The organism is Erwinia tasmaniensis Et1/99 (assembly GCF_000026185.1).
GTDB classification, from domain to species: domain Bacteria; phylum Pseudomonadota; class Gammaproteobacteria; order Enterobacterales; family Enterobacteriaceae; genus Erwinia; species Erwinia tasmaniensis.
This window is the reverse complement of sequence record NC_010694.1, coordinates 1-230,686: the sequence shown is the minus strand read 5'-3', so window position 1 is coordinate 230,686 and position 230,686 is coordinate 1. Positions and strand designations below refer to the sequence as shown.

At 53.7% G+C, this 230,686-nt stretch carries 184 protein-coding genes, 11 tRNA genes, 9 rRNA genes, 4 pseudogenes and 1 riboswitch (1 of these 209 cut by a window edge); of the genes and pseudogenes, 87 read left to right on the top strand and 121 right to left on the bottom strand.

Going from position 1 to position 230,686, the window contains the following annotated elements; genetic code table 11:
* Nucleotides 1–1,008, bottom strand: the beginning of a protein-coding gene (gene rep, locus ETA_RS02020; RefSeq protein ID WP_012439958.1) for a DNA helicase Rep. The gene continues 1,011 nt to the left of window position 1, outside the view; the window shows 1,008 of its 2,019 coding nt (coding positions 1–1,008); its start codon is at nucleotides 1,006–1,008; its stop codon lies off the left edge, out of view.
* An 88-nt stretch (nucleotides 1,009–1,096) separates the two neighbouring features.
* On the opposite strand from rep, the gene ppiC reads away from it, so the two are divergent.
* Nucleotides 1,097–1,378 (top strand): peptidylprolyl isomerase PpiC, encoded by a 282-nt coding sequence (gene ppiC, locus ETA_RS02015; RefSeq protein ID WP_012439957.1) that lies wholly within the window; start codon nucleotides 1,097–1,099, stop codon nucleotides 1,376–1,378.
* A 58-nt stretch (nucleotides 1,379–1,436) separates the two neighbouring features.
* Here the strand turns inward: ppiC and ilvC are convergent, their stop codons facing one another.
* Entirely contained in the window at nucleotides 1,437–2,915 is a 1,479-nt protein-coding gene (gene ilvC / locus ETA_RS02010; protein WP_012439956.1) for a ketol-acid reductoisomerase, read from the bottom strand.
* 165 nt (nucleotides 2,916–3,080) lie between these two features.
* Between ilvC and ilvY the strand changes: the two genes are divergently transcribed.
* The gene (ilvY, locus tag ETA_RS02005) at nucleotides 3,081–3,962 is read left to right on the top strand and encodes an HTH-type transcriptional activator IlvY (protein ID WP_012439955.1); all 882 of its coding nucleotides are present in this window, start codon (nucleotides 3,081–3,083) and stop codon (nucleotides 3,960–3,962) included.
* Here the strand turns inward: ilvY and ilvA are convergent.
* From ilvA to ilvL, 6 genes are all read right to left on the bottom strand, one after another.
* Nucleotides 3,959–5,503 carry a threonine ammonia-lyase, biosynthetic gene (gene ilvA, locus ETA_RS02000; RefSeq protein WP_012439954.1) on the bottom strand — a complete coding sequence of 515 codons (1,545 nt, stop codon included), beginning with the start codon at nucleotides 5,501–5,503 and terminating at the stop codon, nucleotides 3,959–3,961. The genes ilvY and ilvA overlap by 4 nt on opposite strands.
* Nucleotides 5,504–5,508: 5 nt before the next feature.
* Nucleotides 5,509–7,359 (bottom strand): dihydroxy-acid dehydratase, encoded by a 1,851-nt coding sequence (ilvD, locus tag ETA_RS01995; RefSeq protein ID WP_012439953.1) that lies wholly within the window; start codon nucleotides 7,357–7,359, stop codon nucleotides 5,509–5,511.
* A 63-nt stretch (nucleotides 7,360–7,422) separates the two neighbouring features.
* On the bottom strand, nucleotides 7,423–8,349 hold the full coding sequence (locus ETA_RS01990) for a branched-chain amino acid transaminase (protein WP_012439952.1): 927 nt from the start codon (nucleotides 8,347–8,349) through the stop codon (nucleotides 7,423–7,425).
* Between the two features lie 18 nt (nucleotides 8,350–8,367).
* Nucleotides 8,368–8,625 (bottom strand): acetolactate synthase 2 small subunit, encoded by a 258-nt coding sequence (gene ilvM, locus ETA_RS01985; protein ID WP_012439951.1) that lies wholly within the window; start codon nucleotides 8,623–8,625, stop codon nucleotides 8,368–8,370.
* Nucleotides 8,622–10,268, bottom strand: a complete 1,647-nt coding sequence (ilvG, locus tag ETA_RS01980) for an acetolactate synthase 2 catalytic subunit (protein ID WP_012439950.1) — start codon at nucleotides 10,266–10,268, stop codon at nucleotides 8,622–8,624. The genes ilvM and ilvG overlap by 4 nt, the downstream gene beginning before the upstream one ends.
* A 140-nt stretch (nucleotides 10,269–10,408) precedes the next feature.
* Nucleotides 10,409–10,507: an ilv operon leader peptide gene (gene ilvL / locus ETA_RS19815; RefSeq protein WP_157037486.1), complete on the bottom strand. Its 99-nt coding sequence runs from the start codon at nucleotides 10,505–10,507 to the stop codon at nucleotides 10,409–10,411.
* Between the two features lie 340 nt (nucleotides 10,508–10,847).
* Here ilvL and ETA_RS01975 point away from each other — a divergent pair, with 340 nt between their 5' ends.
* Nucleotides 10,848–12,368, top strand: coding sequence for a YifB family Mg chelatase-like AAA ATPase (locus ETA_RS01975; RefSeq protein ID WP_012439949.1), 1,521 nt, complete (start codon nucleotides 10,848–10,850; stop codon nucleotides 12,366–12,368).
* A 33-nt stretch (nucleotides 12,369–12,401) separates the two neighbouring features.
* Here ETA_RS01975 and ETA_RS01970 read toward each other — a convergent pair whose 3' ends face one another.
* Complete coding sequence (locus ETA_RS01970; RefSeq protein WP_012439948.1) at nucleotides 12,402–12,740, bottom strand: DUF413 domain-containing protein; 339 nt, start codon at nucleotides 12,738–12,740, stop codon at nucleotides 12,402–12,404.
* Between the two features lie 120 nt (nucleotides 12,741–12,860).
* On the opposite strand from ETA_RS01970, the gene hdfR reads away from it, so the two are divergent.
* On the top strand, nucleotides 12,861–13,688 hold the full coding sequence (gene hdfR / locus ETA_RS01965) for an HTH-type transcriptional regulator HdfR (RefSeq protein ID WP_012439947.1): 828 nt from the start codon (nucleotides 12,861–12,863) through the stop codon (nucleotides 13,686–13,688).
* 136 nt (nucleotides 13,689–13,824) lie between these two features.
* Here the strand turns inward: hdfR and ETA_RS01960 are convergent.
* The 7 genes from ETA_RS01960 to ETA_RS01930 all read right to left on the bottom strand — a co-directional run bounded on the left by ETA_RS01960 (nucleotide 13,825) and on the right by ETA_RS01930 (nucleotide 19,435).
* A tRNA-Trp gene (locus ETA_RS01960) sits at nucleotides 13,825–13,900 on the bottom strand.
* Between the two features lie 7 nt (nucleotides 13,901–13,907).
* Nucleotides 13,908–13,984: transfer RNA gene (locus tag ETA_RS01955), tRNA-Asp, on the bottom strand.
* Between the two features lie 100 nt (nucleotides 13,985–14,084).
* A 5S ribosomal RNA gene (rrf, locus tag ETA_RS01950) occupies nucleotides 14,085–14,200 on the bottom strand.
* A gap of 208 nt (nucleotides 14,201–14,408) precedes the next feature.
* Nucleotides 14,409–17,315 (bottom strand): 23S ribosomal RNA (locus ETA_RS01945).
* 206 nt (nucleotides 17,316–17,521) lie between these two features.
* Nucleotides 17,522–17,597 (bottom strand) — tRNA-Ala (locus ETA_RS01940).
* Between the two features lie 148 nt (nucleotides 17,598–17,745).
* A tRNA-Ile gene (locus ETA_RS01935) sits at nucleotides 17,746–17,822 on the bottom strand.
* 73 nt (nucleotides 17,823–17,895) lie between these two features.
* A 16S ribosomal RNA gene (locus ETA_RS01930) occupies nucleotides 17,896–19,435 on the bottom strand.
* The 16S, 23S and 5S rRNA genes sit together here with 4 tRNA genes alongside, the layout of an rRNA operon.
* 624 nt (nucleotides 19,436–20,059) lie before the next feature.
* Between ETA_RS01930 and purH the strand changes: the two genes are divergently transcribed.
* Both purH and purD read left to right on the top strand, forming a co-directional pair.
* Nucleotides 20,060–21,649 (top strand): bifunctional phosphoribosylaminoimidazolecarboxamide formyltransferase/IMP cyclohydrolase, encoded by a 1,590-nt coding sequence (purH, locus tag ETA_RS01920; protein ID WP_012439946.1) that lies wholly within the window; start codon nucleotides 20,060–20,062, stop codon nucleotides 21,647–21,649.
* Nucleotides 21,650–21,663: 14 nt separating this feature from the next.
* On the top strand, nucleotides 21,664–22,944 hold the full coding sequence (gene purD / locus ETA_RS01915) for a phosphoribosylamine--glycine ligase (RefSeq protein WP_012439945.1): 1,281 nt from the start codon (nucleotides 21,664–21,666) through the stop codon (nucleotides 22,942–22,944).
* Between the two features lie 74 nt (nucleotides 22,945–23,018).
* Here purD and ETA_RS01910 read toward each other — a convergent pair whose 3' ends face one another.
* The 6 genes from ETA_RS01910 to nudC form a co-directional block, all read right to left on the bottom strand.
* Nucleotides 23,019–23,681 (bottom strand): DUF1481 domain-containing protein, encoded by a 663-nt coding sequence (locus ETA_RS01910; RefSeq protein WP_049778735.1) that lies wholly within the window; start codon nucleotides 23,679–23,681, stop codon nucleotides 23,019–23,021.
* Between the two features lie 140 nt (nucleotides 23,682–23,821).
* Nucleotides 23,822–24,094 carry a nucleoid-associated protein HU-alpha gene (hupA, locus tag ETA_RS01905; RefSeq protein WP_002438605.1) on the bottom strand — a complete coding sequence of 91 codons (273 nt, stop codon included), beginning with the start codon at nucleotides 24,092–24,094 and terminating at the stop codon, nucleotides 23,822–23,824.
* 188 nt (nucleotides 24,095–24,282) lie between these two features.
* Nucleotides 24,283–24,873: a YjaG family protein gene (locus ETA_RS01900; protein WP_012439943.1), complete on the bottom strand. Its 591-nt coding sequence runs from the start codon at nucleotides 24,871–24,873 to the stop codon at nucleotides 24,283–24,285.
* Between the two features lie 65 nt (nucleotides 24,874–24,938).
* Entirely contained in the window at nucleotides 24,939–25,604 is a 666-nt protein-coding gene (gene nfi, locus ETA_RS01895) for a deoxyribonuclease V (protein ID WP_012439942.1), read from the bottom strand.
* Between the two features lie 34 nt (nucleotides 25,605–25,638).
* The gene (gene hemE, locus ETA_RS01890; RefSeq protein WP_012439941.1) at nucleotides 25,639–26,706 is read right to left on the bottom strand and encodes a uroporphyrinogen decarboxylase; all 1,068 of its coding nucleotides are present in this window, start codon (nucleotides 26,704–26,706) and stop codon (nucleotides 25,639–25,641) included.
* 192 nt (nucleotides 26,707–26,898) lie between these two features.
* Complete coding sequence (nudC, locus tag ETA_RS01885) at nucleotides 26,899–27,684, bottom strand: NAD(+) diphosphatase (RefSeq protein ID WP_012439940.1); 786 nt, start codon at nucleotides 27,682–27,684, stop codon at nucleotides 26,899–26,901.
* Nucleotides 27,685–27,755: 71 nt separating this feature from the next.
* Here nudC and ETA_RS01880 point away from each other — a divergent pair, with 71 nt between their 5' ends.
* The 3 genes from ETA_RS01880 to thiE all read left to right on the top strand — a co-directional run bounded on the left by ETA_RS01880 (nucleotide 27,756) and on the right by thiE (nucleotide 31,156).
* Nucleotides 27,756–28,262: an Rsd/AlgQ family anti-sigma factor gene (locus ETA_RS01880; protein WP_012439939.1), complete on the top strand. Its 507-nt coding sequence runs from the start codon at nucleotides 27,756–27,758 to the stop codon at nucleotides 28,260–28,262.
* Nucleotides 28,263–28,389: 127 nt separating this feature from the next.
* A riboswitch (TPP riboswitch) is annotated at nucleotides 28,390–28,490 on the top strand.
* Between the two features lie 90 nt (nucleotides 28,491–28,580).
* Entirely contained in the window at nucleotides 28,581–30,515 is a 1,935-nt protein-coding gene (gene thiC, locus ETA_RS01875) for a phosphomethylpyrimidine synthase ThiC (protein WP_012439938.1), read from the top strand.
* Nucleotides 30,512–31,156 carry a thiamine phosphate synthase gene (gene thiE / locus ETA_RS01870; RefSeq protein WP_012439937.1) on the top strand — a complete coding sequence of 215 codons (645 nt, stop codon included), beginning with the start codon at nucleotides 30,512–30,514 and terminating at the stop codon, nucleotides 31,154–31,156. The genes thiC and thiE overlap by 4 nt, the downstream gene beginning before the upstream one ends.
* Nucleotides 31,157–31,335: 179 nt before the next feature.
* On the opposite strand, the gene ETA_RS01865 is transcribed toward thiE, so the two are convergent.
* Nucleotides 31,336–32,823 carry an aminotransferase-like domain-containing protein gene (locus ETA_RS01865; protein WP_012439936.1) on the bottom strand — a complete coding sequence of 496 codons (1,488 nt, stop codon included), beginning with the start codon at nucleotides 32,821–32,823 and terminating at the stop codon, nucleotides 31,336–31,338.
* Nucleotides 32,824–32,999: 176 nt separating this feature from the next.
* Here ETA_RS01865 and ETA_RS01860 point away from each other — a divergent pair, with 176 nt between their 5' ends.
* On the top strand, nucleotides 33,000–33,188 hold the full coding sequence (locus ETA_RS01860; protein WP_012439935.1) for a DUF1127 domain-containing protein: 189 nt from the start codon (nucleotides 33,000–33,002) through the stop codon (nucleotides 33,186–33,188).
* Nucleotides 33,189–33,259: 71 nt separating this feature from the next.
* Here ETA_RS01860 and uraH read toward each other — a convergent pair whose 3' ends face one another.
* The 9 genes and pseudogenes from uraH to ETA_RS01815 all read right to left on the bottom strand — a co-directional run bounded on the left by uraH (nucleotide 33,260) and on the right by ETA_RS01815 (nucleotide 42,140).
* Complete coding sequence (uraH, locus tag ETA_RS01855; RefSeq protein ID WP_012439934.1) at nucleotides 33,260–33,682, bottom strand: hydroxyisourate hydrolase; 423 nt, start codon at nucleotides 33,680–33,682, stop codon at nucleotides 33,260–33,262.
* Between the two features lie 196 nt (nucleotides 33,683–33,878).
* A complete protein-coding gene (locus ETA_RS01850) occupies nucleotides 33,879–34,640 on the bottom strand; it encodes a F4 family fimbrial subunit (protein WP_012439933.1) in 762 nt (253 codons plus the stop codon).
* Between the two features lie 24 nt (nucleotides 34,641–34,664).
* Nucleotides 34,665–35,453, bottom strand: coding sequence for a F4 family fimbrial subunit (locus ETA_RS01845; protein ID WP_012439932.1), 789 nt, complete (start codon nucleotides 35,451–35,453; stop codon nucleotides 34,665–34,667).
* Between the two features lie 239 nt (nucleotides 35,454–35,692).
* Nucleotides 35,693–36,469, bottom strand: a complete 777-nt coding sequence (locus ETA_RS01840) for a F4 family fimbrial subunit (protein WP_012439931.1) — start codon at nucleotides 36,467–36,469, stop codon at nucleotides 35,693–35,695.
* Between the two features lie 403 nt (nucleotides 36,470–36,872).
* Nucleotides 36,873–37,655: a F4 family fimbrial subunit gene (locus ETA_RS01835; protein ID WP_012439930.1), complete on the bottom strand. Its 783-nt coding sequence runs from the start codon at nucleotides 37,653–37,655 to the stop codon at nucleotides 36,873–36,875.
* Between the two features lie 193 nt (nucleotides 37,656–37,848).
* The gene (locus tag ETA_RS01830; protein WP_012439929.1) at nucleotides 37,849–38,364 is read right to left on the bottom strand and encodes a DUF5462 family protein; all 516 of its coding nucleotides are present in this window, start codon (nucleotides 38,362–38,364) and stop codon (nucleotides 37,849–37,851) included.
* Nucleotides 38,365–38,375: 11 nt separating this feature from the next.
* The gene (locus ETA_RS01825; RefSeq protein ID WP_012439928.1) at nucleotides 38,376–39,143 is read right to left on the bottom strand and encodes a fimbria/pilus periplasmic chaperone; all 768 of its coding nucleotides are present in this window, start codon (nucleotides 39,141–39,143) and stop codon (nucleotides 38,376–38,378) included.
* A pseudogene (gene faeD / locus ETA_RS01820) lies at nucleotides 39,136–41,577 on the bottom strand (F4 (K88) fimbrial usher FaeD). The gene ETA_RS01825 and the pseudogene faeD overlap by 8 nt, the downstream one beginning before the upstream one ends.
* A gap of 11 nt (nucleotides 41,578–41,588) precedes the next feature.
* Nucleotides 41,589–42,140, bottom strand: a complete 552-nt coding sequence (locus ETA_RS01815) for a fimbrial protein (protein WP_012439927.1) — start codon at nucleotides 42,138–42,140, stop codon at nucleotides 41,589–41,591.
* Between the two features lie 786 nt (nucleotides 42,141–42,926).
* On the opposite strand from ETA_RS01815, the gene ETA_RS01810 reads away from it, so the two are divergent.
* The gene (locus ETA_RS01810) at nucleotides 42,927–43,526 is read left to right on the top strand and encodes a pentapeptide repeat-containing protein (RefSeq protein WP_012439926.1); all 600 of its coding nucleotides are present in this window, start codon (nucleotides 42,927–42,929) and stop codon (nucleotides 43,524–43,526) included.
* A gap of 174 nt (nucleotides 43,527–43,700) precedes the next feature.
* Here the strand turns inward: ETA_RS01810 and rpoC are convergent, their stop codons facing one another.
* The 13 genes from rpoC to ETA_RS01745 all read right to left on the bottom strand — a co-directional run bounded on the left by rpoC (nucleotide 43,701) and on the right by ETA_RS01745 (nucleotide 58,044).
* A complete protein-coding gene (rpoC, locus tag ETA_RS01805; protein WP_012439925.1) occupies nucleotides 43,701–47,924 on the bottom strand; it encodes a DNA-directed RNA polymerase subunit beta' in 4,224 nt (1,407 codons plus the stop codon).
* 85 nt (nucleotides 47,925–48,009) lie between these two features.
* Nucleotides 48,010–52,038: a DNA-directed RNA polymerase subunit beta gene (gene rpoB, locus ETA_RS01800; RefSeq protein WP_012439924.1), complete on the bottom strand. Its 4,029-nt coding sequence runs from the start codon at nucleotides 52,036–52,038 to the stop codon at nucleotides 48,010–48,012.
* 334 nt (nucleotides 52,039–52,372) lie between these two features.
* On the bottom strand, nucleotides 52,373–52,738 hold the full coding sequence (gene rplL, locus ETA_RS01795) for a 50S ribosomal protein L7/L12 (protein ID WP_004154989.1): 366 nt from the start codon (nucleotides 52,736–52,738) through the stop codon (nucleotides 52,373–52,375).
* A 67-nt stretch (nucleotides 52,739–52,805) separates the two neighbouring features.
* Entirely contained in the window at nucleotides 52,806–53,309 is a 504-nt protein-coding gene (rplJ, locus tag ETA_RS01790; RefSeq protein ID WP_012439923.1) for a 50S ribosomal protein L10, read from the bottom strand.
* Between the two features lie 365 nt (nucleotides 53,310–53,674).
* Nucleotides 53,675–54,379, bottom strand: a complete 705-nt coding sequence (rplA, locus tag ETA_RS01785) for a 50S ribosomal protein L1 (protein ID WP_012439922.1) — start codon at nucleotides 54,377–54,379, stop codon at nucleotides 53,675–53,677.
* Between the two features lie 3 nt (nucleotides 54,380–54,382).
* Nucleotides 54,383–54,811 (bottom strand): 50S ribosomal protein L11, encoded by a 429-nt coding sequence (rplK, locus tag ETA_RS01780; RefSeq protein ID WP_012439921.1) that lies wholly within the window; start codon nucleotides 54,809–54,811, stop codon nucleotides 54,383–54,385.
* 191 nt (nucleotides 54,812–55,002) lie between these two features.
* Nucleotides 55,003–55,548: a transcription termination/antitermination protein NusG gene (gene nusG / locus ETA_RS01775; protein ID WP_012439920.1), complete on the bottom strand. Its 546-nt coding sequence runs from the start codon at nucleotides 55,546–55,548 to the stop codon at nucleotides 55,003–55,005.
* A gap of 1 nt (nucleotide 55,549) precedes the next feature.
* Complete coding sequence (gene secE / locus ETA_RS01770; RefSeq protein ID WP_012439919.1) at nucleotides 55,550–55,933, bottom strand: preprotein translocase subunit SecE; 384 nt, start codon at nucleotides 55,931–55,933, stop codon at nucleotides 55,550–55,552.
* Between the two features lie 268 nt (nucleotides 55,934–56,201).
* On the bottom strand, nucleotides 56,202–57,386 hold the full coding sequence (gene tuf / locus ETA_RS01765) for an elongation factor Tu (protein WP_012439918.1): 1,185 nt from the start codon (nucleotides 57,384–57,386) through the stop codon (nucleotides 56,202–56,204).
* Nucleotides 57,387–57,500: 114 nt separating this feature from the next.
* Nucleotides 57,501–57,576, bottom strand: a tRNA-Thr gene (locus ETA_RS01760).
* A 6-nt stretch (nucleotides 57,577–57,582) separates the two neighbouring features.
* Nucleotides 57,583–57,657, bottom strand: a tRNA-Gly gene (locus ETA_RS01755).
* Between the two features lie 213 nt (nucleotides 57,658–57,870).
* Nucleotides 57,871–57,955, bottom strand: a tRNA-Tyr gene (locus ETA_RS01750).
* A gap of 13 nt (nucleotides 57,956–57,968) precedes the next feature.
* Nucleotides 57,969–58,044 (bottom strand) — tRNA-Thr (locus ETA_RS01745).
* Nucleotides 58,045–58,524: 480 nt separating this feature from the next.
* Here ETA_RS01745 and coaA point away from each other — a divergent pair.
* Nucleotides 58,525–59,475 (top strand): type I pantothenate kinase, encoded by a 951-nt coding sequence (gene coaA / locus ETA_RS01740; RefSeq protein WP_012439917.1) that lies wholly within the window; start codon nucleotides 58,525–58,527, stop codon nucleotides 59,473–59,475.
* A gap of 26 nt (nucleotides 59,476–59,501) precedes the next feature.
* Here coaA and birA read toward each other — a convergent pair whose 3' ends face one another.
* The 8 genes from birA to murI all read right to left on the bottom strand — a co-directional run bounded on the left by birA (nucleotide 59,502) and on the right by murI (nucleotide 68,358).
* Entirely contained in the window at nucleotides 59,502–60,464 is a 963-nt protein-coding gene (gene birA, locus ETA_RS01735; protein WP_012439916.1) for a bifunctional biotin--[acetyl-CoA-carboxylase] ligase/biotin operon repressor BirA, read from the bottom strand.
* On the bottom strand, nucleotides 60,461–61,498 hold the full coding sequence (murB, locus tag ETA_RS01730; protein WP_012439915.1) for a UDP-N-acetylmuramate dehydrogenase: 1,038 nt from the start codon (nucleotides 61,496–61,498) through the stop codon (nucleotides 60,461–60,463). Before murB ends, birA begins: the two co-directional genes overlap by 4 nt.
* A gap of 249 nt (nucleotides 61,499–61,747) precedes the next feature.
* Nucleotides 61,748–61,863 (bottom strand): 5S ribosomal RNA (rrf, locus tag ETA_RS01725).
* Nucleotides 61,864–62,071: 208 nt separating this feature from the next.
* Nucleotides 62,072–64,978, bottom strand: a 23S ribosomal RNA gene (locus ETA_RS01720).
* 206 nt (nucleotides 64,979–65,184) lie between these two features.
* Nucleotides 65,185–65,260: transfer RNA gene (locus tag ETA_RS01715), tRNA-Ala, on the bottom strand.
* Nucleotides 65,261–65,408: 148 nt separating this feature from the next.
* Nucleotides 65,409–65,485 (bottom strand) — tRNA-Ile (locus ETA_RS01710).
* 73 nt (nucleotides 65,486–65,558) lie between these two features.
* Nucleotides 65,559–67,098 (bottom strand): 16S ribosomal RNA (locus tag ETA_RS01705).
* Nucleotides 67,099–67,506: 408 nt separating this feature from the next.
* Nucleotides 67,507–68,358 (bottom strand): glutamate racemase, encoded by an 852-nt coding sequence (gene murI / locus ETA_RS01700; protein ID WP_012439914.1) that lies wholly within the window; start codon nucleotides 68,356–68,358, stop codon nucleotides 67,507–67,509.
* A gap of 200 nt (nucleotides 68,359–68,558) precedes the next feature.
* On the opposite strand from murI, the gene trmA reads away from it, so the two are divergent.
* Complete coding sequence (gene trmA, locus ETA_RS01695; RefSeq protein ID WP_012439913.1) at nucleotides 68,559–69,662, top strand: tRNA (uridine(54)-C5)-methyltransferase TrmA; 1,104 nt, start codon at nucleotides 68,559–68,561, stop codon at nucleotides 69,660–69,662.
* A gap of 94 nt (nucleotides 69,663–69,756) precedes the next feature.
* On the opposite strand, the gene ETA_RS01690 is transcribed toward trmA, so the two are convergent.
* A complete protein-coding gene (locus ETA_RS01690) occupies nucleotides 69,757–70,113 on the bottom strand; it encodes a YijD family membrane protein (protein WP_012439912.1) in 357 nt (118 codons plus the stop codon).
* The gene (fabR, locus tag ETA_RS01685; protein ID WP_012439911.1) at nucleotides 70,110–70,766 is read right to left on the bottom strand and encodes an HTH-type transcriptional repressor FabR; all 657 of its coding nucleotides are present in this window, start codon (nucleotides 70,764–70,766) and stop codon (nucleotides 70,110–70,112) included. The genes ETA_RS01690 and fabR overlap by 4 nt, the downstream gene beginning before the upstream one ends.
* Nucleotides 70,767–70,957: 191 nt before the next feature.
* Here fabR and sthA point away from each other — a divergent pair, with 191 nt between their 5' ends.
* Nucleotides 70,958–72,358: a Si-specific NAD(P)(+) transhydrogenase gene (gene sthA, locus ETA_RS01680; protein ID WP_012439910.1), complete on the top strand. Its 1,401-nt coding sequence runs from the start codon at nucleotides 70,958–70,960 to the stop codon at nucleotides 72,356–72,358.
* On the opposite strand, the gene oxyR is transcribed toward sthA, so the two are convergent.
* Nucleotides 72,332–73,255: a DNA-binding transcriptional regulator OxyR gene (gene oxyR, locus ETA_RS01675; RefSeq protein WP_012439909.1), complete on the bottom strand. Its 924-nt coding sequence runs from the start codon at nucleotides 73,253–73,255 to the stop codon at nucleotides 72,332–72,334. The two genes, sthA and oxyR, sit on opposite strands and share 27 nt — an antisense overlap.
* A gap of 136 nt (nucleotides 73,256–73,391) precedes the next feature.
* Between oxyR and ETA_RS01670 the strand changes: the two genes are divergently transcribed.
* A complete protein-coding gene (locus tag ETA_RS01670) occupies nucleotides 73,392–74,123 on the top strand; it encodes a glutathione peroxidase (RefSeq protein WP_012439908.1) in 732 nt (243 codons plus the stop codon).
* 51 nt (nucleotides 74,124–74,174) lie between these two features.
* Here the strand turns inward: ETA_RS01670 and argH are convergent, their stop codons facing one another.
* The 3 genes from argH to argB form a co-directional block, all read right to left on the bottom strand.
* Nucleotides 74,175–75,548, bottom strand: a complete 1,374-nt coding sequence (gene argH / locus ETA_RS01665; protein ID WP_012439907.1) for an argininosuccinate lyase — start codon at nucleotides 75,546–75,548, stop codon at nucleotides 74,175–74,177.
* 90 nt (nucleotides 75,549–75,638) lie between these two features.
* Complete coding sequence (locus ETA_RS01660) at nucleotides 75,639–76,853, bottom strand: argininosuccinate synthase (RefSeq protein ID WP_012439906.1); 1,215 nt, start codon at nucleotides 76,851–76,853, stop codon at nucleotides 75,639–75,641.
* 31 nt (nucleotides 76,854–76,884) lie between these two features.
* Nucleotides 76,885–77,661 (bottom strand): acetylglutamate kinase, encoded by a 777-nt coding sequence (argB, locus tag ETA_RS01655; RefSeq protein WP_012439905.1) that lies wholly within the window; start codon nucleotides 77,659–77,661, stop codon nucleotides 76,885–76,887.
* Nucleotides 77,662–77,830: 169 nt separating this feature from the next.
* Here argB and argE point away from each other — a divergent pair, with 169 nt between their 5' ends.
* From argE to vapC, 4 genes and pseudogenes are all read left to right on the top strand, one after another.
* Complete coding sequence (argE, locus tag ETA_RS01650; RefSeq protein WP_012439904.1) at nucleotides 77,831–78,982, top strand: acetylornithine deacetylase; 1,152 nt, start codon at nucleotides 77,831–77,833, stop codon at nucleotides 78,980–78,982.
* A gap of 245 nt (nucleotides 78,983–79,227) precedes the next feature.
* Complete coding sequence (gene ppc, locus ETA_RS01645; protein WP_012439903.1) at nucleotides 79,228–81,879, top strand: phosphoenolpyruvate carboxylase; 2,652 nt, start codon at nucleotides 79,228–79,230, stop codon at nucleotides 81,877–81,879.
* Between the two features lie 173 nt (nucleotides 81,880–82,052).
* On the top strand, nucleotides 82,053–82,283 hold the full coding sequence (vapB, locus tag ETA_RS01640) for a type II toxin-antitoxin system VapB family antitoxin (RefSeq protein WP_012439902.1): 231 nt from the start codon (nucleotides 82,053–82,055) through the stop codon (nucleotides 82,281–82,283).
* Nucleotides 82,283–82,705 (top strand): annotated as a pseudogene (gene vapC, locus ETA_RS01635) (type II toxin-antitoxin system tRNA(fMet)-specific endonuclease VapC). The gene vapB and the pseudogene vapC overlap by 1 nt, the downstream one beginning before the upstream one ends.
* 21 nt (nucleotides 82,706–82,726) lie before the next feature.
* Here the strand turns inward: vapC and metF are convergent.
* The 3 genes from metF to metB all read right to left on the bottom strand — a co-directional run bounded on the left by metF (nucleotide 82,727) and on the right by metB (nucleotide 87,492).
* Nucleotides 82,727–83,638: a methylenetetrahydrofolate reductase gene (gene metF / locus ETA_RS01630; RefSeq protein ID WP_012439901.1), complete on the bottom strand. Its 912-nt coding sequence runs from the start codon at nucleotides 83,636–83,638 to the stop codon at nucleotides 82,727–82,729.
* 255 nt (nucleotides 83,639–83,893) lie between these two features.
* Nucleotides 83,894–86,329 carry a bifunctional aspartate kinase/homoserine dehydrogenase II gene (locus ETA_RS01625; RefSeq protein ID WP_012439900.1) on the bottom strand — a complete coding sequence of 812 codons (2,436 nt, stop codon included), beginning with the start codon at nucleotides 86,327–86,329 and terminating at the stop codon, nucleotides 83,894–83,896.
* 2 nt (nucleotides 86,330–86,331) lie between these two features.
* A complete protein-coding gene (gene metB / locus ETA_RS01620; protein ID WP_012439899.1) occupies nucleotides 86,332–87,492 on the bottom strand; it encodes a cystathionine gamma-synthase in 1,161 nt (386 codons plus the stop codon).
* 243 nt (nucleotides 87,493–87,735) lie between these two features.
* Between metB and metJ the strand changes: the two genes are divergently transcribed.
* On the top strand, nucleotides 87,736–88,053 hold the full coding sequence (gene metJ, locus ETA_RS01610; RefSeq protein WP_012439898.1) for a met regulon transcriptional regulator MetJ: 318 nt from the start codon (nucleotides 87,736–87,738) through the stop codon (nucleotides 88,051–88,053).
* Here metJ and ETA_RS01605 read toward each other — a convergent pair.
* On the bottom strand, nucleotides 88,050–88,928 hold the full coding sequence (locus tag ETA_RS01605) for a LysR family transcriptional regulator (protein ID WP_157861775.1): 879 nt from the start codon (nucleotides 88,926–88,928) through the stop codon (nucleotides 88,050–88,052). The two genes, metJ and ETA_RS01605, sit on opposite strands and share 4 nt — an antisense overlap.
* A gap of 105 nt (nucleotides 88,929–89,033) precedes the next feature.
* On the opposite strand from ETA_RS01605, the gene ETA_RS01600 reads away from it, so the two are divergent.
* Nucleotides 89,034–90,122 carry a linear amide C-N hydrolase gene (locus ETA_RS01600; RefSeq protein ID WP_012439896.1) on the top strand — a complete coding sequence of 363 codons (1,089 nt, stop codon included), beginning with the start codon at nucleotides 89,034–89,036 and terminating at the stop codon, nucleotides 90,120–90,122.
* A 76-nt stretch (nucleotides 90,123–90,198) separates the two neighbouring features.
* On the opposite strand, the gene rpmE is transcribed toward ETA_RS01600, so the two are convergent.
* The gene (gene rpmE, locus ETA_RS01595) at nucleotides 90,199–90,411 is read right to left on the bottom strand and encodes a 50S ribosomal protein L31 (protein ID WP_012439895.1); all 213 of its coding nucleotides are present in this window, start codon (nucleotides 90,409–90,411) and stop codon (nucleotides 90,199–90,201) included.
* Nucleotides 90,412–90,627: 216 nt separating this feature from the next.
* Between rpmE and priA the strand changes: the two genes are divergently transcribed.
* From priA to rraA, 6 genes are all read left to right on the top strand, one after another.
* A complete protein-coding gene (gene priA, locus ETA_RS01590) occupies nucleotides 90,628–92,826 on the top strand; it encodes a primosomal protein N' (protein ID WP_012439894.1) in 2,199 nt (732 codons plus the stop codon).
* A gap of 209 nt (nucleotides 92,827–93,035) precedes the next feature.
* On the top strand, nucleotides 93,036–94,073 hold the full coding sequence (gene cytR, locus ETA_RS01585) for a DNA-binding transcriptional regulator CytR (protein ID WP_012439893.1): 1,038 nt from the start codon (nucleotides 93,036–93,038) through the stop codon (nucleotides 94,071–94,073).
* Nucleotides 94,074–94,242: 169 nt separating this feature from the next.
* Nucleotides 94,243–95,124: a cell division protein FtsN gene (ftsN, locus tag ETA_RS01580; RefSeq protein WP_012439892.1), complete on the top strand. Its 882-nt coding sequence runs from the start codon at nucleotides 94,243–94,245 to the stop codon at nucleotides 95,122–95,124.
* A gap of 90 nt (nucleotides 95,125–95,214) precedes the next feature.
* On the top strand, nucleotides 95,215–95,745 hold the full coding sequence (gene hslV / locus ETA_RS01575) for an ATP-dependent protease subunit HslV (protein WP_012439891.1): 531 nt from the start codon (nucleotides 95,215–95,217) through the stop codon (nucleotides 95,743–95,745).
* A 12-nt stretch (nucleotides 95,746–95,757) separates the two neighbouring features.
* Nucleotides 95,758–97,089 carry an HslU--HslV peptidase ATPase subunit gene (hslU, locus tag ETA_RS01570; protein ID WP_012439890.1) on the top strand — a complete coding sequence of 444 codons (1,332 nt, stop codon included), beginning with the start codon at nucleotides 95,758–95,760 and terminating at the stop codon, nucleotides 97,087–97,089.
* 183 nt (nucleotides 97,090–97,272) lie between these two features.
* Nucleotides 97,273–97,758: a ribonuclease E activity regulator RraA gene (gene rraA / locus ETA_RS01565; RefSeq protein WP_012439889.1), complete on the top strand. Its 486-nt coding sequence runs from the start codon at nucleotides 97,273–97,275 to the stop codon at nucleotides 97,756–97,758.
* 75 nt (nucleotides 97,759–97,833) lie between these two features.
* Here the strand turns inward: rraA and zapB are convergent, their stop codons facing one another.
* Nucleotides 97,834–98,073, bottom strand: a complete 240-nt coding sequence (zapB, locus tag ETA_RS01560) for a cell division protein ZapB (RefSeq protein ID WP_012439888.1) — start codon at nucleotides 98,071–98,073, stop codon at nucleotides 97,834–97,836.
* A 445-nt stretch (nucleotides 98,074–98,518) separates the two neighbouring features.
* Between zapB and ETA_RS01555 the strand changes: the two genes are divergently transcribed.
* Entirely contained in the window at nucleotides 98,519–99,352 is an 834-nt protein-coding gene (locus ETA_RS01555; RefSeq protein ID WP_042958529.1) for an MIP/aquaporin family protein, read from the top strand.
* 42 nt (nucleotides 99,353–99,394) lie between these two features.
* Complete coding sequence (gene glpK / locus ETA_RS01550; protein WP_012439886.1) at nucleotides 99,395–100,909, top strand: glycerol kinase GlpK; 1,515 nt, start codon at nucleotides 99,395–99,397, stop codon at nucleotides 100,907–100,909.
* Between the two features lie 55 nt (nucleotides 100,910–100,964).
* Here glpK and ETA_RS01545 read toward each other — a convergent pair whose 3' ends face one another.
* Nucleotides 100,965–101,957, bottom strand: coding sequence for an arsenic resistance protein (locus ETA_RS01545; protein ID WP_012439885.1), 993 nt, complete (start codon nucleotides 101,955–101,957; stop codon nucleotides 100,965–100,967).
* A gap of 138 nt (nucleotides 101,958–102,095) precedes the next feature.
* Between ETA_RS01545 and glpX the strand changes: the two genes are divergently transcribed.
* Complete coding sequence (gene glpX / locus ETA_RS01540; protein WP_012439884.1) at nucleotides 102,096–103,106, top strand: class II fructose-bisphosphatase; 1,011 nt, start codon at nucleotides 102,096–102,098, stop codon at nucleotides 103,104–103,106.
* A 47-nt stretch (nucleotides 103,107–103,153) separates the two neighbouring features.
* On the opposite strand, the gene emrD is transcribed toward glpX, so the two are convergent.
* Nucleotides 103,154–104,332, bottom strand: coding sequence for a multidrug efflux MFS transporter EmrD (gene emrD, locus ETA_RS01535; protein ID WP_012439883.1), 1,179 nt, complete (start codon nucleotides 104,330–104,332; stop codon nucleotides 103,154–103,156).
* A 310-nt stretch (nucleotides 104,333–104,642) separates the two neighbouring features.
* Here emrD and fpr point away from each other — a divergent pair, with 310 nt between their 5' ends.
* A complete protein-coding gene (fpr, locus tag ETA_RS01530; RefSeq protein WP_012439881.1) occupies nucleotides 104,643–105,389 on the top strand; it encodes a ferredoxin--NADP(+) reductase in 747 nt (248 codons plus the stop codon).
* Here fpr and ETA_RS01525 read toward each other — a convergent pair.
* A complete protein-coding gene (locus ETA_RS01525; RefSeq protein WP_012439880.1) occupies nucleotides 105,380–105,823 on the bottom strand; it encodes a DUF805 domain-containing protein in 444 nt (147 codons plus the stop codon). The genes fpr and ETA_RS01525 overlap by 10 nt on opposite strands.
* Before the next feature lie 89 nt (nucleotides 105,824–105,912).
* On the opposite strand from ETA_RS01525, the gene ETA_RS01520 reads away from it, so the two are divergent.
* The 3 genes from ETA_RS01520 (at nucleotide 105,913) to mqo (ending at nucleotide 109,342) form a co-directional block, all read left to right on the top strand.
* Complete coding sequence (locus ETA_RS01520) at nucleotides 105,913–106,506, top strand: DUF1454 family protein (protein WP_012439879.1); 594 nt, start codon at nucleotides 105,913–105,915, stop codon at nucleotides 106,504–106,506.
* 118 nt (nucleotides 106,507–106,624) lie between these two features.
* Entirely contained in the window at nucleotides 106,625–107,392 is a 768-nt protein-coding gene (gene tpiA, locus ETA_RS01515; RefSeq protein ID WP_012439878.1) for a triose-phosphate isomerase, read from the top strand.
* Nucleotides 107,393–107,743: 351 nt separating this feature from the next.
* Entirely contained in the window at nucleotides 107,744–109,342 is a 1,599-nt protein-coding gene (gene mqo, locus ETA_RS01510) for a malate dehydrogenase (quinone) (RefSeq protein ID WP_012439877.1), read from the top strand.
* 60 nt (nucleotides 109,343–109,402) lie between these two features.
* Here mqo and ETA_RS01505 read toward each other — a convergent pair whose 3' ends face one another.
* The gene (locus ETA_RS01505; RefSeq protein ID WP_012439876.1) at nucleotides 109,403–109,984 is read right to left on the bottom strand and encodes a LysE family translocator; all 582 of its coding nucleotides are present in this window, start codon (nucleotides 109,982–109,984) and stop codon (nucleotides 109,403–109,405) included.
* A 131-nt stretch (nucleotides 109,985–110,115) separates the two neighbouring features.
* Here ETA_RS01505 and ETA_RS01500 point away from each other — a divergent pair, with 131 nt between their 5' ends.
* The 3 genes from ETA_RS01500 to yhjD all read left to right on the top strand — a co-directional run bounded on the left by ETA_RS01500 (nucleotide 110,116) and on the right by yhjD (nucleotide 113,705).
* Nucleotides 110,116–111,576 carry an aminotransferase-like domain-containing protein gene (locus ETA_RS01500; protein WP_012439875.1) on the top strand — a complete coding sequence of 487 codons (1,461 nt, stop codon included), beginning with the start codon at nucleotides 110,116–110,118 and terminating at the stop codon, nucleotides 111,574–111,576.
* Nucleotides 111,577–111,675: 99 nt separating this feature from the next.
* Nucleotides 111,676–112,527, top strand: coding sequence for a PhzF family phenazine biosynthesis protein (locus ETA_RS01495; protein ID WP_012439874.1), 852 nt, complete (start codon nucleotides 111,676–111,678; stop codon nucleotides 112,525–112,527).
* A gap of 173 nt (nucleotides 112,528–112,700) precedes the next feature.
* Nucleotides 112,701–113,705 carry an inner membrane protein YhjD gene (gene yhjD, locus ETA_RS01490; protein ID WP_012439873.1) on the top strand — a complete coding sequence of 335 codons (1,005 nt, stop codon included), beginning with the start codon at nucleotides 112,701–112,703 and terminating at the stop codon, nucleotides 113,703–113,705.
* A gap of 71 nt (nucleotides 113,706–113,776) precedes the next feature.
* Here yhjD and ETA_RS01485 read toward each other — a convergent pair whose 3' ends face one another.
* From ETA_RS01485 to cpxP, 5 genes are all read right to left on the bottom strand, one after another.
* Entirely contained in the window at nucleotides 113,777–114,532 is a 756-nt protein-coding gene (locus ETA_RS01485; protein WP_042959229.1) for a CDP-diacylglycerol diphosphatase, read from the bottom strand.
* A gap of 187 nt (nucleotides 114,533–114,719) precedes the next feature.
* Nucleotides 114,720–115,709 carry a sulfate ABC transporter substrate-binding protein gene (locus ETA_RS01480; RefSeq protein ID WP_012439871.1) on the bottom strand — a complete coding sequence of 330 codons (990 nt, stop codon included), beginning with the start codon at nucleotides 115,707–115,709 and terminating at the stop codon, nucleotides 114,720–114,722.
* A gap of 144 nt (nucleotides 115,710–115,853) precedes the next feature.
* Entirely contained in the window at nucleotides 115,854–116,816 is a 963-nt protein-coding gene (pfkA, locus tag ETA_RS01475) for a 6-phosphofructokinase (protein ID WP_012439870.1), read from the bottom strand.
* A 208-nt stretch (nucleotides 116,817–117,024) separates the two neighbouring features.
* Nucleotides 117,025–117,927 (bottom strand): CDF family cation-efflux transporter FieF, encoded by a 903-nt coding sequence (gene fieF, locus ETA_RS01470; protein ID WP_012439869.1) that lies wholly within the window; start codon nucleotides 117,925–117,927, stop codon nucleotides 117,025–117,027.
* 126 nt (nucleotides 117,928–118,053) lie between these two features.
* A complete protein-coding gene (gene cpxP, locus ETA_RS01465) occupies nucleotides 118,054–118,563 on the bottom strand; it encodes a cell-envelope stress modulator CpxP (protein WP_012439868.1) in 510 nt (169 codons plus the stop codon).
* A 152-nt stretch (nucleotides 118,564–118,715) separates the two neighbouring features.
* Between cpxP and cpxR the strand changes: the two genes are divergently transcribed.
* From cpxR to trmL, 3 genes are read left to right on the top strand one after another with little or no spacing between them, the layout of a single operon-like run.
* Nucleotides 118,716–119,417, top strand: a complete 702-nt coding sequence (gene cpxR / locus ETA_RS01460; RefSeq protein WP_012439867.1) for an envelope stress response regulator transcription factor CpxR — start codon at nucleotides 118,716–118,718, stop codon at nucleotides 119,415–119,417.
* On the top strand, nucleotides 119,414–120,793 hold the full coding sequence (cpxA, locus tag ETA_RS01455) for an envelope stress sensor histidine kinase CpxA (RefSeq protein WP_012439866.1): 1,380 nt from the start codon (nucleotides 119,414–119,416) through the stop codon (nucleotides 120,791–120,793). The genes cpxR and cpxA overlap by 4 nt, the downstream gene beginning before the upstream one ends.
* Before the next feature lie 38 nt (nucleotides 120,794–120,831).
* Nucleotides 120,832–121,305 carry a tRNA (uridine(34)/cytosine(34)/5-carboxymethylaminomethyluridine(34)-2'-O)-methyltransferase TrmL gene (gene trmL, locus ETA_RS01450; RefSeq protein ID WP_012439865.1) on the top strand — a complete coding sequence of 158 codons (474 nt, stop codon included), beginning with the start codon at nucleotides 120,832–120,834 and terminating at the stop codon, nucleotides 121,303–121,305.
* 114 nt (nucleotides 121,306–121,419) lie between these two features.
* Here trmL and cysE read toward each other — a convergent pair whose 3' ends face one another.
* From cysE to ETA_RS01425, 5 genes are all read right to left on the bottom strand, one after another.
* Nucleotides 121,420–122,241, bottom strand: a complete 822-nt coding sequence (gene cysE / locus ETA_RS01445; protein WP_012439864.1) for a serine O-acetyltransferase — start codon at nucleotides 122,239–122,241, stop codon at nucleotides 121,420–121,422.
* Nucleotides 122,242–122,306: 65 nt separating this feature from the next.
* A complete protein-coding gene (gpsA, locus tag ETA_RS01440; protein ID WP_012439863.1) occupies nucleotides 122,307–123,326 on the bottom strand; it encodes an NAD(P)H-dependent glycerol-3-phosphate dehydrogenase in 1,020 nt (339 codons plus the stop codon).
* Nucleotides 123,326–123,787: a protein-export chaperone SecB gene (gene secB / locus ETA_RS01435; protein ID WP_012439862.1), complete on the bottom strand. Its 462-nt coding sequence runs from the start codon at nucleotides 123,785–123,787 to the stop codon at nucleotides 123,326–123,328. Before secB ends, gpsA begins: the two co-directional genes overlap by 1 nt.
* An 85-nt stretch (nucleotides 123,788–123,872) precedes the next feature.
* Nucleotides 123,873–124,124, bottom strand: a complete 252-nt coding sequence (grxC, locus tag ETA_RS01430; protein ID WP_012439861.1) for a glutaredoxin 3 — start codon at nucleotides 124,122–124,124, stop codon at nucleotides 123,873–123,875.
* Between the two features lie 40 nt (nucleotides 124,125–124,164).
* A complete protein-coding gene (locus ETA_RS01425) occupies nucleotides 124,165–124,596 on the bottom strand; it encodes a rhodanese-like domain-containing protein (protein ID WP_012439860.1) in 432 nt (143 codons plus the stop codon).
* 351 nt (nucleotides 124,597–124,947) lie between these two features.
* On the opposite strand from ETA_RS01425, the gene envC reads away from it, so the two are divergent.
* From envC to ETA_RS01385, 8 genes are all read left to right on the top strand, one after another.
* Nucleotides 124,948–126,255 carry a murein hydrolase activator EnvC gene (gene envC, locus ETA_RS01420; protein ID WP_012439859.1) on the top strand — a complete coding sequence of 436 codons (1,308 nt, stop codon included), beginning with the start codon at nucleotides 124,948–124,950 and terminating at the stop codon, nucleotides 126,253–126,255.
* Nucleotides 126,256–126,261: 6 nt separating this feature from the next.
* Nucleotides 126,262–127,188 carry a divergent polysaccharide deacetylase family protein gene (locus ETA_RS01415; RefSeq protein ID WP_042959227.1) on the top strand — a complete coding sequence of 309 codons (927 nt, stop codon included), beginning with the start codon at nucleotides 126,262–126,264 and terminating at the stop codon, nucleotides 127,186–127,188.
* Between the two features lie 173 nt (nucleotides 127,189–127,361).
* Nucleotides 127,362–128,294 (top strand): ADP-glyceromanno-heptose 6-epimerase, encoded by a 933-nt coding sequence (gene rfaD / locus ETA_RS01410; protein WP_012439857.1) that lies wholly within the window; start codon nucleotides 127,362–127,364, stop codon nucleotides 128,292–128,294.
* A gap of 14 nt (nucleotides 128,295–128,308) precedes the next feature.
* The gene (rfaF, locus tag ETA_RS01405; protein WP_012439856.1) at nucleotides 128,309–129,355 is read left to right on the top strand and encodes an ADP-heptose--LPS heptosyltransferase RfaF; all 1,047 of its coding nucleotides are present in this window, start codon (nucleotides 128,309–128,311) and stop codon (nucleotides 129,353–129,355) included.
* Nucleotides 129,356–130,321: a lipopolysaccharide heptosyltransferase RfaC gene (rfaC, locus tag ETA_RS01400; RefSeq protein WP_012439855.1), complete on the top strand. Its 966-nt coding sequence runs from the start codon at nucleotides 129,356–129,358 to the stop codon at nucleotides 130,319–130,321. It abuts the gene before it with no gap.
* Complete coding sequence (locus ETA_RS01395; protein WP_012439854.1) at nucleotides 130,318–131,490, top strand: glycosyltransferase; 1,173 nt, start codon at nucleotides 130,318–130,320, stop codon at nucleotides 131,488–131,490. The genes rfaC and ETA_RS01395 overlap by 4 nt, the downstream gene beginning before the upstream one ends.
* 13 nt (nucleotides 131,491–131,503) lie before the next feature.
* Nucleotides 131,504–132,748, top strand: coding sequence for an O-antigen ligase family protein (locus tag ETA_RS01390; protein WP_012439853.1), 1,245 nt, complete (start codon nucleotides 131,504–131,506; stop codon nucleotides 132,746–132,748).
* Nucleotides 132,742–133,722 carry a glycosyltransferase family 2 protein gene (locus ETA_RS01385; protein WP_012439852.1) on the top strand — a complete coding sequence of 327 codons (981 nt, stop codon included), beginning with the start codon at nucleotides 132,742–132,744 and terminating at the stop codon, nucleotides 133,720–133,722. The genes ETA_RS01390 and ETA_RS01385 overlap by 7 nt, the downstream gene beginning before the upstream one ends.
* Before the next feature lie 12 nt (nucleotides 133,723–133,734).
* Here the strand turns inward: ETA_RS01385 and ETA_RS01380 are convergent, their stop codons facing one another.
* A complete protein-coding gene (locus ETA_RS01380; protein WP_012439851.1) occupies nucleotides 133,735–134,838 on the bottom strand; it encodes a glycosyltransferase family 9 protein in 1,104 nt (367 codons plus the stop codon).
* A gap of 1 nt (nucleotide 134,839) precedes the next feature.
* Nucleotides 134,840–135,796 (bottom strand): polysaccharide deacetylase family protein, encoded by a 957-nt coding sequence (locus ETA_RS01375; protein ID WP_012439850.1) that lies wholly within the window; start codon nucleotides 135,794–135,796, stop codon nucleotides 134,840–134,842.
* A gap of 161 nt (nucleotides 135,797–135,957) precedes the next feature.
* Here ETA_RS01375 and rfaQ point away from each other — a divergent pair, with 161 nt between their 5' ends.
* From rfaQ to ETA_RS01360, 3 genes are read left to right on the top strand one after another with little or no spacing between them, the layout of a single operon-like run.
* Nucleotides 135,958–137,031: a putative lipopolysaccharide heptosyltransferase III gene (gene rfaQ / locus ETA_RS01370; protein WP_012439849.1), complete on the top strand. Its 1,074-nt coding sequence runs from the start codon at nucleotides 135,958–135,960 to the stop codon at nucleotides 137,029–137,031.
* Nucleotides 137,028–138,155, top strand: a complete 1,128-nt coding sequence (locus tag ETA_RS01365) for a glycosyltransferase family 4 protein (protein ID WP_012439848.1) — start codon at nucleotides 137,028–137,030, stop codon at nucleotides 138,153–138,155. The genes rfaQ and ETA_RS01365 overlap by 4 nt, the downstream gene beginning before the upstream one ends.
* A gap of 3 nt (nucleotides 138,156–138,158) precedes the next feature.
* Complete coding sequence (locus ETA_RS01360) at nucleotides 138,159–139,256, top strand: glycosyltransferase (protein ID WP_012439847.1); 1,098 nt, start codon at nucleotides 138,159–138,161, stop codon at nucleotides 139,254–139,256.
* Here the strand turns inward: ETA_RS01360 and ETA_RS01355 are convergent.
* Nucleotides 139,253–140,266, bottom strand: a complete 1,014-nt coding sequence (locus ETA_RS01355) for a glycosyltransferase family 9 protein (protein ID WP_012439846.1) — start codon at nucleotides 140,264–140,266, stop codon at nucleotides 139,253–139,255. The genes ETA_RS01360 and ETA_RS01355 overlap by 4 nt on opposite strands.
* A gap of 350 nt (nucleotides 140,267–140,616) precedes the next feature.
* Here ETA_RS01355 and waaA point away from each other — a divergent pair, with 350 nt between their 5' ends.
* Genes waaA through coaD form a run of 3 tightly spaced genes read left to right on the top strand, consistent with a single transcriptional unit; the run spans nucleotide 140,617 to nucleotide 143,141 of the window.
* Nucleotides 140,617–141,891 (top strand): lipid IV(A) 3-deoxy-D-manno-octulosonic acid transferase, encoded by a 1,275-nt coding sequence (gene waaA / locus ETA_RS01350; protein ID WP_012439844.1) that lies wholly within the window; start codon nucleotides 140,617–140,619, stop codon nucleotides 141,889–141,891.
* Nucleotides 141,892–142,668 (top strand): glycosyltransferase family 2 protein, encoded by a 777-nt coding sequence (locus ETA_RS01345; RefSeq protein ID WP_012439843.1) that lies wholly within the window; start codon nucleotides 141,892–141,894, stop codon nucleotides 142,666–142,668.
* On the top strand, nucleotides 142,665–143,141 hold the full coding sequence (gene coaD / locus ETA_RS01340) for a pantetheine-phosphate adenylyltransferase (RefSeq protein WP_012439842.1): 477 nt from the start codon (nucleotides 142,665–142,667) through the stop codon (nucleotides 143,139–143,141). Before ETA_RS01345 ends, coaD begins: the two co-directional genes overlap by 4 nt.
* A 9-nt stretch (nucleotides 143,142–143,150) precedes the next feature.
* On the opposite strand, the gene mutM is transcribed toward coaD, so the two are convergent.
* From mutM to radC, 4 genes are all read right to left on the bottom strand, one after another.
* Complete coding sequence (gene mutM, locus ETA_RS01335; RefSeq protein WP_012439841.1) at nucleotides 143,151–143,960, bottom strand: bifunctional DNA-formamidopyrimidine glycosylase/DNA-(apurinic or apyrimidinic site) lyase; 810 nt, start codon at nucleotides 143,958–143,960, stop codon at nucleotides 143,151–143,153.
* 106 nt (nucleotides 143,961–144,066) lie between these two features.
* Nucleotides 144,067–144,234 carry a 50S ribosomal protein L33 gene (rpmG, locus tag ETA_RS01330; protein WP_001051798.1) on the bottom strand — a complete coding sequence of 56 codons (168 nt, stop codon included), beginning with the start codon at nucleotides 144,232–144,234 and terminating at the stop codon, nucleotides 144,067–144,069.
* Nucleotides 144,235–144,250: 16 nt separating this feature from the next.
* Nucleotides 144,251–144,487: a 50S ribosomal protein L28 gene (gene rpmB / locus ETA_RS01325; RefSeq protein WP_004154798.1), complete on the bottom strand. Its 237-nt coding sequence runs from the start codon at nucleotides 144,485–144,487 to the stop codon at nucleotides 144,251–144,253.
* 296 nt (nucleotides 144,488–144,783) lie between these two features.
* The gene (gene radC / locus ETA_RS01320) at nucleotides 144,784–145,455 is read right to left on the bottom strand and encodes a RadC family protein (protein ID WP_012439840.1); all 672 of its coding nucleotides are present in this window, start codon (nucleotides 145,453–145,455) and stop codon (nucleotides 144,784–144,786) included.
* 195 nt (nucleotides 145,456–145,650) lie between these two features.
* Here radC and coaBC point away from each other — a divergent pair, with 195 nt between their 5' ends.
* The 3 genes from coaBC (at nucleotide 145,651) to slmA (ending at nucleotide 148,011) form a co-directional block, all read left to right on the top strand.
* On the top strand, nucleotides 145,651–146,865 hold the full coding sequence (gene coaBC, locus ETA_RS01315) for a bifunctional phosphopantothenoylcysteine decarboxylase/phosphopantothenate--cysteine ligase CoaBC (protein WP_012439839.1): 1,215 nt from the start codon (nucleotides 145,651–145,653) through the stop codon (nucleotides 146,863–146,865).
* Nucleotides 146,843–147,301 (top strand): dUTP diphosphatase, encoded by a 459-nt coding sequence (gene dut, locus ETA_RS01310; RefSeq protein WP_012439838.1) that lies wholly within the window; start codon nucleotides 146,843–146,845, stop codon nucleotides 147,299–147,301. The genes coaBC and dut overlap by 23 nt, the downstream gene beginning before the upstream one ends.
* A gap of 113 nt (nucleotides 147,302–147,414) precedes the next feature.
* Nucleotides 147,415–148,011 carry a nucleoid occlusion factor SlmA gene (slmA, locus tag ETA_RS01305; protein ID WP_012439837.1) on the top strand — a complete coding sequence of 199 codons (597 nt, stop codon included), beginning with the start codon at nucleotides 147,415–147,417 and terminating at the stop codon, nucleotides 148,009–148,011.
* Nucleotides 148,012–148,084: 73 nt separating this feature from the next.
* On the opposite strand, the gene pyrE is transcribed toward slmA, so the two are convergent.
* On the bottom strand, nucleotides 148,085–148,726 hold the full coding sequence (gene pyrE, locus ETA_RS01300) for an orotate phosphoribosyltransferase (RefSeq protein WP_012439836.1): 642 nt from the start codon (nucleotides 148,724–148,726) through the stop codon (nucleotides 148,085–148,087).
* 56 nt (nucleotides 148,727–148,782) lie between these two features.
* Entirely contained in the window at nucleotides 148,783–149,499 is a 717-nt protein-coding gene (rph, locus tag ETA_RS01295; RefSeq protein ID WP_012439835.1) for a ribonuclease PH, read from the bottom strand.
* A gap of 213 nt (nucleotides 149,500–149,712) precedes the next feature.
* Between rph and ETA_RS01290 the strand changes: the two genes are divergently transcribed.
* Nucleotides 149,713–150,897: a NupC/NupG family nucleoside CNT transporter gene (locus ETA_RS01290; RefSeq protein ID WP_012439834.1), complete on the top strand. Its 1,185-nt coding sequence runs from the start codon at nucleotides 149,713–149,715 to the stop codon at nucleotides 150,895–150,897.
* A gap of 39 nt (nucleotides 150,898–150,936) precedes the next feature.
* On the opposite strand, the gene ETA_RS01285 is transcribed toward ETA_RS01290, so the two are convergent.
* Nucleotides 150,937–151,365 (bottom strand): DUF3574 domain-containing protein, encoded by a 429-nt coding sequence (locus ETA_RS01285; RefSeq protein ID WP_012439833.1) that lies wholly within the window; start codon nucleotides 151,363–151,365, stop codon nucleotides 150,937–150,939.
* Nucleotides 151,366–151,511: 146 nt separating this feature from the next.
* On the opposite strand from ETA_RS01285, the gene ETA_RS01280 reads away from it, so the two are divergent.
* Together ETA_RS01280 and ETA_RS01275 are read left to right on the top strand one after the other, a co-directional pair.
* Nucleotides 151,512–152,375: a YicC/YloC family endoribonuclease gene (locus tag ETA_RS01280; RefSeq protein ID WP_012439832.1), complete on the top strand. Its 864-nt coding sequence runs from the start codon at nucleotides 151,512–151,514 to the stop codon at nucleotides 152,373–152,375.
* A gap of 174 nt (nucleotides 152,376–152,549) precedes the next feature.
* Nucleotides 152,550–153,077, top strand: a pseudogene (locus tag ETA_RS01275) (integrase arm-type DNA-binding domain-containing protein); the annotation flags it as partial.
* A gap of 195 nt (nucleotides 153,078–153,272) precedes the next feature.
* On the opposite strand, the gene ETA_RS01270 reads toward ETA_RS01275, so the two are convergent.
* The 4 genes and pseudogenes from ETA_RS01270 to ETA_RS01245 form a co-directional block, all read right to left on the bottom strand.
* Nucleotides 153,273–153,986, bottom strand: a complete 714-nt coding sequence (locus ETA_RS01270; protein ID WP_012439831.1) for a hypothetical protein — start codon at nucleotides 153,984–153,986, stop codon at nucleotides 153,273–153,275.
* A gap of 112 nt (nucleotides 153,987–154,098) precedes the next feature.
* Entirely contained in the window at nucleotides 154,099–154,335 is a 237-nt protein-coding gene (locus ETA_RS01265; protein ID WP_231853296.1) for a helix-turn-helix domain-containing protein, read from the bottom strand.
* Between the two features lie 87 nt (nucleotides 154,336–154,422).
* Nucleotides 154,423–155,537 (bottom strand): annotated as a pseudogene (locus ETA_RS19810) (IS3 family transposase).
* 59 nt (nucleotides 155,538–155,596) lie between these two features.
* A complete protein-coding gene (locus tag ETA_RS01245) occupies nucleotides 155,597–155,989 on the bottom strand; it encodes a nuclear transport factor 2 family protein (protein WP_012439829.1) in 393 nt (130 codons plus the stop codon).
* A 378-nt stretch (nucleotides 155,990–156,367) separates the two neighbouring features.
* On the opposite strand from ETA_RS01245, the gene ETA_RS20275 reads away from it, so the two are divergent.
* Complete coding sequence (locus tag ETA_RS20275; RefSeq protein ID WP_231853295.1) at nucleotides 156,368–156,853, top strand: helix-turn-helix transcriptional regulator; 486 nt, start codon at nucleotides 156,368–156,370, stop codon at nucleotides 156,851–156,853.
* 79 nt (nucleotides 156,854–156,932) lie between these two features.
* Here the strand turns inward: ETA_RS20275 and ETA_RS01235 are convergent, their stop codons facing one another.
* Nucleotides 156,933–157,355 carry a GNAT family N-acetyltransferase gene (locus ETA_RS01235; RefSeq protein WP_012439827.1) on the bottom strand — a complete coding sequence of 141 codons (423 nt, stop codon included), beginning with the start codon at nucleotides 157,353–157,355 and terminating at the stop codon, nucleotides 156,933–156,935.
* A 696-nt stretch (nucleotides 157,356–158,051) separates the two neighbouring features.
* On the opposite strand from ETA_RS01235, the gene ETA_RS01230 reads away from it, so the two are divergent.
* Both ETA_RS01230 and ETA_RS01225 read left to right on the top strand, forming a co-directional pair.
* Nucleotides 158,052–158,390: a zinc ribbon domain-containing protein YjdM gene (locus ETA_RS01230; protein ID WP_004167784.1), complete on the top strand. Its 339-nt coding sequence runs from the start codon at nucleotides 158,052–158,054 to the stop codon at nucleotides 158,388–158,390.
* Between the two features lie 165 nt (nucleotides 158,391–158,555).
* Nucleotides 158,556–159,917, top strand: coding sequence for an MFS transporter (locus tag ETA_RS01225; protein WP_012439826.1), 1,362 nt, complete (start codon nucleotides 158,556–158,558; stop codon nucleotides 159,915–159,917).
* Between the two features lie 346 nt (nucleotides 159,918–160,263).
* Here the strand turns inward: ETA_RS01225 and ETA_RS01220 are convergent, their stop codons facing one another.
* Complete coding sequence (locus tag ETA_RS01220; protein ID WP_012439825.1) at nucleotides 160,264–160,908, bottom strand: response regulator transcription factor; 645 nt, start codon at nucleotides 160,906–160,908, stop codon at nucleotides 160,264–160,266.
* Between the two features lie 464 nt (nucleotides 160,909–161,372).
* Between ETA_RS01220 and ETA_RS01215 the strand changes: the two genes are divergently transcribed.
* On the top strand, nucleotides 161,373–161,990 hold the full coding sequence (locus ETA_RS01215) for a trimeric intracellular cation channel family protein (RefSeq protein ID WP_012439824.1): 618 nt from the start codon (nucleotides 161,373–161,375) through the stop codon (nucleotides 161,988–161,990).
* Here the strand turns inward: ETA_RS01215 and ligB are convergent.
* Nucleotides 161,987–163,672 (bottom strand): NAD-dependent DNA ligase LigB, encoded by a 1,686-nt coding sequence (gene ligB, locus ETA_RS01210; protein WP_012439823.1) that lies wholly within the window; start codon nucleotides 163,670–163,672, stop codon nucleotides 161,987–161,989. The genes ETA_RS01215 and ligB overlap by 4 nt on opposite strands.
* A 262-nt stretch (nucleotides 163,673–163,934) precedes the next feature.
* Here ligB and gmk point away from each other — a divergent pair, with 262 nt between their 5' ends.
* The 8 genes from gmk (at nucleotide 163,935) to rluF (ending at nucleotide 174,308) form a co-directional block, all read left to right on the top strand.
* Nucleotides 163,935–164,558, top strand: coding sequence for a guanylate kinase (gene gmk, locus ETA_RS01205; RefSeq protein ID WP_012439822.1), 624 nt, complete (start codon nucleotides 163,935–163,937; stop codon nucleotides 164,556–164,558).
* A 56-nt stretch (nucleotides 164,559–164,614) separates the two neighbouring features.
* A complete protein-coding gene (rpoZ, locus tag ETA_RS01200; RefSeq protein ID WP_004154766.1) occupies nucleotides 164,615–164,890 on the top strand; it encodes a DNA-directed RNA polymerase subunit omega in 276 nt (91 codons plus the stop codon).
* A 19-nt stretch (nucleotides 164,891–164,909) separates the two neighbouring features.
* Nucleotides 164,910–167,033, top strand: coding sequence for a bifunctional GTP diphosphokinase/guanosine-3',5'-bis pyrophosphate 3'-pyrophosphohydrolase (gene spoT, locus ETA_RS01195; RefSeq protein WP_012439821.1), 2,124 nt, complete (start codon nucleotides 164,910–164,912; stop codon nucleotides 167,031–167,033).
* A 96-nt stretch (nucleotides 167,034–167,129) separates the two neighbouring features.
* Nucleotides 167,130–167,825: a tRNA (guanosine(18)-2'-O)-methyltransferase TrmH gene (gene trmH, locus ETA_RS01190; RefSeq protein WP_012439820.1), complete on the top strand. Its 696-nt coding sequence runs from the start codon at nucleotides 167,130–167,132 to the stop codon at nucleotides 167,823–167,825.
* Nucleotides 167,825–169,906 carry an ATP-dependent DNA helicase RecG gene (gene recG, locus ETA_RS01185; RefSeq protein ID WP_012439819.1) on the top strand — a complete coding sequence of 694 codons (2,082 nt, stop codon included), beginning with the start codon at nucleotides 167,825–167,827 and terminating at the stop codon, nucleotides 169,904–169,906. Before trmH ends, recG begins: the two co-directional genes overlap by 1 nt.
* Before the next feature lie 244 nt (nucleotides 169,907–170,150).
* Nucleotides 170,151–171,539, top strand: a complete 1,389-nt coding sequence (locus tag ETA_RS01180; RefSeq protein ID WP_012439818.1) for a nucleobase:cation symporter-2 family protein — start codon at nucleotides 170,151–170,153, stop codon at nucleotides 171,537–171,539.
* A 122-nt stretch (nucleotides 171,540–171,661) separates the two neighbouring features.
* On the top strand, nucleotides 171,662–173,344 hold the full coding sequence (locus ETA_RS01175; RefSeq protein ID WP_042959226.1) for an AsmA family protein: 1,683 nt from the start codon (nucleotides 171,662–171,664) through the stop codon (nucleotides 173,342–173,344).
* An 82-nt stretch (nucleotides 173,345–173,426) separates the two neighbouring features.
* Nucleotides 173,427–174,308: a 23S rRNA pseudouridine(2604) synthase RluF gene (gene rluF / locus ETA_RS01170; protein WP_012439816.1), complete on the top strand. Its 882-nt coding sequence runs from the start codon at nucleotides 173,427–173,429 to the stop codon at nucleotides 174,306–174,308.
* Between the two features lie 7 nt (nucleotides 174,309–174,315).
* On the opposite strand, the gene fabY is transcribed toward rluF, so the two are convergent.
* The 5 genes from fabY to typA form a co-directional block, all read right to left on the bottom strand.
* Nucleotides 174,316–175,254 (bottom strand): fatty acid biosynthesis protein FabY, encoded by a 939-nt coding sequence (fabY, locus tag ETA_RS01165; RefSeq protein WP_042958508.1) that lies wholly within the window; start codon nucleotides 175,252–175,254, stop codon nucleotides 174,316–174,318.
* Between the two features lie 59 nt (nucleotides 175,255–175,313).
* On the bottom strand, nucleotides 175,314–175,751 hold the full coding sequence (gene dtd, locus ETA_RS01160; protein WP_012439814.1) for a D-aminoacyl-tRNA deacylase: 438 nt from the start codon (nucleotides 175,749–175,751) through the stop codon (nucleotides 175,314–175,316).
* Nucleotides 175,748–176,620, bottom strand: a complete 873-nt coding sequence (locus tag ETA_RS01155; RefSeq protein ID WP_012439813.1) for a virulence factor BrkB family protein — start codon at nucleotides 176,618–176,620, stop codon at nucleotides 175,748–175,750. The genes dtd and ETA_RS01155 overlap by 4 nt, the downstream gene beginning before the upstream one ends.
* A gap of 1 nt (nucleotide 176,621) precedes the next feature.
* On the bottom strand, nucleotides 176,622–177,227 hold the full coding sequence (gene yihX / locus ETA_RS01150) for a glucose-1-phosphatase (protein ID WP_012439812.1): 606 nt from the start codon (nucleotides 177,225–177,227) through the stop codon (nucleotides 176,622–176,624).
* Between the two features lie 250 nt (nucleotides 177,228–177,477).
* Nucleotides 177,478–179,301: a ribosome-dependent GTPase TypA gene (typA, locus tag ETA_RS01145; RefSeq protein WP_012439811.1), complete on the bottom strand. Its 1,824-nt coding sequence runs from the start codon at nucleotides 179,299–179,301 to the stop codon at nucleotides 177,478–177,480.
* A gap of 436 nt (nucleotides 179,302–179,737) precedes the next feature.
* Between typA and glnA the strand changes: the two genes are divergently transcribed.
* The 3 genes from glnA (at nucleotide 179,738) to glnG (ending at nucleotide 183,809) form a co-directional block, all read left to right on the top strand.
* The gene (glnA, locus tag ETA_RS01140; protein WP_012439810.1) at nucleotides 179,738–181,147 is read left to right on the top strand and encodes a glutamate--ammonia ligase; all 1,410 of its coding nucleotides are present in this window, start codon (nucleotides 179,738–179,740) and stop codon (nucleotides 181,145–181,147) included.
* 195 nt (nucleotides 181,148–181,342) lie between these two features.
* Nucleotides 181,343–182,392 (top strand): nitrogen regulation protein NR(II), encoded by a 1,050-nt coding sequence (glnL, locus tag ETA_RS01135; RefSeq protein ID WP_012439809.1) that lies wholly within the window; start codon nucleotides 181,343–181,345, stop codon nucleotides 182,390–182,392.
* A 7-nt stretch (nucleotides 182,393–182,399) separates the two neighbouring features.
* The gene (glnG, locus tag ETA_RS01130; RefSeq protein WP_012439808.1) at nucleotides 182,400–183,809 is read left to right on the top strand and encodes a nitrogen regulation protein NR(I); all 1,410 of its coding nucleotides are present in this window, start codon (nucleotides 182,400–182,402) and stop codon (nucleotides 183,807–183,809) included.
* 58 nt (nucleotides 183,810–183,867) lie between these two features.
* Here the strand turns inward: glnG and hemN are convergent, their stop codons facing one another.
* Together hemN and yihI are read right to left on the bottom strand one after the other, a co-directional pair.
* Complete coding sequence (hemN, locus tag ETA_RS01125; RefSeq protein ID WP_012439807.1) at nucleotides 183,868–185,241, bottom strand: oxygen-independent coproporphyrinogen III oxidase; 1,374 nt, start codon at nucleotides 185,239–185,241, stop codon at nucleotides 183,868–183,870.
* A 243-nt stretch (nucleotides 185,242–185,484) separates the two neighbouring features.
* Nucleotides 185,485–186,027, bottom strand: coding sequence for a Der GTPase-activating protein YihI (gene yihI / locus ETA_RS01120; RefSeq protein ID WP_012439806.1), 543 nt, complete (start codon nucleotides 186,025–186,027; stop codon nucleotides 185,485–185,487).
* Nucleotides 186,028–186,584: 557 nt separating this feature from the next.
* Between yihI and yihA the strand changes: the two genes are divergently transcribed.
* Nucleotides 186,585–187,214, top strand: coding sequence for a ribosome biogenesis GTP-binding protein YihA/YsxC (gene yihA / locus ETA_RS01115; protein ID WP_042958506.1), 630 nt, complete (start codon nucleotides 186,585–186,587; stop codon nucleotides 187,212–187,214).
* A gap of 150 nt (nucleotides 187,215–187,364) precedes the next feature.
* Here the strand turns inward: yihA and ETA_RS20730 are convergent, their stop codons facing one another.
* From ETA_RS20730 to ETA_RS01095, 5 genes are all read right to left on the bottom strand, one after another.
* Nucleotides 187,365–187,412: a hypothetical protein gene (locus tag ETA_RS20730; protein ID WP_456236299.1), complete on the bottom strand. Its 48-nt coding sequence runs from the start codon at nucleotides 187,410–187,412 to the stop codon at nucleotides 187,365–187,367.
* Between the two features lie 286 nt (nucleotides 187,413–187,698).
* Nucleotides 187,699–190,488 carry a DNA polymerase I gene (gene polA, locus ETA_RS01110; protein ID WP_012439804.1) on the bottom strand — a complete coding sequence of 930 codons (2,790 nt, stop codon included), beginning with the start codon at nucleotides 190,486–190,488 and terminating at the stop codon, nucleotides 187,699–187,701.
* 402 nt (nucleotides 190,489–190,890) lie between these two features.
* The gene (dsbA, locus tag ETA_RS01105) at nucleotides 190,891–191,520 is read right to left on the bottom strand and encodes a thiol:disulfide interchange protein DsbA (protein WP_012439803.1); all 630 of its coding nucleotides are present in this window, start codon (nucleotides 191,518–191,520) and stop codon (nucleotides 190,891–190,893) included.
* 49 nt (nucleotides 191,521–191,569) lie between these two features.
* Entirely contained in the window at nucleotides 191,570–192,562 is a 993-nt protein-coding gene (locus tag ETA_RS01100) for a serine/threonine protein kinase (RefSeq protein ID WP_012439802.1), read from the bottom strand.
* A gap of 78 nt (nucleotides 192,563–192,640) precedes the next feature.
* Nucleotides 192,641–192,910 (bottom strand): YihD family protein, encoded by a 270-nt coding sequence (locus ETA_RS01095; RefSeq protein WP_012439801.1) that lies wholly within the window; start codon nucleotides 192,908–192,910, stop codon nucleotides 192,641–192,643.
* A gap of 50 nt (nucleotides 192,911–192,960) precedes the next feature.
* Here ETA_RS01095 and mobA point away from each other — a divergent pair, with 50 nt between their 5' ends.
* Nucleotides 192,961–193,524, top strand: a complete 564-nt coding sequence (gene mobA / locus ETA_RS01090; protein WP_012439800.1) for a molybdenum cofactor guanylyltransferase MobA — start codon at nucleotides 192,961–192,963, stop codon at nucleotides 193,522–193,524.
* 97 nt (nucleotides 193,525–193,621) lie between these two features.
* Here the strand turns inward: mobA and rrf (ETA_RS01085) are convergent.
* From rrf (ETA_RS01085) to ETA_RS01070, 4 genes are all read right to left on the bottom strand, one after another.
* A 5S ribosomal RNA gene (rrf, locus tag ETA_RS01085) occupies nucleotides 193,622–193,737 on the bottom strand.
* 148 nt (nucleotides 193,738–193,885) lie between these two features.
* Nucleotides 193,886–196,792 (bottom strand): 23S ribosomal RNA (locus ETA_RS01080).
* 224 nt (nucleotides 196,793–197,016) lie between these two features.
* Nucleotides 197,017–197,092: transfer RNA gene (locus tag ETA_RS01075), tRNA-Glu, on the bottom strand.
* A gap of 70 nt (nucleotides 197,093–197,162) precedes the next feature.
* Nucleotides 197,163–198,702 (bottom strand): 16S ribosomal RNA (locus tag ETA_RS01070).
* A gap of 552 nt (nucleotides 198,703–199,254) precedes the next feature.
* Between ETA_RS01070 and mdtD the strand changes: the two genes are divergently transcribed.
* Nucleotides 199,255–200,652, top strand: a complete 1,398-nt coding sequence (gene mdtD / locus ETA_RS01065) for a multidrug transporter subunit MdtD (protein ID WP_012439799.1) — start codon at nucleotides 199,255–199,257, stop codon at nucleotides 200,650–200,652.
* Here mdtD and rbsR read toward each other — a convergent pair.
* The 8 genes from rbsR to budA form a co-directional block, all read right to left on the bottom strand.
* Nucleotides 200,649–201,650 (bottom strand): ribose operon transcriptional repressor RbsR, encoded by a 1,002-nt coding sequence (rbsR, locus tag ETA_RS01060; RefSeq protein WP_193345520.1) that lies wholly within the window; start codon nucleotides 201,648–201,650, stop codon nucleotides 200,649–200,651. The genes mdtD and rbsR overlap by 4 nt on opposite strands.
* Nucleotides 201,651–201,652: 2 nt before the next feature.
* The gene (gene rbsK, locus ETA_RS01055) at nucleotides 201,653–202,582 is read right to left on the bottom strand and encodes a ribokinase (RefSeq protein ID WP_012439797.1); all 930 of its coding nucleotides are present in this window, start codon (nucleotides 202,580–202,582) and stop codon (nucleotides 201,653–201,655) included.
* A 61-nt stretch (nucleotides 202,583–202,643) separates the two neighbouring features.
* On the bottom strand, nucleotides 202,644–203,525 hold the full coding sequence (gene rbsB, locus ETA_RS01050; protein ID WP_012439796.1) for a ribose ABC transporter substrate-binding protein RbsB: 882 nt from the start codon (nucleotides 203,523–203,525) through the stop codon (nucleotides 202,644–202,646).
* A 25-nt stretch (nucleotides 203,526–203,550) separates the two neighbouring features.
* Nucleotides 203,551–204,519, bottom strand: a complete 969-nt coding sequence (gene rbsC / locus ETA_RS01045; protein ID WP_012439795.1) for a ribose ABC transporter permease — start codon at nucleotides 204,517–204,519, stop codon at nucleotides 203,551–203,553.
* 2 nt (nucleotides 204,520–204,521) lie between these two features.
* Nucleotides 204,522–206,027 carry a ribose ABC transporter ATP-binding protein RbsA gene (gene rbsA, locus ETA_RS01040; protein WP_012439794.1) on the bottom strand — a complete coding sequence of 502 codons (1,506 nt, stop codon included), beginning with the start codon at nucleotides 206,025–206,027 and terminating at the stop codon, nucleotides 204,522–204,524.
* Between the two features lie 7 nt (nucleotides 206,028–206,034).
* The gene (gene rbsD / locus ETA_RS01035; RefSeq protein ID WP_042958504.1) at nucleotides 206,035–206,454 is read right to left on the bottom strand and encodes a D-ribose pyranase; all 420 of its coding nucleotides are present in this window, start codon (nucleotides 206,452–206,454) and stop codon (nucleotides 206,035–206,037) included.
* 216 nt (nucleotides 206,455–206,670) lie between these two features.
* A complete protein-coding gene (gene alsS, locus ETA_RS01030; RefSeq protein WP_012439792.1) occupies nucleotides 206,671–208,350 on the bottom strand; it encodes an acetolactate synthase AlsS in 1,680 nt (559 codons plus the stop codon).
* An 18-nt stretch (nucleotides 208,351–208,368) separates the two neighbouring features.
* Complete coding sequence (budA, locus tag ETA_RS01025; protein ID WP_012439791.1) at nucleotides 208,369–209,151, bottom strand: acetolactate decarboxylase; 783 nt, start codon at nucleotides 209,149–209,151, stop codon at nucleotides 208,369–208,371.
* Nucleotides 209,152–209,255: 104 nt separating this feature from the next.
* On the opposite strand from budA, the gene ETA_RS01020 reads away from it, so the two are divergent.
* From ETA_RS01020 to ETA_RS01005, 4 genes are all read left to right on the top strand, one after another.
* A complete protein-coding gene (locus ETA_RS01020; protein WP_012439790.1) occupies nucleotides 209,256–210,137 on the top strand; it encodes a LysR family transcriptional regulator in 882 nt (293 codons plus the stop codon).
* A 415-nt stretch (nucleotides 210,138–210,552) separates the two neighbouring features.
* Nucleotides 210,553–211,878, top strand: coding sequence for a hypothetical protein (locus ETA_RS20270; RefSeq protein WP_012439789.1), 1,326 nt, complete (start codon nucleotides 210,553–210,555; stop codon nucleotides 211,876–211,878).
* A gap of 2 nt (nucleotides 211,879–211,880) precedes the next feature.
* Nucleotides 211,881–216,485 (top strand): hypothetical protein, encoded by a 4,605-nt coding sequence (locus ETA_RS01010; RefSeq protein WP_012439788.1) that lies wholly within the window; start codon nucleotides 211,881–211,883, stop codon nucleotides 216,483–216,485.
* Between the two features lie 312 nt (nucleotides 216,486–216,797).
* On the top strand, nucleotides 216,798–222,017 hold the full coding sequence (locus ETA_RS01005) for a hypothetical protein (RefSeq protein ID WP_042958502.1): 5,220 nt from the start codon (nucleotides 216,798–216,800) through the stop codon (nucleotides 222,015–222,017).
* A gap of 135 nt (nucleotides 222,018–222,152) precedes the next feature.
* Here ETA_RS01005 and kup read toward each other — a convergent pair whose 3' ends face one another.
* Nucleotides 222,153–224,021 carry a low affinity potassium transporter Kup gene (gene kup / locus ETA_RS01000; RefSeq protein WP_012439786.1) on the bottom strand — a complete coding sequence of 623 codons (1,869 nt, stop codon included), beginning with the start codon at nucleotides 224,019–224,021 and terminating at the stop codon, nucleotides 222,153–222,155.
* Between the two features lie 258 nt (nucleotides 224,022–224,279).
* Between kup and ravA the strand changes: the two genes are divergently transcribed.
* The 5 genes from ravA to mioC all read left to right on the top strand — a co-directional run bounded on the left by ravA (nucleotide 224,280) and on the right by mioC (nucleotide 230,686).
* Nucleotides 224,280–225,773 (top strand): ATPase RavA, encoded by a 1,494-nt coding sequence (gene ravA / locus ETA_RS00995; RefSeq protein ID WP_012439785.1) that lies wholly within the window; start codon nucleotides 224,280–224,282, stop codon nucleotides 225,771–225,773.
* On the top strand, nucleotides 225,770–227,230 hold the full coding sequence (gene viaA, locus ETA_RS00990; RefSeq protein ID WP_012439784.1) for an ATPase RavA stimulator ViaA: 1,461 nt from the start codon (nucleotides 225,770–225,772) through the stop codon (nucleotides 227,228–227,230). The genes ravA and viaA overlap by 4 nt, the downstream gene beginning before the upstream one ends.
* 63 nt (nucleotides 227,231–227,293) lie before the next feature.
* Nucleotides 227,294–229,453 carry a 5-histidylcysteine sulfoxide synthase gene (gene ovoA / locus ETA_RS00985; protein ID WP_012439783.1) on the top strand — a complete coding sequence of 720 codons (2,160 nt, stop codon included), beginning with the start codon at nucleotides 227,294–227,296 and terminating at the stop codon, nucleotides 229,451–229,453.
* A gap of 117 nt (nucleotides 229,454–229,570) precedes the next feature.
* Nucleotides 229,571–230,032 (top strand): transcriptional regulator AsnC, encoded by a 462-nt coding sequence (gene asnC, locus ETA_RS00980; RefSeq protein WP_012439782.1) that lies wholly within the window; start codon nucleotides 229,571–229,573, stop codon nucleotides 230,030–230,032.
* A 213-nt stretch (nucleotides 230,033–230,245) separates the two neighbouring features.
* Nucleotides 230,246–230,686: an FMN-binding protein MioC gene (gene mioC, locus ETA_RS00975; protein WP_012439781.1), complete on the top strand. Its 441-nt coding sequence runs from the start codon at nucleotides 230,246–230,248 to the stop codon at nucleotides 230,684–230,686.

The following is a 230,686-nucleotide window of genomic DNA, read 5'->3' as shown; positions in this document are numbered from 1 at the left end:
GAAGTGGTGGGCAATCAGCTCACCGATCACCCGCTCCGCCTCGTGATCTTCATGGTTGGCGGTCACCACTTTCAGCTCGGCACCATAACCCAGCTCGGAGAACAGGCGTTTTTCAAAAACGTGGGGATTATTGGCAATCAGGATATTAGCCGCTTTAAGAATACACTCTGAAGAACGGTAATTCTGCTCCAGTTTAATAACCTGTAACGCAGGGAAATCCTCCTGTAACAACACCAGGTTTTGCGGCCGCGCCCCGCGCCAGGAGTAAATAGACTGATCGTCATCCCCCACCACGGTAAAACGCGCCCTGGCACCCACCAACAGTTTGACCAGCTCATACTGGCTGGTGTTGGTGTCCTGATATTCATCCACCAGCAGATAGCGAATGCGCTGCTGCCAGCGCTCGCGCACTTCCAGATTACGCTGGAACAGCAGCGTGGGCAGCAGGATAAGGTCGTCGAAATCCAATACGTTACAGGATTTAAGGTGCTTATCGTACAACGCGTAACAGTGGGCAAACAGCTTGTCACGCTCTGACAGTGCGCCCGCGGCCGCACGCGGCGGGTCCATCAAATCGTTCTTCCAGTTTGAGATGGTAGAGATCAACTGCTGCAACAGATTTTTATCGTTTTCCAGCCACCGTTCGGTTAAGTCCTTCAGCAACGCCAGCTGATCCTGATCGTCAAACAGGGAGAAATTTGATTTCATCCCCAGCGCGACGTATTCACGTTTGATGATTTCCAGGCCTAAAGTATGGAAGGTTGAGATCATCAGCCCGCGCGCTTCTTTGCGCCCCAGGGTTTGCGCCACGCGTTCTTTCATCTCGCGCGAAGCCTTGTTGGTAAAAGTGACGGCGGCGATATGACGCGCCTGATAGCCGCACTCGCGGATCAGATGGGCAATTTTGTTGGTGATCACCCGCGTTTTACCCGACCCGGCTCCGGCCAGTACCAGACAGGGTCCGGTAACAAATTCCACGGCGTGTTGCTGACCAGGATTAAGACGCATAGATAAGTTACCCAGTGAAATTGCGGGGGGACAGGAATGACAGCGTGGTAGTATAGCGAGCGCAATCCACATAACTCAAGGCAACATCATGGCAAAAAACGCAGCAGCACTGCATATTCTGGTAAAGGAAGAGAAACTGGCGCTTGACCTGTTAGAGCAGCTGAAACAGGGCGCTGATTTTGAAAAATTGGCGAAGAAACACTCGACCTGCCCGTCGGGTAAGAAAGGCGGCCACTTAGGCGAATTTAAACAGGGTGCAATGGTGCCGGCATTCGATAAAGTGGTGTTTTCCTGCCCGCTGATCGAGCCACAGGGGCCGCTGCATACCCAGTTCGGGTATCACATCATTAAGGTGCTGTACCGCAACTAAAAAAAGCGCCGCGAGGCGCTTTTTTTATCGGGGCGGATAACGTATCCGCCCGGCAATCTTAGCCTGCTACCGCAATACGCTTCATATCGGTCATATAACCGCGCAGTTTGCGGCCAACGGTTTCGATATCGTGGTGACGGATCGCTTCGTTAACATCGCGCAGCTGCGCGTTATCAACGCTGGTTGACGTCTGCGCCTGTTTGCCCAGATCGCCCGCCTGAAGGGTGGTCATAAACTCTTGCAACAGCGGTACCGCCGCGTAAGAGAACAGGTAGTTACCGTATTCGGCGGTATCAGAGATAACCACATTCATTTCATACAGACGCTTACGCGCGATGGTGTTGGCAATCAGCGGCAGCTCGTGCAGGGATTCGTAGTAAGCGGACTCTTCAACGATCCCGGCAGCAACCATGGTTTCAAACGCCAGCTCAACGCCGGCCTTAACCATCGCGATCATGACCACGCCCTGGTCAAAGTAATCCTGCTCGCCGATTTTACCCTCGAACTGTGCGGCGGTTTCAAACGCGGTTTTACCGGTCTCTTCACGCCAGCCCAGCAGTTTTTTATCATCGTTGGCCCAGTCAGCCATCATGCCGGATGAGAATTCACCGGAGATGATGTCATCCATATGCTTCTGGAACAGCGGAGCCATGATGGTTTTCAGCTGCTCAGACAGCGCATAGGCACGCACTTTAGCCGGGTTAGACAGGCGATCCATCATCAGGGTAATGCCACCCTGCTTCAGCGCTTCGGTAATGGTTTCCCAACCGAACTGGATCAGTTTTTCCGCATAGGCCGCGTCGGTACCTTCTGCTACCAGCTTATCAAAGCACAGCAGCGAACCGGCCTGTAACATGCCGCACAGAATAGTCTGCTCGCCCATCAGGTCAGACTTCACCTCGGCCACGAAGGATGACTCCAGCACGCCCGCGCGGTGGCCGCCCGTTGCGGCAGCCCAGGCCTTAGCAATCGCCATGCCTTCGCCTTTCGGATCGTTTTCCGGGTGAACGGCGATCAGCGTAGGGACGCCGAAACCGCGTTTGTACTCTTCACGAACCTCTGTACCAGGGCATTTTGGCGCAACCATCACTACCGTGACGTCTTTGCGTACCTGCTCGCCCACTTCAACAATGTTAAAACCGTGCGAGTAACCCAGCGCAGCGCCGTCTTTCATCAGAGGCTGAACCGCCTGTACCACTGACGTGTGCTGTTTGTCCGGCGTCAGGTTAACCACCAGGTCAGCCTGTGGGATCAGCTCTTCATAGGTGCCCACCTTGAAGCCGTTTTCAGTCGCTTTACGCCATGAGGCGCGCTTTTCGGCGATGGCTTCAGCACGCAGTGCGTAAGCAATGTCCAGACCGGAATCACGCATATTCAGACCCTGATTCAGGCCCTGAGCACCACAACCTACGATGACGACTTTTTTACCCTTCAGGTAGCTGGCTTCATCAGCAAATTCTTCGCGCGCCATAAAACGGCATTTGCCTAATTGCGCCAGCTGGTTGCGCAGATTCAACGTGTTGAAATAGTTAGCCATGGGTACTCCGTATGAGGTTGTGTTCGCATTATTGTTTGTTGTCCGGGCATTGATTCCCCTGCCCTGAATAGACCTTATCATATGACAGGAAATACATTGCTTAAATTGATATATTAACAACGTGATATTGCACTTTTTGCAACGTGAATACAAAGGCTGAATCCCATGGATCTGCGTGACCTGAAACTGTTTCTCCATCTTGCTGACAGCCGACATTTCGCGCGCAGCGCACGCGCCATGCACGTCAGTCCGTCAACGCTGTCGCGGCAGATCCAGCGGCTGGAAGACGACCTCGGCCAGACGCTTTTTTTACGCGATAACCGCACGGTGACCCTGACCGATGCCGGTGAACATCTGCGCCAGTTCGCTCAGCAGACACTGTTGCAATATCAACAAATGTGCCACGCGCTCGGACAAAACGGCCCGTCACTCAGCGGAGAGTTAAGGCTGTTTTGCTCGGTAACGGCCGCCTACAGCCATCTGCCGCCGATCCTCGACCGTTTTCGCGCCGAGCACCCTCTGGTTGAAATCAAGCTGACCACCGGTGATGCCGCCGATGCGGTGGAAAAAGTGCAGTCCGGAGAGATGGATCTCGCCATTGCCGGACGGCCGGAAACCCTTCCCGCCAGCGTAGGCTTTACCCCGCTGGGGCTGATCCCGTTAGTGCTGATAGCCCCGGCGCTGCCCTGCCCGGTACGCACGCTGGCAACGCAGCCGGAGCCCGACTGGTCGCAGATCCCCTTTATTCTGCCCGACCAGGGGCCTTCGCGCCGCCGCATCGACCTTTGGTTCCGTCACCGCCGCATCGCCAACCCACAGATCTATGCCACGGTGTCCGGGCATGAGGCGATTGTCTCGATGGTGGCGGTTGGCTGTGGGATCGCCCTGCTGCCGGACGTGGTGCTGGAAAACAGCCCAGAGGCGGTGCGCAACCGCATTTTGGAACTGGCAGACGTGGAGATGGTCGCCCCGCTGGAGCTGGGTGTATGCGTACAAAAAAAGCGGCTCCTGGAGCCGCTGATTGATGCTTTCTGGAAACTGCTTTAACCCGCGAGGAAGAAACGGAACGACGGGTTATCACTTTCATCATGGAAGTCATAACCCAGCGCCGCCAGATGCTCTTCAAACTGCGGCTCGCTGTCGCTCAGCTCAAAGGCCGCCAGCACGCGACCGTAGTCGGTGCCATGACTGCGATAGTGGAACAGCGAGATATTCCAGTGGGTGCCCAGCGTCTGTAGGAAACGCAGCAGCGCTCCCGGCGCTTCCGGGAACTCAAAGCTGAACAGGCGCTCGCGCAGCGGTTTAGAAGGACGCCCGCCAACCATATAGCGCACGTGCAGCTTCGCCATTTCGTCGTCGGACAGATCCACCACCTTGTAGCCGCCTTCGCCCAACAGTTGCAGGATCTCCTGCCGCTCTTCCGCTCCCCGCGTCAGGCGCACGCCGACGAAAATGCAGGCATCGTCAGCATTGGCATAGCGGTAGTTAAACTCGGTTACCGCACGCCCTCCCAGCAGCTGGCAGAAGCGCAGAAAGCTGCCCTTCTGCTCCGGGATGGTGACGGCCAGCAGCGCTTCCCGCTGTTCGCCCAGTTCGCAGCGCTCGGAAACGTAACGCAACCCGTGGAAGTTAACGTTGGCCCCGGACAGCACGTGAGCAAGGCGCTCTCCCTTGATCTGGTGCTGCTGAATATACTTTTTCATCCCTGCCAACGCCAACGCCCCTGACGGCTCGGCTACCGCCCGCACATCGTCAAACAGATCTTTCACGGCGGCGCAGATCGCATCGCTGTCAACGGTCACGATGTCGTCAAGATACGCCTGGCACAAACGGAAGGTTTCGCTGCCGATACGTTTTACCGCTACGCCTTCGGCAAACAGCCCAACGCGCGGCAGATCGACCGGATGACCCGCATCCAGCGCCGCCTTCAGGCAGGCTGAATCTGCGGCCTCTACGGCAATCACTTTGATCTGCGGCATCAGCTGCTTGATCAGCACCGCAACACCTGCCGCCAGCCCGCCGCCGCCCACCGGCACAAATATGCGATCGAGGTGAGCATCCTGCTGTAGCAGCTCCATCGCCAGCGTGCCCTGCCCGGCGATCACCATCGGATGATCGAAGGGCGGCACGAAGGTGTAGCCGTGCTGCTGCGCCAGCTCCAGCGCTTTGGCTTTGGCTTCGTCAAAGTTGGCACCAAACAGGTAAGCCTCACCGCCAAACGCCCGCACCGCATCGACTTTGATATCTGCCGTGGCAACCGGCATCACGATCAGGGACTTGATGCCTAACTTAGTCGCCGACAGCGCCACGCCCTGAGCATGGTTACCCGCCGACGCGGTCACCACCCCCTGCGCTTTCTGATCTTCATTCAGCCCGGCGATCATCGCATAGGCACCGCGCAGCTTGAAGCTGTGCACCGGCTGGCGATCTTCACGCTTCACTAAAATCGTATTGCCGAGGCGCGCAGAGATCTTTTCCATTTTCTGCAACGGGGTAACCTGTGCAGCTTCATAGACCGGCGCGCGCAGTACCGCGCGCAGATATTCAGCGCCACTGGGTTGTGCGGACAGCGGTTGAGACTCAGCCATTTTTGTTAGCCTCCCAGCTTACTTTTATCACGTACGGCACCTTTGTCGGCGCTGGTGGCCAACGTTGCGTAGGCGCGCAAAGCAAAGGAGACCTGACGCTCACGCCCGTGCGGGGTATAGGCCGCTTCGCCACGGGCATCTTCTTCCAGACGCCGCGCGGCCAGCTCGTTTTCCGCCACGTCCAGCTGAATACCGCGCTGTGGGATATCGATATTAATGATGTCGCCATCTTTCACCAGCGCGATGGTGCCGCCGCTGGCCGCTTCCGGCGAAGCATGACCGATCGACAGCCCGGAGGTTCCGCCGGAGAAACGGCCATCGGTGATCAGCGCACAGGCTTTACCCAACCCCATCGATTTCAGATAGGTGGTGGGATAGAGCATTTCCTGCATGCCCGGCCCGCCTTTCGGACCTTCGTAGCGGATCACCACCACATCACCTGCCACCACTTTGCCGCCGAGGATCGCCGCCACCGCGTCATCCTGGCTTTCGTACACTTTGGCCGGGCCGCTGAAGACCAGGCTGCCTTCGTCAACGCCGGCGGTCTTCACGATACAGCCATTTTCCGCCAGGTTGCCGTACAGCACCGCCAGCCCCCCGTCCTGGCTGAAGGCGAACTCACGGGCGCGAATACAGCCGTGCTGGCGATCGTCGTCCAGCGTTTCCCAGCGGGTGTCCTGTGAGAACGCCTGCGTGGTACGAATACCGGCCGGGCCGGCGCGGAACATCTTTTTCACCGCGTCATCCTGCGTCAGCATAATGTCGTAGCGATCCAGCGTTTCACGCAGGCTCAGGCCCAAAATATTGCGCACGCTGTTGTCCATCAGCCCGGCGCGATCCAGTTCGCCGAGAATGCCGAGCACGCCGCCGGCACGGTGGACATCTTCCATGTGATATTTCGGGGTGCTGGGAGCCACTTTGCACAGATGCGGAACCAGGCGCGAGAGCCTGTCGATGTCGGAGATATCGAAGTCGATTTCCCCTTCCTGTGCCGCCGCCAGCAGGTGCAGCACGGTGTTAGTGGAACCACCCATCGCGATATCCAGCGTCATGGCGTTTTCGAACGCCGCTTTGCTGGCGATGTTGCGCGGCAGCGCGCTTTCGTCATCCTGCTCGTAGTAACGCTTAGTCAGTGCAACGATACGACGACCCGCGTTAAGAAACAGTTCGCGGCGATCTGCATGGGTGGCCAGCAGCGAGCCGTTCCCCGGCTGCGACAGACCCAGCGCTTCGGTCAGACAGTTCATTGAGTTAGCGGTAAACATGCCGGAGCAGGAACCGCAGGTCGGACAGGCAGAGCGCTCAATTTGATCGCTATCGGCATCGCTAACGTTCGGGTTTGCGCCCTGGATCATGGCATCGACCAGATCCAGCTTGATGATTTTATCAGACAGCTTGGTTTTACCGGCTTCCATCGGGCCGCCGGACACGAAGATCACCGGAATGTTCAGGCGCAGTGACGCCATCAGCATGCCTGGGGTGATTTTGTCACAGTTGGAGATACAGACCATGGCATCAGCACAGTGCGCATTGACCATGTATTCTACCGAGTCGGCGATCAGCTCGCGCGACGGCAGAGAATACAGCATGCCGCCGTGGCCCATGGCGATGCCATCATCCACCGCGATAGTGTTGAACTCTTTCGCCACGCCGCCGGACGCTTCGATCTCCTCTGCCACCAGCTTACCCAGATCGCGCAGATGAACGTGACCCGGTACAAACTGCGTAAAGGAGTTAACTACCGCAATGATCGGCTTGCCGAAATCATCGTCGGTCATTCCTGTGGCGCGCCACAGGGCGCGCGCACCCGCCATGTTACGTCCGTGGGTGGTGGTGGCAGAACGGTACTTTGGCATGCTCTTATACTCCAGAAATCAGACAGTGCGCGGCCGTCTGTTGACGACCGCGAAAAAAAATTTTTATGGGTTAACCGGATCCAACCAGCCCCATTTATCTTCGGTTTCGCCGGTGAACAGGCCAAAGAACGCAGACTGAATACGTGCGGTGACCGGGCCACGCTTGCCTTCGCCAACCTGAATGCCGTCTACGCTGCGCACCGGAGTGATCTCTGCGGCGGTGCCTGACATAAAGACTTCGTCGGCCAGGTACAGGGATTCGCGTGACAGCACCTGCTCACGCACTTCAATACCCATATCCTGTGCCAGTTTGATGATCGCATCGCGGGTAATGCCCGGCAGCGCTGACGAGGTAAATGGCGGCGTGAACAGGATGCCGTCTTTGACTTCGAACAGGTTTTCACCGGCCCCTTCAGAGATATAGCCTTGGGTATCCAGCGCGATGCCTTCCTGATAACCGTGGCGGCGAGCTTCACTACCGACCAGCAGCGATGACAGGTAGTTGCCGCCGGCTTTTGCTGCCGTTGGCAGAGTGTTTGGCGCAACGCGGTTCCACGACGAGACCATCGCGTCGATACCCTGCTCCAGCGCTTCCGCGCCCAGGTACGCACCCCACGGGAAGGCGGCGATAATGACGTCAGTTTCATAGCCGTCCGGCGGGTTGACGCCCAGGCCGACATCACCGACAAACACCAGAGGACGAATATAAGCACTTTTCAGGTTGTTTTTGCGCAAGGTGGCACGGCAGGCTTCCATCAGCTCATCAACGCTCAGGCTCACCGGAAAACGATAGATTTTTGCCGAATCGCGCAGGCGCTGCATATGTTCACGATGGCGGAAGACCACCGGCCCTTTGTGCGAGTCATAGCAGCGGACGCCTTCAAATACCGACGTGCCGTAGTGCAATGCGTGAGACATGACGCTGACTTTCGCCTCTTCCCACTTGACCATCTCGCCATTGAACCAGATAAAGTCTGCTTTCTTCGTCATTCTTGTTTCCTTGCGCGCTTATGCGCGGATTTGTTGTGTTGTTTGTTGTTGGATCTGAACGCAGGCAACATCCATTAATTTACTTAGCTGCGTTGACAGTAAATCGACGGAGCGCTGGCTGGCAACGATCATCTCAATATTAATATTGGAGGTATTGGTCAGCGATGCCATATTCATTGAGCACACCTGAAAACCACGGTGGCGAACGACGCGCAAAATGCGCTCCAGTATTTCTGGTCGAAAGCGCGCTTCTATAGACAATTGATGCTGTTTCATGCGGTTCTCTCCATCATATTTTCATTGCTGGCACCCGGCGGCACCAGAGGCCAGACGTTCTCATGTTCGTCAATCGCCACATGAAGCAGGTAGGGACCTTCACTGTGCAACAGCTCATCTAATGCGGCATCGACCTGATCTTTTCGCGTAATACGCTGGCCTTTAATCCCGAAAGCGCTGGCCAGCACGAGGAAATCGGGGTTATCGGACAAGTTGGTTTCACTGTAGCGCTCTTCGAAGAACAGCTGTTGCCACTGGCGTACCATACCCAGACGTTGATTATCCAACAGCAGAATTTTTACCGGCAGCTGTTTGCGCTTAATCGTACCCAGCTCCTGGACGTTCATCATAAAGGAACCATCGCCGGAGACGCAGATCACCGTGTCATCCGGTCGGGCAACCTGTGCTCCAACGGCGGCAGGCAGTCCGAAGCCCATCGTGCCCAGCCCGCTCGAGGTAATGAAGTTTTCCGGGCGGTTGAAGCGCATGTGTTGGGCGGTCCACATCTGGTGCTGACCCACATCGGTGGTGACGACCGCGCTCTGTGGTTTGCGGTCTGACAGCTGCTTCAGCAGCAGCGGGGCATAAATGGCTTCACCCGGATGATCGTAACGCCAGCCGTGCCCGGCTTTTAAGGCAATGACCTCTTCGCGCCAGGCGCTGATGTCTGCCGGCTGATGTAAATCCGGTAACAGCTTATTGATATCACCCTGCAGCCCAACGTGCGCCCGGCGCAGCTTATGCAGTTCAGCCGGGTCGATATCAAGATGGATTACGCTGGCATGGGGTGCAAAGGTGTCGAGTTTCCCGGTGACCCGGTCGTCGAAACGTGCGCCAACGGCGATCAGCAGGTCACAGCGCTGGACCGCAAGGTTTGCCGCTTTCGTTCCGTGCATCCCCAGCATCCCCAGATAACAGGCATCATCTGCATCCGGCGTACCCAACCCCTTCAGGGTGGCAACGGTAGGAATTCCGCTGGCGCTGGCGAAAGCACGCAGGGCATCAACCGCATTCGCCATGCCTACTCCACCGCCAACATACAGGATGGGTTTTTTAGATCGCGCCAGCAGCTCACGCGCCTGCTGCAATTCTGTGTCAGGGTGCGCCATCTCCGGCTCAACCGGCATCAGGTGCGCGGTTAATTCGCCATGAGCCAGCTGTATATCTTTAGGGATATCGACCAGCACCGGCCCCGGGCGGCCCGATTTAGCGATGGCAAACGCTTCAGCCAACACCGACGGCAGTTCAGCAAGCGATTCAACAAGGAAGCTGTGTTTAGTACAGGCCAGCGACAGGCCCAGAACGTCGATTTCCTGAAAGGCATCGGTTCCCATCACCGCTGAAGAAACCTGCCCGGTGATGGCAACAATGGGCACAGAGTCAAGCATGGCGTCAGCCAACCCGGTGATCAGGTTAGTCGCACCCGGCCCCGAAGTCGCGATGCAAACGCCGACTTTGCCGGTAGCACGGGCATAACCGATCGCGGCCATAGCCGCACCCTGCTCGTGGCGACACAGCAGGTGTTCGACCCCGCCGTCATAAAGCGCGTCATAAACCGGCATGATTGCACCGCCCGGGTAGCCGAAAACGGTTTCGACTCCCTGTGCACGCAAAGATTGAACTACCCACTGAGCACCATTCATAGTTATTCCACCACCTCTTGCCGGCGAGAGCAGCATATTATGCTGCTATTCGATATCCGTACCTCTGTATTTGATGACCTGATAAAAAAAAACCCCCGGACCTTTCGGTGCGGGGGTTCTTTCGAAATCAGGCTTGATTTTTAAGCCTTTCTTTCTCCGAGCGTAGCCCCGCACGGCGTGATAATAATCACGACGACGTTAATTAGGACCAGGCTGACGACTCGTAGAAGGGCTTTCATTGGAATTCTTTTTGTTCACTTGTTCGAAGTAATGCCTACAGAGTTATCACAGTAAGTGCCTTTAATTCAACTTTTTTCGTAAATTTATTTATGATCGTCAACGCAAATTTTAAAAATTTATCTGCCATTCAATAACTAAGCCCTAAATGAATTTCCCTCATTAGTCACGAAGGGTTACTTTTTTTTACCCACAGAGTTAGCCAGCTCCGATCGCCTTCGCAAATAAAAGGTACGTATTTCACAAAGCTAAAAAGCCTTGCGGGGAGGCGCATAATCCACAAATTTCTTTCTCGCTGTATGAGATCAGGTAGTACAGAGTAGGCGAATACAAGGAGAGTTTATGTCGTTATCTGTTGCTTTTACCCGTGCCGCGATTGGCATTCAGGCACCGTTGGTGTCTGTAGAAGTTCATCTCAGCAATGGGCTACCCGCGCTGTCACTGGTCGGATTGCCAGAAACAACCGTCAAGGAAGCGCGTGACAGAGTGCGTAGCGCTATCATCAACAGCGGGTTCAACTTCCCGGCTAAACGGATCACCGTCAGCCTGGCACCTGCGGATCTTCCCAAAGAAGGCGGCAGATATGACCTCCCTATCGCTATCGCCATTCTCGCCGCGTCAGAACAGATTCCTGCTGAAAAACTGACGCGGTATGAGTTCCTCGGTGAATTAGCGCTTACAGGCGCGCTACGCGGCGTACAGGGCGCTATCCCTGCCGCGCTGGCAGCCCTGAATGCCCAGCGGCAGCTGATCCTGTCAGCAGATAACCAGCATGATGTCAGCTTGATAAGTCAGGGAGAAAGTTTGATAGCCATGCACCTGCTGGAGGTATGTGCGTTTTTACAGGACGAAGCAAAGTTGGAAGCGGCTCATGGCGAACCGCAGGAATGCCCTCCGGCCTCCGGAGACCTGAACGAAGTCATCGGCCAGCAGCAGGCTAAGCGCGCGCTTGAGATTGCTGCCGCAGGAGGCCACAATCTGTTGTTTATTGGCCCGCCGGGGACCGGAAAGACAATGCTTGCTTCCCGACTAAACGGCCTGATGCCGCCCCTGAGCGATCGCGAGGCGTTAGAAAGCGCCAGCGTCGCCAGTCTGGTCAATAGCGGCGAGCTGCAGCGCAATTGGCGCCAGAGGCCCTATCGGGCCCCTCACCACAGCGCATCACTGTATGCGCTGGTCGGCGGAGGGTCGCTGCCTAAGCCTGGCGAAATATCTTTAGCCCATAACGGGATACTGTTTCTCGATGAGTTGCCTGAGTTCGAGCGCCGGGCGCTTGATGCGCTACGCGAACCGCTTGAGTCGGGGGAGATCACTATTTCACGCGCCAGAGCAAAGATTACCTATCCGGCACGCTTCCAGCTGGTTGCAGCAATGAATCCCAGTCCTACCGGCCACTATCGCGGCCTGCATAATCGCTCATCCCCCCAGCAGACATTGCGCTATCTCAGTCGCCTGTCTGGCCCCTTCCTCGATCGATTCGATATTTCTCTTGAAGTCCCGCTGCTGGCACCGGGAGCGCTAAGTCATCGACGCGACGAAAGCGAGTCCAGCCAACAGGTCCGTGAGCGCGTAGTATTGGCTCGGGAGCGTCAGCTGGCACGCTGCAGTAAAATGAATTCGGCAATGAACAACCAGGAAATACGGGCTTGCTGTACACTGTCGCCTGTGGATGCAGAATGGCTAGAGCAGGTCATTCTCCAACTCGGTCTGTCAGTGCGAGCCTGGCAACGCATACTCAAGGTTGCCCGCACGATCGCGGACTTAGCAGGGGAACATATTATTAGTCGGGATCATCTGACCGAGGCCGTTAGCTATCGGGCTATCGATCGACTGCTAATCCATTTGCAAAATAGCCTGGACTGACAGGAATAAAAAAAGGGCCGAAGCCCTTTATTTCTAATCATCACTGTCCGAATAGTCCTCAACACCTTCCATCTGCGGTTTGCCGCCGGAAAGAGTATGAAAACGTTTGGGGCGTTTAATCCGGGTCATATATTTTGACCACACCTTTTCCGCTTCGGTTTGCGGCTCACGTACACCACGGCATACCTCAATAAACAGATGCTCTTCTTCCGTAGTGGGTTGACGCTTTGCGAGATCCAGCTCGTTGAAAGCGTAACCATAACGCTCAAGAAGTTGAGCTTCTTTGATAGTAAAATCGCCGTGACGTGAGAAGCCGCGAGGGTAATGTTTGTTATCAAAAAAACGATTTGTTGTTGCGAAGCTTTCCGCCATTTACACGCTCCTGACTCTTCTATGGCCGTGCTATTTATGGCGCGGAGTATTCGATAGGCTTGACAGAGTGTAAAACAAAACATTTAAATCATGACGATAAATGTTTTTTAGGAGTTGGATGTGGATACAGAATTACTGAAAACCTTTCTTGAAGTGAGCAGAACACGACACTTTGGACGCGCTGCCGAAGCGCTCTACCTCACTCAATCAGCTGTGAGTTTTCGCATCAGGCAGCTTGAAAATCAGCTGGGAGTGAATCTGTTTACACGTCACCGTAACAACATCAGACTGACGTCCGCAGGCGAACGCTTGCTGCCCTATGCGGAAAAATTGATAAACACCTGGCTGATGGCAAAAAAAGAGGTGGCGCATACCCAGCAGCATCATGAGCTATCGATAGGGGCCAGTGCCTCTCTGTGGGAAGCATATCTCACCCCCTGGCTACAGACACTGTATGAAAAGCACGAGAATTTACATATTGAGGCGCGTGTGGCACAGCGGAATTTGCTGATTAACCAACTTCATGAACGTCATCTTGATCTTCTGATTACGACTGAAGCGCCAAAAATGGACGAGCTGGCCAGCCAGCAAATAGGCCATATCTCACTGTCGCTATTTCGGTCGCGAAAATTCAATAAAAAAGATAAATATCAATATATTAAAATAGAGTGGGGGGCTGATTTTCACCAGCACGAAAGCTTTCTTGCTGGGGCTGATGATGTGCCGGTACTAACCACGACATCGGCACATTTAACCCGCCAGCTGCTTAACACCACAGGAGCCTGCGCATTTTTGCCGGAGTTCTGGGGAAAAGAGTATAGCGATCTTGTGGTTATTCCTGATACGGCTGTGGCTTCCAGACCACTGTATGCAGTATGGCTGGAGAGCAGCGATCGGCAAGTGCAAATCAGTCAGCTGCTTAAGTTTCCGGTAAATGCTCACACATAGACGGCAGGAAAAGAATATCGGGGTCAGATTGCTGGCCCTTTTTTTACAAAACACTGTCTGAAATGATGAGTCGTGGCGGGTAAAAGTGGATTTTTGGGCAAAAAAAAACCTTGCCGAAGCAAGGTTTTTCTTATTTTGGCAGGGGCGGAGAGACTCGAACTCCCAACACCCGGTTTTGGAGACCGGTGCTCTACCAATTGAACTACGCCCCTAAAAGGGTGGCGGAACGGACGGGGCTCGAACCCGCGACCCCCTGCGTGACAGGCAGGTATTCTAACCAACTGAACTACCGCTCCACCGATTCTGTACTGATATCAGAAAACGTCTGATTTCAGGTGTATCACCTTTACCTTGTCAGGGGTAAAGTCACGACCAGATAACTGGTCTTAATTTGATGCCTGGCAGTTCCCTACTCTCGCATGGGGAGACCCCACACTACCATCGGCGCTACGGCGTTTCACTTCTGAGTTCGGCATGGGGTCAGGTGGGACCACCGCGCTAAAGCCGCCAGGCAAATTCTTTGTGCTCTGTCCTGTGTCTTTTGCGCTGATGCCGCGTTGGCCGCCCTCGCGTCACTCTGTCACATACTGATGTATGCTCCTTCATGCCGTCTCGGTTGCCGCCTTGCCTCAGCGCAAAATCCTTCGGACTCGATTCCGGTGAACAAGCTGAAAATATCTTTACGTCTCTCAACACAACCCAGAACGCTTCTGGCGTTGTAAGGTTAAGCCTCACGGGTCATTAGTACCGGTTAGCTCAACGCATCGCTGCGCTTACACACCCGGCCTATCAACGTCGTAGTCTTCAACGTCCCTTCAGGACTCTCAAGGAGTCAGGGAAGATTCATCTCGAGGCAAGTTTCGCGCTTAGATGCTTTCAGCGCTTATCTTTTCCGCACTTAGCTACCGGGCAATGCCATTGGCATGACAACCCGAACACCAGCGGTGCGTTCACTCCGGTCCTCTCGTACTAGGAGCAACCCCTCTCAATCTTCCAGCGCCCACGGCAGATAGGGACCGAACTGTCTCACGACGTTCTAAACCCAGCTCGCGTACCACTTTAAACGGCGAACAGCCGTACCCTTGGGACCTACTTCAGCCCCAGGATGTGATGAGCCGACATCGAGGTGCCAAACACCGCCGTCGATATGAACTCTTGGGCGGTATCAGCCTGTTATCCCCGGAGTACCTTTTATCCGTTGAGCGATGGCCCTTCCATTCAGAACCACCGGATCACTATGACCTGCTTTCGCACCTGCTCGAGCCGTCACTCTCGCAGTCAAGCCAGCTTATGCCATTGCACTAACCTCACGATGTCCGACCGTGATTAGCTGACCTTCGTGCTCCTCCGTTACTCTTTAGGAGGAGACCGCCCCAGTCAAACTACCCACCAGACACTGTCCCCACGCCGGATCACGGCGCCAGGTTAGAACATCAAACGTTAAAGGGTGGTATTTCAAGGTTGGCTCCACGCAGACTGGCGTCCACGCTTCGAAGCCTCCCACCTATCCTACACATCAAGGCTCAATGTTCAGTGTCAAGCTGTAGTAAAGGTTCACGGGGTCTTTCCGTCTTGCCGCGGGTACACTGCATCTTCACAGCGAGTTCAATTTCACTGAGTCTCGGGTGGAGACAGCCTGGCCATCATTACGCCATTCGTGCAGGTCGGAACTTACCCGACAAGGAATTTCGCTACCTTAGGACCGTTATAGTTACGGCCGCCGTTTACCGGGGCTTCGATCAAGAGCTTCTCCTTGCGGATAACCCCATCAATTAACCTTCCGGCACCGGGCAGGCGTCACACCGTATACGTCCACTTTCGTGTTTGCACAGTGCTGTGTTTTTAATAAACAGTTGCAGCCAGCTGGTATCTTCGACTGGCTTCGGCTCCACGAGCTTGTCGCTTCACCTACGCGCCAGCGTGCCTTCTCCCGAAGTTACGGCACCATTTTGCCTAGTTCCTTCACCCGAGTTCTCTCAAGCGCCTTGGTATTCTCTACCTGACCACCTGTGTCGGTTTGGGGTACGATTGGTCGTTACCTGATGCTTAGAGGCTTTTCCTGGAAGCAGGGCATTTGTTACTTCAGCACCGTAGTGCCTCGTCATCACGCCTCAGCCTTAAAGAGTTCCGGATTTGCCTGGAACTCAAGCCTACACGCTTAAACCGGGACAACCGTCGCCCGGCTAACATAGCCTTCTCCGTCCCCCCTTCGCAGTAACGCCCAGTACGGGAATATTAACCCGTTTCCCATCGACTACGCCTTTCGGCCTCGCCTTAGGGGTCGACTCACCCTGCCCCGATTAACGTTGGACAGGAACCCTTGGTCTTCCGGCGAGCGGGCTTTTCACCCGCTTTATCGTTACTTATGTCAGCATTCGCACTTCTGATACCTCCAGCATGCCTCACAGCACACCTTCGACGGCTTACAGAACGCTCCCCTACCCAACAACGCATAAGCGTCGCTGCCGCAGCTTCGGTGCATGGTTTAGCCCCGTTACATCTTCCGCGCAGGCCGACTCGACCAGTGAGCTATTACGCTTTCTTTAAATGATGGCTGCTTCTAAGCCAACATCCTGGCTGTCTGTGCCTTCCCACATCGTTTCCCACTTAACCATGACTTTGGGACCTTAGCTGGCGGTCTGGGTTGTTTCCCTCTTCACGACGGACGTTAGCACCCGCCGTGTGTCTCCCGTGATAACATTCTCCGGTATTCGCAGTTTGCATCGGGTTGGTAAGCCGGGATGGCCCCCTAGCCGAAACAGTGCTCTACCCCCGGAGATGAGTTCACGAGGCGCTACCTAAATAGCTTTCGGGGAGAACCAGCTATCTCCCGGTTTGATTGGCCTTTCACCCCCAGCCACAGGTCATCCGCTAATTTTTCAACATTAGTCGGTTCGGTCCTCCAGTTAGTGTTACCCAACCTTCAACCTGCCCATGGCTAGATCACCGGGTTTCGGGTCTATACCCTGCAACTTAACGCCCAGTTAAGACTCGGTTTCCCTGCGGCTCCCCTATACGGTTAACCTTGCTACAGAATATAAGTCGCTGACCCATTATACAAAAGGTACGCAGTCACACCACGAAGGTGCTCCCACTGCTTGTACGTACACGGTTTCAGGTTCTGTTTCACTCCCCTCGCCGGGGTTCTTTTCGCCTTTCCCTCACGGTACTGGTTCACTATCGGTCAGTCAGGAGTATTTAGCCTTGGAGGATGGTCCCCCCATATTCAGACAGGATGTCACGTGTCCCGCCCTACTCATCGAACTCACAGCAAGTGCATTTTTGTGTACGGGGCTGTCACCCTTTACTGCGCGACTTTCCAGACGCTTCCACTAATGCACAAACTGATTCAGGTTCTGGGCTGTTCCCCGTTCGCTCGCCGCTACTGGGGGAATCTCGGTTGATTTCTTTTCCTCGGGGTACTTAGATGTTTCAGTTCCCCCGGTTCGCCTCATGCCACTATGTATTCATGACATGATAGTGCAACGGATTGCACTGGGTTTCCCCATTCGGGTATCGTCGGTTGTTGCGGTTCATATCACCTTACCGACGCTTATCGCAGATTAGCACGCCCTTCATCGCCTCTGACTGCCTAGGCATCCACCGTGTACGCTTAGTCGCTTAACCTCACAACCCACAAGCGTCCCGAAAGACGTGTGTCGGTCGTAAGCATTTGAGAGACTCGAACGTATCGTTGATTTCATTCTTATTACGGAGAATGAATACGACACGTCGTTTCAATTTTCAGCTTGTTCCGGATTATTAAAGAGCATAATACTTCGCAGCATACTGTTAGACAGTATGCTCTGAAGTATTGAAATAGAAAAACCATATGGTGGAGCTAAGCGGGATCGAACCGCTGACCTCCTGCGTGCAAGGCAGGCGCTCTCCCAGCTGAGCTATAGCCCCATACGGTCTTACAGAAACCTTTTTCTACCAGGAGTCACATTGTTTTTCGTTAATAAAAACAATGTAATTCGTGCTCAGGCAAGGCATGTATGAGGGAAGTTTACTTAGAGTAAACGACCGAGTACATAACGCCGCATGAGTGCGAATTTGGTAGGCCTGAGTGGACTTGAACCACCGACCTCACCCTTATCAGGGGTGCGCTCTAACCACCTGAGCTACAAGCCTGTAGAGGTTTTTCTGCTCGTTACTTTTTCATCAGACAATCTGTGTGGACACTGCGCCGGAAGGTATCTTCAGGTAAGGAGGTGATCCAACCGCAGGTTCCCCTACGGTTACCTTGTTACGACTTCACCCCAGTCATGAATCACAAAGTGGTAAGCGCCCTCCCGAAGGTTAAGCTACCTACTTCTTTTGCAACCCACTCCCATGGTGTGACGGGCGGTGTGTACAAGGCCCGGGAACGTATTCACCGTAGCATTCTGATCTACGATTACTAGCGATTCCGACTTCACGGAGTCGAGTTGCAGACTCCGATCCGGACTACGACGCACTTTATGAGGTCCGCTTGCTCTCGCGAGGTCGCTTCTCTTTGTATGCGCCATTGTAGCACGTGTGTAGCCCTGGCCGTAAGGGCCATGATGACTTGACGTCATCCCCACCTTCCTCCGGTTTATCACCGGCAGTCTCCTTTGAGTTCCCGACCGAATCGCTGGCAACAAAGGATAAGGGTTGCGCTCGTTGCGGGACTTAACCCAACATTTCACAACACGAGCTGACGACAGCCATGCAGCACCTGTCTCACGGTTCCCGAAGGCACTAAGGCATCTCTGCCGAATTCCGTGGATGTCAAGGCCAGGTAAGGTTCTTCGCGTTGCATCGAATTAAACCACATGCTCCACCGCTTGTGCGGGCCCCCGTCAATTCATTTGAGTTTTAACCTTGCGGCCGTACTCCCCAGGCGGTCGACTTAACGCGTTAGCTCCGGAAGCCACTCCTCAAGGGAACAGCCTCCAAGTCGACATCGTTTACGGCGTGGACTACCAGGGTATCTAATCCTGTTTGCTCCCCACGCTTTCGCACCTGAGCGTCAGTCTTTGTCCAGGGGGCCGCCTTCGCCACCGGTATTCCTCCAGATCTCTACGCATTTCACCGCTACACCTGGAATTCTACCCCCCTCTACAAGACTCTAGCCTGCCAGTTTCGAATGCAGTTCCCGGGTTGAGCCCGGGGATTTCACATCCGACTTGACAGACCGCCTGCGTGCGCTTTACGCCCAGTAATTCCGATTAACGCTTGCACCCTCCGTATTACCGCGGCTGCTGGCACGGAGTTAGCCGGTGCTTCTTCTGCGGGTAACGTCAATCGACGGGGTTATTAACCCCATCGCCTTCCTCCCCGCTGAAAGTACTTTACAACCCGAAGGCCTTCTTCATACACGCGGCATGGCTGCATCAGGCTTGCGCCCATTGTGCAATATTCCCCACTGCTGCCTCCCGTAGGAGTCTGGACCGTGTCTCAGTTCCAGTGTGGCTGGTCATCCTCTCAGACCAGCTAGGGATCGTCGCCTAGGTGAGCCGTTACCCCACCTACTAGCTAATCCCATCTGGGCACATCCGATGGCGTGAGGCCCGAAGGTCCCCCACTTTGGTCCGTAGACGTTATGCGGTATTAGCTACCGTTTCCAGTAGTTATCCCCCTCCATCGGGCAGTTTCCCAGACATTACTCACCCGTCCGCCACTCGTCACCCAAGAGCAAGCTCTCTGTGCTACCGTTCGACTTGCATGTGTTAGGCCTGCCGCCAGCGTTCAATCTGAGCCATGATCAAACTCTTCAATTAAAAGTTCGATTTGCTGAAACAAGTTCAGCGATGCTCAATCGTAAAACGTCATAATGAATGTCATTATGTGTTCACTCATGAGGCTTGATATTTTTTTTGACACCCGGAGGTGTCTGATATCAATCCTGCGAGTGCCCACACAGATTGTCTGATAAATTGTTAAAGAGCGGTGCGAACAGTGCCGGAGCTTCCTGTCGCGAGGTGGCGTATACTACGCTTTCCTCCTTCGGAGTCAACCTCTTTTTGAGAAGTTTTTCCGGCGGTTCAGAACTTCCTGAACCTCTCAACACGCCGGCCTGTAAGCCGTTGTTCCGTGTCGATGGAGGCGCATTATAGGGAGTTCTCGGCGGCTGACAAGGGTTAAATGACACTAATTTGACTGACTGCTGCAATCCCCAGCAAAACCCCACCTTATACCCAGTTATACACAAACTTATCCACATTGCTTGCATTGCGGCAATTTTGACGAGCATCGCGCAAACGTTTTCGCTACAATGCCCGCGCATAGAATCAGCCCCCTTCAGGGGCGTTATCTGAAACTTATCTTCTCCTATATATAGAAGAAAATAACTAAGCTTCATATAACGCTCTTTATATGCGATCCAAAGCCAAGGGATAAACCTCATGCAACAACATCGTCCTGTACGCCGCGCGCTGCTCAGCGTGTCTGACAAAGCCGGTATCCTCGAATTCGCACAGGCGCTTTCCCAGCGCGGCGTCGAGCTGCTCTCCACCGGAGGGACTGCCCGCCTGCTGGCTGATGCCGGTCTGCCCGTTACTGAAGTGTCTGACTACACCGGTTTTCCGGAAATGATGGATGGACGCGTTAAAACGTTACACCCGAAAGTGCATGGCGGCATTTTAGGACGCCGCGGCCAGGACGATGCCATCATGACCGAACACGGCATCTCGCCGATTGATATGGTGGTCGTTAACCTTTATCCCTTCGCACAAACCGTGTCCCGCGCGGACTGCTCGCTGGAAGATGCGGTTGAGAACATCGATATCGGTGGTCCAACGATGGTGCGCTCTGCTGCCAAGAATCATAAGGACGTGGCTATCGTGGTGAAGAGCAGCGATTATCAGGCCATCATTGCGGAGCTAGACGCCAATGAATGTTCACTAACGCTGGCAACCCGCTTCGACCTGGCGATCAAAGCGTTTGAACATACTGCGGCCTACGACAGTATGATTGCCAACTACTTCGGCAGTATGGTTCCCGCCTACCACGGTGAAACAACTGAACCCGCCGGTCGCTTCCCGCGCACGCTGAATCTGAACTTCATTAAGAAGCAGGATATGCGTTACGGCGAAAACAGCCATCAGCAGGCTGCCTTCTATATAGAAGAGCATGTCGGTGAAGCATCCGTTGCCACTGCGCAGCAGGTTCAGGGCAAAGCCCTCTCGTATAACAACATCGCCGATACCGATGCGGCGCTGGAATGCGTCAAAGAGTTCGACCAGCCGGCCTGCGTCATCGTCAAGCATGCCAACCCCTGCGGCGTGGCCACCGGCAGCGCCATCATTGAAGCCTACGAGCGGGCTTATCAAACCGACCCGACTTCTGCTTTCGGCGGCATTATCGCATTTAACCGTGAGCTGGACGAAGCCACCGCACGGGCGATTATCAGCCGCCAGTTCGTCGAGGTGATTATTGCGCCTTCCGCCAGCGATGCTGCGCTAAAGATCACCGCCGCGAAGCAGAACGTGCGCGTGCTGACCTGCGGCCAGTGGCAACAGCGGCAGACGGGCCTCGACTTCAAGCGAGTCAACGGTGGCCTACTGGTGCAGGACCGCGATCTCGGCATGGTGAGTGACAGCCAGCTGCGTGTTGTCAGCAAGCGCCAGCCGAGCGAGCAGGAGCTGCGTGACGCGCTGTTCTGCTGGAAAGTGGCTAAGTTTGTCAAATCAAACGCCATTGTCTATGCACGTGACAATATGACCATCGGCATAGGCGCCGGTCAGATGAGCCGCGTGTATTCTGCTAAAATCGCCGCTATCAAAGCCGCCGATGAAGGTCTGGAAGTGACAGGTTCGTCGATGGCCTCTGACGCCTTCTTCCCGTTCCGTGACGGTATTGATGCCGCCGCCGCCGTTGGCATTACCTGCGTGATCCAGCCAGGCGGTTCGATTCGCGATGATGAAGTGATTGCGGCAGCAGATGAGCACGGCATTGCCATGATCTTCACCGGCATGCGTCACTTCCGCCATTAATTACGGAGTCCCAAATGAAAATTTTAGTGATTGGTAACGGTGGCCGTGAGCACGCGTTAGCCTGGAAAGCCGCTCAGTCTCCGCTGGCGGATCGTGTCTTTGTTGCTCCAGGCAATGCAGGCACCGCGCTGGAGCCTGCATTACAGAACGTGGCGATCGCCCCCACCGATATTCAGGGGCTGCTGAACTTTGCCCTGAATGAAAAAATCGACCTGACGATTGTTGGCCCGGAAGCGCCGCTGGTTATCGGCGTAGTGGACGCATTCCGCAGCGCCGGGCTGAAGATCTTCGGCCCAACCCAGGCAGCCGCGCAACTGGAAGGGTCTAAAGCCTTTACCAAAGACTTCCTCGCCCGTCATCAGATCCCAACGGCTGAATATCAGAATTTCACCGAGGTTGAGCCGGCTCTTGCCTACGTTCGTGAGAAAGGCGCACCGATTGTGATTAAGGCCGATGGCCTGGCCGCCGGTAAAGGGGTGATCGTCGCCATGACGCAGCAGGAAGCGGAAGACGCCATCGAGGATATGCTGGCAGGTAACGCCTTCGGCGATGCGGGCCACCGCATCGTGGTGGAAGAGTTCCTTGACGGCGAAGAGGCCAGCTTTATTGTCATGGTGGATGGCGAAAACGTGCTGCCAATGGCCACCAGCCAGGATCATAAGCGCGTGGGCGATGGCGATACCGGCCCGAACACCGGCGGGATGGGAGCCTACTCCCCGGCACCGGTGGTCACTGACGAAATCCATCAGCGGGTCATGGACGAAGTCATCTGGCCAACCGTGCGCGGTATGGCTGACGAAGGCAATGTCTATACCGGGTTCCTGTACGCCGGTTTGATGATCGATAAACGCGGTCAGCCAAAGGTGATCGAATTTAACTGCCGCTTCGGCGATCCGGAAACCCAGCCGATCATGCTGCGTCTGCAGTCCGATCTGGTCGATCTCTGTCTGGCCGCCGTAGACGGCAAATTGGATCAGAAAGACTCCGTCTGGGATCCGCGTCCTGCACTGGGCGTGGTACTGGCAGCCGGTGGCTATCCGGGAGACTACGTTAACGGCGAACAGATCCACGGCCTGCCTGTAGAAGAAGTGGCAGACGGGAAAGTGTTTCACGCGGGCACCGCGCTTGAGGGCGATCGGGTCGTGACCAACGGCGGCCGCGTGCTGTGCGTCACGGCGCTGGGTGAAAACGTTGCCGCAGCACAGCAGCGCGCTTACCAGCTGACCAAGCCGATTTCATGGAATGGCAGCTTCTGCCGCTCCGATATCGGCTATCGCGCCATTAATCGTCAGTAGCAGTACGGGCGAGCCCGTGTTGTTGCATTAAAGGGGCTGGCACAGGGGCGATCTTCGATCGCCCTTTTTTACGCTCAAAAATCATCTTCTTTTGGCGCGCTTTGGCACAGGCTGGTAGCGCTGATCGTCAGCAGCTCCGTGCCGGCGGGTGCCTCCAGCCACGCGATGTCAGGTAGGCCAGGTACGTCGCGCTGCTGGCGGGCGATATGCCCCAGCTCTGTGCTTTCCAGTTCGGGCCGCACCCGCACCCCCTGGCAATTGATAACTGAACCATCCGGCTGCCATGTGCCCTGTTTGAGTAAAACGCGCCCCGACAGCAGGTCATCGCTTATTTGCAGCATACGCTGACCATCAAACTGATACAGCGCAACCGCATCAGCCGAGAGCGCTTCGCGCTTTCCAGCAAGCTGGCGCTGCATAAAGCTGACATGACCCTCACGATCGAAACGTAGCGTCACATTATCAGGCTGACCTCCGCTCACATGACGCTCTATCGAGATCAGTTTCCCCTGTTGCCAGAGGTAGTCGCTGGTTTCCATCGCGGCACCGTTGAATGGCGTATAGGCGGTCATCAGGCGCACCTGCTGCTGCTGATTTTTACGCCAGATGCGCACGGCACCGCGATCGGCAAGATATCCGCTGGCAGTAAAGTCTGGGAGATCGGGATGCGAACCGCAGCCTGCTAACAGCATCAGCATGGCAAGGGGGATGTATCGGGTAAAAACGATTGGTTTCATCAGGATAGAAGTATCACAGCATCGTCGCCTCACGTCAGCGGCAGCCGTACCGGAGTCCATGGGAGCGAGGGTAAGAAAAATGAGCGAAACAAAGGGGGCAAAAGCGCCCCCTTGTTTAAACTTTTTTCACCGTCAGACGATTACTTAACAGCGTCTTTCAGAGCTTTACCAGATACGAATGCCGGCACGTTTGCAGCAGCAATTTTGATTTCTTTGCCAGTCTGTGGGTTGCGGCCAGTACGCTCAGCACGGTGATTAACTTTAAAAGTACCAAAACCAACCAGTTGTACAGCATCACCTTCTTTCAGAGACTCAGTAATCGCTGCCAGGGTGGATTCCAGTGCAGCTTTAGCCTGGGTCTTAGACAGGTCCGCTTTGTCCGCAATTACATCAATCAGTTGAGTCTTGTTCATAAGTTATCCTTACAGTGTAGTTATCGCTTGCTAAGCATCGAGTGCGAGGGAAAAACCAGATTCTGGCACTCTCCTGCATACACGCACCGATAGCAACATTTTTCAGCCCCACAAATGTAGACCAGACAGGGGGCGGATGTGAAGCCCAAAGGCGCTACAAATCAGACTTGAAGTCACGTTTTATCGTCTTACTGCTGAAAATTTATACCGATGTTACTTATCCCTGATTCTCGCAGGTCGGATCGCAGCCCCTTTATCAATTCTATATCACGCTCTTCACAGGCAGCGAGAAGCCGGAATATTTCCCATTGGATGTCCCATTCCTCTTCTACGGCGGGGTTGACCTTGAGCTCTTCTTCGGTCATTTCGCGACCGGCCTGGGTCATTTCCAGCATGGCAACGGTGGTGATCGACGCCTCACTAACGGCAATGGCGTGCGTCAAGGTTTCACCACTGAGGCGCGAGTGCAGCAGTTCGCTCAGCGCCACACAGGCATCAATCGCCGGGTAAACGCCGTACAGGTCGTAATCCTCTGCGGAGGGGATCGCCTCCTCCAGCTTCTCCAGCTGACTGTCGAAGTTCACCTTCGCATCTTTCACCACCAGCGTTTCCCACAGAAGGTCAAGAATACGGCGATACAGCTGGCCGTCGCCAAAACCCGTTTGCTGGCAAAATTCGCGATAATTGGGGGCCATACGTTCACACAGGCAGGCCATAAAAGTAACGTGCTGCCAGCTTTCGAGCTTTTCCAGCCGTAAATGAATCGGATTACGTAACATATCGGGATCTCAGAATGAATGCACTTGCCGCAGTGTACCTGAAAAGCCTCGAGGCAGCACGGTAGCTAACCGCGCAATAGCGGGTCAGAAGCCGGACGTCGTGAGGCGACCGCATCTGCCCAGCGCGTGGGTTCCGGCAAACGATAGCCAAGCAGGCATTTTTGCACCCAGTCCAGCGCCGTCGCCTGACTCACCCGGTGGCCTGGGGAGATAAACAGGGGATTGCAGCGTGCCTTGCTGCGCAATACCCATCCCAGCTGCCGATCCTTATCCATCAGAGGCTGACAGCTACCTGGAGCCGCATCGGGCGGCGTGAACTGACCACATAAGCGCTTCTTGGCCACGCCGATAGTCGGCACATCCACCAGCAGGCCGAAGTGGCTGGCAACGCCAAGACGGCGCGGGTGGGCGATACCATGACCATCCACCAGCAGCAGGTCAGGACGCTGCGCCAGCTGGCACCACGCGGTTTCAAGCGCGGGCATTTCGCGAAATGACAGAAACCCCGGGATATAGGGCATGGCGGTGGCAATACGCGCCACCTGATGTTCGATAAGTTGTAAGGAGGGGTACTCAAGGACGACCAGCGCGGCGCGCGTGACCTCGCCCCCCTGTTCGAACCCGACGTCGGCACCGCCGATAAAACGCGGCGGCATAATATCGAAATCATCCTGGGTCACAACCTCGGCGGCGCGCTGCCTCTGCTGGTCGCGTAATGCGGCAAGATCCATAGCGTCCCCTTAACTATTTTTATCCCAGGAGGCGTTACCCGAGATGGTAAGGACGTGAAAGCCTGTGCACCGCTTCAACAAATGCCCCCGCATGCTCTGGCGGCACATCCTGATGAATACCGTGGCCAAGGTTAAAGACATGCCCGTTGCCATGGCCATAGCCTTCAAGGATACCGGCGACCTCCTGCTCGATACGTGCAGGAGAAGCGTACAGCATGGACGGGTCCATATTGCCCTGCAATGCGACCCGGTCACCTACTCGACGGCGCGCGTCGGCGAGATCCGTGGTCCAGTCAAGCCCCAGCGCATCGCAGCCGGTGGCGGCCATTGCTTCCAGCCACTGCCCGCCGCCTTTGGTAAACAGCGTAACGGGCACACGGCGCCCATCGTTTTCACGCAGCAGGCCATCGACGATTTTATGCATGTAGTTAAGCGAGAATTCTAGGTAATCACGCCCGGTCAGCACGCCGCCCCAGGTATCAAAAATCATTACCGACTGTGCCCCGGCGCGGATTTGTGCGTTCAGGTAGAGCGTCACGCTGTCGGCCAGCTTATCCAGCATGAGATGCAGGGTTTGTGGTTCGGCGTACATCATCTTTTTCAGTTTGGTAAAGGCTTTGCTGCTGCCGCCTTCAACCATATAGGTTGCCAACGTCCACGGGCTGCCGGAGAAGCCGATCAGCGGCACTTCGCCGTTGAGGTTTTTACGGATGGTGCGCACCGCATTCATCACGTAGCCCAGCTCCTGCTCAGGATCGGGGATCGGCAGCTTTTCGACATCGGCACGGCAGGTGACAGGGGAGGAGAAGCGCGGGCCTTCACCCGTTTCGAAATAGAGCCCCAGCCCCATCGCATCGGGGATGGTCAGAATATCGGAGAACAGGATCGCCGCATCCAGCGCGTAGCGCCGTAGCGGTTGCAGCGTGACTTCACAGGCCAGTTCCGCATTTTTGCACAGCGACATAAAGTCACCGGCAACGGCGCGGGTGGCTTTGTATTCCGGCAGATAACGCCCGGCCTGGCGCATCATCCATACCGGTGTAACATCAACTGGCTGACGCAGCAGGGCGCGCAGATAACGATCGTTCTTCAGTTCACTCATCACAGGACTCTCTCTCCAATCAGGCCGGTAGTGTAACATTCATTGGAATTTGCGGTGGTTCAGCGCTTAAAAAAATGCCTGCCGTGTAACAGCCCATAGCCGTACCGTTACGCTGTTACATCGTGTTATCTGACCGCACACATTCGTCATTAAGAATGGAAAACCGACTAAAAAATCATGCATTTGTCTCTACTAACGTTCGCCGTTTTCCTCTTGCGCACGGCATAGCGCCACCGTATCTTCAATAAGGCGGCGTGCAACCGTACCGGCAGGCGGCAATAGCGGTAAGGCATCGTAGCGATACCAGCCGGCATCGATCAGCTCTTTCCGATCGATACTGATTTCGCCATCGTCATAGTCGGCCATAAACGCCACCATCAGCGACTGGGGAAAAGGCCAGGGCTGGGAGGTCACATAACGCAGGTTTTTAACTTTAATGCTGCTCTCCTCCATCACCTCGCGCGCCACGGTCTGCTCCAGGGTTTCACCCACTTCGACAAAGCCGGCGAGCACGGTATAGATCCCGTTACGATGGCGTGTGTGCTGCGCCAGCAGGATCTCCGCCCCCCGGCGAATCGCGACGATAATGCAGGGAGCAATTTGCGGATAGTAACGCTGGCGGCAGTGATGACATAAGCAGGCCCATTCCGTTCTGCTGTTGTGCATTTTATGCCCACAGTAGCCGCACCACTGGTGTGAGCGGAAAAACTCCGCCAGCTGGATACCGCGTCCGGCAAGGCGAAAAAGAGCGCTATCCCGATCGAGCAGCTGACGTAAAGATCCCATGTCATCAGGGCGCGATCCACGGATCAACCACACCGCTTCCCCCTGCCACTCGCCAATGCGCGATCCTGACGATCCCGCCAGTCCCAGCGAGGCGGCGTCACCATGCGGCAGCTCCCCTGCGGGCAACCAAATTTTATGTTCCTCGCTGACAACCCACCAGCCAGCGTCTATGCTTACGATTTCACGTTCCATAATTTGCTCATTATCCTCAGCTTAAAACTGGATTGAGGTCAGGGGTGAAAATAATATTCACGGAGTTATACATGCTTAACCAGTTAGACGTCCTCACCGCGCGCGTTGGCGGATGCAGTGACCTGGTAGACTTTTGTCTTCGTTCCCGCAGGCAGCTACTGGTTACGTATTATCAAATGGCTGGCATAAAGCCTAACAAGGAATCCTCCACCCCGCTTGATGAAAAAGCACTGGACGCCTTCTGCCAGAATCTGGTGGATTACCTTTCCAAAGGACATTTCACCCTGTATGAGCGCTTCATTCAGGAGCTGGAAGGGACTGAGCTGCTGGCAGCGGCGGCGCTGATTTATCCCTCTTTACAGGAAAATACCGCGCAGATTATGCAGCTGTACGATACGCATTTTGAGGCAGCCATCGACCATAATAGCGATCGCGGCTTTCAGCAGGCGCTCTCCGTGGTCGGTGAAGCCCTTGAGTCGCGCTTCACGCTTGAGGATAAATTTATTCAGCTGGCGCTAAAAAAAAATGCCGGGGTACAGCCCGCGGCTAACGATGCCTCCCTCGCCCGTCCGGCCTGAAGGATGAATTGACGGCGAATACCTTGTAGTTTTCAGAAAGCCCCTTTATGCTGAATGGGGTTAAGGTGAGCTTCCTTCACTTAATTTCAAGATTGAGGTTTCTGGCGTCGTAGCCAGGAAATCAGTCAATATCTTGTCGGAGTGCCCTTCGGGGCTGAGACCGTTAATTCGGGATCCGCGGAACCTGATCAGGTTAGTACCTGCGAAGGGAACAAGAGTAAATCAGTGTTGACGATGAAACATGCCGTTTTCGCATATCGTTTTCATTACTCCCGCCTCCAGGCAAGCCAATTTCCGCACCATTATCAGGAAGTTGCTATGTCTATCGTTGAAAAAAAAACCACCCGCCGTGAGCAACGCGCCCAGGCGCAGCAGTTTATCGACTCGTTGCAGGGCAGCGCTTTTCCCAATTCAAAACGTATTTGGCTGACCGGCTCACAGCCGGATATTCGCGTGCCGATGCGTGAAATCCAGCTTAGCCCTACCGTGACGGGCGGCAGCAAAGAGAACCCAACGCGGGTCGACAATGAGCCGGTGCCGGTCTATGACACCGCGGGCCCCTATGGTGACCCGGAGGCAATCATTGATGTTCATGCCGGGCTGGCCAAACTGCGCCATGACTGGATCGCTAATCGCGGCGATACGCAACAGATCGATGAACTTAGCTCGTCCTACACCCAGGAACGCCTGGCCGATGAAGGGCTGGACCATCTGCGTTTCGACAATCTGCCGCGTCCACGACGCGCGCGTGCCGGCCACTGCGTGACCCAAATGCACTATGCACGCCTTGGCGTGATCACGCCGGAAATGGAATTTATTGCCATCCGCGAGAATATGGGGCGCGAACGTATTCGCGGTGAGGTCCTGCTACAGCAGCATCCGGGTAACAGCTTTGGTGCCAGCCTGCCGCAAAACATCACTCCTGAATTTGTCCGCCAGGAAGTCGCCGCAGGGCGTGCCATTATTCCCGCCAATATCAACCACCCGGAATCAGAGCCGATGATTATTGGCCGTAATTTCCTGGTGAAAATTAATGCCAATATCGGTAACTCGGCGGTCAGTTCCTCTATCGAAGAGGAGGTTGAGAAGCTGGTCTGGTCGGCGCGCTGGGGTGCGGATACGGTAATGGACCTGTCTACCGGGCGTTACATTCATGAAACCCGCGAGTGGATACTGCGTAACAGCCCGGTTCCCATTGGTACGGTGCCAATCTATCAGGCGCTGGAAAAAGTCAACGGCGTGGCGGAAGACCTCAACTGGGAAATCTTCCGCGATACCCTGCTGGAACAGGCTGAACAGGGCGTCGACTACTTCACCATCCATGCCGGCGTGCTGCTGCGCTATGTGCCGATGACCGCTAAACGTCTGACCGGCATCGTGTCACGCGGCGGATCGATTATGGCGAAATGGTGCCTGTCACATCATCAGGAGAGTTTTCTCTATCTGCATTTCCGTGAAATCTGCGAAATCTGCGCCGCTTATGATGTCTCCCTGTCGCTCGGTGACGGCCTGCGCCCCGGCTCGATTCAGGATGCCAACGATGAGGCCCAGTTCGCCGAGCTGCGTACCTTGGGTGAACTGACCAAAATCGCCTGGGAATACGATGTGCAGGTGATGATTGAAGGCCCGGGCCATGTGCCGATGCAGATGATCCGCACCAACATGACCGAACAGCTGGAACACTGCCACGAAGCGCCTTTCTATACGCTCGGCCCGCTGACCACCGATATCGCCCCGGGTTACGATCACTTCACCTCCGGCATTGGGGCCGCGATGATTGGCTGGTTTGGCTGCGCCATGCTGTGCTACGTGACGCCTAAGGAACACCTTGGTCTGCCGAACAAAGAGGACGTCAAACAGGGGCTGATCACCTATAAAATCGCGGCGCACGCCGCCGACCTGGCTAAGGGTCATCCCGGCGCACAGATCCGCGATAACGCCATGTCAAAAGCGCGTTTTGAATTCCGTTGGGAAGATCAGTTTAACCTTGCGCTCGATCCGCATACCGCCCGCGCCTATCACGATGAAACCCTGCCACAGGAGTCCGGCAAAGTGGCGCACTTCTGTTCAATGTGCGGGCCGAAGTTCTGTTCCATGAAAATTACCCAGGAAGTGCGGGAATACGCGGCACGACAGGAAGCGGAAGCCAGGCCCGTCGAGATTGGCATGGCACAAATGTCGCATGAATTTCGTCACCGGGGAGGCGAGCTTTATCATCGCGCGGATAGCCTGATGACGGAGGAAAAAGAGTGAGCCGTGGCGCATTCCCAACCACCGCAGCGCGCCTGGGGCTTTATCCGGTCGTGGACAGCGTGGAATGGATAGCCCGCCTGCTGGACGCGGGCGTTCGCACCATTCAGCTGCGTATCAAGGACCGGACAGAGCAAGAGGTCGACGCACAGGTTGCCGAGGCGATAACCCTCGGCAAACGCTATCAGGCGCGGCTGTTTATCAACGACTACTGGCGGCTGGCCGTGAAGTATCAGGCATACGGCGTGCATCTGGGTCAGGGGGATCTCAACAGTGCCGATCTCGACGCTATCCACGCTGCCGGACTGCGTCTTGGGCTGTCGACCCATGATGACGCCGAGCTGGATCGTGCCCTGGCAGAGCGACCATCGTACGTCGCGCTGGGTCATGTATTTCCCACCCAGACCAAAGATATGCCCTCCGCTCCACAGGGGGTGGCGGCGCTGACGCGCTATGTGAAGCGGCTGCCGGGCATCTCTACCGTAGCAATTGGCGGCATCAGCCTGGAGCGTGCGCCTGCGGTTATGGCTAGCGGCGTGGGCAGTATTGCCGTGGTGAGCGCCATCACGCAAGCGCGCGACTGGCAGGCGGCAACGCGTCAACTGCTGGCGCTGGCTGAAGCGTCACGTCCGTCCAGGGTTTAGCCGCGCTCAGTGCGTAAGCACAGGCGATCTCTGGAAGATATGGCACAGATAAATGTCATTTCAGGTAACGCATAAAATAAGTCGTGAAGGTCACGCACAGCCCTGTCGTCACGCGCTTTTCATTCTGCATAAGGCTTATAGAGTGGGTCTGCCGGTGGCAATAACGCCGCCGGCCAGGGTCAGTCATTTTCCTTTAGGCTTGCCCTGCCCTCCTCCCTTTCCTGATGCTGCGACCGCTCCACCAGCGATGAGCAGGAGAGCACGGCTTTCTTCAACGCTGTACCCAGGATCGCCAGCGCGCGCTCCGTTTTGTCGGTAAACGCATGGGCGTAGCTGAGCCGCAGGCAGTTGCGGTATTTTCCCGCAGCCGAGAACAGTGACCCCACGGCGATCTGTATGCCGGACCGGCGCAGGTTCTCATTGAGTCGGTAAGCATCAAAGGGTTCCGGCAGCTCCACCCAAATAAGAAATCCCCCCTGTGGGCGCGTCACGCAGATACCACAGGGAAAATGATGCCGCACCCGGCAGGTGAATGTTTCCAGATTACGCTGGTAGTAATGACGCATACGCCGCAGATGAGGCTGATAATGCCCCTGACGAATAAAGGCGGCGACCGCCATCTGGGTCTGGGTCGCCGTGGAACCCGTACTGATATATTTCATATGCAGCACCCGGTCAAAATAACGTCCTGGCGCAACCCAACCCACGCGTAACCCTGGCGCCAGGGTTTTGGAGAATGAACTGCATAGCAGCACGCGGCCATCAATATCCAGCGACTTGATGGTGATCGGACGTGGGTAGTCAAAAGCCAGCTCGCCGTAGACATCATCTTCAATAATAGCGGCGTCGAAGCGCTGGGCCAGCGTCAGCAAAGCCTGTTTGCGCGCCGCGGGCATGATAAACCCCAGCGGATTGTTACAGTTGGGCACGACCACGACCGCCTTAATGGGCCACTGTTCGAAGGCCAGTTCAAGCGCCTCCAGGCTGATACCGCTCTGCGGATCCGTTGGAATTTCAATGACGCGGATACCAAAGCCGCGCAGGATTTGCATCGTACCGTGGAAAGCGGGTGATTCAACGGCAATAATATCCCCCGGCTGGCACGTTGCCCGAATCGAAACCGACAGCGCTTCATGGCAGCCGGTGGTGACAACAATATCGTCTGCGGTCGTTCGGCAACCGCTATCGATCATCAGCCGGGCAATCTGTTCACGCAGTTCTGGTACGCCATACAGATTGTCATAATTCAGCAGGCGTGGGTCCTGCTGGTGCGCAAGCCTGCCGATAATTTTCCATAGCGGCTTCAGCGTTGAAGCATCGATATTTGGCGTACCGCTGCCCAACGGCAGCACATCGGCATCCAGCCGGGCAGTCAGCAGATCCATCACCGCATCCCATTGAGTGATTTCAACCGGACGCTGTACCGGGCGCGTAATGGGAGGCAATGGCGGCGTGACGCCCTGCCGTGCAACAAAGTAGCCCGAACGCGGCTGCGCAGCAATCAGCTGTTTTTCCTCCAGCAGGGAGTACGCCTGCTGCACGGTACTGATGCTGACACCATGCTCGGCACTCAACGATCTTACCGAAGGCAGCCGCTCGCCAGCCTGATATAACCCCTGTTCAATACGTTGTGCCAGCAGGGTCGCCAGCCGTTGATAGCGCGTCATCGTATCCAGCTCCACTCTCAGTAAGGCGATAAACCAGTACAGATTGCTGTAAATATCAGCATTCAGAGCCAGTATCTTGCAATCTGTATGTCAATAAAAGCGGATATTTGCATCTGTATTAAAAATAGTCCTGACGACACAATGATGCTTATAGTAGAGGTGTTCGGGAGGTCACGATGGAGTTTGAACAGAACAGAGCGGCAAAACCAGTTAGCTGGATGTTAATCAGAACCTTTTTTATCGTCCCTTATCGGCGCTGGCAGGCGCGACGTCTTCGCGCCTGCACCCGTAAAGTTTTATCAAGGCTGAACGATTCGCAGCTGAAGGATATCGGACTGACCGGCGAAGATGTACGGCGTCTATAGGTGATGTGGCTTGGGCGCTGCAGTCTGCGCCCCGGGCAACGGAGCGGTTCTCCCTCCGTTGCTTTTTTTTATCAGTTACCGCGATAGGTCGAATAGCCATACTGACTGAGCAACAGCGGAATGTGATAATGCTCACCGCTCTTCTCCACCTGGAAGATCACCGGGATCTCGGGGAAGAACGTTGGCTGCTGTTGTTGCTTAAAGTAATCGCCGGTTTTAAACACCACCTTGTAATGACCGGTAGCCATACTCTGACCCGCCGGATACAGCTCGGCAATGCGTCCGTTTTTGTCAGTAATGCCCGAAGCCAGTTTTACCCAGCCCTGCTTCTGTTGCTGCTCCAGTTCAACGGCAACCCCGGCAGTGGGTACGCCGGTTTGCAGATTAAGCACGTGCACGCTGAGCGGATTTTTTGCTGCCTCAGTGCTGGCTGCCAGCACCGGTAAACTACAGCCAAGCAGGCCGACCATGGCCAGCGCCTTAATGATTTTCATAGGAATTTCCTTATTGTTGATTTGCACAACAAAGATAGCAGGTATTCGCGATAAGCATGCCGAGGAAAAAAATATAGCAAGAATTGTAAATGCCGGGTTACAGAAACACCCGTAAGGATATAAAACAGGTTACGGCACTGACCGAAAGAACCCGTGACGGACGCGAACAGCACCGGAGGACGGTTCACCTCATCTTTTACTGATATTCAACGCTGACGGGCAGGGAGACTTGCCAACGTGGAGGGAGCTCTCCTTTCAGGCGCAGTTCGCCACTTCCCGCCACCATCTGTGCGCCGTACACGCCGTCGATCTGACGAAAATCCGCATTGGCAAACTGACTCAGTGCGGTGGTACCGCTGACCGATGCGCCCTGAAGCCATACCGGGCCTTCACCTGCAAACATCTTCGACAGTAACCTTTCCGTCTGTTCCGGGTCAGCTACCCATGCCTGCTCCGGCAGCCCATTCCCATTCACATCGTCGTACAAACCGGCAACCAGCGCCTGCCCATCAGCCGTCCTGCGCAGCAGCGCCGCTGCCGTCATGTGGAAACTGAAGGTGCCTGCCTGCAAATTTTCATCCCCCATCACGGGCAACGTGACCTGCGACACCCCCGGCTCTTTCCAGGTCAGAGAAAATCCTTCCGCACCCCGTCCGAATATCACCCGTGGCGCTAAACCTTCCCGCCCTGCTGGCGTGGTCAACGTGGTCTTACCCAGTAATATTTTTAGCGCAGGAACCGCGACCTTAATGAGCCGTTCATTACCCCGGGAAACGGGTGACGCCGCATCCAGATTTCCCGCGCCTTCGCCTAACTGCCATTGCCAGGGGTTGCGGGTGCTGGTCACTACACCGCCCATATTCAGCTCACCGCTGAAATCCTGCCCTGGCGTATTCCAGGCCAGCCCCTCGATCGGCAACAGACTGGCTGCCAGTAACATACACGTGAGTTTCTTCATCCAGTTTATTTCCCTGTTCCGCTGTTAGTGCACCGTTACCGTCACATTTAGCCCGGCGTGCCAACGCGCGGGGGTACCGTCTTCCGACAAACGCAGCTCTAAGCCGGATATGGCCGAGGCGTATGCGGCGGCCAGATCCCTTACCCGCCCATCAGCTAAGACGCTCTGACTGATAACCTGACCACGACTGACGGCGTTCATACCGTGACCAAACCCACCGTTCATCAGTAGCAGGGAGAGGAGGCGATTTATGATCCCCTGAGGTAAAGTCTCCGCCTGAACCGCCGTCACGCTTTCTCCGCTGACCAGTGACATACCGGCAGGAAGCATGACGCCCTCCTCCTGATAACCTGTACTTACCGCCATTCCCTGGTTAAGGGTGAAAAAGAGCTGCCCCACCGGCTTACCGCTGTCAGGGTCGTGCACGGGAACAGCAGCACGAAATCGTTGCGAGGTTGTGCTATTGCCTTCGACGATCGCCAGAGACGCACCACCGCTGCTGAAGGTAATAAACGGCGTTAACCCAGGCCCGCCGCGCTCCACCACCTCATGCAGGTGACCTTCCAAGAATGGCAGCGGGCCTTTGTTGTGAAGGTCAAAAACCAGCTGTCCGTTCTCATGACGGGCATCGGCAGTGTCCACAGCCCAGCTCTGGTCGGGTGAGGCCACCTGCCACGTCCATTTGGGGGCCTCGTCAGTCACGAAGCCCTGAAACTGAATTTCACCACCGTCGAGAATTTCTGCCTGAGACAGTACTGAATAACACAGGGTCAGAATGGATAGGGCAGAAATAAGATATTTTCTATTACTCATTATATCCTCTCGAATTATTTCTCTTATAAAAACAAAAAACTAGAAATACACAACGACAGTCCGATACATAAATAAATTAAGCCCGGATACGAGATGTTCTGACAAATCCATTGCGATGGAGATATGCTCAGGCATCGGGATAACGGGCTTATATATATGGATTATCTTCCCACGGACAAATAATCCGTCCCTGACCGGAGAAGACTTTTTTTCACAAAGTTGATTAACCTATAAAGGGATCACATGCAAGTCACAATAACGGGCAGTGAGGCTTTCCATTTAAGTGGAGCATCAGCTGATACCGGGGAGTTCAGAGCAATCTTGATTTCCTTACCCGCTTCAATGCCGGAAGCATAGTAGGCACTAAAGGTGGCTGCACCGCTACTGAAAGATATAGATCTGGTACCTTCAATGACAGTAGAATTTTGTGAATCAAAATTATTTGCGATATTAGTCAATATCGCCTTAGCAAGCATCTCGGGCTGCTTTGATACTGAATCCAATGATTTTGGCAAACCTCCGAAGAACGCTCCACCGCTCTCGTCGGCGTACAGATTGAATTGGCTGCAGTTCTTTACATCGACTCTTTTCACAGAGACAACGGCTGCAGCAGAGAAAGGTACTTTCATGGTACCGATTTCAGCGCTATCCCCCCCCTTAACGGCCAAAGTCAGTGTGGTCACCCCCCCTGTAAAGGTCTCTATATCAACGGCATTATCAAAGCCAATTTGTGGGGTGATCCCTGGCTGGCCTCTAAATGCCGTATTTTCCTTAGTGCGAATACCGAGTACCGGGATGGCTGTTCTAACGTTAACGTTAACCGTCTTCTGGCCTTTCTGAATGTCCGCATCCAGTCCGGTTAGCGCATCACCTACCTTCACTTCCCACGGAGTCACCTTCTCAACCGGATTCAGCGAACCACCCAGATCAAAATCACCGCCTGAACCACTTACAGTCCATGCCATAGCAGAACCGGAGGCCGCAGCCAGTGCCAATACGATTAGTGTCTTTTTCATTACGCCTATTCCTTTTTCAAGCCATAATAGTTTAATTTTTCGTAGTAAGTCCTTCCTGACTTATCGTAACGTCATCCCCTGCGGTTTTATTTCATATCTACCCTCTGTTATTAAAAATATAAAAAGTGTCTTTGCGTAACAGCCGACAAAAAGGCGAGAAGCGTTTTAACTAATAATGATTCATTATACTCCCTTGCGCATTCTCTTTTTATTCATAAAAAAGAGAATGCGCCGCTACCACGTAATAAATAAAGCAAGTCAGAAAACCGTATATATTATCAAACTGTGCGCCGGTGAAGTGATGCCGGATTCTTATATAGAACTGACCGCCAGAATATAAATTGCTATTATTTTAACAGACGAAAAATTCCTTTTTCCCATTATCTTCTTATCCAGGAAACGATTAAATATAGGTCACGGTAATCGGCAGCGAGGCTTTCCAATGAGTGGTTTCCGACAAGAGGGAGTTCAGCTTGAACTGGATTTTTGAACCGCTTGTGATGCCGGACGCATAATAGGCACTATGCTCAACGTCGCTCAACTTGAATTCGGCAGCACCAGAAGACTCTATGGTCGCATCCGAAGCATAAAAGTTATCGCTAACCCCAGGTATCAAGGTTTCCGCCATGCTCACACTCTGCTCACGAGGAAACAGACCTGTCGCTTTTTTTGGCAAACCACCAAAAAAACCCTGCCCGCTTGAAGCGCTAAACAGCACCTTACTCTTTTCGCCGGAGGTCTCAGATTTCTCATACCCTACCCCTATCATGGTCAGAGGGGCTGTAATAGTACCGATTTCACTGCCATCCATTGCTTTCACGGCGAGAGTCAGTGTGCCAACCCCATCATTCATCTTATCGATATTGACGGCATCCTTAAAGTCGATTTGTGGACTCAACCCTAAGCGACCTGTAAATAAGTTTTTGTCTTTAGTACGAATTCCGAGGATCGGGACAGCACTTTCAACCTCTATTTCAGTCACCTTCTGATCATTCTGAACGTCACCTATCAGGTCAGATACACCTGAACCTGTCATCACTTCCCATGGCGTTATCTTCACAACAGGACTAAGCGTGCCGCTTAGTTCAATAAGACCACCGGCACCGCTCGCGGTCCATGTCCCCGCGGTGGCAGAACCGGAGGCTGCCGTTGCTATCAGTGCTAATGTAATTAGTGTCTTTTTCATTACGAATATTCCTTTTAAAAGATATATAGTCTTATTCTGGTAAGTCCCGCCGGATTTACCGCAAAGCCATCCCCTACAGCTTTACCTCATATCTGCATGCGCTTATTCATAGTATTAAAAATGACTTTGCGTTATACCCGGTAAATAACGGTGAGTCCTTTCACCTCAGGATATTTTATCCCACTGACGCTGTTTAAGAGGCCCTTTCGCCCTCCACCTGCATCGCTACCTGAAGATGCCCACGATAATTCGCCGGGACCTCCAGCTCTGCCGGAGTGTCAGTCCGCAGCTCCACGCTCTTTAGCACCGGCGGCAGCGCTATCAGCACATCCACTCCCCGCTGCGTGACGCTAACGGGGACTTTTTGCCCATCAACCATGAGCGATGTCTTCAGCGTGATCCGCGCCTCCTTTCCGTCTCCCGGCAGTCTCTGCTTCACGGTCAACCATGCCGCTCCAGCGGACGCTGGTCGACTTTCAGCATTACGAACGATCAGGCTATCCGGTAGTCCGTCTGCTGATTCGGCACGAAACAGCACTGGCTCCGGCAGCGTGCGCGTCACCTTGACCACACTGTTGTCCTGAATCTGGCCATTCAGCACGCCCAGATACATCAACTTTTCTTTGTCGTGGGCAGCCAGCGCCGGTAACGAGGCTGTACTCATCCCCACCAGCAGCATCAGCATCGGCCGGGTTATCCTGGCGTTCATTTATCTACTCCTCAGGCCTCGGCCGACTTTTCTTCCACCTGCCCACTCTTTTTTACCGGCTGTGTCTGGTTAATTGTCCAGGACTGCAGCTCGCCGTAATCATTCAGTGAACTCACCTTCACCACGTTCCTGTTTACCACCACCTCGTCCTGCGGCATAAACATCAACAGCTTCTGTGCCGTATCGGCACTGACATCCAGCTTGTTACCTGCCGCATCCTGCACGCTGCCGATGGCGTAGATGTATGCCGTGGTATTCACCAGCACAGTTTTACCGTCTGGACGATGCTGCAAGCTGATACCCTCTTCCGCCCCCTTACGGCCTTCCAGCAGGGCTTTCGGGCGATAAAAGAGTTTCATCTTGGTGCGCAGCGCAATGGCAATCCCGCTCCCTTCCAAAGCGGGTGGGATATCCTGTAGGTTCAGCCAGTACACAGATTCCTTATCCTTCGGCAGATGGTCTGACGCCATGATGATACGCAGCGCCTGTTGACCGTTTGCTTTCACCTTAAAAAACGAGGGCGTCGCCACAAACGTTGGGCGTGTATCCTTCTCCACGATATTCTCTACCCACGCCTGCCCACCGAACGTTCGCTCCTTGTCGTTGTTCATGACCGTAACAGACAGAGAATCTTTATCTCCGCGGAAGATATACCGCGTCTGGTCCGTTGTCAGGGATGCCAGCGCACTCTGGGCAAACATTGCCAGGGTCAACGTTAATCCCAACGCTTTCATCCGCTTATGACCTAAAAGCTGTTTTACTGCGCCACGCTTATTCACACATCATCTCCTGTAACTTTTCGGTCTCTTGCAGCTTCGCTGCCGCTATCCGGCACTGCCCTAGCGTGATATCGCCGAGCACGTCAACCGCGTTAATCATCAGTACACCGTTATTGGCGACAAAACCCAGCGGCGTATTTTTACCGTCACGCGCCCAGGTCCCGCCCGCGACGAACTCCCCGTTCTTCTGTTTCACCTGTAGCAGGTAACGACGCACCTTCAGCGCTTCAAAAGGCATCCAAACCACCGCCCTCTCTGAGGGCACCACCTTCCGGCTGGTTGAAGTCAACTCCGTATTCAACGGCAGAGTTCCCGCATCAACGGTCACCGTGTTCCAGTCATAGCTGTTGAGCGCAACCACCAGGTTGCCGCCGCTATCCGTTTCACCGTAAGCAGAAGTCACCTTCACGCCCGGCGTGTCCTTCACGCTGACTAGCGCCACCGTGTCGCCCGTGGTACGACTGAGCACAATGCCGCCTGCCGCTGGCATTCCCAGCACAGAACCACTGGCTGACATTGACCCGCCGGTCCCCCCCGACGTGGATTGATTCAGCGCCCCGCTCACCCAGGCCCGCTCGCCCGCATACGAAGCATTCAGATAACTGCTAACCCCGCCGTCACTGTCGCGGCCGCCCCCCGCGCCGTAGCTGAGTCGATCGCTCAACGATCCTGAAACGCCGCTACTGAGGCCCGTTCCGCCCCCACGACTGCTGCTTATTGACGTACTGCTACTGTATTTCCGCTCCAACAGCGTAAATGGCACCGAAACCGAAGCGGAAAGCGCCCAGTTGTTCACTCCCTGTGAGTTTCTGGAGCTTGATGCGCCGATGTTCAGGTTGACAGTTTTCATTTGCGTACTGAGCGCACCGGTCACGCCCCTTTCCCCGCCCTTATCCCCCGCATTGCTGCAATGACCGCCTGGCGAGTAATAGCTTCTTTGCCAACCTGATATCGACAGGCTCAATAACCTACCTATCGGCTGACTGATGCCTCCGTTCCACTCATCCTTGATGCGGCGGCCCTTATTTTCTTTCTGCAACAGGTCCGTTGGGCTATTCGACAGATCGAAAGAAGACATTGACTCAAAGTTTTCACCTTGCCTGGACCAGCTCAGCCGCAGCCCGGTATTCGTCGCCTCCAGCTATTTTGTCCAGGCCAACTGGACTTTATTGCCACGGCGACTGGGCTGCGTTTGATATTTAGCCGCCATGGATGCCCCTTCAGCAGAAAGCGCTCCGAAAGATCCCAGTCCGACCACCGCACCGGCACTTCCCCCCTGCCAATCCTGATTGAACACGCCACCAGCCTGTAGCGTCAGACCGTTAAAACCATAACCGTAAGATGCGGCAAGCACCCCGCCGGCCATATCACTGTCATCGTCCGGTAATCCGGCAGCAATAGAGAATTCGTGTTGTCCTGGGCTAAGCTGCCCACCGATCACCGAGAGGGGGAATACCTGGGTCTGTTCGCCGCCATTATCACCTGTCACCTTCATGGTGACGTCCCCACTGTTATATAACGCCACATTCGCGATGGTGAACGGCCCCGCCGGCACCACTTCCGAGTACAGCGTGCGCCCGTTTTGGGTCAGAGTAACCCGTGATGGTCCGTTGGCAATTCCTGAGAACAGCGGGGTGTACCCGAGATTACCGGGCTTCATGCTGTTGTTGCGCGACAGGGAAACACCATAGGTCCCTGTGCTACCCAGCAAGCTATTACCGGTTTGCGTCTTGCCCACCGCCAGGTCTGCACTGAGCGTTCGGATGGCCCTGGTGGCGGTGAACATATCCACAGATGTCCTGCTATCACCACCCTGACTGCCGCTGGCTGTGGCAGCGGAATTGACGACCCATCGCCCAACATTGGCCTTCAGGTCTGCCGAGCCGAATGCCGAGGTATTATTTCGCCCGGTGTTGGCGTTGGCGTTGTAATTCACCCGAAAAGCTGAAGACCCGTAGTCCCACTCCACGCTCTCCGGCTTTTTCGATAGCCCTTTCTGCGGAATAGCCAGCGACAGACTTTGGGTGGCAATATCAAAGTCCACCTTTACCGAAGCGGCTTTCGACAAGACATAGCACTGTCGACCGGTATCATATTCCTCGCGAAAGAAATCCCGACTGATGTATATGCCGGATTTATTGAGCCAACTTTCCGTCAGGCACAGCGCTTCAGCATCCTGGGCCGTGACGTCCAGGATCTGTTTTCCCGCATCCTTATCGTTTACCGAAATATCGACCAGATAACGCCCCGGTACATAATTCCCGTTTAGCGCCGCCCACATTTCTGCATTCATTCCGGCGCCACCCTGAATAAAGGACATGTCCAGCTTATCCCCTGCGTGGGCCGCACCGGTTCCCATTGCCACAGCAAGAGACAGGCCCGCTCGACAGAAAGCTTTCTTGAAATGCCTATCCTTGTTTGCGTTACAAACCATCCCTGAATCCCTTATTGATATATCACGACAAAGGAAAGAGCGCCGCTGTACTCTCCGGCCTTAACCCCACTCGGAATAACGGGTTGTGCCCGGAAAGAGAATTGTCCCTTTGCGGCAAAATCCACCGGATAGTTAACGTGGCTGTTTGCCTCCGTTAGCCGCCCGCGGAAATCAGCCTGAGCGTCGAGAGCCTTAACCGCTACACGGATCCCGTCCCCGGCCCCACGGGTAACCACGCCTCCGGCGTCTAACTGCCCCGGGTTACCAAATTCCAAAGAGGCAACCTGTCCAACCTGGAAGGCCGAGCAGCCCTGTACGGTGGCTCCTGACTCATACAGACGCAGGATGAAATCTCGTGGTGGCACGGCAGCAGCCGTGGATTTGCGGTAAGTGTCAAACGTCAGGCGGCTGCCGCCGTCGCCTACGGCTTCGACGACCACATGACAGGCGGAAGACACAACGTCAGCGCTAAATAGCGTACGTTGTACCATTGGGCCAGGCGTAATAGCGCAGGCTTCACCCACGCTGGCCAGCAGCAAAATAAACTTGATGACTTTTTTCATATACCACCCTAAACATCTGAATATAACTTCCGGTGATTAGCGTCGCCTGGGAGATAATGCAAAGCGTAGGGCGTCACTTCGGCGATAATAAAACCCCCGATAGCAATACTGTATAATAGCCGCTCACCCCATGACATTACCCTTCACTTCTTACACTCTTGACTGCCACCCGACAATTAACTCATTAGCCCAAAAGTCATTTACCGTAAAATATTTTTATTGGGCACTATTAAGTGGTCAAAAAATCATTAACGCCTTGCCATTAATTAATCAACCAACTGATTTAGCTTAAAATACAGTAACCAAAGAAATATCTCGCCGTAATAAACAGATCTAAGATTCAAAAAACCATACCCAGAATAGACAGCGATTATTCACATCAGGAAAAACCAATACCGCAATACACCAAAGGTAAAACAACTGGGAAACAATGATAAATAAACCACTTTTATAAATCACAAGAATGCTACATGAACCCTCATAAAATAAAAAGACAGAAAAACTATTTAATGAAAAAAGCGCAAACTAAGATCAATAAGAAATTAAAAAATAAAAACATCGGAATGAAAAGATAAAAATGTCGAAAAACAATATTGAGCGACACACAAAGCTTGATAAAAAGGGTAATCAACACATACTGATGGGTGCCGAACAATAAATTATGGGTAAGCATGTTGAATATTATAAAGAAACTCTAAACATTAAAAAAAGACGATTCTTAAAAACATGTCAATGGCGCTATACTGGACTATTTATTGTGCCCCCAACGACGTCTTAGGTGCGTAAATGACACAGCTGATGAGTGATAAGGAATTTTTCGCGAAAACCTTCGCTAAGCGGGACCTTCCATCCTTCTGTATTGAGAACAGCATTTTCGAAGCGTGTGAATTTTCCCATTGTAACTTTTCTGCTACTCAGTTTTTGCACTGTAAATTCACCGAGTGCGGCTTTCGTCACTGTAATATGAGCCTGATGGAGATCTCCGCATCGCGCTTTCACCAGGTCAGTTTCCATGAATGTAAACTGAGTGGCGTAGACTGGACGCGCGCGTACTGGCCCACTTTCAACCTCGATCCCGGCCTGCATTTCAGCAAAAGTATTTTAACCGATGCCTCTTTTTTCGCTCTGAAGCTCCCCGGCGTGAAAATGGAGGAGTGCAAACTGCATGAAGTGGATTTCAGGGAGTGCGATCTTGCGGGTGCTGAGATAACGGGGTGTGATCTGTATGGCAGTCTTTTTAATCAGACTAACCTTAAAGCAGCTGATTTTTCCGGCTCCTGGGATTTTCGTATCGACGTGCTCAATAACACGGTAGAAAGCGCTAAATTTTCCCGTGAGGAAGCCGTGACCCTGTTAGAAAGCTTGGGTATTGAGCTGGTTGATTAACGTGGGATGGCATTACGGTGAATTGAATATCGAGGTGGGATTCGGTCGTGCGGCAAGAAAATTGGGATGAAAAAGTGATATCAGTGAAAAGTTGCCGATGTGAGAAATAAAAAAAACCCGGGTTCGGCAATAAACCGAACCCGGGCCTGATTAGCGCATTAACGCAGCTAAATATTACTCGTCGTCGCGACCACCGAGACCGGCATTCAGCAACTCAGCCAGGCTGGCAGAAGCTTCATCCGCGGTAACCTGCGGAACAACCGGCGCTTCACCCGCTGCTTTACGACGCATACGATCCTGATGATAAGCGTAACCGGTACCGGCTGGGATCAGACGGCCAACGATAACGTTCTCTTTCAGGCCGCGCAGTTCGTCGCGTTTGCCCGCAACGGCTGCTTCGGTCAGTACGCGCGTGGTTTCCTGGAACGAGGCCGCAGAGATAAACGACTCGGTTGCCAGAGAAGCCTTGGTGATACCCAGCAGGTCTCGTGCAAATGTTGCAGAGATTTTGCCGTTAGCTTCCAGCTCGCGGTTAGCGATCTTAACGCGTGAGAATTCTACCTGCTCACCGTCGAGGAAGTCAGTGCTTCCTGCGCTGGCGATAGTGGCTTTACGCAGCATCTGACGCACGATAACTTCGATGTGCTTATCGTTAATCTTAACGCCCTGCAGGCGGTAAACTTCCTGCACTTCGTTAGTGATATAACGCGTCACCGCATGCACGCCACGCAGACGCAGAATGTCATGTGGCGATTCTGGGCCATCGGAAACCACGTCACCGCGCTCTACGCGTTCACCTTCAAACACGTTCAGCTGACGCCATTTCGGGATCATCTCTTCGTAATGATCGCTACCGTCGATCGGCGTGATCACCAGGCGACGCTTCCCTTTGGTTTCTTTACCGAAGGAAATGATGCCGCTGATCTCAGCCAGGATTGCCGGCTCTTTCGGACGACGGGCTTCGAACAGGTCAGCAACACGTGGCAGACCACCGGTAATATCCTTGGTACCGCCTGATTCCTGAGGAACACGCGCCAGGGTATCACCCGAACTGATCTTGATGCCATCTTCCAGCTGGACAATCGCTTTACCCGGCAGGAAGTACTGAGCAGGCATATCGGAGCCTGGGATCATCACATCATTGCCGTTAGCATCAACGATTTTCAGCGCCGGACGCAGATCTTTACCACCGGCAGTACGTTCCGCACTGTCCAGGATCACCAGAGAGGACAGACCGGTCAGGTCATCCGTCTGGCGGGTAATGGTCTGGCCATCAATCATGTCGGTGAAGCGAATGAAACCGCTCACTTCGGTGATAACCGGCATGGTGTGCGGGTCCCAGTTTGCGACGGTTTCGCCCGCTGCAACCTGCTCGCCGTCACCTTTCGCCATGGTAGAACCGTAAGGAACTTTGTAGCTCTCTTTGGTACGACCAAATTCGTCGATCATTTTCAGTTCAACGTTACGCGAGGTGATCACCAGCTTGCCAGCGGAGTTGGTTACCGACTTGGCGTTGATCAGCTTCAGGGTACCTTTGTTCTTCACCTGAATGCTGGATTCAGCAGCCGCACGCGATGCCGCACCACCGATGTGGAAGGTACGCATCGTCAGCTGTGTACCCGGCTCACCGATGGACTGTGCTGCAATAACGCCGATAGCCTCACCCTTGTTGATGATGTGGCCACGCGCCAGGTCACGACCGTAGCAGTGCGCGCACACGCCGAAGTCAGTTTCGCAGCTAACTACGGAGCGGACTTTCAGGCTGTCAACAGAGTGCTCTTCCAACAGGTCACACTGCTGTTCGTGCAGCAGGGTGTTGCGTGGCAGCAGGATGTCAGCAGTGCCCGGCTTGAGAACGTCTTCTGCGGTCACACGACCCAGTACGCGCTCACGCAGCGGCTCTTTCACGTCGCCACCTTCGATAACAGGCGTCATCATGATGCCTTCGTGCGTACCACAGTCATCTTCGGTCACCACCAGGTCCTGCGCGACGTCAACCAGACGACGAGTCAGATAACCGGAGTTAGCCGTTTTCAGTGCGGTATCCGCCAGACCTTTACGCGCACCGTGCGTGGAGATGAAGTACTGGAGTACGTTCAGACCTTCACGGAAGTTCGCGGTGATTGGCGTTTCGATGATGGAGCCATCTGGCTTCGCCATCAGACCACGCATACCTGCCAGCTGACGGATCTGCGCAGCAGAACCACGCGCACCGGAGTCGGCCATCATAAAGATGCTGTTGAAGGAAACCTGACGCTCTTCCACGCCATCGCGGTTAATCACGACTTCGGTAGAGAGGTTTTCCATCATCGCTTTAGCAACGCGTTCGTTGGCCGCAGCCCAGATATCGATCACTTTGTTATAGCGCTCGCCAGCGGTCACCAGACCAGACTGGAACTGCTGCTGGATCTCGGCCACTTCCGCTTCCGCTTCGGTGATGATTTCCACTTTCTTCTCTGGGATCACCATGTCGTCGATACCAACAGACGCGCCCGAGCGTGCCGCATAGGCAAAGCCGGTGTACATGGTCTGGTCAGCAAAGATAACGGTCGGCTTCAGACCCAGGATGCGGTAACAGGTGTTCAGCATCTTGGAGATAGCTTTCTTACCCAGCGCCTGGTTGACGATAGAGTAAGGCAGACCTTTTGGCACGATCATCCACAGGATAGCGCGGCCAATGGTGGTGTCGATGATGCTGGTTTTGGCAACCCACTCATCCTGCTCGTTTTTCTCGTGTTCGGTGATACGCACCTTAACGCGAGCGTGCAGCGAAGCGAGGCCAGCGCGGTAAACTCGTTCAGCTTCTTTCGGCCCGGTCAGCACCATGCCTTCGCCTTTGGCGTTAACACAGTCACGGGTCATATAGTACAGACCCAGTACAACGTCCTGAGAAGGCACGATGATTGGCTCACCGTTCGCCGGAGACAGGATGTTGTTGGTAGACATCATCAGCGCACGTGCTTCCAGCTGGGCTTCCAGCGTCAGCGGTACGTGAACAGCCATCTGGTCACCATCGAAGTCGGCGTTGTATGCCGCACAAACCAGCGGATGCAGCTGGATCGCTTTACCTTCGATCAGTACCGGTTCAAACGCCTGGATACCCAAACGGTGCAGGGTTGGTGCACGGTTCAGCAGTACCGGGTGTTCGCGGATCACTTCATCCAGGATATCCCAGACGACGGATTCTTCGCGCTCAACCATTTTCTTGGCGGCTTTAATGGTGGTAGCAAGACCACGCAGCTCCAGCTTGCCGTAGATGAACGGTTTGAACAGCTCCAGCGCCATTTTCTTCGGCAGACCACACTGATGCAGACGCAGGTATGGACCTACGGTGATAACCGAACGACCTGAATAGTCGACACGTTTACCCAGCAGGTTCTGACGGAAACGACCCTGCTTACCTTTGATCATATCGGCCAAAGATTTCAGAGGACGCTTGTTAGAACCGGTGATCGCACGACCGCGACGGCCGTTGTCCAGCAGCGCATCGACCGCTTCCTGCAGCATACGTTTTTCGTTACGTACGATGATATCTGGCGCAGCCAGATCCAGCAGGCGTTTCAGACGGTTGTTACGGTTGATCACGCGACGATACAGATCGTTCAGATCTGAAGTAGCGAAACGACCGCCGTCCAGCGGCACCAGCGGACGCAGGTCCGGTGGCAGTACAGGCAGCACGGTCAGGATCATCCACTCTGGCTTATTACCAGACTGTACGAACGCTTCCAGCAGCTTGATACGCTTGGTCAGTTTTTTACGCTTGGTTTCGGAGTTCGTTTCGTTCAACTCTTCACGCAGAGTTTCACATTCTTGCTCCAGGTCCATGTTTTTCAACAGAGCCTGGATCGCTTCCGCACCCATTTTAGCGTCAAATTCATCACCAAACTCTTCTAGCGCGTCGAGATACTGCTCTTCAGTCAGGATCTGGCGCTTTTCAAGGTTGGTCATACCGCCTTCGATCACCACGTAAGACTCGAAGTAAAGTACACGTTCGATGTCACGCAGTGGCATATCCAGCAGCAAACCGATGCGCGAAGGCAGCGATTTCAGGAACCAGATGTGCGCAGTTGGCGAGGCCAGTTCAATGTGACCCATACGCTCACGGCGAACTTTGGTCTGCGTGACTTCAACGCCACACTTCTCACAGATCACACCGCGATGCTTCAGGCGCTTGTACTTACCGCACAGGCACTCATAGTCTTTTACCGGCCCGAAAATACGCGCACAGAAAAGGCCGTCACGTTCAGGTTTGAACGTACGGTAGTTAATGGTTTCCGGCTTTTTAACTTCACCAAAAGACCATGAACGGATCATATCTGGTGATGCCAGAGCGATCTTGATCGCATCAAACTCTTCTGTCTTAGTTTGCGCTTTCAGAAACTTAAGTAAGTCTTTCACGGATTAGCTCCCGTCGGAGTGAGACTTCTCAGAGACGCCCGGAGTGACCCGGGCGCCCTGTAACCAGTACAGCAGATGCGAGTAATTACTCGTCTTCCAGCTCGATGTTGATACCCAGCGAACGGATCTCTTTCAACAGTACGTTGAACGACTCCGGCATGCCCGGTTCCATCTGATGGTTACCGTCAACGATGTTTTTATACATCTTCGTACGGCCATTAACGTCATCAGATTTCACGGTTAACATTTCCTGCAGGGTATACGCGGCACCGTATGCTTCCAGTGCCCATACTTCCATCTCACCGAAACGCTGACCACCGAACTGCGCTTTACCACCCAGCGGCTGCTGGGTAACAAGGCTGTAGGAACCGGTAGAACGTGCATGCATTTTGTCATCAACCAAGTGGTTCAGTTTCAGCATATACATGTAGCCAACGGTAACCTGGCGCTCGAACTGCTCACCGGTACGACCATCGAACAGGGTGATCTGACCGGAAGAAGGCAGGCCGCCAAGCTGCAACAGCTCTTTGATTTCGCTCTCTTTCGCACCATCAAACACCGGAGTGGCGATCGGCATACCTTTTTTCAGGTTTTCTGCCAGACGCAGCACTTCGTCGTCGGTGAAGGTGTTCAGGTCAACTTTCTGGCGCACATCGGTACCCAGATCGTAAGCACGCTGAATAAACTCACGCAGCTTGGACACTTCTTCCTGCTTCTTAAGCATGGCGTTAATTTTTTCGCCGATGCCCTTCGCAGCCATACCCAAGTGAGTTTCGAGGATCTGACCGATGTTCATACGTGATGGTACGCCCAGCGGGTTCAGTACGATATCGACCGGCGTGCCGTTCTCATCGTAAGGCATATCTTCGATCGGGTTGATCTTGGAGATAACACCTTTGTTCCCGTGACGACCCGCCATTTTGTCACCAGGCTGAATCTGACGTTTCACCGCCAGGTACACTTTAACGATTTTCAGCACGCCAGGTGCCAGGTCATCGCCCTGGGTGATTTTGCGGCGCTTGGCGTCGAGTTTTTTCTCAAACTCGTGCTTCAGCTCGTCGTACTGCTCGGCCAGCTGTTCCAGCTGGTTTTGCTTATCTTCGTCGCTCAGGCCCAGTTCCAGCCAGCGCTCGCGTGGCAGCTTGTCCAGTTTTTCCGCTTCAATACCGCCAGCAACCAGCAGGTAGTTGATACGGCTGAACAGGCCAGCTTCGAGGATCTGCAATTCTTCAGACAGGTCTTTCTTCGCCTGCTTCAGCTGCATCTCTTCGATTTCCAGCGCGCGTTTGTCTTTTTCCACACCGTCACGGGTGAAGACCTGAACGTCGATAACGGTACCTGAAACGCCGTTCGGTACGCGCAGAGAAGAGTCTTTAACGTCAGACGCTTTCTCGCCGAAAATAGCACGCAGCAGTTTCTCTTCTGGCGTCAGTTGGGTTTCACCTTTCGGCGTCACCTTACCAACCAGAATGTCACCACCGGTCACTTCAGCACCGATGTACACGATACCGGACTCATCCAGTTTGGAGAGTGCAGCCTCACCCACGTTCGGGATATCAGCAGTGATCTCTTCCGGCCCCAGCTTGGTGTCACGCGACACGCAGGCCAGTTCCTGAATATGGATAGTGGTAAAGCGATCTTCCTGAACCACGCGCTCGGAGACTAGGATGGAGTCTTCGAAGTTGTAGCCGTTCCACGGCATGAACGCCACGCGCATGTTCTGACCCAGCGCCAGTTCGCCGAGATCCGTTGAAGGACCATCAGCCAGCACGTCACCACGTTCAATCGGTTCACCCAGGTTGACACACGGCATCTGGTTGATGCAGGTGTTCTGGTTAGAACGGGTGTATTTGGTCAGGTTATAAATGTCGATACCGGCTTCGCCAGGGTACATTTCGTCTTCGTTAACTTTAATAACGATACGCGATGCGTCCACGTACTGAACGGTACCGCCACGTTTCGCTACGGCAGTTACGCCGGAGTCGACCGCGACCGCGCGTTCCATACCGGTTCCTACCAGCGGCTTATCAGCACGCAGAGTAGGGACCGCCTGACGTTGCATGTTTGCACCCATCAATGCGCGGTTGGCGTCATCGTGCTCCAGGAACGGGATCAGTGACGCACCGACGGAAACCACCTGCTGGGTGGAAACGTCCATGTAGTCAACCTGATCGCGGCTGAACAGGCTCGATTCGCCTTTGCTACGGCAGGTCACCAAATCGTCTACGAAGTGACCTTCGTCATCGAGGTTGGTGTTGGCCTGAGCGATAACGTAGTTACCCTCTTCAATAGCAGAGAGGTAATGAATTTCGTCGGTCACCACGCCATCGCGTACGCGGCGGTATGGAGTTTCCAGGAAACCGTACTCATTGGTCTGTGCATAGACAGACAAGGAGTTGATTAGACCGATGTTTGGACCTTCCGGCGTTTCGATTGGACATACGCGACCGTAGTGAGTCGGGTGTACGTCTCGCACTTCGAAGCCTGCACGCTCACGCGTCAGACCGCCTGGACCCAATGCAGAGATACGACGTTTGTGCGTGATCTCAGACAACGGGTTGTTCTGGTCCATAAACTGTGACAGCTGGCTGGAACCGAAGAACTCTTTCACCGCCGCAGAAATTGGCTTGGCGTTGATCATATCCTGAGGCATCAGGGTATCCAGATCGCCCAGGGACAGACGCTCTTTCACCGCGCGCTCTACGCGCACCAGGCCAACACGGAACTGGTTCTCGGCCATTTCGCCAACGGAACGGATACGACGGTTGCCGAGGTGATCGATGTCATCCACTTCGCCAATACCGTTACGGATACCAATAAGCTTCTTCATCACCTGAATGATGTCGTCTTTGCTCAGGATACCGGAACCTTCGATCTCGTCACGCAGCAGAGAACGGTTGAACTTCATGCGGCCAACCGCAGACAGATCGTAGCGGTCTTCAGAGAAGAACAGGTTCTCAAACAGGTTTTCAGCCGCTTCACGCGTTGGTGGTTCACCAGGGCGCATCATGCGGTAGATTTCAACCAGTGCGCTCAGGCGATCGCTGGTTGGGTCGACGCGTACGGTTTCAGAGATGTACGGGCCGTGATCGAGGTCATTGGTGAACAGCGTTTCGATACGCTTGTGACCTGACTGGCTCAGCTTGGCCAGTAAATCTAACGACAGCTCCATGTTGGCAGCAATCAGCAGCTCACCGGTGCTCTCGTCGATGTAGTCTTTGGCAACAACTTTGCCCGCGATGTACTCAACCGGAACTTCGATATGAGCAACAGCGTCTTTTTCCAGCTGACGAATGTGGCGCGCGGTAATGCGGCGACCTTTTTCGACGTAAACGGTGCCGTTCGACTCAATGTCGAATGACGCAGTTTCACCACGCAGGCGCTCTGGAACCAGCTCCATCTGCAGCTTGTTGTCGCGAATTTGATAAATCACTTTTTCAAAGAACAGATCGAGGATTTGCTCAGTGGTATAGCTCAACGCGCGCAGAATGATGGTCGCAGGCAGTTTACGGCGACGGTCAATACGGACGAACAGGTTGTCTTTCGGGTCAAACTCGAAGTCCAACCATGAACCACGGTAAGGGATGATACGTGCGTTATACAGCACTTTACCCGATGAGTGGGTTTTACCCTTATCGCTGTCGAAGAACACACCAGGACTACGATGCAGCTGAGAAACGATAACGCGCTCTGTACCATTGATGACAAAAGTACCGTTATCGGTCATGAGTGGAATTTCACCCATGTACACTTCTTGTTCTTTGATGTCTTTAACGGTGCCTTCCGGCGCTTCGCGCTCGTAGATCACCAGGCGCAGTTTAACGCGCAGAGGAGCAGAAAACGTGACGCCACGGATCTGACACTCTTTAACATCAAATACAGGTTCGCCTAAACGGTAGCTGACGTACTGCAGCTCAGAATTACCGCTATAGCTTTGGATTGGGAATACGGAACGGAATGCAGCTTCCAGACCATATTGACCTTCCGGATCTTGCTCGATGAATTTCTGGAACGAGTCAAGCTGGATAGAAAGGAGATAAGGAATGTCCAGAACTTGTGGACGCTTTCCAAAATCCTTACGAATACGTTTTTTCTCGGTATAGGAGTAAACCATGGGGTTCCTCAGCTCGCTGAAAAGTAGAACCTTTCTGTCCGTCCAGCGGGGACAGTTCATGCAACGCTGTTTTGTATAGTGCGAAAGGGCAGACGCCTTTCGTAATACCTCTTTCTATCACGCTTAAATCATTTCATTGCCGTTGTCTGGGCAGGGAACCCATGCAGGAGGGCAGTATATTAAGTCGTCGATAGAGAAAGATATTAAGCTAATCAATGACTAAACAGTGTGAAATATCATTGACGCTGTAGAGCGCAAAAAGGCTGGTGACCAAAAAGTCACCAGCCATCAGCCTGGTAAAGACTACAACCAGGCTGCAACCTGAAAGGTTGGCTTATTTAACTTCAACTTCTGCGCCAGCTTCTTCCAGTACTTTCTTCAGTGCTTCTGCGTCGTCTTTGCTGATGCCTTCTTTCAGGGCAGCAGGTGCAGACTCAACCAGGTCTTTAGCTTCTTTCAGGCCCAGACCAGTTGCGCCACGTACTGCTTTGATCACGGCAACTTTGTTAGCGCCGATAGCTTTCAGTACCACGTCGAACTCGGTTTTTTCTTCTACAGCTTCAGCAGCAGCAGCAGGACCTGCGACAGCAGCAGCAGCAGACACGCCGAATTTCTCTTCCATAGCGGAGATCAGTTCAACGATTTCCATTACAGACAGAGCTGCAACGCCTTCAATGATTTGGTCTTTAGTGATTGACATTTCGTGTTCCTAAATTCAGAAAGTAATTTGTACGTAAGCAGATGAACGGAAAAGAAAGGCCGGCTGATTAAGCAGCGGTGGCTTCTTTCTGATCGCGTACAGCAGCCAGAGTGCGAACCAGTTTGCCGGCAGCGGCTTCTTTCATGGTTGCCATCAGGCGTGCGATTGCTTCATCGTAAGTAGGCAGAGTTGCCAGGCGGTCGATCTGAGCCGCACTGATCAGCTCGCCTTCAAAGGCTGCAGCTTTAACCTCAAATTTTGCATTCGCTTTCGCGAACTCTTTGAACAGACGAGCAGCAGCGCCCGGGTGTTCCATAGAGTATGCAATCAAGGTTGGACCGGTTAACGTGTCTTTCAGGCACTCAAACTGAGTACCTTCAACGACGCGGCGCAGCAGGGTGTTACGAACAACACGCATGTATACGCCAGCTTCACGACCTGCTTTACGCAGTTCGGTCATTTTATCTACGGTAACGCCACGAGAATCCGCAACTACCGCAGACAGCGCGCCTTTGGCTACTTCGCTGACTTCAGCAACAATCGCTTGTTTGTCTTGAAGATTTAAGGCCATTAGCTTGTGCTCCTGGATTTTTGGCCGGGGATGGATTTCCCCGGAACTCACTTCACCTGAACCCTGTTGCCAGAGACAGGCGCTAAAACACGGTGAGCAGAATCCAGCAAAGACTATAAAAATATTCTTTTGGTTCTGTCACCGTCTACGCAGGGAATTAAGTCTCTAATGACAGAAACACCTGCGGTCTTGGACGGAGGCCTGGATAAGGCCAGGCTCCAACCTAAAAATTCTTTCTAATCTGTCGTCTTTCAAGCTATCGCAGCCTGAGCCGCAATGCGAATGACTTGATTAGAGGCTCTGTATATTTACAGAACAACGGGCGTAAGATTCTAGGGGAAAAATACGCCCGCGTAAAGCACAGATTAAGCAGCAGAAGCGTTCAGGCCAGCCTGATCAACTGCAACACCTGCACCCATCGTGGTGGAGAGGCTAACTTTCTTGATGAAAACGCCTTTCGCCTGAGAAGGTTTCGCTTTTTTCAGCGCAACCAGCAGGGATTCCAGGTTTTCTTTCAGTTTATCTGTGTCGAAATCAACCTTACCGATAGTGGTATGGATGATACCGTTTTTGTCGTTGCGGTAACGGACCTGACCGGCTTTAGCATTTTTCACTGCTTCAGCAACGTTAGGGGTTACAGTACCGACTTTCGGGTTTGGCATCAGACCGCGTGGGCCGAGAACCTGACCCAGCTGGCCAACAACGCGCATTGCATCTGGAGATGCAATCACAACGTCGAAGTTCATTTCGCCTTTTTTGATCTGGTCAGCCAGATCTTCCATACCTACCAGCTCTGCGCCAGCTGCTTTAGCAGCTTCAGCGTTTGCGCCCTGGGCAAATACGGCAACGCGAACAGAACGGCCAGTACCGTGTGGCAGTACAGTTGCACCGCGTACGTTCTGGTCAGATTTACGTGCATCAATTCCGAGGTTTACCGCTACGTCAACGCTTTCTACGAACTTAGCAGTAGCCAGTTCCTTCAGCAGAGCAACAGCTTCGTTGATGTCATACTGTTTAGTTGAATCAACTTTGTCACGGATCACGCGCATGCGCTTGGTCAGCTTAGCCATTTCTTAGTCCTCTACTACCAGGCCCATGGAACGAGCAGTACCTTCAATTGAGCGAGTCATCGCTTCAATATCAGCACCAGTCATGTCCGCAGCTTTGGTTTCTGCGATTTCACGTACCTGAGCACGCGATACTTTACCTACTTTGTCTTTGTTCGGCTTGCCAGAACCAGACTTAATACCAGCCGCTTTCTTCAGCAGTACTGCTGCAGGAGGGGTTTTGGTAACGAAGGTGAAAGAACGGTCAGAGTAAACGGTGATGACGACGGGAGTCGGCAGACCTTTCTCAAGGGATTCTGTTTTGGCGTTGAACGCTTTACAGAATTCCATGATGTTAACGCCTTGCTGACCCAGAGCCGGACCTACCGGAGGACTCGGGTTTGCCATACCAGCTGCAACCTGCAACTTAACGTAGGCTTGTACTTTCTTAGCCATGATAATTCCTCTATTGGGTGATAACGCTCCTGGAGGAGCTCCCCGTGATTAATATTCACACGCCGTAACGGCGCATAAAAACAAAAGGCGCGAAATTGTAGTGCAATTTCGCGCCTCTCGCAACCACCAGATAACGGCAGTTGGTTATTTTTATGCAGCTAACCGTATAGCGGCCGGTCACATAAGGGTCGTTAGCCCTTTTCCACCTGACCGAAGTCCAACTCGACCGGCGTTGCGCGGCCAAAGATGGAGACAGATACTTTCAGGCGACTTTTCTCGTAGTCGACTTCCTCAACCACGCCGTTAAAGTCAGCAAACGGACCGTCGTTAACGCGAACCATTTCACCCGGCTCAAACAGAGTTTTCGGACGTGGTTTGTCCCCAACCTGCTGCAGACGGTTCATGATGGCATCAACTTCTTTGTCGCTGATCGGAGCCGGGCGGTCAGAAGTGCCACCGATAAAGCCCATGACACGCGGCACGCTACGCACAAGGTGCCAGCTGGCGTCGTTCATTACCATCTGGACCAGCACGTATCCGGGGAAGAACTTACGCTCGCTTTTACGGCGCTGGCCACCACGGATCTCAACCACTTCTTCGGTGGGAACCATGACGTCGCCAAACAGCTCTTCCATATTATGTAACTTGATATGCTCGCGCAGCGACTGCGCTACGCGGCCTTCAAAACCGGAAAACGCCTGAACGACGTACCAGCGCTTTTTTGGAGCTTCAGACATCTCAGAACCTCAGGCCAGTGATAAACGATACCAGGCGGACCAGAATACCATCCAGCCCCCACAAAATCAGTGACATCACGGCGGTTACCGCGGCAACGATTAGCGTGGTGTGCAACGTTTCCTGACGAGTAGGCCAGACGACCTTACGCACTTCGGTGCGTGCTTCACGGGCGAAAGCCAACGTTGCTTTACCTTTAACGGTCAGCAGAGCAAGGCCCGCGGCCGCAGCCATCAGAACCACGACGGCCAGTGCACGCAGCGGTAATGTTACATCACGATACCAGGAGTTACCGGCGATAGCGGCCACCAGAAGCACCACCACACCTACCCACTTCAATATTTCCAGGCCGCGCCCGTTTCCTTGAGCTTCTGTATTAGCACTCATAAACCAACCTGCCACAATAAATCAGAAACACGTTTGCCCCGTAAAACGAGGCACCGAACCGAATGATGCTGTTAGGCTTAACTCGGCATATCCTTTAATTTCAAGCCGTAGCTTGAAAACTATTGGCTTTACGCCGTGCTACAGAGCCTGCCTCAGCAATGATTATGGTTGCAAAAATCACTGATGAGTCAGGTTCTATGTTACAGCGTGCAAAAAGGGCATCAAATGATGCCCTTTTCGTGTGCATTGCGTCAAATATTATCAGCGATTAAGCGATAACTTTAGCAACAACACCCGCACCAACGGTACGACCACCTTCACGGATGGCGAAACGCAGGCCGTCATCCATCGCGATTGGGTGGATCAGGGTAACAACCATCTGAATGTTGTCACCTGGCATCACCATCTCAACGCCTTCTGGCAGTTCGATGGTACCGGTCACGTCAGTTGTACGGAAGTAGAACTGTGGACGGTAGCCTTTGAAGAACGGAGTATGACGGCCGCCTTCGTCTTTAGACAGAATATAAACTTCTGACTCGAACTTGGTGTGTGGCTTGATGGTGCCTGGCTTAGCCAGAACCTGACCACGCTGGATATCTTCGCGCTTAATACCGCGCAGCAGGATACCACAGTTCTCACCCGCACGGCCTTCGTCCAGCAGCTTACGGAACATTTCAACGCCGGTACAGGTTGATTTCACGGTATCTTTGATACCAACGATCTCAACTTCTTCACCCACTTTAACGATACCGCGCTCTACACGACCGGTAACAACGGTACCACGGCCAGAGATGGAGAATACGTCTTCGATTGGCAGCAGGAATGGCTTGTCAATCGCACGCTCTGGTTCCGGGATGTAGTTATCCAGGTGACCAGCCAGTTCAACGATCTTAGCTTCCCACTCTGCTTCACCTTCCAGCGCTTTCAGCGCAGAACCGTGAACGATTGGGGTGTCGTCGCCTGGGAAGTCGTACTGTGACAGCAGGTCACGTACTTCCATCTCAACCAGCTCCAGCAGCTCTTCATCATCAACCATGTCACACTTGTTCAGGAACACGATGATGTATGGAACGCCAACCTGGCGACCCAGCAGGATGTGCTCACGGGTCTGAGGCATTGGGCCGTCAGTCGCAGCAACAACCAGGATCGCGCCGTCCATCTGCGCAGCACCGGTGATCATGTTTTTCACATAGTCGGCGTGGCCCGGGCAGTCAACGTGCGCGTAGTGGCGAGCCGGGGTGTCATATTCAACGTGAGACGTGTTGATGGTGATACCACGTGCTTTTTCTTCTGGTGCGTTATCGATCTGGTCGAATGCACGAGCAGCGCCGCCGTAGGTTTTAGCCAGTACGGTGGTGATAGCAGCAGTCAGTGTGGTTTTACCGTGGTCAACGTGGCCGATAGTACCAACGTTGACGTGCGGTTTGGAACGTTCAAATTTTTCTTTAGACATCGCTTGTCCCTCTAAGACACGGATTAATCGGTGATATCACCACATCAACCAGGCATCGCCTGAATAGTTGAATTGTTTTCACTAGAGAAGAAGCAGGGAGGGAGATTTTGAAAGTGGTGCTGATACCCAGAGTCGAACTGGGGACCTCACCCTTACCAAGGGTGCGCTCTACCAACTGAGCCATATCAGCACGGCTTGGAGCGGGCAGCGGGAATCGAACCCGCATCATCAGCTTGGAAGGCTGAGGTAATAGCCATTATACGATGCCCGCATCCTGGAACTCGGCTACCTGTTCTATCTGTAGCTTGCGAACAACAGAGAAGATGCCTCCTCGCTGCTCAAGCCACCATGCTTTTGCCTGATGACCCTGACTGTGCTTGAGCTCAGTCTAAATCTTGATAGGCACACCTTAAGAAGGCTGCCATCTTTTCCAGTTAAGAGATTGCTCTCTCTTCTGATTTCAACTCAAAACGCTGAGTCGAAATGGTGGTGGGAGAAGGATTCGAACCTTCGAAGTCGATGACGGCAGATTTACAGTCTGCTCCCTTTGGCCGCTCGGGAATCCCACCTGGGGGTACTTGATGGTGCCGGCTACCGGAATCGAACTGGTGACCTACTGATTACAAGTCAGTTGCTCTACCAACTGAGCTAAGCCGGCATCAAGTGGTGCGCATTCTAGAAAGACCTGAGCTGGTATGCAACAAAAAAATTGCGATATTTGTTCTTACGCTCAATATTTATGCAAAACGTGTAAAAACACCCCACCTGACGGGAAAATACGTTTAAAAAATCGCCGAGGGCGCTCGAGCGTCTGTAGCATAACGAGAGGCACAAGGTTGAAGCACACTATTAATATGCGCTTTATTTAGATAAATTTTATCTCTATCAACCCATTTCGGCAGAGATCACGGCCAACCAGCTTATCCATTCAATTACCAGCAAAAATGCGCATTAATGCGGGCGTGCTTACGTTTGTCACCGCAAGGCATATTTTTCCTTCTTTTTCCTGCCCGTGTGGTGGTAACCTCCGCCCATTGTTTTATCAAATTCCCTTCGCGCTTAACATTGCGGCATCAAACCTGCTGCTCCATAACGGGCTATCTTTGGAAGGGTAAAAACCGCTAACAGAAGCAGACTTATGAGCAAAAAAGACTCCCTGTTAACCACACCTTATTTGCAGTTCAATCGCACCCAGTGGGCCGCGCTGCGTGATTCGGTGCCCATGACCCTTTCTGAGGCCGAAATTGCGCAGCTGAAAGGAATTAACGAAGATCTCTCGATAGAAGAAGTCGCGGAGATATATCTTCCTCTCTCTCGCCTGCTGAATTTTTATATCAGCTCTAATTTACGGCGTCAGGCAGTCCTTGAGCAGTTTCTTGGTACTAATGGACAGAAAATTCCCTATATCATCAGTATTGCAGGGAGCGTTGCCGTCGGAAAAAGCACCACCGCGCGTGTCCTACAGGCATTACTAAGCCGTTGGCCGGAACATCGGCGCGTTGAGTTGATCACCACCGACGGTTTTCTGCATCCGAACGCCGTACTCAAAGAACGCGGCTTGATGAAGAAGAAGGGGTTTCCTCTCTCCTACGATATGCACCGCCTGGTCAAGTTCGTTTCAGACCTGAAATCTGGCGCCGATCACGTCACTGCTCCGGTGTATTCCCATCTGATTTATGACGTTATTCCTGACGGGGACAAAAACGTTCAGCAGCCTGATATCCTGATCCTCGAAGGACTGAACGTATTACAAAGCGGAATGGATTATCCCCATGATCCGCATCATGTTTTTGTTTCTGATTTCGTGGATTTTTCGATTTATGTCGATGCGCCGGAAGATTTGCTGGAACACTGGTATATCAACCGCTTCCTCAAATTCCGTCAGGGCGCCTTTACCGATCCGGATTCCTACTTCCATCATTATGCGCAGCTGCCTGAAGATGAGGCGGTGGGTATCGCGAGCCAGCTATGGCATGAGATAAATTACAGGAATTTGAAAGAAAATATTCTGCCTACGCGCGAACGCGCCAGCCTGATTATGACGAAAAGCTCCGGACATGCCGTTGATCTTGTCAGATTAAGAAAATAACTGGAGAGGGGCACCGCCCCTCTTTGTCAACTTTGTGGCCGCAGCGAAATTTCGCCACCGACCCACGACTTGGTGATGCCGTCCTGTTCCAGTATCAAACCACCCTGCTGATCGATCCCTCTGGCAATACCATTGATTTCCCGATCTCCGATCAGCAGCTTCACCGGGCGATTAATGAAGTTATCTAATGCGGCCCAGCGCTCAATAAAGGGAACAAGCCCATCCTGTTCAAACTGCGCCAAAGCCGTGCGCATTTTGTTAATAATCAGCGCAGAAAGGGCATTACGATCCACACTGCATCCCGCTTCGTGCAGATTTATCCACCCCTGGTTGATCACATCATGCGCAGGAGCGCGCATCGCCAGGTTGATCCCCGCACCGATCACGATTTGCGCAGCATCTCCGGTTTTACCCGTCAATTCGACGAGTATACCCGCCAGCTTACGATCGTTCAAATAAATATCGTTAGGCCATTTCACCCGAATATCGGGCGCACCCTGCTGCTGAAGCGCTTCGGCGATGACGATGCCGATAACCAGGCTCAGCCCCATCGCCGCCGCTGGCCCCTGTTCCAGACGCCAGTACATTGACAGATACAGATTCGAGCCAAAAGGAGAGAACCACTGCCTGCCGCGCCGGCCACGTCCGGCCTGCTGATACTCTGCCACGCAGGCGTCACCGGATTGCAGGCTGGCCATTCTGTCCAGCAAATACTGATTTGTGGAGTCAATCACCGGGATCACTGCAAGTCTGCCCTGCTCAAGACCTGCATTAATCACCCTCTCATCCAACAGCTGCATGGCATTGGGCAGGCTATAGCCTTTACCCGTGACGGTAAAAACTTCAATTCCCCACTCTTTTAATGTCTGAATATGCTTGTTTATTGCTGCACGACTCATGCCCAGCTGCTCGCCAAGCTGCTCACCTGAGTGGAATTCGCCATCGGCCAGAGTGCGGATCAGCTTTAACGGTACGGTATTGTCCTTCATGCAATAGCCTCAACAGCATCTGTTTCGCCCCGAGAGGCAATAAAGCGCACTTCGGGTTCAAGCCATACATTAAACCTCTCCGCCACGCGCTGACGAACTGTGCGTGCCAGGTCGACAATATCCTGTCCGCTGGCGGTACCTTTGTTTATCAGCACCAGCGCCTGCTTTTCATGAACTGCCGCACCCCCCAGGCAAAACCCTTTCAAGGAACAACGTTCGATCAGCCAGCCAGCGGCCAACTTTACCTCACCGCCTGCCTGTTGGTATTGAGGGATGTCTGGATATCTGGTCTGCAGTTCGGCAGCGACTGCAGCGCTCACTAGCGGATTTTTGAAGAAGCTACCCGCATTACCGGTGATGTCAGGATCGGGCAGTTTGCTGCGGCGCATGTGGCAAACGGCATCAAATATCTGTTGAGGGGTGACGACCTGCGGGTCAAAATTGATTAAATCGCCATAGCTAAGCACCGGCCGCCAGCTCTTCGTAAGCTTTAACCCTACGGCAACAATGGCGTAGCCTTCACGGTATCGATGCTTGAACACGCTGTCGCGATAGCCAAACTGGCACTCAGCCGCACTCAAACGCTGGCATACACCGTCATCAAGGGAAACGATATCGACGTATTCACAGACCTGCTCCAGCTCAACACCATAGGCCCCGATATTTTGGATAGGGGCAGAGCCGACACATCCCGGGATAAGCGCCAGGTTCTCAAGCCCTGCAAGCCCCTTGCTTAAAGTGATTTCCACCAGTTGATGCCAGTTCTCCCCGGCTCCTGCATGTATCAACCACGCGTCGGTGGTTTCTGAAATGCTAACGCCCTTAATGCGGTTAATTAGCACCTGCCCATCAAAATCCTGTAGAAAGAGTACGTTACTTCCTTTGCCTAATAGCAACACCGGCTCCTTCTGATGCACGCTTTGCTGCCAGCATCGACAAAGGACTTCTATGCTGTCTGCCACGGTAATTCTGTTGGCATAAGCATCAATACCGAAGGTATTCCACGGTTTTAGTGAATATTGCTGGCGCGACATAATGCAACCTTTACGGATTAAACTATCGAATAGTGTACTCGATCCGTATGCAACGAGTTGAGGACTTTCAATAAGAGATAGTGGCCAAATCATGCAAATACGTTTGATTAGCGTCGGGGGAAATAGCAGATAAATGAGAAACACGTCAAGGTAGGTAAACAGCAATCCAACTCTGTGTTTTCGCACAGGGTGCGTTGATTGTGAACGCAAAAAGGCCATCCCGAAGGATGGCCTTTTGCTTTATTTGATGCCTGGCAGTTCCCTACTCTCGCATGGGGAGACCCCACACTACCATCGGCGCTACGGCGTTTCACTTCTGAGTTCGGCATGGGGTCAGGTGGGACCACCGCGCTAAAGCCGCCAGGCAAATTCTTTGTGCTCTGTCCTGTGTCTTTTGCGCTGATGCCGCGTTGGCCGCCCTCGCGTCACTCTGTCACATACTGATGTATGCTCCTTCATGCCGTCTCGGTTGCCGCCTTGCCTCAGCGCAAAATCCTTCGGACTCGATTCCGGTGAACAAGCTGAAAATATCTTTACGTCTCTCAACACAACCCAGAACGCTTCTGGCGTTGTAAGGTTAAGCCTCACGGGTCATTAGTACCGGTTAGCTCAACGCATCGCTGCGCTTACACACCCGGCCTATCAACGTCGTAGTCTTCAACGTCCCTTCAGGACTCTCAAGGAGTCAGGGAAGATTCATCTCGAGGCAAGTTTCGCGCTTAGATGCTTTCAGCGCTTATCTTTTCCGCACTTAGCTACCGGGCAATGCCATTGGCATGACAACCCGAACACCAGCGGTGCGTTCACTCCGGTCCTCTCGTACTAGGAGCAACCCCTCTCAATCTTCCAGCGCCCACGGCAGATAGGGACCGAACTGTCTCACGACGTTCTAAACCCAGCTCGCGTACCACTTTAAACGGCGAACAGCCGTACCCTTGGGACCTACTTCAGCCCCAGGATGTGATGAGCCGACATCGAGGTGCCAAACACCGCCGTCGATATGAACTCTTGGGCGGTATCAGCCTGTTATCCCCGGAGTACCTTTTATCCGTTGAGCGATGGCCCTTCCATTCAGAACCACCGGATCACTATGACCTGCTTTCGCACCTGCTCGAGCCGTCACTCTCGCAGTCAAGCCAGCTTATGCCATTGCACTAACCTCACGATGTCCGACCGTGATTAGCTGACCTTCGTGCTCCTCCGTTACTCTTTAGGAGGAGACCGCCCCAGTCAAACTACCCACCAGACACTGTCCCCACGCCGGATCACGGCGCCAGGTTAGAACATCAAACGTTAAAGGGTGGTATTTCAAGGTTGGCTCCACGCAGACTGGCGTCCACGCTTCGAAGCCTCCCACCTATCCTACACATCAAGGCTCAATGTTCAGTGTCAAGCTGTAGTAAAGGTTCACGGGGTCTTTCCGTCTTGCCGCGGGTACACTGCATCTTCACAGCGAGTTCAATTTCACTGAGTCTCGGGTGGAGACAGCCTGGCCATCATTACGCCATTCGTGCAGGTCGGAACTTACCCGACAAGGAATTTCGCTACCTTAGGACCGTTATAGTTACGGCCGCCGTTTACCGGGGCTTCGATCAAGAGCTTCTCCTTGCGGATAACCCCATCAATTAACCTTCCGGCACCGGGCAGGCGTCACACCGTATACGTCCACTTTCGTGTTTGCACAGTGCTGTGTTTTTAATAAACAGTTGCAGCCAGCTGGTATCTTCGACTGGCTTCGGCTCCACGAGCTTGTCGCTTCACCTACGCGCCAGCGTGCCTTCTCCCGAAGTTACGGCACCATTTTGCCTAGTTCCTTCACCCGAGTTCTCTCAAGCGCCTTGGTATTCTCTACCTGACCACCTGTGTCGGTTTGGGGTACGATTGGTCGTTACCTGATGCTTAGAGGCTTTTCCTGGAAGCAGGGCATTTGTTACTTCAGCACCGTAGTGCCTCGTCATCACGCCTCAGCCTTAAAGAGTTCCGGATTTGCCTGGAACTCAAGCCTACACGCTTAAACCGGGACAACCGTCGCCCGGCTAACATAGCCTTCTCCGTCCCCCCTTCGCAGTAACGCCCAGTACGGGAATATTAACCCGTTTCCCATCGACTACGCCTTTCGGCCTCGCCTTAGGGGTCGACTCACCCTGCCCCGATTAACGTTGGACAGGAACCCTTGGTCTTCCGGCGAGCGGGCTTTTCACCCGCTTTATCGTTACTTATGTCAGCATTCGCACTTCTGATACCTCCAGCATGCCTCACAGCACACCTTCGACGGCTTACAGAACGCTCCCCTACCCAACAACGCATAAGCGTCGCTGCCGCAGCTTCGGTGCATGGTTTAGCCCCGTTACATCTTCCGCGCAGGCCGACTCGACCAGTGAGCTATTACGCTTTCTTTAAATGATGGCTGCTTCTAAGCCAACATCCTGGCTGTCTGTGCCTTCCCACATCGTTTCCCACTTAACCATGACTTTGGGACCTTAGCTGGCGGTCTGGGTTGTTTCCCTCTTCACGACGGACGTTAGCACCCGCCGTGTGTCTCCCGTGATAACATTCTCCGGTATTCGCAGTTTGCATCGGGTTGGTAAGCCGGGATGGCCCCCTAGCCGAAACAGTGCTCTACCCCCGGAGATGAGTTCACGAGGCGCTACCTAAATAGCTTTCGGGGAGAACCAGCTATCTCCCGGTTTGATTGGCCTTTCACCCCCAGCCACAGGTCATCCGCTAATTTTTCAACATTAGTCGGTTCGGTCCTCCAGTTAGTGTTACCCAACCTTCAACCTGCCCATGGCTAGATCACCGGGTTTCGGGTCTATACCCTGCAACTTAACGCCCAGTTAAGACTCGGTTTCCCTGCGGCTCCCCTATACGGTTAACCTTGCTACAGAATATAAGTCGCTGACCCATTATACAAAAGGTACGCAGTCACACCACGAAGGTGCTCCCACTGCTTGTACGTACACGGTTTCAGGTTCTGTTTCACTCCCCTCGCCGGGGTTCTTTTCGCCTTTCCCTCACGGTACTGGTTCACTATCGGTCAGTCAGGAGTATTTAGCCTTGGAGGATGGTCCCCCCATATTCAGACAGGATGTCACGTGTCCCGCCCTACTCATCGAACTCACAGCAAGTGCATTTTTGTGTACGGGGCTGTCACCCTTTACTGCGCGACTTTCCAGACGCTTCCACTAATGCACAAACTGATTCAGGTTCTGGGCTGTTCCCCGTTCGCTCGCCGCTACTGGGGGAATCTCGGTTGATTTCTTTTCCTCGGGGTACTTAGATGTTTCAGTTCCCCCGGTTCGCCTCATGCCACTATGTATTCATGACATGATAGTGCAACGGATTGCACTGGGTTTCCCCATTCGGGTATCGTCGGTTGTTGCGGTTCATATCACCTTACCGACGCTTATCGCAGATTAGCACGCCCTTCATCGCCTCTGACTGCCTAGGCATCCACCGTGTACGCTTAGTCGCTTAACCTCACAACCCACAAGCGTCCCGAAAGACGTGTGTCGGTCGTAAGCATTTGAGAGACTCGAACGTATCGTTGATTTCATTCTTATTACGGAGAATGAATACGACACGTCGTTTCAATTTTCAGCTTGTTCCGGATTATTAAAGAGCATAATACTTCGCAGCATACTGTTAGACAGTATGCTCTGAAGTATTGAAATAGAAAAACCATATGGTGGAGCTAAGCGGGATCGAACCGCTGACCTCCTGCGTGCAAGGCAGGCGCTCTCCCAGCTGAGCTATAGCCCCATACGGTCTTACAGAAACCTTTTTCTACCAGGAGTCACATTGTTTTTCGTTAATAAAAACAATGTAATTCGTGCTCAGGCAAGGCATGTATGAGGGAAGTTTACTTAGAGTAAACGACCGAGTACATAACGCCGCATGAGTGCGAATTTGGTAGGCCTGAGTGGACTTGAACCACCGACCTCACCCTTATCAGGGGTGCGCTCTAACCACCTGAGCTACAAGCCTGTAGAGGTTTTTCTGCTCGTTACTTTTTCATCAGACAATCTGTGTGGACACTGCGCCGGAAGGTATCTTCAGGTAAGGAGGTGATCCAACCGCAGGTTCCCCTACGGTTACCTTGTTACGACTTCACCCCAGTCATGAATCACAAAGTGGTAAGCGCCCTCCCGAAGGTTAAGCTACCTACTTCTTTTGCAACCCACTCCCATGGTGTGACGGGCGGTGTGTACAAGGCCCGGGAACGTATTCACCGTAGCATTCTGATCTACGATTACTAGCGATTCCGACTTCACGGAGTCGAGTTGCAGACTCCGATCCGGACTACGACGCACTTTATGAGGTCCGCTTGCTCTCGCGAGGTCGCTTCTCTTTGTATGCGCCATTGTAGCACGTGTGTAGCCCTGGCCGTAAGGGCCATGATGACTTGACGTCATCCCCACCTTCCTCCGGTTTATCACCGGCAGTCTCCTTTGAGTTCCCGACCGAATCGCTGGCAACAAAGGATAAGGGTTGCGCTCGTTGCGGGACTTAACCCAACATTTCACAACACGAGCTGACGACAGCCATGCAGCACCTGTCTCACGGTTCCCGAAGGCACTAAGGCATCTCTGCCGAATTCCGTGGATGTCAAGGCCAGGTAAGGTTCTTCGCGTTGCATCGAATTAAACCACATGCTCCACCGCTTGTGCGGGCCCCCGTCAATTCATTTGAGTTTTAACCTTGCGGCCGTACTCCCCAGGCGGTCGACTTAACGCGTTAGCTCCGGAAGCCACTCCTCAAGGGAACAGCCTCCAAGTCGACATCGTTTACGGCGTGGACTACCAGGGTATCTAATCCTGTTTGCTCCCCACGCTTTCGCACCTGAGCGTCAGTCTTTGTCCAGGGGGCCGCCTTCGCCACCGGTATTCCTCCAGATCTCTACGCATTTCACCGCTACACCTGGAATTCTACCCCCCTCTACAAGACTCTAGCCTGCCAGTTTCGAATGCAGTTCCCGGGTTGAGCCCGGGGATTTCACATCCGACTTGACAGACCGCCTGCGTGCGCTTTACGCCCAGTAATTCCGATTAACGCTTGCACCCTCCGTATTACCGCGGCTGCTGGCACGGAGTTAGCCGGTGCTTCTTCTGCGGGTAACGTCAATCGACGGGGTTATTAACCCCATCGCCTTCCTCCCCGCTGAAAGTACTTTACAACCCGAAGGCCTTCTTCATACACGCGGCATGGCTGCATCAGGCTTGCGCCCATTGTGCAATATTCCCCACTGCTGCCTCCCGTAGGAGTCTGGACCGTGTCTCAGTTCCAGTGTGGCTGGTCATCCTCTCAGACCAGCTAGGGATCGTCGCCTAGGTGAGCCGTTACCCCACCTACTAGCTAATCCCATCTGGGCACATCCGATGGCGTGAGGCCCGAAGGTCCCCCACTTTGGTCCGTAGACGTTATGCGGTATTAGCTACCGTTTCCAGTAGTTATCCCCCTCCATCGGGCAGTTTCCCAGACATTACTCACCCGTCCGCCACTCGTCACCCAAGAGCAAGCTCTCTGTGCTACCGTTCGACTTGCATGTGTTAGGCCTGCCGCCAGCGTTCAATCTGAGCCATGATCAAACTCTTCAATTAAAAGTTCGATTTGCTGAAACAAGTTCAGCGATGCTCAATCGTAAAACGTCATAATGAATGTCATTATGTGTTCACTCATGAGGCTTGATATTTTTTTTGACACCCGGAGGTGTCTGATATCAATCCTGCGAGTGCCCACACAGATTGTCTGATAAATTGTTAAAGAGCGGTGCGAACAGTGCCGGAGCTTCCTGTCGCGAGGTGGCGTATACTACGCTTTCCTCCTTCGGAGTCAACCTCTTTTTGAGAAGTTTTTCCGGCGGTTCAGAACTTCCTGAACCTCTCAACACGCCGGCCTGTAAGCCGTTGTTCCGTGTCGATGGAGGCGCATTATAGGGAGTTTCTGATGGCTGACAAGGGTTAATCGCAAAAAAACTTTCGAGTGTTGTTTTTTCACACGTTAACGCGCTAAAGCGCCAGTTTTTTAAGCGTTTTAAATCCATAGCGTTGCAAAACGGGGATTAATTGTACCGTCTGCTCGGTGATCTCCAGACATAAAGCCATGTTGTCATCGGCGGAAAGTACTTCAGGCGACTCATTTTCCAACAACCACACCGTACGACGTGCTATTGCCGCCCCGGAATCAATCAGGCGAGTACCTTGCGGCAGTACCTGCTGTAGCTCTTCACTAATAAGGGGGAAGTGCGTGCAGCCTAATACCACCGTATCAGGCGGTTCCGCCATACGCAGCCACGGCTGCAAGATACGCCTTACTTCTTCAATCGCCACCGGCTGGCCGTGCAGTTTCGCTTCGGCGATGTCTACCAGCTCGCCGGAGCCCAGCATTTCGGTTTTACATTCTCCGGCAAAGCGGGCAACCAGTTCGTGTGTATAAGGACGCTTAACCGTGCCGCGCGTTGCCAGCAGACCGACAATACCATTTCGGGTCAGGCGAGCGGCCGGTTTAATTGCCGGCACCACGCCGACGACCGGAAAGGCAAAGCGCGCGCGCAGGGCCGGCAATGTAACGGTACTGGCTGAGTTACAGGCGATGACGACCAGAGCAAGGGGATAAAGGCCGGTCACGGCGGTAACGATGTCCAGCACACGCTCAACAATAAACGCTTCCGACTTCTCACCATAAGGAAAGGCGACATTATCAAAAGCATAAAGGTAATGAAGATCCGGTAACAGCGTGCGGATTTCATTATAGACGGAAAGCCCACCCACGCCGGAGTCGAAGATCAGCACGGTGGGACGCAGAACGGGTGATAACTTCTCTGTTGAGGTGGTTTCCCCGTCCAGGGGTTTCATAGGCATACGCTGTCTCGTAAAATTTATCGAACAGGTTGGCAATTCTACCATGAACATTCAATCCGGATATCACTGGATAGGGTTTACTCGAACGCACGCGCCGACTCTTGCCATTGTGACCACCTGCCAGCACGTACAACGCTGGACATGAGTTTCAGAATCCCTACAATCGGCCGGCTATCACTGATAAACACTTTGGAAACTACATGACGCCCGAACAGCTGCCAATTGAACACTACGAAGACCAACTCGCTGAGAAAGTGACGCGCCTGACAACAATGATGTCTGCGTTTAACGCCCCTGAAGTGGAAGTCTTCCGTTCAGCGGTCAGCCACTACCGGATGCGAGCAGAATTTCGCATCTGGCACGAAGGCGACGATCTCTATCACATTATCTTCGATCAGCAGACGCGTGAACGCATCCGCGTCGACAGCTTCCCGGCTGCCAGTGAATTGATTAATCGCCTGATGCCGCGACTGATTGAAAAAATCCGTGACCAGCGCTTACTGCGATTTAAACTTTTCCAGGTTGACTACCTGTCTACGGTAAGCGGCCAGATAGTGGTTTCCATGCTCTATCACCGTAAGCTGGATGAAGAGTGGCAGCAGGCCGCGGCAGCCTTACGCGATAGCCTGCGGGCGGAAGGTTTCGATCTGCATTTGATTGGCCGTGCCACTAAAACGAAAATCTGCCTGGATCAGGACTACGTTGATGAACGCCTGACCGTGGACGGCCGTGAAATGGTCTACCGCCAGGTGGAGAACAGCTTCACGCAGCCTAATGCCGCCGTAAACGTAAAGATGCTCGAATGGGCGCTGGATAGCACACGCCATTCCGCAGGCGACCTGCTGGAGCTCTACTGTGGTAATGGTAACTTTTCGCTGGCGCTGGCGCGCAATTTTAATCGCGTGCTGGCAACTGAGATCGCTAAGCCATCGGTGGCGTCTGCGCAGTACAATATTGCGGTTAACCAGATAGATAATGTACAGATCATCCGCATGGCGGCGGAGGAGTTCACCCAGGCAATGAATGGCGAAAGGAGCTTCAGGAGGCTGGAGGGGATCGATCTGACCCGCTATCAGTGTGAAACGATCTTCGTCGACCCGCCGCGCAGCGGGCTGGATGATGAAACGGTGAAAATGGTACAGGCTTATCCACGTATTCTTTATATCTCCTGCAACCCGCAGACGCTGTGCGAAAACTTGACCGCGCTCTCCACCACCCATGACGTCACGCGCCTGGCGCTTTTTGACCAGTTCCCGTACACCCATCATATGGAGTGCGGCGTATTGCTGACGCGCCGTCACTAAGCATCACGCTCCTACCAGCATGGCGAGGGGCGTGATAATAGGATTTCGCGTTGCGCCGGCAGCCCGTTCGCGGAAAACGGGCTGCGAGAAGCGACTACTGACCTGAAGAGCGCCGTTTCAAGCGCAGACCAATCCAGAAGACCACGATCACCATAAGGATGACGGGGACAAAATTAGACCCTATATCAGGGTATTCTGCTCTGACTATCGCACTGTATAACAGAAAACCCAATAGGAAAAATGCCGCAGCCAGAGAGGGCATCCCGTCTGGCATCGCTCGATTAAGATAACGCTCATGCAGGCACCAGGCAGAAAGCCCCAGAACAATCAGAGGGAATACTGAAAACGGTACGATGGAGCTGAACAAAGCGGCGAAAGAGCCGTTAATCGCCAGGCCGGTAAGAAACGTTAATAACAGGGTGCCCTTGTCGCGACCGGTCACTAAACTCATCTCATCTCCTTTTTATCTTTGGGTTGCAGCATTAACGACAGCTTTTCCTGTTCCCGCCGATACCAATAGTATGAACCTTTCGAAATCATACGAAGTTGCAGCACCAGACGTTCTTCCAGCTGACGACGTTGTCCACCGTCAATATCCAGCACTTCGGCACCGGCATTAAAGACGATAATGACCATCGCTTCCGCCTGCGCTTCAGTAAAACTGCGCGGCACGCGGTTTTCAATTTCGAGATAGTCCGCCAGCTCGGCAATGAAATGCTGAATTTCTCGGGCAACGGCGGCACGAAACGCGGCTGACGTACCGGAACGCTCACGTAACAGCAGGCGAAACGCGTTAGGGTTATTGTCGATAAACTCCATAAAGGTGGAGACCGATGTGCGGATCACGCTGCCGCCTTTGGCAATACGCTGGCGCGCCTGACGCATCAGCTGTCGCAACATCAGCCCGCTTTCATCCACCATGGTCAACCCTAATTCATCGACATCGCGGAAATGACGATAAAATGAGGTTGGGGCAATGCCCGCTTCTCGGGAAACTTCTCGTAAACTGAGGCTGGCAAAACTTCGCTCGGCGCTAAGTTGACTGAAAGCCGCTTCGATAAGTGTACGCCGTGTACGTTCTTTTTGCTGCGCCCTGACGCCCATTTTTAAGCCTGTTCTGCATGCCTGAGGGGCACTATAACAAATATTTCAGCGTACAGTCCGGCAAACTTTGTCAGCGCCTGTTAATTCGCGATTTGTCAATTGATGGCATAAAATACGGTTAGAATTGGGAAGTTGCCAGCAAGATGTTAGAATCACGTTGTAAATTTGTATAAAATATAGGACGTGTTGGTATGCAAAAGTCTTATGATTACGACGCCATTGTTATTGGTTCAGGCCCTGGCGGTGAGGGTGCCGCGATGGGGCTGGTGAAACAGGGAGCGCGCATTGCCGTCATTGAGCGCTATCACAATATCGGCGGCGGTTGTACACATTGGGGAACCATCCCTTCCAAAGCGTTGCGTCATGCGGTCAGCCGTATTATCGAGTTCAATCAGAATCCTCTCTATAGCGACCATACCCGTCTTCTGCGTTCTTCTTTCGCCGACATTCTTAATCACACTGAGAACGTTGTTAGCCAGCAAACTCATATGCGCCAGGGCTTCTATGAACGCAATCACTGTGAAATCTTTCAAGGTGATGCGCGTTTTATCGATGCCAACACCCTTGAAATTGAAACCCATGACGGCAGCATTGAACGGCTGACGGCAGAAAAATTTGTTATCGCCTGCGGTTCTCGGCCTTATCACCCGCCGGACGTCGACTTTACCCACCCGCGTATCTATGACAGCGACTCCATACTCAATCTGCACCATGAGCCGGGCCATGTGATTATCTATGGTGCTGGGGTGATCGGTTGCGAGTACGCCTCGATTTTCCGTGGGCTGGCCGTCAAGGTCGATTTAATCAATACCCGCGATCGCCTGCTGGCCTTCCTCGATCAGGAGATGTCAGACTCGCTTTCTTATCATTTCTGGAATAACGGCGTGGTTATCCGCCACAACGAAGAGTTTGAGAAGGTTGAAGGGGTGGCTGATGGCGTCATCATGCATCTCAAATCGGGTAAGAAGCTGAAAGCAGACTGCCTGCTGTACGCTAATGGCCGCACCGGTAATACCGATTCATTGTCACTGGAAAATGTCGGGCTGGAAGCAGACGGTCGCGGCCTGCTGAAAGTGAACAGCATGTACCAGACTGCTCAACCGAATATCTATGCGGTGGGTGATGTGATTGGTTACCCAAGCCTGGCCTCGGCAGCCTACGATCAGGGGCGAATTGCCGCGCAGGCCATGATCAAAGGGGAAGCAACGGCCCATCTGATTGAGGACATTCCTACCGGTATCTATACCATTCCTGAAATCAGCTCCGTTGGAAAAACCGAGCAGCAGCTGACGGCAATGAAGGTGCCCTACGAGGTGGGCCGGGCGCAGTTTAAACACCTCGCGCGTGCGCAAATCGTCGGCATGAACGTCGGTAGCCTGAAAATCCTGTTCCACCGTGAAACCAAAGAAATTCTGGGCATTCACTGCTTTGGCGAACGGGCCGCCGAAATTATTCATATCGGCCAGGCCATAATGGAACAGAAAAACGGTGGCAACACGATTGAGTATTTCGTGAATACCACCTTTAACTACCCGACAATGGCCGAAGCCTACCGGGTTGCGGCGCTAAACGGTCTGAACCGGCTGTTTTAAGTTTTCCATCACGCCCTGCATATGCTCACGGATTGCCTCTGCCAGCTGTTCATAACGGCCACGCAGAGGTGAACCCGGGCGATACACCAGCGCAATCGTGCGCTGGGGCTCGGGTTTGAAGCACGGCAGATAACAAACGCCATCACGCACTCTCTCTTTCGGCACCGCCAGTGCAGGCAGAAGAGTGATACCGCTACCCGCCGCCACCATATTACGCAGCGTTTCCAGACTGGTGGCGCGGAAGTGCGTGTCTTCGTCAGCGCCCGCCTGGAAGCAGAAGCCCATCGCCTGATCGCGCAGACAATGACCATCCTCCAGCATCAGGAGCTTTTCTCCCGCCAGTTCATACATCGCCACACGATCGCGGTCTTGCCACGGGTGATCGGCGTAGATTGCCAGGCGCATCGGCTCGTCAAACAGCGGTACTTCAATAAACGCTTCCGACTCCTTCACCAGCCCAAGGATCGCGCAATCCAGCTTACCGCTGTCAAGCTGCGCCAGCAGCTGGTGCGTCTGCGCTTCATGCAGATACATCTCCAGCTTTGGGAAAGTCTGATGCAGGGTGGGAATAATCTGCGGCAGCAGGTAAGGACCAACGGTAGGGATCAGACCAATATGCAGCGGGCCAGACATCGCTTCCCCTTGCTGGCTGGCCATTTCTTTCAGTACCTTGACTTCACGCAGCACGGTACGCGCCTGATCCACCAGCAGCAGACCCGCCTGAGTAAACAACACCTTGCGGCTGGTGCGTTCCAGCAGCATCACGCCCAGTTCATCTTCCAGTTTACGGATCTGGCCACTCAGCGTAGGCTGACTGACGTGACAGGAATCGGCAGCACGGCGAAAATGGCGGTGCTCTGCCAGCGCAACAAGGTACTCTAGATCACGAATATTCATCTTATTTCTCCATTCCACGATAGCCCGTGGCGATAGATAGGATAGCAATCAACGATTATCCCTATCAAGCTAGAATGTTGATAATGTAACGCATCAAGATAAATACTACTCCAATCATTTAACCGAGAGGTCTTTTATGTTTGCAAGTCAGGAAGGTAAATCCATCCCGCAGGTCACGTTTCATACACGCCAGGGCGACAGCTGGATTGATGTCACCACTGATGAGCTGTTCAAAGACAAGACGGTGATTGTTTTTTCTCTACCGGGCGCGTTTACCCCTACCTGCTCCTCCAGCCATCTGCCACGCTACAACGAGCTGTCGGACGTCTTTAAACAGCACGGCGTGGACAGCATCCTGTGTGTCTCCGTCAACGACACCTTTGTGATGAATGCCTGGAAAGCCGATCAGCGTGCTGAACACATTACCTTCATTCCTGATGGTAACGGTGACTTCACCCGCGGCATGGAGATGTTGGTAGAGAAAGCCGATCTTGGCTTCGGCCCACGCTCATGGCGCTATTCAATGCTGGTACGTAACGGCGTGGTAGAAAAGATGTTCGTCGAGCCAAACAAGCCGGGCGACCCGTTTGAAGTGTCTGATGCCGATACCATGCTGCGTTACGTGGCGCCGGAATATAAGGTGCAGGAGTCCGTTTCCCTGTTCACCAAGCCGGGCTGCCCGTTCTGTGCGAAAGCCAAGCAGATGCTGCTGGATCGTGGTATTCCGTTTGAAGAGATTGTGCTGGGCCAGGATGCCACCACCGTCAGCCTGCGTGCCGTCAGCGGTCGCGCTACCGTGCCACAGGTCTTTATCGGCGGACGCCATATCGGCGGCAGCGATGACTTAGAGCAGTACTTCTCTGCGTAATGCTCCACGGACGTCCTGATTAAGGCGGGTCTGATGACCCGCCTTTTTAGATCATGCCAGACGCTGTTTGGCTTCGGTGATCGCCTGCGAGATCTGATGCAAAGACACACCGCCTTTGGCGTTACGCTTATCCAGACAGGATTGCAGTGACAGGATCGGATACACATCGTCACCAATCACGTGACTGAACTTCTGCAAATCCGACAGCTTCAGCGCTTCCAGCGCCACGCCCTGTTTAATCGCTTCCACGACCGTTTCACCCACGATGTGATGGGCTTCACGGAAGGGCACGCCCTTGGCGACCAGATAATCCGCCAGTTCAGTGGAGTTGGCATACCCCTGCTCCGCCGCCTCTTGACAACGCGGACGTTTCACCTGAATGCCGTCAAGCACCAGCGCCGCCATATGCAGGCAGTCAGCCCAGGTGTCGAGCGCGTCAAACAGCCCTTCCTTGTCTTCCTGCATATCTTTGTTGTACGCCAGCGGCAGACCTTTCAGCGTCATGCTCATCGCCGTCAGAGCACCCTGTACGCGGCCAACCTTACCGCGGATCAGCTCCAGCGCGTCCGGGTTTTTCTTCTGCGGCATCAGCGAGGAGCCAGAAGTCACCTTATCGGACAGCTCAACAAACCCGGCTTCACCGGTATTGAAGAAAATCAGATCTTCCGCGAAGCGCGACAGGTGCACCATGCCGATGGAAGCATCGGACAGCAGTTCCAGCACATGGTCGCGGTCAGATACGGTATCCAGGCTGTTGCGGGTGGCGGAGGCGAAACCTAACCAGCCGGCCAGCTGCTCTCGATCGATGTCATAAGCGGTTCCCGCCAGCGCACCGCAGCCCAGCGGGCTGACGTCCAGGCGCTTCAGCGTATCCTGCAAACGGCTTTCATCGCGCGCCAGCATCTCAACATAGGCCAGGCACCAGTGGGCAAAGGTGACCGGCTGGGCGCGTTGCAGGTGGGTGTAACCCGGCATCACCGCATCCTGGTGAGCTTCTGCGGTCGCCACCAGCGCCTGCTGGAACTGACGCGTGGCGTTCAGCAGCTCGCTGACCTGCTCTTTGCACCACAGTTTCAGATCGGTCGCGACCTGGTCATTACGGCTACGTCCGGTATGCAGTTTTTTCCCCAGCGCCCCGACTTTATCAATCAGCTTACCTTCTACCCAGCTATGAATATCTTCAGCATCGCTGGCCAGAATCTGCTGCGGATCGGCGCGCACTTCGTCCAGCAGCGCAGTCAGCGCGCTTTCCAGCTGCTGCTGCTCTGCGGCGGTTAATACGTTGACCGTGACCAGCGCTTTGGACCAGGCAACGGAGCCGATAATATCCTGCTCTGCCAGACGATAGTCGAAGCGCAGTGAGTCATTAAACTGCTTAAAACGTTGATCTGCTGGCTGCGTAAACCGTCCACCCCAAAGTGCCATGTTCAGTGCTCCTTTTATCTGATAAGGGCGGCACCTGTGCCGCCCCTTGATATATTCAGCGGCGAGGTCACCCTCGCCCTGCGTGCAAGTTTACTTCTTTTCGTTCAGCGCGCGGATGCGTGAAGAGAGTGAGAACAGACGGATAAAGCCGCCCGCATGACGATGATCGTACACTTCGTCTTCGCCAAACGTGGCAAACTCTTCAGAATACAGGCTGTTGGCTGATTTCTTCTGGATAGCGGTGACCTGGCCTTTGTAGAGTTGCAGTACCACTTCACCATTCACTTCTTCTGCCAGCGCTTCGGCGGAAGCCTGGATGGATTTCCGCAGCGGTGCGAACCAGCGGCCGTCGTAAACCACGTAGGACATTTCCAGGCCCAGCTGCTCACGCCACTTGAAGCTGTCACGGTCAAGCACCAGCTGCTCAACCGCACGCAGCGCGTTCACCATAATAGTGCCGCCGGGGGTTTCGTAGCAGCCGCGCGACTTAATGCCCACCAGACGGTTTTCCACGATGTCGATACGGCCCACGCCATGACGCGCGCCGATCGCATTCAGCTTGTCCAGGCAGCCAAACGGGCTTAACGCTTCACCGTTAACGGCCACAACGCGACCTTTCTCAACGGCAATGGTGACCTGCTCTGGCTGGTCCGGCGCTTCCAGCGGATCGACGGTCCACACCCAGCAATCTTTATTCGGTGCATTCCACGGGCTTTCCAGCACGCCGCCTTCGGTAGAGATATGCCAGGCGTTTTCGTCGCGGCTGTAGATTTTTTCCAGCGAGGCGGTGGTCGGAATATTACGCTCTTTCAGATAGTCCAGCAGCGCCTCACGCGAACGCAGATCCCACTCGCGCCACGGAGCCACCACTTTCAGCTGGGGTGCCAACGCGGTATAGGTGGTTTCGAAACGCACCTGGTCATTACCTTTACCGGTTGCGCCGTGGCACAGCGCATCCGCTCCGACTTTCAGCGCCAGTTCTACCTGCGCTTTGGCGATAATTGGGCGCGCCATAGAAGTCCCGAGCAAATAGGTGCCTTCATACAGAGCACCGGTCTGCAGCACCGGATAAACGTACTCGCTGATGAACTCTTCACGCAGATCCACCACATGGCATTCTGAGGCACCGGACTGCAGGGCTTTCTGCTCTACGCCTTCCAGATCGCCACGCTCCTGGCCGATATCCGCCACGAAGGCCACCACTTCACAGCCGCCATAGTTCTCTTTCAGCCATGGAATGATGGCTGAAGTATCCAGACCGCCGGAGTAAGCCAGTACGATTTTCTTGATGCTTTTGTCTTGCATTGTCTTTTTCCTTGATTGAATACGTTACTTATTAAGCGAGAATACGGGTGCCGATGGACACGCCGTTAAACAAGTCGGGCAGCTGTTCGGCATGGCGCCAGCTGGCAATATCCACCGGGCGGCCCAGCGTGCGGGCGGCATCCAGTGCGGCATTCACTTTAACAATCATGCCATCAGTAATCACCCCATCGGCGATCAGCTGTTCAGCTTTCTCTGCCGTTATCTCCGCAATGCGCTGCCTGTCGGCATCCAAAATACCGCTGACGTCAGAGAGCAGGATAAGATCTGCGCCGAGGGTAGCAGCCAGCGCCGTGGCGGCCTGATCGGCATTGACGTTCATCAGCAGACCGTCATCGGTGATCCCGATGGAGCTGACCACCGGGAGAAATCCAGCAGCCAATAAGGTGTTAATCAGGCGCGGCGTACCGGGTGTGGCCAGGCCAACGTGCCCCAGCTCATCGTCGAAGCGCTCAACGTTGACGCTGCCGCCATCGCCAAGACACAGGCCAACCGCGTCAATACCGTGTTTTTTTGACCATGCCAGCAGGGTTTTGTTGGCCGTTCCGGCCAGCGCACCGGTGATGACATCGATCTGATCGGCGGGCGTCACGCGCAGGCCATTTTTCTTCTTCACCGGCAGTGACAGTTTGCTCATCAGCTCATCGACCAGGCAACCGCCACCGTGAACGATCAGCAAAGGCCGCTGATGCGTGGTACGGTAGCTTACCAGGGCCGTGAAAAGACGCTCCAGCGCCTCTTCGCTGTCCAGTAAAACACCACCTAACTTGATAATTAACGGGTTGGTCATGACGTCGCTCGCTCTCTGTCGGTCATCGCGCTTTGGGGCTGCGCGGGCGCTGGTGCAACCGCGGCGCGGAAAAGAAAATTATCGATTCCCATTCATCCGCCGCTATTGTATTTTTATTCACTATTAGTGCATGAATATTGATACTATCCTAACGCAAGGACTGTCAACAGTGAAGACAAAATTACCTAATTTTATTGAGATTTACCGCCAGTTGATTGCAACGCCATCAATCAGTGCGACCGACAGCGCGCTCGATCAGAGCAATGAAACTTTAATCAATTTGCTCGGCGGCTGGTTCCGCGATCTCGGCTTTACCGTTGAGGTGCAGCCGGTGCCCGGCACACGAAACAAATTCAATATGCTGGCGAAGAGCGGCAGCGGTGCCGGAGGCCTGCTGCTGGCGGGTCATACCGATACCGTTCCCTTTGACGATGGCCGCTGGACGCGTGACCCTTTCACCCTGACCGAGCACGATAATAAGCTTTACGGCCTCGGCACCGCGGATATGAAAGGTTTCTTTGCCTTTATTTTAGATACCCTGCGCGATGTTGAACTGTCAACGCTGAAAAAACCGCTGTATATCCTTGCCACCGCCGATGAAGAAACCACCATGGCTGGCGCAAAATACTTTTCTGAATCAACCGCTCTGCGCCCGGACTGCGCCATTATCGGCGAGCCAACTTCGCTGAAGCCGGTGCGTGCGCATAAAGGCCATATCTCGAACGCGATCCGCATTCAGGGGCAGTCCGGCCACTCCAGCGATCCGGGCCGTGGCGTTAACGCCATTGAACTGATGCACGAGTCCATCACCCAGCTGATGGCGCTGCGCAACACGCTAAAAGAGCGCTACCGTCACGCAGGTTTTGCTATCCCTTATCCCACCATGAACTTTGGTCATATTCACGGCGGCGATGCGGCCAATCGTATCTGCGCCTGCTGCGAACTGCATATGGACATCCGCCCACTGCCGGGGCTGACGCTCTCCGATCTCGACGGGCTGCTGAATGAGGCGCTGGCTCCTGTCAGTGCGCGCTGGCCGGGCCGTCTGACCGTAGGCGAGCTGCATCCTCCTATTCCGGGCTATGAGTGCCCACGGGAACATCAGCTGGTGCAGGTGGTTGAAAAGCTGTTGGGTCGCGAAACGGAAGTCGTGAACTACTGTACCGAAGCGCCGTTTATTCAGCAGGTCTGTCCAACGCTGGTGTTAGGCCCCGGATCGATCGAGCAGGCGCATCAGCCGGATGAGTTTATCGATACCGCCTTTATTAAGCCCACGCGCGACCTGATCGCTCAGGTCGTGCACCATTTTTGCCATCATTAGGCCAATTTCTGGGTATTTCACTGTGAAAACAGACGGTTGCCCGTAATTATGATTATTCCTGATAATGAGAATAACTTATCGGATCATCTTGGTGTTAAATTCTTTAAATTTCTAAGGCTTAGCCGCTTTATGTAGAGAATATAAGCCAATTGACGAATCGTGCTTAACGTGGCTAGATAATAGACTCAGTCAGGCCCATAAGGGTGAAACGCGCGATAAATACAAGAAAGGGTGTCAGGGATTATATGAACGAACAATATTCCGCAATGCGAAGTAATGTCAGTATGCTCGGCAAACTGCTCGGAGATACGATTAAGGATGCGCTGGGAGAGAACATTCTCGATCGGGTAGAAACCATTCGTAAACTCTCGAAGTCATCTCGTGCGGGTAATGACGCCCACCGTCAGGAACTGCTCTCCACGCTGCAAAATCTCTCAAACGACGAGCTGCTGCCGGTTGCACGCGCTTTCAGCCAGTTCCTGAACCTGACCAACGTTGCTGAACAGTACCACACCATTTCGCCGAACGGCGAAGGGGCGAAGAACCCGGAACTGCTGCTCCAGACGTTTCAGCGCCTGAAGCAGCAGCCAAACCTGACCGAAGCTGCCGTATGCGAAGCCCTGGGCTCCCTGTCGCTGGAGCTGGTACTGACCGCGCACCCGACTGAAATCACACGCCGCACCCTGATCCACAAACTGGTGGAAGTAAACAGCTGCCTTAAACAGTTAGATCACAATGATCTGTCTGACTATGAGCACGCACAGATCATGCGCCGCCTGCGTCAGCTGGTTGCACAAGCGTGGCATACCGACGAAATTCGCAAGTATCGCCCCTCCCCGGTTGACGAAGCCAAATGGGGCTTTGCGGTGGTGGAAAACAGCCTGTGGGAAGGTGTCCCTCAGTTTCTGCGTGAGCTGAACGAGCAGGTGGAAGCCGCTTTTGGCTATACCCTGCCGGTCGACTTCGTTCCGGTGCAGTTTACCTCCTGGATGGGAGGCGACCGTGACGGCAACCCGAACGTCACCGCCGATATCACTCGCCACGTCCTGCAACTCAGCCGCTGGAAAGCCACCGACCTGTTCCTGCGCGATATCGCCGTACTGATTTCCGAGCTGTCGATGTCTGAATGTACGCCGGAAGTGCGCGAGCTGTGCGGCAACCCGGAAGCGCTGGAGCCGTACCGTGAGATTATGAAAAACCTGCGTAGCCAGCTGATGAGCACCCAGGCTTATCTGGCGGGCCGCCTGAAAGGCGAGCGCTTAACGCGCCCTGCTAATCTACTGATCGCCAACGAACAGCTATGGGAACCGCTGTATACCTGCTACCAGTCATTACAGGCCTGCGGCATGGGCATTATTGCTAACGGGCAGCTGCTCGATACCCTGCGCCGCGTGAAGTGTTTTGGCGTACCGCTGGTGCGTATCGATATCCGCCAGGAGAGTACCCGTCACACCGAAGCGATTGCCGAGATCACCCGTTATCTTGGCCTGGGTGACTATGAAAGCTGGTCAGAAGCCGACAAGCAGGCGTTCCTGATCCGCGAACTGAATTCTAAGCGCCCGCTGACGCCGCGTCAGTGGGAGCCGAGCGCCGACACGAAAGAGGTGCTGGATACCTGCCGCGTGGCCGCCGAGGCGCCCAAGGGGTCAATTGCGGCCTACGTCATCTCGATGGCCAAAACGCCGTCTGACGTGCTGGCGGTGCACCTGCTGTTAAAAGAGGCTGGGATCGACTATGCCATGCCGGTGGCACCGCTGTTTGAAACTCTGGACGACCTGAATAATGCGAACGGGGTGATGAGCCAGCTGCTGAATATCGACTGGTATCGCGGTCTGATTCAGGGCAAACAAATGGTGATGATTGGCTACTCTGACTCGGCAAAAGATGCCGGTGTGATGGCGGCCAGCTGGGCGCAGTATCAGGCACAGGATGCGCTGATCAAAACCTGTGAGAAAGCCGGTATCACCCTGACGCTGTTCCACGGACGCGGCGGCAGCATTGGTCGCGGCGGCGCTCCGGCGCATGCCGCCCTGCTGTCACAGCCGCCGGGCAGCCTGAAAGGCGGACTGCGCGTGACTGAACAGGGCGAGATGATCCGCTTTAAGTACGGTCTGCCGGAAGTGACCATCAGCAGCCTGTCGCTGTATACCGGAGCGATCCTCGAAGCCAACCTGCTACCGCCGCCGGAGCCAAAAACCGAATGGATCGGCATCATGGAACGGCTGTCGGCCGTCTCCTGCAAAATGTACCGTGGCTACGTGCGTGAGCATGCGGAGTTCGTGCCGTACTTTCGTTCTGCCACGCCAGAACAGGAGCTGGCTAAGCTGCCGCTTGGCTCACGCCCGGCGAAGCGTCGTCCAACCGGCGGCGTCGAGTCCCTGCGTGCCATTCCGTGGATCTTCGCCTGGACGCAGAACCGTCTGATGCTGCCAGCCTGGCTGGGGGCCGGGGCTGCACTCCAGCAGGTGATGGAAGATGGTCATCAGGACCAGCTGGAAGCCATGTGTCGCGACTGGCCTTTCTTCTCTACGCGCCTCGGCATGCTGGAAATGGTGTTCTCGAAGGCCGATCTGTGGCTGGCAGAATATTACGACCAGCGCCTGGTGGATAAATCGCTGTGGCCGCTGGGCAAACAGCTGCGCGACCAGCTGGAGTCCGATATCAAAGCGGTGCTGACCATTGCCAACGATGCGCATCTGATGGCCGACCAGCCGTGGATTGCCGAGTCGATTGCGCTGCGTAATGTCTATACCGACCCGCTTAACGTATTGCAGGCCGAACTGCTGCACCGTTCACGCCAGCAGGAAAAAGCCGGCGGTGAGCCGGATGCCCGCGTCGAGCAGGCGCTGATGGTGACCATTGCTGGCGTTGCGGCAGGGATGCGTAATACCGGCTAACCCCGCCGGTTTTTGCCTCTGCCGTAGCCCCCGCACGCTAGCCTCACGGTGCTTATCATATCCCGGTCGTAAGAACGGGATATGAGTGAACATCATCCGGTGTATATCCCTGCAACATATACCTGAAATGCGCTATGCTGGGATCGTGCAATCACTGAAAGAGGGGATTTGAAATGGAAAAAACCACCGTTTTTAAAAACAACCGCTCACAGGCGGTGCGCCTGCCCAAAGCCCTGGCACTACCGGAAGATGTTAAGTGCGTTGATATTATTGCCATTGGCCGCACGCGCATTATATCGCCGGTAGGTGAAAGCTGGGATAACTGGTTTGATGGTGAAAATGTTACGGCTGATTTTATGGACGACCGTGAACAACCTTCAGAGCAGAGGCGAGAACATTTCTGATGCTGAAATTCATGTTGGACACCAATATCTGCATCTTCACCATCAAAAACAAGCCACCCACGGTCAGGGAAACATTTGTGTCGCACTATGGTCAACTGTGCATCAGCAGCATTACGCTGATGGAGCTGGTTTACGGTGCAGAAAAATCAAGCAACCCCAGGTAGAATCTGGATGTGGTTGAAGGGTTCTGCGCAAGGCTGGACATTCTCCCTTATGCAGAGGCTGCCGCCACGCATAGCGGGCAGCTCCGCGCCGAGTTAGCCAAAAAGGGCACCCCGATTGGCCCCTGGGACGTGATGATAGCAGGCCATGCGCGTTCGCAAGGTCTTATCCTGGTCACCAATAACCTGCGCGAGTTTGAGCGCGTTCCTGGGCTGCGCCTGGAAGACTGGACCAACCGTGGATCCGGCGACACGCGCTAAGCCGCCTTTCTTTCCGTCTCGTTATGAGGCTTCCAGCATCGGCGCCGGAGCCGGACGCACGCCCAGCGTATGACAAATGGCATAGCTTAATTCCGCACGGTTCAGCGTATAAAAATGGAAGTCCCTCACCCCTTCACGGCTAAGAATTTTCACCATGTCCATCGCCACGTTCGCACCCACCATCTTGCGCGTTTCCGGGTCATCATCCAGCCCGGCAAACATGCTGGTCATCCAGCCCGGCACGCGCACGTTGGTGAGGGTGGCAAAACGCTGTAGCTGCTTAAAGTTCGATACCGGAAGGATGCCCGGTACGATCTCAACGTCGATGCCGGTAGAGACACAGCGATCGCGAAAGCGCAGGTAGCTTTCCACATCGAAAAAGAACTGGGTAATGGCACGGTTCGCGCCAGCATCTATCTTGCGCTTCAGGTTGATCAAGTCTGACTGCGCGCTTTTCGCCTCCGGGTGTACTTCAGGATAGGCGGCAACCGAAATATCAAAGTCCCCCACCTCCTTCAGGAGTGCCACCAGATCGGCCCCGTACATTTCCGGCCGGCCACCGCCCGGCGGCAGATCGCCGCGCAGTGCCACAATATGACGAATACCGTTGTTCCAGTAGTCCCCCGCAATGGTGCGGAGCTCATCCCGCGTGGCATCGATGCAGGTCAGGTGCGGTGCCGCTTCCAGACCGGTACGCTCCTTAATGCCTTTAATAATACTGTGGGTGCGGTCGCGTTCGCCGGAGTTTGCCCCATAGGTTACCGACACAAATTTCGGCTTCAGGCTGCTAAGACGATCGATTGAGTTCCACAGGATGTCTTCCATTTCGCCGGTGCGCGGCGGAAAAAACTCGAAGGAGACATTAATCTGCCCGCTGATCTCAGCCAGGCTCTGGTTCAGTGCTTCGCGCTGATTGGCGTGGAAAAAACTCATACCCGTTTACCTCATCGATCGCTGCCTTTACACGCCTATCCGTTTAGACGTCCAGACATTCAAAATGGAGAAGATCGGTTATTCAGTCAACAGATAAATGGCGATTGGCCTTGACATCTCCTCACGCGAAGATGAGGAAATTTCAGCTGTGGGAACATGGCGGGGATTAAGGCCAGATAGGGTAACGAACGTAAGGGAAAACGGCACTGGCCCCGGCGTCACACAGGGTGCGCCGGGGCGTTGACTGCACTGAATTTACAGCAGCTGCGCCAGACGATTAAGGTCTGACTGAATCGCTCCGGCGGTCACATCGCGCCCGGCACCCGGCCCACGGATCACCAGCGGATTATCACGATACCAGCGGCTTTCAATGGCGAAGACGTTATCACACGGCAGCAGCGCAGCCAGAGGATGTTCGGGACGCACCGCTTCCACACCAACGCGCGCTTTACCATTGGCGTCAAAGCGCGCAACGTAACGCAGAACCAGCCCCATCTCCTGCGCCGCCTCAAGGCGTTGCAGCATCTGGTCGTTGAGCGCATCGCCATGATCAAAGAAGTGATCGACTGAACCCGACTGGCAGTCCGCCGGCACCAGTGACTCCACGCGCACCTGATCCGGTTCAATATCGTAGCCCGCTTCGCGCGCGAGGATCACCAGCTTGCGCATCACGTCCTGCCCGGAGAGATCGACGCGCGGATCCGGCTCGGTCAGCCCCTGCTGCCAGGCCTGATCGACCAGCTCGGTAAACGGCACCGTTCCATCAAACTGCAAGAACAGCCATGACAGCGTGCCGGAGAAAATGCCGCTAATCGACAGGATGCTGTCGCCACTTTCCCGCAGATCGCGCACCGTGTGGTTCACCGGCAGCCCGGCTCCGACGGTGGCGTTATACAGCCAGTGCCCGCCGGTTTTAGCGAAGGCATCGCGGATCTGGCGATAGCTGTCGCTGGTTGAGGCACCCGCCACCTTGTTCGCGCCAATAACGTGGAAACCGTAGCTGGCAAAGTCCAGATACTGTTCAGCCAGGGTTTCACTGGCGGTGACGTCCAGCACCACTAAATCGTCAAACGGATGCGCTCGCATCCACAGAAACAGCGATTCATCATCCTGCATGACCGCTTCATCTTCGAAGAAGGCCAGCGCACGGCTGGCGTCCAGCCCTTCATAGCTAAGCAGGCTGCGAGAACTGTCCACCACGCCGGCGAGAATATACTCAAATCCGGTACGTGCTGAAATCGTTTCCTGTTCACGGGCAAACAGCTCCAGCCAGCGTGAACCTATGTTACCTTTACCAAACAGCACCAGCCCAATCTGCTTTTCTGCCCGGAACAGCGTCTGATGCAGTCCACGGATCAAATGTTCGGTTGGCCCAACGCGCAGCACCGCCACCAGGCTGATACCGTCCTGGGATTGCCAGATAAATTCAACCGGCTGGTCTTTCATCTGCTGCCAGAAACGATGGCTGTGCAATGGATTGCGGCAAACGCCCGCCCCGACCATCGCCACCAGCGCCATCCCCTCACGCAGCTGTAAACGCCCCGGCAGAGCGGCATCCTGTAACAGGGTGAGCGCGCTGTTCACCACTTCCGAGGTGTAGCAAAGCTGTAGCAGATTGCGATCGGGATGAACGCCGGTTGCCAGCGGGCGCACCTGAGCACGTTGCAGCAGCTGGTCAATCTCTTTATGCAGGCTGGCAAAGTCATGGTGCGCGGGCACCTGGAACTCAATCAGACAGACATCGTCGTGGCTGGTCACGATACGCGCGCCGGTTCCCGAGGCCAGAACGCGCTCAATGCGCGTCGAACCCTGATCAGGCTGATAGCTACAGCGCAGCTGTAAATCGATATCGCTTCCCGACACGGGCTGTAGGGTGCGGGTATGCAGCACCGGGGCCGCAAGACGCGCCAGCTCGCTGGCTTCATCCAGCCGCAGCAGCGGCAGCAGGCAGGCATCTTTCACCTTGCGCGGATCGGCGCTGTAGACCCCGGCCACGTCACTCCAGATGGTCACGCGTGACACGCCCGCCAGCGCGCCGATTTGCGTTGCCGAGTAGTCGCTGCCGTTACGTCCTAACAGCACCGTTTCACCGGCATCGTTGCCACAGATAAAGCCGGTCACCACCAGGCGCCGTGACGGATGTTGTGCCATCAGCCGTTGCAGCAGCGGCAATGATTTTGCTTCATCCACCTGCGGCTGCACCGCACGCTCGGCGCGTAAGAAGTGGCGGGCATCCAGCCATCCGGCGTCGATATCGCGCAGCGTCAGCACCGCGGACATCAGACGCGCCGACCAGATTTCGCCGTGCCCAACCACCTCAGCGTAAACCGCATCGGAAATCACGCCGTCCAGCAACGCCGCCAGCTTCTCCAGATCGGAAATAAATTCAGCAATCAGCAATGCGGCCGCCTCCGGCGGCAACAGGCTGCCGATCAGATCGCTCTGATAACGACGCAGCGTCTGCTGCACCTGGTGAGCAGAAAGGCGATCGCTCTGGCTCAGTTTCAGCCAGCTGATAAGCTGATTGGTGGTACTGCCCGCTGCGGATACCACCATCAGGTCGCCCGGCTGGCTGTATTCCGCCATAATTCCGGCTACGCGCTGGTAGCATTTGGCATCGGCCAGGCTGCTGCCCCCAAATTTATGCAATTGCCGTGAACTGCCCGCCTTTGCCACTGCTGAATAACTCATGCTTACCTCTTGGTCGCAACCTGGAACGCATTCTCCAGATCGGCGATTAAATCTTCGTGATCTTCAATTCCCACCGAAATCCGCAGCAGCGTTTCGGAAATACCCGCAGCGGCACGCGCCTCTGCCGACATCCCGGCATGCGTCATGGTGGCGGTATGGGAAATCAGGCTCTCCACGCCGCCCAGCGACTCCGCCAGGGTAAATAAATGCAGCGCTTTCAGAAAACGACGCAGCGTTGCCTCATCACCATCCAGCTCAAAACTGAGCATCGCGCCAAAGCCTTTTTGCTGGGTGAGCGCAAACTGATGCCCCGCGTTTTCCGGCAGGGAAGGATGATACAGCTTTTTCACCAGCGGTTGTTGTTTCAGGTAATCGACGATCGCCAGAGCGTTGCGCTGGGCCGCCGCCATGCGCGGAGACAGGGTGCGCAAACCGCGCAGCAGCAGATAGCTGTCAAAAGCCGCCCCGGTCACGCCAATGTTGTTGGCCCACCAGGCAAGCTCGGTAACGTGCTGTGGATCTTTGGCGATCACCGCACCGGCAACCACGTCAGAGTGGCCGTTAAGATATTTGGTACAGGAGTGAATAACCAGGTCAGCGCCCAACTCCAGCGGGTTCTGCAATGCCGGACTCAGGAAGGTATTATCCACCACGCTAATGGCGCCGGCCGCGCTGGCCGCCTGGCAGATGGCGGTGATATCCACCACGCGCAGCAGCGGATTGCTCGGGCTTTCAATCAATACCAGTTTCGGCTTCTCCGCCAGCGCGTCCTGCAAGGCGGCTTTATCACCCTGATCGACAAACTTCACGCGGTACGCGCCGCGCTTGCTCAGGCTGTCGAACAGACGGTAGCTGCCGCCATAGCAGTCGTGCGGCGCCACCAGCAGGTCGCCCGGTTGCAGGAATACCGTGCACACCAGATGGATCGCAGACATCCCGGTATTGGTCATGACCGCCCCGGCTCCACCTTCCAGCTCTGCCAGCGCGCGCTGCACCACGTCGCGCGTTGGGTTGCCCCGGCGCGAGTAGTCATGAGCGCGTGGCTGATTGAAGTCGGTAAAGTTATAGGTGCTGGACAGATGGATCGGGGGGACAACGCAGCCATACTGCTCGTCATCATTCAAGCCGCTACGTACTGCGATGGTTGCCTGTTTACGCGTCATGGTGCATCAGTTCCTGCTGGAAAATAGGGAAGGCATATAGAGTAAACAGCCTAATGATAGACGTCAATACATCTGGACATCTAAATGTCTTTGCGTATAGATTGAGCAATGACGCATTTACCGCTAGAATTACGCCCATATACCCCAGAGAAAGTTGTGCCATCCCGATGTGATAGCCACTGACTTCGGGCATAATTAGCCAAATTTTGGCATTTCTCATTTTACATATGACTAAGGTAACTCATGGCTGAATGGAACGGCGAATATATCAGCCCTTACGCTGAGCACGGCAAAAAGAGCGAGCAGGTAAAAAAAATTACGGTATCGATACCGTTAAAAGTGTTGAAAATTTTGACCGATGAACGCACGCGCCGTCAGGTAAACAACCTGCGTCATGCCACCAACAGCGAACTGTTGTGCGAAGCATTTCTGCATGCGTTTACCGGGCAACCTTTGCCGGACGATGTCGACCTGCGCAAAGAGCGCAGTGACGAAATACCCGAAGAGGCAAAAGCGATTATGCGGGCGATGGGCGTCGATCCCGACACATGGGAATACTAAGCACGCGCAAATAATTCCGCTATCAGGTCGGGCAGCCGTTGTCTCAACGGATGCCCGACCCGCCCCGGAACCCAAATAGCCACCATCGGACAAACCAGACCGCCGCTCCCCATTTCCGTTTCAATCCTGATAATGTTGCTCCGCTGCCCCGCCATAATGTGCACCGGCAGTAATGCCCAACCCTGCCCGTTTGCCAGCAGCAGCTCCAGCATCGCCATATCATTGACATACTGTACCCGGTCGGCAATCTGTACGCGCTGCGCCACCGCCAGATCCAGCGCCATATTCGGAATAATTTGGTGACAGGAGGCCAGCTTCAGCAGACTGACGGGCTGCTGCTCAAACAGCTGCGGGCTGGCATAGACCGCCAGCTCAACGCTGCCGACCCCCCGCCATTTAAAACGTTCACCCACCGCTTTATTCACCGCCTGGTACAGCGCAATGTCTACGCTCCCCTCGGCAAGGGCCGCCTCTGCCTGCTGACGATCCTGATAGCATAAATTGAGCCGGCATCCCTGCTGATACAGCCGGCTGGCCAGCGTACTTAGCACCGTGCGTGGCGTAAAAATATCGTAGCTTAGGGTCATCGTGCGCGGCGGATTTTTCTCCTGCTGCTGCGCTATCTGGCTAAAGGCCTGCGCCTCATGTAAAAAAAGCCGCGCCTGGCGATACAGCAAACTGCCGCGTTCCGTCACGCCAAAAGGGCGACTGCTGCGGTCAAACAGGGAATAGCCGAGGTCTAACTCCAGATAATCCAGCAGCTCGCTGACGGTCGTGCGATCTTTGCCGAGTTTAACGGCGGCCCGCGTCAGGTTGCCGCACTCACAGACGCAGGTAAACGCCTCAATCTGCGCCAGCGTAAAATTTATTGCCACATCCGTTCCCTGTCTCAAAACGGGGGATATTCCCCCTCTAAGTGACTCTCCCTTTTATGCCGCTCTGGTTAGAGTGCGTGTGACATCAACACGGAGAATTCAATAATGAAGATCAAACGTAATCTGTTATCCACCCTGGTCATGACCGCTTCACTGACCACCATCGTCGCGGGCGATGCCGGCGCCTGTAGCCGCGTGTTTATGAATATGTTTCCGGGCTATATGGTCAGCGCGCGCAATCTCGACTTCTTCGGCCCGGTTGACCCATCTCTGGTGATCACCCCACAGGGCGTGGAGCATAGGGCCAGCGACGAACCGGACGCAAAAAACTGGAAAACACGTTACGGTAGTGTAGTCGTTTACGCGGATGACGTTTTCCCGATGGATGGGATCAACGAAAAAGGGCTGGCCGGTCATACGCAGTATTACGCTAACGGCAAGCAGGTTCAGCAGGACAACAGGGATAAGCCGGAGCTGGAAAGCCGCGCCTGGTTGAGCTATCTGCTGGATAACTTCGCAACCGTTGATGAAGCGGTAAAAGGATTGCAGGATATGCGCCTGGTCGCCAAAAAATTGCCCATTGACTATGCGTCAGATACCAAACATATCGCGCTGGAAGACGCGGGCGGCGATTCGGCCATCGTGGAAATCGATAACGGCAAGGTCAATATCTACCATAACCGCGACTACCGTGTTATGACCAACCCTCCCTCTTACGACCAGCAGTTAGCCAACTGGGAAAAGTATAAAAAGGTCGAGGCAAACGGCATTCCGGGTAGCCAGAGCTCCACGGATCGCTTTGTCCGCGCCAGTATTAACCTGAAGAACCTTCCTCATCCCGATAATCAAGCCCAGGCACAAGGCTTTGTACTGTCAGTGATAAACAATGTCGCTTTCCCGATCGGCTACCCGGACAGTGACGATGCGATGGTCACGTCAATCACCCAATCCTATGAAAAATACTCAAAATATCCGCAGGAGAACAAAGGCACCGCCACCTACTTTACGACCCTTTCCGATCTCAGCCACGGCGAGTATCGTTTTAAATCGGTCTTTGCCCCATCAGACGTGATGGTGAAGTTGAAGGAGATTAACTTCTCGGTCGGCCAGCCGGTGAAACGCATTAATCATTTGCAAAACTACGCCCAGCGGGGCTGGCAGGGCAATATTCTGAAATACGCTACCGCCTCCTGAATAAGCGCCATAAAAAAACCCAGCCGAGGCTGGGTTTTTCTTGCATCCGAAACGGTAACCGTTTCTGGCGGATTGCTTATTTGCTGCCTGGGATGCTGAAACGCTTGTTGAAGCGATCCACACGACCACCGCTGGCAACGTCACGCTGCTTACCGGTGTAGAACGGGTGGCAGTTGCCGCACACGTCCAGGTTCAGGTCGTGACCCACGGTAGAGCGGGTTTTGATTTCGTTACCGCAAGAACATTTAGCAGTAACTTCAGCGTAATTTGGGTGAATACCTTTTTTCATGGGAAAACCTCAGTTAAGGCCGTGTCGCTCTCCCGCGCCAGGAATTCTCCTGCACCGGCACCACACGAAAATTAATAATTAGGTGAAGTTGATACCAAAATGCCGTACCAACGGCGGCGGACTATACAGAAAATAACCACCCGCTGCAATCGGATCCGCACATTCCGGACGACACAGTGTACACTAACTCGCTCTGTTTTTCACCCGGATGAATTCATGCCCGTTGTTCAGGTCGCGCTACCCGTCCCGCTTGCCCGCAACTTCGATTATTTGTTGCCTCCTCACCTCAGTCATGCGGTTATCGGTGGCCGTGTAAGCGTGCCTTTTGGCAAGCGCCGGGCGATTGGGGTGGTGGTGGCGATGAGCGAGCGCAGCGATTTGCCGCTCGACCAGCTGAAAAGCGTGCATGAGGTACTGGATACCTGCTCACTGTACCCCCCCTCCCTGTGGCGCATACTGCAATGGGCGGCGGACTACTATCACTTTCCGTTAGGGGAAGTGCTGTTTCATGCCATGCCGGTGCTGTTGCGACAGGGAAAAGCGGCCGAAGAGGCACCGCTGTGGCAGTGGCTGATCACCGTTCAGGGGCGCGCCACCGCACCAGAAAGCCTGAAGCGCGCCCCGAAGCAGCAGCAGGCGCTGGCCGCATTACGCAACCGGCCGATGTATCGCCATGAGGTCAACCAGCACGATATCAGCGAGGCAACGCTCCAGGCGCTGCGGGCTAAAGGCCTGTGTGAACTGCAACCGCAGCCGCGCGCGCCACAAGACTGGCGCGAAAGCTATGCGGTGAACGGCGATCGCCTGCGGCTGAACACGGAACAGGCCACCGCTGTCGGTGCTATCCGCAGCGCCGACGACCAGTTTGCAGCCTGGCTACTGGCCGGGATCACCGGCTCGGGAAAAACCGAGGTTTACCTGAGCGTGCTGGAAAATATTCTCGCCAGCGGCCATCAGGCGCTGGTGCTGGTGCCTGAAATCGGCCTGACGCCGCAGACCATCGCCCGTTTCCGGCAGCGTTTCAACGCCCCGGTTGAGGTCCTGCATTCCGGGTTAAATGACAGCGAACGTCTGGCGGTATGGCTGCGCGCCCGCAGCGGTGAAACGGCCATTGTCATCGGCACCCGCTCTGCGCTGTTCACGCCCTTTGCCCGTCTGGGGGCCATCATTATTGATGAAGAGCACGATAATTCTTACAAACAGCAGGAAGGCTGGCGCTATCACGCACGCGATCTGGCGGTATTTCGCGCGCGCCAGGAAAATATCCCCATCGTCATGGGTTCCGCCACCCCGGCGCTGGAAACGTTGCATAACGTTCAGCTGGGGAAATATCGCCAGCTGAACCTGAGCAAACGTGCCGGGAATGCCACCAGGGCAACACAGCTGCTGGTCGACCTGAAGGGCGTTAAGTTGCAGGGCGGGCTGTCGCCGATGCTGATCAAAAAAATCGGTCAGCACCTGAAGGCTGACAATCAGGTACTGCTGTTTCTCAACCGCCGTGGTTTCTCCCCAACCCTGCTGTGCCACGAGTGCGGCTGGATTGCCGAATGCCAACGCTGCGACCGCTACTACACGCTGCATCAACATCAGCGACAGCTACGCTGCCACCACTGCGACAGCCAGCGGCCGATCCCACACCAGTGCCCACAGTGCGGCTCCACCCACCTGGTGCCGGTCGGGCTGGGAACGGAACAGCTGGAGCTCAACCTCGGCGAACTGTTTCCCGGCGTGCCGTTGACCCGTATCGACCGTGATACCACCAGTCGTAAAGGGGCGCTGGAGCAGCAGCTGGCGGAAGTGCATCGTGGCGGCGCGCGTCTTCTTGTCGGCACGCAGATGCTGGCGAAGGGCCACCACTTCCCGGACGTCACGCTGGTGTCATTGCTGGATGTAGACGGCGCACTCTTTTCAGCCGACTTCCGCTCCGCCGAACGCTTTGCTCAACTGTATACCCAGGTTGCCGGACGCGCAGGACGCGCAGGCAAACAGGGGGAGGTCGTGCTACAAACCCATCATCCCGAACATCCGCTGCTACACACGTTACTGCATCAGGGCTATGACGCGTTCGCCAGCCAGGCACTCAGCGAGCGTAACAGCGTATTTCTGCCGCCGTTCACCAGCCATGCGCTGTTCCGCGCGGAAGATCATGATAACCAGCAGGCCAGTCTGTTCCTGCAACAGCTGCGTAACCTGCTGGAGGCCAGCCCACTCAAGGACTCGTCCTTCTGGGTCATGGGCCCGGTGCCGGCATTGCAGGCTAAACGCGGTGGACGTTATCGCTGGCAGCTACTGCTACAGCATCCTTCGCGCGCGCATCTTCAGCGTCTGATCAAAACCAGCCTGCCGCTGATTGGCACCCTACCCCAGTCGCGTAAGGTCAAATGGACGCTTGATATCGATCCAACGGAGAGCTGAACATGCCGCCGTTTGCACAGCAAAGTTGCGCAGCGGATCGAAAAAAGTCGCACAAGTCACAAATTTTATGCAAATTAAGTAACATCTTGCCGCTATATTTGTTAACAATGCGGGTTTATCGGCTCAGGCACCCGACCTGAATCACTGTAAAATTTCATCTTCATCAGTTAGTCAGGTCAGCGTCTCAGGCTGGCGTGAGGAGAGCAGCGTTGGAGCACAATCAAGATCGTACCGTGGCGACCATGAAGGACGTAGCGAAAAAAGCAGGCGTATCCACGGCAACGGTCTCCCGTGCCCTGATGAATCCCGAAAAAGTTTCCGCCGCCACGCGCAGTAAAGTTGAACTGGCGGTCGCTGCCGTTGGCTACGCGACTCACTCCATAGCCCGTCACGCCAGGCGAAGTGAGTCACGTACGATACTGGTGATGGTTCCAGATATCTGCGACCCGTTTTTTAGTGAAATCATCCGTGGTATTGAGGTCGCGGCCACCCGTCAGGGTTACCTGGTCCTGATCGGCGACTGCGCGCACCAGAACCAGCAGGAGAAGTCGTTCCTGAATATGATCCTGACGCGTCAGATAGACGGCATAGTGCTGCTGGGCTCGCAGATCCCGTTTGACGCCAGCATAGAAGATCCCCGTATTTTGCCGCCCATGGTCATGGCAAATGAGTTTCCCCCGGAGCGCGAAATACCGACGGTGCATATCGACAATCTGACCGCAGCTTTTGAAGCGGTTAACCATCTACAAAAGCTCGGCCACCGCCGCATAGCCTGTATCTGTGGGCCAGAAGAGATGCCGCTGTGCCAGTACCGCCTGGAGGGCTATGTCCAGGCACTGCGCCGCCACGGAGTGCCCGTAGAGACGCAGTATATTGTGCGCGGTGAATTTACATTTGATGCGGGCTGCCAGGCAATGAAACAGCTGATGAAGCTACCTAAGCCACCCGATGCGCTGTTCTGCCACTGCGATATTATCGCTTTGGGCGCCATGTCACAGGCGAAAAATATGGGCCTGCGTGTCCCCCAGGATCTGTCAATTATCGGTTTCGATGATATTGAACTGTCACGCTATAGCGACCCGCAGTTAACGACCGTTGCCCAGCCGCGATTCAACATTGGTCGCGAAGCGATGCTACTCTTGCTGGAGCAGCTACAGGGCAAAGCGGTCAGTAACGGCTCCAGGCTGTTGGATTTTGAACTGAAAATCCGAGGCAGTACCGCGCCTTCGCTACGCGAACATGACTAAACTTTTTGCGGTAGCGAGTCTCCCTCATGCCGCAGAGAAAATCAGCGCATTCTTAGTAATATCGCCGCTGGTCAAACTTCCGCCCCTTGAGTAACATGGCGGGCCATAGCCGGGCACCAGCGTTAACGTTATCCGGCACGACTTTTCATCGAATATTAGCGGAACGATAGTGGCACAAAAAGATTATGTAAGCCGCGGGCGGGCGACAGGGACGCGTCGTAACAAGACCAACAGTCGCAGCAAAAAACGCAGCGGTGGATCGGGCGTATCAAAAATCATGGTCGTACTGGCGGTTGCCGTTCTGGTGACCTTTGTCGGCGGCCTGTGGTTTATTGCACATCATAAAAAAGAAGAAACGCCGACGATCCCCGATCACAAAGCTATCGGTAACGGGCTGCCACCCAAGCCCGAAGAGCGCTGGCGCTATATCAAAGAGCTGGAGAATCGTCAGATTGGCGTGCCAACGCCGACGGAACCGACGTCAGGCGGTGAAGCGCATTCTCAGGCGCAGCTCACCGATGAGCAGCGCCAGCTGTTGGATCAGATGCAGGCCGATATGCGCCAGCAGCCAACCCAGCTCAACGAAGTGCCGTGGAATGAGCAAACCCCCGCGCAGCGCCAGCAGACCATTCAGCGTCAGCAGCAGAACCAGCTACAGCAGCAGTCGCGTACTCCGCCGCCGCAGACTCAGCCGCAGCGTACCCCTACCGTGCCTGCCCATACCAGCACCCAGCCAGCGCGCGAACCTGTAAGGCAGGCTAAGCCGGAAGCCTCCGCGCAGCAAAAAGTTGAAAACAAACCCAAAGAAGCTGAAAAACAGGCCAGCCAGCGTTGGGTTGTACAGTGTGGTTCATTTAAAGGCACTGACCAGGCCGAGTCCGTCCGCGCCCAGCTGGCGTTTGAAGGATTTGAAAGCCGCATCACCACCGGCGGCGGCTGGAATCGCGTTGTTATCGGCCCATATAACGGTCGCAGTACGGCTGACTCTATTCTGAAACGCCTGCATGGCTCCGGGCATTCAAATTGTATTCCTGTCGCAACCGGGGGTTGAAACCCCTCAAACCCACCCCATATCTGGTTACATCAGCGCCCCACACTGACGTGTGGGGCCGTCTTTTTGACTGTAACAAGGGGTCTGCCCGTGACAACAATAGTAAGCGTACGACGTAACGGCCAGGTAGTGATTGGCGGTGATGGCCAGGCCACCCTCGGCAATACGGTAATGAAAGGCAACGTTAAAAAAGTGCGTCGTCTTTACAACGACAAGGTCATTGCCGGTTTTGCTGGCGGCACCGCGGACGCATTTACCCTGTTTGAACTTTTTGAACGCAAACTGGAAATGCACCAAGGACACCTGGTGAAAGCGGCGGTGGAACTGGCTAAAGACTGGCGTACCGATCGTATGCTGCGCAAGCTGGAAGCCCTGCTGGCCGTGGCGGATGAAAACGCCTCACTGATCATCACCGGTAACGGTGACGTTATCCAGCCGGAGAACGATCTGATAGCCATCGGTTCAGGCGGTCCATACGCCCAGGCAGCAGCACGTGCGCTGCTGGAAAACACCGACATCGGCGCGCGCGACATTGTGGAAAAAGCGCTGGGTATTGCAGGTGATATCTGCATCTATACCAACCATAACCTCACTATCGAAGAATTATCGTCCAAAGCGTAAGGATCCTAATTTATGTCTGCTATGACTCCGCGCGAGATTGTCAGCGAACTAAACAGATTTATCATCGGCCAGGATGGCGCCAAGCGAGCGGTGGCGATCGCCCTGCGCAACCGCTGGCGCCGTATGCAGCTGGACGAAGAGCTGCGTCATGAAGTGACGCCAAAAAACATTCTGATGATCGGCCCAACCGGCGTGGGTAAAACTGAAATTGCCCGTCGTCTGGCCAAACTGGCGAATGCGCCTTTCATTAAAGTCGAAGCAACCAAGTTTACTGAAGTGGGCTATGTGGGTAAGGAAGTGGATTCGATTATCCGCGATCTGACCGATTCGGCGATCAAAATGGTGCGTTCCCAGGCGATTGATCGCAACCGCAATCGCGCCGAAGAAATGGCCGAAGAGCGCATCCTTGACGTGCTGATCCCCCCGGCTAAAAACAACTGGGGACAAAACGAAACCCCGGCGGAACCTTCCTCCGCGCGCCAGTCGTTCCGCAAAAAACTGCGTGAAGGGCAGCTGGATGATAAAGAAATCGAGATCGACCTGGCCGCCATTTCCGGCGGGGTGGAAATCATGGCACCTCCGGGTATGGAAGAGATGACCAGCCAGCTGCAGTCAATGTTCCAGAACATCGGCGGGCAGAAGCAGAAACCACGCAAGCTGAAAATCAAAGAAGCCATGAAGCTGCTGGTGGAAGAGGAAGCGGCCAAGCTGGTTAACCAGGAAGAGCTGAAGCAGGAAGCTATCGACGCGGTCGAACAACACGGCATCGTGTTTATCGATGAGATCGATAAAGTCTGCAAGCGCGGCGAATCATCCGGTCCGGACGTTTCACGCGAAGGGGTTCAGCGCGATCTGCTGCCGCTGGTGGAAGGCTGTACCGTATCGACTAAACACGGCATGGTAAAAACTGACCATATTTTGTTTATTGCTTCCGGCGCTTTCCAGGTTGCCAGCCCGTCAGATCTTATCCCGGAGCTACAGGGTCGTCTGCCTATTCGCGTCGAGCTACAGGCGCTGACCACCAATGACTTCGAGCGGATCCTGACGGAGCCAAGCGCCTCTATAACCGTTCAGTACAAGGCGCTGATGAATACCGAAGGGGTAAATATCACCTTTACGCCGGACGGGATCAGCAAAATTGCCGCCGCCGCCTGGCAGGTGAATGAGACCGCAGAGAACATCGGTGCCCGCCGCCTGCATACCGTGCTTGAGCGTCTGATGGAGGAGATCTCCTATGATGCCAGCGACCTTAACGGTCAGTCGATCACCATCGATGCCGAGTATGTCAGTAAACATCTGGATGAACTGGTCGCCGACGAAGACCTTAGCCGCTTCATTCTGTAATCCTTATCTCTACCCGGCGTCACCCCGCCGGGTTTTTTCTTTTTACCCGCCTTATTGCGCCCCTGCCATCCGTCGCATGACGCCTTTACGCTGTCGCGTCACCGATTCACAACTGATGATTTTGCCAACAGCCATCGTTAAGCGATATACTCAGTCTCCCTCTGGCAAACAGACGAAAACCTTATGAAATATGATACGTCAGAACTTTGCGACATCTATCACGAAGAAGTGAACGTCGTTGAACCGCTTTTCTCAAACTTTGGTGGTCGCACCTCGTTTGGCGGGCAAATCATTACGGTCAAATGTTTCGAAGACAACGGTCTGCTGTTTGATTTGCTGGAGGAAAACGGTCGTGGCCGCATTCTGCTGGTTGATGGCGGTGGTTCGATGCGGCGCGCGCTGGTCGATGCGGCTCTGGCAAGGCTGGCGCTGCAAAATGAGTGGGAAGGAATTGTGGTTTATGGCGCGGTGCGTCAGGTAGATGACCTGGAAGAGCTGGATATTGGTATTCAGGCCATTGCCGCCATCCCAGTCGGTGCTGCCGGCGAGGGCATTGGTGAAAGCGATATCCGGGTCAATTTCGGCGGCGTCACCTTCTTCTCTGGCGATCACCTTTATGCCGACAATACCGGCATGATCCTGTCTGAAGATCCGCTCGATATCGAATAAGCCGGGCGCAGGGTAAAACGGGTGCCTCGGCACCCGTTCTCAGCTTTCGCTCTCTGTTTTAACGAGGGAGAAGCATCAGACCTCTTCCATTTTTCCCAGCAGTGCCCGCAGGCGTTCTTGCCAGACGTGCTGCTCTTCCTTCAGCTGCTGATTCTCACGCACCAGCGCTTCGCTGTTGCCGGACGCCTGCTGAACCTGATGGTTCAGACTGCCGTTTTGTTCTTTTAGCTCTTCGATTTCCATCTGCAACAGCGTGATGGTATCAATCGCCTGCTGTACTTTCGCTTCCAGTTTCTCAAACACTTCAAATGACATTTCTCTAACCTCTCCTAATCGCAGGGCATTGATGATGCTAGCCGCAGGGGTGAGGAATGAACCGGCATTCCGCGGATAACAACGATGCCTCGATTGTAAGTAGAGCGGCAGCGCAAGTCCAGCAGCTAACCCCACAGCGAGCGCAGTCTGTAATAATTTTCGGTCTACGCCTGGTGCAGGTTTCTCTCTCCGCCTTCGGTTAACTGGAGAGGGTAAAAAAAATGCGTGATTTATAAACAACCCAACACGCGCCGCGACATTTCCGAAACGCCAAAAGACGCGAAAACGCTCATTTTCATGACGCGGAACACATTTTTCGATTTCGCTATTTCTCGTTAATGCTCGTTAACGATAAATTCACATTCACCCTACAATAAGATCCGAGTGTTTCAGGGCTGTAGACAAAAAAACAACAATCCTTAACCTCGCCGACAGGAATGACATGATGAGTAACGCAACGAGTATATTAAAGGGGCAGTGCATCGCGGAGTTTCTTGGTACGGCCACCATCATCTTCTTTGGCGCTGGCTGTGTCGCCGCCATGAAAGTGGCGGGAGCCAGCTTCGGGCAGTGGGAAATCAGTATTATCTGGGGTCTTGCCGTGGCAATGGCGGTGTATCTCACCGCGGGCATTTCTGGTGGACACCTTAATCCCGCCGTCAGCGTAGCCATGTGGCTGTTTGCCAACTTTGATGGCCGTAAGGTGATCCCTTTTGCTATCGCGCAGATCGCGGGGGCCTTTTGCTCCGCTGCGCTGGTTTATGCCCTGTATCATAATCTGTTCCTCGACTACGAACAGACGCATCAAATGGTACGCGGCAGCGCGGCAAGTCTCGATCTTGCTGGCGTCTTCTCAACCTACCCTAATCCGCATATCGGCGTGGGCCAGGCGTTTCTGGTTGAATTAGTCATTACCGCGATTATGATGGCGCTGATCATGGCGCTGACCGATGACGGCAACGGCCTGCCGCGCGGCCCGATAGCCCCTCTGCTGATTGGTTTGCTGATTGCCACCATCGGTGCATCGATGGGCCCACTGACCGGTTTTGCCCTTAACCCGGCACGAGATTTCGGACCCAAGCTGTTCGCCTGGGCCGCGGGTTGGGGTAACGTTGCCTTCACCGGTGCGCGCGATATTCCCTATTTCCTCGTGCCGATTTTCGGCCCACTGTTCGGCGCCAGCCTCGGAGCCTTTGGCTATCGCGCTCTGATTGCCAGCAACCTGCCCGGTAAGGCGGTGGAAAAACACCAAGAATCCGCGTCACGCGCTAAACAATAAAAGCGTCATCCTGCTTAACGCTTACCTCATCAGGAAGAGACTATGAACGTCGAAAAAAAATACATCGTCGCCCTCGATCAGGGAACCACCAGTTCCCGGGCCGTTATCCTCGATCATGATGCCAATATTGTCGCGGTGTCGCAGCGTGAGTTTCAGCAAATCTACCCGAAAGCGGGCTGGGTGGAACATGATCCTATGGACATCTGGGCTTCGCAAAGCTCCACCCTGGTGGAAGTGCTGGCGCATGCGGATATCAACTCCGACGAAATTGCCGCGATTGGTATCACCAATCAGCGCGAAACGACGATTGTCTGGGAGAAACAGACCGGTAAACCCATCTATAACGCCATTGTCTGGCAGGACCCGCGCACGGCCGATTACTGCGCAAAGCTGAAAAAAGAAGGGCTGGAAGAGTATATCCGCCACACCACTGGCCTGGTGATTAACCCTTATTTCTCCGGCACCAAGGTGAAGTGGATCCTTGACCATGTGGAAGGTTCCCGTGAACGCGCGCGGCGTGGCGAGCTGCTGTTTGGCACCGTCGACAGCTGGCTGGTGTGGAAGATGACGCAAGGACGGGTTCACATTACCGATTACACCAACGCTTCGCGCACCATGATGTTCAACATTCATCAGCTGGAATGGGATGCGCGCATGCTGGAGATCCTGGATATCCCGCGTGAGATGCTGCCTGAAGTGAAGTCGTCTTCTGAGGTGTATGGTCAGACCAATATTGGCGGTAAGGGCGGCACGCGCATTCCTATCGCGGGCATTGCCGGTGACCAGCAGGCGGCGCTGTACGGCCAGCTGTGCGTTCAGCCGGGTATGGCGAAAAACACCTACGGCACGGGCTGCTTTATGCTGATGAATACCGGCACTGAGGCCGTCACCTCCACCCATGGCCTGCTGACCACCATCGCCTGCGGCCCGCGTGGGGAAGTAAACTACGCGCTGGAAGGGGCGGTGTTTATCGGCGGTGCGTCGATTCAGTGGCTGCGTGACGAGATGAAGCTCATCAGTGACGCCACGGACTCCGAATATTTCGCGACGAAAGTGAAAGACACCAACGGCGTGTATATGGTGCCCGCCTTCACCGGTTTAGGCGCGCCGTACTGGGACCCGTATGCGCGCGGTGCCATCTTCGGCCTGACGCGAGGGGCCAACGCTAACCATATTATCCGCGCCACGCTGGAGTCGATCGCCTACCAAACCCGTGATGTACTGGAAGCGATGCAGAACGATGCTAACACCCGCCTGCAATCGCTGCGCGTGGACGGTGGTGCCGTGGCCAATAACTTCCTGATGCAGTTCCAGTCCGATATTCTCGGTACGCGCGTGGAGCGCCCTGAGGTGCGGGAAGTGACCGCGCTGGGAGCGGCCTATCTGGCAGGCCTGGCCGTTGGCTTCTGGAAAGATCTCGATGAAGTTCGCGCCAAGTCGGTCACCGAACGCGAATTCCGCCCCGGCATTGAAACCACCCAGCGTAACGTACTGTACTCCGGCTGGAAAAAAGCCGTTAGCCGCGCCCAGGCGTGGGAAGAGGCAGACGACAGGTAACTCCATCCGCCCGTGGTCGCGCACCACGGGCAACCTTCTCCCTGCCCCCGTTCAGCTACTGATTTTGCCGCGCCTGACCCAGCTTAGGGATCAGGCGGATGTAAATCAGCTCACTTAACAACTCAACCAGAGTCTGCGTCACGATAATGGCCGGCAGTACGGGGATGGCGCCCGGCACGGAAAGCGCCAGCGGCAACACCACCAGAGAGTTACGGGTTGCGGCGCTAAAAGCCACCGCCCTGCCCGCAGCAGGCTCAAGGCGAAACATTCTGGCGGCTATCCATCCGGCCAGCGGGGCAAGAACGGCAAAAGCAACGTAGACAGGTACGGCCTGCAGGGCCAGTGGCCAGACCCCTCCCAGCCGGGGCAGCATGGCCGCCACCACGATAAATAGCACCAGCGCGGTCGCCGGCACGGGGAGCAGGCCAAGCCCTTCAGAGACTGAGCTGCCCAGCCTGCTGCCCCTGCTCCACAGCTGCGTCAGTGCGGCAAGGCACAGCGGAGCCACAATCAGCCAGAGAAAAGCATCAATAAACGGTTTGGGCTGCACCAGCCCGGCAGCCTGCTCCCCGAGGAAAACATGCAGGTAGAGCGGCAGCAGCAGCATCTGCGCGATCAGTAATATCGGCGTGGAGGCCAGCAGCAGACGGAAATCACCGCGCCCAAGCTGGGAAAACGTCACAACGTAGTCGATACAGGGCGTCAGAAGGACCAGCAGCACACCAAGCAGCAACAGCGTATTTTGTGGTAAAAACGGTATCAGGATGGCGACCAGGGCCGGAATAAACAGAAAATTAGCCACCAGCAGAGGTAACAGAAAACGTAACCGAGTTAACGCCTTGCCAAGCCCGGCCACCGGCACCTGTAGAAAAGTCACAAACAGCATCAATGCTAATGCCGGATTAATGGCAGAGGCCAGAGCGGATGTTGCGGGCAGAGCAAAGGCGGTTAAACCTGCGATCGCCACCGCGCTGAAATAAATCACGACCTGATGGTGTTCAAGTCCGTTTCTGATACGAGTGGCTAAGTGAGCGGCAGACGCAGACATTGATTATCCTTTTGTTACCCGGCGTGCGTTACCCGCCAGTTTCACCCAGAACGCAGGAAATATGCAACGTCAGGGCCTGGATGAATAAAGCCGTAACGATGATAAACTGCCCGACTGATGACTTTCCCGAGGCATATCATGAAACGAGAACTGGCGATTGAATTTTCCCGCGTCACCGAGGCAGCCGCGCTGGCCGGCTATCAGTGGCTGGGCCGTGGCGATAAGAATGCGGCGGACGGCGCGGCGGTACACGCAATGCGTATTATGCTCAATAAGGTGGATATCGACGGACAAATCGTCATTGGCGAAGGGGAAATTGATGAAGCGCCGATGCTGTATATCGGTGAAAAGGTCGGTACCGGCAGCGGTGATGCGGTGGATATTGCCGTCGATCCGATTGAAGGCACGCGCATGACCGCCCTGGGTCAGGCCAACGCACTCACGGTAATGGCCGTTGGCGACAAGGGCACGTTCCTGCACGCGCCGGATATGTATATGGAAAAGCTGGTGGTCGGCCCCGCAGCGAAAGGCACGATTGACCTGAACCTGCCGCTGGAAGAAAACCTGCAACGTGTGGCGCGCGCCATGAACAAACCGCTGAGCGAACTGACGATCACGCTGCTGGCAAAGCCGCGTCATGATGAGGTGATTGCCCGCCTGCAACAGCTCGGCGTTCGCGTGTTTACCTTCCCGGATGGCGATGTGGCGGCCTCAATCCTCACCTGTATGCCGGACAGCGAGGTCGATGTGATGTATGGCATCGGCGGTGCGCCGGAGGGGGTGATCTCCGCTGCGGCGATCCGCGCGCTGGATGGCGATATGCAGGGCCGCCTGCTGGCACGGCACGAGGTGAAGGGCGATAGCGCTGAAAATCGGCGTCTGGGCGAGCAGGAACAGGCTCGCTGCCGTGAAATGGGCATTGAGGCCGGCCAGGTTCTGACTCTGGAGCAAATGGCGCGCAACGATAACGTGATTTTCTCCGCCACCGGTATCACCAGCGGCGACCTGCTAAAAGGCATCACGCGCAAGGGCAATATGGCGACCAGCGAAACGCTGCTGATCCGCGGCAAATCGCGCACCATTCGCCGTATCCATTCGACTCATTATCTCGATCTGAAAGACGAGAGCCTGCATCCCTATATTTTGTAATCCACCCGCTGGCGGGCCGGGCATAAAGGCAGCCCGGCCGCTGGCGCTTAAGCCGTATGCGGCTCCGGCCCTTTAGACAGAGGCAGCCAGCACAGCAGGATCAGCAGCGCGGTGGCAAACATCAGCATACCAAGGCTGAACTGACCATCCTGCGGCAGCAGGGCAGACAGCCACGCGATAAGGCCAGACCCCAGGTTCTGTAATCCACCCACCAGCGCCCCGGCGGTGCCCGCCATATACGGCCACGGCTCCATTGCTCCGGTGGTCGCCAGTGGAAACAGCATTCCGGCACCAAAAAAGAACAGCGATGCGGGCACAATCAGCGTCCACAGGTTCATTATTCCCAGCCAGCCGGGGATCCACATCATCACGCCGGCCAACAGGCAGCTGTTTACCGCGTACCACATTACGCTGGCAAAGGATTTATTACTGCGCCCGGCAAACCAGGCCCCGAAGAACGCGGCGGGCAGGGGCAGAATAAACAGCAGGCTGATGGCCAGGCTGCTCATTCCCAGCACGCCGCCCATCAGTACGCCACAGCTGGCCTCAAACACCGCAATCCCGGCCAGCGCACCGATCAGGATCACCAGATAGCGGATAAAATTCCCATCGGCCAGCAGCGGTCGATAGCGCGAGAAAAAGGCCCGCTGCGGCTGGCACGCTGGACGGGTTTCCGGCAGCCAGCGCAGCATGGCCGCCGATACCGCAAGGCACAGCAGCAGTAAGAAGGCAAAACAGGCCTGCCAGCCAAACAGATACGTCAGGCCGGCACCGATCGCAGGCGCAACCAGCGGGCTGATTAAAATCCCCATATTCAGCAGGCTGTTGGCATGGCGCAGGGCGCTGCCGGAATAGAGATCGCGTGGCATGGTACGCGCCATCACGCCTGCCACGCCGGTGCCCATTCCCTGAATAGCCGCCGCCAGCACCAGCCCATTCAGGCTGTCCGCCAGCAGCGCGGTCACGGAGCCTGCAATAAATACGGCCATCCCCAGCAGGATCACCGGACGACGGCCGATGCTGTCTGACAGCGGGCCGTAAAACAGCTGCGATGCGCCGTAGGTCATCAGGTAGGCCGCCATCACACGCTGCACCATCCCGTCACCCACATTAAACGCCGCAGCAATGGTCGGCATTGCCGGAACGTAGATGGTCTGCGCCATCTGTCCCACCGCCAGTAAAGCAATCAGCATCACCAGCAGATATCCGTTTTCAATCTTTTTCATCGACTCACATCAGTATAATTAGCGAAAAAAATCGCTCAGCCAGCAGGATCCGCCAGAAATCCCGGCGTTATGGCGGAGAAAATATCAGGATTGTCAGACAAAGCGAGTGGGATAGCGCAAATAGCAGGGATCCTGCTGTCACTAAAAAAAGGCGCAACTGTAAGTTTTTTTTTACGCCTGTCGTCATTCGTGCGCATACTTTGTCGATATGAGCTTTCGCTCTGGTCACCGGCTGGAAAAAATCCTCATGCCTGGTGAAGATATCCGCAGAAATGCCAATCATGCCGCAAGAGAATTTAAGGAGTGTTTTATGGCCGTGTGGGTTAATGCTCGCGTAAAAAAGGTCTCCGACTGGACAGACAGTCTGTTCAGCCTGACGGTAACCGCCCCCATCGACCCGTTTACCGCCGGACAATACGCCAAACTGGCGCTGGAAATAGAGGGCGAACGCGTGGTGCGCGCTTACTCCTATGTTAATGCACCGGGCAATGCTGACCTGGAGTTCTACCTGGTCACCGTGCCGCAGGGCAAGCTGAGCCCCAGACTACATGGGCTACAGCCCGGCGATGAGGTGATGATCACCGCAGACGCCCAGGGATTCTTTGTCATCGATGAGGTCCCGCCGTGCGAAACGCTGTGGATGCTGGCAACCGGCACCGCCATCGGCCCCTATCTGTCGATCCTCCAGGAAGGAAAAGGCCTGGCGCGTTTTAAAAATATCGTGCTGGTTCATGCGGCGCGCTACGCGCGTGACCTGAGCTATCTGCCCATGATGGAACGGCTACAGCAGCGTTACGGCGGGCAGCTACAGATCCACACCGTTGTCAGTCGTGAGGAGACTGCCGGCTCACTGACCGGCAGAGTTCCCGCGCTGATTGAAAACGGGCGGTTAGAGGCCGTTACCGGGCTGAAGATGGATGCCGAAAACAGTCATGTGATGCTGTGCGGCAACCCGCAGATGGTACGAGATACGCAACAGTTGCTGAAAGAGAGCCGCGGCATGCGTAAGCATCTCAAACGCAAACCGGGCCATATGACCAGCGAGCACTACTGGTAATCAGCCATTCTCCGGCGCAGGAACACCACCGGCTGCGCCGGTTTACCAAAGCGGTTGTCGCTGGCCGTACCGGCTAACCCGCCCAGCTCTATCCCCATGCCGACCATAATCAGGGTAGGAATGAAACGCCCCACCAGCCACTGCGCTTCGTTAGGCAGCATCGACCAGTTTCCCGCCATCAGCATCCAGGCGACCACCATCAGCAGCGCCCACTGACCGCCTTTATTACGATCGTGCAGACGTTTCACCAGCACCGCACTGGCCGGCCACAGCAAAGCCACGACGCAGAAGGCCGCGGTTTGTGTATCGAGTAGCCCATTGCCCGCCAGCGTAAACAGCAGCAGCAACATCAGCAGCCAGCAAAGCTGCCAAATCCAGAAGTCGCGTCGCCCCAGACGGCCGCGAAAAGAGAAACACCAATGCTGTAAGGTCATTATTTTTATCTCAGAGTTCGGGTGCCTTTGACTTGGACGACCATTGTCCGTTTTAATCTTGAGCTGAACAGACAGATAAGGCCGACAAAATGAAAAAAGCGATTTGGGCATGGATGGCACTGATTACCGCCGTAACGACCTCGCCAACACATGCCGCCGTCGATCCGGCAAGCCGGGCGGAAGCCATATCGGCAGTGCCGTACCTGCAGGCAGGGGCACCCACCTTCGATATGACCATTGCCCAGTTTCGCGAGAAGTATAATGCAGCCAACGCAGCATTACCGCTGATTGAATATCGTGCTATTGACAGCCGGAATGACAAGAGCAATCTGACGCGTGCGGCCAGTAAGATCAATGAAAATCTTTACTCCTCAACCGCGCTGGAGCACGGTACGGGAAAAATCAAAACATTACAGCTTACCTGGCTACCGATACCCGGCCCGGAGCAGAAAGTCTCGCGCGAAAAGGCCCTGGCTTATATGGCGGCCTTTGTCCGCTTTTTCGAGCCGATGCTCAGCGCGGACAAGAGTCTTCAGCGGGTCAATACCCTGCTGGCAGAGGGCAAAGGTTCGCGTTTTTATCAGAAAACGGATGGCGCGCTGCGCTATATAGTGGCGGATAGTGGCGAGAAAGGGCTGACGTTCGCGGTGGAGCCGGTGAAGCTAGCGCTGGCAACGCCTTGAAATAGCAGGTGCAAAGGATGACAAAAAGCAAAGCCTTTCCGATGTTTAATCTCTATACTGTCCGGCAGACAATGCTGCCGGCTGGCAGCTTTAACACTCTCTAAGCCTGGAGGATATAATGCGACATCCATTAGTTATGGGTAACTGGAAACTGAACGGCAACAAACAGATGGTCAACGAGCTGATCGCCGGTCTGCGTACCGAGTTGAGCGGCGTTGATGGCTGTGGTGTGGCGATTGCCCCGCCCGTCATGTACCTGGAGCAGGCGAAACACGCCATTTCCGGCAGCCCTGTCGCTCTGGGTGCACAGAACGTTGACGTTAATCTGTCCGGCGCGTTCACCGGTGAAGTCTCTGCCGACATGCTGAAAGATATCGGCGCGCAGTACATCATTATTGGCCATTCCGAACGCCGTACCTGGCATGCAGAAAGCGACGACGCTATCGCGAAGAAATTTGCCGTGCTGAAGCAGACGGGCCTGATCCCGGTGCTGTGCATCGGTGAAACCGAAGCGGAAAACGAAGCGGGTAAAACCGAAGAAGTTTGCGCACGCCAGATCGATGCGGTACTGAATACCCAGGGCGCTGACGCTTTCAAGGGTGTGGTTATCGCTTACGAACCCGTATGGGCAATCGGCACCGGCAAATCAGCAACCCCGGCTCAGGCTCAGGCGGTACACAAATTCATCCGCGACCACATTGCCAAGAAAGATGCGACGGTAGCCGCACAGGTCATCATTCAGTACGGTGGCTCAGTAAACGATAAAAACGCGGCAGAGCTGTTTGCCCAGCCTGATATCGACGGCGCCCTGGTGGGCGGCGCATCCCTGAAGGCAGATGCTTTCGCTGCGATCGTTAAAGCGGCGGCAGCGGCGAAAAAAGCCTGATGCGATCCTCCTGCCCCATACGGGGCAGGAACCGGCCAAACCCTGGTCCCCCCGTTTGCCCCCCCACGCCCGCCCGTTCAAATAATTCACGTTCGTCATCCTGCCGGAGAACTCGCCCGATACGGCTCATGCAACAATTCTTATAAATGTTCCTAATTTTATGCTGGTTATCATTCTTACTTTTAATCTTTAAACAATTTTTTAATTTCCCCGTAACAATGGTATATTTCTAAAGCATTCGCACAGCGATCAACCCCCCTTAATTCATATGGTTTTTCACTGTCCGCAATCCAGAAAGAGCGAGGCAGTCACAGCGGTTACTGACGCCCCAGCGCTATTTCTTAAGTTAACATGTTGATTTTACTCAACACACGGAGATGTTGTCTCATGCGCAAAACGGCAGTAGACAAGCACGTCGATGTATTGCTTATCGGGGGTGGCGTCATGAGCGCCACACTCGGTACTTATCTGCAAGAGCTGGAGCCGGAATGGCGCATCAGCATGGTAGAACGCCTGGACGGTGTGGCAGAAGAGAGCTCGAACGGCTGGAATAATGCCGGAACTGGCCACTCAGCCCTGATGGAGCTGAACTACACCCCAGAAAATGCGGACGGCTCTGTCAGCATCAAAAAAGCGATAGAGATTAACGAAGCATTCCAGGTTTCACGTCGTTTCTGGGCACATCAGGTGCAGCGCAACGTGATGAGCAACCCGAAAAGCTTTATCACCAGCGTGTCGCATATGAGCTTCGTCTGGGGCGAGGCCAACGTTAATTTCCTGAAAAAACGGTTTACCGCGCTACAGCAGAGCACGCTGTTCCGTGGGATGGAATTCTCCGAAGATGCGCACCAGATTAGCGAATGGGTGCCGCTGGTGATGGAAGGTCGTGACCGCGCGCAGAAGGTGGCGGCAACCCGTATTCCAACCGGAACGGACGTCAACTTCGGGGAAATCACCCGGCAGCTGGTGGCCTCGCTGCAGAAAAGCGAAAAGTTTGAACATCAGACCAGCCACGAAGTGCGTAGTATAAAACGCAATACCGACGGCGGCTGGAGCGTGACCGTATCCGACCTGAAAAATAACGACGAAAAAACGGTCATCAGGGCAAAATACGTCTTTATCGGGGCCGGCGGGGCCGCCCTGACGCTGTTGCAAGAGTCGGATATACCCGAGGCAAAAAACTACGCGGGATTCCCGGTGGGCGGCGAGTTCCTTGTCACCGACAACCCGGAGCTGGTGAAACACCACCGTTCCAAGGTTTATGGTAAAGCCTCCGTCGGCGCGCCGCCGATGTCGGTTCCTCATCTGGACTCCAGAGTGCTGGATGGCAAACAGGTGTTGCTGTTTGGTCCCTTCGCCACCTTCTCTACCAAGTTCCTGAAACAGGGCTCCCTGTGGGATATGTTCAGTTCGATTACCCCGTCGAATCTGATGCCGATGCTGCGCGTCGGGCTTGATAACTTTGACCTGGTGAAATATCTGGTCGGACAGGTGATACTAAGCGAAGACGACCGCATCAGCGCATTGCGCGAATATTTCCCACAGGCGCAGAAGCACGACTGGCGCAGAGTAAAAGCCGGCCAGCGCGTGCAGATCATCCAAAAGGATGCCAACAAGGGCGGCGTGCTGAAGTTGGGAACCGAAGTGGTTACCTCACAGGATGGCACGATATCGGCACTGCTCGGTGCCTCGCCCGGCGCTTCTACCGCCGCCCCCATCATGCTGGAACTGATGAGCAAGGTGTTTAAACAGCAGATGGCCTCGCCGAAGTGGCAGAGCAAACTGAAGGCGATTATTCCGTTCTACGGACAGAAGCTAAACGGTAATGTTGCCGCCACCGAGAAGGAGCTGGCTGAAACCAGCCGCATCCTGCAACTGGACTACTCACCCATGGACCCGGCTGCAAACGATGAACCGGCGATACCAACCCATTCGGTTATCGGCAAATAAATCGTAATAAGGGCGGCCGCACAAGGGTTGCCCTTATCCTGACTGATGCGCCGTCCGGCTTTACGCCAGCGCTTCTATCAACATCCATAATGTGGTCATCAACAGTGACAGCGCCATCAGGCTGTTAAACAGCCGCAGCTTCCATGCCACCTGTAAATGCCTTCCCATTCTGTCGCCCATCAATGCCCACAGCAGAATGCACGGCAGATTCAGCAGCATAAAGCCCAGCATCACCGTCAGAATATTGCTATTCGTGGCATAAATTAACGCTACGTTGATTGCCATCAGCCAGGCTTTGGGGTTTACCGCCTGGAACAGGGCACCGCCGATAAGGCTCATCGGGCGCGCTTTTTCGCGCAGTTCGGGCGCGTCCGAACGGAATATTTTCCATGATAACCACAGCAGGTAGCTGCAACCAAGCAGCGTCAGCGGCAGGCGTACCGCGCCCATCCACTGTAGTAAGACGTCAAGCATGACCCCCGCCAGCGCTATCTGTAATCCACAGCCTATCACGATACCGCTTACCATCGGCAGGGTACGGCGTATGCCAAAATTGACCCCGGACGTGGCCAGCATCAAATTGTTTGGCCCAGGGGTTATCGACATCACGGTGATATAACTAATAAAAGAGGGATCGAGCATAAATGAGAGTCCTGTAAGCCAAATCAGAACGTCAGTTTAATGGTTCAAATGTAATGGTAACAGATTCAGAAAATATATATTGTAATGGGTACAAACATAAAAAATAACGACTGTATCCATTCTTTCAGGAGATGACTGTGTCCATCACAGAACCGCAGATGACGCTATACCACCAGCTGGCAGAAACCCTCGCAGGGGCCATTCATCAGGGTACATTGATGCCCGGTAGCCGTCTTCCTGCAATCCGCCGCTGTGCCAGTATGCACCAGGTCAGTATTAACACGGTTCTCACCGCCTACCGCATCCTGGAGGATCGCGGACTGATTGAGGCCCGTCCGCAGTCCGGCTACTACGTGCGCGATGCGCTGCCACAGCTCACGCGTCCGGCCCTGCAGCGTGCCAGCGTACGCTCACCGGGCAGTGAGAAGCTGGATCTGATAGACACGGTATTTGCTGCCCAGAATCATCATGAATACACCAATATCTCCCTTGCCTGCCCCCAGAGCGGAGAGTTTTTCCCCACGGCGAAAATCGGCCGTATTATGGCCTCGTTGCTGCGCCGCGAGCCTGAACTGATTGGCCGCTACGCCCTGCCGCCGGGCAGCCCGCGCCTGCGGCGTGAAATTGCACGCCGCTCTATGGAGCTTGGTATGACTATCGGTGCCGATGATGTCACTCTGACGCACGGCTGTATGGAAGCGCTTCAGCTTGGATTGCGGGCGGTGACGAAACCCGGCGACTGCGTTGGCATTGAGACACCCACCTATTTTTATCTTTTCCCGCTGCTTTCCAGCCTCGGCCTCAAGGTGGTTGAGATCCCTACCGATCCACAAACCGGCCTTTCGCTGGATGCGCTGGAGCTGCTGTTACAGGAAAAGCGACTGCAGGCGCTGATTGCGATGCCGAACGCGCAGAACCCGCTGGGCAGCACCATGACGCTGGAAGGGAAAAAGCGGCTGGCACGGCTGGTGAATCACTATCAGGTGCCATTATTGGAAGATGGTTTATATGCCGAACTCCAGTTCTGCTGGCCGCTGACGCCAGCGGTTAAAGCTTTTGACCAGGGAGGCTGGGTTCTGTATTGCGCCAGCTTCACGAAAACCGTTGCCCCGGATTTCCATATCGGCTGGATTGCCGCCGGGCGCTTCAGCCAGCAGCTTGCGCGTCTGAAAGCCGTTTCTTCACTGGCCGAATCGCGCCTTCTGTCGGAAACGCTGGGCCATTTCCTCGAGTCAGGAGGCTACGATCATCATCTGCGCACATTGCGCCGTCGTTACGCCGCCCAGCTCGAAGAGGCCCGAGGGATCATCGCCCGCCACTTTCCCCAGGGCACGCGTGCGACACGCCCAAGCGGGGGCTTTGTTTTCTGGGTCGAGTTACCGGGTGAGATCAACTGCGTTGAGTTATTCCATCGGCTGTTACAGGAGAAAATCTGTCTTACGCCGGGTGCGCTGTACACGCTGGGCGATCGCTGTAATCATGCGCTACGACTCTCCTGCTGCTATCCGTTCGATGAACGCTATACCTGGGCGCTGAAACGCACCGGCGCACTGGCCTGCGAGATAAGCGGTATCGCCGCCGGGGTAAATTAATGTTCCAGCTTAATTCCATCTCTTTTTTAGCCACTATGTACTATTACCAGGTATCGATACTGATAACCCCCCTTTCCTTAACCCCTGACAGGTACAGCCATGACGCAACTACGCCCTTTCAAACAGGTGGACGTTTTTACCTCCACCCCCTGTAACGGTAACCCGCTGGCAGTCATTATGGATGCCAGTGGCCTGAGCGATGCGCAGATGCAGGCTATCGCCAGCTGGACGAATCTTTCGGAAACCACTTTCGTGCTGCCGCCAACCGATAACGCTGCCGACTACCGGGTGCGTATTTTCACTAAAGATTTGGAACTTCCCTTCGCGGGCCATCCAACGCTTGGTACCGCCCACGCGCTACTGGAAGCCGGTCATACGCTTAAACAGCCTGGCCAGATCGTGCAGCAGTGCCCGCTGGGCCTGGTAACAGTTAAAATCGGCGCGAACGGTGCGCTGGCCTTTGCCGCACCGGAGGCGATTCTGACGGTGTTCAACGATGCGCCGATTAGCAGCGCGCTTAACAGCGGGCAGCTGGAAGAACAGCTTCCGGTGATGATCGCTGATATGGGTATTCGCTGGCTGCTGGTGCCGATGCGCTCTGCGGAGGCCGTTTTGGCGGTGAAACCCGATGCGGTAGAGTTTACTCGCCTGGTACAAAAAGCACGGGTGGGGGGCGTGATGATGTTCGCGCCGCTGCAAGGAGCCAGTGAGCAGTACGAAGTGCGGGCGCTGTTGATTGAACAGGGCGCGCTGACCGAGGACCCGGTGACCGGCAGCGCCAACGCCTGCCTGGCACGTTACTTCCAGGCGCGTGGGGTGGAGCTGGATTATCAGGTACACCAGGGTACGGCGATAGGGCGCGCGGGTCGTCTTAGCGTTGGCTATGCCAGTGACGGTATCTGGATTGGCGGGCAGACGGTGACGGTGATCGACGGCACTCTCCAGGCATAAATAAAGGACGGGCCATCGCCTGGCCCGCCGCGCATCATGGCCGTTTCGGCAGCGTCCGGCTTTGAATAAATACCCCAAAGATGCGTACCGCCAGGCTCTGAAACGATCCGTTACCTGCCCGGCAGGCTATAATTGTCGGCAGACGGTTTATCAGAAGGAATAAAGAAGGATTCATGACGGATAATCAACAATATGACACCCAAAACGGCGAGCGGCCTGCGGAAAAGCCGCTGATTGCGATTAAAACCGGCAATCATACCATCGACAAATCTATCACTCGCGTCTCACGGCTGGTTAGCTGGTTCCAGGCTATTCCGCCGGTGGCGCACTTTTTACGGGCGGGAGAACGCTTCAACGACCGCCTGGGCAGCCAGTTTGGCGCAGCGATTACCTATTTCTCATTTCTTTCACTGATCCCCATCCTGATGGTTTCATTTGCCGCCGTTGGCTTCGTGCTGGCATCAAATCAGGATCTTCTGACCGAATTGATCAATAAGATCGTCAGTAATATCAGCGATCCGTCACTGGCGTCTACGCTGAAAAATACGGTGAATACCGCCATTCAGCAGCGTACAACCGTTGGGCTGACGGGGCTGCTGGTCGCCCTGTATTCCGGGATCAGCTGGATGGGAAACCTGCGCGAGGCCATTCGTGCCCAGTCGCGTGATGTCTGGGAGCGTACCCCACAGGATCAGGAAAAAGTCTGGTTTAAATACACGCGTGACTTCATTTCGCTTATTGGCCTGCTGCTGGCGTTAATTGTCACCCTTTCGCTGACCTCAATTGCCGGGGCGGCACAGGCAAGCATCGTGCGTGCGCTGGGTCTGGAGAACATTGAGTGGCTGCGTCCGGCCATGACGACGATCGCCCTGTCGATCTCAATTTTCGCCAACTACCTGCTGTTTTTGTGGATTTTCTGGATACTGCCACGTCACAAGCCGCGTAAGAAAGCGCTGTTCCGCGGCACACTGCTGGCGGCAATCGGATTTGAGGCGATCAAATTTATTATGACTCTGACGCTGCCTAAGCTGGCTTCGTCCCCTTCCGGGGCGGCATTTGGTTCAGTACTGGGGCTGATGGCATTTTTCTACTTCTTTGCGCGGCTAATCCTGTTTTGTGCCGCCTGGATCGCCACGGCACAATACAAGGACGATCCGGAGGACACGGAGCAAAACTGACAGGCCAGCGGGTCGATCCCGGAACGGGGATCGACCTACGGCAAGCGCGCCAGCAGCCCCCTCCCCGCACCTTATTTTAACAGGGCGCAACTGTGGTCCTGCAACTCCTCGGCAGAAGCCAGGTTCAGCAACAGGACATTACGTTTCACCACCATCAGCACCCGCTTACCATCGCCCAATGCCGCCACGGCAAGGCCATAATGTCCCATGTGATCGCGTGCGCCGGGCAGCTCATGCGCCAGACGAATAAACGGGCTGGTACGTTTAAACTCGTCACGCGTCACCACGCGCAGCTGGTAATCATGCTCTCCGAGCCGATGAGTTTGCCATGTTGTATCGAGGGTTGAGCTTAGCGCATCCAGCCGCTGACGAATATCGGGGCGCAGGCAGGAGATATGAATATGAAGCTGGTTTTGGGTACGGCCCCAGCGTGAATTAACGGCCAGTGAGTAGATACCGTCGTCAATCCGTTTTCCCCATTTCTCCTCCATAAAGTGACGAGCTCGCCAGGCTTCGGCGAAAAAATTTGGTGTGGCGGGATTCAGTAATTTTTGAGTCTCAATTCCGGTAATTTTGGCAACCGGAATCAACAAGAATTGCAGCGGGCCGTTTCGATCTTTCATGACCACGTAGCCGTTGGCAATATTGACCTGACGGCAGGGCTGTGGGTCACTCTTTAGCTGCTGGCCGGGAAGACATTGCTGACTGACAATCTGCCAAAGTTTTTCTGATTTACTGTTAAAAACCAGAACGATACTGGTGGAAAATATTGTCAACAGCCCAACGAAAACTATCAGAATGGCAATGACCCGTTTTCGCTCCTGCATCATGCAAAACCTCTGGCTGATAGTTGTTTATAAAATACTTTAAGCAAGGCAGAAAGCCATGGAGAACAACTTAGCTTTAGCGCGATTACTGGAAATAATATGGCCATGATATCCGCTTAAAGCAAATATCATTAAAAAAAAAGAGCCGACGGTTGTCAGCTCTTTTTATGAGTAATGAAAGAACGAATTAACGCTTCATCACCTGATCGTACGTTCCCCCTTCTGCGAAGTGGGTTTTTTGTGCCTGTGTCCATCCACCGAATTTGCCATCAATGGTAAACAGCTTTATCGGCTGAAAGGTGTTGGCATACTTTTTGGTCACGGCCGCATCACGCGGGCGATAGAAGTTTTGTGCAGCAATTTCCTGCCCTTCGGTTGAATAAAGGTACTTGAGATACTCATCGGCCACTTTACGTGTTCCGCGCTCATCGACCACTCTGTCGACCACGGAAACGGTCGGCTCTGCCAGGATCGATTCACTCGGTGTCACAATTTCAAACTGGTCTTTTCCCAGCTTATTCACCGCCAGATAGGCTTCATTTTCCCACGCGATCAGCACATCGCCTATACCGCGTTCAACAAAGGTATTGGTTGCGCCACGCGCGCCGGAGTCCTGAACTTCAACATTCTTAAACAGCGCCTTGACGTACTCTTGCGCTTTGACCCGATCGCCGTGATTCTGATCCAGTGCCCATCCCCAGGCTGCCAGATAGTTCCAGCGTGCTCCGCCGGACGTTTTGGGATTCGGCGTAATGACCGACACGCCAGGCTTGATTAAATCCGGCCAGTCGTGGATCTGCTTCGGATTGTCTTTACGTACCAGGAAAACAATAGTGGAGGTATAAGGTGCGGAGTTATCGGGCAGGCGTTTAATCCAGTTTTTATCTATACGCCCACGTTCGGCAATAGCATCCACGTCTGACGCCAGCGCCAGGGTCACCACATCGGCTTTGATGCCGTTGATCACCGACGTTGCCTGCTTACCGGAGCCGCCATGGGACTGACGGACGATCACATTGTCACCGGTTTCCTGCTTATAGTGCGCGCTAAACGCCTTGTTATACTGTTCATACAGCTCACGGGTTGGATCGTATGAGACATTGAGTAGCTGAATGTCCTTCGCCAGTACGCTGGTTGAGGCCAGTAACAGGGTAACTCCCACACTCCACTTATTCATTGTACGCACTCCCAAAGGGTTTATCTGTTACGGAGCGTGACACAGAGTGTTTCACGTATTAAAGAATTAAAAATTAGTTGTCATAACCATATGGAATAAGCTTGGGCATAATAAAGGCGCTGTCCTCCAGCGCCTTGTTTTTTATTAGTAAAGTTTTTTGGCGGTATCCAGCCAGTCACCTTTGAAGGGACGCTTCATATTTTCAATCGCATCGATGATGTCATGATGCACCATCTTCTCGTTCTGAATACCGACACAGCGCCCGCCATAACCTTGTAACAGCAGCTCAATCGAGTAGGCTCCCATACGTGACGCGAGAATACGGTCGTAGGCAACCGGAGCGCCTCCGCGCTGGATATGGCCCAACACCGTTGCGCGCGTTTCGCGTTTGGTTTCCTGTTCGATGTATTTCGCCAGCTCGTTGATATCACAGATATGTTCCGTGATCGCCACTATCGCGTGTTTTTTTCCTTTGGCGATGCCGGCTTTGATCTCATTCACCAGCTCTTCACGAGTATAGGGAATTTCCGGCAGCACGATAAACTCACAGCCACCGGCAATCGCCGCTGCCAGCGTCAGATCGCCACAATAACGCCCCATCACCTCAACGATTGAAATACGCTGGTGCGAAGAAGAAGTATCACGCAGACGGTCTATTGCCTCCACCACGGTTTCCAGCGCGGTGAAATAGCCAATGGTGTAATCCGTGCCGGCTACGTCATTATCGATCGTGCCCGGCAGACCGATACATGGGAAGCCCATTTCGGTCAGGCGCTTAGCGCCCATATATGAACCGTCACCGCCAATCACCACCAGCGCATCAATTCCGCGTTTCTTCATGTTTTCGATAGCGACGCTGCGCACATCCTCATTTCGAAACTCCGGGAAGCGAGCGGAACCCAGGAAAGTACCCCCGCGATTGATCATATCTGACACGCTGTAGCGGTCGAGATTGATCATGCGGTCTTCATACAATCCCAGATAGCCATCATAAATACCGCAAACTTCAAGGCCTTCGCTTAGGGCGGCGCGCACAACGCCGCGGATCGCAGCGTTCATGCCTGGAGCATCGCCACCACTGGTCAGTACACCGATTTTTTTGATCATGACAACCTCTGAACTTGTTGATGCAAATGATGAATTCTGGACGCCGCAGCGGGTCGACGCGCACGAAAGAGACAATCGACTCAATGAATGGCAACAGTATATCAAACCCTGCGGGATGAATTGATTCGGGTCTGGCAGTATTCGGCTATTTTTTTGCGCTTTCGCATCTTTCTGGCAGTTTTCGCGCCGCAGTCGCGATGAAAACGGCCTAGTGTCCAAATTTTCCCTGACGTTCTTTCGCCACCACGGAGCGGGGGTCCTGATGGATAATCACATCAGAACCGGGAAACTTATGCAGCAGCGCCCGCTCAACCTGGTCCGCCAGCCGATGCGCCTCGCAAAGCGGCAGGTGGTCATCCATTTCCAGATGAAGCTGAATAAAACGCGTTGGGCCCGACTGCCGGGTGCGAATATCATGCGCGCCACACACCCCAGGCCAGGCTTCGACGATCTCAACAATCGCCTGATGTTCTGCAATGGGTAAAGCACGATCGAGCAGTGCCTGCACAGCCTCGTAACCCATACGCACAGCGCTGTATAAAATCCAGCCGCCGATGCCTAAGGCAAACAGCGCATCAGCGCGATGAAAGCCATACCAGCTCAAGGCCAGCGCCAGCAGAATAGCGCCGTTCATCACCACGTCAGACTGATAGTGCAGCATATCGGCCCGGATGGCCTGACTGCGAGTGTGGCGGACGACCCTACGCTGGAATGTGACCAGAATTAGCGTGGAACACAGCGCGATTAGCGTAACGACGATGCCCACCAGAGGCGCTTTCATCTCTTCAGGGGAGACCAGATGTTGTAAGCCGGTGAGGAACAGAAACAGCGCGGAACCACAGATGAACATACTTTGTGCGAGCGCGGCAAGAGACTCCGCTTTGCCGTGGCCAAAAGTGTGTTCGGCATCGGCAGGCTGTAGCGAATAGCGCACCACCAGAAGATTGGTCAAGGAGGCGGCAATATCGACCAGCGAATCCACCAGCGCAGCAAGAATGCTGACCGATCCGGTATACCACCAGGCAAAAATTTTAATAATCAGTAACAGCGAGGCCAGCACCGTGGCCGCAATAGCCGCTGCAAAGACCTGCCGCGCATAGTTTGCATTCATAGCGCTACTCATCCGGTTTAGTCGATTAAGTATACTGGATCTGCGATAAAAAAAACCCGCCATCATGGCGGGGTAGACAGGGATACGTCTATGGCAAGGAAAACAGGGGTACTATCTTTGTGGGTACTAAGGGGTGCTATCGGTACTGCTTGCTGCCTGCAGCGGTGAAGATAGCTGCATATTCGTCAACCTGCGCAACTCATCAAGGCGCTGCTGATGTCTCTTTTTCAAGATGTCCTGCTGCTGAGGCGTTAAAAGATGGTACATCTGGTTGCGAACCCTGGCCATGTCGACCTGGCGAGCAACTTCAGCCTGCGCAATTTTTTTTGCCTGAGCCTCATAGGCCACCTGATCGAATTTATCTGCAATAATCAGTTCGTGCAGCTGCTCTAAATCGTTAATACTTATCTGAGATTGGTCGTACCTGCCCTGCTGCATCAGGTCACGCATCTGCTGACGCTGTTGCTCCGTCAAGCTGATGCCGTCGAACATGTGGCTTTGTGGAACTTGCCTCAGTGTACGGTTTGCTCCGTCACCCTGATGTGTCTCTCCAGTCGTCGCGGCGTTTGCAAACCAGGCGGCGAAGAGGATATATATCAGCGCCGGAACCACAACGACGGCAGTTACTTTGCGCATCGTTCACTCCCAGGTACGTTTCCGAATTTCGATTCAACAAGATCGAGTCTACGGGGCACGCTGCAAACATGCGTCAGGGGGTGTAAAACTACGTAAAGTGATAGATTGAGCGCATTCGTTCACGGTATTTTGCCTGCGGAGGGCAATAAAAAATGAATAAGATCCTGTTGGTTGACGACGATCGCGAATTGACTTCGCTATTGAAAGAATTGCTTGAAATGGAAGGGTTTAACGTTCTGGTTGCCGGTGACGGCGAGCAGGCGCTGGCGCTATTGGACAACACCGTCGATCTGTTGTTGCTTGATGTCATGATGCCAAAGAAAAACGGTATCGATACCTTGAAGGAACTGCGTCAACAGCACCAAACGCCGGTCATTATGTTAACCGCGCGCGGAAGCGAGCTAGACCGGGTACTTGGGCTTGAACTGGGGGCGGATGACTACCTGCCTAAACCTTTTAACGACCGTGAGTTGGTCGCACGTATTCGCGCTATTTTGCGCCGTTCCAACTGGAGCGAGCAGCAGCAGCATCAACACGACAACAGCTCACCTACACTGGAAGTTGACCTGTTACGGCTGAATCCCGGTCGTCAGGAAGCCAGCTTCGACGGTGAAACGCTCGACTTAACGGGGACCGAATTCACCCTGCTCTATCTGCTGGCCCAACATCTTGGTCAGGTCGTCTCGCGTGAACATCTTAGCCAGGAAGTGCTGGGCAAGCGCCTGACACCATTTGACCGGGCAATTGATATGCATATCTCTAACCTACGGCGCAAATTACCGGAACGGCAGGACGCACATCCGTGGTTTAAGACGCTACGAGGTCGGGGTTACCTGATGGTATCCGCAGCATGATATCCAGCCTGACCACCCGTATCTTTGCCATTTTCTGGCTGACTTTGGCGCTGGTACTGATGCTGGTGTTGATGCTGCCCAAACTTGATTCGCGTCAGATGACGCCGCTGCTGGACAATGAGCAGCGGCAGGGCACGATGATTGAGCAACATGTTGAGGCGGAACTCAGTCAGGACCCGCCCAACGATTTAATGTGGTGGCGCAGGCTGTTTCGCGCCATCGACAAATGGGCGCCCCCCGGACAACGGCTGCTTTTAGTCACCAGTGAAGGGCGTGTGATTGGCGCACAGCATAATGAAATGCAGGTGATCCGTAATTTTATCGGACAGTCGGACAACGCCGATCGCCCGCAGAAGAAAAAGTATGGTCGGCTGGAGATGGTGGGGCCGTTCTCCATTCGCGATGGTGAGGATAACTATCAGCTCTACCTGATCCGCCCGGCAGGCAGTTCGCAACTGGACTTCATCAACCTGCTGTTTGACCGCCCGCTGTTGCTGCTGATTGTCACCATGCTGATTAGCTCACCGCTATTGCTGTGGCTGGCATGGAGCCTGGCAAAACCCGCGCGGAAACTGAAGCATGCCGCCGATGACGTTGCGGCGGGTAACCTGCGTCAGCGTCCTGAACTGGAGTCGGGGCCTCAGGAGTTCCTCGCGGCCGGTGCCAGCTTTAACCAAATGGTCAGCGCGCTGGAACGCATGATGAACGCGCAGCAACGTTTGCTATCCGATATATCCCACGAGCTGCGTACTCCGCTTACGCGACTGCAGCTGGCAACCGCCCTGATGCGCCGTCGCCATGGTGAAGGGAAAGAGCTGGGTCGTATTGAGATGGAAGCGCAACGTCTGGATGGCATGATCAACGACCTGCTGGTGCTGTCGCGCACCCAGCACAAAAATGCGCTGGTGAGTGAGGCGATCAAGGCCAATCACCTGTGGTCGGACGTTCTGGAAGATGCGCGTTTCGAAGCCGAGCAGATGGGGAAAGTACTTGAGATCCCCTATCCTCCCGGCCCCTGGCCGCTTTACGGTAACCCCAGTTCGCTGGAAAGTGCGCTTGAGAACATTGTTCGCAACGCGCTGCGCTATTCGCACAGCAAAATCTCGGTGAGCTTTGCGGTTGATAAAAAGGGCATTACCGTTCATGTCGATGACGATGGTCCGGGTGTCAGCCAGGAAGACCGCGAACAGATTTTCCGTCCATTCTACCGTACCGATGAGGCGCGCGATCGTGAATCTGGCGGCACCGGTCTGGGGCTGGCGATTGTCGATAACGCCATTCAACAGCACCGTGGCTCGGTCAAAGCCGATAACAGCCCGCTGGGAGGATTACGCCTGACAATATGGCTACCGCTGTATACCACTCATAGCGATTAATTTGCTATCCTTCGGCCCTCGTTCCTGAGGGCCGCATCATGCTTAATATCGTTTTATTTGAACCCGAAATCCCGCCAAATACCGGGAACATCATCCGCCTCTGCGCCAATACCGGCTTTCAGCTGCATTTGATCGAACCCCTCGGTTTCGCCTGGGATGACAAACGACTGCGCCGTGCCGGACTCGACTATCACGAATTCGCCGCCATCAGGCATCATGCCAGCTATGAGGCCTTTGCCGCGTCCGAAACGCCACGGCGTTTGTTTGCCCTGACCACTAAAGGCACGCCCGCACACAGTGCGGTAAGCTATCAGGCGGGGGATTACCTGCTATTTGGGCCAGAAACGCGGGGGCTGCCTGCCAGGGTGCTTGATGCGCTGCCGGCACAGCAAAAAATTCGCATACCGATGATGCCGGACAGCCGCAGCATGAATTTATCTAACGCGGTTTCAGTGGTGGTCTATGAGGCGTGGAGACAGCTGGATTATGCTGGCGCAATATTAAGAGACTGAATGTTGTCGCAGCCAGCTCGCGTTTTGCTGGCACAGACAAGGCGTCATAGACGCCAAATGTTTGAGCAGGTCGGGCGCTGCCCGACCCGCAAGCGATAAACGAATGGGTCGCTTTCAGATCCCGTCACCAAATTCAAAACCTGGCACCATCCCATTGAAATGTTGATCCATTTCCATCGATGGCTTGTCGCTGTCAGGCTTGCCGACGATACGCGCCGGAACGCCCGCAGCGGTAGTGTGCGCAGGCACAGGCTGTAACACCACCGAACCCGCACCGATTTTCGCGCCGCGCCCCACTTCGATATTACCGAGGATCTTGGCACCCGCCCCGATCATAACACCTTCGCGGATTTTGGGATGACGATCGCCGCTGGTTTTACCCGTACCGCCAAGCGTGACGGATTGCAGAATCGAAACGTCATCTTCAATGATTGCCGTCTCGCCTATCACGATGCCGGTGGCATGGTCCAACATGATGCCACGACCAATTTTCGCCGCAGGGTGAATATCCACGGCAAAAGAAACGGAAATCTCGTTCTGCAAATAAACCGCGAGCGCCTGCCGGCCTTCGTTCCACAGCCAGTGGCCGATACGATAAGCCTGTAAGGCGTGGAAGCCTTTTAAATACAGTAGCGGCGTGGAGTACTTGTCCACCGCCGGGTCGCGCTGACGCACCGCCTGGATATCGCAGGCAGCGGAGATGATCATCGACGGATCTTGTCGGTAGGCGTCCTGAATCACTTCACGCACGGCAATCGCCGGCATAATGGGGTTGGCCAACTTATTCGCCAGCATATAGCTCAATGCGCTTCCCAGGTCGTCATGTTTTAATAACGTGGCGTGGTAAAAACTGGCCAGCATCGGCTCACACTCAGCCAGCGCGCGCGCTTCTGTTTTAATGTCTTCCCAGATCTGTTCAGGTTCTACGCACGACATGACTCTCTCCCCATAAAAAATGGCGTCCGATCAGACGCCACAGACGACTTCGCAGTGGATTCGGCTTAGCCGCCGTTGTTTTCGTCCTTCCTTGAGCGTCCGAGCAGACTCAATGCTGCATCGCGCGTATTTTTTCCGCAATAGAGAACCTGATAAATTTGCTCGGTGATCGGCATCTCAACAGCGTAACGCTCTGCCAGGACTTTGACTTCTTTGGTATTACGGAAACCTTCGACGACCTGTCCGATGGCATCCTGAGCGCCTTCAACGTCAAAGCCTTGCCCCAGCATCATGCCAAAGCGCCGGTTGCGTGACTGGTTATCTGTACATGTCAGTACCAAATCGCCCAGCCCGGCCATCCCCATAAAAGTAGCAGGATCGGCTCCCAGCGCCGCACCCAGACGGCTCATTTCCGCCAGGCCACGGGTAATTAATGCGGTGCGCGCATTGGCCCCGAAGCCAATACCGTCCGAGATCCCCGCGCCAATAGCGATAACGTTTTTAACCGCTCCGCCCAGCTGCACGCCGATAAAATCAGGATTATTATAGACGCGGAAGCTTTTGCCGCAGTGCAGCAGCTGCTGTAAATCTTCAGCAAACACGCCGTCCGTTGCCGCCAGCGCAATCGCGGTTGGCAAACCGGCCGCCAGCTCTTTGGCAAAGGTTGGTCCAGATATCACCGCAAGCGGGATACTCTCACCGAGGGTCTCACGCGCCACATCCTGCAATAATCGCCCTGTCTCTTTTTCAAGACCTTTGGTTGCCCAGACCAGCCGCGAATCGGCACGCAGATGAGGTTTAATTTGCTGTAAGACATCGCCAAATACGTGGCTCGGCACCACCACCAACACATCGCGGCTCGCCGTAATTGCTGAGGCAAGGTCGCTTTCGACTATCAAGGTATCCGGGAAAGGCACATCGGGAAGAAAGGCCTGATGGCAACGATCGGCCTGCAGCTGAGCCTGATGCTGCGGGTTATGGCCCCACAGCACCACCTCGTGGCCGTTACGGGCCAGCGTAATCGCCAAAGCGGTGCCGTAAGAACCGGCACCGATAACGCTCATCGCAGCATAAGCGCTACGCATTACGCGTCCTGCTGCTGCGCTGCACCTTCTGACTGCTGGAGATAATTCATAAACAGCGCGTCAAAGTTAACCGGTGCAAGGTTCAGCTGCGGGAAAGTACCACGCGCGACCAGGCTGGTGATGCATTCACGAGCATATGGGAAAAGGATATTCGGGCAGTATGCGCCCAGGCAATGTGCCATCTGAGTACCGTCGATGCCGCCAACGGAGAAAATACCCGCCTGCTGAACTTCACACAGGAACGCAGAATCTTCACCCACGGTGGCTGTCACCGTGACACGCAGTACCACCTCATACACATCGTCAGCCAGCTGGCTCGAGGCGGTGTCGAGATCCAGTTTAACTTCAGGTTCCCACTCTTTCTGAAAAACCTGCGGTGCATTAGGTGCTTCGAAAGAGATGTCTTTGGTATAAATACGCTGGATCTGGAAAGACATCTCGGTATTGTTTTGTTCTGACATGGTACTTGACCCTATGAGTGAATAATCCGTTACTGTGCGGCAACAATAGACAGGCAATACAGTGCGCCGAATGCGCAGCCTTTCCCTATTTTAACAGCGGCTCAAGACCGTTACGACCGTCAAGAGCGAACAGGTCGTCACAGCCACCGACGTGCTGCGCATTAATAAAAATCTGAGGAACCGTGGTGCGACCGCTGCGTTTTATCATCACCTCACGCAATGCGGCATCCCCATCGATCGGGATTTCCTGATAGCTGACACCTTTCTGGTCCAGCAGCGCTTTCGCCCGATGGCAAAAAGGACAGGTTGCTTTGGTGTAGATCTCAACAGTAGCCATGTTCGGCCCTCCAACAATGAATTGATCCCGGTTCTGCGGCTTATTTCCCGCGAACCAACGGCAGGTTCTCGCTGCTCCAGCCCGACACGCCATCTTTCAGCACGAATACCTGCTCATAACCCGCTGCATTCAGTTGCGCTGCAGACTCAACGGCAGAGGTGCCGGTAGCACAGGCCACGATCAGCGGCTGGGCTTTATGTTTTTCCAGCTCGCCAAAGTTACCTTTCTTGATATCTGCGGCCAGCACGTTAATCGCATTAGAAATATGTCCCTTGCGGTAATCGTCACGCCCACGCACGTCTACCACCACGGCCTCTTCTTTGTTAATCAAGCGAGTCGCTTCACCACGACTAATCACTTTTACTTTGGAGAACATGCCCTTAACGGTGGTAACGATCACCAAAACCAGCAGGACAACCCACGCCAAAGCTAAAATGGTGTGATTGCCTGCGAACTGCATAATATCTTGCATGAGGGGTAACAACTCCCGAAAGGGTTAATAAGCGAAAACAAGGCTTCTGAGTATACCTGCCAGGAGTGCCATGTACAGTCGAGAAGCCCTTCAGAGTTACGTTTTCTGCGGCAGATTACAAAAAAAAGTTGCTGCCGGTTAAAACGGCTATCCTGTGATGACATCGTCGCGTTCTTAGGCGGTTAATTGTTGCGCAATCTCACCAATTATTGTCCGCACATTGGCCGTCAGCCTAGTGACGCACGCGTCATTTTTACCGTGCAGGCCGCGCTGAATTTGTTACCACCAGTAATAGAAAACCACGTTAAGACGGCTGGTAAGCGGCTGTTCATCGTGGAATAATCCGTAGCTATGAGGGAAAAAGTAACGGTGTTACATTCATGGACCCCGCGTGACCCGCAGTCGAAAGCGCTGTCACGACGTGTAAGCTTGTCCAAACTGGCCGCCAGTGCATTCTGCACGGGCGCACTGCTATTCTCTTTTTCCGTGCAGGCCGCCGAAGACGGAAAATCACAGCTGCAAAGCATTCAGCAGGATATCGCGGCGAAAGAGAAAAGTGTACAGCGGCAAAAACAGCAGCGCAGCGAACTGCTTGATCAGTTGCAAAGCCAGGAAAAAAGCATTGCGCAGGCCAGTCGCCAGCTACGCGATACCCAGAACAATCTCACCGCGCTTAATAAAGATATTGCCAGCCTGACCGCCTCGATCAACCAACTTCAGCAGCAGCAAAAGCAACAGGAATCCAGTCTGGGTGAGCAGCTGGATGCCGCATTCCGTCAGGGCCAGCATAACGGTTTGCAGCTCATTCTGAGCGGTGAAGCCAGCCAGCGCAGCGAACGCATACTGGCTTACTTTGGCTACCTGAACGATGCGCGGCAAAAAGCCATCGAGGCGCTGAAACGGACTCGCAGCGATCTGGCGCAGCAGAAAACCAGTCTCGTCGACAAACAGGCGCAACAAAAGTCCCTGCTCACGCAGCAGCAGGAACAGAATCTGAAACTGGAAGGAGCTCGTCGGGCACGTAAGAACACGCTGACAACCCTTGAGTCCTCCCTGGAAAAAGATCAGGCGCAGCTGGTTGAACTACAGCGCAACGAAACGCGCCTGCGCGATAAGCTTGCCAAAGCCGAACGTGAGGCTAAAGCGCGGGCAGAGCAGGAAGCGCGTGAAGCCGAAAAAGTGCGCAAGCGTGAGGCGCAGGCCAGAAGTAAAGGTTCGACTTATAAACCGACCGAGAACGAACGTGCGCTGATTTCGCGCACCGGGGGGCTTGGGCGGCCAGCGGGCCAGGCGCTCTGGCCCGTGCGCGGTAACATTGAACATCGCTTCGGTGAGCAGCTCCAGGGAGAACTGCGTTGGAAGGGGCTGGTGATTGGCGCACCGGAAGGAACCGAAGTCAAAGCGATCGCCGACGGTCGTGTGCTGATGGCCGACTGGCTGCAAGGTTACGGCCTGGTCGTGGTAGTCGAGCACGGTAAAGGCGATATGAGCCTGTACGGCTACAATCAGAGCGCGCTGGTCAATGTCGGAACGCAGGTACACGCCGGGCAACCCATCGCCCTGGTCGGCACCAGCGGTGGCCGTGGCACGCCGTCACTCTATTTTGAAATCCGCCGCCAGGGGCAGGCCGTCAATCCACTACCGTGGTTAGGAAGATAAGTGTTGATCTCACAACTGCAAAAACTCGCACAGGCGCTGATGGCCATAGCTATCACCAGTCCGGCCTGGGCGGGTAACCTCTCGATTGTCATTGATGACTTTGGCTATCGGCCGACGCAGGAGCAGCAGGTATTACAGATGCCTGCCGCAATTTCAGTCGCCGTGCTGCCCAACGCGCCACACGCGCGCGAAATGGCCACCAAAGCCCACCAAAGCGGCCACGAAGTGCTGATCCATCTGCCGATGGCGCCATTGAGCAAGCAGCCGCTGGAAAAAGACACGCTGCGCCCGGATATGTCTGCTGAAGAAATTGCACGAATTATACGTGAAGCCGCTGCCGCTGTGCCCTATGCCGTTGGCCTGAATAACCATATGGGCAGCGCGATGACCTCCAGTCTGCCGGGGATGCAGAAGGTAATGCAGGTACTCAGTCACTATAATTTTTACTTTCTTGATAGCATGACTATCGGCAACAGCCAGGCGAGCCGCGCAGCGGCAGGTACGGGCGTGAAGGTGGTAAAACGTCGGGTGTTCCTCGACGACAGTCAGAATGAAGCGGATATTCGCGTGCAGTTCGCTCGGGCTGTGCACCTCGCCCAGCGCGACGGTTCGGCCATCGCGATAGGACATCCTCATCCGTCCACGGTCAGGGTGCTCCAGCAGATGCTGCCAACCCTGCCGGCGGATATTACCCTGGTGCGTCCAAGCCAGTTGCTCAATGAAGCCCAGCTCGTTAACCCGGCTCCTTTACCTTCAGACGGCAAGACCCGGCCGCTGAAACCGCGTAATCCATTCCGTGGCGGTGCGGTATGCCGCGTAAAAGTGGTTCCGGTTCCGGCCACGCGGGCGCTGAAAGTCATCTCCGACAGCATTGAGAGCAACCAAATGGTGCAAGAGATCTCCAAAAAGCTTTCGGTGAAATTCCATTTTTAGATCGAGCCTGCACTAACAACGCGTTGCCTGGCATCCAGGAAGAACCGTTTTCAGCCGCAACGCGCAGGCAGGTTACAGGCTCCAACGGCTGTCGACAGCGCGTGGAAATGTTATGATGTGAACCATTCGCGCGTGGAGCGTCCTGTTTCACCCCCAGTTTAAGGTTATAGCTCATGATTATCGTTACCGGCGGTGCTGGATTAATTGGCAGTAACATTATTAAAGCGCTCAACGACAGGGGTCACACCGATATTCTGGTGGTCGACAACCTTAAAGATGGCACTAAGTTCGCTAACCTTGCGGATCTCAATATTGCCGACTACATGGATAAAGAAGACTTTCTGATTGCGATCCTGGCAGATGAAGACTTCGGCAACGTTGAAGCCGTTTTCCATGAGGGTGCGTGCTCTTCCACCACCGAGTGGGATGGCAAATACATGATGGATAATAACTATCAGTATTCAAAAGAGCTGCTGCACTGGTGTCTGGAACATCAGGTTCCCTTCCTGTACGCCTCCTCTGCGGCTACCTACGGTGGCCGTAATGCCGACTTTATCGAAGAGCGCCAGTACGAGCAGCCGCTGAACGTCTATGGTTACTCCAAAATGCTGTTTGACCACTACGTGCGTGACATTCTGCCGGAAGCACAGTCGCAGGTTTGTGGCTTCCGCTATTTCAATGTCTACGGGCCTCGTGAAGGGCACAAGGGCAGCATGGCGAGCGTGGCGTTCCATCTCAATACCCAACTGAAGAATGGCGAAAACCCTAAGCTTTTCGCAGGCAGCGACGGCTTTAAACGCGACTTCATCTATGTGGAAGACGTTGCCTCGGTGAATCTGTGGTTCTGGGAAAATGCCGTATCCGGTATCTTCAACTGCGGCACGGGCCGCGCCGAATCCTTCCAGGAAGTTGCCGATGCCGCGCTGAAGTATCATCAGAGCGGTGACATTGAGTACATCCCTTTCCCGGACAAACTAAAAGGCCGCTATCAGGAATTTACCCTGGCCGACCTGACCAAACTGCGTGCGGCAGGCTACGATAAACCCTTCAAGACCGTTGCGGAAGGTGTCGCGGACTATATGGCGTGGCTCAACCGTAACGCGTAAGAGGCGGTTCGCAGATGAAAATTCTGGTTATCGGCCCTTCCTGGGTCGGCGATATGATGATGTCACAGAGTCTCTATCGCACCCTCAAAGCCGAAAATCCTGAAGCGGTTATTGATGTGATGGCACCCGCGTGGTGCCGTCCACTGCTGTCACGCATGCCGGAAGTCAACGAGGCGTTGCCGATGCCGCTGGGCCATGGTGCGCTCCAGATCGCTGAACGTCATCGCCTCGGCAAAGCGCTACGGTCAAAAGGTTACGACCGTGCCATCGTATTGCCTGGCTCATTTAAGTCTGCTCTGGTGCCCTTTTTTGCCGCCGTTCCACGCCGTACCGGCTGGCGCGGCGAGATGCGCTACGGCCTGTTGAATGACCTGCGCGTACTGGATAAAACCGCCTTTCCACTGATGGTGCAGCGCTATGTGGCGTTGGGCTATGACAAAGCCAATATCCGTAGCGCGAGCGATCTGCCGCAGCCGCTGCTGCGCCCTGGGCTTACCGTTCTGGATGCGGAAAAACAGACCACCCTTAGCACCTTTAAGCTGGATAATCAGCGTCCAATCATCGGTTTCTGCCCAGGTGCAGAATTTGGCCCAGCCAAACGGTGGCCGCATTATCACTATGCTACGCTGGCGCAGCGACTGATTGCACAGGGTTATCAAGTCCTGTTGTTCGGTTCTGCCAAAGACCATGATACCGGCCAGCAGATCCTCGCGAGCCTGTCGGAAGACGCGTATCCACACTGCCGCAATCTCGCCGGTGAAACACAGCTTGAACAGGCCGTGATCCTCCTTGCCTGCTGCCACGCTATCGTCAGCAATGATTCCGGGCTGATGCACATTGCGGCCGCGCTGGATCGCCCTCTGATTGCACTCTATGGGCCGAGCAGCCCTGACTTCACCCCGCCACTGTCTGAGAAAGCACGCGTCATCCGTCTGATTACCGGCTACCACAAACTGCGCAAAGGGGATGCTGATGAGGGCTATCACCAGAGCCTGATTGATATCACGCCAGAACGGGTCATGGCCGAATTGGGCATGCTCCCCCCTACCTCAGGAGTTTAAATGCGGGTTCTGATGATCAAAACCTCCTCCATGGGGGACGTACTTCACTCACTGCCTGCGCTCACCGATGCAATGCGGGCGATCCCCGACATCCGTTTTGACTGGGTGGTGGAGGAGGGCTTTGCCCAGATCCCTTCCTGGCATCCTGCGGTAGACCGCGTGCTGCCGGTGGCGATACGCCGCTGGCGCAAACACTGGTTTGGCAGCCGGGTGCGCGAAGAACGTGTGAATTTTAAGCGTGAGCTACAGGCGCGCGAATATGACGCGGTCATCGACGCCCAGGGCCTGATTAAGAGCGCGGCGCTGGTCACCCGCCTGGCAAAAGGCATCAAACATGGTGCCGATAGCCGTAGCGCACGGGAACCTTTTGCCAGCTGGTGGTATGACAAACGCCATGAAATTGGCAAACAGCAGCATGCGGTTCAGCGTACCCGCGAGCTTTTTGCCAAAAGCCTGAACTATCCGCTGCCTGCCACAATGGGTGACTATGCCATCGCCCAGCATTTTACGCAGGCGTTGCCCGATTCAGCCAACCCGTATCTGGTGTTTTTGCATGCCACTACTCGCGATAACAAGCACTGGCCGGAAAGCCACTGGCGCGAGTTAATCGCTTTAATGCAGCCTGCGGGTCTGCAAATCAAACTGCCGTGGGGGGCCGGGCATGAATATCAGCGTGCGCTGCGGCTGGCAGAAGGCTTTGACTTTGTTGAGGTTCTGCCAAAACTGACGCTGGAGCAGGTGGCTGGTACGTTAGCCGGTGCACGCGCCGTGGTGTCGGTAGATACCGGCCTGAGCCACCTTGCCGCCGCACTCGACCGCCCTAACATTACCCTGTACGGCCCAACCGATCCGGGGCTAATTGGCGGCTATGGCCAGAATCAACAGGCGCTGATCTCACCGGATAAAAATATGGCGACACTCACCGCTGAGACAGTTCAGGCAGCGCTGCAACAGGTTATCGCATGAAAAAACTCCATATTATCAATTTGGCAAAAATGGGCGGCGTCGAGCGCCTGTTTCTGCAATACGTCAATGAAACCACGGACGACAGTAATGCGGTAATCTGTGTCAGCAACGATATCGGTGAAGAAATTAAGCGCCAGATGCCGCACCAAAAGGTGACTTTTGCTACCCGATTATTCAATCAGTTACCGTTACGCTGTCCGCAGTTTTTACGCAAGTTTCTGCTGCAATGGAAAATATCCAGAGCCACAGCGGATGTCATCATCGTCTGGGATCTGATCCCAGGGCTGGCGGCCAAACCTAAACGTGGCAAGCTCCTTTATTACGATCACGGCTGTTCGTGGCGCTATGCCGACAACGCAAAAACACGCCGTTTTTTCGCCATGCTGGACGGCGTAATTTCAGCGTCGTATGCCTCAAAAAGAGTCATGGAATTGCGTTTCAATCTGCCCTGCCCTAACCCTGTGGTGCTCAACCGGATTAAAACCCCAGACGGCATAAACCATCAGCCAAAGTCACCGCACGTTCCCCTGAGACTTGGCACGGCATCGCGTTTAGTCAGCCTGAAAGGGATCAGCGTGTCGCTACTGACCCTGCATGAATTAATTCAACGAGGTCACAACGTTGTCATGGAGATTGCCGGAAAAGGCCCGGACCAGGAGGCCTTTGAAACGCTGGTGCAGAAGCTGCAGTTGAGCGATCGCGTCACGTTTAGCGGTTTTCAGCATAACGTATCAGATTTCTTTAACCGCACTGATATCTACCTGAGCACCCCGGTTACGGAGCCTTTTGGCCTGTCTTGCATGGAGGCACTCTACTACGGCGTTCCGGTTATTTTTCCGCTTGTCGATGGTCAGCCAGAAGCGGTAACCGATGGCGTCTGCGGGCTAGGGATCTCGCCAAAAGTGACGGTAACAGAACACCACAAACTTTCAGGATTTCACGTCGATTTTCCCTATGACGTCTACGATCCGGTGAATGACACTCTGGTTTCACCGAAACTGCTATCCCATATTGAATGCGCTGATGCGGTAGAGAAATTGATGGTGGAGGAGACGTACTGCCGTCTAAGCCGTAATGCGCGCAATTACTCTATACAATCATTAGACTTTGATATGTTTAAGAAAGAGTTTGATAAAACACTCAACCTTTTTACCGAACAGTCATTTTAGGATCGCCGTTACTATGTTGACAAAAAGAAGTCCGCATCCCGTCTTTAGCTATTTGATTTATACATGCTGTGCGATTGCCTTTGCTACCGTTCCTTTTGGTCTGAAATTCGGTAAGGATTTGTTTTACGTTGCAAGTTATATTTCATTTATCGCGATCGTTTTAAACATAAGATATTACACACAGGACAAATTAAATTTTATTGTCTCGTTGTTATTTCTTGCGTTTGGTCTAGGAACCATATTTTGGCTGGTGGCTTTTAAACAGCCGGGGCCTTATATCGATGTTTATCGCTCCTATATGTCAACCGCGCGGCTGGTTATCGCCATGTCGGTGATTAGCCTGGTCGCGCTGAACGAGCGTATTGCCATTCAAAAGATCACGCTCGTCGTGAGTATAGCCGTTGGGCTGCTGGTCAACGCCTACGCGCTCTATCAGGGGCTGTGGCTGCTTCAGGCAAGAATAGAATTAAATTTTGACCGCACAACGATAGTTGCTTATCTGCTTACTGCCATTAGCCTGGTGATGATGCAGTCGATTATGCTGCTTAAAGTGCGCTACCGCCTGATTTTCTATATCGCCGCATTTATCCTCAGCTATTCAACCATTATTCTCACCGGCACTCGAGCTGCGATGATCGCTTACCCGGCGCTTATTGTGCTCACCGTGATTGTGACAAAGAATATTATTCCCATACGCCATAAAGTCGCCATTATTCTATTAGTTCCCGTTCTTCTTGCCTCAACAGGCTTGCTCTTTAAAGATATGATTAAGAGCAGGATCGATGACTTTGAGAGAAACGTCGCGGCAATCAATGATACCCGGTCAGAAAACTCCGTATTCTCACGCGTGTGGATGCAGATTGTCGCCATACGCACCGGTAATAAAGCGCCACTTGGTCAGTCTGTTGAGCAACGCGCCAATGAAGCAATGGAGGTCATTAAAGATGACCCCCAGCTGTATAACGCCCGACGTTACCTGACCGTGCATATGCACAATGAAGTCCTCGAAACCTGGTCATTAAAAGGTGCCTGGGGGGTGACGCTGCTATTATCATTTTATGGCAGCCTGATACTACTTTCATTCAGACAATCGCGTAATTCCATGCTGTTCGGAGTGACCTCGGCGCTGGTTATCTATGGATTAAGTGACGTTATTTTCTTCAGTACGGAGGCAACGGCAGTATTCTTATTAGCCATTATTGCCAGCATTCTTAGCGCGAAAAAACCCCATAGCGCGACGGAGCAGTCAGCATGCTAGCCCCTGTTCCACTGCTCAGCATCATTGTGCCTTTTTTCAATAATGAGGCATTTATAACACCCTGCCTTGAATCTCTTTTCGCTCAAATCGACAAGGATATTGAAGTCATCCTTATAAATGATGGCTCGTCAGATAACTCTGCCCACCTGGCGTCACGGTGTGTCGCCCGCCATCCTGAAGCGCGGGTGCACTTTATTTCACAACAGAATTCCGGTATTGCCAGTACACGCAATGTCGGTTTACAGCAGGCCAGCGGCCGTTATATCACCTTTCTCGACGGGGACGATGTGTTAAGCCCCCACTATGTTGAAATACTCAAGCCCGTTTTACTCTCCGGCCAGTATGACCTTCTTGATTTTGATTATCAGCGCTTTACTCGCGATCTGCCTGAAGTTCATAAAGATGAACAGGTTCGCGTCCACGAGTATGACTTTAAAAACAATGGCGTGGCCTGTCTTGAACCTCTTTTTACCCGGTCAATGTGGCACCTCTGGAACCGGGTATATAGGCGCGAACTGTTGAATAATGAGCGTTTTGAACCGGGGCGGCGCTACGAGGATGTCATCTTCACGCCGTTTATTTACTTTAAGAGTGAAAGGATCGCTCATCTCGATCATACGCTCTATTTCTATCGCGATAACTCTCTGGGCATTACGCGAAATGTGAAACCTGAAGATATTGAAGATATGCTTTTTGCGATCGGAAAAATGGTGCGCTTCGCGGAAAATAAAACGGAAAACAGCGCATTAAAAAACCTTGCGGCCAGGATGATCGTCAACTGTTTTGGTGAAGTGAAAAGCCTCACTAAGGCCGTATATGGCTACTACCATTATAATAAACGCACCATTGCCTCCTTGCAGCGGGCGGCGCGCCTTTGCGCTGGCACCTCGGTGCCGGCCAAAAAGGTCTGGCAAATGCGCCACCCCCAGGTGGATATGTTATTTTCCAAAATCCGCCTGACAGGCAAAAAATAGTGCTTCACGCCGTCAGGATATGTGGGGTTCGAGCCTTAACAGCCTGACGGCCTCGCTGTAAACGCGGTGAGGCTGAATAACCCCTACGGGGCTTTCTGCTTCCAGCGGCATGGTAAAACCACTGCGGGAGGCATGAATAATACAATGACGCTCATTATCCTGGATCGGCCCGGTGGTACGCGGATCGGCGGTAACAAACAGGCTAATGGTTTTGACTTTCAAAGCCACCGCAAGATGTAACGGCCCCGTATCCCCGGTTACCAAGACATCAAAACCGTCAATAAGCGTGATGAGCTGCTGCAAGCCCGTTTTACCAATGCGATCGTCAACGCGGGCACGGGTTTTTTCATCAACCTGTGCCATAAACTGCCGGGCTTTATTTTCATCGCCGCCGCCGCCAATCAGCACTATCTGGACATCATCATGCCGTGCAACCAGCTGCTCCGCGAGTTTGACGTAGTGTGAGACCGGCCAACAGCGGGATCCCGTAGAAGCGCCCAGCTGGAAACCTATCGTTGTTTTTTGAGGATCTCGGATGCCCGCCTGATAAGGGGCGGGGATAAACATGGTTGGGTCGTCGCTACGGCATCCCAGAATGGAAATGAGCTCAAGTTTACGGCGGATGAAATGACCGTAGTAATGGAAAATGTAGTTAGTCAGCCATTGTTCAAGCCCGCTAATACCTGAACTGTAGTTATCCCTTATCACGTATTTCGCCCCGGCCATCACCGCGCTGATCACATCGTATGGCAGGTGTGAATGCAGAATAACCGCTAAGTCCGGCTGATGTTCACGCAAAGCGTTCAGCAAGGGTGAAAGGGTTTTTATTTTACTGTTCCAGTAAACGATACGGTTATACTCTGTTCCCCCTTCAACCAGCTCACGGTTTTTTTCGTGCACCACCAGCGTGATGTGTGCATCAGGATACCTCGCGCGTATTGCACGTATCGCCGGCGTGTTGAACATAAAGTCGCCAAGCGCGGTGGTTGAATAGATCACAATATTATCGAACTGGAGAGCGGCGTCGAAGTTCTCCTTGTTTTCCAGACGTCCATGCTTGGCGGTATATTTTTTCAGAAACCAATTGGTGAGATTAATCTTCCATTTCTTCGACATGTTAGTTCACTTTCTGCTGATAATATTCTGACAATGTCATACCTGTCGTTCGCACGTGCAGCCAGTCAAATAGCTGCTCCAGATCCTGATACAGCACTTCAATATCGTCTTTGGTTTTAAAGGTCGGGCTGCCGCCGGGCATAAACTCTGAGGAGTGCAGCATAAATTCGACGTAGTCGCTGCCGTCTGCCAGCGACTTCTCCGCAACCCGGATCATCTGCGCGGCATTACCCCCCATCGGGCGTAACCAGTGCACTGAAGGGCTACGCTGTTTACCTCGCAGGCGGTCGTAGACCGATTTAACCTGATTCATTAACGGTGAATGCTTATATAGAATGCTCATCGGCACTTCGAGCAGCGCAGAGTTGCCCGCCTTCGAAATATCCTGGGCATCAATAAAGTAGGCGCGATCGGGAAAATGCTGATAATTCGTGCCGCCGTTGCCCCGGGGATCGCCCGGGGAAAACTGCCAGTTGACGCGCGGAGTAACGGAGCAATCCACCTGATAACCCTGTTCGATCAGCAGCTGGGCATAAAAGGCATTAAACGCCCAACGCCCGGCGCGGTGACTGCGCATCTTTACCTGTAGGGTGTCTTCCAGCAGGCGAGTCATGTAAATGACCTTTTCCCTGACATTATCTTCTGGGTATTCAATAAGATAAGGTTTGTGCCGCCAGTCATCGCCCGTGAGGTCAAACAGCGGTGGACTGTTCCAGGCATGCAGATGCATGCCTATCTCACCGCCGTCACGGGCGATAACATCCCTGGCGAACTCAACATACGCCGGGTCAACGGCCATCTCGTAGTTGGTCAGCCAGGTGGGCTTAAAGGCATATTTCTCACACAGCTGCTGGAAACGTGGCAAAAAACGGGTATTTTCCGTCATGATCCGATCGTGATTTTGCCAAAGGTTATCGCCTTCGGTATCGATGGTGATGATAAACGCGGGCTTACCCATTTTCCGTCCTGCAATATGCCTTAAGATGCGGGTTATGTTACGTAGCGAACGTCGATTGCGCAAAATTATTCTGCCATCCGTTGAGGCTGCCGATGCGGCGCTAGCCACGCTAACACGACTGCTTTAGAATCAGAGGCTGGTTTACTGAACAGCGATATAGCATGAAATATTCGGATCTGCCGCTTTCTCCCCACCAGCCTGAACGCATCCTGGTTGTCAAATTCCGTCACCACGGCGATATGCTACTGATCACTCCGGTGATCCGCTCGTTGAAAGCGGCCTGGCCTGAAGCAAAAATCGATGTGCTGCTGTATGAAGAAACCCGGTCCATGCTCGCCTGTCATCCGGACATTCACCAGATTTATGCCATCGATCGGACATGGAAGAAAAAGGGCGTGCGCTTTCAGCTAGGCCAGGAGTGGCGGCTGTTAAAAACGCTGAGAAAGCAGCGTTACGATGTGGTCGTTAACCTGGCGGACCAGTGGCGAAGCGCAATCATCACGCGCTTTACCGCCGCTCCGGTTCGGCTGGGCTTCAATTTCCCCAAACGCCAGGGCGCGCTCTGGCAGCGTTGCCATACGCACCTGGTTGCCACCGATCGGCATCAGCATATGCATACCGTCGAGCAGAATCTCTCGCTGCTACAGCCGCTGGAGCTCGCCGCGATCGACAGCACGGTGGGCATGCACTATTCGCCGGCGGACGACACGGCCGTGCGCCGGCGGCTGAACGGCACGGAGAAATACATCGTGGTGCAGCCCACCTCGCGCTGGTTTTTTAAATGCTGGAGCGAAGAGAAATTCGCCGCCGTGTTACGCGCCCTGCATAACGACGGGCATACCATCGTGCTCACCTCCGGTCCCGCTGCCAAAGAGCTGGATATGGTCAAAAGCATCGTCGCCCTGCTCCCGGCAGACGACAATATCATTTCACTGGCGGGCCAGCTGACGCTGAACCAGCTGGCCGCGCTGATCGACCGAGCCGACCTGTTTATCGGCGTAGATTCGGTTCCGATGCATATGGCCGCCGCGCTAAAAACGCCCTGCCTGGCGCTGTTTGGCCCGTCAAAACTGACGTTCTGGAGTCCATGGCAGGTAAACGGCGAGGTAATTTGGGCGGGTGATTTCGCGCCGCTGCCAGACCCGGACAGCGTCGATACCCAAACCCAACAACGCTATCTTGATGCTATTCCAGTGGAAACCGTACTGAACGCAGCCAGGAGATTATTAGCATGAAGCCCATTCGACTGGCTATTGTCCGTCAGAAATACCGCCCGGACGGCGGCGCAGAGCGCTTTATCGCCCGCGCCCTGGAGGCCCTGGATCAGCAGGCCCTGGACCTGAATGTGATTACCCGCCAGTGGCAGGGCGAGCGTCAGGCTAACTGGCATATTCACCTGTGCAACCCGATTAAATGGGGGCGCATCAGCCGCGAGCGCGGCTTTGCCAGCGCTGCGCGCGCGCTTTGGCGGCGAGAAAATTTCGATATCGTTCAGAGCCACGAACGCATTGCCGGTTGCGATATCTACCGGGCCGGTGACGGTGTTCACCAGCGCTGGCTGGAGCAGCGCTGCCGTTTGCTACCCGCATGGCGTCAAAAGCTGCTGCTGACCAACCGTTACCATCGTTATGTGATGGAGGCTGAACGCGCTATGTATCAGGCTCCTGAACTGAAGGCCGTGATTTGCAACGCGCAGATGGTCAGGCAGGAAATCATTGAGCGGTTCGGCGTGGCCAGCGAAAAAATTCATGTCATCTATAACGCGATTAACACCACCCAGTTTGTTCCGGTGGATGAGCAGCAGCGTAGCCAGATAAGAAAGCGGCTCTCCCTGCCGCCTGCCGCCTGCCTGCTAATCTATGTCGGTTCCGGTTTTGAACGTAAAGGGCTGGCCGCGGCGATCCGTGCGCTGGCAGGCACTAACCGCTATCTGCTGGTAGTGGGTAAAGACAAGGCGGAACGGCAGTATCGGGCGTTAGCCAGTGAACTCGGCTGCGCCGATCGGGTGATATTTGTCGGTATGCAGGCGGATACGCGCTCATGGTATCAGGCAGCAGACGGCCTGCTGCTGCCTACACTATACGATCCCTTCCCGAATGTGATCCTTGAGGCGATGGCCTGCGGTTTACCGGTAATTACCTCAGACACCTGTGGCGGCAGTGAGTTTATCCGCCCCGGCGAAAACGGCTACATATGTAATGCGTTGGATATCGCCGCCCTGCGTGATGCCATTATGGCGCTCCCCGAACAGGCCAGCGGCAGTCAGATGGCCATCCATGCCCGCGAGCAGGTGATGGGATCAACCCCCCAGCGCTTATCGCAACAGCTCAATTCCCTTTATCAACAGATTCTGGATTAACCCATGCGTATCTTGATGATTATCGACGGACTACCCGGCGGTGGAGCCGAGAAAGTGGTGCTGACGCTGTGTGAAGGCATGCAGCGAATGGGGCATCAGGTCAGCCTGTTTTCGCTGCGTGATGTCTGCAATTATCCACTGCCTGAGGGCGTTGACTATCAGGTAGTGGAAAGCCATAGCCGCTCACCCTGGCGCAAACTTACCGAGCTGTCGCGCCGCGCCGACGCGCTGGATCGTGCCATTTCGCTAAGCGAAAAACGGGGTGGTGCATACGATCTTATTTTCTCTCATCTGCACAAAACTGACCGCATCGTCGCCCGCACCAAACGTCTGCCGGCGCAAAAGGTATGGTTCTGCATCCACGGCATTCTCTCCACTTCCTACCTCGGACATCGCCACGGTCTGGACCGCTGGCTGAAGCAACGCAAGATTGCCGGGGTTTATCAGGGAAGAAATATTGTCGCGGTTTCTAAAGCCGTGGCGGATGACTTAACGCGCAATCTGCCCATCGTGCCGGGCCGGCTGGCGGTCATCAATAATCCTTTTGATATTGATGACATTCTTTCTCAAGCGGCTGAACCTTTTGCCCTGCAAGGTGAACCCTATGTGATCCACGTTGGCCGTTTTCACCCGCATAAACGGCACGACCGCCTGCTCCAGGCGTATGCGGGATCGGGCATTCAGGCCAAACTGGTGCTGGCGGGAACCGGGGATAAACAGCAGATTGATGCCGTCAAACGGCAGGCAGAACGGCTGGGGATTGCTGAACGGGTCATCTTTGCCGGGTTCCAAAGCAACCCTTATCCCCTGATCAAACACGCGGCAATGCTGGTGCTCAGTTCTGACAGTGAAGGTTTCGGTAACGTGCTGGTGGAAGCCTTGCTCTGCGGCACTCCGGTCGTCAGTACGCGCTGTCCCGGTGGGCCTGAAGAAATACTGCAACGAGCCGGAATGCCCGGCGCGCTGGCGGAGTTAAACAGCGCTTCGCTGGCGGAGAAGATGGCGGAAGTCTATCGCTCTCCGCCGCAGATCGATCGGCAACAGCTGATGAGCTACGATTTGCAGCCCATCTGCCGGCAATATTTAACGCTGAAAGACTAAAGACGGTTCAGGCTGTGCCAAACTTCGTCCACGCTGACGTCAACACAGTCTCCCGATGGCGTTTGCAGGATATCATGCTGACCGGACCATGGACGCCAGACTTTCCGGTCAGTATCACCAAACAGCACTACCTGCTTTTTATTCATTGCGGCGGCCAAGTGCATTTGCCCGCCGTCACTACACAATACCCGCTCGCAGCATTCATAAGCCGCAACCAGTTCACGGACCGACGATGTGGGATAGAGCGAAACTCGTGAGCTAAGACAGGCTGCATGTACTTGTTCGGCCCGATGCAGATCGCCAATATCATCCGGCGCCAGCGTGCCCTGTGGTGACCAGAATATCAGCACGCTGCCGTGGCTATTTCCCTGCAGATAGCGCCGGATAATTTCGACGTAGCGTTCCAGCGGCCAACGACGTTTTGCACTACGGCTACTGATGTGCACCGCCAGCCCCGGACGCTCACCGGGATGCAGACTCTCGATTCGGCTAAGAGCCTGCTGCCGCTCGCCATCGGACAGCCAGATACGGACTTCCGGGATGGGGGGCTGCCGGTCAGAAATGGCGGAAAGATAACTGAAGGTGAGTTCAACCTGATGTTCACCACGAAAATCAGCGCGGCTAAACGGTACGGTAATCGCCCTGTCACCGGTATCAGCACCGATGATATGCTGCGCGCCCGCCATTTTTGCCAGGCGCACGCTGTACTTACAGGGTTGCGGATTCGCCAGGATCGCCGCATCAAAACGGATACGTCGTAACTTCAGAAACATCTTGAGGCGGTCAAAGTAAACCCCCAGCTTCGCAAGTTTTCCAGCGACGTGTTTTGCCTTGCGGTAGATAAAGGTATGCTCAATGTGCGGATTGTTTTTAACTACATCCTGAGACACGCTGTTGATTAACAGATAGATGTTAGCATCAGGAAAAACGGTTTTGGCCCCTTCGATCAATGGCGTGGTGCAAACCAGGTCGCCAATATTGTCACGCCGTATAATCAAAATATTCTTCATTGCTATTCTGGCCTCAAGACTTAATTGCCAGCAGTGCCCGGCGGATTAAAGTGCAGCTCATTCTTAACAACACATCCCTACGCATTAAAAGCACCATTGGCACGCCTTGCGCAGAGGGTTAGCGTATTTATGCTACCTGTTGTGACAGCACAAATAACTAAACTGCACACGAAAAGCAAAAAAACTTTTTTGACCGCTGGCCATCCTGAACGCAAGTACTGGTGCGATAAACAAGGTGAGTCAGACGCGATAAGATGAAGTAGTGTGAGCCCGGCTCACTTATCTGCTAACATGCCGTATTGTTTTTCGGCTCTCTGGACGTAAGTCTTTGCCCACCTGAAATCACTGTGATGACGACCATTTATACCGCCTTGCTGTATCTCCTTCAGCCTTTTATCTGGCTTCGCCTTTGGCTACGCGGTCGTAAGGCCCCTGCCTACCGCAAACGCTGGGCTGAGCGTTATGGCTTCTGCGCGGGCAAAGTTAAACCGGACGGTATTCTGCTGCATTCGGTTTCGGTCGGCGAAACGCTGGCCGCCATCCCACTGGTGCGGGCATTGCGCCACCGCTATCCCGATCTGCCGATTGTGGTCACGACGATGACGCCAACCGGATCGGAGCGTGCCAGCTCGGCATTTGGTAAAGATGTGCATCATGTTTACCTGCCGTATGACCTGCCCGGTGCCATGAACCGCTTCTTTGACACGGTTCGCCCACGGCTGGTGATTATTATGGAAACCGAGCTTTGGCCCAACATGATTACCCAGTTGCACGCGCGCAAAATTCCGCTGGTGATTGCCAACGCCCGCCTGTCTGAGCGTTCAGCCAGGGGGTATCAGAAAATTGGTAAATTTATGAAGCGTCTGCTGCAACGCATTACGCTGATCGCCGCGCAAAATAAAGAAGACGGTGAACGTTTTATTGCTCTGGGGGTGAAACGTTCTCAGCTGAAGGTAACCGGCAGCCTCAAGTTTGATATTTCGGTGACGCCAGAACTGGCGGCTCGTGCCATAACGCTGCGCCGACAGTGGGCACCGCATCGCCCGGTATGGATCGCCACCAGCACCCACGAAGGGGAAGAGAGCATTATTCTGGACGCGCACCGTAAACTGCTTGAGCGCTTCCCTGGTCTGCTACTGATTCTGGTGCCCCGCCACCCGGAACGCTTCGAAACGGCCCGCGTGTTGACGCAAAAGAATGGATTAAGTTACACCCTGCGTAGCAGCGGCGAAATCCCCTCCGGCAGCACCCAGGTGGTGATTGGCGATACCATGGGTGAGCTGATGCTGCTGTACGGCATTGCCGATCTGGCCTTTGTCGGTGGAAGCCTGGTCGAACGGGGAGGTCACAATCCATTGGAGCCTGCCGCCCACGCCATTCCGGTGTTAATGGGCCCGCACACCTTTAACTTCAAAGATATTTGTGCCCGGCTGCAACAGGCCGACGGCCTGATCACCGTCACCGATGCCGACTCATTGAATAAAGAGATTGATACGCTGCTAACCGATGAAGACTACCGCCTTTATTATGGCCGCCACGCGGTAGATGTACTGCATCAAAATCAGGGCGCATTGGGACGCCTGCTTCTGTTGCTTGAACCTCACCTGCCACAGCGGAATCATTAAATGAGCACAGGTCAGAAACTCTCGGTGGTGATGATCGCCAAAGATGCGGCAGAGATCCTGCCGGAGTGCCTGGAGTCGGTCAGCTGGGCGGACGAAATTATCGTACTCGATTCCGGCAGCAGCGACGCCACGCCGGACATTGCCGCTCGTCATGGGGCAAAGGTCTATCACTCCAGCGAATGGCATGGCTATGGCAAACAGCGCCAGCTCGCCCAGAGCTATGCCAGCCACCCGATGATTTTGATGATCGACAGCGATGAGCGCGTCACGCCGGAGTTGAAACGGTCTGTCGAGAAGGTGCTGCAACGGCCGCCGGCGGAAGTGGTGTACAGTTTTTCACGCAGCAATCTGTTTCTCGGACGTTTTATGCGCCACAGCGGCTGGTATCCGGACCGCGTCACCCGCCTTTATCCACGGCATTTCCGCTATAACGATAGCCTGGTTCACGAATCGCTGGAAACGGCACGGGCGAAAACCGAGCAACTCCACGGCGACCTGCTGCATCTTACCTGCAGGGATTTTTCCGCCTTTCAGTGGAAACAGTTTGCCTATGCCGAGGCTTGGGCAAAACAGCGCCACCAGCAGGGAAAACGTTGCGGCATCGCGGCCATTTTCGGCCACACCGCCGGGGCATTTATCAAAACGCTGGTACTGCGTGCCGGCTTTCTGGATGGCAAGCAGGGCTGGCTGTTGGCGGTGGTTAACGCCCAGTATACTTTCAATAAATATACGGCCCTGTGGGCTCTCAACCATACATCGAGGAGCGGCAGACTATGAGCACGAAAGCTATCTATCCCGGCACCTTTGATCCGATGACTAACGGGCACCTTGATATCGTGACACGCGCCGCGCTGATGTTCGATCGCATCGTGCTGGCGGTCGCAGCCAGCCCGAGCAAAAAGCCGATGTTTTCCCTTGAGGAGCGGGTCGCGCTGGCAAAGGAAGTGGTCGCACACCTGCCGAACGTGGACGTCGTGGGGTTCAGTGATTTGCTGGCCAACTTCGCCAAAGCGCAGCAGGCTAATGTGCTGGTGCGCGGTCTGCGGGCGGTGTCCGATTTTGAATTTGAAATGCAGCTGGCGCAGATGAACCGCCACCTGATGGACACTCTGGACAGCGTATTCCTGATGCCTTCAGAGCAGTATTCCTTTATCTCTTCGTCGTTAATGAAGGAAGTGGCACGCCACGGCGGCGATGTAGAGACGTTCCTGCCCGCGCCTGTTTACAAGGCGTTGAAAGCGCGGCTCTGACCTCTCATGCTATTTCTGGCAGCGGCGGCAGAAAAAGGTGCTGCGCTGCCCGTGCTTACTGCTCTCTATCGGCATCGCACATTTGCGGCAAGGCTCTCCCGCCCGGCCATATACCTGAAGTTCTTGGGCAAAATAACCCGGCTTGCCGTCGCTTTGTAAAAAGTCGCGCAGCGTGGTACCGCCCTGCTCAATAGAACGCATCAACACGCCTTTGATAGTGCTGACCAGCAGCCCGGCCTCCGCTTCGCTAAGCGCCATCGCCGGACGGTCGGGCAGAATACCCGCGACAAACAGCGATTCGCTGGCATAGATGTTACCCACACCCACCACGACTTTGTTATCCATTAACCAGGGTTTGACGGCCGTGCGCTTACCCCGAGATTTCTCAAATAAATACGAGGCGGAGAAGCTGTCGCTTAAAGGCTCTGGGCCCAGATGCGACAATACCGAGCTGGCGTCAAGGTCAGTACACCATAGCCAGGCACCAAAACGACGCGGATCGGTATAGCGCAGCACTTTGCCATTACTCATCACCAGATCGACGTGGTCATGTTTCGCCGCGGGCAAATCTTCAGGCAGGACGCGCAGGCTGCCCGACATCCCCAGATGAATGATAATCCATCCGGCGGGTAGCTCCAGCAACAGATATTTGGCGCGGCGCTGGACGCTAAGCACCGGCTGGTCACTTAGCGCATGAATTTCTGGAGAAACCGGCCAGCGCAGGCGCTCATTGCGCACCACCGCGTGCAGAATAGTAGCGCCAACAAGATGCGGTTCTATCCCGCGTCGACTGGTTTCAACCTCTGGTAACTCTGGCATGTCCTCGCCCCCCGTTGCCGTATCGTCACGCCTGATCGGGTGACGTCACTCTGCCACAAACAAAAAAACCCGGCCGGGGCCGGGTTTTTTCATCCACTGAGATTAATTACTTAATCTTAGCTTCTTTATAGATCACGTGCTGGCGGACAACAGGATCGAATTTCTTCAGTTCCAGTTTTTCCGGCTTAGTACGTTTGTTCTTCGTGGTGGTATAGAAGTGACCTGTACCAGCAGAAGAAACCAGCTTGATCTTCTCACGAATACCTTTAGCCATGTTTCAGTTCCTTACCTTAGTACTTCTCACCGCGGGTACGCAGATCGGCCAAAACCGTCTCAATACCCTTTTTATCGATTACGCGCATGCCTTTGGCAGATACACGTAGTGTAACGAAACGCTTTTCGCTCTCAACCCAAAAACGGTGAGAGTGCAGGTTCGGCAGGAAACGGCGTTTCGTCGCGTTCATTGCGTGGGAACGGTTGTTACCCGTTACCGGACGCTTGCCAGTTACTTGGCAGACTCGTGACATGTCTATTCTCCAAAAATCAAATCAGCTCGAGCTTTAAAAATAAGGTTCTGGCCGCCTCGTCAGGCTTTTAGCCCATCCAGGCGAGTTCAATGCGAACCCGCTGAGCAGGCCCAAACGCCAAACCCGAGATTCTCAAAGGTGGCGTAGTATACGCCCTGAGGAGCGAGTGCTCAAGTCCCGAACAGATAAAGATCCCTATGGATCGCTGACAATCGTCCTGTTTGCGCGGGAAATGCACGGATTTATTCCTGCAAAATGAAATTATAGCGCTAAACGGCGTGAGTCGTGCCTTATTCTCACATCCAGCCCCGCTCGGCGAAAGAGACATATTCACCCCGTCCGATCACCATATGGTCAAGCACCCGAATATTCATTAAGGCGCAGGCATGAACAATTTGTTGCGTGATATCGCGATCGGCACGGCTGGGTTCGGCCAAACCTGAAGGATGATTATGCGCCAGAATCAATGCCGCCGCATTGCGTTTTAACGCCTCGCGCACGATTTCCCGTGGATGAACTTCCACACTGTTCAACGTGCCGCTGAACATCTCACTGGTATGGATCACCCGATGCTGGTTATCGAAAAAGATGACCTGGAAGATTTCCCGCTCCCGATGTGCCAGCGAACTGTTCAAATAATCCAGCATCTGCTGAACACCGCCGACAACCTGATTCCCAAACGCGTCCTGACAGCTGAAACAACGGCGTGCCAGTTCTGCCACCGCATTCAGCTGGGTATATTTTGCGATGCCAACGCCGTGGATAGCCTGAAATTCCTTATGCGGAGCGTTCATCAAACGGTACAAAGACCCAAACTCTTGCAACAACCGCTGTGCCAGTGACATCACATGCACGCCACGCCCCCCTGTACGTAGGAAAATGGCCAATAGCTCATTATCGCTTAGCGTTGAGACGCCGCATTTCAATAGTTTTTCACGCGGGGGTAGCCCCTGCCAGTTCTTATCCATCTTGCGCTTCTCCTTCCTGAAGAGAAGAAATCATGGCATTATATACAGTACTTTTCTATTATGACGTGATGAATTGTCGAGCTTACTCGCAAAGCGGGTAGAGCGAGAAATAAACGGGCTGCCCGTGTGTGGTAAAATAGTTTTGTTTTGGCATAACAAAATGCCAGCAGGCTTAACTAAAAGGCGTACAGCAAAATGAGGGAATTGACCGGAAAGCGTATTGTTCTCGGCGTCAGCGGCGGTATCGCGGCGTATAAAACGCCAGAGCTGGTGCGTCGGTTACGCGATCGCGGTGCCGATGTGCGGGTCATCATGACGGAGTCCGCCAAGGCGTTTATCACCCCGTTAAGCCTGCAGGCGGTTTCAGGCTATCCGGTTTCCGACAGCCTGCTTGACCCGGCTGCCGAGGCCGCAATGGGCCACATCGAACTGGGTAAGTGGGCCGATCTGATCATTATCGCGCCCGCTACCGCCGACCTGATCGCTCGCGTGGCGGTCGGAATGGCGAATGACCTGCTGACCACCGTTTGCCTTGCCACGGCGGCCCCGCTTGCTATCGTGCCCGCAATGAACCAGCAGATGTACCGTGCCCTGCCCACCCAACACAATTTACAGCTGCTGGCCCAGCGCGGCGCAATGATATGGGGGCCGGACAGCGGCAGCCAGGCCTGTGGTGATATCGGGCCAGGCCGTATGCTCGATCCGCTGGCCATCGTTGACCACGCAGCCGGTTGGACGGCCTCCGTCAACGATCTGCAACATCTCAATATTATGATTACCGCCGGCCCAACCAGGGAAGCACTCGATCCGGTGCGATTCATCAGCAATCATAGCTCGGGGAAAATGGGCTTCGCGATTGCCGCCGCCGCCGCAAAACGCGGTGCCAGCGTGACGCTTGTTGCCGGGCCGGTGGCATTACCCACCCCGGCGGGCGTCCATCGTCTTGATGTCACCACGGCGCTGGAAATGCAGCAGGCGGTGATGGGCCAGGCGGCCAGCCAGCAGATATTTATCGGCTGCGCGGCGGTGGCAGACTATCGCCCGGCGGAGATTGCTGAAGAAAAAATCAAAAAGCAGGGGGATGAAATGACCCTGAAGATGATAAAAAATCCGGATATTGTCGCCGAAGTCGCCGCCATGCAGCAAAATCGTCCCTACGTGGTAGGATTTGCCGCAGAAACCCAGAATGTGGAAGAATACGCGCAACAAAAACGGGCGCGCAAAAATCTGGACCTGATCTGCGCCAACGATGTTGCCAAAAATGGGCAAGGTTTCAACAGCGACTCCAATGCTCTTCATCTTTTTTGGCATAAAGGAGAAAAAACTTTACCGCTTAGCGATAAAAAACTCCTTGGCCAACTGTTATTAGACGAGATTGTCACCCAATATGATGAAAAAAATCGACGTTAAGATTCTGGATGCCCGAGTGGGCACGGATTTCCCATTGCCCACCTACGCCACTTCCGGTTCTGCCGGGCTGGATCTGCGCGCGTGCCTGAATGAAGCGACGGTATTACAGCCGGGTGCCACAACACTGCTCCCAACGGGCTTAGCGATACATATTGCCGACCCGCAGCTGGCCGCCGTTATCCTGCCGCGCTCCGGGCTGGGCCACAAACATGGCGTAGTGCTGGGTAATCTGGTGGGGCTCATCGACTCAGATTATCAGGGGCCGCTGATGGTATCCGTATGGAACCGCGGACAGGACTCCTTTACTATCGAGCCGGGGGAGCGTATCGCGCAAATGGTCTTTGTGCCGGTAGTACAGGCAGAATTCAATCTGGTCAATGACTTTGATGCCAGCGTAAGAGGTGAAGGTGGTTTCGGCCACTCCGGTCGCCAGTAACTCTACTGCCCTCGTAACGACATAACCTGTTTTTCTCTTCCGTGAATGATAATTCGCGGGCGTTGCGTGGGCTTTTGCCCGTTTATGGTGATGTTTCAGGGGTCTTTTAAGAGATGGTTGAAAAAAAGAGTGCGAAAAGGAATCGTCGCGAAGAAATTCTGCAGGCGTTAGCGCAAATGCTGGAGTCCAGTGACGGCAGCCAGCGTATCACTACCGCCAAGCTGGCGGCTAATGTCGGCGTTTCTGAAGCGGCACTTTATCGGCATTTTCCCAGCAAAACCAAGATGTTCGACAGCCTGATCGAGTTTATTGAAGACAGCCTGATCACGCGCATCAATCTGATTTTGAAAGACGAAAAAGAGACGATGCCTCGCCTTCGTCTGATCACTCAGCTGATCCTGGGCTTTGGCGAGCTCAATCCTGGACTCACACGTATTCTGACCGGCCATGCGCTGATGTTTGAACAGGATCGCCTACAGGGGCGAATTAATCAGCTGTTTGAACGAATTGAATTGCAGATACGCCAGGTGATGCGCGAGAGAAAAATGCGTGAAGGTGAAGGCTTTGCCACCGACGAAGCGCTGCTGGCCACCCAACTGCTGGCGTTCTGTGAAGGTTTATTATCACGTTTCGTTCGTTCAGAATTCCGCTATCGGCCCACCGTGGACTTCGACGCGCGCTGGCCACTGATGGCAGCCCAGCTTATCTGACGGTTATCGAGCGCTATCGGCGCACAGCCGGGCTGACGCGGTTTTCTCGTCAGCCCGGCAATGGCTTATTGCATCAAATACCGAATTCGTCGCGATAGGCGCGCACCGCTATCAGACTATCGGCCATTTCAGGCTTCTCTGCCAGATAGGCAACGAGTTCGTTCAGCGTGATGATCGAAATGACCTTACAGCCATAATCGCGCTCGACCTCCTGAATGGCAGAAATTGCGCCGCTTCCGCGCTCCTGACGATCGAGGGATATCAGTACGCCGGCCAGTTTCGCCCGGTGAGCGGCAATAATTTCCATCGATTCGCGAATAGCCGTTCCTGCGGTGATCACATCATCCACCAGCATGATTTTGCCTTGCAGAGGGCTGCCGACCAGGGTTCCACCTTCACCATGATCCTTCGCTTCTTTACGGTTGAAGCAATAAGGGACATCGCGGTCGTAATGATCGGCCAGCGCCACCACCGTCGTCGTCGCAATAGGAATACCTTTATATGCGGGACCAAAGACCAAATCAAAATCAATGCCCGAGTCCACCAGCGCCTGGGCGTAGAAGCGGCCCAGTAGAGCGAGGTCGCGTCCGGTATTGAACAGGCCCGCATTAAAGAAATAAGGACTTTTGCGCCCCGATTTCAGCGTGAACTCCCCAAACTTCAGCACCTGCTTGTTGATGGCGAATTCGATAAATTGGCGCTGCCAGGCTTTCATATCGTGTTCCTCGGTTTTCAGGCAAAAAAAGGCGACGCTAAGGTCGCCCTGAAGGATCAGTCGGTCAACGCGGCTTTCTGCGCGGCAACCAGCGTATCAATACCACCTCGCGCCAGCTCCAGCAGCTTCAGCAGTTCTTCATGGCTGAACGGTTCGCCTTCTGCGGTGCCCTGCACCTCAATCATGCGACCATCTTCCGTCATCACCACGTTCATATCCGTTTCGGCGGCGGCGTCTTCCACATACTCCAGATCGCACAGCGCTTCGCCGTTGACGATGCCCACCGAAATGGCCGCCACCATACCCTTCATCGGGTTGGCTTTCAGCTTGCCGGTGGAAACCAGGTGGTTAAGCGCATCAGCCAGCGCCACGCAGGCACCGGTAATAGAAGCGGTGCGGGTTCCGCCGTCGGCTTGCAGCACATCGCAGTCGAGCGTAATGGTGAATTCGCCCAGCACCTTCAGGTCGATGGCCGCGCGCAGCGAACGGGCGATCAGGCGCTGGATCTCCAGCGTGCGTCCTCCCTGCTTACCTTTCGCCGCTTCGCGCGCGTTACGGCTGTGGGTAGCGCGTGGCAACATGCCATATTCTGCGGTGACCCAACCCTGGCCCTTACCCTTCAGAAAACGCGGCACGCCCTCTTCAATGGTCGCGGTGCACAGCACTTTGGTATCACCGAATTCAACCAGCACAGAGCCCTCTGCATGTTTGGTGTAATGGCGGGTCAGGGTGACAGGGCGCACCTGTTGTGCGCTACGGCCTGATGGACGCATAGTTTATCTCCGGCTAGCTAACTATAATTGGCTGCACATTATACGGATTTCGCAGATGATTGCCTATCGCAGGCTAAGCGGGGCGCAAGTTGTTATGCACCAGGCGACTATTTAAAGGATAAAACGGCCAGAGATCGTCTGCCCGGATGTAAACCGTAGCGAAATATGGCTAAATGCCCTTCTAATTATCGATTCCTGATGCTGGACCCGCGTATGATCTCTGTATTCCATTTTATTCTGGCTTTGGCCGTTATCGGCTGCCTGGCGTTACTGGCAAGTTCTGACCGCAAAAAAATCCGCCCGCGCGTGCTGCTACAGCTGGTGATTATTGAAGCGGCGCTCGCCTGGTTCTTCCTGCATGCTTCTGCCGGACTGACGGTAATAACGGCGTTTTCCGGCTTCTTTGAAGTCTTGCTGAAATACGCCGCACAGGGCACCGATTTTGTCTTCGGCGGCATGAGCTCACAGGGGCTGGCGTTTATCTTCCTCGGCGTACTCTGCCCTATCGTGTTTATTTCTGCACTGATCGGTATTTTGCAGCACGTCAGAATTCTGCCGGTACTGATCAAAGTGGTTGGTACGCTGCTGTCGAAAGTCAACGGTATGGGCAAACTGGAGTCGTTTAACGCCGTCAGCACCCTGATCCTCGGCCAGTCGGAAAACTTCATCGCCTACAAAGGCATTCTGGCTGATATTTCTCCGCGCCGCCTCTACTCAATGGCGGCGGCGGCCATGTCTACCGTGTCACTTTCAATCGTCGGTGCCTATATGTCGATGATAGAGCCGCGTTACGTGGTGGCCGCGCTGATCCTCAATATGTTCAGCACTTTTATTGTTCTGTCGATCATCAACCCAACGCCTGTCGGTGACGAGCCTGAAGTTCGCCTTGAAAAGCTGCATGAAGATCAGAGCTTCTTTGAGATGCTCGGCGAATATATTCTGGCCGGTTTTAAAGTGGCTATGATTATTCTGGCCATGCTGATCGGGTTTATTGCGCTGATTGCGGCGGTGAATGCCGTGTTCTCAAGCCTTTTCGGCATCAGTTTTCAGCAGATCCTCGGCTATGTGTTCTGGCCGTTTGCCTGGCTTATCGGCATTCCGGCGGCCGATGCCCTGCCAGCCGCCAGTATTATGGCCACCAAGCTGGTAACAAACGAGTTTGTCGCCATGATTGAACTGAAGAAAATCGCGGCAGAACTGTCGCCGCGCGGGCTGGGCATTCTGTCAGTATTCCTGGTTTCTTTCGCTAACTTTGCCTCAATCGGCATCGTTGCCGGAGCAATCAAAGGTCTGAATGAACAGCAGGGCAATGTGGTATCACGCTTCGGCCTGAAGCTGATTTATGGTTCCACGCTGGTCAGCCTGCTATCAGCCGCTTTCGCCGGACTGGTACTGTAACTGTAACGATGGCACCCGGCGCAGAGGCGCCGGGTCATTTCAGAAAGCGACACAGACCGGGTTATCCACCCGCATTACCGCATCCTGAGCAAAATGCTGTTTATACAGGGTGCGCAGCGCTTCAATTTTATGCTCACTCGTCTGATTGGGCGCATGGATCAGCAGTAATGCCCTGCTGTTTTCCCGCGCCAGCCTGCCATCATTGCCCATCCACTGGCCCTTCGCCGCGAACACCGTCAGCCCGTCCTGAAAACGTGGCGTCACCTGCTCATCAACAAACGACTGCCATTCGGCTTCAGTGATTGCCGCCCCCTGTGGGCGATTAAGGCCAAAGTAAAGCGTGGTTTGGGTCATGGGGTCCCCCGTGCCGCAAAGCGCACGCTGAGGTTGGGATGCCGGTTGCTTCGGGGAGCTGCACCCCGTCAGAGCCAGTAGCAGGATGGTGGAAATCGTTATGCGCAACGTCATCGGAACTCCGGGTTAAAATTTGACTGCCAGTATCTTAAGCTCTGACGGCTAAAACGTCAGCAAAACGCCGCCATTTAAGCGAATGCCTGTTAAGCCAGCGCCTGCATCGCTATAATCTTCTCATCTTTCCCTAAACGGTACGTAATATGATCCGCAGCATGACCGCCTACGCCCGGCGCGAAACCAAAGGCGAATGGGGCAGCGCAGCCTGGGAGCTGCGTTCAGTCAACCAGCGCTATCTTGAAACCTATATCCGTCTACCGGAGCAGTTCCGTGGGCTGGAGCCGGTGGTACGCGAACGTATCCGCAACCGTCTGACGCGCGGGAAAATCGAAGTTAACCTGCGTTTCGACGCCGACCCGCGCGCGCAAAGCGCCCTGGTCCTGAATGAAAAGCTGGCGGTTCAGCTGGTCCAGGCCGCCAACTGGGTGAAGATGCAGAGCGACGAGGGTGAAATCAACCCGGTCGATATTCTGCGCTGGCCCGGCGTGATGTCCGCAGAGGAGCAGGACCTGGACGCGATTTCCGCCCAGCTTCTCACCGCGCTGGATACCGCCATCGACGACTTCATTAGCGCACGAGAAAGTGAAGGTACAGCGCTTAAAGCGCTTATCGAGCAGCGTTTACAGGGCGTGAGTGCCGAGGTGACCAAGGTACGCGCCCATATGCCGGACGTGCTGAAATGGCAGCGTGAACGCCTTGTAGCGCGGCTGGAAGACGCCCAGGTACAGTTAGAAAACAACCGCCTGGAGCAGGAGCTGGTGATGCTGGCCCAGCGCGTTGACGTGGCGGAAGAGCTGGACCGCCTGGAAGCGCACGTAAAAGAAACCTATAACATCCTGAAGAAGAAGGAAGCCGTTGGCCGCCGTCTCGACTTTATGATGCAGGAGTTCAACCGCGAGTCGAACACCCTGGGTTCAAAATCAATCAATGCCGAAATCACCGCGTCAGCCATTGAACTGAAGGTGCTGATTGAGCAGATGAGAGAGCAGATCCAGAATATCGAGTAACGATTTACTGGCTATCAGCAAACTGCAGAAACCCAGACAGCCCGCCGCATAGCGGGCTTTTTAATACGCATAAGCTATCCGAAAAACGCATGTTTCATTTGTTCCTCCCACCTGTACCCCTATTCTTTTCATCCAACTGTTAGAGGTACAACCCTTTATCAGGCAGGCGGCAGAATGGCAAAGCTAACGAATATGCAGATCTGCGCATGGATAAAAGCAGGTGAACGATTTAAAGGACGCGCAGACGGCAACGGGCTGTACCTAGTTTTCAGGGCTAACTATGAAACCCCCGTTTGGCGTTTCCGTGACATGCTGTCCGGTAAGCCTCGCATGATGGTAATCGGAGCTTATGGCGACCTGTCACTATCGAAAGCCCGAGAAAAAGCAAAAGAGCTATCCGCACGGGTGGCGCGGGGAAGAATTCGACCTGAACGGCGCTGTATGGCACTTGCCAGAAGAACGCAGCAAAACGGCGATGCTATCGACATCCCTCTACCCCCGCCCGCTGTTAAATGGCTGGAAGAACTACACACCTTTTCCTGTAACAGTAAATGGGTTCTGCCAGCACGAAGGATGCAAAACAGGATGATCCCCCATATTCAGGAAAGTACCCTACCCGTGGCGCTGTCAAAAGTAAGGGCAGAACTGCCTGATGTACCTGATTTCACCATACACGACTTTAGGTGCACCGCTCGTACTCACTGTAAGTATCCCACCAAAACGACCCATTCACTTTTTTCGCTTTAGGTAAGGTTTTTTTGGCCCTGCTCATCTGAATCACGCTAAGGCTGCTTTAAGCGCTTGCTAAGAGCCTATCTCGAGATAGGCTCTTTTATACCAAAGAAGGCTTTGACATTGCTTAACTAAATTAGGATTATTTTAATTGAAAGTATCTCCCTAATTAATTGAAGTGGCTTTTAATAGAGCATTTTTTAGCTTTTCTTTGTTTTGTACTTCATTTATTTTAACAAAACAGTTTTTTATGATTTTTTTTGTTAAAGCTTGAGTCAACTCGTAATTGTTTTTTTCCCACTGGTCAATTGGTTGAACTCGTTCTGAGGATAGCAGATCGCTACTGGAGCAAACGTGGTGGAAATCGCCTACAGTTATTGTAGTTGAATATCTAAATTCGTAATCATTGTTCCCCAGACCTTCGTATATGAGCTTAAATTTGTAAGGTTCTATTGTTATTTTAGAATCTTTTTTTGGCTCCGCATCAATATTTACCAATGTTGTTCTAAGCTCAGGAATCAAATAATCCATTGTTTTATTTTTAACATTTGTAATATAGTTTCCCTTCAACTGCTCCTTGCTATACCCACCAATATTAGAACTGCCACCACCAAGTAAAGTGGCGGCAATCTGCAGGGTTTTTAGTCCGATAAGTTTTGCGTTTTCTGCTTTAGATACAATATTTAAACTATTATCTGTATCTTCGACAACATCGCCATTTATAGCATTCTGCGTCAGAATTGTTATTCTAGATCCACTGTTATAATCCATTATTTCCGTATCTACAATTTTTGTTTTTGGTAGTGGTGGATTATTTGAGCAAGAGCTTAATAGAGCACATCCAATCACCCCTAACAAAAATTTATTGACTATTCCCATTTTTACCCCATCCTTATTTTTTTAAATTAAATTTTCCGCATTGGATAACAATAATTCCATTTTTTAGCGCTTTTTATGGTTGCTTATAGTTCCTTTACATTCAGTTGTGGATTCAGTCTGTAGGTTTTGCTCCGCCCGATCTTGGGTCCTTCAAGATGATACTGAAATCAATTAGATTCTTTATAGCTCGGCTGACGTTTGTTTTTTGCATTTTTAATGCATCTGCGATATCCATTTGCGCCACCTGAATGTAGTTATCGTAATCCAGATCAGCCAACAGGGCCATCAATACACGCATTTGGTCGTGATTTAGTTCGTTTGCGATCGTCAATAATGCCGCCTGGTTCATCGTGAAGTGCCTCTGGAATGATGTTTTTTTCTTGGGCCGAATCACCGCTACTGAATCGCCACGGATAATCTAGACACTTTGGAGCCGTTAATAATACTGGTTTTCATATTCAGCCGGTGGCATCTGATTACTTGAACCATGCCGACGCCTACAGTTATAAAACATTTCGATATAATCAAAAACATCGCTGCGGGCTTCTTCCCGCGTTCCGTAGATCTTTTTCTTTATCCGTTCGCGCTTCAGTAGCTGGAAAAAGCTTTCCGCAACCGCGTTGTCGTGGCAGTTACCGCGACGACTCATGCTGCCTTCCAGACCGTGTGATTTCAGGAACGACTGCCACTCATGGCTTGTGTACTAACTGCCCTGATCAGAGTGAACCAGTACCTGTTTATGAGGATTACGCCGCCATACCGCCATCAGTAATGCGTTCAGGACAATATCTTTTGTCATCCGGGGTTGCATTGACCAGCCGATAACTTTTCGTGAGAACAGATCAACCACCACGGCCAGATACAGCCAGCCTTCATGGGTCCGGATGTAGGTTATGTCCGTCACCCAACGCGCATCCGGTGCGTCCGGATTGAACTGCCGCTGGAGCCTGTTGGGTGCCACGATGCTGGCCTCACCTTTGCGTGACCGTGGGCTCCAGTACCCGACCTGAGCCTTTATTCCGGCACGCCTCATCAGCGGCCAGACCCGGTTCACTCCGCACTGTAGCCCGGCATCACGCAGATCAAAATGGATCTTGCGATAACCATAGACACAGCCTGACTCAAGCCAGATCTGTTTGATCTGCCCGGTCAGCATCTGGTCTGCCTGGTGACGTTGTGAATGTGGCTCAATTCCACCCGGATGAACATCCAGAACCCGGCAGAGCAGACGAACAGGCCAGCAATGGCTGTTGCCACGGATAAAGGCGTACCTCAGTCGGACAGTTTTGCGAAGTACGCCGCGGTTTTTTTTAGTATGTCTCTCTCGTCGGTAACCCGCTTCAGTTCTTTCTGAAGTCACCGGATCTCAGACTGGGCATCGGACTGCGTTTTAGTGGCTGATGAATCAGGGCCATACTTTTTTACCCAGGCATAGAGGCTGTGCGTGGTGATATCAAAACGGGTGGCGACGCTTGCGATGGAATGGTCGCGATCAACAACCTGTTTGACCGCTTCAATTTTGAACTCTTCGGGATAACGTTTACCGCTCATGGACACCTCAGAGTCATCTTAAATGACTCTGAGGTGTCTGTTAAATCCGTGGCTATTCACTAACGTCTGCTACCCAGATCGCTGTCTCCGGGTAGCCCGTTAATCATTCTTGTTAGCTCTTCACAGCGGATAATTTTTCCCGATGACACAGTAAAGCGGGCAAAAACTTCAAACTCACTCTTTTCACCCTGTTTTTTTTCCACATTCACAGAGTGGTGAGTGAACACCGTATCATTTTCAGCCACGATACTTTTAAGAGAAATGCTCATCCGTTTTGTGTACAGCTTAAGGGTCTCCATATGCCTGATAAACCCATTATAATCCAGTAGCTTACCATCAACGCGCTGTTGGTAATCAGCAGAAAAAAATACGGCAATTTTACTCTCTTCATGCAACGGATCGGTGATGAGCGTTTTTAGTGCCGCAATGACCGTCTGCTTAATGTTTTGCATTTTGACTCTCCTTTCTGTGTGATAAAAGGAAGCCTACTTCAGTATCTGATTGGTATATTAACGGCATCAGGACAATATATACGGCTAATCGGCCATACAGATGAAAGCATCCAGATGAAAGCATCGCAGATAGAATATGACGCCGCGCATTCCACAGAATGGCATAAGCACGGAACAGGCCAGTTATTCTGGCTCAGCCGGGGACTTATGATCATTGAAACGGAGTTAACGCAATGGGTTGTTACTCCAGGGGCGGTGGGGTGGTTTCCGGCGGATCTGTACCACAGAGCCCGGAGTGCGGGGCCCGTAAGAGGCAAATGTCTGTACCTCAAACCCGCATCCAATATGCCTTTTCCCCTCTGTTCTGGGGTCTACGGAGTGGATGCTTTTATTCTGGCACTCCTTGAGCGGCTATGCCTGAACGGCTCTGCCGATTGCAGAGATGAACTTCTGAAAATATTAACCTGTGAACTGAATCAGCTCGCTGCACTTCCCCTTCAGCTGACGCTGCCAGAAGATCGTCGGGCGAGAAACGTTGCCGATGAACTATTAAAAAACCCCGGATGTGTACTGAATCAGACGCAGCTCGCCCATAAATGGGGTATCAGCGTACGAAATCTTAGCCGTTTATTTCATCAGGAAACCGGGCTTACTTTTAGCCGATGGCGCCAACAGGCAAAAGTCCTCTCCTCACTTCAATGGGTTTTCACCGGATTATCCGTAAACGAAGTGGCATATCTGAGCGGCTATAGCAACGTCAGTTCTTACATTGAGGTATTCCGGGAACGTTTTGGGAAAACACCGGGACAGTTTAAGGAGAATGACAAATCGGCAGCGATTCCAATAGCGGGTAGCGGTGTTTGAAATTCATATTGGACACTGGCTTCCCCCCTCTTTTATGGAAAGTTGAAAGCGGCGCGGAAAGACGATGCGCCGAAAATTATTATATTAAATTCTGTTTGGTCAGGTAGTGCCTCTGGATCCCTTCCTCCGGAAAATCAGGCAAGCTCATCTGAAGCTGATAGCCCTGTTTCACGTAAAATGGCAGCGCCTGAAAGCTGAAAGTATCAACCAGAGCATGCCTGCATCCCGTGCGTTTTCCTTCCTGCTCTGCCGCTTTCATAAGCATACTTCCCAGACCGGAACCTCTGGCTTCTTCGCTGATCCATAAGTAATCGATGCGGACCCACAGTCCCTCCCTTGATGCAAGCAGACCGCCTACCATTGCGCCTGATGTGTTACGGCTGTAAACGCCGAACTGTCCCCATAAACGCGTATCAATAAACTGGCTGTTGTAACCATCCAGTCCGCAAAAAAGCTCTTCTCTGTCGGAATCGGTGATGTTCGCACTAATTTCAATTTGCATGTATTCGCTTCCCTTTTTATTTTAACCAAATTTATCAATAGGTTATTTCGTATAAATAATAGTATCGGTTTGCCTGCTGGTTTTTTTTGTTGTGTAGGTAATGAGAGGGAACCTTGACGTTTTTTCATACTGCTGAAGTCACAGCATTTTAAATAACCCAGCTTTAGTTCCACAACCTTTTAAAATGTCCGGTTTCTTAGCCATAAGCCGTTATCCTTGCAGTGTCAGATTAGTCGGGTATTCATCCAGACAGATTTCCGTTATTTACCGTGCTTCACTCAGTATTCTGGGCAGGTAAAATCCAATATTTACTCCGATACGGTCGGTTAAACCGTTACCGCGTTGTGTCCTGTCTGCGCTCAAAACTGCTACCTTCTCTAGCCCCAAAAGGCATTAACGCACTTTCTCAATAAACAAATTCAATATCAAATAACGATTTGCTCACTATGCAAACAGCAGAAACCAATACATCCCGCCGCACGACGTGATTTTTTTTGCGTATAAGCAGCCCCGTACGGGACATCCCCCCCCCCCAGAGTGCAGGCTTCAACCCGCTTCGCTCGGTCAATGAGCTTCCTGCTACTGGCCAGCCGTCTTCCCTGCTGGCCGTCAGGCGCCGTTTTTATCATAGGCACCGGACCCGTCACAGGGTAAACTATCCCCTTACTTTATTAAGGCTTTAAACAAGGACCCCCCATGCAAACTTTACCTCCCTGCCCGAAATGCCATTCCGAATACAGCTGGCAGGATGGCGACATGCTCAACTGCCCGGAATGTGGCCATGTCTGGGCTGAAGGTGCTGATGCCGCAGCTGAAGATAGCCTGGTAGTGAAAGACGCCAACGGTAATCTGCTGGCAGATGGTGACAGCGTGACGGTGATTAAAGATCTGAAAGTTAAAGGCAGCTCTACACCGCTTAAAATCGGCACCAAGGTCAAAAGCATTCGTCTGGTAGAAGGCGACCACAATATCGATTGCAAAATCGACGGCTTTGGCCCGATGAAGCTAAAATCTGAATTTGTGAAAAAAAACTGATTCCCTCCAGTAGCCAGCGTGCTACTGGTATCCCACTCTTATCTCTCGCCTTGCTTTCCATGAGCATTTGCCCTACCGACCATAGCTGCTAGTATCACAAAACATGTGCATTGTGTTTTAGGGGCGTGCGGCGCTCAACGGACCGACTCAACAACCGGAGGATGAGTGAATAAGACGTTAGGTGTGTTCTTCCCGCTTTATACCACTACGCTGTTAATGCTGCTCGGGTCCGGGTTGCTAACCACCTATGTTTCCCTGCGTCTGACATCAGCTCACGTGTCAGGGGCTTTGATCGGCGCAATTATTGCCGCAAACTATATCGGCCTGGTGATTGGCGGAAAAGTCGGCCACTTTCTGATTGCGCGCGTTGGCCATATTCGTGCCTATGTTTCCTGTGCAGGGATAATCACCGCCGCCGTTCTGGGGCACGGGTTGACCGGATATATACCCGCGTGGATTGGGCTACGGCTTATCATCGGCATGTGTATGATGTGCCAGTACATGGTGCTGGAGAGCTGGCTGAACGATCAATCTGAGTCTGAACAGCGCGGGAAAGTGTTTGGCTGTTATATGGTCGCCACCTATCTCGGGATGTCGCTGGGGCAGGTTGTGCTCATGCTACAAACCGATCTCGGCCTCAGCACGCTGCTCCTAATTGCGCTCTGTTTTGCTCTATGTCTGGTGCCTATCGCACTCACCACTCGTACCCATGCACGCCAGCTTTCACCGGCGCCGATGGAGTTACGCTACTTTATTGGAGCTATCCCGAAAGTTCTGGCGACCACATTGGCTATCGGCATGGCGGTTGGCTCCTTCTATGGACTGGCACCGGTCTATGCCAGTCAGCAGGCGCTAACCACCGGGCAAACCGGCCTGTTTATGGCTATCGCCATTTTCGCCGGGCTGGTTGCCCAGTTTCCCCTAAGCTGGCTGTCCGACCGTTACAATCGAACTCGCCTGCTGCGCCTGAATGCGGTCATGCTGGCCGTTGCCGCCCTTCCGCTGGCGCTACTGACACAGCTTGGCTTCACACTGTTACTAGCCCTCGGATTTATCGTCAGCATGTTGCTGTTCTCGCTCTACCCGCTGGCCGTTGCGCTGGCCAATGACCTGATTGAACCTGAACGACGCGTTTCGCTGGCAGCCTGTCTACTGATGGCATTCGGCGTAGGTGCCAGTATTGGCCCACTGGTAGTTGGGTTGCTGCTTGAGCCTCTCGGAGGAAATACGCTGTATGCGTTCTTTGCCCTGTGCGGCCTGCTGATTGTTGCTCTGAGCCGGGCGGTTAAAAAAGACGAGGCCCAGTTTGTCGAGGATGCTCCGGTTCCTCATATCGCGATGCCAGACAGCCTGATGAGTTCGCCACTTTCTCCGGCACTTAACCCGGCGTTTGATGAGCAGATGATTGAGGAAACCATGCCGTCATTTGATACCGAGCCTGTTGCTGAAGAAGAAGAAGCCGCGATCCTGCAAGGTGCGGATCCCGACGAGGAAACCGGCCTTAAAAAGGCATGGGAGAAACTGTAACGTTGGTGCCGTTTCCGATCGGTTGTTTATGCTAAGTGCTAAAATCATGCCCCCAATGTATGGCATGATTTTAGCGCCGCAATGGACATCTCGCGTTAATCCGGGAACAGGCAGTACTGCCAAAACCGGACTTAACACGTAAAATATATGATTATAATCAGGATATTAGCTACAGAACGACATTGATCACATTGATAAATATGGATTGCAGAATCGGACAAGAGATATCGTAGACGTTTTTTGAATCTACTCTTTTATTAACTTTAATATGACTTTATCTCAGTGAGATTTTTTTAATGGTTTGAGTATTCAAGTAAACTGAAGGGTTGTTCATAATTTAGCGGATTCATATTAAGCCTTGCGCATATGCGTAACGTATTAGTTCGACGTTAGAAGAGACGCCAAGACGCCGCATAGCGTTATACTTCTGGGTGGAAATGGTACTAATTGTTCTATTCTGACGCCGTGCTATCTCTGAGAGCGTGTATCCGGTTGAAAACAACCTAATCACTTCCAACTCTTTAGGGGTAAGGCTATTTCCTTTTTCGCCACTCTTTGACAAATAACTCTTAATGTCGATCAGCGAGGATGAAAAATAATAATCATTTTGACTCATCACATGATGGCATGCAATGACCGTATCCTCCACCGGATCTGACTTACTCACGATAGCCTTAACCCCGTAGTCGCATGTTTTACTGAGTATTGCTATATTTTTTTGTGACGTTAGCAAGACGATCCTGACCAGCGGGAAACGGCCGCTTAAGGCACGTATTTTAGCAAAACCATCAATTGCTGAATGTTTAGAGCTTAAAGAGAAATCAGTGATAACGATATCCGTTTGTTCCGACGCAAGAACAGCCAATAAATCTTTACCGCATACTGTTGCGGTGGCAAGGGTAAACCGATCGTTTTTTGAAAAAAGCATTTTCAGTGAATGAATTATATGTGGATGGTCATCAGAAACCGCCACCGTGAATCTGCTATACATACAACCTCCATATGCTTCATCATGACTAGCCTGAAGAAATAAATAATGAGTTAAATATACTAATTCCGTCCCGCATCGGATGGCAAGCGGTTTGCAATAAATATAAAAACCAGAATGGAAACAGGTGAAATATAATTAACGGAAGAAACAATCAGAATAAACCATGATAATTCCAGTTATATTATAAAACTTGATAGAATTTTTAACATACATTCAGATTATCTAATCAGAATGGCAATCCGGGAATATTAGCCGCTCGACGCCGATACTCTGTCGCAACTTTATCGCATCGTATCATTCGAATACGGCCAAGTGACCAGGCCACTCTCCAGCCCCCTCTACCGAAGGCATGTTTTTCTACCAGAGGATGCGCGTCTGGAACATTTATTCAACCATCACAAAATTTCGGTCGCCGTTCCTGGCGGAACACCTTAGGATTGCAGCCTGATTTTATGGAGTTAGCTATGTTACTCACTGTCCTTTACATCATTGGCATCACGGCGGAAGCCATGACCGGAGCACTAGCCGCAGGACGTCGTAAGATGGACATGTTTGGCGTGATCATCATTGCTTCCGTCACTGCAATCGGCGGAGGCTCGGTGCGCGATATGCTGCTGGGGCATTACCCACTAGGTTGGGTCAAACACCCTGAATACATCATGATTGTTGCCGCTGCCGCCGTTGTTACCACGTTAGTCGCGCCTCTGATGCCACATCTACGCAAGGTATTTCTGGTGCTGGACGCATTGGGGCTGGCGGTATTTTCCATTATTGGCGCACAGGTTGCGCTGGATATGGGGCATGCTGGTATTATTGCCGCGATCAGCGCCGTGGTTACCGGGGTGTTTGGCGGCGTACTGCGCGATATGTTTTGTAATCAAATCCCACTGGTTTTTCAGAAAGAAATATACGCGGGTATCGCTTTCGCCTCTGGCTGGGTTTACATACTGCTGCTGAAAACCTCTCTTTCACTGGAAACGGTGATCGTTATTACGCTGCTGACTGGATTCATCGCTCGACTACTGGCCTTGCGCTTTAAACTGGGCTTACCTGTGTTTAACTACCCGCATAACGATCATTAATTATCTCCCGGCACAGGAGTAATCAAAGGTGGTTCTAATCCTTCGATAAGCTGGCGTACCTCGCGCTGCTGGAGAAAAGAGACGATTTTCCCAGCCAGTTTACGTCCGACGCCGGGCAGCTGCTGCCACTCCTGGAGACGACGTGACACCAGCGGTTGCCAATTATCATCTGTCAGCGTATTCAATGCCTTTTCTGGTATTGGCACCCCCAACGCTTTAACCCAGCGCTTAAAGGGAAGTTGGCGGCTTAGCTTGAACTGTTGCCAGAATAGTTGTGCCCTTTGCTCTCCGATGCCCGGCACGGCTTCTAGCTGTTCTTTCGTCAGGGCCAGCCACGAGAATATGTGCACCATGCTGCCCGACTGAATCAACTGCTGCCAGGTTTGGCGACCCGTGCCGACCAGGTTTAATACCGATTTGCCGCCCAACCATTCCAGCCTGGCCAGAAACTGCTGACGGCATTGCGGCGTAAGGTGAAAGCAGCTCACGCTATTAAATTGTGCGGCATCAGGCTGGGGGGGATAAGCCCGCTCTGCTACCCGCCAGAGAACCTTGTCCAGACGGGGAGCGCCCAGGCCGGCCAGGCTGATACTCACCTGATCCCCTGCTATCACATCGGTTTGTTTCCAATTTTCGATCGAACCCACGCTGACTCGGCTGATACGTTTATCCCCAAGCTGCACGGGCAGCAGATTCAAGACAACGTTGACTCGGCCGGTACGGCCAATAGCAAACTCAACCGATCGGACTTCGGCGGTCGCTTCCGGCGGAGCGTATTTCCATGCAATGACCCATTCGCCGAATTCAGGAAGCCAGTCGCTACCGCGCCGCGTCGGAATGCTGTGTACGACAATGCCATCAGTGACAAACGGTAAGGGTTGGTGAAACCAGCGTTCCCGCCAGCTCTCTACCTCATCCACATTATCTACCCGGTGGGTCCAGGCACTGATGTCAGGGAACCCCAGGCTACGGGTCTCCGTCAGGCGCTGGGCCAGAGAAGTCGGCCCATCCGGCCATTCCCAGACGAAGAACCCAATCTGTTGCAGTAGTGGTGCGGGCGCTTTCGCCATCAGCGCCCCCGCAACGGCAGATCGCGCATTTTTTCCCCCATTGATGGCCTGTCGATGATCGGTCATCTTGAGGTAGAGCTCTCCCTGGAAAACCTGCACCCGCATGGAATGAGGAATGAATTTTGGAATATCGGGGATCAGCCGTGCTTTTTCCGTCCAGTCCTCCCCTCTGACGCCATCTCCCCGGCTGATCATCTGCTCCAGTTGACCATCACGATAGAGTAACGAGACCGCTACGCCGTCTATTTTTGGCTGAACCCACAGCCCGCTTCGCCTTGCCATCCAGCGCGTCAGCGCCGTTTTATCGGGAAGCTTTTTGACTCTCATGTGGGAAACAGGATGCAAAACTTTACCGTCGGTTTTAAGCAAAGGCTTCCGTAAATCGCTGGCAGGAGAAAAACATCGTTGCCACTGCCGCAGTTTGCCGTGCAGGGTATCGTATTGCTCATCGGGTATCGGAGACTCCCCACGTCGATAATAGGCGTCGTCCCACTTTTCTAACTGCGCCTGCAATGCGCTGATTTCCGCATCAGCACGCGAAGCAGACCAAACCGGGCACTGCGCCTGTATTGCGCTACTGAACAGCCAGGCGGCCAAAATGGCATATTTCATTGCGGCTTCTCCTGCATATATTCATGATGATGTCAGGCAGTAAAGCGCAGTAGAAAGAACGGTGCGAGGGACAAAAGTGCATGACTGAAAGCGGCTCCAGCCTTTTTTATGCAAACATCATCCGGCACAAAAATATTTGCGTAGCGTGACTCAGTGACAGATAAATAACGCCGGGGAAGACCCTAAACGCTGCATCACGGGCCGCATCTGTGTATACTGTGCAGGAAGTAGACTCCGCTTTATTGGCATATCAAGAATAATCATGGCTCAAGGCACACTTTTTATTGTTTCCGCCCCCAGCGGCGCGGGTAAATCCAGCCTGATTCAGGCGCTGTTAAAAACGCAGCCGCTGTACGATACGCAGGTATCTGTTTCGCATACCACGCGTGGCATCAGGCCGGGTGAAGTACACGGTGAACACTATTACTTCGTCAACCACGACGAGTTCCGCGGTATGATTAGCGAGGATGCCTTTCTCGAACATGCCGAAGTGTTTGGCAATTATTACGGCACTTCACGTAAAAGCATTGAGCAAGTTTTAGCAACCGGTGTTGATGTTTTTCTTGATATAGACTGGCAGGGCGCGAAACAAATCCGAGAAAAAATGCCGACAGCACGCAGTATTTTCGTGCTGCCGCCGTCGAAAGACGAACTGGACCGTCGCCTGCGTGGCCGCGGCCAGGACAGCGAAGAAGTTATCACCAAACGTATGACTCAGGCCGTTGCTGAAATGAGCCATTACGCAGAGTATGATTACCTGATTGTGAACGATGATTTCGACCTGGCGCTGTCAGACCTGAAAAACATCATTCGCGCTGAGCGTCTGCGTATGGGCCGTCAAAAAGCCCGCCATGATGCTTTAATCAGCAAACTATTGGCAGATTGAGGACAACTCAGTATGATGCCCAGTCTTTTCGTCACCTCCCGTGGAGTATCACACTTATGGCACGCGTAACCGTACAGGACGCAGTAGAAAAAATTGGTAACCGTTTTGACCTGGTTCTGGTAGCAGCTCGTCGCGCACGTCAGATGCAGGTTGGTGGTAAAGATCCACTGGTTCCTGAAGAAAACGATAAATCTACCGTTATTGCGCTGCGTGAAATCGAAGAAGGTCTGATTACTAATCAGATCCTCGACGTGCGCGATCGCCAGGAACAGCATGAGCAGGAAGCCGCAGAATTGCAGGCTGTTACCGCTATCGCTGAAGGCCGACGTTAATTCTCTGTGAAGGTCTGCCTTGTACCTGTTTGAAAGTCTCAATCAACTGATTGAAAAATACTTGCCTGAGGAGCAGATAAAGCGCCTCAAGCAAGCTTATCTTGTCGCACGTGATGCTCACGAGGGACAGACACGCTCCAGCGGTGAGCCCTATATCACCCATCCGGTTGCCGTAGCATGTATCCTCGCGGAGATGAAGCTCGACCATGAAACGCTCATGGCTGCGCTGCTGCACGATGTTATCGAAGACACCCCCGCCACCTATCAGGATATGGAACAGCTGTTCGGACAGACCGTTGCTGAACTGGTAGAAGGGGTTTCTAAACTCGATAAGCTGAAGTTCCGCGATAAAAAAGAAGCCCAGGCAGAAAACTTCCGCAAGATGATTATGGCGATGGTGCAAGATATCCGCGTCATTCTGATCAAGCTGGCCGACCGAACGCACAATATGCGTACCCTCGGCGCACTGCGTCCGGATAAAAAACGTCGTATCGCGTTGGAAACGCTGGAAATTTACAGCCCTCTGGCACATCGACTGGGCATTCATCACCTAAAAACCGAGCTGGAAGAGTTGGGCTTTGAAGCCCTTTATCCGAACCGCTATCGTGTGATTAAAGAAGTGGTGAAAGCCGCCCGTGGCAACCGTAAAGAGATGATTCAAAAAATCCTTTCGGAAATCGACGGTCGCCTTGAAGAAGCCGGTATTGGCTGCCGCGTCAGCGGCCGTGAGAAACATCTCTACTCCATCTACTGCAAAATGCACCTGAAAGAGCAGCGCTTCCATTCAATTATGGATATTTACGCTTTTCGGGTGATCGTGCGTGATGTGGATACCTGTTACCGCGTTCTCGGCCAGATGCACAACCTGTATAAACCGCGTCCGGGCCGCGTGAAAGATTATATCGCGATCCCTAAAGCCAACGGCTATCAGTCATTGCATACGTCCATGATCGGCCCACACGGCGTGCCGGTAGAGGTCCAGATCCGTACGGAAGATATGGATCAAATGGCAGAAATGGGCGTGGCGGCACACTGGGCTTATAAAGAACAGGGCGAAAGCAGCACCACGGCGCAAATCCGCGCTCAACGCTGGTTGCAGAGCCTGCTGGAATTGCAGCAAAGCGCCGGAAGTTCGTTTGAATTTATCGAAAGCGTCAAATCCGACCTTTTCCCGGATGAAATTTACGTTTTCACGCCTGAAGGGCGCATCGTTGAACTGCCCGCCGGGGCCACACCGGTGGACTTCGCCTACGCGGTTCATACCGACATTGGCCATGCCTGTGTAGGCGCGCGCGTCGACCGACAGCCTTATCCGCTGTCGCAGGCGCTCACCAGCGGCCAGACGGTAGAGATCATTACCGCGCCGGGAGCCCGCCCGAACGCAGCATGGCTGAACTTTGTCGTCAGTTCCAAAGCGCGAGCCAAAATCCGTCAGCTATTAAAAAACCTCAAGCGTGATGATTCCGTTAGTCTCGGCCGACGCCTGCTCAACCATGCGCTTGGCGGCAGCCGCAAGCTGGCAGAGATCCCGGCAGCCAATGTGCAGCACGAGCTTGAGCGTATGAAGCTGGCATCGCTTGACGATCTGTTAGCTGAAATCGGCCTGGGCAATGCCATGAGCGTGGTGGTGGCAAAAAATCTGCAGCAGAATGAGCCAAACGTTCCGCCAGTCGGCCCTGCCAGCCCCGGTAAGTCGCGCAGTAAGCTGCCCATTAAGGGCGCAGACGGAGTACTGATCACCTTTGCCAAATGCTGCCGCCCGATCCCCGGCGACCCGATTGTCGCGCACGTCAGTCCGGGTAAAGGCCTGGTGGTGCACCACGAATCCTGCCGTAACATCCGTGGCTATCAGAAAGAGCCGGAAAAATATATGGCGGTCGAGTGGGATAAGGTAACGGAACAGGAGTTTGTTGCCGAAATCAAGGTCGATATGTTTAATCATCAGGGCGCGCTGGCCAATCTGACGGCGGCGATTAACACCGCAGCTTCTAATATTCAGAGCCTGAATACTGAAGAAAAAGATGGCCGTGTTTACAGCGCATTTATCCGTCTGACCGCACGCGATCGCGTCCATCTGGCTAATATCATGCGTAAAATCCGTGTGATGCCGGATGTGATAAAAGTGCACCGCAACCGCAATTAAGGAATGAGACAGGGCTATCCCTGTCTCAGCCCTCCCCCCGATAACCGGTTGCTCGGTCGCTGGCGTTTTTACTTATTTTAGGGAGTCCGTTTTCGCATGAACGCTCAACGTTATGCCCGTATCCGCGCCATGCTTGCCGCACGCCAGCACGATTTAACGGTCTGTATGGAGCAGGTACACAAGCCTCATAACGTTTCTGCGGTGATCCGTACCGCCGATGCCATCGGAGTGCATGAAGTTCACGCCGTCTGGCCGGGTAGCCGCATGCGCACGATGGTCTCTTCTGCCGCCGGGAGTAACAGCTGGGTTCAGGTTAAAACCCATCGTTCAATTGCCGACGCGGTCTCCTGTCTTAAAGGCCAGAATATGCAGATTCTGGCAACCCATCTTTCTGAGAAAGCGGTCGATTTCCGCGAAGTCGATTACACCCGCCCAACCTGTATTCTGATGGGGCAGGAAAAAACCGGCATTACCCAGGAAGCGCTAGAGTTGGCCGATCGTGACATCATTATTCCGATGATCGGCATGGTGCAATCACTGAACGTTTCCGTAGCCTCTGCCCTCATCCTGTATGAGGCCCAGCGCCAGCGGCAAAATGCCGGTATGTACCTGCGTGAAGAAAGCTCGCTGGAATACAGCGAGCAGCAGCGACTGTTATTTGAAGGCGGCTATCCGGTGCTGGCTCGCGTAGCGAAACACAAAGGGCTGCCCTATCCTGAAATTAACGATCGCGGTGAGGTGGTTGCCGCCCCCGAATGGTGGGCAGCCATGCAGTCGAAGGCGCGTAAATAATGCAGGGCCGCCTGCTGGACGCCGTGCCGCTTAATACCCTGACCGGTGTTGGAGCCAGCCAGGCGGCGAAACTGGCCAGGCTTGGTCTGGTCACGGTACAAGATCTGCTGCTGCATCTGCCCATGCGCTACGAAGATCGTACCCAGCTTTACGCGATCAACGACCTGCTTCCGGGGATTTACGCCACGGTTGAGGGGGAAGTGCTGCACAGCGATATCTCATTCGGCCGCCGTCGTATGCTGACCTGTCAGATTGGCGATGGCACCGGCACGCTGACGCTGCGTTTTTTTAACTTCAATGCCGGAATGAAAAATAGCCTGGCCGTGGGCCGCAAGGTTACCGCTTACGGGGAGATTAAACGTGGGCAGCGCGGAGCCGAGATCATTCATCCTGAGTATAAGGTTCAGGGTGAACACAGCGTCACCGAGTTGCAGGAAACGCTGACGCCGGTCTATTCAACCACTGAAGGCGTGCGCCAGGCAACGTTACGTAATCTGACCGAGCAGGCATTAAGCCTGCTGGATACCAGCGCGATTGCCGAACTGCTGCCGCCGGAATTAAGCCGGGGCTTGATCAGCCTGTCGGATGCCCTGCGCACCCTGCATCGCCCGCCGCCGGATATGGCACTGGCCGATCTCGACAGCGGAACGCACCCGGCGCAGCGCCGTCTGATTATGGAAGAATTGCTGGCGCATAACCTCAGCATGCTGGCGGTGCGTGCCGGCGCCCAGCGCTATCACGCGTTGCCGATGTCGCCCCGCCATCAGTTAAGCGATCGGCTGCTTGCCGCGTTGCCTTTCCGCCCTACTTCTGCCCAGCAGAGGGTGGTACGTGAGATAGAAGAGGATCTGGCCCACGATTATCCGATGATGCGCCTGGTGCAGGGCGACGTCGGTTCGGGTAAAACGCTGGTGGCGGCGCTGACGGCGTTAAACGTCATTGCCTGGGGCAAGCAGGTCGCACTGATGGCTCCGACCGAACTGCTGGCCGAGCAGCATGCCAATAATTTCCGTCAGTGGTTTGCGCCGCTAGGGCTGGAAGTCGGCTGGCTGGCAGGGAAGCAGAAGGGTAAGGCACGCCAGGCGCAGCAGGAGGCCATTGCCAGCGGCCAGGTCTCAATGATTGTCGGCACCCACGCTATTTTCCAGGAGCAGGTGCAGTTTAATGGCCTGGCGCTGGTGATCATCGATGAGCAGCACCGCTTTGGCGTCCACCAGCGTCTGGCGCTATGGGAAAAAGGCGAAGAACAGGGATTTCACCCTCATCAGCTGATTATGACCGCCACGCCGATCCCACGAACGCTGGCAATGACGGCCTACGCCGATCTTGATACGTCCACCATCGACGAGCTGCCGCCGGGCCGTACCCCGGTGACCACGGTGGCTATTCCCGATACGCGGCGCGCGGATATCATTACCCGTGTGAAAGACGCCTGCGGCAGTGAAGGCCGCCAGGCGTACTGGGTGTGTACGCTGATTGAAGAGTCCGAACTGCTGGAAGCACAGGCGGCCCAAGCCACCTGGGAGGAGCTTAAGCTGGCGTTGCCGGAACTGACTATCGGCCTGGTGCACGGCCGCATGAAGCCAGCAGAAAAGCAGGCGGTGATGCAGGCCTTTAAGCAGGGCGAAATCCACCTGCTGATCGCGACCACGGTCATTGAGGTCGGGGTTGATGTGCCCAACGCCAGCCTGATGATTATCGAGAACCCCGAGCGCCTCGGGCTGGCACAGCTGCATCAGCTGCGCGGGCGCGTGGGGCGTGGGGCGGTGGCCTCCCACTGCGTGCTGCTGTACAAGTCCCCATTGAGCAAAACCGCGCAGAAGCGCCTACAGGTGCTGCGCGACAGTAACGATGGTTTCGTGATAGCCCAGTGTGACCTGGAGATCCGCGGCCCCGGTGAACTGCTGGGCACGCGTCAGACCGGCAATGCCGAATTCCGCGTAGCCGACCTGCTGCGCGACCAGGCGCTGATCCCGGAAGTTCAGCGCGTAGCGCGTCATATCCACCAGCATTATCCCGAGCAGGCCGCGGCGCTGATTGAACGCTGGCTGCCGGAAACGGAGCGCTATACCAACGCCTGATGCGCATCATCCCCAATTGCGCCATCAACGTGCCTGCATCCGCCGGATGTGCCGCGACTAAGCGTTTTTTGCCTGAGGTTTCCTTCCCCTTTTCCCGCCGTAGATCGCTACAGGCGTCTTGAGCTAGCGCCGATGCTCGCCAGGCATATCCGTAGCTCTGGGCGAGCCAACCAATGGCAAACGATTGCTTTTACGCTAAAGAAGATTAAAATCGCCTCTTTTATTGCCGTGGGGAAGCCTGTTAATGTCCGTTGAAACCCAAGACGCTGCCACAGCAGCGCGCGCTGTTAATGCTGATAAAAGCGAACTGATTTACCGCCTTGAAGATCGCCCGCCGCTGCCACAAACTCTGTTTGCCGCCTGTCAGCATCTGCTGGCGATGTTTGTTGCCGTGATCACCCCCGCGCTGCTGATCTGTCAGGCGCTCGGGTTACCCGCTAAGGATACGCAGCACATCATCAGTATGTCGCTGTTTGCCTCTGGCGTGGCGTCTATCCTGCAAATCAAAACCTGGGGGCCGGTGGGTTCCGGGCTGCTGTCGATTCAGGGCACCAGCTTTAACTTTGTCACCCCGCTGATTATGGGGGGGCTGGCGTTGAAAAATGGCGGCGCGGACGTACCCACCATGATGGCCGCGCTGTTTGGCACCCTGATGCTGGCCTCATGTACCGAGATGGCGCTGTCCCGCGTGCTGCACCTCGCCCGGCGCGTTATTACACCGCTGGTTTCCGGTATTGTGGTGATGATAATCGGCCTGTCGCTAATCCAGGTTGGGCTGACCTCTATCGGCGGCGGTTTTGCCGCGATGAACGATCATACCTTCGGCGCGCCGAAAAACCTGCTGCTGGCCGGTGCGGTGCTGGCGGTGATTATTGTGCTCAACCGCCAGCGTAACCCCTGGCTGCGCGTTGCCTCGCTGGTGATTGCTATGGCGGTGGGTTATTTACTCGCCTGGGCGATGGGAATGCTGCCGGAAAACACTGCCCCCTCCAACGGCGCGCTTATCACTATCCCAACGCCGTTTTATTACGGGCTGGGCATCGACTGGAACCTGTTAATTCCGCTGATGCTGGTGTTTATGGTGACCTCCCTGGAAGCCATTGGCGATATTACCGCCACGTCCGACGTTTCCGAGCAGCCGGTCAGCGGCCCGCTCTATATGAAGCGGCTGAAAGGCGGCGTGCTGGCTAACGGCCTGAACTCCTGTGTTTCGGCGCTGTTCAATACTTTCCCTAACTCCTGTTTTGGTCAGAATAACGGCGTGATCCAGCTTACCGGCGTTGCCAGCCGCTACGTAGGTTTTGTCGTGGCGCTGATGCTGATGGCGCTGGGTCTGTTCCCGGCGGTGAGTGGATTTGTGCAGCATATCCCTGAACCGGTACTCGGCGGAGCAACCATTGTGATGTTCGGCACCATCGCCGCTTCAGGCGTGCGCATCGTTTCGCGTGAGCCGCTGAACCGTCGGGCGATTATGATTATTGCTCTGTCACTGGCGGTGGGTCTGGGCGTGTCCCAGCAGCCTCTGATCTTGCAGTTTGCGCCAGACTGGCTGAAAACGCTGCTCTCCTCCGGCATTGCCGCCGGAGGGATCACCGCCATCGTGCTGAACCTGGTTTTTCCACAGGAAAAATAGCATGTTCCGGGCATAACCGGCGCGCGGGCGGATAATTTCCGCCCGCACGCCGCGTGCAGGTTGAGATACGACGATAATTCGTGCATAACAGGCCATTACCAGAACGCATAGGGATGGATACGATGAAGTTTCTCGGCAAAGTTTTGCTCACGCTATTGCTACTGCTGTTACTGGTGGCCCTTATGCTCTACCTGCTTCTGCAAACCCAGTGGGGAGCGGGATGGGCAAGCCGCCAAATCAGTGAGAACAGCGACTTTAATCTTTCGTTCAGTAAAATGGAGCATGACTTTTCCAGGCCCAGCGTTCTGATCCTGAATAACGTTTCCTTTTCCCGTAATGGCCAACCCGCCTCACTGGTTGCCCAACATGTCGAACTCGGTCTGGGGCTGATACAGTTCAGTCATCCACGGCGGTTTGCCAGTATCCGGCTCGATCGGGGCACGCTTGATATCACACCGCACCGCCTCCCCCTTCCTTTTCAGGCCGATCGCCTTCAACTTAGCCAGATGGCGTTAGCGCATAACCAGGGTAAGTGGCGATTACAGGCGCAGCGGGTTGACGGGGGAATTATGCCGTGGAAACCGGAAGCGGAAGATATGCTCGGTAAAGACGCCCGTTTCCAGCTGAGCGCCGGTTCTCTGACGCTGGACGATATTCCCGCCACGAATGTGCTGATCCAGGGTAGCCTGAAAGATTCCCAGCTGATAGTCAGTAACCTGGGTGCCGATATAGCTCAGGGGTCGGTCACCGCCAGCGCCCGGCGTAATGCGCAGGGAAGCTGGCAGGTCACCAGCCTGCGCCTTAACAGTCTCCGTCTGCAAAGCGATAAGACATTCAGCGACTTTCTGCGGCCGTTAAGCTCGCTGCCGCCGCTGCATATTGAACGTATGGACATCACGGACGCACGGCTGGAAGGGAAGGAGTGGGCGGTGACCGATCTCGATCTGGTGCTGAAAAACCTGACGCTACGCGACGGCGACTGGCAGAGCGAGAACGGCACGCTGGCGTTAAACGCCAACAGTTTTGTCAACGGCAGTATGCAGCTTGACGATCCCATCGCCAGAATGACCTTCTCGGCGCAGGGTATCGCCCTGAACTCGTTCAGCACCCGCTGGGTCAACGGCCTGGTGCGTACCCAGGGTAACTGGACGCGCAGCGATAAGAAGCTCACGCTGGATGAACTGGTGGTGGCAGGACTTGAGTATACCCTGCCGCTCAACTGGCGCGATCGCTGGATGCAGGCGCTGCCTTCATGGCTCGATAGCGTGCAGGTCAGTAAACTTAGCGCCAGCCATAATCTGCTTATCGATATTAGCCCGGACTTCCCCTTCCAGATGACGGCGCTGGACGGCAACGGCAAAAACCTGCTGATGGCGCGCGAGGGTCGGTGGGGGATATGGTCAGGAGAGCTGAACGTTAATGCCGCCGAAGCCACCTTTAATCGCGTCGACCTGCGCCATCCGTCGCTGGCCCTGACGGCTGGCGACAGCAGCATCAGGGTGACTGAAATGAGTGCTTTCAGCGCTGACGGAATGCTGGAAGGGCAGGCAACGCTGGGCCAGCAGCCGCAGCGCGCGCTGTCGCTGGACCTGCGCGGCCGCCAGGTCGCGCCTAATCTGCTACATGACTGGGGATGGCCACAGGTGCCGCTGACGGGCACCGCCAATATGCAGTTGAACATTCAGGCCAGCCTGCAGGCGGGCCAGGCACTAAAACCGAGCGTTAACGGCACCCTTACCGTCACCACAGACGGTAAGTCGGTTAAGCAGACCATGAAGGCAGGCCAGGTCGCTGGCGCGCAGTAACTCATCAAAGGGGCGCAATCCGCCCCGCTCCACTTCGCAACCCCGCATTGGTAAGGTATAGTCCTTTTTTTATGGAGGAACTATGCTGACCAACCCATCTATTCGTCTTAACAAATACATCGGCGAGAGCGGTATCTGCTCACGTCGTGATGCCGACCGTTACATCGAACAGGGCAACGTTTTTATTAACGGCAAGCGTGCGTCAGTGGGCGATCGGGTATTGGCCGGAGATGTGGTGAAAGTTAACGGTCAGCTTATTGAGCCGCGTAACGAAGAAGACCTGGTGGTTATCGCCCTGAATAAACCGGTCGGTATCGTCAGCACTACGGAAGAAGGTGAGCGCGACAACATCGTTGATTTTGTTAATCACAGCAAGCGTGTTTTCCCTATCGGGCGGCTGGATAAAGACTCGCAGGGCCTGATTTTCCTCACCAACCACGGCGATCTGGTGAACAAAATCCTGCGCGCCGGCAACGATCACGAAAAAGAATACCTGGTCACGGTGAATAAACCGGTCACCGAGGAGTTCATTCGCGGACTCGGTGCCGGTGTGCCGATGCTGGGAACGGTGACCAAAAAGTGCAAGGTGAAGAAGGAGTCGACGTTTGTCTTTCGCATCACGCTGGTACAGGGGCTCAATCGCCAGATCCGCCGCATGAGCGAACACTTTGGCTATGAGGTCACCAAACTTGAGCGTACGCGTATCATGAACGTCAGTCTGAAAGGGCTGCCGCCGGGTGAGTGGCGTGATTTAACCGATGATGAACTGATAGAGCTCTTTAAGCTGATTGAAAACTCGTCATCCGAAGACGGCGCGGCGAAGAAAGCCAAACCGAAGGCCAGCAGCGCCAAAAAACCTGCTGCCGTCAGTGGGGCTAAGGCCGGTGCCAAGGCTGGCGGTAATGCTAACGCCGCAGCGCGTAAACGTTTTGTCCAACCCGGACGTAAAAAGAAGGGGCGCTGAAACGGCGTTAAACGCCGCAGCCACCCTCTTCCAGCGGCCCGTCAGGATCGGCGGGCAGCACAATGTAAACACCTTCAAACACCGCGCCGCACTCTTCATCACCAAATAGCTGAACCTCCAACTGCACTCTGGCTTTGCGTCCACGCGCCAGACGATCGAGGTCGCCGCTCAGCGAACCCAGGTTGGCCACGGCCCCCGGCCTGCCGCTGATGGGTTTGCTGTACCGAATATGGGCATCGGCCAGAATAATAGTGCCACCCAGCTGGCGCTCACGCAGCAGCAGCCAGATCAACCCCCAGCCGGTCAAGGTCGCCAGCGAGAACAGGCTGCCGGCAAACAGCGTATGGTGAGGATTCTGGTTGCCGGTTTCCGGCATAGTCGTAGCAAATTTCTGCCCGGTATATTGCAGGATGCGCACGCCCATCTTTTCACTCAGCGGGATATGCTGATACCACGCCTGCTGTAGCTGGCCGCACCAGTCGGCGCGATGCAAAATATCATCCAGCGTCACCACCGGTTTGATCATCAGGAAATGGCGTACCGGCGTGGTTTGCGGGGCGGTGATCTCCCCCTGATTGAAATAGCCGAGTTTGGCAAAGAAGTCGACGGCGTCTTCGCGTGCGCTACAGACCACGCGTTTTACCCCTTCCTGACGGGCGACGGACTCCAGCGTCATCGCCACCAGCGTTCCTAACCCTTTTCCCCGCACGGAAGGATGCACGGCGAGGAAACGAATAGCCGCTTCGTTATCGGCATTGATGTACAGCCGCCCGATGGCAACCGGATCGCCCTGCTCGTCAACCACCATCTGATGGTGCGCCAGCGCATCCCAGGCATCACGTTCCGACCCCATCGGCTGATGCAATGGCTTACGCAGCATTTCCCAACGGAACTGGTAATAGGTATCCATTTCTTCTGCCGTTTCCGGCACGCGGAGGTGGTACATAAAATGGTTCTCTCTGTATAAGTCCGTCAGGCTATTCCTTTGCCGCTGGGCCAGCTGTTTCAAACCTGCAACCAGAATGTGACGGGGCCATCATTGATCAGCGACACTTTCATGTCCGCGGCGAAACGGCCGGTTTCAGTCGTTGCACCTTTTTCCCGGCAGCAGGCGGCAAAATAGTCGTACAGCTTTTCGGCCTCAGCCGGGGCGGCACCGGCGGAGAAGCCTGGCCGCATGCCTTTTTTTGTATCAGCAGCCAGCGTGAACTGCGATACCACCAGCACGCTGCCGCCCGCCTGCTGCACGTTCAGATTCATTTTGTCGTTTTCGTCGCCAAAAATACGATAGCCGAGCACTTTATCCGCGAGTTTGCTCGCACTTTCAGGGGTATCCCCTTTTTCCACACCCAGCAAAATCAGCAGCCCTGGGCCTATTTCGCCGGTGGTCTCACCCGCGACCGACACGCTGGCCTGCTGCGCCCGTTGTATTAAAGCAATCATGAACCCTCATTTTCTCTTTCTTGTTCTTCTTGCTTCAGCCGACGATAGTCGGCCAGCGTAGCGGTAATCTCCGCTCCCAGTAATACAATACACCAGGTCCAGTAAACCCATAAAAAAAGAATGGGTACTACCGCCAGCACGCCGTAAATCAGCTGGTAGGAAGGAAACATGGTGATATACAGCGCAAACCCCTTTTTCCCCAGCTCAAACAATACGCCGCCGACCACGGCTCCTACCAGCGCATCGCGCCCCGCCACCGGCGTGGTAGGCACCAGACTGTACAATAGCCAGAAGGAGAGACAGGAAAGTAACAGCGGGAAGATACGCAGTGTCATATCCACCAGCCCACTGACGCCGCTGATCGTTGCCCAGTGCAGCGATAGCAGGTAGGAGCTAATGGCCAGGCTGGCGCCCGCCAGCAGCGGCCCCAGCGTCAGGATCATCCAATACACCGCCAGAGAGTACACCAGCGATCGCTTGACCTTGCTACGCCAGATGGTATTCAGCGCCGAGTCTATCGAATACATCAGCAGCAGCGCGGTCACCACCAGTCCTCCCACGCCTACCGCCGTCATTTTACTGACGTTGGCAACAAATTGTTCCAGGTAGTTCTGCACCGTATCACCGGCCGCCGGAACAAAGTTGTTAAAGACAAAGTTCTTTAACTGTACGCTAACGTCCGAGAACATCGGGAAGGCGGAGAAAAGCGCAAAGATAACCGCAATCAGCGGCACAAGTGACAGCAGCGAAACATAGGCAAGGTGTCCGGCCAGCACGGTCATCGCATCTTCGTCAATGCGTTGCCATAACAGCTTCATCCACGCCCAAAATGCACGCAGCCGATGCCAAAGGTGTTTTAGAAAGCGCATCTTAGCCGCCAGCTATACGATCGGCGAAAAATGCCGGGATCACGTCAGCATCAGTAATATGCAGGCTGTGTATCCCCAGCGCGCGCGCCGCCTCGATATTTTCGCGATTATCGTCAAAGAAAATCGCCTCCGCCGCCGACATCTCTTCCAGATTAAGCAAACGCTGGTAAATATGCGGGTCGGGCTTTCGTAGGCCCATTTCCTGCGATAGATAGGTTTTATCCGCCGCGGCCTGTACTTCCGGGTAGTGCTCTGGCCAGAACTGGCAGTGCAGATTATTGGTATTAGAGAGGATAACCACCCGATCACCCTGCTCACGCAGCCGGTGCATAATGGCGATAACTTCAGGGCGCACGCCGACAAAGACCGCCTGCCAGCCGGCAGCAAACTGCTCGTAGCTTAGCGGCAGCTCCAGCTCGTGACATATTTCCTGAGCAAATTTTTCATCGCTGATCTCACCACGTTCGTGCTGGAAGAAGCTCTCACCCATCTGGAAACGGCTTTGCAGAGTGGCTAACGGCACGCGGCTCAGATCGCTCCAGACGCCCAGCACTCGGTTGAAATCAATATCAACAATGACATTACCCAAATCAAAGATATACAGCATGGTCATCCCCTTGTGTTGCGCTAAGTGATTCACTCTAACGATAAAACGGGAGGCTGAACAGGTGGGAGGATTGAAAACTGTAGGGCGGTTGCAGGGTTGGAGAGGTTCCAACCCTGAATTTCACGCGGTTTACCCTTCGTCGATCGGGAGAGAGAAAAGCTGGCGGTCAATCATCACCCCGCTAACTGACCGATGTCAGCTAACGGGGGGTGTCGCCTTGCCCGCCCTGAAAGCGATGGGTACGGCCGGGTTAAGCTTCTTTAGGACCGCGGCTGGCGCGCTTACGATCGTTTTCCGTCAGGTGACGTTTACGAATACGCACCGACTGTGGCGTCACTTCAACCAGTTCGTCATCATCGATGAATTCCAGAGCCTGCTCCAGAGACATTTTGATGGCCGGAACCAGCGTGGTGGCTTCGTCAGTACCGGAAGCACGCATGTTGGTCAGCTTTTTACCGGTCAGGCAGTTGACCGTCAGGTCGTTAGAACGTGAGTGAATACCGATAATCTGGCCTTCATACACTTCCGCACCGTGGCCGAGGAACAGCTTACCGCGATCCTGCAGGCTGAACAGGGCGAAAGCAACCGCTTTACCCTGGCCGTTAGAGATCAGTACGCCGTTCTGGCGCTGGCCGATTTCACCCGCGCGCACGTCGTCATAGTGGCTGAACGTGGAGTACAGCAGACCGGTACCAGACGTCATGGTCATGAACTCGGTACGGAAGCCAATCAGGCCACGCGCCGGGATCAGGTAGTCAAGACGAATACGGCCTTTGCCGTCTGGGATCATGTCTTTCACATCACCCTTACGCTCGCCCATTGCCTGCATCACGGAACCCTGGTGCTGCTCTTCGATGTCCAGCGTCACGTTCTCGAATGGCTCCTGCATGCGGCCATCGATTTTACGGTTGATAACCTTAGGACGTGAAACGGCGAGTTCGAAGCCTTCACGACGCATGTTTTCAATCAGAACCGACAGGTGAAGTTCACCACGACCAGATACGCGGAACGCATCGGAGTCTTCGGTTTCTTCAACGCGCAGCGCCACGTTGTGCACCAGCTCTTTGTTCAGACGGTCCAGGATCTGACGCGAGGTCACAAACTTACCTTCTTTACCGCAGAACGGAGAGGTGTTGACGTTGAAGTACATGGTTACGGTAGGTTCATCAACGCTCAGTGCCGGCAGCGCTTCCACGTTCTGCGGATCGCAGATGGTGTCAGAGATGTTCAGTTCGCCCAGACCGGTAATTGCGATGATATCGCCGGCTTCCGCTTCGGTCGCTTCGATACGCTCCAGGCCCAGGTGGGTCAGAACTTTACCGACTTTACCGTTACGGGTTTTGCCTTCGCTGTCGACGATAGTGATCTGCTGGTTAGGCTTCACTTTACCGCGCTTGATGCGGCCGATACCGATAACACCCACGTAGTTGTTGTAATCCAGCTGAGAAATCTGCATTTGGAAAGGTGCTTCCATCTCAACCTGTGGTGGCGACACATGTTTGACGATCGCTTCATACAGCGGAGTCATGTCTTCCGCCATATCGCTGTGGTCCAGACCGGCGATGCCGTTCAGGGCAGAGGCGTAGATCACAGGGAAGTCGAGCTGCTCGTCGGTGGCGTCCAGGTTAACGAACAGGTCAAATACCTGGTCTACAACCCAGTCAGGACGCGCGCCCGGACGGTCAACTTTGTTAATGACCACGATCGGCTTCAGACCATTAGCAAACGCTTTTTTGGTCACGAAACGGGTTTGCGGCATCGGACCATCCATTGCATCCACAACCAGCAGCACCGAGTCGACCATTGACATCACACGCTCTACCTCACCGCCGAAGTCGGCGTGTCCTGGGGTATCAACGATGTTGATGCGATAGTCATTCCATTTAATGGCGGTGTTTTTTGCGAGGATGGTAATCCCACGCTCTTTCTCCAAATCGTTGGAGTCCATTACGCGTTCGGTTGCTTCGGTGCGGGCATCAAAGGTCCCGGACTGCTGCAGCAACTTATCAACCAGGGTAGTTTTACCATGGTCAACGTGGGCAATAATGGCGATGTTACGCAAATTTTCGATCACAGCTTTGCCTCAGGCATTAGAAATAGCGCGCTATTGTACACGGATTAATCGAAGGACTGAACAAGTTCACAGATTTCGTAGAAAGATAACTGTCCGGATGTTTTTTGGACCCATTTTCAGTGCAAAGATTGCACTGTGACGATGTATTGCACCAAAATGGTGACCACTTCCCACTCAATAGCACCATGATGGTGCGCGACTTCCATCGTGGTGCATTCCCCGTTTGACGAGAGGGCGCATCATAGCGCCTTTTGCGTAAAATAAAAAAAGTTGGCATAGATTTCGCAAATACTCTATCAAGCGAAAAATGCCATTTTCCACCCGGTTGTGAGCTTGTCAGAGATCTTTATTATCGGAATTAGCGCGGCGAAATGCAAAGCGCACCGTGAAAGTTCTCTCACCACGACGACAATGACAAAATCCAGGAGAGTTAAGTATGTCAGCTGAACACGTTCTGTCGATGATGAACGAGCACGAAGTCAAATTTGTTGACCTGCGTTTTACCGATACCAAAGGTAAAGAGCAGCACGTGACTATCCCCGCTCACCAGGTTAACGCTGACTTCTTCGAAGAAGGCAAGATGTTTGACGGCTCCTCAATTGGTGGCTGGAAAGGTATTAACGAATCCGACATGGTTCTGATGCCGGATGCCACGACCGCCGTCCTCGATCCCTTCTTCGAAGACACCACTCTGATCATTCGTTGTGACATCCTTGAGCCGGGCACCATGCAGGGCTACGACCGTGACCCACGCTCCATCGCCAAACGCGCTGAAGATTTCCTGCGTTCTTCCGGCATCGCTGACACCGTGCTGTTTGGACCCGAGCCGGAGTTCTTCCTGTTCGATGATATCCGTTTCGGCAGCAGCACTTCCGGCTCCCACGTTGCTATCGATGATATCGAAGCCTGCTGGAACACGGGTAAAGAATATGAAGGCGGTAACAAAGGCCACCGTCCGGGCCTGAAAGGCGGTTACTTCCCGGTTCCTCCGGTCGACTCATCACAGGACATCCGTTCTGCTATGTGTCTGACGATGGAACAGATGGGCCTGGTAGTTGAAGCTCACCACCACGAAGTGGCCACTGCGGGTCAAAATGAAGTGGCAACCCGCTTCAACACCATGACCAAAAAAGCTGACGAAATTCAGATCTACAAATACGTCGTTCACAACGTTGCTCATGCCTACGGCAAAACCGCAACCTTTATGCCTAAGCCGATGTTCGGTGATAACGGCTCCGGTATGCACTGCCATATGTCTCTGTCTAAAGGCGGTACTAACCTGTTTGCCGGCGACAAATACGGCGGCCTGTCTGAAATGGCCCTGTTCTACATCGGTGGTGTTATCAAACACGCCAAAGCCATCAATGCGCTGGCCAACCCGACCACTAACTCTTACAAGCGCCTGGTGCCGGGCTACGAAGCGCCGGTCATGCTGGCTTACTCTGCGCGTAACCGTTCTGCTTCTATCCGTATCCCGGTGGTTGCCAGTCCGAAAGCACGTCGTATTGAGGCGCGCTTCCCTGACCCGGCGGCAAACCCGTACCTGTGCTTCGCTGCGCTGCTGATGGCTGGCCTGGACGGCATCATCAACAAGATCCATCCTGGCGATGCGATGGATAAAAACCTGTACGACCTGCCGCCGGAAGAAGAAGCGGAGATCCCGAAAGTTGCGGGCTCTCTGGACGAAGCCCTGGCCGCTCTGAACGAAGACCGCGAGTTCCTGACGCGCGGTGGCGTATTCACCGACGACGCTATCGAAGCTTATATTGAGCTGCGTAAAGCGGAGATGGAGCGCGTGCGCATGACGCCACACCCGGTTGAGTTCGAACTGTACTACAGCGTTTAATTTTTGTTATCCGGCGATATGTCATCTCGCAACTGTGGAATGAGGTACGTCGGATATTTGTTGCCGTGGAAACTTTCAGCCCATCTTCGGATGGGCTTTTTTCTCCGCGAATTTATCGTTCAACAGGACGATTTTCAGGTGATATGGCTATAATGCACTAAGTTGGTGCACAAGAATGACTCAGGAGAATGCTGTATGGCAACTGGCACGCTGCCCGATGCTGGGCAGATTCTCAACTCTCTGATCAACAGTATTCTGTTGGTCGACGGTGATTTGGTGGTGCATTACGCCAACCCCGCCGCACAACAGTTGCTGGCGCAGAGTTCCCGCAAGTTGTTTGGTACGCCACTGCCGGAACTGATGGGCTATTTTTCTCTGAATATTGAGGTGATGCTCGAAAGTCTGGACGCCGGACAGGGCTTTACCGACAGCGAAGTGACTCTGGTGGTCGACAGTCGCGCGCATATCATGTCGCTCACCGCCCAACGTCTACCCGAAGGATTGATTTTGCTGGAAATGGCACCGATGGATAATCAGCGTCGGTTGAGCCAGGAACAGTTGCAGCATGCGCAGCAGGTGGCGGCCCGTGACTTAGTGCGCGGTCTGGCGCATGAAATTAAGAACCCGCTGGGCGGGCTACGCGGCGCGGCGCAGCTGTTAGCCAAGGCGCTGCCCGATCCGGCCCTGACCGAATATACCAAAGTCATCATTGAACAGGCAGACCGACTGCGTAATCTGGTCGACCGTCTGCTGGGACCGCAGCAGCCGGGAATGCATATTACTCAAAGTATTCATCAGGTTGCCGAACGCGTGGTGAACCTGGTTTCGATGGAGCTACCCGGTAATGTGTCACTGATCCGTGATTATGATCCCAGTCTGCCGGAACTTCCTCATGACCCGGATCAAATCGAACAGGTCCTGCTGAACATCGTACGTAATGCGCTACAGGCGTTAGGTGAACAAGGCGGCACCATCACGTTACGCACCCGTACTGCGTTCCAGCTGACGCTGCACGGCACGCGCTATCGTCTGGTGGCGCGCATCGATATTGAAGATGACGGCCCCGGCATTCCGGCGCAGTTACAGGATACGTTGTTCTATCCAATGGTGAGCGGTCGCGAAGGGGGAACGGGATTAGGGCTGTCCATTGCCCGCAGCCTGATCGATCAGCACTCGGGAAAAATAGAGTTCAACAGTTGGCCCGGACACACGGAATTTTCGGTTTATTTGCCTATTCGCCAGTGAGGTTTCTATGCAACGAGGGATAGTTTGGATCGTCGATGACGATAGCTCCATCCGCTGGGTGCTTGAACGAGCGCTCACTGGAGCCGGTTTACAGTGCGTGACGTTTGAGAGCGCGAACGAGGTGCTGGAAGCCCTGACGACAAAGACCCCGGACGTATTACTGTCAGATATTCGCATGCCCGGCATGGATGGGCTGGCGCTGCTGAAACAGATCAAACAACGCCACCCCATGCTGCCGGTGATTATCATGACCGCGCATTCCGACCTCGACGCGGCGGTCAGCGCTTATCAACAGGGTGCTTTTGATTATCTGCCAAAACCCTTTGATATTGATGAAGCGGTGGCACTGGTGGAAAGAGCCATCAGCCACTATCAGGAGCAGCAGCAGCCGCGTAACCAACCCGTGAGCGGCCCAACAACCGATATCATCGGGGAAGCCCCGGCGATGCAGGATGTGTTCCGCATTATCGGAAGACTGTCACGATCTTCCATTAGCGTGCTGATCAATGGCGAATCCGGCACCGGTAAAGAGCTGGTTGCCCATGCCCTGCATCGTCACAGTCCGCGAGCCAAAGCGCCCTTTATCGCGCTAAATATGGCCGCCATCCCGAAGGATTTGATCGAGTCAGAGCTGTTTGGTCACGAAAAAGGGGCGTTTACCGGGGCAAATCAGATCCGCCAGGGCCGTTTTGAACAGGCCGACGGCGGAACGCTGTTCCTCGATGAAATTGGCGATATGCCGCTGGACGTTCAGACCCGTCTGCTGCGCGTTTTGGCCGACGGGCAGTTCTATCGGGTAGGCGGCTATGCTCCGGTAAAAGTGGATGTGCGTATTATCGCTGCGACCCATCAGAATCTGGAGCTACGCGTGCAGGAGGGGAAATTCCGCGAGGATTTATTCCACCGCCTGAACGTGATCCGCGTGCATCTGCCGCCGCTGCGCGAACGCCGGGAAGATATTCCGCGACTGGCACGGTATTTCCTACAGGTTGCCGCGCGTGAGCTGGGGGTAGAAGCCAAAATTCTGCATCCGGAGACCGAAAACGCCCTGACGCGCCTGCACTGGTCCGGCAACGTACGTCAGCTGGAAAACACCTGTCGCTGGCTAACGGTGATGGCTGCCGGTCAGGAAGTGCTGATCCAGGATCTGCCGCCGGAGCTGTTCGAAACCGCAACGCCCGAAAGTCCGGGGCAGTCTCTACCGGACAGCTGGGCCACGCTATTGGCGCAGTGGGCCGATCGCGCGTTGCGTTCCGGTCATCAAAACCTGCTGTCTGAAGCGCAGCCGGAAATGGAGCGTACGCTGCTCACCACCGCGCTGCGTCATACTCAGGGCCATAAGCAGGAAGCGGCACGGCTGCTGGGCTGGGGACGTAATACCCTGACGCGCAAATTAAAAGAGCTGGGAATGGAGTAGTTCCCTTTTGCACGATGAACAGGCGGCACGGCAATCCCGACCGATGCCGCCTGTTTATTTAAATGACCCTTGAAAATCGTGCGCCTGAGGCTTTCTGACGCAGGTAGCTATCGAAACACATGCAGACATTACGGATAAGCAATCGTCCCTTAGCGGTGACGACAAGCGCATTATCGTGGCATTCCACCAGCCCGTCGGCTATAAGCGGCTGAAGCAGGGCCAAATCCTGCGCAAAGTAGTCCCGGAAGTGGATCCCCCAACGCGCTTCAATGCTTTCGAATGACAAAGAAAATTGGCATATCAGGCGCTTAATCACGTCACCACGCAGGCGGTCATCTTCGGTTAGCTGTAAACCGCGCCACAGCGCCGTATCGCCACCGCGTATTTGTGCATAATAATCCTTAAGTTCTTTGTGATTCTGCGCATAGCTGTCGCCCAGCATACTTATCGCTGATACGCCCATCCCCAGCAGATCGCAATGCCCCTGGGTGGTATATCCCTGAAAGTTGCGATGCAGTTCACCCGCACGCTGCGCGACCGCCAGTTCGTCATCGTGGCGGGCAAAGTGATCCATACCGATAAACTGATAACCCTGGGCCGTCAGGGCAGCAATAGTCTGCTGTAAAATAGTCAGTTTCTGCTGCACGTCAGGTAGTTCTGCTTCACGAATTTTGCGCTGGGCGGGGAACAGCGCGGGCATATGGGCATAATTAAAGACGCTAAGCCGGTCAGGAGCCAGCTCCGCCACTTTCTGCAAAGTAAACGCAAAACTTTCCGGCGTTTGTGTCGGCAAGCCATAAATCAGATCGATATTCGTAGAAACAAATCCCAGCTGACGTGCGCGAGCGATCAGAGCGAAGATCCCCTCTTCGTCCTGCACACGGTTCACCTTTTCCTGCACCTGCTTATTAAAATCCTGCACGCCCATACTCAGGCGGTTAAATCCCTCAGCACGCAGGTGGTCCAGCACATCCAGCTCTATTTCTCGCGGATCAACCTCTATCGAGATCTCGGCGGTATCACTTATGCGAAAATGCTGACGCAGACTGGCCATCAGCCGACTGATTTGCCCCTTATTGAGAAAAGTGGGCGTGCCGCCGCCCCAGTGTATTTGGTTTACGGTACGCCGTTGAAATAACCGGGCGCGGGCCGCAACCTCCTGCATCAGTGCGGCAAGGTAGTCATCGGCCTTGTGCTGGTGACGCGTTACCTGCTTATTACAACCGCAGAAATAGCACAAACGATGGCAGAAGGGGATATGCAGATAGAGTGATAGCGGGCGTTCGGGATAACGTTTAGCGGCCCGTAAAAAAGCCTGCTCGTCATAATCCTGATGGAATTCCAGCGCGGACGGATACGAAGTGTAACGTGGGCCGGAGATATTGTATTTCTGGATAAGTGGGAGATCCCACTCTGTCGCCTGAATCTGCATGCTCGCTGACCTTATCTGCGTCGTGGTGCAGATCGTCGCATAACGGTAAGCTGCCGGCTGACGATCCGGCCACGCAGCTGGGTTTTCAGCCGCGATAGCCGCTGTAGTTTAACCAACAACCCTACCAGCCAGAACAGCAGAATTAGCGCAATAATTGATCCAGGCCAAATCATTTTCAGATACCACAGAAAGATAAGGCAGCGCGCAAATACGCCGCCTCAATAACGGCAGAAAACAATGGGATTATTCTGGCGTTCGGTGACTGCCTTTCAGCAGCCGATACATATCTTCTTCCGCTTTTTCGTCTTCGGCATCATCGTCCAACGCAATGCCCAGCTGCTCCATCAGCACATCGATGCGATCCAGCGACTGATCCAGCCAGGCCTGATCTTCAGCAGAGAGAGCCTCGCCATTTTCCAGGCGGTCGAGTAAGGCATCCAGACGTTCATCATTTTCCAGCTTTGCCAGCTCTTCTTCCGGCGTCAGACGCGGTTTTTTCTCAACGGCTGGCTTAGCGGCCTTAACCGGATTAGCGGGTTGACGGACGGGCGCGTCCGTACCCAGCGCAATCGCTTTCTTACTGCCGATGCGCGGATCTTTGACGGACTGACTCTTATCGCCCTTCTGGCTCACCGTGGCCGGGTTAGCCCGACTGCCTGAGGCATGGCCGCTGTGCTTTTTTTCGCGTTTGCGATCGCGTGCTTCCTGATTAATCTCTTCACGCGTTTTGCGCTTCACGCGTGCTGCCGGTTTCTTAACTTGGGACGTGCGTGCAGGTTGCTTCATAGTGTCTGCTCTCTGGCTTTTATATTCAGTATACAATTGCGGCGGAATCTAGCAGAAAGCAGAGCAAGAAAAAAGGCGGCAGGTCATCCTGTCGCCTTTTTTCGCTCCTTCCGCAGAAGGACTTACACTTTCAGCATCCTTTTAGCACTCAGCGTCCCTGTTTTCCTTCGCCTTAGCCGTTACTCGCCCTACCTGGCAACGTCCTTAATCCCTGTCGCGTACCCTGTACACATATCCAACCCTACCCGCGATCTTCCTGATGCTCCCTGAGCGCTTCATCCTGAAGTGAAATATCCTGTTTCTGGGCTTAAATATAAACCAACCTGTCAGTCTCACAACGGGGTTACCGTTTTTTTTGCTCTGTTTTTTTATGTATTTTTTTAAATACATGAAAATAAATGAAATATAAAGGATCGTTAATGTAAATTACAGAAAGTGCTGGCAGCACGAATAGCCAATATCCTACAAGCTTGATGCTGGCTGCCGTCTTACCGGGCGCTTTGCGGCCATAAAGGGTATAATCGAGCCAATTGCCCTTTTTATCTGGAGTATCTACCTTGTCTGGCTGGAATTATCACCTCACTCATTTTGTCACCAGCGCCCCCGATATTCGCCACCTGCCTGCCGATACCGGTATTGAGGTGGCTTTTGCCGGGCGTTCGAACGCGGGTAAATCCAGCGCGCTCAATACGCTGACTAACCAAAAAAGCCTTGCACGCACCAGTAAAACGCCTGGACGCACGCAGCTGATTAACCTGTTTCAGGTTGCTGAAGGCTATCGTCTGGTCGACCTGCCGGGCTATGGCTATGCTGAAGTTCCTGAGGAGACGAAGCTGAAGTGGCAGCGTTCTCTGGCAGAATATCTCCACGACCGTCACTGCCTTAAAGGGCTGGTGGTGCTGATGGACATTCGCCACCCGTTGAAAGAGCTCGACAGGCAAATGATCCTATGGGCGGTACAGAGCGGAAGAGAAGTGCTGGTGCTGTTGACCAAAGCCGATAAGCTGGCCTCCGGCGCGCGCAAGGCGCAGCTGAATGCAGTAAGGGAAGAGGCGAAAACTTTCCTGGGGACGGTAGAGGTTGAGCTGTTTTCTTCGTTGAAGAAAATCGGTGTCGACAAACTGAGCCAGAAGCTGGACAGCTGGTATCGCGATCTTCCCCCATCAACCGACGAAAATCCGACCTGACGGTGATTGGCGATCATGTGGCCAGCGCTTAAACGGCCCGGAAGTGATATCAGTAAAGGATTGATATGATTGGACGCTGTCGGCATGACAGAGATTCAAGCGACGGACAAAAAAACGCCCCAGTCGTAATGACTGGGGCGGCTAAAATATTCAGCCAAATCCGATTACGTTAAGTAAAAGGTTTGAAAGATAGAACATCTTACCTCTGTACCCTACAAGCCAAACTCTACATGATTTTCAGGGGGCTCAAAAGGTTTTTTTTTCGTTAATTCTCAGAATATGGCATATTTAATCCAACCTGAATCACATAATACAATCAACCCGATGGATTTAAGATTAAAAGTGTGCGTCGTAATAAAGAGGTGGACTCGCCTTAAATAAAGAGGTTAAGCCACCAGCTTTATTAATCCAGCATGATTACCGGACAGGCCATCACCGGATCTTATTAGCCGAAACCGATCCGGTGCATAACCACTTAGCGAGGCTAGTGGGCCTGGTCCCAGTTATCGCCCACGCCAATATCTACGCGTAACGGCACGTCCAACGCCATGCTGCCTTCCATCAGCGCGCGGATCTGCGCGGAAGCCGCTTCTACCGCGTCTGCCCGGACTTCAAACACCAATTCATCGTGTACCTGCATAATCATTTTAACGTCAGGGGAAGTTTGCTGTTCCAGCCAACCGTCGACGGCAATCATCGCACGCTTGATAATATCGGCAGCCGTACCCTGCATCGGGGCATTAATTGCCGCTCGCTCTGCCGCCTTGCGGCGAATGGCATTACTGGCGTTAATATCCGGCAGATACAGGCGACGACCATCCAGCGTTGAGACATAGCCTTTCTCTGCCGCCAGTTCGCGAGTGCTTTCCATATACTGCAGAACCCCCGGATAGCGCTCGAAGTAGAGGTCCATATATTTCTTCGCTTCTCCTGCACCAATATTTAGCTGGCGCGACAAACCGAAGGAACTCATACCGTAAATCAGACCAAAGTTGATTGCCTTAGCGCTGCGGCGCTGCTCACCACTGACCTTATCCAGCGAGACGCCAAAGACTTCTGCCGCCGTTGCGCGGTGAATATCCTGTTCGCTGGCAAAGGCCGACAGCAGCCCTTTGTCCTGTGACAGATGCGCCATAATGCGCAGCTCTATCTGCGAGTAGTCAGCCGCCACGATACGGTAACCCGGTGGTGCAATAAAGGCCTGACGGATGCGACGACCTTCATCGTTGCGCACCGGGATATTTTGCAGGTTCGGATCGCTGGAAGAGAGACGCCCGGTTGCGGTTACCGTCTGGTGATAAGAGGTATGTACCCGTCCGCTATGCGGATTAATCATCAGCGGCAGCTTGTCGGTATAAGTCGATTTTAGTTTTGAGAGGCCACGATGTTCCAGGATCACCTTAGGTAACGGGTAGTCCAGCGCCAGTTCAGCCAGCACTTCTTCACTGGTAGAAGGCGCGCCGCCCGGCGTTTTTTTGGTGGGCTTGATACCCTGCTTTTCAAAAAGAATGGTTTGCAGCTGCTTTGGTGACGACAGGTTAAACGGCTCACCGGCTAACTCATGCGCTTTCTGCTCCAGTTCCGCCAGGCGGCTGCCCAGCTCCTGTGAGTGCGTAGCCAGAATGCCCTGGTCGATCAGTACCCCGTTGCGCTCTATCCGCGACATGACCGGCACCAGCGGCATCTCCAGCTGCTCGAAGACGTTTTTCGGACCCTGCTCTTTTTCCAGCGCTGGCCACATTTTCAAATGCAGCTGCAGCGTCACGTCCGCATCTTCCGCAGCATAATGGCCTGCCTGCTCCAGGGCAATCTGGTTGAAGGTCAGCTGTTTTTTGCCTTTCCCGGCGATCTCTTCGAAAGTGACGGTCTTATGATTTAACCAGCGCAACGCCAGCGTATCCATATCGTGGCGGCCGATCACGCTGTTCAGAGCGTAGGATTCCAGCATGGTATCAAAGCGAATACCCTGCAGCTCGATGTCATAACTCTTGAGCACGCCGCGATCAAATTTAAGGTTCTGCCCAACCTTGAGCGCCTGCGGATTTTCCAGTAGCGGCTTGAGGCGCGCCAGAACGTCGTTGCGGTCTAACTGGGCAGGGGCATCGAGATAGTCATGCGCGACCGGCAGATAGGCAGCCACGCCCGGCGCGGTGGCAAAAGACAGCCCGATAATATTGGCGCTGAGCGTATCCAGTGAATCCGTTTCCAGATCGAAAGCAAACAGCTCACTGTTCTGCAATTTATTCAGCCAGCTGGCAAAGGTTTCTTCATCCAGAATAGTGACGTAGCCGTCGGAGGACAGCACGCTGGCCGCTTCCACCGCTGCCGGTTCATCCTGTACCGCCGCGACTTTTTTCATAGACGGGTTGCCTTTATTCCCCTGCAACCATTTCCCTTCCTCAAGATCGGTGATCCAGCGCTTGAATTCGTAATGCTTAAATAACGCCAGCAACTCTTCTACCGCCGGTTCCTTCACCGTCAGCTGGTCGCTTGTCAGCTCCAGCTCAACGTCAGTTTTAATCGTCGCCAGCTGGTAAGAGAGCAGCGCCATCTCTTTATTTTTCTCCAGCTTCGCGGCCATCGTTTTGGCACCCCGGAACGTCAACGTCGCAACTTTATCCAGATTAGCGTAGATGTCCTTTACGCCGCCCAGTCCCTGTAGCAGCGCCTGCGCCGTTTTCTCACCCACGCCTGCAACGCCCGGGATATTGTCGGAGGAGTCGCCCATTAGCGCGAGGAAATCAATCATCAAGGACGGCGGGATGCCGTATTTCTCAACGACCTCATCCGGGCCGAGGATCGCATTGTTCATGGTGTTAATCAGCGTGATATCAGGGGTGACCAGCTGAGCCATATCTTTATCACCGGTGCTGATCAGTACCGCCTGCCCTGCTTTCTCGGCCTCCAGCGCCAGCGTGCCGATCACATCGTCAGCTTCAACCCCAGAGATGGCCAACAACGGCAGCCCCATCGCTTTAACCATCTTATGCAATGGCTCAATCTGCGCGCGCAGCTCGTCAGGCATTGGCGGACGGTGGGATTTATACTCCTCGAACAGTTCGTCGCGGAACGTTTTACCCTTAGCATCAAAAACCACGGCGACATGACTCGGCTTATATTGCAGTAGCAGACTGCGCAGCATATTTAATACGCCGTACATTGCACCGGTGGGCTCACCCGCGCTATTCGTCAGCGGGGGGAACGCATGATAAGCACGGTACAGGTAGGAGGAGCCGTCTACCAGAATCAGCGGGTTTTCTGCAATTTGAGCCATAGGTCGTCACGTTCTTCTTTGATTTTGATTGGGGTTAAGGATGCCACAGCTCACCCTAAAAGATGAAATCACAACGACGAATAAATCGCAGACAGTTGTGAGTTTGCGCGCTAATTCGCAAGAAAACCCTGTGGATAAGTTTGTGCGTAAATTCTTTAACATATTTTCCCGAAAGGATTATTCGGGGTTGCTGTTATTATTAATTCTTTTTAATCATTAGGTTAGTATTTTTTCGCGTTTTTTGCATAGGTCATTATGTAATAAACGAAATGTGGATATCCATTGTGGTGTCCACATAATTAAGCGATATATTGTGTGGCGGTGGAGCTTTTTTACAATGCTATTTAGTGTTTGAAATGCCGGCGGTTACGCCGGCAAAGAAAGGCACGATCTTCGGATAGATTACTTCTGGGTAATCAAGAAGTTCACCAGGTTGGCATATTGCTGAACGTAGTTATCCATTGAGCTGGTATCCAGTCCACCGCTATTAACCATGTATTTACCATTAACAAACATTGCCGGAACGCCTCGCAGATCCATGTCTGCCGCGGCTTTTTCCTGCTGGGCAACCAGAGATTTCACCACGAAACTATTCCAGGCAGCATCGTAGTCGGCCGGTTTAATTCCCGCCGCTTTTACAAATGCCTCTTTCAGCGTTGCCGGATCCATGATGGACTGCGTTTTCTGGATACCTTCGAAAATAGGTGCCGTCACTTTATCTTCTACGCCCAGCGCTATAGCAACAGCCCACGCCTGAGTCACTGTTTTACCCATGTCGCCGCCGAGAAAATCAACATGGTACTTGGTGACCTTAACATTGGCCGGAAGATTCTTTTTTACGGTATCGCTGACATGCCAAACGCGTTCAAACTCGTAGCAGTGCGGGCAGTAGAATGAGAAGAATTCGAGAACCTGCGGTTCGCCAGTAACGGATTTATCCAGGGTGACGTACTGCTGACCATTGGTAAATTGTGCCGCTGAGGCGCTAAATGCCAGAACCATACCGACAAGCGCTAACCAAATTTTTTTCATCTTGAAACTCTCTCCTAGTTACAAACACGGTAGGCGAACCAAAGGTCGATCACACCTGGAATACAGGCAAAAGCTGAAGCGGAGGCTCTTGCAACAGCTTATCCTGTTCGTTAAAAATAGAAATTTGTCGACGCCAGAAATCCTCATCCGTCATCCATGGGAAGCTGACTGGAAAGGCAGGATCCTGCCAACGGCGTACTACCCACGCCAGATAATAAACCATCCGCATGGCACGTAAAGGTTCAATCAGTGACAATTGATGTGTATCGAATTCACAGAACTCCCCATAAGCCTCCAGCAGTATTTCCCACTGCAGACGCTGCTCCTGACGGTCTCCATTAACCAACATCCACATATCCTGTATTGCCGGGCCGTTACGTGCATCATCAAGATCCACGAAAAGTGGGCCATCGCGCCACAAAATATTACCCGGATGGCAGTCACCGTGTAGTCGTAACGGCTGCCACTGATTATGCCAGCAGTTAAGTAAAGTTGTGCGCAGACGCCCAACGGCGGCAAGTAATTCATCCTTTAACTTAGCGGGCACCAGAAGACTCTGGCTGAGGATCTGCAAAGGCTCGTCAATGTACTCCTGCAGGCCAATGGTTGGTCTTGTCGCGAACTCTTTACGCTGCCCAACCTGATGAATACGCCCTAAAAAGCGCCCTACCCATTCAAGATGGTCGTAGTTATCCGTTTCATACTGGCGTCCACCGAGGCTGGGAAATATCGCAAACCAGAACCCCCGGTGTTGATGTAGCGTTGCCCCTTGTAGCATCAAGGGGGCCGCAATCGGGATTTCATCGGTCAGCAGTTCCGCAGAGAACTGATGTTCTTCCTCAATCTGCGCCTGTGACCAACGCTGCGGACGATAAAATTTCGCGACATAACGGTGCTTCTCTTCATCGAAGAACTGATAGACACGGTTTTCGTAGCTGTTCAGCGCTGTCAATCCGGACTCTACGCGCAATCCGGTGCTCCAGAGAGCATCAAGGATGGTATCTGGCGTGAGAGTATCAAAGTTAAAAGCAGGTTCTGTCATCCGGCTGGCTCGCTGATCGTTGCTTACTGGCCTCGAAGAATACCATTAAATCAGCTACGGCCGGGACAAAGCGCCGATTTAATCCTTAATCACACCACGCGCACGCAGCAGTGCCGCCTTAAAATCGTCTTCATAGTCTTTTTTCAGGCCGGGGATCTGCGCATCTTTGTTGCTACCGCGCATTTTAAGTTGGTAGATCAGCACGTCATCCGTTAATCCATCAATCGGCTGCTTAAAACCCGCTTCGTCGGCTAATTTCTGTAAAAATTGAACTAAATGCAGATCGGGATGCTGCTGCCAGGCCGGTTGCAGTAAACTGATTAACTCATTAAGGCGGTGGCATTTCATATTTTTGTCCCCGTATCGATAAACCAACGTTAGCATCGGGTGCGAAACCAATGACCAGACTACCCATAACCGGGGTGATCCTTGCAGGTGGCCGTGGCAGCCGTATGGGAGGAAAGGATAAAGGGCTAATTAACTGGCATAACCAGCCTCTCTATCAACATGTACTACAGCGTCTGCAGCCCCAGGTCACTACTGTATGGATTAATGCCAATCGGAATATTGAGGTATATCAACGGAGCGGTATTCCGGTGATCGACGATACGCTGGCCGATTTTCCCGGCCCATTAGCCGGAATGCTGGCGGCGTTGCAGCAAACAGAAACCGAGTGGGTGGTTTTCACCTCCTGTGATACGCCCTGTCTGCCTGAAAATTTGGCTCAGCGTCTGTGGCAATACAGAGGCAAGGCTCCGGCTGTTTGGGCGCGAACCGGAGCGCGCGATCACCCTACACATGCACTCTTGCACCGAAGCCTGGCTGATTCACTTCAGCAATATCTGGCACGAGGGGAGCGGAAATTAATGTTATTTCTTCAACAGGAGGGGGGACACAGCGTTTTTTTTGCTCAGGGAGAACCCGCATTTCGCAATTTCAATCGATCGGAGGATCTTCTGTAAACGCCGCAAGAACGAGACAGAAGCAGAGTCCAGCAGAAATAAAATGTCTGTAACGCAAAAAGGCCATCCCGAAGGATGGCCTTTTGCTTTATTTGATGCCTGGCAGTTCCCTACTCTCGCATGGGGAGACCCCACACTACCATCGGCGCTACGGCGTTTCACTTCTGAGTTCGGCATGGGGTCAGGTGGGACCACCGCGCTACAGCCGCCAGGCAAATTCTTTGTGCACGAAACGAATCTTTTTCACTGGTGCCGCGTTGGCCCAGCGCAAAATCTTTCGTTTCCGCTAATTCTTTTATCCGGTACAAGCTGAAAATATCTTTGCGTCTCTCAACACAACCCAGAACGCTTCTGGCGTTGTAAGGTTAAGCCTCACGGGTCATTAGTACCGGTTAGCTCAACGCATCGCTGCGCTTACACACCCGGCCTATCAACGTCGTAGTCTTCAACGTCCCTTCAGGACTCTCAAGGAGTCAGGGAAGATTCATCTCGAGGCAAGTTTCGCGCTTAGATGCTTTCAGCGCTTATCTTTTCCGCACTTAGCTACCGGGCAATGCCATTGGCATGACAACCCGAACACCAGCGGTGCGTTCACTCCGGTCCTCTCGTACTAGGAGCAACCCCTCTCAATCTTCCAGCGCCCACGGCAGATAGGGACCGAACTGTCTCACGACGTTCTAAACCCAGCTCGCGTACCACTTTAAACGGCGAACAGCCGTACCCTTGGGACCTACTTCAGCCCCAGGATGTGATGAGCCGACATCGAGGTGCCAAACACCGCCGTCGATATGAACTCTTGGGCGGTATCAGCCTGTTATCCCCGGAGTACCTTTTATCCGTTGAGCGATGGCCCTTCCATTCAGAACCACCGGATCACTATGACCTGCTTTCGCACCTGCTCGAGCCGTCACTCTCGCAGTCAAGCCAGCTTATGCCATTGCACTAACCTCACGATGTCCGACCGTGATTAGCTGACCTTCGTGCTCCTCCGTTACTCTTTAGGAGGAGACCGCCCCAGTCAAACTACCCACCAGACACTGTCCCCACGCCGGATCACGGCGCCAGGTTAGAACATCAAACGTTAAAGGGTGGTATTTCAAGGTTGGCTCCACGCAGACTGGCGTCCACGCTTCGAAGCCTCCCACCTATCCTACACATCAAGGCTCAATGTTCAGTGTCAAGCTGTAGTAAAGGTTCACGGGGTCTTTCCGTCTTGCCGCGGGTACACTGCATCTTCACAGCGAGTTCAATTTCACTGAGTCTCGGGTGGAGACAGCCTGGCCATCATTACGCCATTCGTGCAGGTCGGAACTTACCCGACAAGGAATTTCGCTACCTTAGGACCGTTATAGTTACGGCCGCCGTTTACCGGGGCTTCGATCAAGAGCTTCTCCTTGCGGATAACCCCATCAATTAACCTTCCGGCACCGGGCAGGCGTCACACCGTATACGTCCACTTTCGTGTTTGCACAGTGCTGTGTTTTTAATAAACAGTTGCAGCCAGCTGGTATCTTCGACTGGCTTCGGCTCCACGAGCTTGTCGCTTCACCTACGCGCCAGCGTGCCTTCTCCCGAAGTTACGGCACCATTTTGCCTAGTTCCTTCACCCGAGTTCTCTCAAGCGCCTTGGTATTCTCTACCTGACCACCTGTGTCGGTTTGGGGTACGATTGGTCGTTACCTGATGCTTAGAGGCTTTTCCTGGAAGCAGGGCATTTGTTACTTCAGCACCGTAGTGCCTCGTCATCACGCCTCAGCCTTAAAGAGTTCCGGATTTGCCTGGAACTCAAGCCTACACGCTTAAACCGGGACAACCGTCGCCCGGCTAACATAGCCTTCTCCGTCCCCCCTTCGCAGTAACGCCCAGTACGGGAATATTAACCCGTTTCCCATCGACTACGCCTTTCGGCCTCGCCTTAGGGGTCGACTCACCCTGCCCCGATTAACGTTGGACAGGAACCCTTGGTCTTCCGGCGAGCGGGCTTTTCACCCGCTTTATCGTTACTTATGTCAGCATTCGCACTTCTGATACCTCCAGCATGCCTCACAGCACACCTTCGACGGCTTACAGAACGCTCCCCTACCCAACAACGCATAAGCGTCGCTGCCGCAGCTTCGGTGCATGGTTTAGCCCCGTTACATCTTCCGCGCAGGCCGACTCGACCAGTGAGCTATTACGCTTTCTTTAAATGATGGCTGCTTCTAAGCCAACATCCTGGCTGTCTGTGCCTTCCCACATCGTTTCCCACTTAACCATGACTTTGGGACCTTAGCTGGCGGTCTGGGTTGTTTCCCTCTTCACGACGGACGTTAGCACCCGCCGTGTGTCTCCCGTGATAACATTCTCCGGTATTCGCAGTTTGCATCGGGTTGGTAAGCCGGGATGGCCCCCTAGCCGAAACAGTGCTCTACCCCCGGAGATGAGTTCACGAGGCGCTACCTAAATAGCTTTCGGGGAGAACCAGCTATCTCCCGGTTTGATTGGCCTTTCACCCCCAGCCACAGGTCATCCGCTAATTTTTCAACATTAGTCGGTTCGGTCCTCCAGTTAGTGTTACCCAACCTTCAACCTGCCCATGGCTAGATCACCGGGTTTCGGGTCTATACCCTGCAACTTAACGCCCAGTTAAGACTCGGTTTCCCTGCGGCTCCCCTATACGGTTAACCTTGCTACAGAATATAAGTCGCTGACCCATTATACAAAAGGTACGCAGTCACACCACGAAGGTGCTCCCACTGCTTGTACGTACACGGTTTCAGGTTCTGTTTCACTCCCCTCGCCGGGGTTCTTTTCGCCTTTCCCTCACGGTACTGGTTCACTATCGGTCAGTCAGGAGTATTTAGCCTTGGAGGATGGTCCCCCCATATTCAGACAGGATGTCACGTGTCCCGCCCTACTCATCGAACTCACAGCAAGTGCATTTTTGTGTACGGGGCTGTCACCCTTTACTGCGCGACTTTCCAGACGCTTCCACTAATGCACAAACTGATTCAGGTTCTGGGCTGTTCCCCGTTCGCTCGCCGCTACTGGGGGAATCTCGGTTGATTTCTTTTCCTCGGGGTACTTAGATGTTTCAGTTCCCCCGGTTCGCCTCATGCCGCTATGTATTCATGACATGATAGTGCAACGGATTGCACTGGGTTTCCCCATTCGGGTATCGTCGGTTGTTGCGGTTCATATCACCTTACCGACGCTTATCGCAGATTAGCACGCCCTTCATCGCCTCTGACTGCCTAGGCATCCACCGTGTACGCTTAGTCGCTTAACCTCACAACCCACAAGCGTCCCGAAAGACGTGTTGTCGGCTGTAAGCATTTGAGAGACTCTAACGTATCGTTGATTTCATTCTTATTACGGAGAATGAATACGACACGTCGTTTCAATTTTCAGCTTGTTCCGGATTATTAAAGAGCATATATCTCAAACGTGACTCGCTTTCGCATAATCAGTTTTGAGATACGGGTGATAACGTCTTTCACTTCGTTATCGGTATGGCGTCCCCAAGGGGATTCGAACCCCTGTTACAGCCGTGAAAGGGCAGTGTCCTGGGCCTCTAGACGATGGGGACTCTGGTGTTCTTCGCTCATTACTTCTATCAGACAATCTGTGTGGACACTGCGCCGGAAGGTATCTTCAGGTAAGGAGGTGATCCAACCGCAGGTTCCCCTACGGTTACCTTGTTACGACTTCACCCCAGTCATGAATCACAAAGTGGTAAGCGCCCTCCCGAAGGTTAAGCTACCTACTTCTTTTGCAACCCACTCCCATGGTGTGACGGGCGGTGTGTACAAGGCCCGGGAACGTATTCACCGTAGCATTCTGATCTACGATTACTAGCGATTCCGACTTCACGGAGTCGAGTTGCAGACTCCGATCCGGACTACGACGCACTTTATGAGGTCCGCTTGCTCTCGCGAGGTCGCTTCTCTTTGTATGCGCCATTGTAGCACGTGTGTAGCCCTGGCCGTAAGGGCCATGATGACTTGACGTCATCCCCACCTTCCTCCGGTTTATCACCGGCAGTCTCCTTTGAGTTCCCGACCGAATCGCTGGCAACAAAGGATAAGGGTTGCGCTCGTTGCGGGACTTAACCCAACATTTCACAACACGAGCTGACGACAGCCATGCAGCACCTGTCTCACGGTTCCCGAAGGCACTAAGGCATCTCTGCCGAATTCCGTGGATGTCAAGGCCAGGTAAGGTTCTTCGCGTTGCATCGAATTAAACCACATGCTCCACCGCTTGTGCGGGCCCCCGTCAATTCATTTGAGTTTTAACCTTGCGGCCGTACTCCCCAGGCGGTCGACTTAACGCGTTAGCTCCGGAAGCCACTCCTCAAGGGAACAGCCTCCAAGTCGACATCGTTTACGGCGTGGACTACCAGGGTATCTAATCCTGTTTGCTCCCCACGCTTTCGCACCTGAGCGTCAGTCTTTGTCCAGGGGGCCGCCTTCGCCACCGGTATTCCTCCAGATCTCTACGCATTTCACCGCTACACCTGGAATTCTACCCCCCTCTACAAGACTCTAGCCTGCCAGTTTCGAATGCAGTTCCCGGGTTGAGCCCGGGGATTTCACATCCGACTTGACAGACCGCCTGCGTGCGCTTTACGCCCAGTAATTCCGATTAACGCTTGCACCCTCCGTATTACCGCGGCTGCTGGCACGGAGTTAGCCGGTGCTTCTTCTGCGGGTAACGTCAATCGACGGGGTTATTAACCCCATCGCCTTCCTCCCCGCTGAAAGTACTTTACAACCCGAAGGCCTTCTTCATACACGCGGCATGGCTGCATCAGGCTTGCGCCCATTGTGCAATATTCCCCACTGCTGCCTCCCGTAGGAGTCTGGACCGTGTCTCAGTTCCAGTGTGGCTGGTCATCCTCTCAGACCAGCTAGGGATCGTCGCCTAGGTGAGCCGTTACCCCACCTACTAGCTAATCCCATCTGGGCACATCCGATGGCGTGAGGCCCGAAGGTCCCCCACTTTGGTCCGTAGACGTTATGCGGTATTAGCTACCGTTTCCAGTAGTTATCCCCCTCCATCGGGCAGTTTCCCAGACATTACTCACCCGTCCGCCACTCGTCACCCAAGAGCAAGCTCTCTGTGCTACCGTTCGACTTGCATGTGTTAGGCCTGCCGCCAGCGTTCAATCTGAGCCATGATCAAACTCTTCAATTAAAAGTTCGATTTGCTGAAACAAGTTCAGCGATGCTCAATCGTAAAACGTCATAATGAATGTCATTATGTGTTCACTCATGAGGCTTGATATTTTTTTTGACACCCGGAGGTGTCTGATATCAATCCTGCGAGTGCCCACACAGATTGTCTGATAAATTGTTAAAGAGCGGTGCGAACAGTGCCGGAGCTTCCTGTCGCGAGGTGGCGTATACTACGCTTTCCTCCTTCGGAGTCAACCTCTTTTTGAGAAGTTTTTCCGGCGGTTCAGAACTTCCTGAACCTCTCAACACGCCGGCCTGTAAGCCGTTGTTCCGTGTCGATGGAGGCGCATTATAGGGAGTTTCTGATGACTGACAAGTGTTTATTGCAAAAAAATGACCGAGCGCGCATTTTTTCCCCAAAAGCCTTAAAAGCAACCATTTTCAGGCCAATAAACCCGCATTTCGGGTCTGAAAAGTGTTCACGGGTAGCACTTCAAGCCAGAACGAGGTGCTATCCTTTCTGGACCACAGGAAACTCACATGAAAATCAGACGAACAGAAAGGACAATCAATGATTAAATCCGCGCGCAGTATGGCCGGACTTCCGTGGATAGCCGCAATGGCCTTCTTTATGCAGTCGCTGGATGCCACTATTCTTAATACCGCCCTGCCCGCCATTGCTCAGAGTCTTGAGCGCTCTCCGCTGGCAATGCAGTCCGCGATTATCAGCTACACCTTAACGGTCGCGATGCTCATCCCGGTTAGTGGATGGCTGGCTGACCGCTTTGGCACACGTAAGGTGTTTATCATTGCGGTGTTTCTATTCTCTCTGGGTTCACTGGCCTGTGCGCTGTCCGGTTCACTGGGGATATTGGTGGCTTCGCGTGTTGTACAGGGAATTGGCGGGGCAATGATGATGCCGGTGGCACGTCTTGCACTGCTGCGGGCCTATCCGCGCAGCGAACTGCTCCCGGTGCTTAATTTTGTCACCATGCCGGGTCTTGTAGGGCCGGTGCTGGGCCCCCTGCTGGGCGGCGTACTGGTGACATGGGCCACGTGGCACTGGATTTTCCTGATTAATATTCCTATAGGCATCCTCGGCATTTTCTATGCACGTAAATATATGCCGGACTTCACCACGCCGAAACGCCGCTTTGATATGCTGGGTTTTCTGTTGTTTGGTCTGGGTCTGGTGGGCATATCCAGCGGCATTGAGCTGTTTGGCGAGCGCGTGGTATCAAGCCTGATTGCGTTGGCGGTACTGCTGACAGGGATCGTGCTGCTGCTTCTTTATATAGCCCATGCCCGGCGTCATCCCTCTCCGCTGATCCCGCTGCCCATATTTAAGACGCGTACGTTTTCCGTAGGCATCGTCGGCAACATCTTTTCACGCCTGGGTACCGGCAGCGTTCCGTTCCTGATGCCGTTGATGTTACAGGTTGGTTTTGGTTATACCGCCCTGCTGGCTGGCTGCATGATGGCCCCCACCGCGCTGGGCTCTATTTTGGCCAAGTCGACGGTAACGGGTGTACTGCGCGGATTTGGGTATCGAAAAACGCTGGTAGGCATTAGCGTATTGATTGGCATCCTGGTCGCTTCATTCTCTTTACAGTCTGCGCACTGGAATATACTGGCGTTGCTGATCCCGCTGTTTATTCTGGGCATGGCGATGTCAACCCAGTTTACCGCGATGAATACCATTACCCTAGCCGATCTGAATGACGGTAACGCCAGCAGCGGCAATAGCATGCTGGCCGTCACCCAGCAGTTGGCGATTGGTTTTGGTGTGGCGGTCAGCGCGGCGGTGCTGCGTTTTTATGAAGGCTTTGGCGGCGACACATTGCAGCACTTCCATGCCACCTTCCTGACCATGGGGATCATCACCGTGCTATCAGCGCTGGTATTCCTGCTGCTTAAGCCGGGAGATGGGCGCAATCTCATCAGCAATCGTGATAAGAAAAAATCCTAAATCATTCCGACCGAGGCGCGCTCAATCAACTCCGGCGTGAGTACCAGCAGCTGCGTCTCGGCCATCGGATCGGCCAGACGATGCAGCAGGGCATCAATCGCCAGCTCACCCAGTTCATCTTTGGGCTGATGAACGGTACTGAGCGGCGGGGTCATGTAACGTGCCAGTTCAATATCGTCGTAACCCACCACCGCCACGTCCTGCGGGATCGCCATTCCCGCCTGATATAAAGCATGATAAACCCCAACGGCCATCGCATCATTGCAGGTAAATACCGCCTGCGGCGGTGAACGCAGTGCCAGCAGCTCATTCATGGCGTTAAACCCACCTTGAAACTCGAAGTCACTGCTGATGATATAATCCGCCGGAATGGGCAATCCGGCATGTTCCATCGCCTGTCGATAGCCTTCAAGGCGCATGCGAGACGGGGTTTTGTCCAGCGGACCGGTGATACAGGCGATACGCGTATATCCTCGTGAGATAAGATGGTGGGTCGCCATTTTCCCACCTAACAGCGCATTATCCTGAATAATGTCTTTACCCCATTCAAACGGGGCCCAGTCCATCATGACTGCCGGCACGCCGGGATAACGGCTGAGAATATCGGCAGAGGGCAGATGGCTTTCGGTACACATGATCAACAGGCCATCGACACGCTTCTGCATCAGCGTTTCCAGGCTGTGGTTCATGCGCGCCTCATCGCCTTCCGTGTTACACAACACCAGACTGTAACCACGTTCGTAGCAGCTGCGCTCAACGCCGCGCACCACTTCGGAATAGAAGGGATTGCTGCTGGCGGTCAGCAACATGCCGATAGTCCGGGTCTGATTCAGCTTCAGGCTGCGCGCCAGCGCCGAGGGCGCATAGTTGAGCTGTCTGACCGCCGAGGTCACCCTTTCCCGCACCGCCGGGCTGACAAAGCGATTATTATTAATCACGTACGATACGGTAGAGGTTGAAACACCCGCGAGGCGGGCGACGTCTTTCATCGTTGCCACATTTACCCCTGCTGCTGTAAAAAGCTGTCTATTTCATCGCGCCAGGGAACCGACGGCTGTGCACCGCGGCGCGTCACGGCAATCGCGGCGGCGGCATGGGCAAAGCGTACCGCCTCAGCCATCGGACGCTGTTCCAGCAATGCGGTCATCAGCGCGCCGTTAAAGGTATCCCCCGCGGCAATGGTATCAACGGCCGCCACGCGAAAACCAGCAATGCGCTGGCCGTTACCCTGCTCACTTAGCCATACGCCGCGGTTGCCAAGCGTAATCAGCACCGTGGCTATCCCTTTCTCGTGCAGCTTGCGCGCGGCAAGATCCGCATCTTCATCACTGTTTACCGTCACGCCGGTCAGGATCTGCGCTTCCGTTTCATTAGGGGTAATGATATCAACCAGCGACAGCAGCTCGTCTGAAAGCGGCGTTGCCGGGGCCGGATTGAGCACCACCCGGGTCTGGTGCTGATGGGCAATATGTGCAGCTGCCAGCACGCTATCCAGCGGCGACTCCAGCTGCATCAGCAGCACCTGCGCGTCGGCAATAATGTGCTGATGCTCAACCACGCGCTCAGGCGTCAGGGCAGCATTGGCACCGGCATCAATACCGATGATATTTTCACCGTCACCGTTGACGAAAATCAGCGCCACGCCGGTAGATCCCCCGGTGATAGTCGCGACAGACGCGACATCAATGCGGTCATTGGCCAGCTGCTGACGAATACGCTTGCCGATATCGTCTTCGCCTAGGCAGGCGATAAACGCAATATCCGCGCCGCTGCGTCCGGCGGCAACGGCCTGGTTAGCCCCTTTACCACCGAATGCGACCTGATACTGCTTCCCGATCACCGTTTCACCCGGACGCGGAAAGTGCGCCAGGTTCAGGATGTGATCGGCGTTGATGCTGCCGAGGACAGCCATTTTGCCGTTTTTTTTCATAAGGAGATTATCCCGGTCTGTGCGCCACCCGCGGATGGCGCGTGCCGTGCTGTTCTTTGATTTACCGGGTGACCAGTTTCAGCTCAACCGGATTGATAGCCTGAACCTGCTGGCCTTTCAATACTTTATCCGCAGTTTCAACACCAACCGCGCCGATCTGCTCCGGCAGCTGCGCCACGGTTGCCGCCAGTTTACCCCCCTGAACCGCTTTAATTCCGTCTGGCGTGCCGTCGAACCCCACCACGGCCACATCGGTTTTGCCCGCCGTTTGCAATGCGCGCAGAGCGCCCAGCGCCATTTCATCATTTTGGGCAAATACCGCCTGCACATCCGGGTGCGCGGTCAGCAGGTTCTGCATGACGTTCAGGCCCTTAGTACGATCGAAATCAGCCGGTTGGCTGGCAAGAATAGTGAATTTGTGCGCATCGGCGGCCTGTTTGAAACCTTCACCGCGCTCGCGCGCGGCGGACGTCCCGGCGATGCCCTGCAGTTCGATGATTTTTGCTCCTTCACCGGCCTTTTGCGCTATATAGTCACCGGCCAGCTTACCACCGGCCCGGTTATCAGAGGCAACGTGACTTACCACCTTACCGTGCGTAGCCACGCGATCCAGGGTAATAACCGGGATATTGGCCCGGTTGGCCATCTTCACCGCGTTCCCCACGGCATCGGAATCGGTGGGGTTAATCAGCAACAGTTTCGTACCGCGTACGGTAAGATCCTGCACGTTGGCGAGCTCTTTCGCCGGGTTGTTCTGCGAATCCAGCACCACCAGGTTATAGCCCAGCTTATCGGCCTCTTTCTGCGCGCCCTCTTTCAGCGACACGAAGAAAGGATTATTGAGGGTAGACACCACCAGCGCGATGGTCTCTTTTGCCAGCGCGTTAGCGCTCAGCGTAGCGCCTAACAGTACCGCCAGCACGGTCAGTTTTTTCATTTTCATTTTTGTATCCTGTAAGGGGAGAGAGTTATTTACTGCTTTTGTTATCCACCAGTACCGCCAGCAAAATCACTACGGCCTTGACGATCGTCTGGTAGTAAGAGGACACGCCGAGCAGATTTAGCCCGTTATTCAGGAAACCCAGGATCAGCGCACCAATCAGCGTCCCCATAATCCGCCCTTTGCCGCCTGCCAGGCTGGTGCCACCCAGCACCACGGCGGCGATGGCATCCAGCTCATAGCCCGTGCCTGCCGTTGGCTGCGCCGAGGAGAGGCGTGCAACTTCAATGGTGCCCGCCAGCGCTGCCAGCATTCCGCACAGGGAGTAGACGATAAGTTTGACGCGATTGACGCTGATGCCCGAAAGACGCGTTGCCGCCTCGTTGCCGCCCAGCGCATAGATATAGCGGCCAAGCCGGGTGTGATGCAGCATGTACCAAACGGCGAGGAACACTGCCGCCATCAGCCAGACCGGCGTTGGGATACCCAGCGGACGGCCGATCCCGAACCAGCCAAACAGGTCGGCGTTATCGTTAAAGCCGGTATTGACCGGGCTGCCGTTGGTATAAACCATGGTGACACCCCGCAGTAACAGCATCATGACCAGCGTGGCAATAAAGGCCTGTACTTTGCCTTTTGCCACGATCAAACCGGTTATCGCGCCAATCAAGGCACCCAGCGCCAGAGAAGCCGCCACCGCCACCAGTGCGTTGACCTCCAGTCCGACCAGCTTGGCCGCAACGGCACCGGTCAGGGCCAGCAGTGACCCCACGGAAAGATCGATACCGGAGGTGAGAATAACCAGCGTCATTCCCACCGCCATAATGGCGTTGACCGAGGTCTGTTGCAGAATGTTGAACAGGTTGCCAACGGTAAAGAAGTTCGGGCTAATGCTGGAAACGATGGCAATCAGCACCACCAGGGCAATCAGCGATTTTTGCTCAAGCAGCCATGCCTTTGTTATCAGGCGGCGTGAAGAAAGGGGTTGTGTGCTCATCGTTATACCAGCTCCGCGCTGTCATGTTTACCTACTGCCGCTGCCATCAGGATCTCCTGGGAAGCCTGCTCGATCGGGAACTCACCGCTCAGGCGACCTTCGTGCATTACCAGCACGCGATCGCTCATGCCCAGTACTTCCGGCATATCAGAAGAGACAAGAATGATGCTCAGCCCTTCTTGCTTAAACTGATTAATTAGCTGATAAATCTCTTTCTTCGCCCCGACGTCAACGCCACGTGTGGGTTCATCAAGGATCAGCACTTTTGGCCGCGTCATCAGCCCACGCGCAATCGCCACCTTTTGCTGATTACCGCCGGAAAGCAGGCCAATCGTCTGGTCCATTGACGGGGTTTTCACGTTAAACAGGGTGATAAAATCTCCTACCGCCTGCCGTTCCTGCGCATGCTTCAGTCGGCCTGCGCCATAGCTGAAGCTATTAAGCGCGGTCAGCGACATGTTCTCTTTCACTGACATCCCCAGTATCAGGCCATCGTGCTTACGATCTTCGGAGATATAAACAATGCCGTTAGCCAGTCCCTCCTGCGGGGAGTTAGTCACCACTGGCTTACCCTCCAGCGTGATACGACCCTTGCTGCGAGGCAACGCGCCGTACAGCACCTTCATCAGTTCACTGCGCCCGGCGCCCATCAGGCCCGCCACTCCGAGGATTTCGCCCTTGCGCAGCGTAAAGCTGATGTTTTCTACGCCGGACCCGCTCAGGTTTTCAACCTTCAGACGCACTTCACCCGGCGCTTTATCCAGGCGCGGATACTGCTCTTCCAGCTTGCGCCCCACCATCATTTCGATCAGCGATTCTTCACTCAGCGCCGTCACGTCATATTCGGCGATAAACTGCCCGTCGCGGAAAATCGTGACGTCATCGCAGATCTCAAATATCTCTTTCATCCGGTGGGAGATATAGACGATGCCGCAGCCCTGGGCTTTCAGCTCGCCAATCACGCGGAACAGCGAGGCGGTTTCGGTATCGGTCAGCGCATCCGTGGGTTCGTCCATTACGATCACTTTTGACTCGAAGCTCAGTACCTTCGCGATTTCCACCATCTGCCGATCGCCGATCGACAGCTCACCGACCAGCCTGTGGCTGCCAAAACGCAGATTCAGTCGCTGTAGCAGCGCATCAGCGGCGGCGTACATTTTTTTCCACTGGATACGGCCAAAACGGCTAACAAATTCACGGCCAAGAAAGATGTTTTCGGCAATGCTCAACTGCGGGATCAGATTGAGTTCCTGATGGATGATGCCAATCCCCGCCTCCTGTGAGGCTTTGGGGCCGCTGAACGTGGTTTCCTTGCCCAGCCAGACAAACGATCCGGCGTCGCGCGTGTAGATGCCGGTCAGAACTTTCATCATGGTGGATTTGCCCGCGCCGTTTTCTCCCACCAGCGCCATCACCCGACCGGGATAAACCGACAGCGCCGCGCCGGACAGGGCTTTAACGCCGGGGAACGACTTGTCGATGCCGCTAAGTTGCAGTAAAGGTTGCATCAGCACCTCAGAAGGTCACGCCAGCGACCAGGATGACATTGGCATACGGCGTACACTCTCCGCTGCGAATAATCGCCTGACTGTGCCGGGTTTGCTGTTTGAACTGTTCATGGCTGATATAGCGGAGGGTGATCGTATTTCCCTGCTGCTGCTGTAACGCATCGAGCAAGGCGACCAGTTCGCTATGTCGCTGCGGATTATGCTGGCGGATCTCCTGCGCCATAATGGCCGTTTCGACCTGCATTTCGCGGGTAACCACTTGGGCAACCTCCAGAAAACCGGGAATACCTTGAGTGAGCGCCAAATCAATACGCTCCGGCCCGAGAGGGGTGGGTAAACCGGCATCACCGATAACAAGACTGTCGGTATGACCCAGGCGTGATATCACGGACGAGATGGCGGAATGCAGTAAGATGCCTTTTTTCATGATTTGCTCCACAGCGAAACGTTTCGCTAGCGGGCAGTGTAAGAAATCGCAGAGGGAAAACAATCTTCACATGTTGGAAATGTGATCGCCATCGAAACGTTTTGCTGGCGCGTGGCCGGTTATTGTTCAGGCGAAAAAAAGGCGGTATCAATACCGCCCGAAATAGGAGATTGCAGAGAGAGCGGCAGGACAATCCGCCCTCTGTATATTCGATGATTACAAAATCTGGCTAAGATGCAGTTGGCCCATCAGCATATGATTGTCGGCATAGTCTACCGGCACCGCCACCACCGCTGGCCCCTGCACGTCCATCGCTCTGCGCAGCGTGGGCTCCAGCTGTTCGGCGCTTTCCACCGCAAAACCGGCAGCCCCAAAGGATTCGGCGTAGGCTTTGAAATCAATCGGGCCGAACTTCACGCCGGACACCCGCTGGTATTTTTTCTCTTCCTGCATCGCCACCATGTTGTACTCCTCATCCACCCAGATGATATGCAACACATTGGCACCAAGGCGGACTGCGGTTTCCAGCTCCATGCTCGATTGCAGGAAGCCCCCATCCCCGGAAACGGACACCACTTTGCGTGACGGGTCCACCAGCCAGGCACCGATCGCCCAGGGTAGCGCAACGCCCATCGTTTGCTGACCGTTAGAGATCATCACCTGGCGCGCGCGGAAGCTGTAAAGATAACGGGCTATCCAGATATGGAAGCTGCCCATATCGACCGTCAGCGTCACATCGCTGTTAATAATGTCCTGCATGGCGCGCACGATGCGCAGCGGGTGCAGGGCGAACTGGTTGAGCTGGTGACCGCGCAATGCCAACAGTTCACGCTGCTGCTGGCGATCCTGAAGAATGGAGGCCGCCTCCGGGCTAAGCGTTAAGGCATGATCGATGCGAGCCGTCAGTTTTTCCAGCGTGGCGGCGATATCGCCCACCAGCTCGGCATCCGGCTGATAACAGTTGTCGCTGTCGGCGGGCAGCACGTCAATATGCACCAGCGTGGCGGTGCCGTTATTCCACATCGCCGGCTCATACTCGACCGGGCTGTAGCCGATAGTGATAATCAGATCGGCCCCGCGCAGCAGGCGATCGCCCGCCTGGTTGTTGAACAGCCCGACGCGCCCGGCAAAGCGTGAGAAGTGCTCCTGCCGCACCGCGCCCGCAGCCTGATAGGTGCTGGTGACCGGGATATGGCTGCGCTCCAGCAGGTGATACAGCGCTTCGCTGTTGGCGGGCTGGCTGGCCATCAGCCCCAGCAGGATCACCGGATCTTTCGCCCGCGCTATCTGTTGGGCCACGGCGGCAATCGCCGCATCCGGCGCAGAACCCAGCAGCAGATGGCCGTGAGTATTCAGCAGATGGCCGCGCGCCGGTTCATTAACGATATCCTGCGGCAAACTGACGAAGGCACCGCCGGGACGCCCCTGCTCAGCGCTGCGAAAGGCGTTCGACAACACCTCGCCAATCGCGTCTGAAGAACCCACTTCGACCGCGTACTTACTTACCGGACGGAACATCGCCACCGTATCCATACTCTGGTGCACCTGCTTGGCGCTGTCGGCACGTTTTACCGCGCCCCCCAGCGCCACGAGCGGATCGCCTTCCGTGGTGGCCGTTGCCATACCGGTGATCAGGTTGGAACAGCCCGGCCCGGAGGTGACCAGCGCCACGCCGGCCTTGCCGGTCAGTCTGCCGACTGCCGCCGCCATAAATGCGGCATTGGCTTCATGGCGCACGGGAATGGTCTGGATTGACGTATCCAGCAGCGAATCGAACACTTTATCGATTTTTGCGCCAGGGATACCGAATACGTGTTTAACCCCCTGCGCCTCAAGCTGGGCCGCCACCAGATCGGCACCGTGTGCCCACTGCTGAACATCAGTTGCGTTTTTCATCTAAATTGTCTCCTGTTTTCAGCTTTCGACGGCACGGATGGCAGAGTCCAGGTTTTCAGGACTCAGATTTGCCTGCAGGAAATCACTGTCGCCCGGCAAATCGATCACCAGTTTGCTGATTTCGCCAAAGGCGAGCGTGCCGTGATCAAGCTGATAATCAAGTAAATGGCCACCGCCCTGACGATCGTCGGTGATAAAGTGTTCGTGGTAACCCGCCACGTTGATCCCCTGCATATATTGCGGGGTGCGAAAACCGATCAATACGCCGTTGCGCTGTGCGAATTCGAAGGTAGGCTGCTTACCGAGCACTTCCGGCATCGATTTATAAGGACGATGCTGGCAGGGCACGGTACGGGTTTGCGCATGGCTGAACAGGCCGTCAATGCGTAACGCGCAGAACTGGTTATCGGAACTGACCTGTTGGTCAATGGTCTGGTGAACTTCGGCACGGGTCACCGGGCCGGTGAAACGGTGCTGATACTGCGGGCGGAAAAAGGTCATCACCGCGAACGGCGTTTGCTGGTCAGGCCGGGCGGCACGCGCGCTGCCGTCCGAGCGCAGCTGGTACACTTCGCGGTTGAAGGCGATCAGTTCGCCATCCAGCTGGTTGAAAGTGCCAAGACCGAAATCCCCCTTCTTCAGCAGATCTGCCACGGTGGTAGTCCCATCGTACACGCCGCTGAGTAACGCACTCATCAGGGAGGTCTGATAGATTACGCTTTCTGGTCTTTCTTTCTGCATCTCTTTGACGGTGGTTGTCAGCTGTTCCACACAGGAACAGTCGGTTACAGAATGTGTCATTGCACCTTCTCCTGCCAAACTGTTAAGAAGTATTTAAACAATATTGACGCCTTTCCATGAATGGTTCCAATATAGAACTCCCCACTCTTTGAGACGTTTTTGATATGGAACTACGCTATCTCCGTTATTTTGTTGCGGTTGCCGAAACGCGTCACTTCACGCGGGCAGCGGAAATGCTCGGTATTTCCCAGCCGCCGCTCAGCCAGCAGATTAAAAAGCTGGAGGAAGAGATAGGGACTCCGCTGTTGAAAAGACTGACGCGCGGCGTTGAACTGACCGATGCGGGTGAAGCCTTTTATCAGGATGCGCGCCAGATCCTGGAACTGACCGGGCATGCGCTGGAGAAAGCAAAGGGGATTGCACGCGGTATCAGTGGGCGACTGTCGATTGGATTCGCCAGCTCGACCGCCTTCCACCCACAGATATTTCAGCTGTTACATCGCTTTCAGGAGCGTTTTCCGGCGATCACGCTGCTGCCGCGTGAGGAGAATATGGCGGCGCTGATGCATGATTTGCAGGAAGGATTACTGGATGCGGCCTTTGTGCGCCTGCCCTGTGAGAGCAGTAAAGCCTTTAATCTGAAGGTGATCGCCAGTGAGAAGATGGCGCTGGTATTACCCGCGAAGCATCGCTTAGCCGACACGGACTGCCTGTCGCTGGCACAGCTAAAAGACGAGCCGCTGATCCTGTTCCCCCGCGAGGTTGCACCCAGCCTGTACGAAGTGATTATCAGCGCCTGTCTGCGTGCGGGGTTCCAGCCAGAGCGCCTTCAGCAGTCTCCACAAATATCGTCTGCTATCAGCATGGTCGCCGCCGGATTTGGTATCAGTATCGTTCCGGACTCTCTGCGCAGCATCAGGCTGCCGGGCGTCAGCTTCCATCAGATCGAAGATGCCGCGCTGGGCAGTGATATCGCGCTCGCATGGCGGCGCTGGGATCGCTCACCCGCGGTTCATCATCTGGTCACGACCCTGGCGGATGCCTGACAGGCTTTAGGCGCTGATTTTTCGCACCCGCTTCACATCAGATTCCAGTGAGTTCAGGTCTTTATCAAGTTTGCCCTGTGTTAGCGCCAGTAATAACGCTGTCTTTTTCATTTCTTTTTTGCTTGTGGAATAGAGCAGTCAATCCTGCCCGCTAAACGTTGTCGATGAAAATCATAGCGAGTATTCAAAATACTTACTGAATTATCAGGCCGCATGGTTCTGGCATGGCGGGCTGATAAACGGCTTAACCGCCACTTATTCCAGCCTTTTCATCAACTGCGGTTAACACCATGCCGCAAGGCGAAGTAAAAGCACGTTTCCTGATGTTTTTAATCTGAACAGCATCAACAAATAGCGATACTATTATCTAAAGCAATACATTCTTTTGTGATAATTAACCACACAAGGAGGAGATTTGCGCAAAAACACGATCAAAAACTATAACGCACCATCCTGCACCGGTTTCAACGACACAAAAATCCACTCCCAAGAGCCTCACACCATTGAAAAGATATCGCCGCTCAACTGGCGGCTGAAATCGGTAATGAAAAGCGGAGAGCAGTTATCCAGGAAAAGCAGTGGGAGTGGCTTTAGAAGCCCTGGTGGCCTGATACGAAACGTATTAAAAGGACCGTTGCCGGGGAGCGGCACGGATGACATTGAACTGAACGGGGTCATTTCGACAGGTAAAGCCCTTTACCTGGAAGCGCAAGCCCTGAACCTTACCCAGAGAGAGAACCCGCAGCAGGCGCCGCCATTATCACTGAAGACCAAGACGGGTCTCGCTATGGCCGCGACCTTGATACTGAGTGGTGCCGAAACATTTTTTAAGCAGTTTAGTCAGCCAGGACGATCAGATCCCCATCAGGGCAGTAATCTCAATGACGGGTCAGTTTTCTCAATGGCAGAAAATACGGCTGGACCGGCAGATGGGTTACCCAGTCATACCAGCCCGAATGAGGGAGCAATACCTGCCCACAGACATGCGAGGCGGCACCTGGCCGCGCCACAGCCACTCACCACGGTGTTACCTCCGCCAGAGGTGAGCAAAAAAAAGCTGTTTGACCTTTCATGTGTAGAAGAACGTGTAAAGCTAAGCTTTTCAGAAGTGCTACGCAATATTGCAGATACCTTGAATAGCCCGATGAAAAAAACGGGAGAAGAGTGGCAGATTATCTACGATTATAAAATCCTCAAGTCTGGGTGCCCAAAATCATCGGATAAAATATACCTCCTTAACATCATGAAATATATTGATATTGTTGCAAACAAGATCATAAGTTTATTCCCCGACTTAGTGCCATTAATGATACTGCAAAATATTATCCCACCGGTTTTGAAATCTATCGCAGACAGCATGGATGGGAAACAAATAGATGCTGATTTAATCATTGAGATCAACAATCAATTGTTAACTTTACCGATTTTATTTGCTTCATCACTCGATCTTCATGGTAGAAATATGCTTACCAAGGAAAAAAATGGAGTAATGAAGAATATTATCCCTGAAAAAATAAAAATACGCGATGGTGATGCTTATTTAATGTTTAGTGGCGGGGTGTTCAAAATGATGAAGGATTCAGATGGAGTATATATTTACGACATCGATCATAAATCATTACAACTGAGCAAGAAACATATGATTTATAAACGCAGTAATAGAAAATGGGTCACCACCAAAAGCGAGCAGATAACACTCTCTGAAGCAGAAAATGTCGAATCAATATTCGGAAAAAAATAGATTTGGCAACCCATGCAAGACAAGAGTCTAAAAAATTACATAAAAACCGTTCATCCATTCATTTTATTACTGAAATCCTGGCAAAATCTGGATTAATAGAAACTGAAAAGCTAGATTCAATCAGAAGTAAAATGGTTTCGTCAGAATTTCATGCTGAGCATTTTAAAGAGTTGACTGAAATAACCAATGCAAATCAGTTACTAAAAATAAAAGAAGGCCATATTGTCATTTTCACAAACACTAAAGACAGCAATAAAAAAATTGAGCACATCATGCTGTCGACTGGGAATGGTCTATTTGCAGGCGCTAACAATGAAAGAATATCCTCTGATTTTGGCCATGGTGGCAATATAATCACAGCAGAGCAACTAGGAACATTCGATAATACAATATTTACAAGCAAGAGAGGTGAGGCGTTTTCAATATATTCTGGCTTCTTGGCAGAATCTGAAGTTAACTTTTATGAGGACTATAAAGATGCAGCAATAAATCTTGAGGATTTTCATTATAGAGAAGATAGTGCTTATGCGGTTGCTTTAGTTTTATCCCGCACGGGAGATATATCACCAGAATTCGTATCTGCGCTGCATGATTCATTAACAAAAAAAAACCCTATATCTAAATACATAAAAAGTGAGAAAGAGTGGTTGAATAACGCAGAACTTGCTGAAAAGGTCCCCGTCGGTGGAATGATTTTTCTGACCAACAACCCTGGTGAGGGTTATGGCAGAGGAACATTTGCCTTACGCCTTAACGATGAGGAGTTTTTTATTCCTAAATTATTCGAACCGACTATAAAAAGCGGTGGTACCAGCGCTATATATAAAATTCGTTCTCTAAAAGAGAATATAACAGAGAGAGAGCTGTTTGTTAAGCAGGCTGAATTTAATATTGCGGGCACGAGAATTCAGGCATTACTGGGAAAAGATGCAAGATTTTATGCAGTTGATAATATTTTACACGTCCGGGCGCATGGTTTACCCATGACGATCAATCATATGTCTCCTTTAGAGTTAGTTAATGTCATCAAGGGACTTTCCATTGTTAAAAATATAGATATCGAAAAAATTGGTACGATTGTGATCGAATCATGCTTCGGTGCCACTGGATTCCCATCAATAGGAAAATCCATTTCAGCCCTCATGGGTAAAAGGGTTATTGCTTATAGAGGTAAGTATCGCCCTGGTAATCGTTCAGACGACCTAAAAAAAGTTGTTTATACACCCACGACTTTAAATAGCCTTGAAAATATTGCATCAGATATAGCTGATAGAAATATGAAATTTATACGTAAACTTATGGGAATTTATTCATACTTTCAAAATACGGAGAAGGAGCCTTTACCATTTTTATCCGGCAGACCAAAAAGGGACGATCCATATTTTAACCTGTTATTAATGGATATCAGTAGATTGGTTTTAGGTAGAAAAAGCATTGAGGAATTTATAAAAGATAACACCGTTTTCTTTTGGAACAGTAATAAAGACCTTGAACTAATTTACAAAAAGATCAATAGAGATAAGTCGTTAAAAAGCCATGATTTTTTCAAGGTCTGTATGGAAATAATCTACTCGAGCCAGGAAGCGACAAGGTACCTTGATCTATATATAAGCATGACATCTAAAAAAAACCAAAGTAAGGATATTTCAACCCTGCAAGATAAACACCAACCAAATGGAAACCTGGAAACGGTCAGATTAATTGTAAAGAGTATTTCTGCCGAGCTAAATGAAATTTCAGATGCCATGGGGATATCAAAAGAGAACAAATATCTTTCCGCTAAAAAATGGCACGAGTTTGGTTTTTCAGGTGAAATTTTCTGGGATGATAAGAAAAATAGATTCTTTAAACTTAAAAAAGAGGGCGTGCCATCAAATCATTACTGGTATTATACGGACGATGCGCTGGATGATGATAACTGGCAATATGCTGGTCGCCATGCGGGAACGTTGGAACAGCCTAAAGACTGGTACGAGTATGGAGAGGCTGGCTGCATATACTATGAAGAAAAATACGGCTATCTGATGCTAAAAAAAGGTGGCAGACCGGCAGATCACCACTGGTATTTTCCACATAAGGGTAGTTCCAATTTATTTTGGAAATTCATCACCTGGAAAGCAGGTACTTTCAAAACGCCCTTTGCATGGAATGATAATGGCATAGCGGGTAATATCTATTACTCTGTTGAAAGCGAATCTTTTTACATCTTACGAAAAACGGGAAACCCCTCAATTTTTGGTTGGCAATTCCCCCCAGTTGGAACTGAAGATAAAAACTGGATCTACGCTGGGAGAAATGAGGGAACCTTTGATTTCCCTAAAAAATGGGATGAATACGGACAAGCTGGTTCAATATACTACGAAGCTGAATTTGGCTATTTAATGCTTAAAACTAACGGCAATCCATCAGTCAATGACTGGTATTTCCCCGCGGAAGGCCAGTCCGATAGCCATTGGATTTTTATATCCTTTGAAGCCGGCACCTATACATCAGCTAAGCTACGAAATGTAGAAGGTATGGCGGGTGAAGTCTATTACTCGGTGAAGAATAAATCGTATTATATTCTGAGAAAAGATGGTAAGCCATCCCGCCACAACTGGTATTTTCCTGCTGCCGGGATGAGCGATAATAATTGGCTCTACGCCGGGAAAAAACAAGGTACTTCAAATTCTCCAAAAAGATGGGCTGAATACGGAAAAGTAGGATCGATCTATCATGACGAGGATCATGGTTACCTGTCGCTTAAAACTGAAGGCAGACCATCAGACCACAACTGGTTTTTCCCACGTAAAGGTGAAACCAGCGTCCACTGGAGCTTTATATCATATGCGGGTTCATTTGAATCCCCCAAAATTCGGGGTGATAAAGGCGAAGCAGGGGAAGTTTATTATTCGGCAGAAAACCTGTCTTTTTATATTCTGAGAAACAAAGGTGCCATTGCGCGGCAGGGATGGAATTTTCCCTTTGTCGCAATGGATGATAATAACTGGATCTACGCCGGGCAATCCAGGGGAACCCTGGACTCGCTTAAATCCTGGAATGAATATGGAAAAGTGGGTTCGCTATACTATGAGAAAAATCATGGCTATTTCATTCTCAAAACCGAAGGCAGGCCATCCGAAAAAAAATGGCTTTACCCAAAGAACGGTGAGTCTAACGATAACTGGAAATTTATATCCCTTGAGGCGGGCACCTTTAATAGGCCGAAACAGTATGTAGCGGAAGGCATGGCGGGGGAAATCTATTATTCATCAGAATATAACTCATTTTATATTTTGAAGAAAACAGGTAATCCATCGCACCACGGCTGGTATTTCCCCTCAGATGATAACCAAAACTGGATTTACGCAGGCCCCGGCAGAGGAACTATCGAGTCACCTAAAACCTGGTATGAGTATGGTAAAGCCGGGATGGTATATTATGAGGCTGAATATGGCTATATGACGCTCAAAATTGACGGCAGGCCGTCAGACAATAACTGGATTTACCCAAAAAAATTCGAGTCGAATGAGTACTGGAACTTTATCTCATTTGAAAAGGGTTCTTTTATCACCCCGAAAAGCCTGAAGGATAATGGAGCGGCTGGAGAAATATACTATTCCGACGATGAAAAAATATTTTATATGCTGAAAAAAACTGGTAATCCGTCGATTAACGGTTGGCCATTCCCCGGTGGAAAGGAAGATGATGTGAACTGGTTTTACGCCGGGAAACATAAAGGCACCGTAGAGGCACCTAAAACCTGGAGTGAATATGGTAAAGCCGGATCGGTATACTACCAATCTGATTATGGGTATTTTACCCTTAAAAATGAAGGTAAGCCCTCGGACAGTGACTGGTACTTCCCAGAAAATGCCAAGTCCGATGACCACTGGAAATTCATATCTTATAAAGCGGGTTCTTTCAAGTCACCTAAACGACAGAACGTGGAAGGTGTGGCTGGTGAAGTCTATTTTTCTGACGAAAATCAGTCATTTTATATCCTGAAAAATGCAGGTAATCCATCGTCTTATGGTTGGCAATTCCCTTTGGACAATAAAGATGACCAGAACTGGATCTTCGCTGGCTATCACAGTGGAACCCTCGACTATCCTAAAGTGTGGAATGAGTATGGAAAAGTAGGATCGGTCTATTATGAAAAGCAGCATGGTTTTTTAACACTTAAGAAAGAAGGCAGACCATCAGATAACCACTGGGATTTTCCTGACATAGGGATATCCAATGAAAATTGGGAATTTATAACATTTATCGCGGGATCGTTTGAACAGCCAAAGCGACAGCATGATAAGGGTATATCTGGAGAGATTTATTATTGCGACGTGCAGAAAGCTTTTTATATTCTGAGAGAATTAGGTACTCCGTCTATAAGCGGATGGCCTTTCCCTTCTGGAAAAAATAATAATCTCCAATGGATTTACGCTGGAAGAAATAAGGGGAGCCTTGATTCACCTAAAACCTGGGGTGAGTATGGAAAAGTTGGTCAGATATATTATAAGGCTGAGTATGGCTACCTGATATTGAAGACTGAAGGAAACCCTTCTGAAAACAAATGGTACTATCCCGGAAATGGAAAATCAAACGACCATTGGATTTATATTAAGCGCTGAATAATCTGTTTGGATATTTGCTAAAAAAAGGAAAAAAGCGGCTCACCTAATGGCCTTTTTCTTCTGCAGTAAAGCATTTGAAGAAATGTATGGTCAGCTCTGAATGTGAATAAAAAGGGATGGAACCGGCTTCAGTGGTTTATGCAATGAGCGGGTGACAACACCTGTATTCAACACGTAATGACATCTTAATATGATAGCGCTGTATAAAGACCATTTACTGATATCTTCTGACTCATCCCTCTGAAATAAAATCGATATTATTCACTAATACTTTCATTTAATCACTCTTTGAATAGAAGGGGCGCTATTTTGATTGAAATAAAAAGAGAAAGAACTGAACAGCCCACCCTGTCCGTAGACGATATTCATCATGATGACGCGCACAGGAGTGGCGAAGCATCAGCACTGACCGATCGGCTTGGAGCGGTGCAAAAAAGCGATGAGCTGTTGTTACAGTCATGCCGTAACGCATCCCTGGGAAACTTTGCCTTTCGGGTAAGGAATGTACTGAGATGCGGCATTGCATGGCGTCGTCGCGGCGACAGTGCAGAGAATGTTGAACTGGCAGAGGGAATAGCTGAAGGTAAGGCCCTCTATCGACAGGCGCAAAGCCTGCGTGATGCTCAGAATCAAACAAACCCGCAGCCGCTGCCATTATTACTTAGGAGTAAAATGGGCCTCGCTATGGGTGCTGCCGTGATGCTGAGCGGCACCGGGTTAGTACTAAGGGAGTTTAGCCAGCATGGGCGTTCAGATACAGCTCCGGTGAATAATGCTGATGCCTACCCGGATACCTCAACAATGGCAAATACGCCAAGGCCAGCAGATTTATTCAATGATATTGCCTGGCAATCTCATCCAGCCATTAATAGCCACAGACATAGCAGACGCGATCTGGCCGTTGCAAAGACACCCGATCCGATAGTACCGAAGCCAGAGGTAATTAAAAGGAAACTTTATGATTTTTCATGTGCTGAAAAGCGGAAAACGTTGAGTTTTTCAGACGTTCTACGCAATATCGCTGATACGTTGAAAAGCCCAATGAAGAAAACGGGGGAAGAATGGCAAATTGTTTATAACTATAATTATCTTAAAATAGGATGCCCGGATCCGGGGGGGAAGATGTATCTGCTGAACATTATGCATTATATTGATATTATATCTAAGACAATCCTGCACTCCTTCCCACGGTTCATTCCCTTAATGATATTGCAAAATATCATCCCTCCTGTTTTGAAATCAATCGCAGACAGACTGGATGGTAAAGAAATGAACGTTGAATTAATATTAGAAATCAACAGGGAGTTTCTATCGGTATCGCAAATGCTTTCTGCTTCACTTGATTTGCACAGCATAAACCTGCTCAGCATACAAAGAGAAGGGGCTATAGAGAATATTATCCCTGAAAAACTAAAAATAAGAAATGGCTTCGTATCTGTAGAAGTTGATGGTGGTGAGTTCAAAATTAATCGGGACAAAGAAGGTGTGTATACTTATGACTTAGTGGAGAAAGATCTTTCTCTTAAAAAGAAGTATATTAACTATTATCGTGATGAGAAAAAATGGAAAAGTGATAAAAACTCCATCACCATGACCCCCGACGCTTCAAATATTGATTCAGTATTTGAAGCAGGGAGAAGATTGTTATCCAATGCGCGAAATGAAGCAAAAAGAACGGGAAATTATCTTTCTTCAGCCGAATTCATCTCTACTGTGCTGACCAAAGCAGGTTTAATCAAAGATAAAATACCAGGTTTATCTCGAAACGATGCCGATCTATCCCCTTTCCCTTTGAATCAGTTGGAAGAAGTAAGCAGAATAACGAATAAAATTCAACTATTACAGCTGAAGGCAGGGAGCATCGTCATTTTTATTGAGCATAAAGATAACGGAAAACAGATTGAACATGCCATGCTGGCAACGGGAAATGGGTTATTTACGGGCATCAATAATGAAATGCTTGGTGACGAATTTAGACACAATGGCATTACCCTTACAGCCGAACAGTTGGGGGAGTTCACCGATAAAATACTGATAAATAGTGATAAGAGAAAATTTAAGTTGCTGGCAGGATTAGTTAAAAGTACAAAATTACCTTTTTTAAACAGCTATAAAGATGCAGTATTGAGTCTGGACAGGGAAGCTTACAATGCGGGTAGTGTTTATGCTATAGGATCCGTTTTATCGAGAGCAGGAGATATATCACCAGAACTTTTATCAGTTATGCGTGATGGAATACCCAATAAAGTCCCTATCCGAACCTTTATCAAAGGTCAGGATAAATGGATGAACAGCGAGGACTTCGCTCCTCCGCCACCGGGTAAGATGATTTTCATGACGCAAAGACCCGGTGAGGAATACGAAAATGGAATATTTGCATTACGCCTCAATGAAGAAGATTTTTTTATACCTGAACTACTCCAACCTGCGTTAAAAATGGGGGGAGGAAGCACAATATACAAATTAGATGAACTTAAATATAATATTAAGGAGAGAGAGCTTTGGGTAAAGCCTGTGGGCTTCGATTTAGAAAACACCAGAGTACAGGCTCTACTGGGTAAACACGCAAGATTTTATGCATTTGGTAATATTTTGCATATTCGGGCACATGGGTTACCGATGACGGTTAACTATATGTCCCCATTGGAGATTGCTAATATAATAAGAGGCCTTGCCATAATCAAACAAATAGATCTCATTAAAATTGAGACAATCATCCTTGAATCATGTTTCGGAGCTGCTGGGTATCCCTCTATCGGCAAATCCCTTTCAGCCATCCTGAATAAAAAGGTCACTGCCTACCGGGGTACGTATCGTACTGCTTATGGCGCAGACGGAGAGGACAAAGTGACCTATCATCCAACGCCTTTGAGTCAACTGGAGACTCTTTCCGTAGGTATCGCTGAAAGAAACATTAACTTTATACGAAAAATAAGGGGGATCTATTCTTATCTGAAAAATACCCTCAAAGAATCCATCCTTTTCTCGCCAATGAGACCAAAACGCAGCACTCGATATTTTAGCCGATTATTAATAGATGTTGGCAGGCTGGTTTTAGGTAGAAAAGATACAGAAACGTTCATTAAAGACAATGATTTTTTTTATGGACACAGTGAAAGAGACAGTAAATTAATTCATGACTACATAGCGAAAGTCACACCAGAAGACAGTATGATTTTCTTCGAAATGTGCATGAATATTATATATATTAGTCAGGAAGCAACTTCATACCTCGATTTTTATTTAAGCACGCCTCTTACTGATAATTATTTCCCTTTAGGATTAACCGCCGCCCCCGATGAAGATAATAAAATAGATGTAGGGTTTAATAAAAACGTCACCACGCCAGAACTTATCGATCTGGCATATACCATGGGTATATCGACTGAAAACATGTATCTTGCGCCAAAGGAATGGAATGACTTTGGTTTTCCCGGTGATATTTTTATCAACACAAAAGGAAATAGATATTTCGAGTTAAGGAAAACAGGACTTCCATCAGGCCATTTCTGGAAATACCCAAGTGATGCCAGCGACGATGAAAACTGGCTGTACGCCGGTCGCCACCCTGGAACACTGGCGCAGCCGAAAGACTGGTATGAATATGGCAAATCTGGCTCAGTTTTCTATGGTGATAAACATGGCTATTATACTCTTAAAACCGGAGGCAGACCCTCAGACCATCAATGGTTCTTTCCTCAGAATGGTCTGTCTGATATGCATTGGGAATTTATCACCTGGCAAGCAGGCACGTTTAAAACACCCAGGGCCTGGGAGGATAAAGGCGTTGCTGGAAACGTCTATTACTCTCACGTCAGCGAGTCTTTCTATATCTTGAAAAAAAGCGGTGAACCATCGAGACATAGCTGGCATTTTCCTGGCGGTGAGAAGGACGATGCAGACTGGATTTACGCCGGGAAAAATCAGGGAACCCTGGATAACCCAAAAAAATGGAATGAATACGGCCAAGTGGGTTCAGTATATTATCAGGTTGGATGGGGATATATGAGCCTTACAGCCGACGGCAGGCCATCAGACAACCTCTGGTTTTTTCCGAATGCCGGTGAATCTAATGAGTTATGGATATTCATATGTTATGAAGTGGGCTCCTTCACATCGCCCAAGCTGCCGAGTGTTGAAGGTACCGCTGGCGAAGTCTATTACTCTGAAGATAATCAGTTTTTTTATATTTTAAGGACAGCAGGCAGGCCATCGAGTCAGGGCTGGCATTTCCCTGTTTGTGAGGCAGAGGATGCGCACTGGATCTGCGCTGGAAAAAACCGGGGAACCCCAGAGTCACCTAAAGACTGGACGGAGTATGGGAAAAAAGGATCGGTATACCATGATGCTGAAGTGGGCTATTTGACCCTTAAATCCGAAGGCAGGCCATCAGAGCTTAGCTGGTCTTACCCGGTTGGAGGAGAGTCGAACGAGCGCTGGGAATTCATCTCTTATGAAGTGGGTTCCTTCAACGCCCCTAAACACCGGGGTGTTAAAGGCACGGTGGGAGAAGTCTATTATGACCTTAAGAACCGATTTTTTTATATTCTGAAAAAAGAAGGTAACCCTTTGACCGAAGGCTGGTCTTTCCCTTCCGGTAAGACGGATAATGCCCACTGGATCTACGGCGGTGAAAACAACGGAACCCTGGACTCACCTAAAAACTGGTATGAATATGGCAAACCCGGCTCGGTATACTTTAAGTTTCTGACGGGCTATTTGACCCTCAAAACAGAAGGCCGGCCGTCAGATCATGATTGGCACTTCCCTGATGGGACATCCAATAAGCACTGGAAATTCATCTCCTGGGAAGCGGGCTCCTTTATCGCACCCAAAGGACCAAATAAGGAAGGGATCGCGGGAGAAGTCTATTATTCTGACGAATACAAATCGTTTTATATCCTGAGAAAGGCGGGTAATCCGTCACTCTACGGCTGGAATTTCCCCCCTGATAAGACCGATGACGCCTACTGGCTCTATGCCGGGGATTGCAGGGGAACACTGCACTCGCCTAAACACTGGGCTGAGTATGGAAAAGCGGGCTCGGTGTACTATCTGGCTGGAAATGGCTTTTTGTCCCTTAAAACGGCAGGCCGGCCTTCAGACAATCAATGGATTTTTCCGGCTCCCGGCCTGTCTGACCAGCACTGGGAATTTATATCCTTTAAAGCGGGTACCTACACTGAACCCAAACGGCCGACGTCGAAAGGCGTCGCAGGCGAAGTCTATTATTGTTTCGATAACCGCCTGTTTTATATCTTAAGAAAAGAAGGTACCCCCTCTCTTAACGACTGGGATTTCCCTTCCGGTATGGAAGATAACTGGTACTGGTTCTACGGCGGGGAAAACAGGGGAACCCTGGCCGATCCCAAAAGTTGGGGGGAATACGGAAAAGTGGGTTCGGTATATTATAAATCCGGATACGGGTACCATATTCTGCAAACTGAAGGCAACCCGTCAGTCCACCACTGGTATTTTCCGCCGCACGGTGAATCAAATGACCACTGGAAACCGACTGAGCGATGGTGAACCTACGTGGCATGGTGCACAAAGCGCAGTGCAACCCAAAAGATCATCCCGCCACATCCTGGGAGAAAGCACCGTAATACCAACCCGGCCTGAGAAAACCGGGTTGGCGGATAAGAAATATCATTTTCCCATCGGCTAAATCTCTATCTGTGTCCCCAGTTCGATCACCCGATTAGGCGGGATTTCAAACTGATCGGGCGCGCGCAGCGCATTCTTTTGCAGCATCAGGAACAGCTTGCCGCGCAGGCGCAGATACCATGGTCGTTTGCCGAGGATCAGCGACTCATGCGACATAAAGAACGAGGTTTCCATCATGCGGCAGCTCAGACCTTCCAGACCGCAGCGGTGGAAAATTTCTTCCACGTTGGGCGTTTCGCGCCAGCCGTAGCTTGCCACCACGCGCCAGAAGGTGGGCGACAGCTGCTCGATAGTCACACGCTTCACGTTGTGCACGTACGGGGCATCCTCATTGCGTAGCGTCAGCAGCACCACGCGCTCGTGCAACACCTTGTTATGCTTAAGGTTGTGCAACATGGCGAACGGGATAACGTTGAGGGCGCGCGACATATACACGGCGGTGCCCGGCACGCGCACCGGCGGCGATTTCTCCAGTGACGCGATCATCGCTTCCAGAGAATTTCCGTGCTCATGCATACGGCGCAGCAGGCGGAAACGCTCACTTTTCCAGGTGGTCATCACGATAAACATCACGATAGCCAGCGAGAGCGGCAGCCAGCCGCCGGAGAGCAGCTTCACCACGTTCGCCGAGAACAGGGAGATATCGATGCACAGCATGCCAACCAGTAACGTTATCACCAGATAACGGTTCCAGTGCCAGTTCTGGATCGCCACCGTGCTGCACAGAATAGCCGTCAACACCATGGTGCCGGTCACGGCGATGCCGTAGGCGGCCGCCAGATTGCTGGAGTGCTCAAAGCCAAGTATTACCAATACCACCGCCATAAACAGCAGCCAGTTAATCACCGGGATATAGATTTGGCCCGATTCCTGCTCCGAGGTGTAAACGATACGCATCGGCGGCAGGTAGCCCAGGCGAACGGCCTGCCGGGTCAAAGAGAAGACGCCGGATATCACCGCCTGCGAGGCGATCACCGTGGCCAGCGCCGCCAGAATCAGCATCGGGATCAGCGCCCACTCCGGGGCTAACAGGAAGAAAGGATTTTTTATCGCTTCCGGGTGCTTCAGCAGCAGCGCGCCCTGGCCGAAATAGTTCAGCACCAGCGAAGGCAGTACCACGACAAACCACGCCAGACGGATGGGGAACTTGCCGAAGTGGCCCATATCGGCATACAGCGCCTCAACGCCGGTAATTGCCAGCACGACGGCGCCCAGCGCAAAGAAAGAGACAGATTGATATTCAATAAAGAAGTGCACCGCCCAGTAGGGATTCAGGGCTTGTAGCACCTGAGGGTTATCAGCAATCCCACGTGCGCCGAGCACGGCAAGCACGATAAACCATAGCAGCATCACCGGGGCAAACAGTTTGCCAACGATACCCGTGCCATGTTTCTGAATGACAAACAGCAGGGTCAGTACGGCGATAGCCATCGGCACAATATAGCGTTCCAGCGAAGGCGCCACCACCTCCAGCCCTTCCATCGCCGAAAGCACCGATACCGCCGGAGTGATCACCACCTCGCCGTAAAAGAAGCTGCCGCCGATCAGGCCCATGATCACCAGTATCGCCGTGGAGCGTGACCCGGTATAACGGCCTGCCAGCGACATCAGCGTCAGGATCCCGCCCTCACCGGCATTATCGGCGCGCATCACGTAACTGATATACTTTAACGAAACGGTCAGGATCAGCAGCCAGAAAATCAGCGATAAAAAGCCGAATACCGCATCGTGCTCCACGCCGAACCCAAACTGCCCGGAAAGGCATTCGCGCAGGGTGTACAGAGGACTGGTGCCAATATCACCATATACCACGCCGATGGCGGCCAGTGTGACAGCGCCCAGGGATTGCTTCTTCTCAGAACTCATAGATTTGTCTTTTGTTGCGGTGGACTCACGCAGGATTGCGCACGGTTCAGCTGCCCGTCAAAACGCGCACAGTATGCACGATCCATAATGAATACCTATCCTTAATTGCCGATAAAATGACATCATCCGTGGTCCTGTCACCCTTTGATAATAAAAAAGCTGACGACTCTCAACTCTTTCAAGCATCATAGCCAGTAGTGCTTGCGCTCGCCAGCCAACGATGCTGGCCTGACCGTAGAAAAGGATGAATGTTTGATTATGGCCCACTCTCAATTACTGGCAGAACGCATCTCTCGCCTTAGCAACGCTTTAGAGAAAGGACTCTATGAGCGTCATCATGCGATCCGCCTTTGCCTGCTGGCCGCGCTGTGCGGCGAAAGCGTGTTTTTACTCGGCCCCCCAGGTATCGCTAAAAGTCTGATCGCCCGACGGTTGAAGTTCGCTTTTCAACACGCGCGCGCTTTTGAATATCTGATGACACGCTTTTCCACTCCGGAAGAGGTCTTTGGCCCCCTTTCCATTCAAGCACTGAAAGATGAAGGCCGCTACCAGCGCCTGACCAAAGGCTATCTTCCCGATGCGGAAATCGTTTTTCTGGATGAGATCTGGAAGGCCGGCCCTGCCATCCTGAACACGCTGCTGACGGCAATTAACGAGCGCCGTTTCCGTAATGGCGACAGTGAAGAAAAAATCCCCATGCGCCTGCTGGTCACCGCCTCCAACGAACTGCCGGAGGCCGACAGTGGTTTAGAAGCCCTGTATGACCGCATGTTAATCCGCCTGTGGCTGGACAACGTGCATGAAAAGCAGAACTTCCGCAGTTTGCTCACCCACCAGCAGGATGAAAATCAAAATCCGGTAGCGGACTCGCTGTGCATTAGCGACGAAGAGTATAGGCAGTGGCAGCAGGGCATCAGTCAGGTCAACCTGCCGGATGACGTTTTTGAGCTTATCTTCCGGCTGCGCGAGCAGTTAGAGGGCCAACCTGAAGCGCCCTATATTTCCGATCGCCGCTGGAAAAAAGCCATCCATCTGTTACAGGCAAGCGCCTTCTACAGCGGGCGCAATGCCATTGCCCCGATAGATTTAATTTTGCTGAAAGACTGCCTGTGGCATGACATGGGGTCAATGAAACTGCTTGATCGTGAGCTGGATAATCTGATCACCCAGCATGCCTGGCAGCAGCAGCCAATGCTATTCAAGCTGCAACAAATCACAACGCGCCGCCTGGCATTACAGCAGCAGGAAAGCGTGGAGCAGGCCATTCGCCTGGAAAAACACGGCGGTATGTTCAGCCGTAAGCCACACTACGATTTGCCCATCGCGCTCGCCGCCGAGGCACTGACGCTGATGTTGCAAAAGCCGCTGACGCTGCACGAAATACCGGTGACGCATATCGCCTTACCCCGTGAAGCGCTGGAACACTGGCTGCAAAAAGGTGGCGAGGTGCGCGGCAAACTCAACGGCATTGGTTTTGCGCAGGTCCTTGACCTGCATGTTGACGATAACGACTGCCTGACGCTACGGGATATCAGCCTACAGGCTTCGCGCCTGATGCTGCCCGGTAAACCGCAGCAGGGGCTACCCGAGGAGATCTCACAGGCGCTGGATGAGCTGGACACCCAACTGCGGGCGCAGCGTACCCTGTTCAGCCAGTACCATCGCTGCCTGTTTATCAGCGATGACTGGCTGGCAAAAGTGGAGGAAAGCTTACAGCAGGTCGCTGAACAGCTGAAGCAGGCGCGCCGGTGATCTCGCTTGATACGCTAAGCCTTTTTCTGTCGATCAACGAGAACGATCTGGTGGAAGAGCTGGTGATGACGCTGCTGGCCTCGCCACAGCTGGCCGTCTTCTTTGAGAAGTTTCCCGTGCTAAAAAACGTGCTGACACGCGACCTGCCCCGGCACAAGGCGGATATTCTGCAACAGCTGAAATCCACCGCCGTACCGCCGCTGCTGGAAGCGGAGTTTCAGCGTTTTCAGCAGTATCAGGCGCTGAGCCTGCGCGATTTTAACGCCGGATTGCCCGATCTGCTGGCATGGCTTGCTCATCAGGCATCACCGTTTAACGAGAAGGCGCAGGCGCTGATCGCCAATAACGATACCCAGCAGTGCAATAGCGCACAGCAAACGCTATTTCTACAGCGCTGGCGTCTGAGCCTGACGTTGCAGACCCTGACGCTTAACCAACAGCTGCTCGACAAGGAACGGGAAAAGCTGCTGGCAGAATTGCAACAGCGCCTCGCAATGAGCGGCCAGCTGGCCCCGGTGCTGGCAGATGACGACGAGGCGGCGGCGGGCAGACTGTGGGATCTGACCCGCGGTGAATTACAACGCGACGATTATCAGCTTATCGTGCAGTACGGCGACTTCCTCGCCAGCCAGCCGGAGCTGCTAAAGCTGGCTCAACGACTGGGGCGCAGCCGCGAAGCGAAGCCGGTACCGTCAGACGATGCGCCCGCGGAAATTTTTCACCAGCCGGTGCGTGAGCCGGCCAGCGTGCCGGAAGAGGTCAATGGCCTGCACCAGAGTGATGATATCCTGCGCCTGCTGCCGCCGGAGCTGGCCACGCTCGGCATTAGCGAACTGGAGATTGAGTTTTATCGCCGGCTGGTGGAGAAACGCCTGCTGACCTATCGCCTGCAGGGGGAAAGCTGGCATGATCACATCACGCAGCGCCCGGTTGCCCACCAGCATCACGATCCGCAACAGCGCGGTCCGTTTATCGTCTGCGTCGATACTTCCGGCTCAATGGGCGGGTTTAACGAGCGCTGCGCGAAAGCCTTTTGTCTCGCCCTGCTCAAGGTGGCGCTGGCGGAAAAACGCCGCTGCTACATTATGCTGTTTGCCCACCAGGTCATTAGCTATGAGCTAACGGCTGGCGATGGCATCAGTCAGGCAATTCGTTTTCTCAGCCAGCGTTTTCGTGGCGGCACCGATCTCGCCGCCTGCCTTGAGGCGGTGTTAGTTAAGCTGTCCGATGTGCAATGGCATGACGCCGACGCGGTAGTTCTTTCTGATTTCATCGCCCAGCGCCTGCCGGATGCCTTGATAACACGCGTGCGCACTCATCAGGAACAGCAGCGCCAGCGCTTCCACGCCGTTGCCATGTCCGATCATGGAAAACCCGGCATCATGCGCATTTTTAACCATATCTGGCGCTTCGATACCGGGCTGAAAAGTCGACTGTTACGCCGCTGGAAACGTTGATCCATCCCCTTTGTCACCGTGCTGAAAAGCTTATTTGCTATAGTGATATATACGCTTTAGCCAATGGCAAAATGGGAGCACGACGTGACCGCGCAACAACACCAGACAGGATTACCCGCCCCAACCCGCATGCTGACGCTCAGCGGTGGCGATCCACAACAAAAACGACTGCAGATACTGAGCGACTTCAGCAAGACCTGGGAACTCTATGAAAGCCTGTTTGACTGCCTTACCGATGAGCGCGCCTGGTACACCAAGGCCATTTCACTGCGTCACCCGCTGATCTTCTATTACGGCCATACCGCCACCTTCTATATCAACAAGTTGATGGCGGGGGGGCTTATCGACGCGCGCGTTGACGACAGGATCGAAGCGACAATGGCGATTGGCGTCGACGAAATGAGCTGGGACGACCTGGATAACAGCCACTACAGCTGGCCGTCGCTGGCAGAACTGCGCGACTATCGTGGAAAAGTTCGCCACCTCGTTGAGCAGTTTATTCAGCAGATGCCGTTGACGTTGCCGATCGGCTGGGATAGCCCGGCATGGGTTATCCTGATGGGGATCGAGCATGAGCGCATCCATCTGGAAACCTCAAGCGTGCTGATCCGCCAGCTGCCGCTGGCGTGGGTCAGCGCCCAGCCGCACTGGCCTGCCTGTCCCGATGCGCGTCACGATCGTATGGCGGTGCCGGCCAACAGCCTGGTACAGGTCGCCGGTCGCCGCGTGACGCAGGGGAAAACGGATGATACCTACGGCTGGGATAATGAGTACGGCAGCCTGGTCACCGAAGTGAAGCCATTTCAGGCCAGCCGCATGCTGGTCAGTCATGCCGAATTTTTTGCTTTCGTTGCCGCGGGAGGCTATCAGAACCAACGCTGGTGGGATGACGAAGGCTGGGGCTGGCGTGAATTTTCCGCGGCGGAGATGCCGACCTTTTGGCGAGGTTCACCACAGCAGCCGGAAGAATTAAGGCTGCGCCTGCTGGCAGAAGAAGTGGCGATGCCGTGGGACTGGCCGGCCGAGGTCAATCAGCTGGAGGCTGCCGCATTCTGCCGCTGGAAAGCGGAGGAGACCGGCCTGTCGATCCAGCTGCCGGCGGAGAGTGAATGGATGAGCCTGCGCGAGCAGGTTGAGGGCGACCAGCCGGACTGGAATGATGCACCGGGCAATATTAATCTGGCCTGCTGGGCATCTTCTTGCCCAATAGACCGCTTTGCCCAGGGCGAATTCTTCGACCTGGTTGGCAATGTCTGGCAGTGGACCACGACGCCAATCAACGGTTTTCCGGGCTTTCGCGTCCACCCTTTATACGATGATTTCTCCACCCCGACCTTTGATGGCAAACACACGCTGATTAAGGGCGGCAGCTGGATATCTACCGGCAATGAGGCCCTGAAATCTGCTCGCTATGCCTTCCGACGCCATTTCTTCCAGCATGCGGGATTCCGCTATGTGGTTTCGCAACATCAGGAGAGCCTGCACTCCAACCCGTATGAAACGGACAGCATGGTGTCACAGTATCTCGATTTCCAGTACGGCCCAGAGTACTTCGCCGTGGAAAATTACGCCAAGGCGCTGGCGAAGATCGCCTGCGGTATCAGTCAGCACCACCAGCGCGCGCTGGATATCGGCTGTGCTACCGGACGTGCCAGCTTTGAGCTGGCGCGTCATTTTGAGCAGGTGGTCGGAATGGACTACTCGGCGCGTTTTATCGACGTGGCTCTGCAACTGACCCGCGGCGAAGATTTCCGCTATGTCACCCAGGAAGAAGGCGACCTGGTCGAATACCGTCAGGTGCATTTGCCGGACTTCGATCTCGGCCCGGAGCAGGCCAGCCGCATCCGGTTTGTACAGGGGGATGCCTGCAACCTGAAACCCCAGCAGGAAGCCTGGGATCTGGTGCTGGCCGCTAACCTGATTGACCGCCTGCGCCAGCCGGCGCGCTTCCTTGCGGACATCGCGCCCATGATCCGCCCCGGCGGCGTACTGATGCTCTCATCCCCCTATACTTGGCTTGAAGAGTTCACGCCGAAAGAGAACTGGCTGGGCGGCATTCGTGAAAACGGCGAAGCGCTCTCGACTTATCAGGCGCTGCAACGTCTGCTGGCCGCCGACTTTGAGGAGCTGGCCCCGCCTCAGGACGTGCCGTTTGTCATTCGTGAAACGGCGCGCAAATATCAGCACAGCGTGGCGCAGTTAACCCTGTGGCGTAAACGTTAGTCTACGGCGGGCATCGGAGGATGCCCGCTGTCACTTCCGCAAGCGGATTGCCATTTTGTTCACAATACCGCACATTAACCGCACCCCAACTGAATATCCGATAATAACGGAACCACTATGGCAGAGAATATGCAGCCAGATAACCTCGATCGCGGCATCCTGATAGCCCTGATGGACAATGCCCGTACCGCCTATGCCGAGCTGGCCAAACAGTTTAACGTCAGCCCCGGCACCATCCACGTCCGCGTAGAAAAAATGAAGCAGGCGGGCATCATTAAGGGCACGCGGGTTGAGATCGACCCCAAACAGCTCGGCTACGACGTCTGCTGTTTTATCGGCATCATTTTGAAAAGCGCCAAAAACTATCCCTCCGCGCTCGCTCGTCTGGAAGCGTTAAATGAGGTCGTGGAGGCGTATTACACCACCGGCCATTACAGCATCTTTATTAAGGTCATGTGCCGATCGATAGATGCCCTGCAACAGGTTCTGATCAACAAGATCCAAACCATCGATGAGATCCAGTCCACCGAAACCCTTATCTCGTTGCAGAACCCGATTATGCGCACCATTATTCCGTGATCGGTGCATAAAATTATCCACACCCCGATCGTGCCGTGCAACGCGGACGGTTTTGTCGTCATCCGTCCACTGCCTGCCTGACGGCGAATAAAAGCCGGGATAAACCGAGTCAGTGAACAAATAAAAAATAAGAAATACCCCTACTTACCCACAGGTAGATCCCAATCTGATCACAGCGTACAATGCCCGCCATCATCACACTGGGATCAGATTATGGCCGACATTATTTTAATCAGTGGCAGTACGCTAGGCAGCTCGGAATACGTGGCCGATCATCTGGATGAGAAGCTCTCTGAAGACGGTCATTCCACCACCACGCTTCACGGGCCAGAACTGGAAGAGCTGCCGCTGGAGGGGATCTGGATTATCGTGACCTCTACCCACGGAGCCGGCGAGCTGCCTGATAACATCCAGCCGCTGTTTGAGGCCATTAAGGAACGGCAGCCGGATCTAAGTCATCTGCGTTACGGTGCTGTCGGCCTGGGTAACCGCGAATACGATCTTTTCTGCGGTGCGATCCGTCAATTTGACGAGCTGCTCACCTCTCTGGGGGCTCAACGTATTGGCGATCGCCTGGAAATTGACGTGCTTGAGCATGAAATCCCGGAAGATCCTGCCGGAGAATGGATCGATAGCTGGAAAAAGCTGATCTAA

What these genes read in the sequence shown, in the direction of transcription:
- ppiC (WP_012439957.1), top strand. Translation starts at nt 1,097, where the DNA reads ATGGCAAAAAACGCAGCAGCACTGCATATTCTGGTAAAGGAAGAGAAA.
- ilvC (WP_012439956.1), bottom strand. Translation starts at nt 2,915, where the DNA reads ATGGCTAACTATTTCAACACGTTGAATCTGCGCAACCAGCTGGCGCAA.
- ilvY (WP_012439955.1), top strand. Translation starts at nt 3,081, where the DNA reads ATGGATCTGCGTGACCTGAAACTGTTTCTCCATCTTGCTGACAGCCGA.
- ilvA (WP_012439954.1), bottom strand. Translation starts at nt 5,503, where the DNA reads ATGGCTGAGTCTCAACCGCTGTCCGCACAACCCAGTGGCGCTGAATAT.
- ilvD (WP_012439953.1), bottom strand. Translation starts at nt 7,359, where the DNA reads ATGCCAAAGTACCGTTCTGCCACCACCACCCACGGACGTAACATGGCG.
- ETA_RS01990 (WP_012439952.1), bottom strand. Translation starts at nt 8,349, where the DNA reads ATGACGAAGAAAGCAGACTTTATCTGGTTCAATGGCGAGATGGTCAAG.
- ilvM (WP_012439951.1), bottom strand. Translation starts at nt 8,625, where the DNA reads ATGAAACAGCATCAATTGTCTATAGAAGCGCGCTTTCGACCAGAAATA.
- ilvG (WP_012439950.1), bottom strand. Translation starts at nt 10,268, where the DNA reads ATGAATGGTGCTCAGTGGGTAGTTCAATCTTTGCGTGCACAGGGAGTC.
- ilvL (WP_157037486.1), bottom strand. Translation starts at nt 10,507, where the DNA reads ATGAAAGCCCTTCTACGAGTCGTCAGCCTGGTCCTAATTAACGTCGTC.
- ETA_RS01975 (WP_012439949.1), top strand. Translation starts at nt 10,848, where the DNA reads ATGTCGTTATCTGTTGCTTTTACCCGTGCCGCGATTGGCATTCAGGCA.
- ETA_RS01970 (WP_012439948.1), bottom strand. Translation starts at nt 12,740, where the DNA reads ATGGCGGAAAGCTTCGCAACAACAAATCGTTTTTTTGATAACAAACAT.
- purH (WP_012439946.1), top strand. Translation starts at nt 20,060, where the DNA reads ATGCAACAACATCGTCCTGTACGCCGCGCGCTGCTCAGCGTGTCTGAC.
- purD (WP_012439945.1), top strand. Translation starts at nt 21,664, where the DNA reads ATGAAAATTTTAGTGATTGGTAACGGTGGCCGTGAGCACGCGTTAGCC.
- ETA_RS01910 (WP_049778735.1), bottom strand. Translation starts at nt 23,681, where the DNA reads ATGAAACCAATCGTTTTTACCCGATACATCCCCCTTGCCATGCTGATG.
- hupA (WP_002438605.1), bottom strand. Translation starts at nt 24,094, where the DNA reads ATGAACAAGACTCAACTGATTGATGTAATTGCGGACAAAGCGGACCTG.
- ETA_RS01900 (WP_012439943.1), bottom strand. Translation starts at nt 24,873, where the DNA reads ATGTTACGTAATCCGATTCATTTACGGCTGGAAAAGCTCGAAAGCTGG.
- nfi (WP_012439942.1), bottom strand. Translation starts at nt 25,604, where the DNA reads ATGGATCTTGCCGCATTACGCGACCAGCAGAGGCAGCGCGCCGCCGAG.
- hemE (WP_012439941.1), bottom strand. Translation starts at nt 26,706, where the DNA reads ATGAGTGAACTGAAGAACGATCGTTATCTGCGCGCCCTGCTGCGTCAG.
- nudC (WP_012439940.1), bottom strand. Translation starts at nt 27,684, where the DNA reads ATGGAACGTGAAATCGTAAGCATAGACGCTGGCTGGTGGGTTGTCAGC.
- ETA_RS01880 (WP_012439939.1), top strand. Translation starts at nt 27,756, where the DNA reads ATGCTTAACCAGTTAGACGTCCTCACCGCGCGCGTTGGCGGATGCAGT.
- thiC (WP_012439938.1), top strand. Translation starts at nt 28,581, where the DNA reads ATGTCTATCGTTGAAAAAAAAACCACCCGCCGTGAGCAACGCGCCCAG.
- ETA_RS01865 (WP_012439936.1), bottom strand. Translation starts at nt 32,823, where the DNA reads ATGACGCGCTATCAACGGCTGGCGACCCTGCTGGCACAACGTATTGAA.
- ETA_RS01860 (WP_012439935.1), top strand. Translation starts at nt 33,000, where the DNA reads ATGGAGTTTGAACAGAACAGAGCGGCAAAACCAGTTAGCTGGATGTTA.
- uraH (WP_012439934.1), bottom strand. Translation starts at nt 33,682, where the DNA reads ATGAAAATCATTAAGGCGCTGGCCATGGTCGGCCTGCTTGGCTGTAGT.
- ETA_RS01850 (WP_012439933.1), bottom strand. Translation starts at nt 34,640, where the DNA reads ATGAAGAAACTCACGTGTATGTTACTGGCAGCCAGTCTGTTGCCGATC.
- ETA_RS01845 (WP_012439932.1), bottom strand. Translation starts at nt 35,453, where the DNA reads ATGAGTAATAGAAAATATCTTATTTCTGCCCTATCCATTCTGACCCTG.
- ETA_RS01840 (WP_012439931.1), bottom strand. Translation starts at nt 36,469, where the DNA reads ATGAAAAAGACACTAATCGTATTGGCACTGGCTGCGGCCTCCGGTTCT.
- ETA_RS01835 (WP_012439930.1), bottom strand. Translation starts at nt 37,655, where the DNA reads ATGAAAAAGACACTAATTACATTAGCACTGATAGCAACGGCAGCCTCC.
- ETA_RS01830 (WP_012439929.1), bottom strand. Translation starts at nt 38,364, where the DNA reads ATGAACGCCAGGATAACCCGGCCGATGCTGATGCTGCTGGTGGGGATG.
- ETA_RS01815 (WP_012439927.1), bottom strand. Translation starts at nt 42,140, where the DNA reads ATGAAAAAAGTCATCAAGTTTATTTTGCTGCTGGCCAGCGTGGGTGAA.
- ETA_RS01810 (WP_012439926.1), top strand. Translation starts at nt 42,927, where the DNA reads ATGACACAGCTGATGAGTGATAAGGAATTTTTCGCGAAAACCTTCGCT.
- rpoB (WP_012439924.1), bottom strand. Translation starts at nt 52,038, where the DNA reads ATGGTTTACTCCTATACCGAGAAAAAACGTATTCGTAAGGATTTTGGA.
- rplL (WP_004154989.1), bottom strand. Translation starts at nt 52,738, where the DNA reads ATGTCAATCACTAAAGACCAAATCATTGAAGGCGTTGCAGCTCTGTCT.
- rplJ (WP_012439923.1), bottom strand. Translation starts at nt 53,309, where the DNA reads ATGGCCTTAAATCTTCAAGACAAACAAGCGATTGTTGCTGAAGTCAGC.
- rplA (WP_012439922.1), bottom strand. Translation starts at nt 54,379, where the DNA reads ATGGCTAAGCTGACCAAGCGCATGCGCGTGATCCGTGACAAAGTTGAT.
- rplK (WP_012439921.1), bottom strand. Translation starts at nt 54,811, where the DNA reads ATGGCTAAGAAAGTACAAGCCTACGTTAAGTTGCAGGTTGCAGCTGGT.
- nusG (WP_012439920.1), bottom strand. Translation starts at nt 55,548, where the DNA reads ATGTCTGAAGCTCCAAAAAAGCGCTGGTACGTCGTTCAGGCGTTTTCC.
- secE (WP_012439919.1), bottom strand. Translation starts at nt 55,933, where the DNA reads ATGAGTGCTAATACAGAAGCTCAAGGAAACGGGCGCGGCCTGGAAATA.
- tuf (WP_012439918.1), bottom strand. Translation starts at nt 57,386, where the DNA reads ATGTCTAAAGAAAAATTTGAACGTTCCAAACCGCACGTCAACGTTGGT.
- coaA (WP_012439917.1), top strand. Translation starts at nt 58,525, where the DNA reads ATGAGCAAAAAAGACTCCCTGTTAACCACACCTTATTTGCAGTTCAAT.
- birA (WP_012439916.1), bottom strand. Translation starts at nt 60,464, where the DNA reads ATGAAGGACAATACCGTACCGTTAAAGCTGATCCGCACTCTGGCCGAT.
- murB (WP_012439915.1), bottom strand. Translation starts at nt 61,498, where the DNA reads ATGTCGCGCCAGCAATATTCACTAAAACCGTGGAATACCTTCGGTATT.
- murI (WP_012439914.1), bottom strand. Translation starts at nt 68,358, where the DNA reads ATGCCTATGAAACCCCTGGACGGGGAAACCACCTCAACAGAGAAGTTA.
- trmA (WP_012439913.1), top strand. Translation starts at nt 68,559, where the DNA reads ATGACGCCCGAACAGCTGCCAATTGAACACTACGAAGACCAACTCGCT.
- ETA_RS01690 (WP_012439912.1), bottom strand. Translation starts at nt 70,113, where the DNA reads ATGAGTTTAGTGACCGGTCGCGACAAGGGCACCCTGTTATTAACGTTT.
- fabR (WP_012439911.1), bottom strand. Translation starts at nt 70,766, where the DNA reads ATGGGCGTCAGGGCGCAGCAAAAAGAACGTACACGGCGTACACTTATC.
- sthA (WP_012439910.1), top strand. Translation starts at nt 70,958, where the DNA reads ATGCAAAAGTCTTATGATTACGACGCCATTGTTATTGGTTCAGGCCCT.
- oxyR (WP_012439909.1), bottom strand. Translation starts at nt 73,255, where the DNA reads ATGAATATTCGTGATCTAGAGTACCTTGTTGCGCTGGCAGAGCACCGC.
- ETA_RS01670 (WP_012439908.1), top strand. Translation starts at nt 73,392, where the DNA reads ATGTTTGCAAGTCAGGAAGGTAAATCCATCCCGCAGGTCACGTTTCAT.
- argH (WP_012439907.1), bottom strand. Translation starts at nt 75,548, where the DNA reads ATGGCACTTTGGGGTGGACGGTTTACGCAGCCAGCAGATCAACGTTTT.
- ETA_RS01660 (WP_012439906.1), bottom strand. Translation starts at nt 76,853, where the DNA reads ATGCAAGACAAAAGCATCAAGAAAATCGTACTGGCTTACTCCGGCGGT.
- argB (WP_012439905.1), bottom strand. Translation starts at nt 77,661, where the DNA reads ATGACCAACCCGTTAATTATCAAGTTAGGTGGTGTTTTACTGGACAGC.
- ppc (WP_012439903.1), top strand. Translation starts at nt 79,228, where the DNA reads ATGAACGAACAATATTCCGCAATGCGAAGTAATGTCAGTATGCTCGGC.
- vapB (WP_012439902.1), top strand. Translation starts at nt 82,053, where the DNA reads ATGGAAAAAACCACCGTTTTTAAAAACAACCGCTCACAGGCGGTGCGC.
- metF (WP_012439901.1), bottom strand. Translation starts at nt 83,638, where the DNA reads ATGAGTTTTTTCCACGCCAATCAGCGCGAAGCACTGAACCAGAGCCTG.
- ETA_RS01625 (WP_012439900.1), bottom strand. Translation starts at nt 86,329, where the DNA reads ATGAGTTATTCAGCAGTGGCAAAGGCGGGCAGTTCACGGCAATTGCAT.
- metB (WP_012439899.1), bottom strand. Translation starts at nt 87,492, where the DNA reads ATGACGCGTAAACAGGCAACCATCGCAGTACGTAGCGGCTTGAATGAT.
- metJ (WP_012439898.1), top strand. Translation starts at nt 87,736, where the DNA reads ATGGCTGAATGGAACGGCGAATATATCAGCCCTTACGCTGAGCACGGC.
- ETA_RS01600 (WP_012439896.1), top strand. Translation starts at nt 89,034, where the DNA reads ATGAAGATCAAACGTAATCTGTTATCCACCCTGGTCATGACCGCTTCA.
- rpmE (WP_012439895.1), bottom strand. Translation starts at nt 90,411, where the DNA reads ATGAAAAAAGGTATTCACCCAAATTACGCTGAAGTTACTGCTAAATGT.
- priA (WP_012439894.1), top strand. Translation starts at nt 90,628, where the DNA reads ATGCCCGTTGTTCAGGTCGCGCTACCCGTCCCGCTTGCCCGCAACTTC.
- hslU (WP_012439890.1), top strand. Translation starts at nt 95,758, where the DNA reads ATGTCTGCTATGACTCCGCGCGAGATTGTCAGCGAACTAAACAGATTT.
- rraA (WP_012439889.1), top strand. Translation starts at nt 97,273, where the DNA reads ATGAAATATGATACGTCAGAACTTTGCGACATCTATCACGAAGAAGTG.
- zapB (WP_012439888.1), bottom strand. Translation starts at nt 98,073, where the DNA reads ATGTCATTTGAAGTGTTTGAGAAACTGGAAGCGAAAGTACAGCAGGCG.
- ETA_RS01555 (WP_042958529.1), top strand. Translation starts at nt 98,519, where the DNA reads ATGAGTAACGCAACGAGTATATTAAAGGGGCAGTGCATCGCGGAGTTT.
- glpK (WP_012439886.1), top strand. Translation starts at nt 99,395, where the DNA reads ATGAACGTCGAAAAAAAATACATCGTCGCCCTCGATCAGGGAACCACC.
- ETA_RS01545 (WP_012439885.1), bottom strand. Translation starts at nt 101,957, where the DNA reads ATGTCTGCGTCTGCCGCTCACTTAGCCACTCGTATCAGAAACGGACTT.
- glpX (WP_012439884.1), top strand. Translation starts at nt 102,096, where the DNA reads ATGAAACGAGAACTGGCGATTGAATTTTCCCGCGTCACCGAGGCAGCC.
- emrD (WP_012439883.1), bottom strand. Translation starts at nt 104,332, where the DNA reads ATGAAAAAGATTGAAAACGGATATCTGCTGGTGATGCTGATTGCTTTA.
- fpr (WP_012439881.1), top strand. Translation starts at nt 104,643, where the DNA reads ATGGCCGTGTGGGTTAATGCTCGCGTAAAAAAGGTCTCCGACTGGACA.
- ETA_RS01525 (WP_012439880.1), bottom strand. Translation starts at nt 105,823, where the DNA reads ATGACCTTACAGCATTGGTGTTTCTCTTTTCGCGGCCGTCTGGGGCGA.
- ETA_RS01520 (WP_012439879.1), top strand. Translation starts at nt 105,913, where the DNA reads ATGAAAAAAGCGATTTGGGCATGGATGGCACTGATTACCGCCGTAACG.
- tpiA (WP_012439878.1), top strand. Translation starts at nt 106,625, where the DNA reads ATGCGACATCCATTAGTTATGGGTAACTGGAAACTGAACGGCAACAAA.
- mqo (WP_012439877.1), top strand. Translation starts at nt 107,744, where the DNA reads ATGTTGATTTTACTCAACACACGGAGATGTTGTCTCATGCGCAAAACG.
- ETA_RS01505 (WP_012439876.1), bottom strand. Translation starts at nt 109,984, where the DNA reads ATGCTCGATCCCTCTTTTATTAGTTATATCACCGTGATGTCGATAACC.
- ETA_RS01500 (WP_012439875.1), top strand. Translation starts at nt 110,116, where the DNA reads ATGACTGTGTCCATCACAGAACCGCAGATGACGCTATACCACCAGCTG.
- ETA_RS01495 (WP_012439874.1), top strand. Translation starts at nt 111,676, where the DNA reads ATGACGCAACTACGCCCTTTCAAACAGGTGGACGTTTTTACCTCCACC.
- yhjD (WP_012439873.1), top strand. Translation starts at nt 112,701, where the DNA reads ATGACGGATAATCAACAATATGACACCCAAAACGGCGAGCGGCCTGCG.
- ETA_RS01485 (WP_042959229.1), bottom strand. Translation starts at nt 114,532, where the DNA reads ATGCAGGAGCGAAAACGGGTCATTGCCATTCTGATAGTTTTCGTTGGG.
- ETA_RS01480 (WP_012439871.1), bottom strand. Translation starts at nt 115,709, where the DNA reads ATGAATAAGTGGAGTGTGGGAGTTACCCTGTTACTGGCCTCAACCAGC.
- pfkA (WP_012439870.1), bottom strand. Translation starts at nt 116,816, where the DNA reads ATGATCAAAAAAATCGGTGTACTGACCAGTGGTGGCGATGCTCCAGGC.
- fieF (WP_012439869.1), bottom strand. Translation starts at nt 117,927, where the DNA reads ATGAATGCAAACTATGCGCGGCAGGTCTTTGCAGCGGCTATTGCGGCC.
- cpxP (WP_012439868.1), bottom strand. Translation starts at nt 118,563, where the DNA reads ATGCGCAAAGTAACTGCCGTCGTTGTGGTTCCGGCGCTGATATATATC.
- cpxR (WP_012439867.1), top strand. Translation starts at nt 118,716, where the DNA reads ATGAATAAGATCCTGTTGGTTGACGACGATCGCGAATTGACTTCGCTA.
- cpxA (WP_012439866.1), top strand. Translation starts at nt 119,414, where the DNA reads ATGATATCCAGCCTGACCACCCGTATCTTTGCCATTTTCTGGCTGACT.
- trmL (WP_012439865.1), top strand. Translation starts at nt 120,832, where the DNA reads ATGCTTAATATCGTTTTATTTGAACCCGAAATCCCGCCAAATACCGGG.
- cysE (WP_012439864.1), bottom strand. Translation starts at nt 122,241, where the DNA reads ATGTCGTGCGTAGAACCTGAACAGATCTGGGAAGACATTAAAACAGAA.
- gpsA (WP_012439863.1), bottom strand. Translation starts at nt 123,326, where the DNA reads ATGCGTAGCGCTTATGCTGCGATGAGCGTTATCGGTGCCGGTTCTTAC.
- secB (WP_012439862.1), bottom strand. Translation starts at nt 123,787, where the DNA reads ATGTCAGAACAAAACAATACCGAGATGTCTTTCCAGATCCAGCGTATT.
- grxC (WP_012439861.1), bottom strand. Translation starts at nt 124,124, where the DNA reads ATGGCTACTGTTGAGATCTACACCAAAGCAACCTGTCCTTTTTGCCAT.
- ETA_RS01425 (WP_012439860.1), bottom strand. Translation starts at nt 124,596, where the DNA reads ATGCAAGATATTATGCAGTTCGCAGGCAATCACACCATTTTAGCTTTG.
- envC (WP_012439859.1), top strand. Translation starts at nt 124,948, where the DNA reads ATGAGGGAAAAAGTAACGGTGTTACATTCATGGACCCCGCGTGACCCG.
- rfaD (WP_012439857.1), top strand. Translation starts at nt 127,362, where the DNA reads ATGATTATCGTTACCGGCGGTGCTGGATTAATTGGCAGTAACATTATT.
- rfaF (WP_012439856.1), top strand. Translation starts at nt 128,309, where the DNA reads ATGAAAATTCTGGTTATCGGCCCTTCCTGGGTCGGCGATATGATGATG.
- rfaC (WP_012439855.1), top strand. Translation starts at nt 129,356, where the DNA reads ATGCGGGTTCTGATGATCAAAACCTCCTCCATGGGGGACGTACTTCAC.
- ETA_RS01395 (WP_012439854.1), top strand. Translation starts at nt 130,318, where the DNA reads ATGAAAAAACTCCATATTATCAATTTGGCAAAAATGGGCGGCGTCGAG.
- ETA_RS01390 (WP_012439853.1), top strand. Translation starts at nt 131,504, where the DNA reads ATGTTGACAAAAAGAAGTCCGCATCCCGTCTTTAGCTATTTGATTTAT.
- ETA_RS01385 (WP_012439852.1), top strand. Translation starts at nt 132,742, where the DNA reads ATGCTAGCCCCTGTTCCACTGCTCAGCATCATTGTGCCTTTTTTCAAT.
- ETA_RS01380 (WP_012439851.1), bottom strand. Translation starts at nt 134,838, where the DNA reads ATGTCGAAGAAATGGAAGATTAATCTCACCAATTGGTTTCTGAAAAAA.
- ETA_RS01375 (WP_012439850.1), bottom strand. Translation starts at nt 135,796, where the DNA reads ATGGGTAAGCCCGCGTTTATCATCACCATCGATACCGAAGGCGATAAC.
- rfaQ (WP_012439849.1), top strand. Translation starts at nt 135,958, where the DNA reads ATGAAATATTCGGATCTGCCGCTTTCTCCCCACCAGCCTGAACGCATC.
- ETA_RS01365 (WP_012439848.1), top strand. Translation starts at nt 137,028, where the DNA reads ATGAAGCCCATTCGACTGGCTATTGTCCGTCAGAAATACCGCCCGGAC.
- ETA_RS01360 (WP_012439847.1), top strand. Translation starts at nt 138,159, where the DNA reads ATGCGTATCTTGATGATTATCGACGGACTACCCGGCGGTGGAGCCGAG.
- ETA_RS01355 (WP_012439846.1), bottom strand. Translation starts at nt 140,266, where the DNA reads ATGAAGAATATTTTGATTATACGGCGTGACAATATTGGCGACCTGGTT.
- waaA (WP_012439844.1), top strand. Translation starts at nt 140,617, where the DNA reads ATGACGACCATTTATACCGCCTTGCTGTATCTCCTTCAGCCTTTTATC.
- ETA_RS01345 (WP_012439843.1), top strand. Translation starts at nt 141,892, where the DNA reads ATGAGCACAGGTCAGAAACTCTCGGTGGTGATGATCGCCAAAGATGCG.
- coaD (WP_012439842.1), top strand. Translation starts at nt 142,665, where the DNA reads ATGAGCACGAAAGCTATCTATCCCGGCACCTTTGATCCGATGACTAAC.
- mutM (WP_012439841.1), bottom strand. Translation starts at nt 143,960, where the DNA reads ATGCCAGAGTTACCAGAGGTTGAAACCAGTCGACGCGGGATAGAACCG.
- rpmG (WP_001051798.1), bottom strand. Translation starts at nt 144,234, where the DNA reads ATGGCTAAAGGTATTCGTGAGAAGATCAAGCTGGTTTCTTCTGCTGGT.
- rpmB (WP_004154798.1), bottom strand. Translation starts at nt 144,487, where the DNA reads ATGTCACGAGTCTGCCAAGTAACTGGCAAGCGTCCGGTAACGGGTAAC.
- radC (WP_012439840.1), bottom strand. Translation starts at nt 145,455, where the DNA reads ATGGATAAGAACTGGCAGGGGCTACCCCCGCGTGAAAAACTATTGAAA.
- coaBC (WP_012439839.1), top strand. Translation starts at nt 145,651, where the DNA reads ATGAGGGAATTGACCGGAAAGCGTATTGTTCTCGGCGTCAGCGGCGGT.
- dut (WP_012439838.1), top strand. Translation starts at nt 146,843, where the DNA reads ATGATGAAAAAAATCGACGTTAAGATTCTGGATGCCCGAGTGGGCACG.
- slmA (WP_012439837.1), top strand. Translation starts at nt 147,415, where the DNA reads ATGGTTGAAAAAAAGAGTGCGAAAAGGAATCGTCGCGAAGAAATTCTG.
- pyrE (WP_012439836.1), bottom strand. Translation starts at nt 148,726, where the DNA reads ATGAAAGCCTGGCAGCGCCAATTTATCGAATTCGCCATCAACAAGCAG.
- rph (WP_012439835.1), bottom strand. Translation starts at nt 149,499, where the DNA reads ATGCGTCCATCAGGCCGTAGCGCACAACAGGTGCGCCCTGTCACCCTG.
- ETA_RS01290 (WP_012439834.1), top strand. Translation starts at nt 149,713, where the DNA reads ATGATCTCTGTATTCCATTTTATTCTGGCTTTGGCCGTTATCGGCTGC.
- ETA_RS01285 (WP_012439833.1), bottom strand. Translation starts at nt 151,365, where the DNA reads ATGACGTTGCGCATAACGATTTCCACCATCCTGCTACTGGCTCTGACG.
- ETA_RS01280 (WP_012439832.1), top strand. Translation starts at nt 151,512, where the DNA reads ATGATCCGCAGCATGACCGCCTACGCCCGGCGCGAAACCAAAGGCGAA.
- ETA_RS01270 (WP_012439831.1), bottom strand. Translation starts at nt 153,986, where the DNA reads ATGGGAATAGTCAATAAATTTTTGTTAGGGGTGATTGGATGTGCTCTA.
- ETA_RS01265 (WP_231853296.1), bottom strand. Translation starts at nt 154,335, where the DNA reads ATGAACCAGGCGGCATTATTGACGATCGCAAACGAACTAAATCACGAC.
- ETA_RS01245 (WP_012439829.1), bottom strand. Translation starts at nt 155,989, where the DNA reads ATGCAAAACATTAAGCAGACGGTCATTGCGGCACTAAAAACGCTCATC.
- ETA_RS01235 (WP_012439827.1), bottom strand. Translation starts at nt 157,355, where the DNA reads ATGCAAATTGAAATTAGTGCGAACATCACCGATTCCGACAGAGAAGAG.
- ETA_RS01230 (WP_004167784.1), top strand. Translation starts at nt 158,052, where the DNA reads ATGCAAACTTTACCTCCCTGCCCGAAATGCCATTCCGAATACAGCTGG.
- ETA_RS01220 (WP_012439825.1), bottom strand. Translation starts at nt 160,908, where the DNA reads ATGTATAGCAGATTCACGGTGGCGGTTTCTGATGACCATCCACATATA.
- ETA_RS01215 (WP_012439824.1), top strand. Translation starts at nt 161,373, where the DNA reads ATGTTACTCACTGTCCTTTACATCATTGGCATCACGGCGGAAGCCATG.
- ligB (WP_012439823.1), bottom strand. Translation starts at nt 163,672, where the DNA reads ATGAAATATGCCATTTTGGCCGCCTGGCTGTTCAGTAGCGCAATACAG.
- gmk (WP_012439822.1), top strand. Translation starts at nt 163,935, where the DNA reads ATGGCTCAAGGCACACTTTTTATTGTTTCCGCCCCCAGCGGCGCGGGT.
- rpoZ (WP_004154766.1), top strand. Translation starts at nt 164,615, where the DNA reads ATGGCACGCGTAACCGTACAGGACGCAGTAGAAAAAATTGGTAACCGT.
- trmH (WP_012439820.1), top strand. Translation starts at nt 167,130, where the DNA reads ATGAACGCTCAACGTTATGCCCGTATCCGCGCCATGCTTGCCGCACGC.
- recG (WP_012439819.1), top strand. Translation starts at nt 167,825, where the DNA reads ATGCAGGGCCGCCTGCTGGACGCCGTGCCGCTTAATACCCTGACCGGT.
- ETA_RS01180 (WP_012439818.1), top strand. Translation starts at nt 170,151, where the DNA reads ATGTCCGTTGAAACCCAAGACGCTGCCACAGCAGCGCGCGCTGTTAAT.
- ETA_RS01175 (WP_042959226.1), top strand. Translation starts at nt 171,662, where the DNA reads ATGAAGTTTCTCGGCAAAGTTTTGCTCACGCTATTGCTACTGCTGTTA.
- rluF (WP_012439816.1), top strand. Translation starts at nt 173,427, where the DNA reads ATGCTGACCAACCCATCTATTCGTCTTAACAAATACATCGGCGAGAGC.
- fabY (WP_042958508.1), bottom strand. Translation starts at nt 175,254, where the DNA reads ATGTACCACCTCCGCGTGCCGGAAACGGCAGAAGAAATGGATACCTAT.
- dtd (WP_012439814.1), bottom strand. Translation starts at nt 175,751, where the DNA reads ATGATTGCTTTAATACAACGGGCGCAGCAGGCCAGCGTGTCGGTCGCG.
- ETA_RS01155 (WP_012439813.1), bottom strand. Translation starts at nt 176,620, where the DNA reads ATGCGCTTTCTAAAACACCTTTGGCATCGGCTGCGTGCATTTTGGGCG.
- yihX (WP_012439812.1), bottom strand. Translation starts at nt 177,227, where the DNA reads ATGCTGTATATCTTTGATTTGGGTAATGTCATTGTTGATATTGATTTC.
- glnA (WP_012439810.1), top strand. Translation starts at nt 179,738, where the DNA reads ATGTCAGCTGAACACGTTCTGTCGATGATGAACGAGCACGAAGTCAAA.
- glnL (WP_012439809.1), top strand. Translation starts at nt 181,343, where the DNA reads ATGGCAACTGGCACGCTGCCCGATGCTGGGCAGATTCTCAACTCTCTG.
- glnG (WP_012439808.1), top strand. Translation starts at nt 182,400, where the DNA reads ATGCAACGAGGGATAGTTTGGATCGTCGATGACGATAGCTCCATCCGC.
- hemN (WP_012439807.1), bottom strand. Translation starts at nt 185,241, where the DNA reads ATGCAGATTCAGGCGACAGAGTGGGATCTCCCACTTATCCAGAAATAC.
- yihI (WP_012439806.1), bottom strand. Translation starts at nt 186,027, where the DNA reads ATGAAGCAACCTGCACGCACGTCCCAAGTTAAGAAACCGGCAGCACGC.
- polA (WP_012439804.1), bottom strand. Translation starts at nt 190,488, where the DNA reads ATGGCTCAAATTGCAGAAAACCCGCTGATTCTGGTAGACGGCTCCTCC.
- dsbA (WP_012439803.1), bottom strand. Translation starts at nt 191,520, where the DNA reads ATGAAAAAAATTTGGTTAGCGCTTGTCGGTATGGTTCTGGCATTTAGC.
- ETA_RS01100 (WP_012439802.1), bottom strand. Translation starts at nt 192,562, where the DNA reads ATGACAGAACCTGCTTTTAACTTTGATACTCTCACGCCAGATACCATC.
- ETA_RS01095 (WP_012439801.1), bottom strand. Translation starts at nt 192,910, where the DNA reads ATGAAATGCCACCGCCTTAATGAGTTAATCAGTTTACTGCAACCGGCC.
- mobA (WP_012439800.1), top strand. Translation starts at nt 192,961, where the DNA reads ATGACCAGACTACCCATAACCGGGGTGATCCTTGCAGGTGGCCGTGGC.
- mdtD (WP_012439799.1), top strand. Translation starts at nt 199,255, where the DNA reads ATGATTAAATCCGCGCGCAGTATGGCCGGACTTCCGTGGATAGCCGCA.
- rbsK (WP_012439797.1), bottom strand. Translation starts at nt 202,582, where the DNA reads ATGAAAAAAAACGGCAAAATGGCTGTCCTCGGCAGCATCAACGCCGAT.
- rbsB (WP_012439796.1), bottom strand. Translation starts at nt 203,525, where the DNA reads ATGAAAATGAAAAAACTGACCGTGCTGGCGGTACTGTTAGGCGCTACG.
- rbsC (WP_012439795.1), bottom strand. Translation starts at nt 204,519, where the DNA reads ATGAGCACACAACCCCTTTCTTCACGCCGCCTGATAACAAAGGCATGG.
- rbsA (WP_012439794.1), bottom strand. Translation starts at nt 206,027, where the DNA reads ATGCAACCTTTACTGCAACTTAGCGGCATCGACAAGTCGTTCCCCGGC.
- rbsD (WP_042958504.1), bottom strand. Translation starts at nt 206,454, where the DNA reads ATGAAAAAAGGCATCTTACTGCATTCCGCCATCTCGTCCGTGATATCA.
- alsS (WP_012439792.1), bottom strand. Translation starts at nt 208,350, where the DNA reads ATGAAAAACGCAACTGATGTTCAGCAGTGGGCACACGGTGCCGATCTG.
- budA (WP_012439791.1), bottom strand. Translation starts at nt 209,151, where the DNA reads ATGACACATTCTGTAACCGACTGTTCCTGTGTGGAACAGCTGACAACC.
- ETA_RS01020 (WP_012439790.1), top strand. Translation starts at nt 209,256, where the DNA reads ATGGAACTACGCTATCTCCGTTATTTTGTTGCGGTTGCCGAAACGCGT.
- kup (WP_012439786.1), bottom strand. Translation starts at nt 224,021, where the DNA reads ATGAGTTCTGAGAAGAAGCAATCCCTGGGCGCTGTCACACTGGCCGCC.
- ravA (WP_012439785.1), top strand. Translation starts at nt 224,280, where the DNA reads ATGGCCCACTCTCAATTACTGGCAGAACGCATCTCTCGCCTTAGCAAC.
- ovoA (WP_012439783.1), top strand. Translation starts at nt 227,294, where the DNA reads ATGGCAAAATGGGAGCACGACGTGACCGCGCAACAACACCAGACAGGA.
- asnC (WP_012439782.1), top strand. Translation starts at nt 229,571, where the DNA reads ATGGCAGAGAATATGCAGCCAGATAACCTCGATCGCGGCATCCTGATA.
- mioC (WP_012439781.1), top strand. Translation starts at nt 230,246, where the DNA reads ATGGCCGACATTATTTTAATCAGTGGCAGTACGCTAGGCAGCTCGGAA.